212 protein-coding genes and 1 tRNA gene (2 of these 213 only partly in view) are annotated in these 230,686 nt (G+C 32.6%); 39 read left to right on the top strand and 174 right to left on the bottom strand.

The annotated features are described in order from the left end of the window. From EV143_RS10195 to EV143_RS09835, 73 genes are all read right to left on the bottom strand, one after another. A protein-coding gene (locus tag EV143_RS10195; protein ID WP_133507835.1) for an O-antigen ligase family protein crosses the window boundary here: on the bottom strand, positions 1-74 show its start. 1,267 nt of this gene lie to the left of the window's left edge; 74 of the gene's 1,341 nt are visible here — the first part of the coding sequence; the start codon lies at positions 72-74; the stop codon falls past the left edge of the window. Then, positions 64-1,182, bottom strand: coding sequence for a glycosyltransferase (locus EV143_RS10190; protein ID WP_133507834.1), 1,119 nt, complete (start codon positions 1,180-1,182; stop codon positions 64-66). Before EV143_RS10190 ends, EV143_RS10195 begins: the two co-directional genes overlap by 11 nt. Then, entirely contained in the window at positions 1,179-2,297 is a 1,119-nt protein-coding gene (locus tag EV143_RS10185; protein ID WP_133507833.1) for a glycosyltransferase, read from the bottom strand. The genes EV143_RS10190 and EV143_RS10185 overlap by 4 nt, the downstream gene beginning before the upstream one ends. Further along, positions 2,297-2,851, bottom strand: a complete 555-nt coding sequence (locus EV143_RS10180) for a serine O-acetyltransferase (RefSeq protein WP_133507832.1) — start codon at positions 2,849-2,851, stop codon at positions 2,297-2,299. The genes EV143_RS10185 and EV143_RS10180 overlap by 1 nt, the downstream gene beginning before the upstream one ends. A 23-nt stretch (positions 2,852-2,874) precedes the next feature. Next, a complete protein-coding gene (locus EV143_RS10175; protein WP_133507831.1) occupies positions 2,875-3,873 on the bottom strand; it encodes a glycosyltransferase family 2 protein in 999 nt (332 codons plus the stop codon). Then, positions 3,870-5,324: a glycosyltransferase family 2 protein gene (locus EV143_RS10170; RefSeq protein ID WP_243739836.1), complete on the bottom strand. Its 1,455-nt coding sequence runs from the start codon at positions 5,322-5,324 to the stop codon at positions 3,870-3,872. The genes EV143_RS10175 and EV143_RS10170 overlap by 4 nt, the downstream gene beginning before the upstream one ends. Before the next feature lie 96 nt (positions 5,325-5,420). Then, complete coding sequence (locus tag EV143_RS10165) at positions 5,421-6,587, bottom strand: glycosyltransferase family 4 protein (RefSeq protein ID WP_243739835.1); 1,167 nt, start codon at positions 6,585-6,587, stop codon at positions 5,421-5,423. A 1-nt stretch (position 6,588) separates the two neighbouring features. After that, positions 6,589-7,914 (bottom strand): alpha-1,2-fucosyltransferase, encoded by a 1,326-nt coding sequence (locus tag EV143_RS10160; RefSeq protein WP_133507829.1) that lies wholly within the window; start codon positions 7,912-7,914, stop codon positions 6,589-6,591. Between the two features lie 28 nt (positions 7,915-7,942). Continuing rightward, positions 7,943-8,824 (bottom strand): hypothetical protein, encoded by an 882-nt coding sequence (locus EV143_RS10155; protein WP_133507828.1) that lies wholly within the window; start codon positions 8,822-8,824, stop codon positions 7,943-7,945. Continuing rightward, positions 8,824-10,257 carry an MBOAT family O-acyltransferase gene (locus EV143_RS10150; RefSeq protein ID WP_133507827.1) on the bottom strand — a complete coding sequence of 478 codons (1,434 nt, stop codon included), beginning with the start codon at positions 10,255-10,257 and terminating at the stop codon, positions 8,824-8,826. The genes EV143_RS10155 and EV143_RS10150 overlap by 1 nt, the downstream gene beginning before the upstream one ends. A 1-nt stretch (position 10,258) precedes the next feature. Further along, positions 10,259-11,656, bottom strand: coding sequence for a glycosyltransferase family protein (locus tag EV143_RS10145; protein ID WP_133507826.1), 1,398 nt, complete (start codon positions 11,654-11,656; stop codon positions 10,259-10,261). Between the two features lie 72 nt (positions 11,657-11,728). Next, positions 11,729-12,556 carry a polysaccharide pyruvyl transferase family protein gene (locus tag EV143_RS10140; protein WP_133507825.1) on the bottom strand — a complete coding sequence of 276 codons (828 nt, stop codon included), beginning with the start codon at positions 12,554-12,556 and terminating at the stop codon, positions 11,729-11,731. A gap of 5 nt (positions 12,557-12,561) precedes the next feature. After that, a complete protein-coding gene (locus EV143_RS10135) occupies positions 12,562-13,437 on the bottom strand; it encodes an N-acetylneuraminate synthase family protein (RefSeq protein ID WP_133507824.1) in 876 nt (291 codons plus the stop codon). Beyond that, a complete protein-coding gene (locus EV143_RS10130; RefSeq protein ID WP_133507823.1) occupies positions 13,424-14,590 on the bottom strand; it encodes an acylneuraminate cytidylyltransferase in 1,167 nt (388 codons plus the stop codon). The genes EV143_RS10135 and EV143_RS10130 overlap by 14 nt, the downstream gene beginning before the upstream one ends. A gap of 179 nt (positions 14,591-14,769) precedes the next feature. Beyond that, positions 14,770-15,258 (bottom strand): acyltransferase, encoded by a 489-nt coding sequence (locus tag EV143_RS21995; RefSeq protein WP_410503702.1) that lies wholly within the window; start codon positions 15,256-15,258, stop codon positions 14,770-14,772. 7 nt (positions 15,259-15,265) lie between these two features. Further along, on the bottom strand, positions 15,266-15,811 hold the full coding sequence (locus EV143_RS10120; RefSeq protein WP_166638134.1) for an acyltransferase: 546 nt from the start codon (positions 15,809-15,811) through the stop codon (positions 15,266-15,268). A 342-nt stretch (positions 15,812-16,153) separates the two neighbouring features. Next, entirely contained in the window at positions 16,154-17,287 is a 1,134-nt protein-coding gene (locus tag EV143_RS10115) for a glycosyltransferase (protein ID WP_133507821.1), read from the bottom strand. Continuing rightward, positions 17,287-18,360, bottom strand: coding sequence for a glycosyltransferase family 2 protein (locus tag EV143_RS10110; protein WP_133507820.1), 1,074 nt, complete (start codon positions 18,358-18,360; stop codon positions 17,287-17,289). Before EV143_RS10110 ends, EV143_RS10115 begins: the two co-directional genes overlap by 1 nt. Then, positions 18,348-19,139, bottom strand: a complete 792-nt coding sequence (locus tag EV143_RS10105) for a glycosyltransferase family 2 protein (protein WP_133507819.1) — start codon at positions 19,137-19,139, stop codon at positions 18,348-18,350. Before EV143_RS10105 ends, EV143_RS10110 begins: the two co-directional genes overlap by 13 nt. Then, positions 19,139-19,915 (bottom strand): glycosyltransferase, encoded by a 777-nt coding sequence (locus EV143_RS10100; protein WP_133507818.1) that lies wholly within the window; start codon positions 19,913-19,915, stop codon positions 19,139-19,141. The genes EV143_RS10105 and EV143_RS10100 overlap by 1 nt, the downstream gene beginning before the upstream one ends. Before the next feature lie 13 nt (positions 19,916-19,928). Beyond that, positions 19,929-20,870: a glycosyltransferase family 2 protein gene (locus EV143_RS10095; RefSeq protein WP_133507817.1), complete on the bottom strand. Its 942-nt coding sequence runs from the start codon at positions 20,868-20,870 to the stop codon at positions 19,929-19,931. Then, the gene (locus EV143_RS10090) at positions 20,870-21,832 is read right to left on the bottom strand and encodes a glycosyltransferase family 2 protein (protein ID WP_133507816.1); all 963 of its coding nucleotides are present in this window, start codon (positions 21,830-21,832) and stop codon (positions 20,870-20,872) included. The genes EV143_RS10095 and EV143_RS10090 overlap by 1 nt, the downstream gene beginning before the upstream one ends. Further along, positions 21,825-23,072: a glycosyltransferase family protein gene (locus EV143_RS10085; protein ID WP_133507815.1), complete on the bottom strand. Its 1,248-nt coding sequence runs from the start codon at positions 23,070-23,072 to the stop codon at positions 21,825-21,827. The genes EV143_RS10090 and EV143_RS10085 overlap by 8 nt, the downstream gene beginning before the upstream one ends. Positions 23,073-23,074: 2 nt before the next feature. Then, positions 23,075-24,361 carry an ABC transporter ATP-binding protein gene (locus EV143_RS10080; protein WP_133507814.1) on the bottom strand — a complete coding sequence of 429 codons (1,287 nt, stop codon included), beginning with the start codon at positions 24,359-24,361 and terminating at the stop codon, positions 23,075-23,077. Positions 24,362-24,413: 52 nt separating this feature from the next. Further along, positions 24,414-25,280 (bottom strand): ABC transporter permease, encoded by an 867-nt coding sequence (locus EV143_RS10075; protein ID WP_133507813.1) that lies wholly within the window; start codon positions 25,278-25,280, stop codon positions 24,414-24,416. Positions 25,281-25,500: 220 nt separating this feature from the next. After that, the gene (locus EV143_RS10070) at positions 25,501-27,309 is read right to left on the bottom strand and encodes a polysaccharide biosynthesis protein (RefSeq protein WP_243739834.1); all 1,809 of its coding nucleotides are present in this window, start codon (positions 27,307-27,309) and stop codon (positions 25,501-25,503) included. A gap of 250 nt (positions 27,310-27,559) precedes the next feature. Continuing rightward, positions 27,560-28,444, bottom strand: coding sequence for a glucose-1-phosphate thymidylyltransferase RfbA (gene rfbA, locus EV143_RS10065; RefSeq protein ID WP_133507811.1), 885 nt, complete (start codon positions 28,442-28,444; stop codon positions 27,560-27,562). Between the two features lie 75 nt (positions 28,445-28,519). Next, the gene (gene rfbD, locus EV143_RS10060) at positions 28,520-29,368 is read right to left on the bottom strand and encodes a dTDP-4-dehydrorhamnose reductase (RefSeq protein ID WP_133507810.1); all 849 of its coding nucleotides are present in this window, start codon (positions 29,366-29,368) and stop codon (positions 28,520-28,522) included. Then, positions 29,368-29,916: a dTDP-4-dehydrorhamnose 3,5-epimerase gene (gene rfbC / locus EV143_RS10055; protein ID WP_133507809.1), complete on the bottom strand. Its 549-nt coding sequence runs from the start codon at positions 29,914-29,916 to the stop codon at positions 29,368-29,370. The genes rfbD and rfbC overlap by 1 nt, the downstream gene beginning before the upstream one ends. A 16-nt stretch (positions 29,917-29,932) precedes the next feature. Further along, on the bottom strand, positions 29,933-31,075 hold the full coding sequence (locus EV143_RS10050; RefSeq protein ID WP_133507972.1) for a DegT/DnrJ/EryC1/StrS family aminotransferase: 1,143 nt from the start codon (positions 31,073-31,075) through the stop codon (positions 29,933-29,935). Continuing rightward, complete coding sequence (locus tag EV143_RS10045) at positions 31,068-31,493, bottom strand: WxcM-like domain-containing protein (RefSeq protein ID WP_133507808.1); 426 nt, start codon at positions 31,491-31,493, stop codon at positions 31,068-31,070. The genes EV143_RS10050 and EV143_RS10045 overlap by 8 nt, the downstream gene beginning before the upstream one ends. Beyond that, positions 31,490-32,455, bottom strand: a complete 966-nt coding sequence (locus tag EV143_RS10040) for an MraY family glycosyltransferase (RefSeq protein ID WP_133507807.1) — start codon at positions 32,453-32,455, stop codon at positions 31,490-31,492. The genes EV143_RS10045 and EV143_RS10040 overlap by 4 nt, the downstream gene beginning before the upstream one ends. Beyond that, the gene (locus tag EV143_RS10035; RefSeq protein ID WP_133507806.1) at positions 32,455-33,354 is read right to left on the bottom strand and encodes an NAD-dependent epimerase/dehydratase family protein; all 900 of its coding nucleotides are present in this window, start codon (positions 33,352-33,354) and stop codon (positions 32,455-32,457) included. Before EV143_RS10035 ends, EV143_RS10040 begins: the two co-directional genes overlap by 1 nt. 7 nt (positions 33,355-33,361) lie before the next feature. Further along, the gene (locus EV143_RS10030) at positions 33,362-34,567 is read right to left on the bottom strand and encodes a glycosyltransferase family 4 protein (RefSeq protein WP_133507805.1); all 1,206 of its coding nucleotides are present in this window, start codon (positions 34,565-34,567) and stop codon (positions 33,362-33,364) included. Position 34,568: 1 nt separating this feature from the next. Then, on the bottom strand, positions 34,569-35,420 hold the full coding sequence (locus EV143_RS10025; protein ID WP_133507804.1) for a dTDP-4-dehydrorhamnose reductase family protein: 852 nt from the start codon (positions 35,418-35,420) through the stop codon (positions 34,569-34,571). A 7-nt stretch (positions 35,421-35,427) separates the two neighbouring features. Continuing rightward, on the bottom strand, positions 35,428-36,549 hold the full coding sequence (gene wecB, locus EV143_RS10020; protein ID WP_133507803.1) for a non-hydrolyzing UDP-N-acetylglucosamine 2-epimerase: 1,122 nt from the start codon (positions 36,547-36,549) through the stop codon (positions 35,428-35,430). 272 nt (positions 36,550-36,821) lie between these two features. Next, entirely contained in the window at positions 36,822-37,865 is a 1,044-nt protein-coding gene (locus EV143_RS10015; RefSeq protein WP_133507802.1) for a polysaccharide biosynthesis protein, read from the bottom strand. 21 nt (positions 37,866-37,886) lie between these two features. Next, positions 37,887-38,666, bottom strand: a complete 780-nt coding sequence (locus EV143_RS10010; RefSeq protein WP_133507801.1) for an AglZ/HisF2 family acetamidino modification protein — start codon at positions 38,664-38,666, stop codon at positions 37,887-37,889. A 2-nt stretch (positions 38,667-38,668) separates the two neighbouring features. Beyond that, a complete protein-coding gene (gene hisH / locus EV143_RS10005) occupies positions 38,669-39,283 on the bottom strand; it encodes an imidazole glycerol phosphate synthase subunit HisH (RefSeq protein ID WP_133507800.1) in 615 nt (204 codons plus the stop codon). Then, positions 39,280-40,422 (bottom strand): N-acetyl sugar amidotransferase, encoded by a 1,143-nt coding sequence (locus EV143_RS10000; RefSeq protein ID WP_133507799.1) that lies wholly within the window; start codon positions 40,420-40,422, stop codon positions 39,280-39,282. Before EV143_RS10000 ends, hisH (EV143_RS10005) begins: the two co-directional genes overlap by 4 nt. Before the next feature lie 2 nt (positions 40,423-40,424). Further along, positions 40,425-41,159 (bottom strand): glycosyltransferase, encoded by a 735-nt coding sequence (locus EV143_RS09995; RefSeq protein WP_133507798.1) that lies wholly within the window; start codon positions 41,157-41,159, stop codon positions 40,425-40,427. A gap of 90 nt (positions 41,160-41,249) precedes the next feature. Beyond that, positions 41,250-42,308 (bottom strand): oligosaccharide repeat unit polymerase, encoded by a 1,059-nt coding sequence (locus EV143_RS09990; protein ID WP_133507797.1) that lies wholly within the window; start codon positions 42,306-42,308, stop codon positions 41,250-41,252. Positions 42,309-42,448: 140 nt separating this feature from the next. Next, positions 42,449-43,357 (bottom strand): glycosyltransferase family 2 protein, encoded by a 909-nt coding sequence (locus EV143_RS09985; protein ID WP_133507796.1) that lies wholly within the window; start codon positions 43,355-43,357, stop codon positions 42,449-42,451. Between the two features lie 12 nt (positions 43,358-43,369). Next, positions 43,370-44,503, bottom strand: coding sequence for a glycosyltransferase (locus tag EV143_RS09980; RefSeq protein WP_133507795.1), 1,134 nt, complete (start codon positions 44,501-44,503; stop codon positions 43,370-43,372). 33 nt (positions 44,504-44,536) lie between these two features. Further along, on the bottom strand, positions 44,537-45,061 hold the full coding sequence (locus EV143_RS09975) for an acyltransferase (RefSeq protein ID WP_133507794.1): 525 nt from the start codon (positions 45,059-45,061) through the stop codon (positions 44,537-44,539). A gap of 3 nt (positions 45,062-45,064) precedes the next feature. Next, positions 45,065-46,375, bottom strand: coding sequence for a hypothetical protein (locus tag EV143_RS09970; RefSeq protein WP_208111264.1), 1,311 nt, complete (start codon positions 46,373-46,375; stop codon positions 45,065-45,067). Between the two features lie 27 nt (positions 46,376-46,402). Next, a complete protein-coding gene (locus EV143_RS09965; RefSeq protein ID WP_243739833.1) occupies positions 46,403-46,927 on the bottom strand; it encodes an acyltransferase in 525 nt (174 codons plus the stop codon). Continuing rightward, positions 46,924-48,189, bottom strand: coding sequence for an oligosaccharide flippase family protein (locus EV143_RS09960; RefSeq protein WP_133507792.1), 1,266 nt, complete (start codon positions 48,187-48,189; stop codon positions 46,924-46,926). Before EV143_RS09960 ends, EV143_RS09965 begins: the two co-directional genes overlap by 4 nt. Positions 48,190-48,288: 99 nt before the next feature. Further along, complete coding sequence (locus EV143_RS21960; RefSeq protein WP_133507791.1) at positions 48,289-48,837, bottom strand: acyltransferase; 549 nt, start codon at positions 48,835-48,837, stop codon at positions 48,289-48,291. After that, on the bottom strand, positions 48,824-49,603 hold the full coding sequence (locus EV143_RS09950; RefSeq protein ID WP_133507790.1) for a HisA/HisF-related TIM barrel protein: 780 nt from the start codon (positions 49,601-49,603) through the stop codon (positions 48,824-48,826). Before EV143_RS09950 ends, EV143_RS21960 begins: the two co-directional genes overlap by 14 nt. Next, positions 49,603-50,214 (bottom strand): imidazole glycerol phosphate synthase subunit HisH, encoded by a 612-nt coding sequence (gene hisH / locus EV143_RS09945; RefSeq protein WP_133507789.1) that lies wholly within the window; start codon positions 50,212-50,214, stop codon positions 49,603-49,605. Before hisH (EV143_RS09945) ends, EV143_RS09950 begins: the two co-directional genes overlap by 1 nt. Next, positions 50,211-51,356 (bottom strand): N-acetyl sugar amidotransferase, encoded by a 1,146-nt coding sequence (locus EV143_RS09940; RefSeq protein WP_133507788.1) that lies wholly within the window; start codon positions 51,354-51,356, stop codon positions 50,211-50,213. The genes hisH (EV143_RS09945) and EV143_RS09940 overlap by 4 nt, the downstream gene beginning before the upstream one ends. Positions 51,357-51,389: 33 nt before the next feature. Next, complete coding sequence (locus EV143_RS09935; protein ID WP_133507787.1) at positions 51,390-52,133, bottom strand: oxidoreductase; 744 nt, start codon at positions 52,131-52,133, stop codon at positions 51,390-51,392. Beyond that, positions 52,126-53,049: a Gfo/Idh/MocA family protein gene (locus tag EV143_RS09930; protein WP_133507786.1), complete on the bottom strand. Its 924-nt coding sequence runs from the start codon at positions 53,047-53,049 to the stop codon at positions 52,126-52,128. Before EV143_RS09930 ends, EV143_RS09935 begins: the two co-directional genes overlap by 8 nt. Continuing rightward, positions 53,046-53,768, bottom strand: coding sequence for an acylneuraminate cytidylyltransferase family protein (locus EV143_RS09925; protein ID WP_133507785.1), 723 nt, complete (start codon positions 53,766-53,768; stop codon positions 53,046-53,048). The genes EV143_RS09930 and EV143_RS09925 overlap by 4 nt, the downstream gene beginning before the upstream one ends. Continuing rightward, complete coding sequence (locus EV143_RS09920) at positions 53,769-54,815, bottom strand: nucleotidyltransferase family protein (protein WP_133507784.1); 1,047 nt, start codon at positions 54,813-54,815, stop codon at positions 53,769-53,771. It abuts the gene before it with no gap. Beyond that, entirely contained in the window at positions 54,812-55,915 is a 1,104-nt protein-coding gene (gene neuC, locus EV143_RS09915) for a UDP-N-acetylglucosamine 2-epimerase (protein WP_133507783.1), read from the bottom strand. The genes EV143_RS09920 and neuC overlap by 4 nt, the downstream gene beginning before the upstream one ends. Then, entirely contained in the window at positions 55,912-56,934 is a 1,023-nt protein-coding gene (gene neuB, locus EV143_RS09910; protein WP_133507782.1) for an N-acetylneuraminate synthase, read from the bottom strand. Before neuB ends, neuC begins: the two co-directional genes overlap by 4 nt. A 2-nt stretch (positions 56,935-56,936) precedes the next feature. After that, entirely contained in the window at positions 56,937-57,560 is a 624-nt protein-coding gene (locus tag EV143_RS09905) for an acetyltransferase (protein WP_133507781.1), read from the bottom strand. Next, positions 57,550-58,692: a LegC family aminotransferase gene (locus EV143_RS09900; protein WP_133507780.1), complete on the bottom strand. Its 1,143-nt coding sequence runs from the start codon at positions 58,690-58,692 to the stop codon at positions 57,550-57,552. Before EV143_RS09900 ends, EV143_RS09905 begins: the two co-directional genes overlap by 11 nt. A 2-nt stretch (positions 58,693-58,694) precedes the next feature. Beyond that, positions 58,695-59,882, bottom strand: a complete 1,188-nt coding sequence (locus EV143_RS09895; protein ID WP_133507779.1) for a UDP-N-acetylglucosamine 4,6-dehydratase — start codon at positions 59,880-59,882, stop codon at positions 58,695-58,697. Positions 59,883-59,972: 90 nt separating this feature from the next. Further along, a complete protein-coding gene (locus EV143_RS09890) occupies positions 59,973-61,040 on the bottom strand; it encodes a GumC domain-containing protein (protein ID WP_133507778.1) in 1,068 nt (355 codons plus the stop codon). Positions 61,041-61,047: 7 nt separating this feature from the next. Continuing rightward, on the bottom strand, positions 61,048-63,483 hold the full coding sequence (locus EV143_RS09885) for an SLBB domain-containing protein (protein ID WP_133507777.1): 2,436 nt from the start codon (positions 63,481-63,483) through the stop codon (positions 61,048-61,050). Positions 63,484-63,534: 51 nt separating this feature from the next. Further along, a complete protein-coding gene (rfbB, locus tag EV143_RS09880) occupies positions 63,535-64,581 on the bottom strand; it encodes a dTDP-glucose 4,6-dehydratase (protein WP_133507776.1) in 1,047 nt (348 codons plus the stop codon). 13 nt (positions 64,582-64,594) lie between these two features. Next, the gene (locus tag EV143_RS09875; RefSeq protein ID WP_133507775.1) at positions 64,595-65,602 is read right to left on the bottom strand and encodes a mannose-1-phosphate guanylyltransferase; all 1,008 of its coding nucleotides are present in this window, start codon (positions 65,600-65,602) and stop codon (positions 64,595-64,597) included. Between the two features lie 31 nt (positions 65,603-65,633). Continuing rightward, positions 65,634-66,917 (bottom strand): nucleotide sugar dehydrogenase, encoded by a 1,284-nt coding sequence (locus tag EV143_RS09870; protein WP_166638132.1) that lies wholly within the window; start codon positions 66,915-66,917, stop codon positions 65,634-65,636. Between the two features lie 299 nt (positions 66,918-67,216). Then, positions 67,217-67,681: a UpxY family transcription antiterminator gene (locus EV143_RS09865; RefSeq protein WP_133507774.1), complete on the bottom strand. Its 465-nt coding sequence runs from the start codon at positions 67,679-67,681 to the stop codon at positions 67,217-67,219. Positions 67,682-67,759: 78 nt separating this feature from the next. Next, positions 67,760-69,151 (bottom strand): UDP-glucose 6-dehydrogenase, encoded by a 1,392-nt coding sequence (locus tag EV143_RS09860; RefSeq protein ID WP_133507773.1) that lies wholly within the window; start codon positions 69,149-69,151, stop codon positions 67,760-67,762. Positions 69,152-69,180: 29 nt separating this feature from the next. Then, the gene (locus tag EV143_RS09855) at positions 69,181-70,164 is read right to left on the bottom strand and encodes an SDR family oxidoreductase (RefSeq protein ID WP_133507772.1); all 984 of its coding nucleotides are present in this window, start codon (positions 70,162-70,164) and stop codon (positions 69,181-69,183) included. Between the two features lie 9 nt (positions 70,165-70,173). Then, positions 70,174-72,612, bottom strand: a complete 2,439-nt coding sequence (locus tag EV143_RS09850) for a polysaccharide biosynthesis tyrosine autokinase (protein WP_133507771.1) — start codon at positions 72,610-72,612, stop codon at positions 70,174-70,176. 14 nt (positions 72,613-72,626) lie between these two features. Then, positions 72,627-73,418 carry a polysaccharide biosynthesis/export family protein gene (locus tag EV143_RS09845; protein WP_133507770.1) on the bottom strand — a complete coding sequence of 264 codons (792 nt, stop codon included), beginning with the start codon at positions 73,416-73,418 and terminating at the stop codon, positions 72,627-72,629. Positions 73,419-73,489: 71 nt separating this feature from the next. Then, positions 73,490-74,110 (bottom strand): recombination mediator RecR, encoded by a 621-nt coding sequence (gene recR / locus EV143_RS09840; RefSeq protein WP_133507769.1) that lies wholly within the window; start codon positions 74,108-74,110, stop codon positions 73,490-73,492. Positions 74,111-74,284: 174 nt separating this feature from the next. Continuing rightward, positions 74,285-74,650 carry a CoA-binding protein gene (locus EV143_RS09835; RefSeq protein WP_133507969.1) on the bottom strand — a complete coding sequence of 122 codons (366 nt, stop codon included), beginning with the start codon at positions 74,648-74,650 and terminating at the stop codon, positions 74,285-74,287. A 153-nt stretch (positions 74,651-74,803) separates the two neighbouring features. On the opposite strand from EV143_RS09835, the gene EV143_RS09830 reads away from it, so the two are divergent. Further along, positions 74,804-75,433: a MarC family NAAT transporter gene (locus EV143_RS09830; protein WP_133507768.1), complete on the top strand. Its 630-nt coding sequence runs from the start codon at positions 74,804-74,806 to the stop codon at positions 75,431-75,433. A gap of 76 nt (positions 75,434-75,509) precedes the next feature. Here EV143_RS09830 and ctlX read toward each other — a convergent pair whose 3' ends face one another. The 37 genes from ctlX to rpsL all read right to left on the bottom strand — a co-directional run bounded on the left by ctlX (position 75,510) and on the right by rpsL (position 99,182). Further along, positions 75,510-76,445: a citrulline utilization hydrolase CtlX gene (gene ctlX / locus EV143_RS09825; protein WP_133507767.1), complete on the bottom strand. Its 936-nt coding sequence runs from the start codon at positions 76,443-76,445 to the stop codon at positions 75,510-75,512. A 61-nt stretch (positions 76,446-76,506) separates the two neighbouring features. Further along, complete coding sequence (locus EV143_RS09820; RefSeq protein WP_133507766.1) at positions 76,507-77,421, bottom strand: dimethylarginine dimethylaminohydrolase family protein; 915 nt, start codon at positions 77,419-77,421, stop codon at positions 76,507-76,509. A 66-nt stretch (positions 77,422-77,487) separates the two neighbouring features. Continuing rightward, the gene (locus tag EV143_RS09815) at positions 77,488-78,765 is read right to left on the bottom strand and encodes a citrate synthase (RefSeq protein ID WP_133507765.1); all 1,278 of its coding nucleotides are present in this window, start codon (positions 78,763-78,765) and stop codon (positions 77,488-77,490) included. A 155-nt stretch (positions 78,766-78,920) separates the two neighbouring features. Next, positions 78,921-80,213, bottom strand: a complete 1,293-nt coding sequence (gene eno, locus EV143_RS09810; protein ID WP_133507764.1) for a phosphopyruvate hydratase — start codon at positions 80,211-80,213, stop codon at positions 78,921-78,923. Between the two features lie 102 nt (positions 80,214-80,315). Beyond that, positions 80,316-81,434, bottom strand: coding sequence for a glutamine-hydrolyzing carbamoyl-phosphate synthase small subunit (gene carA, locus EV143_RS09805; protein ID WP_133507763.1), 1,119 nt, complete (start codon positions 81,432-81,434; stop codon positions 80,316-80,318). 249 nt (positions 81,435-81,683) lie between these two features. Then, the gene (gene rplQ, locus EV143_RS09800) at positions 81,684-82,175 is read right to left on the bottom strand and encodes a 50S ribosomal protein L17 (RefSeq protein ID WP_133507762.1); all 492 of its coding nucleotides are present in this window, start codon (positions 82,173-82,175) and stop codon (positions 81,684-81,686) included. A gap of 36 nt (positions 82,176-82,211) precedes the next feature. After that, a complete protein-coding gene (locus EV143_RS09795) occupies positions 82,212-83,204 on the bottom strand; it encodes a DNA-directed RNA polymerase subunit alpha (RefSeq protein WP_026109818.1) in 993 nt (330 codons plus the stop codon). 21 nt (positions 83,205-83,225) lie between these two features. Further along, the gene (rpsD, locus tag EV143_RS09790) at positions 83,226-83,831 is read right to left on the bottom strand and encodes a 30S ribosomal protein S4 (protein ID WP_026982953.1); all 606 of its coding nucleotides are present in this window, start codon (positions 83,829-83,831) and stop codon (positions 83,226-83,228) included. 89 nt (positions 83,832-83,920) lie between these two features. Further along, complete coding sequence (gene rpsK / locus EV143_RS09785) at positions 83,921-84,304, bottom strand: 30S ribosomal protein S11 (RefSeq protein ID WP_007803677.1); 384 nt, start codon at positions 84,302-84,304, stop codon at positions 83,921-83,923. Positions 84,305-84,312: 8 nt separating this feature from the next. Continuing rightward, the gene (rpsM, locus tag EV143_RS09780) at positions 84,313-84,687 is read right to left on the bottom strand and encodes a 30S ribosomal protein S13 (RefSeq protein WP_056245953.1); all 375 of its coding nucleotides are present in this window, start codon (positions 84,685-84,687) and stop codon (positions 84,313-84,315) included. Positions 84,688-84,689: 2 nt separating this feature from the next. Further along, positions 84,690-84,806: a type B 50S ribosomal protein L36 gene (ykgO, locus tag EV143_RS09775; protein ID WP_072945378.1), complete on the bottom strand. Its 117-nt coding sequence runs from the start codon at positions 84,804-84,806 to the stop codon at positions 84,690-84,692. Between the two features lie 12 nt (positions 84,807-84,818). After that, positions 84,819-85,034 (bottom strand): translation initiation factor IF-1, encoded by a 216-nt coding sequence (infA, locus tag EV143_RS09770; protein WP_007136545.1) that lies wholly within the window; start codon positions 85,032-85,034, stop codon positions 84,819-84,821. 7 nt (positions 85,035-85,041) lie between these two features. Then, positions 85,042-86,388, bottom strand: a complete 1,347-nt coding sequence (gene secY, locus EV143_RS09765) for a preprotein translocase subunit SecY (RefSeq protein WP_042565879.1) — start codon at positions 86,386-86,388, stop codon at positions 85,042-85,044. A 13-nt stretch (positions 86,389-86,401) separates the two neighbouring features. Further along, complete coding sequence (gene rplO, locus EV143_RS09760; RefSeq protein ID WP_133507761.1) at positions 86,402-86,854, bottom strand: 50S ribosomal protein L15; 453 nt, start codon at positions 86,852-86,854, stop codon at positions 86,402-86,404. 12 nt (positions 86,855-86,866) lie between these two features. Continuing rightward, positions 86,867-87,049, bottom strand: a complete 183-nt coding sequence (rpmD, locus tag EV143_RS09755) for a 50S ribosomal protein L30 (protein WP_017495010.1) — start codon at positions 87,047-87,049, stop codon at positions 86,867-86,869. A 12-nt stretch (positions 87,050-87,061) separates the two neighbouring features. After that, positions 87,062-87,586, bottom strand: a complete 525-nt coding sequence (rpsE, locus tag EV143_RS09750) for a 30S ribosomal protein S5 (protein WP_085950926.1) — start codon at positions 87,584-87,586, stop codon at positions 87,062-87,064. Between the two features lie 3 nt (positions 87,587-87,589). Next, a complete protein-coding gene (rplR, locus tag EV143_RS09745; RefSeq protein WP_133507760.1) occupies positions 87,590-87,940 on the bottom strand; it encodes a 50S ribosomal protein L18 in 351 nt (116 codons plus the stop codon). 11 nt (positions 87,941-87,951) lie between these two features. Beyond that, complete coding sequence (rplF, locus tag EV143_RS09740) at positions 87,952-88,494, bottom strand: 50S ribosomal protein L6 (RefSeq protein ID WP_056195281.1); 543 nt, start codon at positions 88,492-88,494, stop codon at positions 87,952-87,954. Between the two features lie 18 nt (positions 88,495-88,512). Then, positions 88,513-88,911: a 30S ribosomal protein S8 gene (gene rpsH / locus EV143_RS09735; protein WP_017495014.1), complete on the bottom strand. Its 399-nt coding sequence runs from the start codon at positions 88,909-88,911 to the stop codon at positions 88,513-88,515. Between the two features lie 104 nt (positions 88,912-89,015). After that, positions 89,016-89,285: a 30S ribosomal protein S14 gene (gene rpsN, locus EV143_RS09730; RefSeq protein ID WP_007803655.1), complete on the bottom strand. Its 270-nt coding sequence runs from the start codon at positions 89,283-89,285 to the stop codon at positions 89,016-89,018. Positions 89,286-89,288: 3 nt separating this feature from the next. Beyond that, positions 89,289-89,840 carry a 50S ribosomal protein L5 gene (rplE, locus tag EV143_RS09725; RefSeq protein WP_017495015.1) on the bottom strand — a complete coding sequence of 184 codons (552 nt, stop codon included), beginning with the start codon at positions 89,838-89,840 and terminating at the stop codon, positions 89,289-89,291. A gap of 2 nt (positions 89,841-89,842) precedes the next feature. Continuing rightward, positions 89,843-90,157, bottom strand: a complete 315-nt coding sequence (gene rplX, locus EV143_RS09720) for a 50S ribosomal protein L24 (RefSeq protein ID WP_007803650.1) — start codon at positions 90,155-90,157, stop codon at positions 89,843-89,845. Positions 90,158-90,168: 11 nt separating this feature from the next. Then, positions 90,169-90,537 (bottom strand): 50S ribosomal protein L14, encoded by a 369-nt coding sequence (gene rplN, locus EV143_RS09715; protein WP_007803649.1) that lies wholly within the window; start codon positions 90,535-90,537, stop codon positions 90,169-90,171. Positions 90,538-90,539: 2 nt separating this feature from the next. Next, a complete protein-coding gene (rpsQ, locus tag EV143_RS09710) occupies positions 90,540-90,800 on the bottom strand; it encodes a 30S ribosomal protein S17 (protein WP_007803646.1) in 261 nt (86 codons plus the stop codon). Positions 90,801-90,817: 17 nt separating this feature from the next. Then, complete coding sequence (gene rpmC / locus EV143_RS09705) at positions 90,818-91,009, bottom strand: 50S ribosomal protein L29 (protein ID WP_133507759.1); 192 nt, start codon at positions 91,007-91,009, stop codon at positions 90,818-90,820. Between the two features lie 13 nt (positions 91,010-91,022). Continuing rightward, a complete protein-coding gene (gene rplP / locus EV143_RS09700) occupies positions 91,023-91,448 on the bottom strand; it encodes a 50S ribosomal protein L16 (protein WP_007803637.1) in 426 nt (141 codons plus the stop codon). A 19-nt stretch (positions 91,449-91,467) separates the two neighbouring features. Next, positions 91,468-92,229: a 30S ribosomal protein S3 gene (gene rpsC / locus EV143_RS09695; RefSeq protein WP_007803635.1), complete on the bottom strand. Its 762-nt coding sequence runs from the start codon at positions 92,227-92,229 to the stop codon at positions 91,468-91,470. Positions 92,230-92,234: 5 nt separating this feature from the next. Continuing rightward, positions 92,235-92,648 carry a 50S ribosomal protein L22 gene (rplV, locus tag EV143_RS09690; RefSeq protein ID WP_007803631.1) on the bottom strand — a complete coding sequence of 138 codons (414 nt, stop codon included), beginning with the start codon at positions 92,646-92,648 and terminating at the stop codon, positions 92,235-92,237. A gap of 6 nt (positions 92,649-92,654) precedes the next feature. Further along, positions 92,655-92,933 (bottom strand): 30S ribosomal protein S19, encoded by a 279-nt coding sequence (gene rpsS / locus EV143_RS09685; RefSeq protein ID WP_012022488.1) that lies wholly within the window; start codon positions 92,931-92,933, stop codon positions 92,655-92,657. 6 nt (positions 92,934-92,939) lie between these two features. After that, positions 92,940-93,764: a 50S ribosomal protein L2 gene (rplB, locus tag EV143_RS09680; protein ID WP_059114053.1), complete on the bottom strand. Its 825-nt coding sequence runs from the start codon at positions 93,762-93,764 to the stop codon at positions 92,940-92,942. Between the two features lie 9 nt (positions 93,765-93,773). Continuing rightward, complete coding sequence (rplW, locus tag EV143_RS09675; protein WP_007803621.1) at positions 93,774-94,064, bottom strand: 50S ribosomal protein L23; 291 nt, start codon at positions 94,062-94,064, stop codon at positions 93,774-93,776. A 7-nt stretch (positions 94,065-94,071) separates the two neighbouring features. Next, on the bottom strand, positions 94,072-94,701 hold the full coding sequence (gene rplD / locus EV143_RS09670) for a 50S ribosomal protein L4 (RefSeq protein ID WP_065450855.1): 630 nt from the start codon (positions 94,699-94,701) through the stop codon (positions 94,072-94,074). After that, positions 94,701-95,318, bottom strand: a complete 618-nt coding sequence (gene rplC / locus EV143_RS09665) for a 50S ribosomal protein L3 (protein WP_007803612.1) — start codon at positions 95,316-95,318, stop codon at positions 94,701-94,703. Before rplC ends, rplD begins: the two co-directional genes overlap by 1 nt. A 400-nt stretch (positions 95,319-95,718) precedes the next feature. Further along, complete coding sequence (gene rpsJ / locus EV143_RS09660; RefSeq protein WP_007803605.1) at positions 95,719-96,024, bottom strand: 30S ribosomal protein S10; 306 nt, start codon at positions 96,022-96,024, stop codon at positions 95,719-95,721. An 11-nt stretch (positions 96,025-96,035) separates the two neighbouring features. Beyond that, positions 96,036-98,192 (bottom strand): elongation factor G, encoded by a 2,157-nt coding sequence (gene fusA, locus EV143_RS09655; RefSeq protein ID WP_133507758.1) that lies wholly within the window; start codon positions 98,190-98,192, stop codon positions 96,036-96,038. Between the two features lie 10 nt (positions 98,193-98,202). Beyond that, entirely contained in the window at positions 98,203-98,679 is a 477-nt protein-coding gene (gene rpsG / locus EV143_RS09650; protein WP_007803600.1) for a 30S ribosomal protein S7, read from the bottom strand. Between the two features lie 119 nt (positions 98,680-98,798). Continuing rightward, a complete protein-coding gene (gene rpsL / locus EV143_RS09645) occupies positions 98,799-99,182 on the bottom strand; it encodes a 30S ribosomal protein S12 (protein ID WP_007136570.1) in 384 nt (127 codons plus the stop codon). 648 nt (positions 99,183-99,830) lie between these two features. Here rpsL and EV143_RS09640 point away from each other — a divergent pair. The 5 genes from EV143_RS09640 to EV143_RS09620 all read left to right on the top strand — a co-directional run bounded on the left by EV143_RS09640 (position 99,831) and on the right by EV143_RS09620 (position 107,521). Next, the gene (locus tag EV143_RS09640) at positions 99,831-101,069 is read left to right on the top strand and encodes a ShlB/FhaC/HecB family hemolysin secretion/activation protein (RefSeq protein WP_243739831.1); all 1,239 of its coding nucleotides are present in this window, start codon (positions 99,831-99,833) and stop codon (positions 101,067-101,069) included. A gap of 84 nt (positions 101,070-101,153) precedes the next feature. After that, a complete protein-coding gene (locus EV143_RS09635) occupies positions 101,154-104,396 on the top strand; it encodes a SusC/RagA family TonB-linked outer membrane protein (RefSeq protein ID WP_133507756.1) in 3,243 nt (1,080 codons plus the stop codon). Between the two features lie 11 nt (positions 104,397-104,407). Beyond that, entirely contained in the window at positions 104,408-105,853 is a 1,446-nt protein-coding gene (locus tag EV143_RS09630; RefSeq protein WP_133507755.1) for a SusD/RagB family nutrient-binding outer membrane lipoprotein, read from the top strand. An 84-nt stretch (positions 105,854-105,937) separates the two neighbouring features. After that, complete coding sequence (gene rlmB, locus EV143_RS09625; protein WP_133507754.1) at positions 105,938-106,672, top strand: 23S rRNA (guanosine(2251)-2'-O)-methyltransferase RlmB; 735 nt, start codon at positions 105,938-105,940, stop codon at positions 106,670-106,672. Between the two features lie 45 nt (positions 106,673-106,717). Next, positions 106,718-107,521, top strand: a complete 804-nt coding sequence (locus tag EV143_RS09620) for a DUF2490 domain-containing protein (RefSeq protein ID WP_133507753.1) — start codon at positions 106,718-106,720, stop codon at positions 107,519-107,521. Between the two features lie 3 nt (positions 107,522-107,524). Here the strand turns inward: EV143_RS09620 and EV143_RS09615 are convergent, their stop codons facing one another. Both EV143_RS09615 and EV143_RS09610 read right to left on the bottom strand, forming a co-directional pair. Next, positions 107,525-108,031, bottom strand: coding sequence for a hypothetical protein (locus EV143_RS09615; RefSeq protein WP_133507752.1), 507 nt, complete (start codon positions 108,029-108,031; stop codon positions 107,525-107,527). 69 nt (positions 108,032-108,100) lie between these two features. Then, positions 108,101-108,862 (bottom strand): rhomboid family intramembrane serine protease, encoded by a 762-nt coding sequence (locus EV143_RS09610; protein WP_133507751.1) that lies wholly within the window; start codon positions 108,860-108,862, stop codon positions 108,101-108,103. A gap of 144 nt (positions 108,863-109,006) precedes the next feature. On the opposite strand from EV143_RS09610, the gene EV143_RS09605 reads away from it, so the two are divergent. Continuing rightward, a complete protein-coding gene (locus tag EV143_RS09605; protein WP_133507750.1) occupies positions 109,007-110,284 on the top strand; it encodes a replication-associated recombination protein A in 1,278 nt (425 codons plus the stop codon). A 15-nt stretch (positions 110,285-110,299) separates the two neighbouring features. On the opposite strand, the gene EV143_RS09600 is transcribed toward EV143_RS09605, so the two are convergent. From EV143_RS09600 to EV143_RS09575, 6 genes are all read right to left on the bottom strand, one after another. Next, positions 110,300-111,037, bottom strand: coding sequence for a hypothetical protein (locus tag EV143_RS09600; RefSeq protein ID WP_317128066.1), 738 nt, complete (start codon positions 111,035-111,037; stop codon positions 110,300-110,302). Continuing rightward, positions 111,037-111,723: a YjjG family noncanonical pyrimidine nucleotidase gene (locus EV143_RS09595; protein ID WP_133507749.1), complete on the bottom strand. Its 687-nt coding sequence runs from the start codon at positions 111,721-111,723 to the stop codon at positions 111,037-111,039. The genes EV143_RS09600 and EV143_RS09595 overlap by 1 nt, the downstream gene beginning before the upstream one ends. A gap of 3 nt (positions 111,724-111,726) precedes the next feature. Further along, positions 111,727-112,416 carry a RadC family protein gene (gene radC / locus EV143_RS09590; RefSeq protein ID WP_133507748.1) on the bottom strand — a complete coding sequence of 230 codons (690 nt, stop codon included), beginning with the start codon at positions 112,414-112,416 and terminating at the stop codon, positions 111,727-111,729. A gap of 13 nt (positions 112,417-112,429) precedes the next feature. Continuing rightward, complete coding sequence (locus EV143_RS09585) at positions 112,430-112,888, bottom strand: GNAT family N-acetyltransferase (protein WP_133507747.1); 459 nt, start codon at positions 112,886-112,888, stop codon at positions 112,430-112,432. A gap of 132 nt (positions 112,889-113,020) precedes the next feature. Then, complete coding sequence (locus EV143_RS09580) at positions 113,021-114,376, bottom strand: UDP-N-acetylmuramate--L-alanine ligase (RefSeq protein ID WP_133507746.1); 1,356 nt, start codon at positions 114,374-114,376, stop codon at positions 113,021-113,023. Between the two features lie 80 nt (positions 114,377-114,456). Then, a complete protein-coding gene (locus EV143_RS09575) occupies positions 114,457-115,143 on the bottom strand; it encodes a tetratricopeptide repeat protein (RefSeq protein ID WP_133507745.1) in 687 nt (228 codons plus the stop codon). 130 nt (positions 115,144-115,273) lie between these two features. Between EV143_RS09575 and EV143_RS09570 the strand changes: the two genes are divergently transcribed. Then, positions 115,274-121,546, top strand: coding sequence for an alpha-2-macroglobulin family protein (locus EV143_RS09570; protein WP_133507744.1), 6,273 nt, complete (start codon positions 115,274-115,276; stop codon positions 121,544-121,546). 71 nt (positions 121,547-121,617) lie between these two features. Here the strand turns inward: EV143_RS09570 and EV143_RS09565 are convergent, their stop codons facing one another. Further along, on the bottom strand, positions 121,618-123,762 hold the full coding sequence (locus EV143_RS09565; protein ID WP_133507743.1) for a S46 family peptidase: 2,145 nt from the start codon (positions 123,760-123,762) through the stop codon (positions 121,618-121,620). Between the two features lie 313 nt (positions 123,763-124,075). Between EV143_RS09565 and EV143_RS09560 the strand changes: the two genes are divergently transcribed. Further along, positions 124,076-124,606: an outer membrane beta-barrel protein gene (locus tag EV143_RS09560; protein WP_133507742.1), complete on the top strand. Its 531-nt coding sequence runs from the start codon at positions 124,076-124,078 to the stop codon at positions 124,604-124,606. Between the two features lie 109 nt (positions 124,607-124,715). On the opposite strand, the gene obgE is transcribed toward EV143_RS09560, so the two are convergent. The 4 genes from obgE to hpt all read right to left on the bottom strand — a co-directional run bounded on the left by obgE (position 124,716) and on the right by hpt (position 128,523). Then, positions 124,716-125,717, bottom strand: coding sequence for a GTPase ObgE (gene obgE, locus EV143_RS09555; RefSeq protein ID WP_133507741.1), 1,002 nt, complete (start codon positions 125,715-125,717; stop codon positions 124,716-124,718). Positions 125,718-125,869: 152 nt separating this feature from the next. Then, the gene (locus EV143_RS09550) at positions 125,870-127,144 is read right to left on the bottom strand and encodes a hemolysin family protein (RefSeq protein WP_133507740.1); all 1,275 of its coding nucleotides are present in this window, start codon (positions 127,142-127,144) and stop codon (positions 125,870-125,872) included. Positions 127,145-127,342: 198 nt separating this feature from the next. Further along, entirely contained in the window at positions 127,343-127,915 is a 573-nt protein-coding gene (locus EV143_RS09545) for an adenylate kinase (RefSeq protein WP_133507739.1), read from the bottom strand. A 77-nt stretch (positions 127,916-127,992) separates the two neighbouring features. After that, positions 127,993-128,523 (bottom strand): hypoxanthine phosphoribosyltransferase, encoded by a 531-nt coding sequence (hpt, locus tag EV143_RS09540; RefSeq protein WP_133507738.1) that lies wholly within the window; start codon positions 128,521-128,523, stop codon positions 127,993-127,995. 208 nt (positions 128,524-128,731) lie between these two features. Here hpt and EV143_RS09535 point away from each other — a divergent pair, with 208 nt between their 5' ends. The 3 genes from EV143_RS09535 to EV143_RS09525 all read left to right on the top strand — a co-directional run bounded on the left by EV143_RS09535 (position 128,732) and on the right by EV143_RS09525 (position 132,898). Then, positions 128,732-130,006, top strand: a complete 1,275-nt coding sequence (locus EV143_RS09535) for a PQQ-dependent sugar dehydrogenase (RefSeq protein ID WP_133507737.1) — start codon at positions 128,732-128,734, stop codon at positions 130,004-130,006. A gap of 221 nt (positions 130,007-130,227) precedes the next feature. Further along, positions 130,228-132,324 carry a TonB-dependent receptor gene (locus EV143_RS09530; protein ID WP_133507736.1) on the top strand — a complete coding sequence of 699 codons (2,097 nt, stop codon included), beginning with the start codon at positions 130,228-130,230 and terminating at the stop codon, positions 132,322-132,324. Positions 132,325-132,346: 22 nt separating this feature from the next. Continuing rightward, the gene (locus tag EV143_RS09525; protein WP_133507735.1) at positions 132,347-132,898 is read left to right on the top strand and encodes a hypothetical protein; all 552 of its coding nucleotides are present in this window, start codon (positions 132,347-132,349) and stop codon (positions 132,896-132,898) included. A gap of 603 nt (positions 132,899-133,501) precedes the next feature. Here the strand turns inward: EV143_RS09525 and EV143_RS09520 are convergent. After that, a complete protein-coding gene (locus EV143_RS09520) occupies positions 133,502-134,563 on the bottom strand; it encodes a helix-turn-helix domain-containing protein (RefSeq protein ID WP_133507734.1) in 1,062 nt (353 codons plus the stop codon). A 17-nt stretch (positions 134,564-134,580) separates the two neighbouring features. After that, entirely contained in the window at positions 134,581-135,636 is a 1,056-nt protein-coding gene (locus tag EV143_RS09515) for a helix-turn-helix domain-containing protein (RefSeq protein ID WP_133507733.1), read from the bottom strand. A 207-nt stretch (positions 135,637-135,843) separates the two neighbouring features. On the opposite strand from EV143_RS09515, the gene EV143_RS09510 reads away from it, so the two are divergent. Both EV143_RS09510 and purE read left to right on the top strand, forming a co-directional pair. Then, the gene (locus tag EV143_RS09510; RefSeq protein WP_133507732.1) at positions 135,844-136,998 is read left to right on the top strand and encodes a 5-(carboxyamino)imidazole ribonucleotide synthase; all 1,155 of its coding nucleotides are present in this window, start codon (positions 135,844-135,846) and stop codon (positions 136,996-136,998) included. 85 nt (positions 136,999-137,083) lie between these two features. Beyond that, the gene (gene purE / locus EV143_RS09505) at positions 137,084-137,569 is read left to right on the top strand and encodes a 5-(carboxyamino)imidazole ribonucleotide mutase (RefSeq protein ID WP_133507731.1); all 486 of its coding nucleotides are present in this window, start codon (positions 137,084-137,086) and stop codon (positions 137,567-137,569) included. A gap of 72 nt (positions 137,570-137,641) precedes the next feature. On the opposite strand, the gene EV143_RS09500 is transcribed toward purE, so the two are convergent. Beyond that, the gene (locus EV143_RS09500; protein ID WP_243739829.1) at positions 137,642-138,313 is read right to left on the bottom strand and encodes a hypothetical protein; all 672 of its coding nucleotides are present in this window, start codon (positions 138,311-138,313) and stop codon (positions 137,642-137,644) included. A gap of 219 nt (positions 138,314-138,532) precedes the next feature. Here EV143_RS09500 and EV143_RS09495 point away from each other — a divergent pair, with 219 nt between their 5' ends. Continuing rightward, the gene (locus EV143_RS09495) at positions 138,533-140,560 is read left to right on the top strand and encodes a M3 family metallopeptidase (protein WP_133507730.1); all 2,028 of its coding nucleotides are present in this window, start codon (positions 138,533-138,535) and stop codon (positions 140,558-140,560) included. 127 nt (positions 140,561-140,687) lie between these two features. Beyond that, complete coding sequence (locus tag EV143_RS09490; protein ID WP_133507729.1) at positions 140,688-141,347, top strand: SanA/YdcF family protein; 660 nt, start codon at positions 140,688-140,690, stop codon at positions 141,345-141,347. A 61-nt stretch (positions 141,348-141,408) separates the two neighbouring features. On the opposite strand, the gene EV143_RS09485 is transcribed toward EV143_RS09490, so the two are convergent. From EV143_RS09485 to EV143_RS09470, 4 genes are all read right to left on the bottom strand, one after another. Next, positions 141,409-142,878 carry a hypothetical protein gene (locus EV143_RS09485; protein ID WP_133507728.1) on the bottom strand — a complete coding sequence of 490 codons (1,470 nt, stop codon included), beginning with the start codon at positions 142,876-142,878 and terminating at the stop codon, positions 141,409-141,411. A gap of 116 nt (positions 142,879-142,994) precedes the next feature. Continuing rightward, entirely contained in the window at positions 142,995-143,408 is a 414-nt protein-coding gene (locus tag EV143_RS09480; RefSeq protein ID WP_133507727.1) for a DUF1842 domain-containing protein, read from the bottom strand. 327 nt (positions 143,409-143,735) lie between these two features. Then, positions 143,736-145,286, bottom strand: coding sequence for a hypothetical protein (locus EV143_RS09475; RefSeq protein WP_133507726.1), 1,551 nt, complete (start codon positions 145,284-145,286; stop codon positions 143,736-143,738). Positions 145,287-145,373: 87 nt separating this feature from the next. Continuing rightward, positions 145,374-146,933 (bottom strand): hypothetical protein, encoded by a 1,560-nt coding sequence (locus EV143_RS09470; RefSeq protein ID WP_133507725.1) that lies wholly within the window; start codon positions 146,931-146,933, stop codon positions 145,374-145,376. A gap of 286 nt (positions 146,934-147,219) precedes the next feature. Here EV143_RS09470 and EV143_RS09465 point away from each other — a divergent pair, with 286 nt between their 5' ends. The 5 genes from EV143_RS09465 to EV143_RS09445 all read left to right on the top strand — a co-directional run bounded on the left by EV143_RS09465 (position 147,220) and on the right by EV143_RS09445 (position 149,481). Next, positions 147,220-147,723 (top strand): GbsR/MarR family transcriptional regulator, encoded by a 504-nt coding sequence (locus EV143_RS09465; RefSeq protein ID WP_133507724.1) that lies wholly within the window; start codon positions 147,220-147,222, stop codon positions 147,721-147,723. Between the two features lie 55 nt (positions 147,724-147,778). Then, positions 147,779-148,117, top strand: coding sequence for a hypothetical protein (locus tag EV143_RS09460; RefSeq protein WP_133507723.1), 339 nt, complete (start codon positions 147,779-147,781; stop codon positions 148,115-148,117). Then, entirely contained in the window at positions 148,114-148,461 is a 348-nt protein-coding gene (locus tag EV143_RS09455; protein WP_133507722.1) for a hypothetical protein, read from the top strand. Before EV143_RS09460 ends, EV143_RS09455 begins: the two co-directional genes overlap by 4 nt. An 18-nt stretch (positions 148,462-148,479) precedes the next feature. Further along, positions 148,480-148,866, top strand: coding sequence for a hypothetical protein (locus EV143_RS09450; protein ID WP_133507721.1), 387 nt, complete (start codon positions 148,480-148,482; stop codon positions 148,864-148,866). Positions 148,867-149,025: 159 nt separating this feature from the next. Beyond that, the gene (locus EV143_RS09445; protein WP_133507720.1) at positions 149,026-149,481 is read left to right on the top strand and encodes an SRPBCC family protein; all 456 of its coding nucleotides are present in this window, start codon (positions 149,026-149,028) and stop codon (positions 149,479-149,481) included. Positions 149,482-149,653: 172 nt separating this feature from the next. Here the strand turns inward: EV143_RS09445 and EV143_RS09440 are convergent, their stop codons facing one another. Beyond that, positions 149,654-150,460 (bottom strand): UbiA prenyltransferase family protein, encoded by an 807-nt coding sequence (locus EV143_RS09440; RefSeq protein WP_133507719.1) that lies wholly within the window; start codon positions 150,458-150,460, stop codon positions 149,654-149,656. A 217-nt stretch (positions 150,461-150,677) separates the two neighbouring features. On the opposite strand from EV143_RS09440, the gene gcvP reads away from it, so the two are divergent. The 6 genes from gcvP to EV143_RS09410 all read left to right on the top strand — a co-directional run bounded on the left by gcvP (position 150,678) and on the right by EV143_RS09410 (position 158,149). Then, entirely contained in the window at positions 150,678-153,527 is a 2,850-nt protein-coding gene (gene gcvP / locus EV143_RS09435) for an aminomethyl-transferring glycine dehydrogenase (protein ID WP_133507718.1), read from the top strand. Positions 153,528-153,855: 328 nt separating this feature from the next. Beyond that, positions 153,856-154,914, top strand: a complete 1,059-nt coding sequence (locus tag EV143_RS09430) for a 3-oxoacyl-ACP synthase III family protein (protein WP_133507717.1) — start codon at positions 153,856-153,858, stop codon at positions 154,912-154,914. Between the two features lie 178 nt (positions 154,915-155,092). Further along, positions 155,093-155,620 carry a methyltransferase gene (locus tag EV143_RS09425; protein ID WP_133507716.1) on the top strand — a complete coding sequence of 176 codons (528 nt, stop codon included), beginning with the start codon at positions 155,093-155,095 and terminating at the stop codon, positions 155,618-155,620. Between the two features lie 88 nt (positions 155,621-155,708). Continuing rightward, positions 155,709-156,557 (top strand): glycosyltransferase family 2 protein, encoded by an 849-nt coding sequence (locus EV143_RS09420; protein WP_133507715.1) that lies wholly within the window; start codon positions 155,709-155,711, stop codon positions 156,555-156,557. Between the two features lie 81 nt (positions 156,558-156,638). Next, positions 156,639-157,388, top strand: a complete 750-nt coding sequence (locus tag EV143_RS09415; protein WP_133507714.1) for an MlaE family ABC transporter permease — start codon at positions 156,639-156,641, stop codon at positions 157,386-157,388. Next, complete coding sequence (locus EV143_RS09410) at positions 157,385-158,149, top strand: ABC transporter ATP-binding protein (RefSeq protein WP_133507713.1); 765 nt, start codon at positions 157,385-157,387, stop codon at positions 158,147-158,149. The genes EV143_RS09415 and EV143_RS09410 overlap by 4 nt, the downstream gene beginning before the upstream one ends. An 81-nt stretch (positions 158,150-158,230) precedes the next feature. Here EV143_RS09410 and EV143_RS09405 read toward each other — a convergent pair whose 3' ends face one another. The 14 genes from EV143_RS09405 to EV143_RS09340 form a co-directional block, all read right to left on the bottom strand. Beyond that, entirely contained in the window at positions 158,231-158,851 is a 621-nt protein-coding gene (locus tag EV143_RS09405; RefSeq protein ID WP_133507712.1) for a hypothetical protein, read from the bottom strand. Positions 158,852-158,999: 148 nt separating this feature from the next. After that, complete coding sequence (locus EV143_RS09400) at positions 159,000-159,605, bottom strand: SprT-like domain-containing protein (protein WP_133507711.1); 606 nt, start codon at positions 159,603-159,605, stop codon at positions 159,000-159,002. Positions 159,606-159,636: 31 nt separating this feature from the next. After that, positions 159,637-160,911 carry a hypothetical protein gene (locus EV143_RS09395; RefSeq protein ID WP_133507710.1) on the bottom strand — a complete coding sequence of 425 codons (1,275 nt, stop codon included), beginning with the start codon at positions 160,909-160,911 and terminating at the stop codon, positions 159,637-159,639. A 41-nt stretch (positions 160,912-160,952) separates the two neighbouring features. Beyond that, the gene (locus EV143_RS09390; protein ID WP_133507709.1) at positions 160,953-161,630 is read right to left on the bottom strand and encodes an SDR family NAD(P)-dependent oxidoreductase; all 678 of its coding nucleotides are present in this window, start codon (positions 161,628-161,630) and stop codon (positions 160,953-160,955) included. Positions 161,631-161,668: 38 nt separating this feature from the next. Then, the gene (locus EV143_RS09385; RefSeq protein ID WP_133507708.1) at positions 161,669-162,646 is read right to left on the bottom strand and encodes a M20/M25/M40 family metallo-hydrolase; all 978 of its coding nucleotides are present in this window, start codon (positions 162,644-162,646) and stop codon (positions 161,669-161,671) included. A 34-nt stretch (positions 162,647-162,680) separates the two neighbouring features. Beyond that, complete coding sequence (locus tag EV143_RS09380; protein WP_133507707.1) at positions 162,681-163,328, bottom strand: LysE family transporter; 648 nt, start codon at positions 163,326-163,328, stop codon at positions 162,681-162,683. A 4-nt stretch (positions 163,329-163,332) separates the two neighbouring features. Beyond that, positions 163,333-164,367 (bottom strand): ATP-grasp domain-containing protein, encoded by a 1,035-nt coding sequence (locus EV143_RS09375; RefSeq protein ID WP_133507706.1) that lies wholly within the window; start codon positions 164,365-164,367, stop codon positions 163,333-163,335. Positions 164,368-164,378: 11 nt separating this feature from the next. After that, a complete protein-coding gene (locus EV143_RS09370; protein WP_133507705.1) occupies positions 164,379-165,089 on the bottom strand; it encodes an NRDE family protein in 711 nt (236 codons plus the stop codon). Next, a complete protein-coding gene (locus EV143_RS09365) occupies positions 165,077-165,565 on the bottom strand; it encodes a DinB family protein (protein ID WP_133507704.1) in 489 nt (162 codons plus the stop codon). Before EV143_RS09365 ends, EV143_RS09370 begins: the two co-directional genes overlap by 13 nt. A gap of 6 nt (positions 165,566-165,571) precedes the next feature. Continuing rightward, positions 165,572-165,952 (bottom strand): DoxX family membrane protein, encoded by a 381-nt coding sequence (locus tag EV143_RS09360; protein ID WP_133507703.1) that lies wholly within the window; start codon positions 165,950-165,952, stop codon positions 165,572-165,574. 7 nt (positions 165,953-165,959) lie between these two features. Next, complete coding sequence (locus tag EV143_RS09355) at positions 165,960-166,418, bottom strand: YHS domain-containing (seleno)protein (protein WP_133507702.1); 459 nt, start codon at positions 166,416-166,418, stop codon at positions 165,960-165,962. A 6-nt stretch (positions 166,419-166,424) separates the two neighbouring features. Next, complete coding sequence (locus EV143_RS09350; protein ID WP_133507701.1) at positions 166,425-167,021, bottom strand: peroxiredoxin family protein; 597 nt, start codon at positions 167,019-167,021, stop codon at positions 166,425-166,427. Positions 167,022-167,111: 90 nt separating this feature from the next. After that, positions 167,112-167,789, bottom strand: a complete 678-nt coding sequence (locus EV143_RS09345) for a Crp/Fnr family transcriptional regulator (RefSeq protein WP_133507700.1) — start codon at positions 167,787-167,789, stop codon at positions 167,112-167,114. A 106-nt stretch (positions 167,790-167,895) separates the two neighbouring features. Continuing rightward, the gene (locus tag EV143_RS09340) at positions 167,896-169,038 is read right to left on the bottom strand and encodes an acyl-CoA dehydrogenase (protein ID WP_133507699.1); all 1,143 of its coding nucleotides are present in this window, start codon (positions 169,036-169,038) and stop codon (positions 167,896-167,898) included. A 464-nt stretch (positions 169,039-169,502) separates the two neighbouring features. On the opposite strand from EV143_RS09340, the gene EV143_RS09335 reads away from it, so the two are divergent. The 3 genes from EV143_RS09335 (at position 169,503) to EV143_RS09325 (ending at position 172,717) form a co-directional block, all read left to right on the top strand. After that, on the top strand, positions 169,503-170,090 hold the full coding sequence (locus EV143_RS09335; protein ID WP_133507698.1) for a chalcone isomerase family protein: 588 nt from the start codon (positions 169,503-169,505) through the stop codon (positions 170,088-170,090). A gap of 90 nt (positions 170,091-170,180) precedes the next feature. Next, complete coding sequence (locus EV143_RS09330; RefSeq protein ID WP_133507697.1) at positions 170,181-171,407, top strand: Glu/Leu/Phe/Val dehydrogenase dimerization domain-containing protein; 1,227 nt, start codon at positions 170,181-170,183, stop codon at positions 171,405-171,407. A gap of 407 nt (positions 171,408-171,814) precedes the next feature. After that, positions 171,815-172,717: an energy transducer TonB gene (locus EV143_RS09325; RefSeq protein ID WP_133507696.1), complete on the top strand. Its 903-nt coding sequence runs from the start codon at positions 171,815-171,817 to the stop codon at positions 172,715-172,717. Positions 172,718-173,089: 372 nt separating this feature from the next. Here EV143_RS09325 and EV143_RS09320 read toward each other — a convergent pair whose 3' ends face one another. Both EV143_RS09320 and EV143_RS09315 read right to left on the bottom strand, forming a co-directional pair. After that, positions 173,090-173,485, bottom strand: coding sequence for an ExbD/TolR family protein (locus EV143_RS09320; RefSeq protein WP_059113933.1), 396 nt, complete (start codon positions 173,483-173,485; stop codon positions 173,090-173,092). A 3-nt stretch (positions 173,486-173,488) separates the two neighbouring features. Further along, a complete protein-coding gene (locus EV143_RS09315) occupies positions 173,489-174,184 on the bottom strand; it encodes a MotA/TolQ/ExbB proton channel family protein (protein WP_059113932.1) in 696 nt (231 codons plus the stop codon). A gap of 131 nt (positions 174,185-174,315) precedes the next feature. Here EV143_RS09315 and EV143_RS09310 point away from each other — a divergent pair, with 131 nt between their 5' ends. Together EV143_RS09310 and EV143_RS09305 are read left to right on the top strand one after the other, a co-directional pair. Continuing rightward, the gene (locus EV143_RS09310; protein WP_133507695.1) at positions 174,316-175,542 is read left to right on the top strand and encodes a bifunctional folylpolyglutamate synthase/dihydrofolate synthase; all 1,227 of its coding nucleotides are present in this window, start codon (positions 174,316-174,318) and stop codon (positions 175,540-175,542) included. A gap of 179 nt (positions 175,543-175,721) precedes the next feature. Beyond that, a tRNA-Val gene (locus EV143_RS09305) sits at positions 175,722-175,796 on the top strand. Positions 175,797-175,877: 81 nt separating this feature from the next. On the opposite strand, the gene EV143_RS09300 is transcribed toward EV143_RS09305, so the two are convergent. After that, a complete protein-coding gene (locus EV143_RS09300; RefSeq protein ID WP_133507694.1) occupies positions 175,878-176,201 on the bottom strand; it encodes a nuclear transport factor 2 family protein in 324 nt (107 codons plus the stop codon). 19 nt (positions 176,202-176,220) lie between these two features. After that, entirely contained in the window at positions 176,221-177,003 is a 783-nt protein-coding gene (locus tag EV143_RS09295; RefSeq protein ID WP_133507693.1) for an SDR family oxidoreductase, read from the bottom strand. Between the two features lie 135 nt (positions 177,004-177,138). Between EV143_RS09295 and EV143_RS09290 the strand changes: the two genes are divergently transcribed. The 3 genes from EV143_RS09290 (at position 177,139) to EV143_RS09280 (ending at position 181,098) form a co-directional block, all read left to right on the top strand. Next, on the top strand, positions 177,139-177,495 hold the full coding sequence (locus EV143_RS09290) for a winged helix-turn-helix transcriptional regulator (RefSeq protein WP_133507692.1): 357 nt from the start codon (positions 177,139-177,141) through the stop codon (positions 177,493-177,495). A 465-nt stretch (positions 177,496-177,960) separates the two neighbouring features. Next, complete coding sequence (locus EV143_RS09285) at positions 177,961-179,562, top strand: arylsulfatase (RefSeq protein ID WP_133507691.1); 1,602 nt, start codon at positions 177,961-177,963, stop codon at positions 179,560-179,562. Between the two features lie 327 nt (positions 179,563-179,889). Beyond that, positions 179,890-181,098, top strand: a complete 1,209-nt coding sequence (locus EV143_RS09280) for an outer membrane protein assembly factor BamB family protein (protein WP_133507690.1) — start codon at positions 179,890-179,892, stop codon at positions 181,096-181,098. 244 nt (positions 181,099-181,342) lie between these two features. Here the strand turns inward: EV143_RS09280 and EV143_RS09275 are convergent, their stop codons facing one another. The 6 genes from EV143_RS09275 to EV143_RS09250 all read right to left on the bottom strand — a co-directional run bounded on the left by EV143_RS09275 (position 181,343) and on the right by EV143_RS09250 (position 186,377). After that, positions 181,343-182,800, bottom strand: a complete 1,458-nt coding sequence (locus EV143_RS09275) for an FAD-dependent oxidoreductase (RefSeq protein ID WP_243739846.1) — start codon at positions 182,798-182,800, stop codon at positions 181,343-181,345. A gap of 135 nt (positions 182,801-182,935) precedes the next feature. Further along, on the bottom strand, positions 182,936-183,472 hold the full coding sequence (locus EV143_RS09270; protein ID WP_133507688.1) for a hypothetical protein: 537 nt from the start codon (positions 183,470-183,472) through the stop codon (positions 182,936-182,938). Positions 183,473-183,558: 86 nt separating this feature from the next. After that, positions 183,559-183,930 (bottom strand): nuclear transport factor 2 family protein, encoded by a 372-nt coding sequence (locus EV143_RS09265; protein WP_133507687.1) that lies wholly within the window; start codon positions 183,928-183,930, stop codon positions 183,559-183,561. A gap of 43 nt (positions 183,931-183,973) precedes the next feature. Then, positions 183,974-184,516: a hypothetical protein gene (locus tag EV143_RS09260; RefSeq protein WP_133507686.1), complete on the bottom strand. Its 543-nt coding sequence runs from the start codon at positions 184,514-184,516 to the stop codon at positions 183,974-183,976. Positions 184,517-184,563: 47 nt separating this feature from the next. Continuing rightward, positions 184,564-185,283: a hypothetical protein gene (locus EV143_RS09255; protein ID WP_133507685.1), complete on the bottom strand. Its 720-nt coding sequence runs from the start codon at positions 185,281-185,283 to the stop codon at positions 184,564-184,566. Between the two features lie 128 nt (positions 185,284-185,411). Next, a complete protein-coding gene (locus EV143_RS09250) occupies positions 185,412-186,377 on the bottom strand; it encodes a helix-turn-helix transcriptional regulator (RefSeq protein ID WP_133507684.1) in 966 nt (321 codons plus the stop codon). Positions 186,378-186,460: 83 nt separating this feature from the next. Between EV143_RS09250 and EV143_RS09245 the strand changes: the two genes are divergently transcribed. Next, a complete protein-coding gene (locus EV143_RS09245) occupies positions 186,461-187,624 on the top strand; it encodes an FAD-dependent oxidoreductase (RefSeq protein WP_133507683.1) in 1,164 nt (387 codons plus the stop codon). 84 nt (positions 187,625-187,708) lie between these two features. Here the strand turns inward: EV143_RS09245 and EV143_RS09240 are convergent, their stop codons facing one another. From EV143_RS09240 to EV143_RS09230, 3 genes are all read right to left on the bottom strand, one after another. Continuing rightward, complete coding sequence (locus EV143_RS09240) at positions 187,709-189,961, bottom strand: patatin-like phospholipase family protein (RefSeq protein WP_166638131.1); 2,253 nt, start codon at positions 189,959-189,961, stop codon at positions 187,709-187,711. A gap of 154 nt (positions 189,962-190,115) precedes the next feature. Next, entirely contained in the window at positions 190,116-191,450 is a 1,335-nt protein-coding gene (locus tag EV143_RS09235; protein ID WP_133507681.1) for a sensor histidine kinase, read from the bottom strand. 75 nt (positions 191,451-191,525) lie between these two features. Continuing rightward, positions 191,526-192,887, bottom strand: a complete 1,362-nt coding sequence (locus EV143_RS09230) for a sigma-54-dependent transcriptional regulator (RefSeq protein WP_133507680.1) — start codon at positions 192,885-192,887, stop codon at positions 191,526-191,528. 278 nt (positions 192,888-193,165) lie between these two features. Between EV143_RS09230 and EV143_RS09225 the strand changes: the two genes are divergently transcribed. Genes EV143_RS09225 through EV143_RS09215 form a run of 3 tightly spaced genes read left to right on the top strand, consistent with a single transcriptional unit; the run spans position 193,166 to position 198,754 of the window. After that, complete coding sequence (locus EV143_RS09225; RefSeq protein WP_133507679.1) at positions 193,166-193,879, top strand: ABC transporter ATP-binding protein; 714 nt, start codon at positions 193,166-193,168, stop codon at positions 193,877-193,879. Positions 193,880-193,883: 4 nt separating this feature from the next. Continuing rightward, a complete protein-coding gene (locus EV143_RS09220) occupies positions 193,884-196,295 on the top strand; it encodes an ABC transporter permease (RefSeq protein WP_133507678.1) in 2,412 nt (803 codons plus the stop codon). Between the two features lie 41 nt (positions 196,296-196,336). Continuing rightward, positions 196,337-198,754: an ABC transporter permease gene (locus tag EV143_RS09215; protein WP_133507677.1), complete on the top strand. Its 2,418-nt coding sequence runs from the start codon at positions 196,337-196,339 to the stop codon at positions 198,752-198,754. 58 nt (positions 198,755-198,812) lie between these two features. Here the strand turns inward: EV143_RS09215 and EV143_RS09210 are convergent, their stop codons facing one another. The 16 genes from EV143_RS09210 to EV143_RS21660 all read right to left on the bottom strand — a co-directional run. Continuing rightward, positions 198,813-199,478: a hypothetical protein gene (locus EV143_RS09210; RefSeq protein ID WP_133507676.1), complete on the bottom strand. Its 666-nt coding sequence runs from the start codon at positions 199,476-199,478 to the stop codon at positions 198,813-198,815. A 123-nt stretch (positions 199,479-199,601) separates the two neighbouring features. Beyond that, positions 199,602-202,025 (bottom strand): glycoside hydrolase family 2 TIM barrel-domain containing protein, encoded by a 2,424-nt coding sequence (locus tag EV143_RS09205; protein WP_133507675.1) that lies wholly within the window; start codon positions 202,023-202,025, stop codon positions 199,602-199,604. A 242-nt stretch (positions 202,026-202,267) separates the two neighbouring features. After that, complete coding sequence (locus EV143_RS09200) at positions 202,268-205,786, bottom strand: malectin domain-containing carbohydrate-binding protein (protein WP_133507674.1); 3,519 nt, start codon at positions 205,784-205,786, stop codon at positions 202,268-202,270. 321 nt (positions 205,787-206,107) lie between these two features. After that, positions 206,108-208,837: an alpha-d-galacturonidase gene (locus EV143_RS09195; RefSeq protein ID WP_133507673.1), complete on the bottom strand. Its 2,730-nt coding sequence runs from the start codon at positions 208,835-208,837 to the stop codon at positions 206,108-206,110. A 140-nt stretch (positions 208,838-208,977) separates the two neighbouring features. Beyond that, the gene (locus EV143_RS09190) at positions 208,978-209,874 is read right to left on the bottom strand and encodes a sugar phosphate isomerase/epimerase family protein (RefSeq protein ID WP_243739828.1); all 897 of its coding nucleotides are present in this window, start codon (positions 209,872-209,874) and stop codon (positions 208,978-208,980) included. 79 nt (positions 209,875-209,953) lie between these two features. Then, positions 209,954-211,099: a sialidase family protein gene (locus EV143_RS09185; RefSeq protein WP_133507671.1), complete on the bottom strand. Its 1,146-nt coding sequence runs from the start codon at positions 211,097-211,099 to the stop codon at positions 209,954-209,956. Between the two features lie 137 nt (positions 211,100-211,236). Next, positions 211,237-213,993, bottom strand: coding sequence for a glycoside hydrolase family 78 protein (locus EV143_RS09180; RefSeq protein WP_133507670.1), 2,757 nt, complete (start codon positions 213,991-213,993; stop codon positions 211,237-211,239). Positions 213,994-214,243: 250 nt separating this feature from the next. Further along, complete coding sequence (locus EV143_RS09175; protein ID WP_133507669.1) at positions 214,244-215,812, bottom strand: MGH1-like glycoside hydrolase domain-containing protein; 1,569 nt, start codon at positions 215,810-215,812, stop codon at positions 214,244-214,246. A gap of 240 nt (positions 215,813-216,052) precedes the next feature. Beyond that, entirely contained in the window at positions 216,053-218,518 is a 2,466-nt protein-coding gene (locus tag EV143_RS09170; protein WP_133507668.1) for a glycoside hydrolase family 95 protein, read from the bottom strand. A 154-nt stretch (positions 218,519-218,672) separates the two neighbouring features. After that, positions 218,673-220,091, bottom strand: a complete 1,419-nt coding sequence (locus tag EV143_RS09165) for an alpha/beta hydrolase (RefSeq protein ID WP_243739827.1) — start codon at positions 220,089-220,091, stop codon at positions 218,673-218,675. A gap of 138 nt (positions 220,092-220,229) precedes the next feature. Then, a complete protein-coding gene (locus EV143_RS09160) occupies positions 220,230-222,974 on the bottom strand; it encodes a glycoside hydrolase family 78 protein (RefSeq protein WP_133507666.1) in 2,745 nt (914 codons plus the stop codon). Positions 222,975-223,129: 155 nt separating this feature from the next. Next, on the bottom strand, positions 223,130-224,995 hold the full coding sequence (locus tag EV143_RS09155; RefSeq protein WP_133507665.1) for a sialidase/neuraminidase family protein: 1,866 nt from the start codon (positions 224,993-224,995) through the stop codon (positions 223,130-223,132). 192 nt (positions 224,996-225,187) lie between these two features. Further along, positions 225,188-226,108, bottom strand: a complete 921-nt coding sequence (locus EV143_RS09150) for a glycoside hydrolase family 43 protein (protein WP_133507664.1) — start codon at positions 226,106-226,108, stop codon at positions 225,188-225,190. A gap of 88 nt (positions 226,109-226,196) precedes the next feature. Continuing rightward, positions 226,197-227,765 (bottom strand): glycoside hydrolase family 28 protein, encoded by a 1,569-nt coding sequence (locus EV143_RS09145; RefSeq protein WP_133507663.1) that lies wholly within the window; start codon positions 227,763-227,765, stop codon positions 226,197-226,199. A gap of 243 nt (positions 227,766-228,008) precedes the next feature. Further along, positions 228,009-229,406, bottom strand: coding sequence for a glycoside hydrolase family 140 protein (locus EV143_RS09140; RefSeq protein WP_133507662.1), 1,398 nt, complete (start codon positions 229,404-229,406; stop codon positions 228,009-228,011). 123 nt (positions 229,407-229,529) lie between these two features. After that, positions 229,530-230,686, bottom strand: the 3' end of a protein-coding gene (locus EV143_RS21660) for a DUF6298 domain-containing protein (protein WP_208111262.1). It continues 2,005 nt past the right edge of the window; only the last 1,157 of its 3,162 coding nucleotides appear in the window; its start codon lies off the right edge, out of view; the stop codon is at positions 229,530-229,532.

Below are 230,686 nucleotides of genomic sequence, written 5' to 3'. Positions count from 1 at the left end.
GCAACAAAAACTACTAAAGCAATTAATGAGTGAATAATTACAATAAGAGTATATGATAATGTTTTATTTTTCATCAATATTTATAGTGATTTTTTTCGGAACAAAATTAGTGAAAGAATGCAACCATAAAACATAATCCTTTATAATTGATTTTTGACTATAATTTAATTCAACGAAGCTATTCAATTTTAAACCCATTTCTACTCTGTAATTTTTGTTTTCAATTAATTTTGAGATTGATTCTGAAAACTGATTCAGGTTATTAGATTCAACTACCAATCCTTCTTTCTCTGAAATAATTACTTTTGAGATCTCTCCTACGTTCGTAGCAACAACAGGCAATTTATGCAATCCATATTCTAATACTGCCAATGGAAGTCCTTCTGATAATGAAGGCAATACCGCAATATCAGCTTGTTTTAATGCAGAGGCAACATTATCAGTCGTACCGTAAAAAAAAACAGTTTTGTCCAGCTTTAAATCTAATATCAGTTTTTTGATTTTTTTTGCATAATCGTCTTCAAAGTCTTTTCCGAATAAATGAAAAGTCCATTCTTTATGTTCTTGTCTAATTATATTAGCGGCTTCAATGAGTAATGTATGATTTTTTTGCGGCCGTAAATTTGCTACACAAATAATTCTTTTCCCTTCTATTCCCTGCAAAATTACTTCTGAATCTGAATGAGATGAATTATCGATGAAATTTGGAAAATAAATCACATTTGAACAATGCAAATACGATTCTGACCAATTTTTTAAGGCCGAATTTACCGCAATAGTTCCTATAAAAAAGAAAGAACCAAACTTTAATCCTATATTTTTTCTGGCAGATAAATCAGAAGAAATTCCGTAATGATCATGCCAGATAATTTTTATTGCAGGTAGAATCAGCTTCACTAAAACTGCAATAAAAAAAGACGAACTATGAGCGTGAATTACCTCAACCTTATTTGTAACTAAGTAACTTCTTAAACAAAATATAGCCCGAAAATCTATACTTTTCTTTCTCTGTAAAAACAGATATGAAACTTTTGAATCGATCTGATTTTTCAAAATCCCTTCTTTTCGAGTTGCAATTAAACCAGAAAAAGATATTTCTTCCGCTAAAGCGTTGGCATAATTAACTGCCATTCGTTCAGCTCCTCCAGCTTCTAAAGAGTCTATGATTTGTACAATTCTCATCTTACTAATAACTTCTTAATTTCAGCTTCAAAAAAATCTTTGGTATATTTTTGAGACCATTCAGCAGCTAATTGACTTTTAACCAAAAAGTTGTTTTCGTCTTCTAGTATTTCCTTGATTTGACTTATATCTTTTTCTAAATTCATTTCGATTAAAATACCTCTTTTACCATAATCAAGCATAAAAGGAACGCATGAAACTTTTGTTGCTACAGGAACACATCCCCAAAACATTGCTTCGGCAATGGCTTTTGGCCAACCTTCGCTTTTTGAAGGCAATACGGCAAAATGACTTGTTTGGTAGGCTTTTTTTATTGTTTCTTTGTCTTGATTACCATGCAGAAAGACATTGTTTTCTAATTGATTTTCTTTTATATAATGTTCCAGAGTCTTTTTTTCGGTTCCTTCTCCATATAAATTGAGAACTACTTTTTCTCCTTTTTTAGTTAATTCTTCAATTAGTTTTACGGCGTACAAAGGATCTTTACCTGTAACTAAACTTCCCACGAAAATAAATTGTATACCATTCTCGAATCCTGTTTTTTGAAAAGTCTCCTTTTCAGATTCCGAATATGTTGCCGTAAAAAAGGATTTTATATTTTTTGATTGATTTTGCCAATTTCCATAAACCAAAACCTGCATGTTTTTGGTTAGAAAAGTATTGTTTAAAATTCGTTTTTGTAATTTATATGCCCAAGGTTGCTGACTATTCGGATCCCAGTTTCCCGCATATTTAGCCGTTTTAATTTTTTTTGGAAAAAAAATCTGGGCAATACAACCAATCAAAGCTATATTTCCCGGACAGCGTAAATGAATATGATCTGCGTTTTTCATGGCTTTCAGCAAAACTGCAAAGTTATATATGCTTTGAAATAACGCTTTAAAAATATTTTTAACTGAATTAAGATTGGAATCAATTACTTCATAATGTTTAACAAAATGAAATGGTATTTTGGTAATTAAAAGTCCTCTGTCTGTTGGCCAAACCGGGCATGCAAATGTAATTTCATCAGCGAATTTTTCTAAAATAATCAATTCATTTACATACGGGCTGTATGCAAAGACACTATTATCGCGATAAATGAGAGGTGCAGTCGAAACAATTAATAACTTCATTAGATATATCCTTTTGAGCCTTTTTGAGATATGAGTATTGCCGGAACACCTAAAATGACAGCGTTGTCCGGAAATGAATCTTTTACCAGAGAACAAGCCCCAATTACAACATTATCGCCTAATTGAATTTTCCCTGCAAGAACGCTATTGGCTCCAACATATACATCATTTCCTAAAATTGGTGTACCTCTATTTTCTTTAATACCGGAAACGCCAATGGTTACTCCCTGCGAAATATTGCAATTATCTCCAATTACTGCATTCGAATTTATAATAATTCCGCCAAAATGACCAATATAAAATGAATGACCTATTTTTACCGAAGACGGAATTGAAATTCCGGTTATAATTTCAATCCATTTTTGCCATAAAAGCGCTAAAAATAAAAGGGGAAATCTAAAAAGCTTCCAGTTTACATTTTTGTAAATGCAATGTGCAAATCTGTATTGAAAAATGGCCCAGAAGCCTTGCGTAAAAAAAACAATAGCAAAAAAATGGCTGTCATATTTTTTGTACTTAATATAATCTGACTTAATGAGTTGAAATAAATTCATAGTTAGTTACAATACTTCTAAAATTAGATTGGTTTTGGTTTGTTAAATATTAAGCTCCACCAGCCCATTGTTCTCCCTAAACCCTCCATAAAGGCTGCTTTTTTATCTTTCTCTGTAAATGTATTACTAAATCTTATTAATGCGAGCACTATTATAATAGCATTCCATTTGAAACGGGCTTTAAAATTTGGGTTAGGATTTTTTATTCGCCAAACGTACCAGCCGTTTCTTACGACCATTTTACCATATTGATATTGGTTTGGTCTTCCTGATGGCGCATGATAGTGAGACAATTTAACTTTTGTGTTTATTACATTTTTACCAAACTGCAACGCTCTCAAACTAAAATCAGCATCTTCATACAAGCCGTAACCTTCAAAAAATTTAGAAAAATTAATTTTATCAAATACAGTTTTTCTAAACGACATCGACATTCCAATCAGTAAATCTACTTCATAAAATTTTCCTGTCATCGGAAATCCACAAGTTCTTCCGTTTGAATAGTCCGGCATTTTTCCCGGACCTAGATTAGATTCAAGTGCCAAAAAGTTCCTTACAACATTTCGCAAACCTTCTTTATAATAATAACCTTCAAACAGATAATATTTGTTTTTGTTATACGAAACATTTTCTTCCTGAGGTTTCCATTTATATTCATTAATAGCCACACCTCCTACTCCGGAAATATCTTTATTATCTTCAAATGTTTTTATTGTTTCAGAAAAATAATCTGGTTCTAAAACGGTATCATCATCTAGAAAACAAACAATTTCTGAGTCAACTGCTACCTTAGAAATCCCGAAATTTCTTTGTTTTGTGAGTCCTCTATGTTGTTTAGAAACTAGAAAATAGTCCAGATTTCTAAATGCCTTATTGTTTAAAACAGTTTCTGTTTCGTGATTTGATGAACCATCAATAATTAGAATCTCATCGGGATACAATGTTTGATTTTGAACCGATTGCAATAAATTCAGCAAAGAGTCCGGACGCATATAAGTACAAATAATTAACGAAAATTTCATTTTTTATTTTTTAATTCGTTAGCCCAATACATACTTTGTTTCCATTGTTTTTTAAAAGTTGACAAGTATAAAAAAGGATTTTTAATAGCCTGAGCTTTGTAAAACTTAAAAAACAACACCGTTTTGTATCCCTCAATTTGCTGTTTACTCAAATTCAATATTTTATACAACATTACCGTTGGAGATGGCTTAGGTTGAACTGGATCATTTTGCCATGCCAAAACCGGCTTAGTTCTAAAACCTCCCATTGGCGCTTTCAAATGTAAAATTTCAGGCTTAGGTGCATAAAGTACATCATGCCCTGAATTTCTTAATTGCATTCCAAAATCGGTATCTTCTCCGTAACCAAATTCAAAACCCGGGTTGTATGAAATGTTTTTTATATTTTCTGATTTTACAATGCTACAACCGGAACCAAAACTTCCCCATTGTGCTTTTTGTTTTAACTTTGTATTTTGAGGATAGTTTGGTGCATAACATCCAAATGTAATTTGTTCAGCACCGTCTTTTTCTATCACACTAAAAGCCTCTTCTAAAAAAAGGCTCTCAAGTCGTATATCATCATCGGCCATAAAAACCCATTCACTTTTTACTTCGGCCATAGCCAAATTACGTGCATTGCAGGCTCCCGGCTGGTGCGTAAAAATATGCTTTATAGTAAAAGGCCAGGATTCAGTAGTAATATAATCCAAATCTGAAACCTTTTCCAAATCTGGATTTTGTTCTACAATAATAACATTTTTAGGTAAGTAGGTTTGTAGAGACAGGTCTAACAAAACATCTTTCAAATATTCTCTTCTGCCAATTGTTGGTATCAGAATATCTATAGTTCCTGATTCAATTACTTTTTTTTCAGATTTTATTCTAATTTCATCAAATACATTCTTTTTCAGCTTTCTTTTAAAATAAAAAAGACTGGAAATAAAAGGCAGTAAGGCCATTTTTCTTTCATACAAAAACAAGTTCAGTAGCAATAGAAATATCCAGCGCGTTTTGTAGTGCTGTTTTACAAATCGAAATAAGACAAATGTATTGCTGGTTTGATTTTGAGTTATATTTGGGAAACCTATTATTAATTTTGGTTCAGAGTAACACAGAAGACCTTCTGACATAGCTAATTTCGATATCGAATTTAGAAAATAGTCAAAATTTTTGGTTTCAATGAAGGCTGTTTTTAAAGCAATTAGAACTGAAGCATGAATTCCTCCAACATAACTACTCATTTGCCATGTAGGATAGGTAACTTCTTTATTGATTTTTATAAAAGGTGACTCTTCGATATAGCCAATCCCTTCTGGCAAAAATGGATTTTGAAAAGGGTTAAATGAAGCCATTATTTTGTTGTGATGAAAAATATCCGGAAATTTAGAAATATTCAGATTTGATTTTGCATCTATACAACTCCAAATTATTAGTTCATTTGGATATTCTTCGGCAATTTTAAATACCATTTTAGGAATGCTTGTTTGCAAAAAAACAATGCTTTCCCTATCGCGCTCAACTGCAATAACTTTATTATTTTGATGATAAATAACAATCACTGTTGTTTAGTTTTTTTGATTGATTATTTGTTTATAAAAAGCAATATTCTCAAATACAACCTTGTTAATATCAAACTTGGTTTCGACTCTGGTTCTGGATTGTTGCCCAATTTTCAAACAAAATGAATCATCTTTTAGAAGTTCTATAATTCTTTCAGCATACAAATTATGATTTGCAGGATGTACTAAAAAACCACTTTCTTCGTCTATAATAAGCTCTTTTGCCCAGCCAATATTGCTATTCACAACGGCTTTTTGCATTGCCATAGACTCTATGGTAACCATGCCTAAAGTTTCTGCAAAGGTTGGAAAAACACAAACATTTGCTTTTTTAATATAGTTCTGAACTTGATTGTACGGGATTTTGCCTAAATATTCAACATGCTGTACATCGTTATTCTTGAATTGGTTTTGCATAAGCTGCCAGGTAGAATTGGAATCTGTTTTTATATCAGAGGCATCACTGCCAATTAAAACTAATTTTGCCTGAGGGAATTCTTTTCGAACTTTATTGAAAATTTCAGGAAGTTCTAAAACGCCTTTCTTTCTAATTAATGTTCCTACATATAGAATCATTCCTTTATCATAAACCAAAGGAGAATCATTGGTGAAGTTTTTTAATTCTAAACCATAATGAATCGTTTGTATTTCTTTATTTTTTATGCTGAAAAGTTCTTTAGAAACTTCTCCTGCAAAACTTGTTGGTGCAATATATGCCTGTGCTCCCTTTATGGCTAATTTTTCAAACCAGAAATTTTTACGTTTTTGCTTTCTGTTTTCCAAATGACAAAAATAAGCATCACTTCCGTGAAAACGAATTATTAAAGGAATTTTAAAATTCATAAAAGCTGTAATTCCTGTCCAATCCGGTGCTTCAATAATAGCGATGTTCTTTTCCTTAATTTTGTGATTGATAAATTTCTCTATCTTTTTTCGGTTAAAATAAAATTTGAGGAACTTAGCTGTACTATCAGACAAACTGTACATTGTAACATTTTCTTCTTCCAGGATAAATTCTTGTTTTTGTCCGTATACAAAAACCGAAACCTGAACGCCAGACGTTCTAAGCTTTTCAACTAAATTGTAAACACTTGTTCCCAAACCTCCATCGTGCCCAAAAGCTTTATGAGGATAATGAGAAACTATATATGCGACATGCAAATCTGTTACCATATTATTTTATTGAAAGCATTTTTTTGATACTCTTTTTAAGTAGTATTTTTTTCTTTTTTATAAATCTTCTAACACTAAAAGCATAACCTCCAAAGTCACGAAATTCTCCACCTGAAAAATTAATTACTGATTCATTTGAACCAATAACTTTATCCGAATTATTCATTAAAACTGTATTTCTTTTTAAATAAATATCCCGATTATTCTTTTCTGCACCTACTTTCAAATCTTTATTTGAGAAAATAGCAGAAAACAAACCAAAGTCTTTTTGCGCCAAAAACTCTTCATAGTTTAATGGTTTAGAAACTTTAAAAGACTTAAATGACATATTAATTATTAAAGTGTTATTTAAATCTTTTAATTTTAAATAAGATGAATAAATAACGAACGGTGGTAAAAAATAGTCTTTCTTTAAAACATAAATATGTTTAGACGAATCCGCTTCTTCGTTATTGCTGTTAATTTTTACATCAAAATAACTTAAAATATATGCTACAAGTTCGTCGCGGTTTTTTTTTGCTTTTATATCAAAAATTACATCTTCAAGCTTAATTTTATCTTCAAGATGATTGTAATTTATCCATCTTTCAGGATAATAATCTTTATCGTTAAGCTCCTTACTTTTTAAGCCGTCAAAATTTTTTAATGGCCTTATAATTTTCGAATCGCTTTTTTCGCCTAACCAAGCTGTCCACCATGAAAATGTGGAATTACTTATTATAAAATCATCACATAATGAGCCCAGACAAAGCTGTTCTATTCCGCTTAGTCCGTCTCCAAAAAAGGCATTTTTTAAAAACGAAAAGTGAAATTTGCAGTATTTTATATCATCACTTAAAATAATTAAGTTAGAAGATTCCCAATCCGGGAAAAAGCGTTTTAAACTATTTAGATAATACTGTATTGACAATTGAAAATAATCCGGATGATTTACAAAATCGCCTCTTCTGATGGAAAGTAAAATCGTACGTTTTTGAAAAGCCTCAGCATATAAATTTTTAAGTCGGCTGATTATTAAATCAGAAAATTCAAAATAATGTTTCGTTAGCGCTGCGTCAAAATATTTCTCCGTCTGAAGCCAGCCGGAAATATCATAATTCCCGGATTCTAAATTCCATTGATGGTGATGGTATTCTTTTTCTTCAACATTTATAAAATCTGAAAAATCAGTTAAATGCGGTAATTTGTTTTTAAAATACTCCTGAAATTTCCAATCTAAAAAAGCAAAATCCTGATTGTTTGATACACTAAGACCAATAGTAGATGCGATCTGGAAAAGCTGATTTCCCAAATGTCCTTTCTTTCCTATTTTGCTGTATGTTATCATTTTTTGTAATATCCTTTATAGAGAATATCTATTTATTAAAAAAATCTTTTAAAATTATAGCCGTAAACATTCTTGCTCCAGTTTCATTCATATGCCCGCAAGACGAAAAATACTTATTTTCCACAACTGCATTTTCATAGTTATGAATTTCAGGATAGGCTTTTTTAACCTTCTCAAAATAATCCATCCCCTTTACATTTTCGCACATTGGCGTCATAACCGTTATCAAATTAATGTTGTTGGCTTTGCAAATGCTTTTAATTTCTTCGTAATATTTGTTATGAGGCAGTGGATTTAACTTTACTATATTGTTCTTCATGTTTGCATTTTTATGCTTTTGTAATGGATAAAAACCAAGATTATCTAAGGCATTGGTTTTTTTATGAATAGCAGTAAAAATCATCTCCCTGAAACCTATTTTTGAATCGTATTTAATATACCTGTAAAATGGAATATAATATAACTCATTGAAATGTTCTTGTGTCTGAAAATGCTTTTTTATAACATCTGAATTATGAATGTAAGGTAAAAATCTCGAAGCAATTCCCTCAGACTGTTCAATGCCGGAAAGATTTAGATCGGCCTCAAGAATAACATTCTTAATCTCATATTTTCTTTCTATCATCAGTTTTAGCATGAGAGCTGTTTCAAATAAGTGAGAACCACTCATGCCGTAATTAAATGCCTTTAGTCCTTTTTGTTCAAACATTGGAGTTACAAAATGATTGTTTGCTCTTGAGGAACCTAAAATTACAACATCATATTTTCTTCCTTCTGAATTATAAATCTGATCTATCTTTCCTCTGTTTTTACATTGTATGAATAATGCAGAGTATAGTCCGTCTAATACAACTGTTAGTAAAATCGTTATTAAAACAATTTTGGTTATATAAATTAAAAATTGCTTCATTAGAACTGAAAGTATATAAATTCTTTATAATCTGAAAATGTTCCGAATGCTAATATCGCGAGAATTGCAAGGCTTACTCTCAGCATACTTTTATTTCCTGAAAGAGGTTCAACTTTGTTACGATTATTCCATTCTACCAATACAAAGACACCAATCATTATTAACAATTCATAATTATAGCGGTCGTTCTCTAAATATTGAAAACCAAAATCTCTACTGGTAACAATACGTTTTATATATGAAACAGCATCTGTTATCGTTTTAGCCCTAAAAAATATCCAGGCAACGCAAGTTAACATGAATGTATACAAAATGCTCAATATTATTTTTGCAGAATTAAAATTCCACTTTAATACAATCGCATCCATATTGTTTCTGTTACTGTTTGACAAAAGTAGAGGAAGAAAATAAACAGCATTTATAAATCCCCAGGCCACATAGGTCCAATTGGCTCCATGCCAAAAACCACTTACTACAAAAATAATAAAGGTGTTTCTTATTTTCATCCAGATTCCGCCTTTACTTCCGCCTAACGGAATATACAAATAATCACGAAACCATGAGGAAAGCGAGATGTGCCAACGGCGCCAAAACTCGGCAATATCTCGTGAAAAATATGGATAATTAAAGTTTCGCAATAAATCCAAACCAAAAAGCTTAGAAACCCCTAAAGCAATGTCTGAGTACCCTGAAAAATCTCCATAAATTTGAAATGCAAAGTAAATCGCTCCCATTATTAACGAAAACGAATTCATAGAAGTGTAATTATCAAAAATGGCATTGGCATAAGTAGCACAAGTATCAGCAATGACTATTTTCTTTACTAATCCCCAAATAATTTGATAAACTCCCTCTTTTGCTGTTTGAAAATTAAACTCTCTTTTTACTTTTACTTGTGGTAATAAATGAGTTGCCCTTTCGATTGGTCCGGCTACCAGAAGCGGAAAGTAACTTACAAATAAGGAATAATCAACAAAGTTATATTCTGCTTTTATTCGTTTGTAATAAATATCAATTACATAAGATAAGCCGTGAAAAGTGTAGAATGAAATACCTACGGGAAGAATTACATTCAGTAAAATTGGGCTTGCCTTGACTCCAACTGAATTTAATAAATCAGAGAAAGAAGCTGCAAAAAAGTTATAGTACTTAAAAATCCCTAAAAATCCCAAATTGACTATGATACTAAGCCAAAACCAAAATTTTCTATTATTTTCTGATTTTCCTTTTTCAATTTGAATTCCAGTGTAATAATCTAAAAATGTAGAGAAAACTAACAGAAACAGAAATCTCCAATCCCAACAAGAATAGAAATAATAACTGGCAACAATTAATAAAGCATTTTGAGTGCTTTTGGTTTTATTAAAAACAAACCAATACAGAAAAAAAACGATTGGTAAAAAAATAGCAAATGCTATAGAATTAAAAAACATATTATTTATTTATACATTTATCAATTGTTTCCCAAATTGTTAGAGAAGCCTGTGTCGGATTTTTTCCGGCTACTATTTCATACCATTTTTTACCGTCAGGGACATTAGATAACTTTTGATCTAAAATTTGTTTTACCTGATCTTCCAAGTCACGCTTATCTGTACAAAATACTGCTGCCTTTTGACTAGGCATACTTCTAAAATGTACGTATTTATAATTTTGACCTATATCTCTAATGCCTTTTTTTAATTGTGGCTGCTCGTAATTAAAATAAATACACGGTTTGTTATGCGCTATAAAATCAAAAACGGTAGAGGAACATACATTGGTTACAAATTCTGAATGCGCACAAACATTATGCAATAATCCTAAATCTTCTTTTGTTGGCAAAATTTCGTTCCAATTTTTACCGGCAGGTTTCCATAAAGGGTCAAGAACTGTTATAACATCTTTATTGGTATCAATAACAGCATCATATCTTGTGGTTGTATCTACAGGGCATTTACGATAAATAATACCCAGATTTTCTCCTTTTGTGTTTAAGTTTCGTACTGCTTTTGCTAAATCTTCAAGATAAAACTGATCCAGAGGCGACGTTGTTTCATCATCTCCGGAGAAACAAATGTATCTTTTCTCGGTATCTAAATTATTTTCATTGAAAAAAACTTCTTTGCTTTTGAATAAATTGGTATCATAATGTGGTTCAAATTGTGGTGTACCTGTAACAAAAACCTGTGATTCGTTTACAAAGGGATAGTATTTTAAAACTTCTTCTTTCATTAAATCGCTCCAGACAAAATAATAATCGGCTTCGACAACCTGCATGGCTTTGGGCACATTATCCCACGAATACACAAATGCTACTACCGGAATGCCAAGATCTTTGGCTGCCAACAATGCACTTATAGATTGTGTTGCCCTTTGTGTGGTACAAAAAATCAAATCAGGTTTATGCTCTAATAATTGTTCTTTACAATATTGATATTTTGTAGTAGAACGTTCCAGGGCATTGATGCGTTTTCTAATCCTCAAAATTCCTTTTTCTGAAGAATTAAAACCAATCAATAACCTGATATATGTTGTAAGTAAAGTATTTTTTAAACCATTATAACTAAAAGGAAATTTATAGGTTTGATAGACCTTGTCCTTAAATTTTTTCTGAGAAACATTTAGTTCTATATGTTTTCTTACTCTGGAATAAGCAGGTGTTAAGGGATGCGTTTTATGATCTTGAATTTTAACCTCATCATATCCTAACTGATCTTTTAAGGAAAATACAGTATTATTCCAGTAAACTATTTGATAGCCTTTTTCTTCTCCTATTTCCTTAAATTTTGTAAAGGCAAAATTGCGTAATCCTACACCATCAGGAAAAAAAACAAATACTTTTTTACTCATAACCAAAACACTAAGTGGTATTTATTGAAATGTTTGCTAGATTGTATCTAACATTTTTTATTGAACTAATTTTTAATTCTTGCTTACAAAAGGACAAACTGCCATCAAACCTTTTTTTAGAGATTCTATAACGTGTTTATCCGGCAAACTGATATTTTGAGCAAATAAATTTTCTAACTCAACGTCTGAAAACTCACTTGTTTGTATCGATGGATTGTAGAAAGGAATTTGTACCGATTCAAAATAATCCTGATATTTAACATCATCACCAAAAACACCATCTGAAAAAGGTTGCCAAATCGCAGGAATACCGTAAGCATGTGCAATAATTACACCGTGTAAAGAAGATGAAATAATCTTTTCACATTCTAAAAACTCGATAGTTTTAGCTTCAATATTATTGGTCATCATATCGATAATTTTGATATGGTCCTGTTCCTGAAACCAAGTATTAACTAATTTATAATCATTGTAATGAGGTATAATTCCATATTTGTATTTTTTAGCTGTTACAGGATTAAAATAATCTGGTAACAACAAAGCAGGATCTCCATAAACTTGAGGAACATCGTATCCTAATCCTAACAAATGCTTTCGTGTTTGTGGTCCGCGAACTGCTAAAAAAACAGCATTTTTTATTTTAGAATCTCTGCTAATTATTCCGCTCCCCCAAACAATACATTTGTGGTTTACATTGGTTAAAATACTTCCTATGGTTACATAAATTGGCGAAAACCAATCCAGAATAGAAAACTTTTTAGGCCATGCAAAAACAACTTTTTTATTAGAAATTTTTTCAACAAGGTATTTGCCTAAAACGTCTCCGTAGTTTTCTTTAGATTTACCCTGAATTATTTTTTCATTCCACCAAAAAACCCGAATTCTGTTTGAAAAAAGCATCCTTTTTAGACTTTTTTGTTTTTTAGTTTATCTCTCTGAACTTGCTCTATTGGCAATATATCAGTTGATTTAAAAGTTAGCGCTTGGTAAACAGCATCTAAATCACGAGATAATTTACGTAAACCCATTGGTTCTAAAGATGCAGCATGATCTGTTCCTTTCCAGGTTCTGTCAATAGTATAATGTCTTTCGATAATGTTGGCGCCTAAAGTATAGGCTGCGATATCAACGGCAATTCCTAAGTGATGACCAGAGAAACCAATGTGTTTTACCTGATCTCCGTATTTTTGTTTCAATAAATTGATATCTAACAAACAAACATCTTCAAATGGAACTGGATATCCTGAAGTGCAATTGTATAATACTAAATCTTTATTTCTTCCTTTTTCAGTGAAATAGTTTACTAAGATATCCGTTTCGTTTTTAGTGGTCATTCCTGTAGAAATATGAATTTCTCCCGAATAATTATCACATAACCAACCCAGCATATCAAAATTATTATTACATGCTGATGGAATTTTAATGAATTCCGGATTTAATGATGTAATTTCTTTTGCTGATGTAGTATCCCAAACCGATGTAGAATAAGTAATACCAATTTCTTCGCAATATTCTTTTAATTCTTGATGCTGATTGACATCAAATTCTAAAAATTCTCTATGTTCTCCATAAGAATTTCCGTAAGAATTTAAAGCATTTGGGTGTGGAGCGTGGTATTGTTCCTCCGTCAATAACTCTTTGTTATTACGTTTTTGAAATTTAACTGCATCTGCATTTCCAAAAATCTTAGCAATTTTAATTAATTCCTTTGCTATTGACATTTCGCCTTTATGATTACAACCAATTTCAGCAATCACATAAGGTTTTTTATATTCCTTCATAACGTTTATTATACTTTATTAAAATTTCACAAGTTTCTCTTATTGCTCCTGATGCAGATGCATGAGTAAGAATATAATCTACATTTTCTTTAACTGTATTTGTTGCATTTGACGGCGCAAAAGACCATCCTACGCTGCAAATATTAGCCAAATCATTTACATCATCTCCTACGTACGCAACCGCGCCAAAACTACTATTTCTATCTAAAAGAAAATGCGTTAAAAAGGAAAATTTGTCTTTTACCCCTAAAAAAGTGTCTTTTATCTGCAATTTCTTCATCCTTTGAGCAACTAAGTCAGAATTTTCTGAAGTTAAAGCAATTACCTGAATGTTATTTTGCCTTATAATTTCTAATCCCATGCCATCACGCATATCAAATCTTTTAGCCATTTCACCATCTGCATTATAATAAACGCTACCATCTGTAAAAACACCATCGACATCTAATATTAAATATTCAATTTTTTGGTGAATTTTGTTTTTTTTCTGACGTTCGGCCAATAAATTTTCAACAATCTGCCAATCTGATGCACTATCAATTTCAACAAGAGATTCTTCAGGCATTTTTACCAAACCAATCGAACCGCTAACTCTATTTTTTGAGTTTTGAAAAGCTTCTTTTGTCGTAGTATATACAGCACCATTTTCTATCAACAATCCATCAAAATCCTGACGTCTTGGTCTTTTAAAAACATCGTAGTTTTGAGGCGTTCCATCAGAATTCCAAATAAAACGATGTGTATTTACAACTGTTAAGGCTGAATCTTTTTTATTTTCTATTATTTCGTTTAATGTTCTATTAATATCTTCTGCATTTGTCATTGGCGAAGTTGCCTGCAAGAGACACATTATATCGAAATCATAATTGGTAATATTGGCAAATTCTAACATAACACTTTCTGTTGATGCGGTATCAGAAGCATTTTCATCATTACGCAAAAGTGCCTTTACTTTTGGCGACCAATGATATTCTTTATTACAGTAATCTATAATTTCCTGATCATCTGTAAAAATATAAACTTCATCTAAATTTGAAAAAATAGCTTCTGTAAGAACCCATGAAAATAGCGGACGTCCTAACATTTTTTTCTTGTTTTTTCCCGGAATTCCTTTCGAATTTTTACGAAGCGGAATGATGGCTATTGTTTTCATACGTAATGTTTAAAATGCACTCAAAAGTAACTTTTAAAGTTAAAATAAGTGCTATGTAGTAATAAATTTTATGCTTTTTGAAATATTTATAATTGAGAAAAATAAACTTAATAATTATTATCAAATGATTAAAACTGCTTTTATTTCAGACAGTATTATAATCCGAAAATCAAATAAAATCATCCTGAAATATAAGATCCAACTCTGTTTTTATTAATAATTTTGACAATAATTGTTGAAATTCCCACACATAAAAAAACTGTAATTGGAATTCCTATTATTGGATTAATAAATGTTGCCTTTATACTCAAATAATCTAATAGCCATAAAACCAAGACATGTATTAAGTAAATTCCATAACTAAATTGGCTAATTTGATTGAAAACAACATTTGTTTTTCGATTGAAAAAATTTGATAATCTAAAAAACATAAAAATTCCAATTGAAGCAAAAAGTATATTAAAACTAAAAAAATCATACAATGATATGTCTATTTGGTTTTTTGAAACTGAAAGCCAATAGGTAGCAAAAAAAGTAATAAACGAACCTAAAATGAAAAATAATACAGATATCATTTTCCACTTTTCAATATTTTTAATTTCAATTACAGATAAATAATATCCTAATATTAAATAACCTGCATACCCTGAAAAATAATATAAATCAATGCTAATTTTATAATTTTCGAAATGTAGATTTTTTAAACAAAAGTGTTAGAAACCATAACAATAAAAAATAAGGAATTTCATTTTTCTTTGCCCTAACAATCCAGGCATTTAGGATTGGAATAATTAATATTAATCCAAAAAGCATATAGACATACCATAAATGATAGGCACTTCCAAAATATAGTGATCGAATTAGTTTTTTAAGTATCTCAAAAAAATGTGTTTTTTGATAATTGTTAGGCTTTATAAATATGGAATACAAAACATAACAAATACTCCAGAATAAAAATGGAAAACCAATTCTAAGAAAGCGCTTTTTGAAAAAAGTCCCAATTTCATAATCCTTATTGAGCAATAAAGCGCCTGAAATCATTACAAATATAGGAACACAAAATCGGGCTATTGAGTCGTAAAAATTAGCCACATGCCATGACTCGCTTGGTAATTCGCTAAATTTAGTAACTAATGGCGAAGCTGTGTGTACAAAAACAACTGCAAAAACTGCAATGACACGCAAATTTGATATCCATAAAAAATTTTCTTTTATATCCAAAATTTAAAATTTAATGATTTTTTTCTGTAAATAGAAATATTGGTTACAAAGATATATTTGGTGTAAATATTCATGAAACGGAATTTTGTCAAACTTAACAGATACTTTTTTTACTTGATATAAAATGGTTATAAAATCTAGGCTCAACTGTTCATATCAAAAACTTTTTTCCAAAAAAAGTTATCCAAAATGTTTACGCAAAAATTTAAAATTTTGAGAAATAATGACATTTGCATCTTTTACATTCTTTACAATTATATATTATTTAGATTTAAATATCCTAAATCGCCCTCATCGAAATTTTCAAATTGGTTCTATTTAAAAGATGAGGCTAACTGTATTTTACTCATTAAGATTATTGTATGTATGTATAATTGTTTTTCTTATATGATAAAAGTCAAGACTTTTAATTAGTTCTGAATTAGAATAATCCACAGTATTTTTAACCAAAGTTTCTAATCCTAATTTTATTGTGTTTTTAATTTCAAAAATATCTTCACAATTTTCAATCAGCATTCCGTTTACACCATGATTTATAATTTCGGCTGTTGCGCCACCCGGATTCGACTGAATAGGAAAAACTTCCATGCAAATAGCTTCTAATAATGTATTCGGAATTCCGTCTGAATTACTATTACCAATATAAATAACAGATTGCCCCATAAGTTCAATAACTTCCTGATGAGTCATTTTTCCAATTATTTGAAAGTTGCTCCAAGCTTTTAAAAGTGATTTGTTTACGTATTGTAAAGTGTCATTATCGGCTCCAAAAACTACAATTGTATAATCAGAAAGTTCTTTTTTTAGAAGCTCGATAGACTTTAAAACTGAAATAGCCCTGCCCGATCTTCCTTGAAAACCTTTAATTAAAATAATATTTCTTTCATTTTTAGGCAATTTATATTTTTGCATCTCTGCTAAATCGAACCCTCCGCCACCAGGAAAAACACCTAGAAAATCTTTTGAGAACCCATGCTTTTTAGCAATTTCATAGTCTCTTGTACAATCTGTAAACAAATAATCTATTCGTGGTAAAACCCGCTTTATATCTTTCAAATATTTTGGATCATTTTGAAAATAAAATAAATCACTTCCCCATGAAGAATAGATCCATTTTTGATTTGAATGTTTCTCCATGACCGAAATAATGGGTGTACATGACAAATACAAAGCAAAACTATGAACAACATCGGGTTTAATTTCGTTCAGATATTGCTCGAAAACAAGTGCTGTTTTGTGCTCATTAAAAGACTGCAAAAAATGATACACTTTCGGCAAACTTTTTTTAATAAATGATCTTCCCGGATAATTCCATTTTAACTTCCATCCTACTTTTTGAGATACCCAATTTAACCTTTGTGATTTCTCATTCATTCCTGTAATATCAAACCAATATACTTCGTGGCCAGAATTCTCAAGTTGGCTTGTCCATCTAAAAAAATGGAGTGACGGAATTGAAACCATTAATATTTTCATTATTGAAAATAAATTTTAAGATGAATTAAGTTTTGATTTTGATCGAATGAATATTGGTATGGCAAATTTTTGTAATGCTTCACGATTTCTTCCAAAATAAGATCATTTACATTTTTCATTGATACAAATTTCAGGTGTTTTTTTCCTAAAGCTTTTTTGATAAGTTGTTTTCTCTTTTTGATATCAAATGCATCTTTGACAGTTATAGAAATTACTTTGTTTTCAAAATTGTTCCATTGTGCTAATAATGCATTTATTTTTGAAATTTCCGGTTCAATCTCAATCTCAAGATCCGGTTTGCTTTCTAATTTAGAATACTTTTTTTTGTCAGCTAAAACTCCCCATTCATTATTTAGGTTTGCTTTTATTTGCTTGCTTATTTGGGCAATCTGAATATAGGAATGATTTATTCTTTCTAATTTAAAATGATAAGGATCTGTGCTTAAATTTGTTCGATACGTTTTGGGATGCCATTGATGTTTTAAAAGAATTTCTTTTTCATAAAATTCAATCTCAATTCCCAGATTATGCAATCGAATATGCACATCTGTATCTTCGGCTCCCCAGCCATGATAAAACTCATTATAGCCGTTAATTTCCTTCAATAAATGAGTAGGATATAATGTCATTCCGGTAGCTTCTTTTTTTGAAGTAAAGCTAACCGCTGCATGATCAAAATCTTTCTGGAGCAACGTTTCTTTTTCACTTAAAAAACCAACTTGAAAATATGTTACTTTATTTTCGTTTTTAAGTTCATGCAATTTGCTGATGAAATCAGAATGAAAAAGCATGTCTATATCTCCAACAAAAAAATAAGGCGTTTTGCATTGCTGCAAAACAATATTAATGGCTCTGCATTTATTCCATAATTGTCCGGAAACCGGGCAATTTATATAATTGATTTTTGGATACTTTAATAGCAATTGTTCTAAATGAACTACATAATCATTATTTGATCCATAATCCACAAAAAACAATTCAAAATTATCATTGGACTGATTTTCTAGTGAATCAAGACAGTTTTTTACCGTTTGTAAATCACGATTACGATTGGTCAGGACTATTGTTGCCATTTAGAATTGATTTTTTTTCGTAATGTGATTTTTGTAGTAAATAAACGTATTTCATAAATTAATCGCTTGAAATACTCTTTTGGTAATTGAAAACCTATTTTATAAAAAAATGAAAATATAATTTTTATAAGCGAACTATATTTTAATCCATGCAATTGATAATGAGCAATAGTTTCAATTTTCCAACGAGTTAACGAGCCTTTTTCATCTCTTTTAATAAAATAAAAAAAGGTTTCATTAAAGTCCATTATTTTAAGACCACTTTTGATGACACGATCTGACCATTCTTTATCCTCACTCGCTATAAGTATTTGATTAAATTTATATTTCTCCCATACTTTTTTATTGATCATTGCGCACGCAGCCATCAAACCATAGTTTAAACCATCTTTTATTTCGAAGTTATTTTCGAAAGCCCTTGTGTAATTTGAATATGAATTGATATATCGAAGTGCCGCCAATGAAGGATTTGAAATAAACATTTTTTTTGAATTTTTAAAAAATGATTCTCCAACTGGAACGGCATGAGAACTTAAAAGTAATACTAAATCATTTTTGGCACTTTCAATCCCTAAATTAATTGCTTTACCGTAAGTAAACTTTTCAATAGGTACGATTTTACAATTAAACTTTTTAGCAATTTCAACACTTTGATCTGTAGAATTATTATCTACCACAATAATTTCATCAATATCTTCAAAATAAACCTTATGCAGAATACTTAAAACAGATTCTAAGGCTTTTGCTTCATTTTTGTTTCTTATTACTATAGAAATCATTAATTTTTAATTGATTGAGCTAAAGCAGTTATACATTTTTTCAAAATCTTAATATTGAAATTTTTAAAATCAAGCTTTTTAATTGCTTCTAAATAATTCCTTCTGCGTATTAATTGAAAAACATCATATTCTATCCAAGAACCTTCCCAAAGATGAATTGCAATTGTTTCTTTAGTTGCGAACTTTTCAAAATCTTTTTGAAAAGGTTTGTTGATATCAAAAGCCAAAGGATAAAAATATTCAGGAGGATAAACTACTAATTCTTTAGCCCTTACGATCTTGCTAAAATCTGTCTTAACCGTTTCAGTAAAAGTCTCAAAACCTCTTGTTAGGATTCTTGGAATTGCAAGTCTCAGTTGCCAATCCATCGGACTTTCATCTTCATAATACTTTAAACATATTTTTATATACTCACTTTTTTTAATGCCTCCAAAAATTCCTGCACTTACTAATTCATTATCCTGAGCTCCAATAAAAAAAACATCATCTAGTAATGCATCAAAATTTTTCATTAAAAACATATCTGTATCCAAGTAAATTCCTCCGTAATCATAAACTGCTTTGAGTCTCACATAATCGGCTACAAAGGCAAATTTCTTTTTCTCGTAAGCAAATTTTACAAATGGATGATTCATATCAGAATTCTTTTCATTCCAAAGTATAAACTCATAATCAGGCAGGTGTTTTTTCCATGATTCAAAGCAAATGCTTTGAATATTAGAATACTCATTATCACCAAACCAACAATAATGTATAATCTTAGATATTTTTTGCATATATGAGAACTAATTATTTAAAAAAGGCGTATCCTTTGCCAAATATTATAAAAGAAAAATAACCTATTATACCCTTAAAAAGAGATTTAAAATCTCGCAGTTCAATATTTTTTACTATCATTTTATACATTAGGATTCTTCCTTTTTTACTATCATTAATAAGACAGTCTCTAAGAACAGTTTTATATCTATCTCTGGTAAATTTAGTACAGATTGAAATATCAACTAACTTATTTCCTCTAACAATTTTCAATTGCTTTTCTCTAGCATAAATTTCTGAGTTGATTTCAAGTACATCGAGTTTATAAATTTGATTTGAAAGTGAATTAGTGTTTATAATATAGTTAATCAAAATTTCGTCAATGAATTTCATTTTAGGTTTCTGATATAGCATTCTTAAATTAAAATCCCAATCATCTAAAAATCTAATTTTTTCATCAAATAATTCTTTTTGATTATTCAAAAAAAGCTTATTCCATAAAGGCCCTGAAACATAAAAACTTACTAATCCTGTATAATAATCCTGTATAAGGTTTTGCGTAAAAATTCTATTATAGCCAAGCACTTCATTAGTATTGGAATCAATTTTAACTAATTTGGCAACTATAACATCTAAATCAGGGTGAATCACTTTAACAAAACGCTCTAAGGCGGTTTCAATATAAATGTCATCGCTGTCAAACCAGTTTATCCATGTTCCTTTACTCATTTCAAATCCAATATTTCGGCAAGAATTTGGTCCTTTTATTCTATCCGTAGGTCTTTTGAAATATTTAAATCTCGAATCCCTTTTACTATATTTATTTATTACTTCCTCCGTATTATCCATTGATCCATCATCAACAATTATACACTCCCAATCTGTAAATGTCTGTGCAATGATACTGTCAAGCGTTTTATCAATTAGATGCGCTCGATTATAAGTAGGGATGATGATTGAAATTAAGGGATCCATTATAAAGAAAAATTTTTGAAATATTTTTCAAATTTATAACTTCCTCTTTTTGCAAGAATAAAAAAACATGAACTTATCCAAAACTTCACAGCTAACTTTTTATTTATTAAAAAGAGTTGAGGAGTTGAATTTTTAACAATAAACCTGCAATTTTCAAAATGTTTCTGTTCTAAGCTCCTGTAAAAAAAATCTACCAAATTAAAATAATAGCTTTTTATAAGCTCTGAATCATGTAATTCAATACTTTTTTTTAAATTTTCTATTGCAATTATAGCTTGAGACTCTTTATATGATTTTACATAACTATTATTCCGATAAGTTTTAGTACCTAAATGTTGTCTATATAAAAACAATGGAATATTTGTAATCAAATATTTTTTTTCAGGTAATTTATAAAATAATCTCGAAAAAAGTTCTGTTTCCTGTCCTCTCGAAATCTTTAGACTAAAAAGTTCTTTATCATTTAAAAAGCTCTTTCTAAACATTATAGAGTTTGTAATAATATGTAACTTCCATAGAACATAGTCTTTAAATAAAAACGAATAACTTTTAAGATCTATAACTTTTATTTTGTTTAAATTATCATCTACATATACTCCAGAACAAATAACTAAATCAATCTCACTTGTAAACAGTTTTATTTTTTCTTCAAGAAAATTATTTAACATTATATCGTCGTCATCGAACCAATTAATATATTCTCCTCTACTTAACTCAAATCCATAATTTCGACAACTATTTGCCCCTTTTTGTTTTTCGTTAGGCCTGTGGTAGTATTTAAAGCGATTATCTTTTTTTACATATTCATTAATTACTATTTCAGTATCATCTGTAGAACCATCATCAATTATAATGCATTCCCAATTTTTATAGGTTTGTTCAAGAACACTAGTAAGAGTTTCTCTTATTAAATTTGCCCGATTGTATGTAGGGATAATTATTGATATTAGTTGATTACTCATCTAATAAGTTTTTAAATAGATTATTCCAAAGAGGAGTTGTAGTGTTTGGAAATAATATCGATTTAATAATGGCACTATTATTATTATTTTCCGTTGATTTTAAAAGTTTTTCAATTGCAGGTACCAAATCTGAAAAATCATCAATCTCTGAAAAAATAACCTCTTTTCGTCTTAAAAGACCATAAGGAAGCCAACTTCCCGCAATGACCTTATTTCCTGCATATAAAACTTCTGTCATAGTCCCACTTAAAGCATCACTTATTGGCATTTGAATCATTATGTCTGTAGCTAATCTCAAAAGAGCTATTTCATTAGAATCAAAATAATCTAAAATCAAAGTAATTTCAATATTTTCAATTTTTATTGCTTTTAGTTTGTTTATATATTTTTCATCTCTTCCATAAGCTAAAGGTAAAACTACCGTAATTTCTTTTTTTATTGAATTGGATATCTTATTTAACTCTTCCAGAACTTTAATATGATTATTTTCTTTAAAAGCATTGTGAGAGATAACAATAACTTTTCTATCAACAGGAATTTTATATTTTATTTTAAAATCTTCAATTACTTTGAAATCCAACTTATATTTATCTATTGACTCATAAATTTTTGTACTGATGGTAAAAGGTAGGTATTGCGTCTTTTGAGTTAAATTCCTGCCGTATTTGCAAAATAAAACTTCAGCTAATTCTCTAGTTTGAACTGTAACTATACTAGCTTTTTCAAGCGCTAACTGCACATAAAAAACATTGGAAGGTCCTGTTGCTCTTAACAAATCAGATCCCCAAAAACTGCAAATAGATTTTGAATTTTTTGATAAAAAGTATAGATACTTTAAGTTTTCAGGTGTACAAAAGTGAAAATGAAAAATTTGATAATTTTTGGGTTGAATATAATTTTCAACGATATATTTTGTTCTTGTATATTCCTTAATTAAATCAAAGAATTTCTTAATAGTTAATCCTTGTGAAAGTTCGAAAAATACTATTTTCCAGAAGAAGTTCGAAAAAAGTAATTGAAACATTTTTTTCAATAAAAGTATTTTATGGATTTTTACTTTTTTAAAATCGAAATAATTACCGTACTGAAAATTTGAAGATAAATTTTTTCCTTGTGAAATATCAACATAACCATCAATATCAATAGATAACGAAGGATTGTCAATAGATAAATTTTCATATAGTTGATTAAGAAAATTAGATTGACCTATGCCTAACACAAGTATTTTATTATCCTTCATAATTAAATAAACTCTCCAGGTATTATTGCTGCATGCCCTTTCCTATTTGTAATACCAGTTTTCCAAATATCTCCTGGTAAAACATCAACATCTATAACTTTTTCAATAACATCAATAAAATTATTGCTGTGTGTGTCAGTTTCAGAAAGCATAATTCTCAAAGAATATGATGCAGCTCTTAAATAAAGATTAGGAATTTGTAAATAAAAATAATCTTGATTTTCTAAATTATGAAAAGAATGATTCATTTCATCGTTAATAAAAGACAAAATAAAACTTTCATTTTCATCTTGAAAATTTATTGCTACCTTCATTTTTTTATAGTCAATTTCTATATATTTAACAAACGTAACTTTAATTATGAGCATTTCACCAGAAATAACCTCATTTAATTCTTGAAAATTCTTATTTAAAAGTTGAACAGATTTAACTTTTAGTTTTCCGCTACCAAGTCTATCATTTCTATCAATTAAATTAATTTCGCTTCTGCTTTCTGCTCTTTTTAGATAAAAGTCAACTGATTCATTTTGATCACCTTCAAAAACTACCTTTCCATGTTCTAAAACAATTCCTCTGGTACATAAACTTTTTACTGCAGCCATATTGTGACTAACGAATAATACAGTTCTTCCTTCTCCTTTAGAAATATCCTGCATTTTGCCAATTGCTTTTTTCTGAAATTCAGCATCACCTACTGCTAATACCTCATCAACGACTAAAATTTCAGGTTCCAGAAATGCAGCTACAGCAAAAGCTAAACGTACAGTCATTCCGCTGCTATATCTTTTTACTGGAGTATCTATATAACGTTCACATCCTGAAAATTCAATAATATCATTAATTTTTAACTTTATTTCTTTTTTAGTCATTCCTAAAATAGCCCCATTTAAAAAGATATTTTCACGACCTGTCATTTCACTATTAAAACCAGTTCCTACCTCAAGAAGCGAAGCAATACGACCACGTGACTTTATAGATCCAATAGTAGGGGCAGTTACCTTTGAGAGTATTTTTAGTAATGTAGATTTTCCTGCTCCGTTTTTTCCAATTATACCTAAAACATCTCCACGTTCTACTTCAAAATTAATATCCTGCAAAGCCCATACATAGTCAGAATTCCCTTTAGTCGAGCGATCATTACTATCACCAATTTTTAAATATGGATTTTCTTTCCCTCTAATTTCATGCCACCATCTGTTTAAATCGTGACTTAATGTTCCTGTTCCTACTTGTCCTAAACGATATTGTTTAGACACGTTTTCAGCTTTTAAAATTATATCTTTTTCCAATTATATATAATGAATTGTAGATTTCATAAAATCTTTTTTTAATAAAAATTAATTACACAGTATCTATAAAACTCTTTTCAGTTTTATTAAAAACTAGAAGACCTATTAAAAACACGGCAATTGTAACCCCTAAAGTATAAATTAATCCCAAAATAGAAATTCCTCCAACATTTAAAAGCATATATCGAGCTGTTTGAATAATATAAGCTAATGGATTATACTCGACAAGCCAACCATAGTTTGGTAATTTTTCTTTTATCAATTCCATTGGATACATTACTGCTGATAAATACATTAGTAATTGTATACCAAAGCCTACTAAATAGCTAAAATCTCTATATTTCGTAACCATAGAGGAAATAAGCATTCCAAGTCCCAATCCTAAAACTCCCATTATTAAAATTAAAATAGGAAAAAATAATATCAATCCATTTAAACTTAAATCTGCACCTTGAAAATAATATAAAATATAAAATATAATAAAAATTAAAAATTGAATACCAAATTTAATCAAATTCGATATTACAACTGATAAAGGAGTAATAATCCTCGGAAAATAGACTTTCCCAAATATGTTTGCATTGGCTTTAAAAGTATCAGACGTTCCGTTTAAACATGCTGTAAAATAATTCCAAACTGTTATTCCTGCCAAATTAAATAAAAATGGGGGGACTGTTCCTGTATTGATTCCTGCAACGTTATTAAATATTATCGTAAAAGTTATGGAGGTAAATAAAGGCTGAATTAAGTACCAAAGCGGTCCTAGAACCGTTTGTTTATAAACTGTTATAACATCACGTTTTACAAATAAGAATAGTAAGTCGCGATATTGCCAAACTTCTTTAAGATTAAGAGTAAAGAATTTATTTTTGGGTGTTATTTCAAACAGCCAGTCATTGGAATTTTTAGTAGTATTCATTTTGTTTTTTTCATTACAATTTGGGGCTGTAATAATTTATGCGTCAAAATTAGAAATAAAGGACAATTTTCCTAAGTGTTTATAAATTATTATTACAAAATCTTTTTTTGATTACTAAATTAACAGGATTTTTACCTTATTACGAATTGATTAAAAAGCAAAAAAGGCGTTTAATAAAAAACACCTTTAATACTTAATCGTAAATTTAAATAATGGATAACTACTTATCTAGGACTTCAAAAGCAGAATTCATACTTTTAAATTCAGGAACTATTTTTTTCATTTTAGACACAATATCATCATTATCATAAAAATCAGTAATTTCTATAAGTTCGTCAATTTCTGCATGTAAATTTTCGTATTCGTCTTGTATTTCCTGAGCAATCATAATTTTATTATGATAGGTTGGTAATGTTTTAGAAGTGTCATTTAATAATTCCTCATATAACTTTTCTCCGGGTCTTAAACCAACGATTTTTATCTTTATTTCCTTATCAGGAATAAAACCTGCAAGCTTAATCATTTTCTTAGCTAAATCAATTATTTTAACTGGTTTACCCATGTCAAAGATATAGATTTCTCCACCATTCCCCATAGCACCAGCTTCGAGAACCAATTGACAAGCTTCTGGTATTGTCATGAAATAACGTATAATATCCTGATGGGTTATTGTTACAGGGCCACCTTCGGCAATTTGCTTCGTAAATAAAGGAACAACGGATCCGTTTGAACCTAAAACATTTCCAAAACGGGTTGTAATAAATTTTGTAGCTCCTTCAATACTTTCTCTTTGATTTTTCAAAAATAAAGACTGAACATATTTCTCTGCAATTCGTTTACTGGCTCCCATAACGTTACTAGGATTAACAGCTTTATCTGTTGAGACCATAACAAATTTCTTGACACGATATGTGCATGATAAATCGGCCAAATTCTTGGTTCCCTTTATATTTGTTAAAATTGCCTGGGATGGATTTTCTTCCATCAAAGGAACATGTTTATATGCAGCAGCATGAAAAACTACATGCGGATTATGATTTCTAAAAACCTTATCTAATGCTTTTTTACTTCTTACGTCGGCTATTACAGCGATAATATTTGTCTCAGAATTCATGCTTAATGTTTCTAAACACAAATTATGCAAAGGTGTTTCCGCATGATCTAAGATGATAACTTTTTTAGGGTTAAAGCTCAGTACTTGTCTTGCAATTTCACTTCCAATTGACCCCGCTGCCCCGGTTATAAGAATCGTTTTGTCTTTTAATTGTTTAGAAATTGATTTACTATCCAAAACTATTGGTTTTCTTTCTAGTAAATCTTCAATCTGTATATTTTTTACTTTTTGGGAAATTTCTTTTTGATTTTCCCAATCCGAAATCAATGGAACTGTGTAGACTCTGTAATTGAATTCTAAACATTGATCAACAATAATTAACTGTTCATCTTTCGATAAACTTTTATCGGCTATGATTATACCCTCTGCGGCAACAGATCGCATTAAGGCGGGTAATTTCTTTCTAAGTATCAAAATAGGCAAATCCAACATTCTTTTGGATGCATTTTGATTGTTTTTATCTACAAAACCAACAATTTTAAATCGGGAAGGTGTTTCAAATTTCAAAGCGTTGGCAACTGAAATTGCATTAGCATCGGTTCCGTAAATTACTGTTCTAATTAACTTTGTACTTGTTTTCTCAGAAAAGTAAAGTTCAAAAGTTTGTTTTACAATTACGCGATATAGAAATAAACCGCAAAAAGATAAAACTAAATTTATGAAGAGAGCTGTATTTAAAAAAGCTTTGTGCCCGGCATATAGTTCAAATACTAAATTGAAAAATAAAAAAAACACTAAAACTGACATTTGCGAAAACAAAAGTTTTATTGCATCGATGTAGGAAGAATGTCGTATAATTCCAGAATAGGTTCTAAACAACCAAAAGAAAAATACGTTTACAAAAATTAGAGTGCAGACAAAATAAAAATTGTGTGATGTAATAATATATCCTAATGCTGTTCCTTCAAACAACATATAAGTGAATGTAAAAGAAAAGATAAGAACCATTATGTCAATGGCGACAATAATCCACCTTGGTAAATAACTAAGGTTGTTTATATTGGCTCTTAAATTCCTTGGTGAAAAAAAAACATGGAATAAAGATCTTATTTTATTTGATTCTTCTGGATTCAATTTAGTTTAGGTTATTTTAGGTTTTGTAAACTTTGTATGGTAAATACAAAAATACGAATTAAAGTTTTAAAAAATTATTTCTCTTCGTATATTAAATCTTAACACCTTTTTTCTTTTGTTTTAAAAAATCAATCAAATAAGCTCCGTATCCTGATTTGACTAATGGTAAGGCAAGTTCTTCGAGTTGTTCATCATTTATAAATCCTTGTCTCCAAGCAATTTCTTCTATACACCCTACTTTTAATCCTTGTCTTTCTTCAAGTACCTGAACAAATTGTCCTGCTTGCATTAAACTATTAAAGGTTCCTGTATCCAGCCATGCTGTACCTCTGCTTAAAATACCAACCTTTAAAGCTTCTCTTTCCAAGTATACTTTATTTACATCAGTAATTTCATACTCGCCTCTTGCACTCGGCTTTATACTTTTTGCGATCTCAACTACTGAATTATCATAAAAATAAAGCCCCGGAACTGCAAAATTAGATTTTGGATTTTCTGGTTTTTCTTCAATAGAAATGGCTTTTAAATTTTCATCAAATTCTACGACACCATATCGCTCAGGATCTGATACATGATAAGCAAAAACCACACCACCATCAGGGTTTGTATTTGATTTTAAAAGTTCTTGCATATTAGATCCAAAAAAAATATTATCTCCTAATATTAAGGCTACATTATCGCTACCAATAAATTCTTCACCAATTACAAAAGCCTGAGCTAAACCATTTGGGACAGCTTGTTCTGCATAGCTGAATTTACATCCCAAACTTGATCCGTCTCCTAATAATTTTTTAAAATTTGGTAAGTCGTGTGGAGTAGAAATAATTAATATTTCACTTATTCCAGACATCATCAAAGTAGACAATGGATAATAAATCATTGGTTTATCATAAACAGGCATCATTTGCTTGCTCATTGCCAATGTTAAGGGATGTAAACGAGTTCCTGAACCTCCTGCTAAAATAATTCCTTTCATATGTTTTGATTTTAGATTTTAGATTTTAGATTTAGTTTCAATAAGAAATTTAAAATCTAATTTTTAAAATCATCTCTATTTTATAAATATTTTTTTCAAACTCTCTTTATAATTTGGAATGTCTAAATTATAAACTTCTTTAATTTTTTTCTTATCCAATAATGAAAATTCAGGACGCTTAGCTGGAGTTGGATAAGATGAAGAAGGAATTCCGCCAACATTACAATTATATCCGCCCAATTCTTTTATAGTCAACGCAAACTCATACCAACTTATTTCGCCTTCGTTTGAATAATTGTAAACTCCCGGAATCCATTCTGAATGTTCTAAAATATCAATCATTGCCTGTGCAAGATCTGCGGCATAGGTTGGTGAACTTATTTGATCATTTACAACATTAATTGATTCTTTTTCCTGCATCAAACGTTGCATAGTTTTAACAAAATTATTTCCAAATTTGCTGTAAACCCAAGAAGTTCTCAAAATGATTGAATTTGGATTTACATTTAAGCAAGCAATTTCACCAGTTCGTTTACTTTCTCCGTATATATTTATAGGATTCGTTTCTGCTTCTTCATTTAATGCAATTGAAGAAGATCCGTCAAAGACATAATCTGTAGAAATGTGAATTAATTTTGCATTCTTATCCGAAGCATATTTTGCAATCACTTCAACAGCCAAATGATTTATTGTAAAAGCTAATTCTTTTTCTGTTTCAGCTTTATCAACTGCAGTATAGGCTCCACAGTTTAAAATTATATTTGGATTAATTTCATTTAACTGAACTTTAAGCAAATCTAGGTCGTTGAGTGTAATTTTATTTCTATTAGTAAAAATCCACTCATATTGTGGGTATTTTGCAGACAAAACAGCCAATTCAGATCCTAACTGTCCATTCGCTCCCGTAACTAGTATTCTTTTCATTAAAATAAACTATTACAATTCTCGATAAAAGGGAGTATTTGATCTTTTTCAGAAACTATTGCTTCTTTTAAATCCATTCCCCAATCAATATTTAATGAGGGATCATCAAATTTAATACCACCTTCAGAATCCTTATTATAAAATTGATCACATTTGTACATTACAGATGCTGTTTCACTAATAACAGAAAAACCGTGTGCAAAACCTTGAGGCACTAATAATTGTTTTTTATTTTCTGCTGATAATAAAACGCTAAATGATTTTCCGTAAGTGGGAGAATCTTTTCTTAAATCTACGGCAACATCAATAATTTCGCCATCTAAAACACGAACTAATTTCGTTTGTGCAAAAGGAGGATTTTGATAATGTAATCCTCTTAAGGTTCCTTTTTTTGAAAACGACTGATTGTCCTGAACGAAATCAATGTTAATTCCTAAATCTGTAAATTTAGTTTTACTGTATGATTCAAAAAAGTAACCTCTTTCATCTCCAAAAACTGTTGGCTCAATAATAACCAAATCTTTTATAAATGTTTCTTCAATTTTCATATTAAAATTTTTAATTCTATACTGAAAAGAAAGTAGTAATCACTTCCTTAATTCTATTTTTATCTTCTATTGTGAGATTTGATCCTGATGGCAAACACAATCCTTTTTTAAATAATCCCTCGGCAATTTTATTTCCATAATATGGATATTTCATAAAAATTGGCTGTAAATGCATTGGTTTCCAAAGTGGTCGGCTTTCAATATCGGCCTTTTCAAAAGCTATTCTTAAAGTCTCATTATTTATATTTTTTTCCAAGTTTGGTTCAATCAAAATGGCATTTAACCAATAGTTTGAAAAATAATCTTCATTTAATACTTCGAAAAGGGTTACAATTTTTATACTATCAAAAAGATCTTTATAAAAAATGTGGTTTTTTCTTCTTGCTGCAATATTATTCTCCAACACCTTTATTTGTCCAAGTCCAATACCAGCACAAACGTTACTCATCCTGTAATTATAACCAATTTCACTATGCTGATAGTGAACTGCCGCATCTTTTGACTGAGTGGCAAAAAAGATTGCTTTTTCTTTAGATTCGTTTGAACTTGAAATTAATGCTCCTCCACTTGAAGTTGTAATAATTTTATTTCCATTAAATGAAAAAATTCCAAAAGTTCCAAAAGTCCCACATTTTTTACCTTTATAAGTGCTTCCAAGTGCTTCAGCACTATCTTCAATTATTGGAATATCATATCGGGCTGCAATATCATGTATTTCATCAACCTTATAAGGATTACCGTATAAGTGAACGGTTATTATTGCTTTCGGTTTTTTTCCTTTTTTTATTCTATCTTTTATAGCTATTTCAAGAAATTCCGGGCTAATATTCCAAGTCTCAGGTTCACTATCTACAAAAATGGGAATTGCACCCTGATATAAAATAGGATTTGCTGATGCTGAAAATGTCATTGTTTGACAAATAACCTCATCTCCAGTTTTTACTCCTAATAAAATTAATGCCAAATGTATAGCAGAAGTTCCTGAATTTAAAGCTGTCAAGAAAAATTCATCACCAAAATAATTTTGCAATTGATTTTCAAAATCATTAACATTTGGTCCACCAGACGTAATCCAATTCGTTTCTAATGCTTTTTGAATATATTCTTGCTCAAAGCCACTTTGTTGTGATAGAGATAAGTAAATTCGTTTATTATCCATTAATTTCCCAATAATCTGAATCGTAACGAACATCATCTTCACTAACATTTGATAGTGGTAAAGTCGAAAATGATATTAGTTTTGAATTTGTTTCTAAAGATTCAATAGCATTTGCATAACCTGCCGGAATATGAACAATTTTACTATCTAAATCAGAAACAATTACCGTTTCAATAGCTAAATCTTTTGAAGGATTTTCCCAATTATCAATTTTTACATAATGAATTTTGAAAGACCCATTTAAACAATAAAAGTTTTTTGCATCTAATTTATGACCCTGCCAAGCACGAATCGGATTTTCATCAGAATTACTAATGATATAAAATCTTTTAATATCCTCAAAACTAAAATCATTTACATATGAAATAGTTCCACGATGATCTGAAAAATTTCCTCCCTGAATTATTTTCGGAATCATATATTTACTTTCAAATTATTTTTATTCAGTAGATAAAATTTTAAAGTATATATAAGCAGTAAAGGTGCAATCACAATTACAAATAAAACTACGTCAGGTACTTTTTGGTATAAACAAATGACCAAAGCCGAAACTATAACTTGAGCAATTGCATAGTATAAAGAAACCAGCCTATGTTGGATTTTGTATTCGTTACTCAAAACTTGATATAAATGCAGACGGTGTGCTTCAAATATGTTCTGTTTTAAATACAATCTATGAATTATTGTACAAATGGCGTCAACTCCGTAAACAGCAAGAAACAAAAGCCAGATTAAAGAATGTGTTCTTAAAACAAGTTTCAAAACTAAATAAATTACCCAAAATGCAATAGCGATACTACCAACATCACCTGCAAAACACTTGGCTTTTTTTCTGTAATTAAAAAAAAGAAAAACTAGGCTCGCAATCATTGCATATTTTATAAAACTACTATCTGTAAAAAGTTGAATCTCTTGATTGATGTAAAGCAACGAACCCATAACAACTAAAGTATACAGCCCCGTTATACCGTTTATACCATCCATAAAATTATAGGCATTTATTATTCCGATTGCCAAAATATAAGCTGCAACAATCCAAAAAAGAGGAATCGAATTAAAAATACCAATTTCAAAAAAAATTAAGGTTATCGCCAAAAACTGAATTGATATCCGAATTTTATTTGATAAACTCTGAATATCATCCCAAAAACTCACTAAACTAACCAGTGTAATTCCTGTGAAAAAAAAGTAATTATCCTGAACATGCTGTACAAAATAAAGCAATGCAGAAAACCAAAAAATTATTCCTCCGCCTCTTAAAGTTATTTCGGTATGTGAGCTTCTTTGATTGGGTTTATCAATAATATTAAACTTGTCTGCTACTTTAAAATAGAGTAACATTAAAATCATTAAAAGAATTCCAAGTATAGTGTATTCCATTATTTATTTATGAAGCTTTTGATTGTTTTTTCTAATCCTTGTTGTGCAGTGTAAGGAAGTTTGTCGATTCCAATAGCTGATTTTATTTTTTGATTTGAAACTCTATAATTTTCTGTTAACTTTTGAATAGTCTCTGAATTAAGGGGGAATCTTACTAAATCCCCAAACCTTGCTATTCCATTTATGAATGGTTTAGGAATACTGATCGATAGATTTTTTTTATTGGAAGTCGAAGATATAATTTGAACTAAATCATTTGTTGATAAAAATTCATCATCAGCAAAATTATAAATCCCAGAAGGGATATCTTTATTTTGGAGAATTTCCTTAATCATAAAATTAAGATTATCAATTCCAAGAAATGATCTTTCATTAAGAAAAGCTTTCAAAGGATATGGAATTCTCTTATTCACTACATTATAAAGCAAATTTAAATTTCCTTTATTTCCTGGTCCATGAATCATACATGGTCTTATTATAAAAACTCTTTTCCCTTTTAGAATTTCTTTTGATAAGATATATTCTTCTGCTTTTAGTTTTGATTGACCATATGGAGTTTTGGGATTAGATTGATTGTCTTCAAATAAAATCTCTGGCACATTATCTGCAATAGCTTTTACACTACTGAAATAAATAAAATCTCTACATTCACTTTCTAAAAAAATATCAAATATTTTTTTGGTTAGATCTGTATTTATTTTAAAATACTCAGAAGTTTCACTTGTGTTTTTAGTGTCGTGTGCTTTTCCAGCTAAATGTATAACGGCATGAGAATTAAAACAAAAGGTTTGATTTAAATTTCTCAGGGAAATTGAATTAATTTCAAATCCATTATTTAATAGATATATTGAAAGGTTTTTCCCCACAAAGCCGGAAGCTCCAGTAATAGTTACTTTCATTTTGGAATTATTGTTTCAAAATTTCTATTAATTTATCGAGTAAAAGTTCCCTTTCAAACTGTTCATTAAAATATTTCAGGCCATTTTGACTCATTTCGGTTCTTTGCTTATCATCTGCATTATACAGCTTGATAATGCTTTCTGCAAGCCCATCGGCATCATCAGGAGGAGAAACAAAACCGGATTTTGATTCTTCAACAATTCTCGCTCCTTCACCTTCAAGTGATGCAATTATTGGCTTTCCACATGCCATGTAGGATTGTAGTTTGGAAGGTATAGTAAGTGCAAAAATTTTATTTTTCTTAAGTGATACTACAAGTGCGTCTACACAGCCAAAAAATAGTGGCATTTCTTCAGATGGATAAGATCCTAGTAAATGAAAATCTTCCACTAATCCTTTTCTTTTTATTTCGCTTACTAAATGTTCTTTCTGACGGCCATCTCCTAACAATATCCAATTAACCTTTATCTTTTTATCTTTAAGTATTTTGGCAGCATCAACGAGTGTATCTAAGCTTTGTGCTTCGCCAAGGTTCCCTGCAAATAATATTTTAAGACCATCCTTAGGCATTTTTTGCTGATAAACTTCAGAAGAGGCCACAGGTTTATAAAAGCTTTCAGTTGAATTAGGGTAATATATAATTTTTTCTCTAGCAATACCCTGTTTTACAATATAGTCAATAAAGCCCTCAGACTGTACTAAAACTTTCTCGGCACTTTTATAGATTGATCGAGTTATTTTGTCAAAAAAAGACAAAATAGTTTTATTATTTATACCTCCGGCTGCAGAAAGGCTTTCGGGCCATAAATCCTGTACCCAGAAATAATAAGGTATTTTCATCCTTCTTGCTACAAACATTGCAGGCAACCCAACCGTTACAGGAGAAGGCTCAAAAACAAAGATCTTATCGAATTTTTCTTTTATAAAAAGAGATTTCAATGTGCCAAACAACACAAATGATCCATAATTAAGCATTAGCCTGATACCATTATCACCTCTAGAAAAAAGTTTTGAACGGTATATCTTTATACCATTCCATTTTTCATCATTATTTTTCCAAAAACTATAATTATCATAAAATTTACCTTTAGGATAGTTAGGTATTCCTGTAAGAACAGTAACATCATGCCCACGCTCTTTCAAGCCAAGGCAAAAGTCATTTATTTTAAAATTTTCAGGCCAGAAATATTGGGTTACTACCAGAATCCTCATACTAATACTTATAATTATTCTGCTCTATCCATTGCTTCATTTCTAAAAGCATTGCATCATATTCAGGAGTTTTATAATTAAAATCTGTCCTAATAGATACCATACTTTTGTCTACATGATAGTCAGAATTCGGTCTTATACTTATTAAACCGCTTTTAAATATCGTATTAAAAAGTTGCAATAAGCTATATTTATCAATCTTATTCTTTTGAGTAATCTGAATTAACCCGGTAATATTTTGCTCGATAGCTGCGTGAATCGTTTTAGTCAGTTCAATTGTAGTTATTCCCGACCAAAAAGCATGTGTAAAACCTTTTAGCTCGACATCATTATTTTGTGACATAAACCAGTGAAATAGTCCAATTCCGTTTTCATTGACTTCAGGACCTATTATAGAAGTCCTAAGTGTAAGATCTTTATTATTATCTAATTCACCCAAATTTTTAGATTGAGCATAAAAACCATATCCGTCTTTTAAATCATTTTCAGTATATGCTCCCATTTTTCCCGAAAAAACGCAATCGGTACTAATATGAATAACTTTAGTTGAAGTATTTCTTGTAATAGATTCAATAAAATGAGGAAAATAGCTGTTAAACCATATTGCTTTATCCGGATTGTCCTCAGCTTCTTTATTTAAGATCCCTATACAATTTATAATGCAGTCGAAATTATGAGAAGCAACTATAGCGCTCAGCTTGTCGGTATTCTTAACATCCAAATTAATAAGTCTATCAGACTCATCAATATTTCGGGCAATTCCCCAAACATCGTAAGATCCTAACTGAGGTAATAATTTTAAAACAACATGACCCGCCATACCCTTTGCTCCTAATACTAAAACTTTCTTCATAGCAAATTTATTTATTCCAGATTACTTTATTAACTATTGAGGTGTAACTCTGAATAACTTTAACTACTCTCTCAGAAGTATTATTTACCTGATATTCTACTGGTAATTGTGTTAAATCATTGGGGATTAAGGCTTTTGTAATTTCTATTGCGTTAAGAATCTGATCTTTTTGTATACCACCAATAATGATTGTTCCCACATCTACTGCTTCAGGACGTTCAGTACTTGTTCTTATGCTTATTGCCGGGAATCCCATCATTGCAGATTCTTCACTTATAGTACCACTATCAGACAGTACCATGAATGAATTCTTCTGAAGGTTTACATAATCAAAGAAACCAAGCGGAGCTATATTCAGTACTAATGGGTGAAATTTTATATTATTTGCTTCTATCCTCTTCTTTGTTCTCGGATGTGTGGAAAATATTATCGGCATATTATATTGCTCAGCTACTGTATTAAGTGATTCTGCTAATATTTCGAAATTATTTCCTAAATCTATATTTTCTTCACGATGCGCACTTACGACAAAGTAGCCGCCCTGTATTAATTTTAACCTCTTTACTATATCATTTTCATTGATCTTTGTCATGTACTTGGTAAGTACTTCCCATAATGGGGAGCCTGTAACAAATACATGATCTTTTCTAAACCCTTCACTAAGAAGATATCTCCTGCTATGCTCGGTATAAGTAAGGTTTATATCAGAGATATGATCTGATATTTTTCTATTTATTTCTTCGGGTACATTTTGGTCAAAGCATCTGTTTCCTGCTTCCATATGGAATATAGGAATTTTAAGTCTTTTAGCTGCAATTGTACATAAAACACTATTTGTGTCTCCAAGTACCAGTAAAGCATCTGGTTTTACATCGGTAAAGACCTCAAATGATTTGGCGATTATATTACCAATCGTTTCACCTAAATGATTCCCAGGAGCATTGAGAAAGACATCCGGTTTTCTTAATTGAAGATCTTCAAAGAAGATCTCATTAAGCTCATAATCATAATTTTGTCCTGTATGAACAAGTACATGATCAAAAAACTGGTCACATTTTTTTATACATTCTGCTAATCTGATGATTTCAGGCCTTGTGCCTACAACAGTAACAACTTTAAGTTTTTTCATATAGTAAATTAATTGCCTAACTTCCAATGTTCTAAAGAAAAAAGAAAACTATCTCCCTTTGATTCGTCAAGTGCAAATCAGAACAAGCCATTATTTTAGAATTATTTTTATAATGCCCTAAATCCGAAAAGATATCCTCCCGGTATTTATAAAATTTAGATTTTCAAAGTATCAATCACATATTTAAATGCAGATAAAGAATCTGATCATAAAGAACTATTTACTCTTGAATTTTATAAACATTGCCACTAATAATTGTGGCTTTTCCATAATTAATCAAAATAGTAATCTATAAATTCTTCATTAAATACCTGTTTCCTGATTAAAGGAAGGCTGGACAAGAGTTTTTTCATGCCTTCTACATCCTGCTGTTGTGTATTGTGCGAATGGTAGTCTTCTACCTTAGAAATATCTATTTCACCTTCTGAAAAATACTTGGCATAATTCAGATCACGATTGTCTGCAGGAATACGATAAAAATCGCCCATATCTTCGGCTTTGATCATTTCTTCACGTGTACAAAGCGTTTCATATAGCTTTTCACCATGACGTGTACCAATTATTTTTATCTCATTATCTGCATTGCATAATTCTTTAAGTGCAATAGCCAGATCACCTATTGTCCCTGCTGGAGCTTTATTTACAAACAAATCACCTTGATTTCCATGTTCAAACGCAAACAACACCAGTTCTACAGCTTCTTCAAGAGACATCAGGAAACGTGTCATTGAAGGATCTGTTATTGTTATGTCTTTGCCAGATTGTATTTGTTTTAAAAACAAAGGAATTACAGAACCCCGGGATGCCATTACATTGCCATATCGTGTTAAGCAAACTGTAGTGGTATTGTTTTTTATAGTTCTGGATGCTGCAATAGCAACCTTTTCCATTAATGCCTTAGATATTCCCATTGCATTAATCGGATAAGCTGCTTTATCAGTACTCAGGCATATAACTTTAGTTACATTATTAGCAACCGCTGCATCGATAACATTTTGAGTTCCAAAAACATTTGTTTTAGTTGCTTCTATAGGGAAAAACTCACAAGAAGGAACTTGTTTAAGTGCAGCTGCATGAAAAACATAATCAACGTCATGCATAGCTCTTTCTACGCTATGAAAATCCCGCACATCCCCAATGTAGAATTTTAATTTATCACTTTTTAGCTGATTACGCATATCATCCTGTTTTTTTTCGTCACGGGAAAAAATACGTATCTCATCAAAATGATCAGTATGAAGAAACCGGTGAAGAACAGCATGCCCAAAAGATCCTGTTCCTCCTGTAATTAAAAGCGTTTTATTTTTTATTAACATTAAATTGTTCTATTTTAATTATTATATAGAAATATAATTATCCATAATAAGATTGTCTTTTTCTTCTCTTGATGGATAATTTATAAGTACAGCTTTATATACTCCTTTAAATACAAAAAGACTACCTGCAGATGCTCCTATGATACCAAACTTTTTTATCAGTTGTTTAATATCTTCCAAAGATCCTGCACCTCCTAAAACTGTCATAGGTATGCTCACTGCTTCACGAATTTTCTCAATAATTCCCATATCATAACCCTTCATAACCCCATCATTATCAATAGAATTAATTACGATCTCTCCTATTCCCAATTTTTCAAGTTCTTTAGCAAATTCTACAGGATTTTTACCTGTCTTTTTCTTTCCGTTATGTGTGTATACTTCATATCCTCCTAAAAGTTTTTTCTTTACATCAAGTACAGCGACAACGCTTTGCGTACCTACTTTTTCGGCCATTCTTGTTATAAAATCAGGGTCTTCAATAATTGCAGAACTAACCGCAATTTTTTCTACTCCAAGACTAAATATCTTTTGTGCCTGCTCAACAGTTTTAACACCGCCTCCATAGCATAATGGCATTCTGCATTCCGCAGCCAAATATTCAATCATTTTGTAATCAGGCTCTCTGTTTTCAACAGTAGCATCAATATCGATTACCATCAATTCATCAACTTCTTTTTCATTGAAAATCCTGACAGCGTTGATTGGGTCTCCTACGTATTTATGGTTCTTAAAATTTACAGATTTTACTAATCCTTTTTCGTGAACCAACAGACATGGAATAATTCTAGGTCTTAACATAATTATAAATCTGCAAAGTTTTTTAATAATTGAACTCCATAATGGTGGCTTTTTTCCGGATGGAACTGTACTCCATAAATATTATCCTTATTGACTGCGCATACAAATTTGGTTCCATAATTAGCTGTTGCAATAGCATCTTCAACCTTATTACATTCAAAATAATAAGAATGTAAAAAATAGTACAGTGGTACTTTTTCGAGATCTTTAAACAGGCTGTGTCCCGGCTGTGGTTCAATATCGTTCCATCCCATGTGGGGCAGGCGGGTTTTTTGTTTAAAATGAGAAGTATCAAACTTTCTAACAACACCATCAATATAACCAAGTCCTGGCAAAATGCCTTCATCACTAGACTTTGCAAGTATCTGCATACCTACACAAATACCAATTACAGGAAGCTTTTTATTCAATACCAAATAATCTAAAGTCTCTCTCATTCCTGATTCGTTAAGCTTTGTCATGGCATGATCAAAAGCACCGACACCCGGAAGTACAATTTTAGTAGCATTTTCTAAATCAGAGGCGTGATTAGCGATTTTAACAGTAATATCTAACTGTTTGAAAATATTTACAAAAGCATTCAAGTTTCCTAAACCATAGTTTATTATTACAATCATCGAATCAATCTTTTTTCAAGTCCTATTTTCATCATCACTTTTGCACCTAGATTAATTAGTCCATATTTACTTTTATAATCTTTGAATGTTTTATTTTCGCCTTCAAAAATAGCTTGTAGTTCCAGAACTGTAAGGCCTAATTTGTTCGCTATGTATTCAAACTCTTGTCTCATAAACTGTTCACTCATAACAGGCTGCTTGATTCTTTCCAAAGCCTCGCTCCTTTCAAGTTGGCCGGTAAGTATTAAACTAGAAAAATGAGATTTTCTTCTATCATAACCAAACTTTTTAGGTAACCAAAAATCTTCATAAAATCTTGTAAATCTAGACTCATGATGTTTATGCTGGAATTTTTCCCATCCAAATTTACTTTCAAGAAGTTTTTCTGCATCTTTTTTAATATATGGAATTAGGTTTAGAGGTTTAAAAACCTGCATGCCTAAAATATATTTATAAAACAATTTGTATTGTAAAATATCAACTAATGGGAATGATTTTAATTTTCTTTTACCAAATTTAGTGTGTATATCTTTTAGTAATGTTTTGTCGATTCCTGGAAATCCACCCCATTCTAGAGGCTCTCTACAGCATTCTGTAGAAAAATTACCTCCTGTTAAAACATACTTAATTTTATTTTTTCGTGCAAATTTATATAATGCTGAAAAAAAAGCATAATCCTGTGGTAAATCCTGGTCAGCGATTTGTGATTTAAGAAAAGCTACCTGTAGATCTTTAATTTCTTCCCAATTAATTACTTCTGTAAAAAGATCTAACTTAAGTCCATTAACTAGTTTTTCAATATTTCCAACCGCCTGCTGTGTGTTCCAGCCTGCATCAACATGAAATAATAGCGGGCGAAGCCCCATAACTTCTTTTGCAACATAGGCAACATAAGAACTATCAAGCCCCCCACTTAATCCTATTATACAATCAAATTCTTTACCTATACCTTCTTTCTTTATTTTTTTAGCAACATTCATTAACTCTTCATATCCTCTTTCATCTGTATGCCAATTAGGCAAGATTGCTTTATGAAAATTATGATAGTAATCTGAAATACCATTTTCATCAAAAATAATATTTGGATCCGTAGTATCCATTATGGTCTTAGTACAAACTTGAAATTCTCTTTTGCTCATTTTTATTTTTTTCTTAATAAACTTCTATAATATAGGTGCATCAATGATATTAAAAATATAATCCTTGACCACAACTTAGGGAGCAGTTTTCTTTTAACTATACTGGCATTTTCCCCATGTATTCTTCTGCTAAGTGTTGGCTCATCTATATGAAGATTAGACTTAATTATATTAGCTCCCATGGCAATCCATAAGTCATGAGATTCAACATAAAATGGTATAGGTAAAATAAGATTTCTTAATTCTTTTTTAAAAGCCATTGCACATCCTACATAGTTTGTTTTCCCTATAAAGATATCGATAATATTTTTCAAATGTCTTGCTGATGATTCTGAACTAACACCATCAAGGCTGAAATCAAGTATTTTACCATCTGAATCTATAAAGTTTGAATTCGTTGAAATCAGTAAAGCTCCAGAATTTAACAATTTATCTTTCATAAGCTTGACACGCCCATCAAGCCAAATATCATCCTGATCTGACATGAAGATAATATCTTTAGTTGCTAATTCTATTACTCGACCGAACGAGTATACATGTCCTTTGTTAACTTCATTTTTAAAAATCTTTATCCTTTTATCATCAATTTTTCTGACTAAATCAAGGGTTTCATCTGTAGAATAATCATCTAATATTATCACTTCATCGTTAAGATCCAATTGTCTAAGAATTGATTGTAATTGTATTTCAATATATTTTGTCCCATTATATGTTGCCATACAAACGCTTATATTCATATTTTATTTTTTTGTCTTTTATTTAAATTTAGTTACAATCTTGTTTTGATTTTTAATATAAATATCGTTAAAAGATACTATAAATCCTATTTATTGTTTAACAGTTTTTACTTCATTTATCACTTCACTCCCCTTTATTTCTGAAGTATTTAATATCTTGCTCCAATACCATAGAACAATCAAAAAACCGTAAGAATTAAACATCGTTGGGTTTGTCATAGAATTTACAACGTACATAAAAAAAGTAACAAAAAATAAAAAATTTTCTCCAAAATAAGCTGTAATACGTCTTATGGGAAAAAGCATGTATATGTATAAAATAGGAGTAAGTATAAACCCAAAATATCTCAACATATCAAGTGGTGTTATCTCTGTGTAGGCTTTAAAAGCATGCGCTCCTTCAGAATAATAGTATGATGCTAACCCTTCTCCCAAAAAAAAATTAAAAAAATTCAAGTTTTCCCAAAAAGAATTGTAATGACCTAACTTAACTGCATTTGATACCTCCCCTTTATCAAAAACATTTGTATTTATAAGTATATATGAACCAACAGTTATCACAACAGGTATACTTATAAATAAAAATCTAATTCTATTAATATTACTGGACTTAATGAACGTAATCATAACCAAAGTAATTATTGTAGTAAGAATTGAAGCTCTTGAGCCACCTAATGCAAGTGTAACAAAAAAAATAAGTAATATAATAGCTTTACCAATTTTTTTCTCTTTCAAAAAGGAAACATAATAAAGCACAAGTGAGAGATAAAGAAATGGAAGAGTTCCCATTTGAAAAGTGATAATTCCATCATCTACAAAATCCCTTAAACTGTAACTTCCTGTACTGTAGTTAAAGAAAAAATCGTAATAAGCATCTGAAAAAGGTAACCCAGTTGTTACGATAAAAAACGAGATCCATGTATAAATTACCATTATGATTCCGGAAACCTTCGCTATTCTATCTAAATCTATCTTGTATTTGTTAATAGGATATATTAAAAAAAGCACTAAGGTGGACAAAAAGAATTGGAGACTAATTGCCCGATCAGAATAATAAAAAAAAGAATGTATGAATCCCCATAAAAAAATAAGAAAAATTACAAATGGAGCTATAGTCTTAAATCTATAAATTTTATAGTTAAAAACCATAAGGAGTATTATAGATATAAAGACCATTTTATTGATTATTATGACTGGAAATAATAAAGTCACAATAAAAAAGAAATAAAACAGTCTAGTTATCCAAGTTTTATACAGGTTTGATAATCCATACTCCATGAAAAAAAAATTTAAAGGCTATGAATATATATATATAAATACTTAAAACATCCAATGTATATATTTCTGAATATACTATTCTTATTGCCTAATTTGATAAAATTAACAAGCTGTTTTCTTTTTTCTTTATTCAGTTTATCTCCATAAATGTCAAGAAATAAATCTGCTTGTTTAAAATTACTTTGCATGTAATTTCTATCAGAACTAAATAAAATACTTATAAATTTTTTAATTCTCTTAATATTGCTTATACTATCTTTAACTGTAACACTATTTTCATGGCTTCTGTACTTCACTGTTGAAAAAGACAATGGCTTGGATCTGCCTAATCCTAACGCTATTAAAGCTATCCAATAATCATGCATTTCAACTTCTTTAGGGATATTAACAAGTTCATCTTTCATACTTTTATTAAAAACAACCGTACATCCTGTCAAGCTGTTTAAAAATAATGTCTTGTAAAAATCCATTTTAACAGGGTTTAGTTTTTGAGATTCCCAAAAAGTTTCTCCAATAATATTACCCTTTTCGTCAATTAATTGTAAATCGGTAAAAACAACAGAAGGAACATTTTCTTCCTCAATTTTTTTCAATTCAGCAACACTTAACTCTAATTTATTAAGCTCCCAGATATCATCTTGATCACAAAGCGCTATATAATTACCACTGCATTTTGAAATTGCTATTTCAAATGTGGCTACAGGTCCTTTATTAATCTCATTTGTAAAAAGTTTAATGAAGGGATAGTCCTTTTTAATATTTTCGATAATTTGTACTGTATTATCTTTGGAACAATCATCAACAATTATTATCTCCTTAGGTACAAAAGTCTGATTAATTATAGAAAGCAGCTGTTCATATAAAAACTTGCTACCATTATAGGTAGCGACAGCAATTGATATATCATTATTTTCTTTCATTCAATTATTTTTTCACAAAGAAAAGCTATTATAATAATTAATTAGATTTATACCATAGTGCTTTTCTAAAAAGTTAGCACATGCATAATTATATGCATTTAATCTAATTTGTTCAAAATTATCAGCTGAATCGTTTACTATTTTTAACATATAATCTGATAGTTCTTGTGTTTCAATATACAAAAAACCTGTCAAATTATTTTTTATTAGTTCCGCAGTCCCTGCATTGTTAAATCCTATTACTAAACATGAATTGAGCATAGCTTCAATAGTAACTCTACCCAGAGCTTCATTCTTCGAGCACATTAATAATCCCAAAGCATTTGACATTAGAACATCAACATCTTTTCTAAAACCTAAAAACTCAACATTAGCTTCAATTTTTAACTGAGATACCAAGTTTTTTAAATATTCTTCATATTCAAATTCCCCACCTCCTGCGATACAAAGCCGTATAGTGTTATTGTGTTGAAAAACATTATAAAAAGCATTAATGGCTTCTTCTACACCTTTATTTTTTACTAAAGAACCACAAAATAGAAAATAATCCCTTTTTCTTTTGGACTGAAAAGAATTAGCAATCTTTCTCACACTATTATATAACACAATTGCATTATTTTGAACACCAAAATGTTGCAAAATACTTTCAGAAATACATATAACTTTATCTGATTTTTTTATTCTGTTCTTTAATTTTTCTATACCCCCAAAAATATCCATTCCATGATCAAGATCAATATATTCACGCAAGTGCCATACATGTCTTATATTTTCTTTTTTTGCTAATTTTTGACCAATACCTACAACGCTTGAATTTGAATGAACTATAGTTATATTATGAACTTTTACAATTTTCTGAAGTTTTTTTATAGCTATACCATTTGTAACAGCTTTATTTAGCAACCTCAAAAAATTTAAAAATTTACTTTTGACATTTTTACGAGGATCAATCGATTCAGACTTATACCTTACAATTGAATATTCAATTGCTAAATCATCAAAATGTTTACAAATAGGACCTTTGTCAGGAAAAATAACTTTTGTCATAACACCTTTGTCTTTTAAAGAAGATACCATATTGATCAATGACTGATTTGCACCGTATAATAAAGTATCATGTGTTATAAATAATATGTTTTTTTTCATTACTTAATCTTATCTTTGTAAAAGCAGGAAAACTTAATTAAACTTTTTTTCTGCTTTTAATTTATTATAGTGTTCAATATTCCTTGATTTGTAAGGCCTACAGGGATGTCCTCCAGCAATCATCATTGGTGGAATACTTGAAACTACTACACTTCCTATTTGAATAATAGCTCCTTCTCCTATTGTTACTCCTCCAACAATAGTTACATTATTTCCCAGCCATACATTGTCTTCTATTATTACATCTTTATGATACAAAGTATCATCATATGGAATAGCAGTTCCGTTATCATAATTATGATAATGCGTAATAATAACGCAACCTGTGCCACTATGAAAATTATCCCCTATTATAACTTTTCCTTCTCCAAAAATATCCATGCCATTAAAATGTACATTCTCACCTAAAATAGTGTTAGACGTAACTGTTGAAGGATTATTTATATAAATTTTACCTTTTACTAATTTAGCTACAACTAAAACTCTTTTCGCATATTTTTTCTTGAGAATTTTATTGTAATAAATACGTCGTAATTTACTATATATTCTTCCTATCATACTTTATTGCTTAATTTCAAATATTTTTTTCTTACCAGATCTGGGTTGCCATTTACTAAAGCTTTTTCCTTCATTTATTTCTTTTATAGTTTTAGCAATTAAACTTGTAGATTTACCCCAATATTCTGTTTCAAAATTTGCTACATAATATTTTACTTTATCAACAGAAACCTGCTCTGTTTTCTTATTTCTAAAAATATCAATGATATCTTTTTCACATTTAATATCAACAAGTCCTTCCTTTACATAATCATAACAATCACTAGCTTCATTATTTTGAAAATTGACATAGAAACTTATTTTTTTACAAAGAGCAACTTCTAGGTGAAGACCCGAATCTCCGACCACAAAACACTTGGCAGAAGCAATAAAAATTATTGGGCTTTCTTTAAGTGAATTGGAATAACCTATATCATTTTCTTCACAATATTGCCTCCAAAAATCAATATCCGGCTGACCGGGATGTGGACGCATAATAAAATTTATATTATTTGCAGAAAGCATTTTTACAAAATTCAAAACCCTGTCCTTATTATCTAGTACATTAATAGCTATTCCTAATTCATAGATATTAATTTCAGAAGTCAAAGGAATTTTATCAAATCTTGGTGAACCGCTTAAAAATATGTCCGATAAATATGTCTTTCCATTTGAGGTATACTTATCTAAAGTTTCGTCACCATCTAAAAAGGCATAATCGTACTCCAGAGGAGGGAAAAGATCAGAAACAGAAGCGTGTTGCGTATAAATAGTTTTCACTCCAAGTTTTTCTGCAGCTCTAAAATAACTTCTTGTAAAAAAAACATGGTCATTTGCAACAAGAAGTGATTTTGGCTTAATTTCATTCAGCTGTTTTAATGCATTACTATAAACGCCTGGAGCATTTAGGTAGTGATCAAAATGATAAAGCATTGACCTATATTTAAAGCCTTTTTGCTTAATAAGGTTAATAACAAGCTTTGGCATATAAAGAAGAGAAAGCCAACAATTACCTCTGTTATTTACAATGATATTGTTTTCAGATTTAACAGGAAAATCAGAAATTACCAGCACATTAGGAATAACCTCAAGCAGATTTTGCAGAGCCCTATGTTGATTTAACGAACAAATAATGACTACAGTTTCAATATTCTTCGGGAAAATGTTTTTTTTCGAGAATGGATTTAACTGCTTAAGAGCATGAAAAACCAACTTAGAAATCATTAAAAAGATACTACTAAAAGAAGCTTTTCTTATCATTAACCCCGATTCACCAGGATATAGTTCCTCTATTGAATAAGGATAGTTCAAATCATCCAGCATACTCATTTTCATACTATCAAAAACTTACACATTTATAATTTAATTAGATAATTGATTACTAATTATAGACTTATATCTAATAAGTTTAGCAGGAACACCTCCAACAATTGCAAAATCAGGAACATCGCTTGTCACTACTGAATTTGCTCCTATAATAGCATTATTTCCTATTGTAACATTTGGTGATATCAGTACATTTGCTCCAATCCATACCGCATCTTTTATAATTACGCTTCCTATTTTATCTTTCCTTTGCTCGGCAAAATTAAAATCTGCATCGACATTTGTTGATTGAGTCCAAATTTTAAACCATGGCCCTATACTGCAATTTTTACCTATTGAAACTTCATATCCTCCAGCAACCTGAATTAAAGAATGACGGCCTATGTAGCTATTTTCTAATATTGTAATTTTTCCATCCCCATACATTAAAGTACTTTCACCATTAAAACGAAAACTTTCATGAATGTTATACTTTTTTCTATATCCATCATATACATTCAAATCATACGAATCTTTTAGTGTAGAATAAATTTTAGCAAACAACCTGATAATAAATTTCATAATTTTTTTTCTTTTAATATGAATCCCAACCAAGGTAATGGATACAATTTGTGACAGTAAATTGCAATTGTAATAAAAAAAACAACAAAACTTATACAAGTAGCATAAGCTGCACCAATAGTTCCAAATGTAGAAATTAAATAATAGTTTAGTCCAATATTAATAATAACATTAATAAAAGACAGATAAAATAAAATTTTGGTTTTTTTTAGATAGAAAATAATATTTGCAAACAACAAATACATTCCCTGAAAAAAATATCCAATTGTTATCCAAATTACAAATTCAATACCTGTAGCAAATTTAGGATCAATAAACCACATAAATATATATGGTGTTATTAACCAAACGAGAAAAACTGCAATAATTAATAAACCAATAAACATCCAATATACTTTAACTACTTTTAATTTTGCTTCATAAGTATTACGCTCAAACAATTCGTAACTAAATGGAATAATTGCGTTGGCAAAAGCAGCGCATAAAATTGAGATTGCAGACCCTAAAACATAAGCAAGGTTATAAATTCCTAATTGTTCTTTACCTTGAAAATAATCTATAAATAACCTATCCGACATATTAATTATTAAACTTCCAATAATATGGGGAATAAGAGGTAAACCAAATATAAGAGAATCTTTGATATTTATCCAGCTTACATCCCTTACAAGCAACTTTCTTTTTTTATATAATATATATCCAGCAATTACAGAAAAAATACAAACAGAAGCATATTGGCCCAATAACCTGCCTTGATAGCCAAACTTATATATAATTACTAATATCAACGAAAAAACTATATTTAAAATAGAACCCGCAAGACTAAATGTTATATAATTAGTTGGCTGATCTTTTATTTGATAATCTATTAAAAGTGATGAATTAAAAAAAGACAAAAAACAAAAAAGTGGAATAAACATAACCCAAGCAATAGGAACTTCTAAATAATTTTCTATAGGAACTTGAAAAATTATTATTATTAAAATTAAAAAAAGTGCAACAAAGAAAGGTGGAATAATTGCCGATGTAAAATAACTAGGATAATTTTCTCTGTTTCCCTTAAAATAAGCAACAGATACTGCACCCTGAACACCTAAAGTAACTAAAGGAAGTCCAAAACTAATTATTGAAGTTATAAGTGCCAAAACTCCAAAATCTTTTGTACTTAAATAAAATGTAAATATGGGAAGCAGAAAAAAGGCAATTCCCTTTTCAATAATTGAAGCAAAAGTATAAATGGAAAAAGATTTTAAGAAATTCATCTAATGATTTTACGATGTTTATAAAAAATAGTAATTAAATAATTGATATTATAGTGCTTTATCAAAAAAGAATGGAAATAAATTAATAGATCTGTAATGTCAAATTTTCTTTATTATTTTAGCTGGACTTCCGACCGCTACAACTCCATCTGGTATAGATTTTGTAACAATCGAACCTGCGCCTATTACAGAATTATTGCCAATTGTGATACCTGGTAATAAGATCGAATTTGCTCCAATCCAACAGCCGTTTTTTAAAATTACTGCTTCATCTGGATAGTATCCTTGATCAATAAGAGGAATGTCCGGTTGATCAAACTTATGATTGTTGATATAAATATGTACTCCACATCCCATCATTACGTTATCCTCAATAATAATTGAAGTTTCTAGACTTTCAGATTCTCCAAATAGCATTACTCCGGGACGAACAACAACCCTATTACCAATCTTTATTTTAGAACATCCTACGGCATACGCACCAGGTCTGAAATCTGCTGTATCAGAAAAATGCTTGAATTTCTTTTTACAAAGAGATAACATTTGTTTTTTATAATACAATCTCCAATGGGTAAAAGGAAGATCTGGTCCAATTCTATCAGCTCCCAGATTGTATTTTATTTTATTTATAATATCAATTATCAACATTCCAATTTGCTAAATTTTCACCTGATTCAATTAATTTTTTTCTTGCTTTTGGAAGACCGTCTCCAATGAAATTAAATAAATTTGCAGTTGCTACAGCACTAACATTTTTATATTTTAGTCCATCCATAAAATGAGATTCGTTTCCTGCACCGCCTGCAATTATAAGTGGTGTTTTAATTTTAGATTCAAAATTTTCAATTGTATCAAAGTCATATCCAAAACCTGTACCATCTTTTTCCATAGAATTTAGATATATTTCTCCTACTTCAAGATTTTCAAGATAAAGTAAATATTCTTCTAAATTGATGTCAATTTTTATAGTACCATCATTAGTGAAGACATCAAAATCATTATTATTTTTTTTATAGTCAATTGATGCAACAATACTTTGAGATCCATATTTCTTTATTAAAGATCGAACCAAATCTTTGTTTTCATATAACACAGTATTTAAGACAATCTTGTCTGCTCCACTTTTGAAAAGTAATTCTGCATCTTCCATCGTTCTTATACCACCACCAGCGGCAATTGGAATGAAAACATCATTCACTAAATTTGCGATTGTTTTAGCAAAATCACTAATAGATTTATTTGATCGAGATGCATCCAAAACAACAAGTTCATCTAAAGAAAAAGCAATGTTTTGAAATTTATAATTCTTCTCAAGCCAATTTAAATTGCCTACTTTCTGCAATCTAAAATTACGACTTTGCATAAAAAAGCCGTCACTATAAATCAATGCAAATATTATTCTCTTTCTTAACATTAGAAGTTTTCAATAAAGTTTTTCAATAATCTTAATCCATTTTTTTGGCTTAGTTCAGGATGAAATTGTACTCCAACGATATTATTATATTCAAAACTTGCTATGAAGTCATCGCCATAATTACAATAAGATTGATTGATTTCATCTTCACTTACCATTTTGTAACTATGTGTAAAATAAAAATCAGATTCTCCTGTAAGCCCTTCATATAGTTTAAATCTATTTTCAGTTTTTAACTGATTAAATCCAACATGCGGCACTTTTAAATCTGTATTGTCAAATTTTATACAGCGCCCATTAACAAAACCAAGCCCTTCTGTAAACCCATCTTCTGTACTTGAAGTCCCTAAAAGCTGCATTCCTAAACAAATTCCGATTAAAGGTTTTTTATTTTCTACAACAATTTCTTTAAGATAATGATCCAGATTATTTTGCTTTATCTGGATCATAGCTTTTCCAAATGACCCAACACCGGGAAGAATTATCTTATCCGCGCTTTTAAGAGTTTCATAATCCGCAGAAACTACAATATCATCAACACCTAAATAATTTAATGCGCTTACGATTGATTTTATATTTCCCATGCCATAGTCGGCGATTACAATTTTCATATAGTAAAATCTTCTCCAGGAACAAATTTTGGCGACCAAATACCATCTACTTTTTCAAACAAATCTTTATTAGCATATTTATCTAAAACAGCATCAAATTCTTCTTTAGTCATTTTATAATACTCTAGAAAAACATCAATTAAATCGTAAGGATAGGCATTATCATACATTTTAACTAAGTTTAAAGCTTGATCTCTCGTCATAGAACCTCTTCTTATCTCTATACCCGCATCTTGAGTTGCTCTTCCAAATCCAAATTTCAAGTACATCAAATACGCATGTAAAGTATACAAAGCCTGATCGTTCTGAGAAAAATTAGTAAATGTATCTACACTTCCTTCTTCTTTTTCAATTAAACCACAATGTTCTTTTGCTACGACATAATTTCGGTAAGAATCCCAAGCTTCAAAGTAAGACCAATGTGTAAAAGAAAGTCCTATTTGAGAAACTTCTTCATCGGTTGGAAATTTAAAAAATGCTAAGTCAGCTTCAGATATATCCCCATCAGCTCTAATTCGATCAAAAACGATTTGATGTCCTCCTTCTAAATATATCTTCTTCATATATTCAATATCATATAAAGGATTATTTTTGCTTTCAGTTGAACCTCCATATTCAACCTCGCCATCTTCACCATAAAACATCAATGGTATTTTAAAGTTTGCAGCTGTCTTAATACAAGCAGTCATTATAGCAATTAACCATCCATAATAAGGAAATCCCTTTTCAATAAATCCATATTTATTAAGTCTGTCTAATACTACTGGATTAGGAGATATATGAATATGGTCATATCCAGATTGAATAAAATTAAAAAGATTTTGATCCCCAATTGGTAATGATAAAGCAGGACGCACGGTAACTGCTAATGGATTCATACCATATTTATGTTTTAACATATATGCAACATATGAACCATCTTTACCTCCACTAACAGGAACAATACAGTCAAAATTTCCGTTTGTAGATTTGTATTTCGTAATTAATTCGTCTAGTTGTTTTTGTCTATGTGACCAATCAATTTGTTTCTTTTCTTCCATCCACTGACAAGCATTACACCATCCTCTTTCGTCGAATGTAATTCTTGGTCTGGTAGACATATTTAAACAATTTTTACACCAAGTTATTTTCTTTTCGCTCATTACTAATATTATTTTTTATCTTTTTATTTCTATTTAAATTGCTGTCCAACCACCATCAACGATCAAATTTTGTCCTGTTATATATTTTGAATCATCAGATAACAAAAAAGCAACGGTTGGTGCTATGTCCTCTGGCGTTCCTAATCTTCTCATAGGCACTTTTTTACAATAATTATTTATAAAAGTTTCATTTTGATTATCAAAAATTCCTCCGGGGGAAACAGTATTTACCCTAACCTGTTGTGGTCCAAAGTAAGATGCTACATACCTTGTAAAATTTACTAATGCTCCTTTTATAGCTGAATAGGCTGCAGGCATTGTCATTGTTGTTCCTTCGTATACACTAAAATCAGCACCTACAACTCCGTAAATAGAAGCCATATTGATTATACTTCCTGTTTTTTGACTGGCCATTTGGATAGCTACTTTCTGAGTAAGATAAAAATAACTATTTAATTGCCAATCTACATTTTGTTTCCAGGAGTTAAATTCGATATCCTCAAATTTATTCCCCCAATCTTTCGTTCTTGGATAGGCATTATTAACAAGCCCATCTATTTTTTTATATTTTAACAAAACAATTTCCAGCGCATTATCAATTGAATCCGAATCAGTGATATCGCAATGAACACCTGATAAATCATCGTTGGTCTCATGATTAATTTCAAAGTTGATACAAAAAGCACCTTCAGAAATAAGTCTTTCGACAATTGCTTTCCCTAAAAGTCCATTTCCCCCTGTCACGATTATAATTTTATTTTTAAGCCTATTATTCATCTTTTAAGACAATTTTTAATATTTCAATCGACTCTTTTAAAGAGTTCATTGGTTTTTGGTTTAGTTGTAGACAGTCTATAAAATATTTTAATTGATAAATGTATGTTTCTTTTACTTCAAAATTAGGAGCTTCAAAAACGACATTTGCATTATCATCTGTAATGCAATTATTTATTAAATCAACATTTAAAGTTTCATTCTCAAAAATAAGCTCTATTGTTCTTTTAGCCTTTCTTCTATAATAGTTTAATACAATATTAGTTGTAAATACATCATATTGAAATATATAATTCGCATAATCAATTGCATCAATTTCTAAACTTGATACATTTCTTAAAATCGAGTTGCTTTTATTCGGCATTCCAAATAACCAAACAGTATAATCTAATTCATGAAATAAATCTAAATGTACTCCACCGCCCATTCCGGCATTTGAACTGTATATTTTTCGAAAATCCTTTCCAGGTCTCCAATCTGGTAAATATGATCCGCAATAAATATTCACTTCATTAATTTTAAAGCTATGATGATCTAATTTGTCTTTTAAAAATACCAAACAAGGATGGAATCTTAAATTACAAGCGACATATGTTATAATTTTTCTATTCCTTATCAACTCAACCAATTCATCTGCCTTTTCAAGAGTATGCAGTGCCGGTTTTTCAATAAATAACGGAATGTCTTTACTTGCCAGTTTCTTAATGTACTTAGAATGCAAATGAGTTGGATTTGAAATTATTGCAAAATCAAATAAAACGTCTAAGTTATCAAGACTGTAAATATTTTCTATTCCCTCTTCTATTTCCGCATTTGAATTTGATCGTAATGCATAAATTTTTGCATTAGTTTTTAAGGCTTTTAAAGCAACGATATGTTTTCTTGCTATTGATCCTAAACCAACAATCAATATCTTCATAATTCAAAATCAAGTTTATTGTTTTGCAGTAAATACTCCATAAACAAAAAGTCAACTGGATGATCCAAATCAAAACAAACATGATTCATTGCAAAAATCAAAGACTTATCTGTAATTGTACTTTTTGAATCAGAATCGAAAAAACTTCTCCTATACCAATAAAATGATGCATTCAACTCATAGACTTTTGGAGCTGACTGTCGCGTCATAACACTTCCGTCAGGATTGGTTTTTACTAATGAATAAAAACCATTTTCATTCTCCTCTACCATATTAAAATATGGATTTCTAGCGGCAGGATTTACTGAAAATAAGTTTTTAGCTTCAGGCTTTGCCAGCATTAAGTGTAATGATTTTTCAATATCCTCTAAGGTTCTTAATGGAGATGTAACATCTAAATCTAGAACAAAATCATATTTAGTATCAATTAGAGTCTCCTCATGAAAAAGCAAATCTTTAATCGTATCTATTTTACCTGCATTGTCAGTAGCTAAATAATCAGGTCTAACATAATCTGTAATAAGTCCTAATGATTGAGCAACTTCCTTAATTTCTTTATCATCAGTAGACAATGCAACTTTTCCGTTAAATTTTTCTTTTATCTTTTTTGTTAAATCAATAGAATAGCCAATAAGAGGTTTGCCATTAATAATTTTAATGTTTTTTCCTGGTATTCCCTTAGAGCCTCCACGAGCACAGATTGTTATTAAAATATTCATTTAAAATTTTATATTATGAATGTCTATATGGGCTTTCTCAAAGTCTTCATGTTTTCCTACATCTAACCAATATCCGGAAAAGGGGAAAGAAATCACTTTGAATTTTTTCTTTATTAGCTCTTCCATTAAATCGGTAGCATTAAAAAAAGTATCTTTTGGTATAAAACTGAGCATTTCTTTTTTTATCAAATAAATTCCACCGTTAGAATAATAGGTATATGTTGGTTTTTCTTTAAAACTTTTAACATTACCATCATTTGTTTCAAGAACAGCATATGGCACATTTACTTGATACGGAATCGTTAAAACTGCTAAATCAGCATCTTTTTTTATAAATTCTAGAAAAAATTGTTCATAATCTATGTTAGTCAACAAGTCTGAATTAGTTACTAAAACATAGTCATGCTCAAAATTTTGAATTTTAGAAACAGCTCCAATAGTGCCTAAAGGTTCATTTTCCCAAACATATTCTATTTTAATATTTTTATTATCTCCTGCACCAAAATGATTCTCAATTTGTTCTCCTAAATATTTTACCGATACCCAAAAATCATCAATTCCAAATAACGCCAATCTATCCAAATTGTGTTCCATGATAGCTTTATTTCCTACTTTCAAAAGTGGTTTTGGAACAACATCTGTTAAAGGCTGTAATCGTTGCCCTCGACCTCCGGCCATAATTACAGCATCAATAGGTAAATATGATCTAATTTTTCTAAAATTTATGACATTTACGACTTTACGACTTTCATCAAGCACAGGTACAATTCTAAAATCGCCTTCGCGATATTCTATAATCTTTTTCAGATTATTTTCTCCCTTAATTATGTATCTAGGATTATCTTGAATAATTTCGTTTACTTTACTTTCAATAGTAAAACCTTTCAGTAAGCCGCGTCTAACATCGCCGTCAGTCAATGCTCCAATTAATTTATCATCTTCATTAACGACAAAAAGTATTGCATCTTGAGATAGTTCATTGAACTTTAATAATGCTTCTTTAATTTTACTTCCTGAAAGAATTAAATGGTCTTTGTAAACTCTCATAAAAATTCCTTTAAGATTTTAATTATATTAGTAGCTGCCTGATCTTTAAAATATATATTCTCTCCCTCGTATTTTTCCAGCTTTAATGCTTTATCAATTGCTAAAACAATAGCTGATTCTTCAAACTTACAGTCTATAATATTCTTGCTTTGAGCTCTTCCTTTCTGTCTATCTCCAACATTTATTACATATTTACCAAAAGAAGCTGCCTCTAAAATACCACTTGATGTATTGCCTATTAGAATCTTAGAATAATACATTGCCGAAAAATAATTAATCTTACCGAAATTTTCAATTAATAAGATTTTTTCAGGTTTTTCAGTTTTTAGTTTTTGAATTTCCTCTCGATATATTGATCCCTGTGTATCTGCATTTGGCATTGTAATAACTACAAATATTTTCTCAGAAATAGTCGCCAAAGCATTTTTCATTTCCTTTGCATATAGAATATTATCATTGGATGAAATAGTTTCTGGATGAAAGGTAACTAATGCAAATTCTTCACTGGGGATAGTAATTTTTTTATAAAAAGTTTGTTTTTCTACAGGCTTAAAGCTCTTAATGTCGCTCAAACTTAACGATCCAACAGTAAAAATGTTGCTATCTGAATTTTTTAAAGTTGTAACTTTATCACTAAAAGTTTCTGTAGCAGTAAAATGTAAAAATGATGCTAAAGTAATTTGATGACGGTAAATATTATCTATCGCTCCTAATGTTGTTTCTCCCCCATGCAAATGGGCAAATTTAACTTCAAAAGGTATTCCTGCCTGCACGGCCGCACTCATTTCAAAACGATCTCCTAAACACAATACTAAATCGTATTGGTGCATTTTCCAAAAATCTGCAAATTTTAATACAGTTAATCCATAAGATGATGCAATGGATTGTTCATCATCATTTGAGATTAGAGAAGAAATTTTATGAATACAATTGTATTCGTCTTTTTCTATATCTGTTATAGTATATCCATGCAATCTTGACAAATGAGTACCAAAGGCTATAATCTCTATTTCAAAAAAAGAATCATTTTTCATTTTTTGAAGCAAAGGAAGATATATTCCGTAATCAGCTCTTGAACTAGTTAATACTCCTATTTTCATTCTATATCAGAAAATAAAAGTTTATCAAACTCATCTTTATCAACTATCAATTTTTTACCAACTATATTTTCCCATTCCATAGGAGAAATTCCATCTCCAGGTCTTAATGAAACTAAATCATTATCAGTAATCGTACTTCCCTTGGCTATTTTTTTATTTATAAAAATACTTTTCCTTGCAATAGCTATATTTTTAGTTTCGCTTTCACTTGGTTTTTTATCTCCATCTCCACCAATAGCCAATTCTATATTACGAATCGCCTTTACCATATTTTTCAATTCATCAGGCTCTAAAGATGCTACATGATCTGGTCCCGGTAATGTTCTGTCTAAGGTAAAATGCTTTTCTATTATTCTTGCTCCCATTGCGACTGCTGCTATTGGTACTTCAATACCAAGAGTATGGTCTGAATATCCTATTTCAACATCAAAAGTCTTTTGGATAGCCAACATTGCTTTAAGATTAACATCCTTCATTGGAGTTGGATATTCAGTGTTACAATGCAGAATGGAAATTATTTCTTTACTTAATCCAAATTTCATTAAAACATCTAAAGCGTTTTTTATTTCTATTTCTGAGCACATACCCGTCGACATAACGACTGGTTTACCACATAAGGCAACTGCTTTTAAATAGGGATAATTTGTTATTTCTCCACTAGGAATTTTAAAAAAAGAAAGTCCTAAATCATTTAAATAATTCACTCCCTCCACATCAAAAGCCGTAGAGAAAAATTTAATATTTCTTTCTAAGCAATAAGCCATTAACTGTAAATGATCTTCATGACTTAACTCTAAATTTTTCAACATAGCATATTGAGAATCATCACCATCATTAATGTTAACACTCTGATATTCTGCTTTTTTAGCAGATTTACTTACTAAACTATCTGCTTTAAAAGTTTGAAACTTTACATAATCAACACCGGCGTCTACTGCAGCATCAATTAGTTTCTTTGCTACATTAATATCACCGTTATGATTTACCCCAGCTTCAGCTATAATAACTACTTTATTCATATTTAAATTATTCTACCAGGATTTCCAACTACTTTTTTACCGTCAGGCACATCGTTGATTATAACAGTGCCTACGCCTATTATAACATCTTTGCCTATTACAATACCTTGCTTAATAACCGCATTAGCCCCAACAAAAGTTCTTTCTCCAATTGTGACATTTCCTGCTAAAACAGCACCTGGCGCTATATGTACAGCGTCATGTAAAACACATTCATGCTCAATTATACACCCCGTATTTAAGATTACATTTTTGCCTATTGATGCAAATGCATTAACGACTACATTTTTATTAATAAATGTTCCGCAGCCTATCACAGCATTTTTTGACAAATTAGAAGTTTTATGAATAATTGTTTGAGTTTTTTTTCCTCGGGCTTCAATTAAACAGGCAACACTTTGTCTTATCTTATTATCTCCTATACCAATTGCGAAAGAAGCATCACTTCTCCAGCCTGCAAAATTTTCTTCTTTTTCAAATCCTAAATATGATAGGTTATATGGATTAATTGTTGATTCTTCTTTTTCTGAATATCCAGTCAATTCATATCCATTTTCTAAAATGGTTTCTGCTACAACATAAGCATGTCCTGAATACCCGATAAGAATTATCTTTTTATCTGACACTACTCGGTATATTTACAATTCTCTCTTCTAAAAATTCAGCATTAACCTGTTGATCTCTGTAACAGTGATTATACATTGGTAAACGATACATCAATTGCCAAATTGGCCTTGTCATTACATTATTTTTGTTTGTTGTTTCCAAAAATAAATCCCGTTCAATTTTGTTTTCTAATTCAACACACATTAACCAATAATTGGCTTTGGTTTCTGGAGTTTCTGTCCTAAATTTTACTCCACTTGTAGCAAAAAAAGATTCATATTCTTTTGCTAACTTTCTTTTGTTTTCTAAAAAACTATACAATTGTTCTAATTGTGCACATGCTAATGCAGCATTTAAATTGGGCATTCTGAAATTATAACCCATTTCATCATGAACATATTCATAAGGATGTGGAATTTTGGCTGTTGTAGTTAAGTACTTACCTTTTTCACCCAATTTAAGATCATTGCTAACAATGGCACCTCCTCCTCCACAAGTAACTATTTTATTTCCATTAAATGAAAAAGCACTCAATTTTCCAAAGCATCCGGTAGGTTTTCCTTTGTATTCACTACCTAATGATTCTGCGGCATCTTCAATCAATGCAATTTTCCAAGTATTACAAATAGCTAATAATTCATCTAAATGTACTGGAAATCCAAAAGTATGCATTGGTAAACAAGCGCTTATTTTATTACCGGTTTTTTTATTATAACACCCATCTTCGCGTAATTCACCAAATTCTTCTAAAAACAATGAAACTGCTTTAGGGGATAAACCCATAGTATCTAAGTCGACATCTAGAAAAACTGGAGTTGCGTTTTGATATGCTATAGCATTGGCAGTTGCAACAAAGGTTAATGCCTGTGTCAATACTTCATCTCCGGATTTAACACCCAATAAACGCAAAGCCACCTGAATTGCTGCTGTACCATTAACAACTGCAACCGCTTTTTGAGTTTGAGTAATCTTCTGCATCATTATCTCAAACTGATCCACATATGGACCTACTGAAGATACAAATGTAGAATCAATAGTCTCTAACAAGTATTTTTTTTCATTACCTCCAAAATGAGGAACATGTAGAGGTATAAAAGCTTCTGTTTTATACTGTTCTTTTATAAAAGATATAACTGAATCGATTGAAGTCATAATTACATTTTAGAATCTAAATATTTACCCGTTTCCTTATGTCCAAAATTTGGAATCATTTTATGAAATAAATCAACTATTTCATCCTTGCTCCAGCTTTTTTTGGATTTCATAATTTTAATTTCAGTGTTAAATTCTTCTAATTTTAATGCATCATAATTAGCTTCATTTTTTATTACTCCTAAATTTTCAAATCGATCCATATCTAATATTTCACTATCTGTAAAAAATTCTTCAAAATCTTTTTCTCCTGTAGTATTGCTCTCTGTAAACAAACATGGCCATTTTTTTTGTTTAATTAAATCGTCTACATTATTTCTGGCTTCTTCTTCAGATTTACATATATAAGGCTGATAACCTATTTCAGCTAAGTATTTGACTGCGATATCAGCAAAAGAAATCAAATGTAAATTCTCATTTAATTTAGGGAAAAAGATATCTCTATTTTCTCCAAAAATACAAGACATTAAACAAAGTTCACCTGATTCTTTTGGAGTAACGAAATATCGTTTAATATCATTTGGTGCAACAATTGGTTGTTTTTTAATAATACGCTGATTAAATCCATACAACAAAGAACCATCTGAAAATGCAACATTTGCAAAACGTGCGGTAGAAATTTTAATCTCATGACTTTTACGCATCAGATACATTTCCATTATTCTTTTTGAGGCCCCCATCATATTTACTGGATTAGCAGCTTTATCTGTTGAGACACAAAAATATTTTTTGGTTCCATTATCAATTGATTGTTGCAACGTTTTATCAGTATTAAAAACATTTACATCTATCATTCGCATTAGTGTGAAAGAATCTTTTTCACTACGCACATGCTTTAGGGCTGAAAGGTTCAATACATAATCGTATTTTCCATCAGATTTAATAAAAGCATCATATTCAATTGATCCTATATCTAATGCAAATGTTTGAAAATCTCCATCAATATATCCATGTGAGCTTCGCAAGTCTCGAACTAGCTCGACCATATTGTTTTCGCTAATATCTACAACATGTAATTTAACGGGGTTACGTTTAAATATTTCTTTAGTTACTGCTTGCCCAATTGATCCTGCACCTCCAATAACTAAGAAAGAAGAGCTATTCACAATTTTAGATAGTTCATTTTCGTTATTCGAAATATCATACTGAAACAATTCCTTGTTTCTTCCTATTAAATTTAAAATATTCATTGTATTATATCTGCTTTATTTTATAAGTAAATTTTATAAATATTATATATGATAGAACAGCTTTTAAAAAACTTATTTTGAAATATTTTTTTAAATAGACAGTTCTTTAAAGAAACGCTTAATAACTAAAAACAGAACTGTTAAAAAGCCAGCTAAGAACCCTCCTAATATCAATCCTTTTGCTCTTCCAAAACGCTCTTTTTCTAACGGTAAAATTGGTCTATCAATAACTTGAATTAATGGTGTATCCTTACGCAAAGTAACTTTAGCCATTTCAGATTGTTTAACTAGTTCAGTTAAAATAGCTGTATTTGCCTGTACATCTACTTGTCTACGAGAAGATGGTGCCCTACGAACATTCATAGCTGGATTTAAATTAAATGTATTATCATTAGCGACCGCTACACCAGTTATAGATCTATTTAACTCGCCACGAACAGAATCAACTTGGCGTTCTAAAATTGTCATGTTAATTCTAGCTTTTTTACTTTTTGTCTCAATATAAAAATTACCAACTTCATTTGCTAAGGCTTCACAAAAATATTTAGAAAACAACTCATTTGTTGCAGATACCTCTATATTAATAATTGATGCTTTTTTATCTTTTGGTCCAACTACCAATCCACTTTTAGATAAATTATTATAAATAACACCTAAAATACTATCTTGAACACGAGTAAAATCTTTACGATTTGTTCCTGATAAAAATTGAATGGATGCAAATTTTTGATTATTCTGCCATTTTTTTTTCCATCCATTATTTTGGATATACATTTCAGCCAAAGAAATTATTTTTCCATTTACAATAACTGGAGACAGCAACGTTTTTTCCACCATTGCCCTTGATTTAAACAGTTCTGTAAGATTAGAACCAGTAAAAATTCCTCCTCCACTTCCTCCTAAATCTAATCCGAAAGAACTTGCTAAACCTAACGCTCCACCTAATCCGCCACCTTTTTCATCTTCTAAAGCAAACGATAAAGTTGCTTTATATATTGGCTTTTGGGTATATGAATAAGCTATTCCCAATGCAGCACCAATAAGACCTGCTAACACAATAAATTTCCATTTAGAAAGTAAATAATCACACCATTCTGTTGCTTTATGTATTAACTCTTTTAACGATATTTCATCGTTTGCAATAGTTTTATTATCCATTAAATAATTATTTAAAAGCTGTAACAATTAATAACGCTAAACTAGCAAATGCAGTTCCAAGACCGGCCCATTCACCTGCAGACATTTTTCTGGTTTCAGGTTTTTCAGGTACTACAATTTGCGAATCCGGTGTCACTTTTGGGTATGATCTAAAAAACAAAAAAGAGCTAGTAACTGAAGCTTTACCGTTCGGGTATATAATATATGCTTTTCTCTTCCATCCTTTATGATCAACTCCGCCAACAGCATCAATATAATATCTAAATCCTTTTCCATTTCTGTACGGAATCTCTGAGGTCAGTAAAACATTACCTGTTACTTTTACACCTTCATTGTAAACTGCCACTTCAATTTCATCCCCTGGAAATAATGTAACGTTTGAATAATGATTTTTATCTTTTACAATTTTTTCCCAGTTAACCGGAATTGTAGCGTACTTTAAATCTTCAGTAAGTCTTTTAGTTAATTTATCATTTAATGTGTCATTCTTAGATAAATTCAGATCGATACTTTCTAATTGTTCAATCTGATCCTGTTTAATGGGTCTTTTAATTTTCATACCATCTAAATTAGCGATAGATGATAATCCTCCAGCTCTCATTACGACGTTATAGACTGTTTCTTTTTTATTAGCTAGTACGTATTTTCCTGGATACCCAACAGCACCACTTACAGTAACCATTTGAGGTTTTTCGTAAACAGCCATTCTACGGATATTAACTACATCAAATGGCTTTAAAACGAAATTTTTAATTTGCTCATTATTATCAGCAGTAATTTCGAGTTCTACTAACTCAACACGTTTGGGATCCGCGTCATCCATAGCATCTGATTTTACCATTCTAGCTATTTCCACTCTTTTTGATGCAGAACCAGTTAAACCTCCAACTTGTACCACTAAATCATTTAAAGTTAAATTCTCAAAATATTCATACTCTCCAGGATTTTTTACCTCACCATCAATTGTAACCTTGTATTCTTCTCTGAAATCAAGAATTGAATAAACTGTAACAATATCTTCTCTTTTCAATTCAATATCTGAATTCAAATCACCTGATAATGCAGCACTTAAGTCAACATTGACAATTTCTGTGGTTAAATCTGTTTTTAAACGAATGATTCTAGCTCTTTTTGTATAAGCATCTTCTGTAAGCCCTTCCGCTCTCGTAATAAGGTCTGAAATTCGCATGCCTTCACTGTATGAATAAAAATCTGGTCTAAAAACGGCACCTTCAATTTTAATACGATTTTCAAATCGATTTAAAATTTTAGTGATTTTAAAAACATCTCCTGATTGTGGCATATAAGAACCGTATTCACTTTCGTTTATATCATGAACTTTAAATTCTTTTCCCGTCTTTTGAGTTACATTTACAGATGCTGTATAAGCAAATTCGTTAAAACCCGATGCGAAATTCAATAAATCAGAGAATGTTTCTCCTTTTTTTATCTCAAAAATGCCAGGACGTTTAACTTCACCTACAACTGTCACTCTTTGGCTATAAGAAGGAATTCTAATTACATCATTATCTTTTAAGCTTACATTGTCTGATTGATCTCCTTTAACTAAAAACTTATAGATATCAACATTTTTATAAACCTTATTATTTCTAATTAATTCTATGTTTCTATAACTACCATTTTTACCGGGTCCGCCCGCTAAATGCAAAGCATTATAAACCGTTGCTAAAGATGAAATTGAATAATTACCGGGTTGTTTTCCTCCAACAACAGTTATTTTTATTGTACGAATACGACCTAAACTTACACTAACTTGAGATTGTCCAGATCTAACTGTACTATAAACTCTAGCTATTGCAGCTTTTATTTTTTGAGTAGCAGCTTCAATTGACATTCCAGACACTGCAATCTGCCCCACGTAATCTATTGTAATTTTTCCCTCCACACTTACTGGAATACTCGCGTTATATTCCTGTACTCCGTATACACTAACTTGCAATTCATCTCCAGGTCCTAAAATATAGTTCATTGGAGTTGCTAACTTTAAATCTGGTTCAAAGTTCAATGTTGGATTATCAAATAATTCAGATCCAAAAATTAAAGCATTGGCAGAATCTTTAACTTTTTCATTTTTGATTTTTTCTTGTTTTCTTCCAAATTCAGAATCTTGATCTGTTGCTTTACCTTTACTATTATCAGTGTCTATATTTTTAGGCTTTTTTTTCTCAAATTGAGCAAGCTTAACTCTCAGTTTATTGAATTCAGTCTGACTCATCCCTTTAGATAAAGCCATCGACTCAACTTGATCAATAGTTGCGTTGTTGCTTTTTAATTGTGCACTAATCTTTGCTATATCATCATCTGACAAATAATCTACTTGTACAGTGCTTAAATCTTTAGATCTAAGTATGTCTTGTGCATGCACATGAAAGGACATAAATAAAATAAAAAATAGAGTAAGAACGTATGTTATGTTTTTCATATTGAATTATAATTTAACCTTGAGTTTGGTTTAAATAGAATTGCTTGTTATTTATGAATATTGTTTTTGATAGTAATCCTTATAAGAACCAGAAGTTACATTTTGCAACCATTCTTCATTATTAAGATACCAATTAATTGTTTTTTCTAAACCTTCTTCAAAAGTTACAGAGGGTTTCCATCCAAGTTCTTTATTTATTTTTGAAGCATCAATAGCATAACGTAAATCATGGCCTGGTCTGTCTTTCACGTAAGTAATTAACTTTTGCGATTCACCTGAATTTCGATCTAATTTTTGATCCATAATATTGCATAGCAATTTTACTAAATCAATATTTTTCCACTCATTAAATCCACCTATATTGTATGTTTCATGATTTTTTCCTTCATGAAACACTAGGTCAATTGCAATCGCATGATCTTCAACAAATAACCAGTCTCTGGTATAATTTCCATCACCATAAACTGGTAAAGGCTTATTGTTGATGATATTATTTATAAACAGTGGGATTAATTTTTCCGGAAAGTGATATGATCCGTAATTATTTGAGCAATTTGTTAAAACATAAGGTAATCCATAAGTTTCACCATAAGCTCTAACGAAATGATCGGAACTTGCTTTCGAAGCAGAATAAGGAGAATTTGGATCGTAAGATGTTGTTTCTGTAAAAAGACCTTCAGTTCCCAGTGAACCATAAACTTCATCTGTACTTATGTGGTAAAATCTTTTACCCTCAAAATCATTTTTCCATTGATTTTTTGCTGCATTTAGCAAATTCATCGTACCGATAACATTTGTTTTTACAAACGCCAAAGGATCTTCGATAGAACGATCAACATGTGATTCAGCTGCAAGGTGCAATACTCCATCAAAGTTATAACTTAAAAAAAGTTCATTTATAAAAGATTCGTCAACTATATCTCCTTTTACAAAATGATAATTAGGCTGATTTTCAATATCTTTTATATTTTCCAGATTTCCTGCATAAGTGAGTGCATCCAAATTAAAAATTTGATAATCCGGATATTTAGTTACAAAACGTCTAACTACATGTGACCCAATAAAACCAGCACCACCTGTTATAAGAATTCTTTTCATTTTTTTATTTAATTTAGTTTAACAAATCTGAATTTTGCCTTTCCAATTCATTGTAAATATCTTTTACATCTTGAGAATCTTCTTTTTGCAAAATTAAATTAGCTGTTTCAGTATGTACAAAAATTGTATTTCTTAGTCCTAAAAATGTAGTATGTTTTTCAGATCCAATAACCATATTTCCATTTTTATCTACAGAATGTCCTTTTGTAACCAAATAATCATATACTGATTCAAATGAACCTAAATCAGACCATGAAAAAGAAGCTGGAACAACTTTTATTTTTTTACTACGTTCCATTACGGCATAATCGATACTAATTGATGGAATTTCTAATGACAAATCTAAATCCAGAAAGCCTTCTTTACTAGCTTCCCAAACTGCTTTAGATTTTTCATAAACATCAGGTTGAAATTGTTTTAATTCATCCAATAATACTCCTGCTTTAAAGCAAAACATACCACTATTCCATAAAAAATTACCTTTTGATATAAACTCTTTGGCTGTAGTTTCATTTGGTTTTTCTCGAAAGGAAAGTACTTTATCTCCTCGTGACTCTATATAACCATATCCGGTTTCCGGTTTGGTTGGGATAATTCCGAATGTGACGATAAATCCATCTTGTGCTTTTGAAATAGCTTCACTGATTGCATTATTATAATTTTCCATCTTATCAATAATATGATCTGATGGTGTAACAATTAAAATATCCTCAGGATTTGATGCAAATGCAGCAAAAGCAATAGCCGCAGCTGTATTTCGCGGTGTAGCTTCAACAATGTTTATATAAGCAGTTTGAGTTTTATCCATAACTTTACCACTTAAATGATGATTATCTACATTTCCAACGACCATTACTTTATTAGCTAAATGGCTGTTCCTATCAACTGTCATTTCAAATAAAGATTTATTTTCAAAGATTTCCAAATATTGTTTTGGTTGACTTTTTCTAGAAAGAGGCCATAACCTACTTCCAACTCCTCCAGTTAAAATTACATGTATAATTGAATTATTTTTTTCCATTTCTTTTTAAATAAAAAAAGGTCTTTAAGTACTATAATCTGTTGTCAGCTATAGCTCCTAAAACTCCTTTTACATCATATAATAAACTATTTGCTTTTTGTAAGTCGGCAAAATTTAATTTTAAAAATTCTGCATGTGAAACTCCTAGCACAATTGCATCAAATTTATTGTCTGGAATACTGTTAGTTGTTACTAAATTATATTCTTTCTTTACATCATTTACATTTGCAAGCGGGTCAAATATTGTAACTGAAATACCATATTCTATTAATGCCTTTACAACATCTACAATTTTTGTATTTCGAACGTCAGGACAATTTTCTTTAAAGGTGATTCCAAGCATTAAAAGATTGGCTCCGTTAACTGAGATTCCTTTTTTGATCATCAGCTTAACTACCTGTGATGCAACATATTCACCCATACTATCATTTAAACGTCTTCCTGCTAAAATTATTTCAGGATGATATCCAAATTCTTGAGCTCTTTGCGCTAAATAATAAGGGTCAACACCAATGCAATGTCCACCTACTAAACCCGGCTTGAATGGTAAAAAATTCCATTTCGTGGACGCAGCTGTTAATACTTCCTGAGTATCAATGCCCATCAGATTAAAAATTTTAGCCAATTCATTTACAAAAGCTATATTTATATCTCTTTGTGAATTTTCTATAACTTTTGCCGCTTCTGCAACTTTTATAGATGGTGCTAGGTGTGTTCCGGCTGTAATAACTGATTTATAAAGCGCATCTACTTTTAAACCAACTTCAGATGTTGATCCTGATGTCACTTTTAAAATTTTTTCGACAGTATGTTCTTTATCTCCCGGATTTATTCTTTCCGGAGAATATCCTGCAAAAAAATCTACATTAAATACTAAATCAGAAACTCTTTCTAAAACAGGCACACATTGTTCTTCTGTTACACCTGGATATACAGTTGATTCATATATTACGATGTCGCCTTTTTTTAAGACTTTTCCAACAGATTCGCTGGATTTATATAAGGGTGTTAAATCTGGACGATTATTTTTATCTACTGGGGTTGGAACTGTTATTATAAAATAATTACAATCTGCAATATCATTTAAAGTAGTAGTACAATATAAACCATTCCCATTATTCATTTCAGTTACTAAGACTTTTTGCAAAGTAGCATCATCAACTTCTAATGTTGTATCTGTTCCAGACTTTAAAGTCCTAACTCTATCTTCATTTATATCAAAACCTATGACGGGATATTTTGTAGCAAATAACCTAGCCAGAGGAAGACCAACATAACCTAAACCTATTATGGCAATTTTTATGGATTTATCCATTTTTTCTTATAATTTAATCAATTGCGGTCATCATAATTCATGGCTTCGCCACTCTGAGTCCCAAAACTGGACACAGGCACTCTAAATTCAATAGGCAAATATAACACATTCAGTCAATTTATTCAAGACAGTTCCCTTCAGAACTCTAAAAGAAAAAGAATAAAAAAGCATCTATTTTCAAACATCTATAAATCAGATATTAGCCGATTTTTTTTACAAAAAAATAGAGGATAAAAATCCTATTATAAAGTGATTTCTATCCTCTATAGTCATTAAATAACCATATAATGCCATTAAATTTATTTATACTTTATCTTCAAAACGCAACCTAAGGCTTCTAAAACCAAAATATAATGAGTTTTTGACACTTCTTTTACAGTAGCTTCCTGATTACTGAAAGCTCCTGATTCTAATTTTATTCGATCACCTACCTGAATAGAAGTAACTGAAACTTCACTTATATTAGGAGATGCTAAATTACTTTTAATACCCTCTATTTCATCATCACGAACAACTGCAGGTTTTCCTAACCAATATAAATATCGCACTACACCGGCAATTTGAAAGACAGAATTTCGATCTTTCTCTAATAAATATACGAAAATATATGAATTAAACAACGGCACTTCAACTTTTTTCTTTCTATCAGACCACTGTTTTATTTCTGTAATTACAGGACAATAACATTCTACGCCAATTTGATTTAGTTTTTCTGCAACTTTTTTTTCCCATTTGGGTTTAGTATAGATCACATACCAATTCATATCTTAATATTGAAATAAAATTTTTAATTCTAAATTTGTTCGCGTTCTCACCAATTCATATCAATATCTAACTCTAAATTAAGAACCTATACCTTTGTAAATAAATCCAATTGACTCTAATTCTTTTGGATTCAATATGTTTCTTCCATCAAAAAGAAATGCCGGTTTATGCATCGAATCATAAATTTTCTGCCAATCATAAGTTGTAAATTCATCCCATTCAGTAAGAATTGCAATTGCATGTGATCCTTTGCAGGATTCATACGGATTATCAAACGATAAAATTGAATTATTATTTTCCTCGGCAGATCTTGTTTCCAAATAATTTAAGTCACTTAATATCTTATTTCTTGAAACTTTTGGATCGTATACTGAAATTTTCGCCTGCTCATTAATTAAATCATCAGCTACATATATTGCTGCAGATTCGCGCGTATCATTTGTATCTTTCTTAAAAGCCCATCCTAAAAAAGTTATTTTTTTGTCGGCAACAGTATTATATAATGTTTGAACAATTTTATTTGAAAATCTTCTTTTTTGATGATCATTCATTATAATTACTTGTTCCCAATAATCTGCAACTTCATTTAAACCGTACGATTTAGCGATATAAACAAGATTTAAAATATCTTTTTGAAAGCATGAACCTCCAAAACCTACTGAGGCTTTTAAGAATTTAGATCCTATTCTACTATCCATACCAATTGCTCTTGCTACTTCACTCACATCTGCACCTGTTTTTTCACATAATTCAGACATTGCATTTATCGAGGAAATACGCTGTGCTAAAAATGCATTTGCTGTAAGCTTAGATAATTCTGACGACCAAACGTTTGTAGTTAGTATTTTATCTCTACTTACCCAATTTGCATAAACATCCACTAAAGCATTAATTGCATTTTCTCCATCAGGTGTCGTGTCACCACCAATTAAAATACGATCTGGGTTCAGTAAGTCAGTCACCGCTGTTCCTTCGGCTAAAAATTCAGGATTTGATAAGATCTGAAACTGAACTCCATTTCCTGTATTATCTAAAATGCTTTTTATTGCTTCGGCAGTTCTAACTGGCAGAGTAGATTTCTCTACAACAATTTTGTTTTGCTTGGCAACTTTAGCAATTTGTCTTGCACATAATTCAATATATTTTAGATCGGCAGCCATACCTTTTCCTTTTCCGTAGGTTTTGGTTGGTGTATTCACTGAAATAAAAATAACCTGAGCCTCATCAATAGCTTTTTCAACTTCTGTTGAAAAGAATAGATTTCGTCCTCTTGACTCTGAAACAATTTCAGAAAGTCCTGGCTCGTAGATCGGAATATTGTCAGTATTAGGATCATTCCAGTCTTTAATTCTTTGTTCATTTAAGTCAACAACAGTTACCTGAATATCCGGACATTTTTGCGCAATTACTGCCATAGTTGGTCCTCCCACATAACCAGCGCCAATGCAACAAATTTTAGTAATTTTCATTTCGTATATTTTTTTCTTACAAATTTAGTTTATTTTAGATTATTCCAATACCAACCCACCGCTTCTTTTAATCCAGTTTGTAAAGAGTATTGGGGATTGTAACCCAGTATTGCTTGTGCTTTCTCAATACTTGCTAATGAATGCGGTATATCTCCCGCTCTGTTTGCTCCATAAATAACTTCAACATCTGCGATTTTGGAATCAAATTGTGTTAAATATTCTTTTAAATATCTCACTAAATCATTTAATGTATTTCGATCACCAAATGCGGTATTGTAAACAGTATTAACAGCTTCTGGATTTTGACTTAGCATGGCCAGCTCATTCATCTGAATTACATTATCTATATAAGTAAAATCACGTGAATAGTTTCCATCCCCATTTATAATTGGGCTTTCATAATTCATGAGCTGCATAACAAATTTTGGAATCACGGCAGCGTAAGCGCCATTTGGATCTTGTTTCCTTCCAAAAACATTAAAGTAACGCAAACCAATCGTTTCCAATCCGTAAGTTTTACTGAAAATTTCGGCGTACAATTCGTTTACATATTTTGTAATCGCATAAGGAGACAAAGGCTTTCCTATTACATCTTCTACTTTTGGCAATCCCTGAGAATCCCCATAAGTTGAAGAACTGGCAGCATATATAAATCGTTTAATTTTAGCATCCCGAGAGGCTACTAGCATATTTAAAAACCCGGAAACATTGACATCATTTGTGGTAATTGGATCATTTATAGATCTTGGAACAGAACCAAGAGCAGCCTGATGCAAAACATAATCAACTCCTTTAACCGCTAAAACACAATCGGCAATATTTCTAATATCGCCTTCTATCAATTTGAAATTAGGATCATCTTTAAAATCTTTCAAATTATGATGATGACCTGTTGAGAAATTATCTAAACATACAACTTCATGTCCTGACCCTAAAAAATACTCACATAAATTTGAACCAATAAAGCCAGCTCCACCAGTAATTAAAATTTTATATGTAGTGGATGTTTCCATATTCTCAAATTATTTTTTACCAAATTTATTAAAAATAGTCTTCAGTAAAGTTGGTTTTTCTTCTTCTTCATGATATCCATTTGAATAAGCTCCATAACCATATCCGTAAGTACCGTATTTGGCCTTATTTTCATATCCGTTCAAAACAATGCTTGTATTATTTAGTTCACCCCTTTTTATTCGTGTATTCAATAACGTTATCATATCTTTTTTGGTATAATTCTGTCTTACAATATACAATGTCACATCAGCATACTGAGCTAATTCTAAAGCATCAGAAACTAAACCAACAGGAGGAGTATCTAAAATAATATAATCATATTTTTGTTTTAATTCGTCAATTAGTTCTTTCATCGCTTCGCTTATAATAAGCTCAGACGGATTAGGCGGAATTGGCCCTGAAAGTATAACATCAAGATTTGGAATCTCTGTCGCATTTGTTATCTCACTCAAATTCTTTTGTTTAATCAAGTAGTTAACAACTCCAACCTGAGTAGTCAAATTAAATTCGTCGGCTAATCTTGGTTTTCTTAAATCTAATCCAATGATGACTGTCTTTTTTTCACTTAAAGCAAAAATGGTAGCAATATTTATAGAGCAAAAAGTTTTCCCTTCGCCACTTATAGATGATGTTATCATTAAAGTCTTCGCTCCACTTACTTGTTGTTTTTTATATAAAAATTGTAATGAAGAACGAATAGCTCTGAAGGATTCAGCAAGTGCAGATTTTGGTTTATCAAATACTGCTAAATTAACGTTATCTTTATTTACGCCAATAACTCCAATTAAAGGAATTTGGGTTAATTTACTAACATCCTCAGTGCTTTGAATCGAATTATTAATAAAGAAAATTCCCAAAATAACTAATAAAGGTATCAATATCCCTAAAAACAAAGCCAATACATAATTAACGGAGGTTTTTGGCCCAATTAAACCGCCACCAATATCTTTTGCAGAATCTATAAAATGAATATCTGATAAGTTAGAGGCTTTAACAATTTCTGCTTCATTTCGTTTCTGAAGAAATTCAGTATAGATATTATCATTTAAATCATATTTCCTTTTGATTTTTAGCAATTCCTGCTGCTCTTCGGGTAGTTTTCTAACTGTGCTTTCTGCTTGACCTATCTTTGCATTTACCATAGACAAGTCATATAGTAATGATGATTTAGCACTTGTGATATTTTCTAGCAAAACATTTTTTACAGCTCGCATTTGATTATCAAAATCTTTAAAAATTTTATCACTTTTTACCGCATAAGACATTTCAGACCTTTGAGTCGAGAGTGCTATTATTTTTGAAACGTTAACAACAATATTCGGATCATCAATTCCGGCAACAGATGGTGCTGGAAGCCTTGAATAATCTACACTATTATTTAAATATGTTTTGAGTGAATTATAATATGCTATTTTTCTGGAAATTTGATCTTTTTCTACGTCAAGATCTGTTATTTTGTCGGAAATCTTAGCGCCACCAGCTTCTATTTCGTATATATTTTTATCTTTTCTAAACGTTTTTAATTCATTTCCATTTTGCTTCAATTCTCCTTCCATAGCAACTAATGTGCTATCTATAAATCTTATTGTATTGTTTGCAAATTGGTTTTTTCCGTCTAGCTGAATCTTTATGAGCATTTTTACTGTAGCATTTAAATACTCAACCATTCTGGCTTTATTTGTTCCCTGCATACTTAATGTTAATATTGATCCTCCTTTGTCATCAGAATCAATATTTACATCTCTGTAGCGTGACACTGCACCATTAAAATCATTGAATTTTACAAAATATTCGTTCCCTTTATAAAAACCAGGGTTATCAATTATTTGTAATTTCCAATTCAGGAACGGCAATACTACTTGATCTCCAACTTTATATTTTTTTACAAATTCTACTGGCTGAACATTTGTACTTGTATAAGAATTGATAGAATAATTTATTAGCGACATCGAACTGTTTTCAAATGGAATTCGAATTTCATATTCATTATCACTCAAAAACTTAACACTTATTAAGGCATTTGCAAGTTGTCCTTTTGTTTTATCAATAGTTACATAAAAAGGAACTGATCCATATGAATCAACTAAATTATATTTTCCTTGTTGCAGATAATCAATATAAAATTGTAATTTATCTACAACCAATTCATTGTGTGATCTTGACTTTAATATGGTAGAAATTCCATTTACCTGATCTGAAATTCCGCCCCAATTAAAAACTAAGCTGGTATTAGAAGTAAAAAACGGATTGCTTTCTTCTTTAATAGAAATCATGGTCTGCATAGAATAAATCTTCTCTTTACGAATATTTACCTGATATGCAATTGTAAAAGCAATCAAAAGGCTGGCAAGAAACCATTTCCAATAACTGGCAATTTTTAATAAAAATCCTTTAAAATCAAAATTTGAATGATTTTCAAAAATCGAAAAATCTTTTATATCTAACATCTTTTGAATTTAGTTTAATTTTTTAAAATCAAATAAACTGTTGTCGCTAAAGACAACAAGGTTATTATTGTACCTACTGATTGTATTCCTGTCTGACCAGTTCCCCAAGTTTTTTGTCTTAATGGTTTTACATAAACATAATCATTTGGTTGTAAATAATAATATGGTGATTTAAGAACATTTACATCTGTTAGATCTATATCGTGTAATTCAACTCCTGTAGGTGTCTGGCGAATTACCGTAACAGCTTTTCTATCTCCAACTGTTGTAATATCTCCTGCATTTGCTATAGCTTCTAAAATAGTAACATGTTCTTTAAACAGTGTTTTTGTTCCTGTACTTACAACTTCTCCATTAATCGTATATCTAAAACCTGCTAATTTCACAGTAACAAAAATATTTGCTTCGCTTTTAAAATATTCTTCGAGCAACTTTTTTTCAATTATAATCCTAACTTCCTCAAGCGTATATCCAATAACATTTATTTCACCCACAATAGGCATTCGAATGTTTCCATGATCATCAACTGTAAAACCATTAAAATACAAAGTTGATTCAGTTTTTCCAGATGCTGAGGAAGTTTCAGTTGTGTTAAAAATGGAGACTAATTTAGGATCAATTGCTTTTATATCTATATTTATAATATCATTTACCTGTAGTCTATAGGGTTTCGATTCAACTACAGCAATTTTACCTTGTTCTTCAGAAGAATTTTTATCTTGTAAATACACCAAATCTTTTATAGGAATACAAGATGTAAAAAGTGTACTAATTAGTAGTAGTATATAAAAGCTTTTTTTTGTCATTATTTAAAATTTATCGGCAAATATAAGTTTTTCCTTTACTCTTCAGTAAATCTAACTTTATTTGGTTTTATTTAGTTGTTTTTGAAAGTTTTTTCAAATGGAATCCGGTGTAAAATACTTCTCCCGAGAGTAACCTCGTCTGCGTATTCTAACTCATCTCCAACAGATATTCCTCTTGCTATTGTAGAAATAACAGTATCTGACTCTCCAATTTGTTTATAGATATAAAAATTCGTTGTGTCACCTTCCATAGTTGAGCTTAATGCAAAAATAATTTCCTGCACTTTTCCTGATTTTACCTTTCCAACTAAACTTGAAATATTTAACTGACTAGGGCCAACACCTTCTATTGGAGAAATCTTTCCTCCTAAAACATGATAAATCCCTTTATATTGTCCTGTGTTTTCAATAGCCATTACATCGCGAATATCTTCAACCACACAAATTAATTGATGATTTCTTGCTTTATTAGCACAGATTTCGCAGACTTTTGTATCTGAGATATTATGACAATTTTCGCAAAACTTAATATCCTCACGCATATTTAACAAAGCCTGAGATAAAAAACCGGTTTGTTCTTTAGGCTGTTTTAATAAATGCAAGACCAAGCGTAATGCCGTGCGCTTACCAATTCCTGGTAATTGCGACATTTCGTTCACTGCTTTTTCTATTAATTTTGATGAAAATTCCATGACGACAAAAGTAATATTTTAAATGGTTTAGTAGTCTTTGGGGCGACTAAAATCAATGCTTTTAAAATACAAATATAGTATAAATCGTTATTTTTTAATCCAGATTAGATTGGCATGTTTTTTATTTAGAAGAAGAATAAAAACCACATAGCAAATAACCAGAAATTTTACAAATTAATATTGATTAGTTGCTAACAAAACTAAAGTACAAGCAACTTCGGCCTTTATATTATTTAGCTCTAACAATTGATACAATTCAGGATTTTCTGTTCCAGGATTAAAAACTACTCTTTTTGGCTGAGCTTCAATAATGTAATTATAATAATCACGTTGACGTGCAGGATTTAAATATAAAGTTACAGTATCAATATTTTTAATAGGAACTGCTTTTGTCTGAATTTTTACACCGGCAACCTCACCAGTATTTTGACCAATTGCTAATACGGTATGTCCTTTATCAACTAACATATTTATGGCTCTAAAAGCATATCTGTCTGGTTTTGTAGTAGCACCAAGAACTAAGGTTTTTTTGTTTTTCATCATTTTTAAATATTTTACAAAAGTAATCAAAAAGAATGAGCTTAGTTTAGGTTATTGATACAGAATTAATAAGAATAAAAAAACAATATCCTGTCATGAATTTATTATAACCTATTAAAATTTGACTATTTTTACTTTACTAACCCACACAATATGGATTTATTCATTTATTTATTTGCCGCTCTTTTTTCAGTATTAAACCCGATTGGTACTGTGCCAATTTTTGTCGGACTTACCCAAGATGATTCTCAAAAGGAACGTTCCAGAATTTCGTTATGGACCGCTATTAATGTTTTTATTATTTTAATAGTTTCTTTTTTTATCGGACAATATGTTTTGACTTTTTTCGGAATTAGTATTGATGCGCTTCGAATTGCCGGCGGAATTGTAATTGTAAATTCTGGCTTCTCATTACTTTCCGGAAAATTCAATAAAAAACGAGGAATTAATAAAAAGATTGAAAATGAAGCGCATCAAAGAAATGATATTGCTTTGACACCTTTAGCTATTCCTATGCTAGCAGGACCAGGATCTATTTCTCTGCTAATTGCTTTCTATCAGGAACATCATGGGATGGAGGAAATTATAATTTCCAGTTTTGCAATTTTAGCTATTGCAGTTGCGATCTTTGTAATTTTAAAAAGTGCACACTATTTAGCCCGAATATTGGGTGCTTCCGGAATTGTAGCGATTTCAAGAATTGTTGGTTTTATTGTAATTTCTATCGGAATTCAATATATTGTAAGTTCAATAGTTAACATCATCAAAGGAAATTTGATGTAAGATTTGATGTTTTATATAAAACAGAAAAGGGATAAAACGCAATGTTTTATCCTTTTTTTTATATTCTAGTGATTTTTTAATTTCTTGGCAAAAACACTTCTGCCATCATACATCTTGCACTCCCGCCGCCACAAGCTTCGATTGTATCCAGACTTGAACTTAAAATTTCAGCATGATTTTCTAATTGTGCAATTTGTTTTGCAGTTAAACTTTGATGGGCAGACCCACTCATGACAATATATTTTTTATCATTTGTACCTCTAACTTCCAGCATATTGCCTGCAAAATTATTTACTTGAGCTTCTGTAATTAAAATAACCTCTTTTTTATCCGCTTTTAGATTTTCCAGAACCATTTTTCGTTCTTTTTTATCATCAATACAATCTGCGCAAATAACCGCAAAAGTTTCACCTAAGCACATCATTACATTGGTATGGTAGATTAATTTACGTTCACCGTTTACGGTTTGAAAAGCCTCGAAAATAACCGGAGCATAATCAAAATCTTCGCAAAACTCGATAAATAATTCTTCATCTGCACGAGGTGACAAAGCACAGTAAGCTTTTGCATTGGCTCTATCTAAAAGTAAACTTCCTGTCCCTTCCAGAAAAAAACCATCTTCTTCTGCTGATGTATAATCCATTATATTAGCAATCTCAAAACCTTTATCTTCAAGAGTGTCTAAAATATCTTCGCGACGTTCCTGACGACGATTTTCTGCAAACATTGGATATAATGCTACATCTCCGTTTTCGTGAAATGAAACCCAATTGTTTGGAAAAATACTATCCGGAGTATCTGTTTCTAAAGTGTCATCGATAACCGTTACATCAACTCCTACGGCTCTTAATTTTTCAACAAAAACATCAAATTCTTGTTGTGCCTTAGCATTAACTGTACTTGGCAAAAGCCCGTCTAATACTTTTTGGTAATAATTATTAACAGCAGTTTGCTCATTCATTCTAAAAGCAACTGGCCGAATCATTACGATTGCATTTGTTGTTTGTTTCATTTTTGTATATTTTTTGTTTCAAGTTTGCTTAGCCTGTTCGAGCAACTTGAACCTGTTTTTTTTAGTCTCTAATTAAAGGTAAAGTTGAACATCTCAATAAACCTTCCTGTTTAGCAATTTCAGCATAAGGAATTTCTTCAACAGTAAAACCATTTGTACGCAACCAATTGTTTAATCTGGTAAAGTTTTTTTCTGAAACCACTACATTTTCATCAATAGAAAAAACATTCGAAAACATGTGATACATTTCGTTTCTTTCTATGTGAAACAAATTATCTATGCCAAAAAGATTTACTAAATACAAATAATCAGCTTCTTCACGAAAACCTCTCTTATAAATAATTCCCTTGTCTTTTCCAACAGGCTGAAAGCAGCAATCCAAATGTAATGCATTGTCGCGAGCTTCTAATTTAGATTTCACTAAATCAAACTCTTTTACAATTTTACTTGGAAAAAGGTTTTTAATAAAGTTAACTCCTTGCATATTAGTTCTGGCCGTAATATAATCCTTGTAATCACTGCCTTTGTAAGTACCAATAAAAATATGGTCATTCCAAAGCATAACATCTCCACCTTCAATATGAACTTCTTCTGGCGGACGCACTACTTTTTGCACATCCATTTGATCAATTACATATTGAATCGCGTCTAATTCGCGTTCTCTGTCCGGAAGAATATTCGATTTTATAAAAGTATCATCAATTACAAATCCTATATCTCTTGCAAAAATCTGATTGTAATTCTCTATCATTTCAGGACGATAAACGGTAACATCATATTTTTGAAAAACAGCATTAAAAGCATCCATTTCAGGAACCATATCTTTTTCGAGAGGATAAGTTCCTGCCTTAATATGTTCCAATGATTTAGGATCATAGGCTTCTTCCAAAGATGGCGTTGGCCCATTATGAACAGCAGAACCCAAAACTACTGCTCGTAATCTTGACGTTTCGTTCTTAACATTTAATTGCAACATAACTTTATTATATTTTGGGCAAATATAAAAAAAAGCTTCACAGTTAAGTGAAGCTTTAAAGTTAATTTATTTGTTAGACTTAAAGTCTCTCAAAGGATGTCCTGTATAAATTTGTCTAGGTCTTCCAATTGGTTCTTTATTTTCACGCATTTCTTTCCATTGCGCAATCCAGCCTGGCAATCTACCAATAGCAAACATTACTGTAAACATATCAGTTGGAATTCCTAATGCTCTGTAAATAATTCCAGAATAGAAATCAACATTTGGATACAAGTTTCTTGATTTGAAATAATCGTCTTCTAGAGCAGCAGATTCTAATTTCTTTGCAATTTCTAAAATAGGATCTTCAACACCTAAAGTTTCTAATACTTCTTTAGCTGCTTTTTTGATAATTTTAGCTCTTGGATCAAAGTTTTTATAAACTCTATGACCAAATCCCATCAAACGGAAAGGATCATTTTTATCTTTTGCTTTCGCTAAAAATTTATCTGTGTCTCCACCATCTTTGTTAATTTCTTCTAACATTTCAAGAACGGCTTGATTAGCCCCTCCGTGAAGTGGTCCCCAAAGAGCAGAAACTCCTGCAGAAATTGAAGCAAATAAACCAGCGTGAGATGAACCTACCATTCTTACTGTAGATGTAGAACAGTTTTGCTCGTGATCAGCGTGAAGAATAAATAATTTATCTAAAGCATCAACAATAACTGGATTTGCAGCGTAAGGTCCTGTAGGCAATTTAAACATTAACTGCATAAAGTTGTCAACGTAACCTGTTGTGTTATCGTAATAATTTAACGGATAACCCATAGATTTTCTATAAGTCCAAGTAGCAATTACTAGAAATTTACCCATTGTTTTGCAAATGGCTTCGTACATTTCTTTTTCATTATCTACATTTACCGCTTTAGGATTAAATGCCGTTAAAGCACTTGTCAAAGCAGATAAAACGCCCATTGGGTGAGCTGTTTTTGGAAAACCGTCAATGATATTTTTCATTTCTTCGTTTACCAAAGTATGTTTTTTAATACCATTTTCAAACTGCTCTAATTCCTGAGCTGTTGGTAGTTCACCAAAAATTAAAAGATATGATACTTCAAGAAAACTAGCTTTTTCAGCCAAATCTTCGATTGAGTATCCTCTATAACGTAAAATTCCTAATTCTCCGTCTAAGAAAGTGATTTCACTTTTACAAGAACCAGAATTTTTATATCCCGGATCAATAGTAATAATACCAGTTAAATCACGTAATTTGTTAATATCGATAGCTGATTCATTTTCGCTTCCTGTAATTACCGGAAGTTCAATTTTTTGACCATCTACTTCTAATGTAGCTATTTTTGACATAATATATCGGAAATAAATCTTTAAAATAATAATTTATCAAATCTAAGGAATTTAAGACTAATTAAAAAAAGAATACTGCTATGAATTTGTTAAAAGTCCAAAAAAAAACCATTCGTTAAAACGAATGGTTTAAATTTAAGATATAACTCTTACAATTATTTGATCTTGAAAGCGTTTAATCCTGGGAAATAAGCAGTACTTCCTAACTCTTCTTCGATTCTTAATAATTGATTGTATTTTGCCATACGATCAGAACGAGAAGCAGAACCTGTTTTAATTTGACCACAGTTTAAAGCTACTGCTAAATCAGCAATCGTATTATCTTCAGTTTCTCCTGAACGGTGAGACATTACTGAAGTATAACCTGCATTTTTAGCCATATTTACAGCTGCAATAGTTTCAGTTAAAGTTCCAATTTGGTTTACTTTTACTAAAATTGAATTTGCAATTCCTTTTTCAATTCCTGTAGACAAACGCTCAACATTAGTAACAAATAAATCATCACCAACTAATTGTACTTTGTGTCCAATTTTTTCAGTTAAATATTTCCATCCATTCCAATCGTCTTCGTACATACCATCTTCGATAGAAATAATCGGATATTTAGCCGCAAGTTCAGCTAAATAATCAGCTTGCTCTTCAGAAGTTCTGATTTTTCCAGTTTCACCTTCAAATTTAGTATAATCGTATTTTCCGTTTACATAAAACTCAGAAGCAGCACAGTCAAGAGCAATCATAATTTCGTCTCCGAAAGTATACCCAGCTTTTTCAACCGCCAGTTTAATAGTATCCAAAGCATCTTCTGTACCTCCGGCTAAATTAGGCGCAAAACCACCTTCGTCACCAACAGCTGTACTCAAACCTCTGTCATGTAATACTTTTTTCAAGCTATGGAAAATTTCAGTTCCCATTTGCATAGCGTGAGTAAATGAAGTCGCTTTTACAGGGAAAATCATAAACTCCTGAAATGCGATAGGAGCATCAGAGTGAGAACCACCATTGATGATATTCATCATTGGAACAGGCAATGTGTTAGCAGAAACTCCACCAACATATCTGTATAAAGGCAATCCAAGTTCGTTAGCAGCAGCTTTTGCAGCAGCCAAAGAAACGCCTAAAATTGCATTAGCTCCTAATTTAGATTTATTTGGAGTCCCGTCTAAATCAATCATTAACTGATCGATTGTGTTTTGTTCAAAAACAGAAGTTCCAACTAATTCTTCAGCAATAACGGTATTTACATTATTCACTGCGTTCAAAACTCCTTTTCCTAAGAATGCTTTTCCTCCGTCACGTAATTCAACAGCTTCATGTTCTCCAGTTGAAGCTCCAGATGGAACCGCAGCTCTTCCTAAAACTCCATTTTCAGTAATTACATCAACTTCAATAGTAGGATTACCTCTGGAATCAAAAATTTGTCTAGCGTGAACTTTAATTATAATACTCATTATTTTTGTTTTTTATTAATAAATTATATATTTTTTTCCGAAATTATAAAAATATTTAATAGTAAAAACGTAATTTAACTATTCAATGCCTTTATTTATTAACTATATCGTTTTAGCAACAGCCTCTTTTATGTTCTCTACAAATTGATCGAATAAATAAGACGAATCGTGTGGCCCAGGACTAGCTTCCGGATGATATTGCACAGAAAAACAATTCTTATTTTTCATTCTCATACCTGCAACAGTATCATCATTTAAATGTACATGGGTAATCTCTAATTCTGGATGACCGTCTAAAGCCTCTCTTTTCACAGCAAAACCGTGATTCTGAGAAGTAATTTCACCTCTTCCAGTAAGAATATTTTTTACAGGATGATTAATTCCGCGGTGTCCACCAAACATTTTATAAGTCTTAACTCCGTTTGCTAAAGCAATAATTTGATGTCCCAAACAGATTCCAAATAATGGATTATTATTTTTTATAATTTCCTTTGCCAATTCTATAGCTCCAAATAAAGGATCCGGATCACCAGGACCGTTTGACAGGAAATATCCATCCGGATTAAACTCTGCCAAATCATTATAAGTTGAATTATATGGAAAAACTTTAATGTAACAATCTCTCTTAGCAAGATTTCTCAAGATGTTTTTCTTAATCCCAAGGTCTAAAGCTGAAATCTTATAGGTCGCATTCTCATCTCCAAAAAAATAAGGTTCAGTAGTTGAAACTTTTGATGCCAACTCTAAACCTTCCATATTTGGCACATTAGCCAATTCCTTTTTTAAATCTTCAATTGATGTGCCATCTGTACAAATAACAGCGTTCATAGCTCCATTGTCACGAATATAACTTACAAGAGCTCTCGTATCAACATCGGAAATACAGATTAAATTTTGCTTTGTGAAATAATCTTCTAAACTTCCCGAAGAATCTTCTCTTGAATAATTAAAACTGAAGTTTTTACAAACTAATCCAGCAATTTTTACGCTATCAGATTCAATTTCCAAATTATTTACACCATAGTTTCCAATATGGGCATTTGTAGCTACCATAATCTGACCATAGTAAGATGGATCTGTAAAAATTTCCTGATAACCCGTCATTCCTGTATTAAAACATACTTCACCAAAAGTCTTACCGCTAATGCCGATAGATTTTCCGTGAAAAATTGTTCCATCACTTAGTAATAAAATGGCGCTTTGTCGTGTTGTGTATTTCATTCTTTAATTTGTATTGTTTTTTTAATTGGTTCATGAAACTTGCAATGCTCATTTCATTTGTAATTAGATATTTTGCAAATTTACTTCTTTAAAAGAGTGCTTCCAAGATTTTTTAAAAATTTCCTTCATAAAAATAAAACCATCCTCTAGAAATAAGTTAAATTTTAATTCTTTTAAAAAAATCCAAAAAAAAAGGATAAACTAAAAATTAGCTTATCCTTGATTTCTATAGAATCATTACTTTCATAATTATTCAGAAGCTTCAGTAGTCGTTTCAGTAGACTCAGCAGCTGGAGCTTCAGTAGTCTCATCAGCTTTTTTTGCTTTACCACCACGACGGCTTTTTGCTTTTTTAACTTCTTTTTTACCTCCATTATAAAGTTCATTGAAATCTACAAGTTCGATCATTGCCATATCAGCATTATCTCCCAAACGATTTCCAACTTTAATGATACGAGTGTATCCACCTGGACGGTCTCCAACTTTAGCAGCTACGTCTCTGAACAAGTCAGTTACAGCATATTTGCTACGTAAGTAAGCAAAAACAATACGACGATTGTGAGTCGTATCTTCTTTTGATTTTGTGATTAAAGGCTCAACGAATTGTTTAAGCGCTTTAGCTTTAGCAACAGTAGTGTTAATACGTTTGTGCTCAATAAGAGAACAAGCCATATTAGCTAACATAGCTTTTCTATGTCCAGTCTGTCTGCTTAAGTGATTGAATTTTTTTCCGTGTCTCATTGCTATTTTAAATTTAATCCGCCTTAGCGGATTGAATTATTCTTTATCTAATTTGTATTTAGCTAAGTCCATTCCGAAAGTTAAATTTTTAACTGCAACAAGTTCATCAAGCTCAGTTAAAGATTTTTTACCAAAATTACGGAATTTCATTAGGTCATTTTTATTGAACGATACTAAATCACCAAGTGTATCAACTTCAGCCGCTTTCAAGCAATTTAATGCTCTCACAGATAAGTCCATATCAACAAGCTTAGTTTTAAGCAATTGTCTCATATGCAATGACTCTTCATCATACGATTCTGTTTGTGCAATTTCGTCAGCCTCGAGTGTAATTCTTTCGTCAGAAAATAACATGAAGTGGTGAATTAAAACTTTAGCCGCTTCAGTAAGAGCATCTTTTGGATTAATAGATCCATCAGTTTTGATTTCAAAAACTAATTTCTCGTAATCTGTTTTTTGCTCAACACGGAAGTTTTCAATTGCATATTTTACGTTTTTTACCGGAGTAAAAATAGAGTCAGTAAAAATAGTACCAATTGCAGCATTCTGTTTTTTGTTCTCCTCAGCAGGAACATATCCTCTACCTTTTTCGATTGTTAAATCGAAGTTCAATTTGATTTTAGAATCTAAATTACAGATAACAAGGTCTGGGTTCAGAACCTGAAAACCTGAGATAAATTTTTGAAAATCACCTGCTGTTAATTGATCTTTACCAGAAACAGAAATTGTAACTGCTTCATTATCTATATCTTCAATTTGACGTTTGAAACGTACTTGTTTTAGATTAAGGATAATTTCGGTAACATCTTCAACAACACCTGAAATAGTAGAAAACTCATGATCTACACCTTCGATACGAACAGATGTAATTGCATAGCCTTCTAATGCTGAAAGCAAAACTCTTCTAAGTGCATTACCAACTGTCAATCCATAACCAGGTTCTAAAGGTCTAAATTCGAATTTACCTTCAAAATCGGTTGAATCGATCATGATAACTTTATCGGGCTTTTGAAAATTAAATATTGCCATAAATTTCGACTAAGTCAATTATTATTTGTTGTACAACTCTACGATTAATTGTTCTTTAATGTTTTCTGGAATTTGAAGTCTTGCAGGTACAGAAACAAAAGTTCCTTCTTTAAGATCATTATTCCAAGTAATCCATTCATAAACATGACTTGAATTTGATAAAGAACGTTCGATAGCTTCTAAAGATTTAGATTTTTCACGAACTGCAACTTTATCACCAGGTTTAAGGTGGTAAGAAGCAATATTTACAACTTCACCATTTACAGTAACGTGTCTGTGAGAAACTAATTGTCTAGCACCTCTTCTAGAAGGAGCAATACCCATTCTAAAAACAACGTTATCTAATCTTGCTTCACATAATTGTAAAAGAACTTCACCAGTAACACCTTTAGTAGCTGATGCTTTTTTGAATAAATTTCTGAATTGTTTTTCTAAAATTCCATAAGAATATTTAGCTTTTTGCTTTTCCATTAACTGAACAGCATACTCAGATTTTTTACCTCTTTTTTTAGCCATCCCGTGTTGTCCCGGTGGGTAATTTCTTTTTTCGAAAGATTTATCATCTCCGAAGATTGCTTCGCCAAATTTACGAGCAATTCTAGTTTTTGGACCAGTATATCTTGCCATTTTAAATTGTTTAAGATTGAGATTATGAATTCAGGTCTTATCCTTCGATAATCTATTTTCAATCTAGGTTATACTATAATTTTTGAGTATTAAACTCTACGTCTTTTAGGAGGACGACATCCGTTATGAGGCATTGGAGTAACATCGATAATCTCTGTAACTTCAATTCCACCATTATGAATAGAACGAATAGCAGACTCACGTCCGTTTCCTGGTCCTTTTACATAAACTTTTACTTTTTTAAGTCCAGCCTCAAGAGCTACTTTACTACAATCTTCTGCTGCCATTTGAGCTGCGTACGGAGTGTTCTTTTTAGAACCTCTGAAACCCATTTTACCAGCTGAAGACCAAGAAATAACTTCACCTTTTTTGTTTGTCAAAGAAATGATGATGTTATTGAAGGTAGCAGAAATATGAGCTTCTCCCGTTGATTCAACGATAACTTTACGTTTTTTTGCAGTTGCTTTAGCCATATTACTTATTATTTAGTTGCTTTTTTCTTGTTAGCAACAGTTTTTCTTTTACCTTTTCTTGTTCTAGAGTTGTTTTTAGTTCTTTGTCCTCTTAACGGAAGACCAGATCTATGACGGATACCTCTGTAACAACCAATATCCATTAAACGTTTGATGTTCAAAGAAACTTCAGAACGTAATTCTCCTTCAATTTTGAATGCTCCAACAGCTTCACGAATTGCTCCGATCTCGTCATCATTCCAATCTTGAACTTTTTTGTCTTGGCTAACTTGAGCTTTTTCTAAAATCTCAATAGCTCTACTTCTTCCTAATCCAAAGATATAGGTAAGTGCTATAACACCTCTTTTATTTTTTGGGATATCTACCCCTGCTATTCTTGCCATAATTATCCTTGTCTTTGTTTAAATCTAGGATTCTTTTTGTTTATTACGTACAATCTCCCTTTTCTACGCACAATGATGCACTCGGGACTTCTCTTTTTTACTGATGCTCTAACTTTCATAGTGAATATCCTTTAATATCGATAAGTAATTCTTGCTTTTGACAAATCATAAGGACTCATTTCTAGTTTCACTTTATCACCAGGTAATAACTTGATGTAATGCATACGCATTTTACCAGAAATATGAGCAATTACAATATGTCCATTTTCTAACTCTACACGGAACATCGCATTTGATAATGCTTCGATGATTGATCCGTCTTGTTCTATTGCTGATTGTTTTGCCATATAAAAATTAAGCTACTGCTTTTCTATTTTTACCAGTCTTCATTAAACCATCATAATGTTTGTTTAACAAGTATGAATTGATTTGCTGAATAGTATCTATCGCAACTCCAACCATAATTATTAATGAGGTACCTCCAAAAAACATTGCCCAAGATTGTTGTACATCCATAATACTTACAACAATAGCTGGGAACACAGCAATCAAAGCAAGGAATAAAGATCCTGGGAAAGTTATTAAAGACATCACTTTATCAAGAAAGTCTGAAGTTTCAGCACCCGGACGAACGCCAGGAATAAAACCACCACTTCTTTTTAAATCATCGGCCATTTTGTTAGTAGGTACAGTGATTGCAGTATAAAAGAATGTAAATACAATAATTAAAGTTGCAAATACAAAATTGTACCAAAAACCAAAAATATTACTAAATGCTCCAACAATAGATTGTGATGTATCTGATTTAGACAATCCAGCTACAGCTGCAGGAATAAACATAATTGCCTGAGCAAAAATGATTGGCATAACTCCAGAAGCATTAAGCTTAAGAGGAATCCATTGTCTATTACCACCTGCTAAATCCTGCTCGTAATCTCCAGTTGTTGTACGACGAGCGTATTGAACCGGTATTCTACGTACTGCCATTGTAAGCAATACACAAGCAATGATTACTAATAACCACACAATAATTTCAATAACTAACAACATTGGACCTCCATTGTTATTGGTAACTCTAGTTGTAAATTCTTGTATAAAAGCTTGCGGTAAGCGAGCTAAGATACCAACCATAATCAATAATGAAATTCCATTTCCAATACCTTTATCTGTAATTTTTTCTCCAAGCCACATAGCAAAAATAGTACCAGTAACTAAGATGATAACAGAAGAGAACAAAAATTCAGGTGAATTAAAGCCTAGTAAGAATGCACTTCCAGGTAATGTTCTGTATAAATTATAGATATAAGTTGGACCTTGAACCAGTGTAATAGCTATAGTCAACCAACGAGTGATTTGATTAATCTTTTTTCTACCACTCTCTCCATCGTTTTGAAGTTTTTGCAAATAAGGAATCGCAATTCCCATTAACTGAACAACAATAGATGCAGAAATATAAGGCATAATACCTAAAGCAAAAACTGAAGCTTTAGAGAAAGCACCTCCTGTAAACATGTCTAGGATAGATCCCAAACCATTTTTAGTTTGTCCCGCTAAACCTGTTAATTGAGTTGCGTCAATTCCAGGTAGCGTTACGTGTGCACCAAAACGATATACTAAAAGCAATCCTAATGTAATTAAGATTCTGTTTTTCAGTTCTTCGATTTTCCAAACATTACTTATTGATTCAATAAATTTCTTCATCTTAATAGATAAGTTATATAGTTACAGCTTCTCCACCAGCAGCTTCAATAGCAGCTTTTGCAGTAGCAGTAAATTTGTGGGCAGTTACTTTTAATTTTGCTTTCAATTCTCCTCTACCTAAAATCTTAACGATTTCATTTTTGGTAGCTAGACGATTTGCTACGAAATCTGTCATTGAAACAGAATCAGTAATTACACCATTGTCTACTAATAATTGAAGCGTATCTAAATTAACACCTTCGTAATCTTTACGATTGATGTTTGTGAAACCAAACTTAGGTACACGTCTTTGAAGCGGCATTTGCCCTCCCTCAAAACCAATCTTTTTAGAATAACCAGAACGAGATTTTGCTCCTTTGTGACCTCTTGCAGAAGTACCACCTTTTCCAGAACCTTCTCCTCTACCTAATCTTTTATTTTGATTATGTGTTGACCCTTCAGCTGGTTGTAAGTTACTTAAATTCATAACAGTATTTTGTTATTTAGCTTCTTCAACAGAAACTAAGTGTTTAACTTTGTTTATCATCCCAAGGATAGCAGGATTTGAATCATGCTCTACAACTTGTCCCATTTTACGTAGACCTAAAGCTTCCAAACCTCTTTTTTGAGAAAGAGGACAGTTGATTTTGCTTCTTACTTGTTTTACTAATAATTTAGCCATAATTTCCTTGAATTAACCTTTAAAAACTTTTTCTAAAGAAACACCTCTTTGTTTTGCAACAGTATGAGCGCTTCTCATTTGTAATAAAGCATCAAAAGTTGCTTTCACTACGTTATGAGGATTTGATGATCCTTGAGATTTTGATAATACATCGTGAATACCTACTGATTCAAGAACTGAACGAACAGCTCCACCAGCAATAACTCCTGTACCATGAGAAGCAGGAATTAAGAATACACGTGCACCACCAAATTTACCTTTTTGTTCGTGAGGAACTGATTGCCCATTCAAAGGAATTTTTACTAAATTTTTCTTAGCATCTTCTACTGCTTTCGCAATTGCTTCAGAAACGTCTTTAGATTTTCCTAATCCATGACCAACTACTCCATTTTCATCACCTACAACTACAATAGCAGAAAAACCGAAAGCTCTACCACCTTTTGTAACCTTAGTAACACGATTAACACTTACCAGACGATCTTTAAGTTCAAGACCACTTGGTTTTACCAATTCTACATTTTTGTATTTAGACATAATATATTAGAATTTAAGTCCAGCCGCTCTTGCGCCTTCTGCTAATGATTTAATACGACCGTGATACAAATATCCACCTCTATCAAAAGTGATGGTATCAATCCCGGCTTTTAACGCTTTCTCTGCAACTAATTTTCCAACAGCAGCAGCGATTTCAACGTTAGTACCTTTTCCTATTTCTTTTTCTCTTGAAGATGCAGCTAAAATAGTAACTCCATTTACATCATCAATAAGTTGAGCGTAAATTTCTTTGTTACTTCTAAATACAGATAGTCTTGGGTTAGCAGTAGTACCACTAATCGATTTTCTAATTCTGAATCTAATTCTCTGTCTTCTATCAGATTTTGTTAATGACATAATCTTATTTTTTAAGCTGATTTACCTGCTTTTCTTCTTAATACTTCACCCACAAATTTAACACCTTTTCCTTTATACGGCTCAGGCTTACGGAAACCTCTGATTTTCGCAGCAACCTGACCTAAAAGTTGTTTGTCAAATGATGTTAATTTAACGATAGGGTTTTTACCTTTTTCAGATATTGTTTCTAAAACTACTTCTGGAGCAACTTCTAAAACAATATTGTGAGAATATCCAAGAGCTAAATCTAATTTTTGACCTTGGTTTGAAGCTCTATAACCAACTCCAACTAATTCAAGTTCTTTTGTAAAACCTTCAGATACACCAATTATCATGTTATTGATTAATGATCTGTATAATCCGTGTTTTGCTCTTTGGTCTTTATGATCAGACGATCTTTCTAATAGAACTTGATCGCCTTCAACTTTAACAGTGATGTCCGAAAACTCCTGAGTTAGTTGACCTTTTTTTCCTTTTACCGTAACGATACCATCTTTAACTTCTACAGTTACTCCAGCAGCGATTACAATTGGGCTTTTACCTATTCTTGACATCTTATTTAGTCTTTAAAATTAGTATACGTAACAAATTACTTCACCACCTACATTTAATTGTTTCGCTTGTTTTCCAGTCATAAGACCTTTTGAAGTTGAAACAATAGCAATTCCTAATCCGTTAAGGATTCTTGGTAATTTGGCAGCACCTGCGTATTTACGTAAACCAGGTTTACTAATTCTTTGGATATCTTTAATTACAGGCTCTTTAGTATCTTTATCATACTTTAAAGCAATTTTGATTGAACCCTGAACAGAGTTGTCTTCAAATTTGTAACTCAAGATATAACCTTGATCAAATAAGATCTTAGTTATTTCTTTTTTTAGATTAGAAGCTGGAATTTCAACAACTTTGTGGTTTGCAGCCACAGCGTTACGAACTCTAGTCAAATAATCTGCAATAGGATCTGTATACATATGTATTTGATTGCGATTATGGTTTTCGGGAGATACTCATCTCCCGAACCTTTAATCAATTAAAATTATTTTTTGGTTTGCAAAAGTAGTAACTTATTGCGAGATTACCAAGATGCTTTTTTAACTCCAGGAATTAATCCGTTGTTAGCCATCTCACGGAAAGTTACACGTGAAATACCAAATTGACGAATATAACCTCTTGGTCTACCTGTTAATTTACAACGATTGTGCAAACGAACTGGTGAAGCATTTTTAGGTAATTTTTGTAATCCTTCAAAATCTCCAGCTTCTTTCAAAGCTTTTCTTTTCTCAGCATACTTAGCTACCGTTTTCTCTCTTTTCACCTCACGGGCTTTCATTGATTCTTTAGCCATGTCTTAATTCTTTTTAAAAGGTAATCCTAATTCAGCCAATAATGACTTTGCTTCCTTGTCTGTTTTTGCAGTAGTAACAAATGTAATATCCATTCCTGAAATTTTGTTTACTTTGTCAATATCAATTTCTGGGAAAATGATTTGCTCTAAAACTCCAAGGTTGTAATTACCTCTTCCGTCGAAACCAGTAGCTTTGATACCACTAAAATCTCTAACGCGTGGTAAAGCAGAAGTAATAAGTCTATCTAAAAACTCATACATTCTTTCACCACGTAAAGTAACTTTTGCTCCAATAGGCATCCCTTTTCTCAATTTAAAAGACGCAACGTCTTTCTTTGAAATTGTAGATACTGCTTTTTGTCCAGTGATCTTTGTTAACTCATCAACCGCATAGTCAATAAGTTTTTTATCAGATACAGCTGCACCAACTCCACGGCTCAAAACGATTTTTTCAAGTTTTGGAACTTGCATTACGTTTGTATATCCGAATTCCTCTTTAAGAGCAGAGATTACTCTACTCTTATATTCTTCTTTTAGTCTAGGTGTATATGCCATTACTATAGTACTTGATTAGATTTTTTTGAAAATCTTACTTTCTTATCTCCTTCTACTCTAATACCAACTCTAGTTGTTTCCTTAGTTTTAGGATCAATTAGTGAGATGTTAGATATTTGTATAGAAGCTTCTTTCTTAACGATACCACCTTGAGGGTTTTTAGCACTTGGTTTTGTATGTTTCGAAACCATGTTTACACCTTCAACTATCGCTTTATTTTTCTCACGGTAAACACGTAGAACTTTACCTTCAGCACCTTTATGGTCTCCAGCAATAACTCTTACGATATCTCCTGATTTTATTTTTAGCTTTATCATCTTAAAACGAATTAAAGCACTTCTGGTGCTAATGATACAATTTTCATGAATTGTTTTTCACGAAGTTCTCTTGCTACCGGACCAAAAACACGTGTTCCTCTCATTTCCCCTGCAGCGTTCAAAAGAACACATGCATTATCATCGAAACGGATATAAGAACCATCAGCTCTTCTCACTTCTTTTTTGGTACGTACAACAACTGCAGTTGAAACAGCTCCTTTTTTAACGTTACCGTTAGGAGTTGCATCTTTAATAGATACTACAATCTTGTCACCAACAGAGGCATACCTTCTTTTGGTACCTCCTAAAACACGGATAGTTAAAACTTCTTTTGCTCCCGTATTATCTGCTACTTTTAGTCTTGATTCCTGTTGTACCATAATTATTTAGCTCTTTCTAAGATTTCAACTAATCTCCAACATTTTGTTTTACTTAAAGGACGCGTTTCGCTAATTCTTACAGTATCTCCAATGTTACAGTCGTTTGTTTCGTCGTGTGCAACGTATTTCTTTGTTTTCAACACGAACTTACCGTATAATGGGTGTTTTACTTTTCTTACTTCAGCAATAACAATAGATTTATCCATTTTATTTGAAGTAACAACACCTATTCTTTCTTTTCTTAAATTTCTTTTTTCTTCCATCTTTCAGCAGAATACAATTATTGTAACTCTCTTTTAGTTAGCTCTGTAGCCAATCTTGCAACTGTTCTTCTTACACCTCTAATTTGAAGTGGATTCTCAATTGGAGAAATAGCGTGGGCCATTTTTAGGTCAGCATATATCTTCTTAGTTTGACTAAGTTTTTCTTGCAACTCCGCTGCAGAAAGATCTTTTATTTCTGATTGTTTCATAATATAATATAAATTATGCTTCGAAATCTCTAGCAACGACGAACTTAGTTTTTACTGGAAGCTTTTGAGCTGCAAGACGTAACGCCTCTTTTGCAACTGATAAAGGAACTCCTCCAACTTCAAACATAATTCTTCCGGGTTTAACAACGGCAGCCCAATATTCAACGGCACCTTTACCTTTACCCATACGTACCTCAAGAGGCTTCTTAGTAATTGGTTTGTCTGGAAATATTTTGATCCATAATTGTCCTTCTCTCTTCATAAAACGAGTTGCAGCAATACGCGCAGCTTCGATTTGACGAGATGTTAAGAACATTCCATCTTCATGTACAGATTTAATACCAAACATTCCATTAGAAAGTTCATGCCCTCTTTGAGAGTTACCTTTCATTTTACCTTTTTGTACCTTACGGTATTTTGTTCTTTTAGGCTGTAACATTTTTCTTTAGTTTAAAAATTTACTTTCGTTTACGAGCGTCTGGTTTTCCACCTTTATTAAAAGGTTTTCTATCTCCTCTCGGAGAATCGCCACCTTTACCACCACCAGTTCCAGATTGTTTTTTATCCATTCCTGCAAGTGGAGAAAGATCTCTCTTTCCATAAACTTCACCTTTCATGATCCATACTTTGATACCCATTCTACCATAAGTAGTATGAGCTTCAGCCAAAGCATAATCAATGTCAGCTCTGAAAGTTGATAGAGGAATTCTACCTTCTTTGAAACCTTCTGAACGCGCCATCTCTGCACCATTCAAACGACCAGAAATCAAAACTTTGATACCTTCAGCGTTCATACGCATAGAAGCAGCAATAGCCATTTTGATTGCACGTCTGTAAGAAATACGGCTTTCGATTTGACGAGCGATGCTTGTCGCCACAAGATAAGCATCTAATTCAGGTCTTTTGATTTCAAAGATGTTGATTTGAACCTCTTTGTCAGTAACTTTCTTAAGTTCTTCTTTTAACTTGTCTACCTCTTGTCCACCTTTTCCGATAATGATACCAGGTCTGGCAGTAGTGATAGTAACGGTTACAAGTTTCAAAGTTCTCTCGATGATTACTTTAGATACACTAGCTTTTGATAAACGAGCGTGGATGTACTTTCTGATTTTGTGATCTTCGGCAAGTTTATCACCGTAATCATTTCCACCATACCAGTTTGAGTCCCACCCTCTGATGATACCAAGTCTATTTCCAATTGGATTTGTCTTTTGTCCCATGCTGCTTAAGAATTGCTTTGTGTGTTATTGATAGCTCCAAGCACGATTGTTACGTGATTAGAACGTTTTCTTATTCTGTGTGCACGACCTTGTGGAGCTGGACGAAGTCTTTTCAACATCATTCCACCATCTACTCTGATCTCTTTAACAAATAACCCAGCTTCTTCTAAATTACCTTCACTATTTTTTTGCTCCCAGTTGTTGATTGCAGATAATAATAGTTTCTCTAATTTTCTTGAAGCTTCTTTAGAACTGAATCTTAAGATGTTAAGTGCTCTTTCTACCTTCTGACCTCTTACCAAGTCCGCTACTAAGCGCATTTTTCTAGGTGAAGTAGGGCAGTTATTCAATTTTGCGAAAGCAATAGACTTATTAGCCTCTTTTCTCGCATCTGCTGTTTCTCTTTTACGAACTCCCATTGCTTCTTATTTTTTACCTTTATTTTTTGCTCCAGCATGACCTCTAAAAGATCTAGTTGGTGAAAATTCTCCTAATTTGTGACCTACCATGTTTTCTGTTACGTAAACTGGTACAAATTGACGACCGTTATGAACTGCGATTGTTTGTCCAACGAAATCTGGAGTAATCATAGAAGCTCTAGACCAAGTCTTTACTACGCTATTTTTACCACTTTCTACGTTTTCCTGAACTTTCTTGTCTAACTTATAATGAACGAAAGGTCCTTTTTTTAATGAACGTGCCATATCTTATTATTTCTTTCTACGTTCTACGATATACTTGTTACTCGGGTTTTTCTTAGAACGAGTTCTATAACCTTTTGCTGGTATTCCATTTCTTGAACGTGGATGTCCACCAGAAGAACGTCCTTCTCCACCACCCATTGGGTGATCAACAGGGTTCATTGCAACAGGTCTTGTTCTAGGTCTTCTTCCTAACCATCTTGTTCTACCAGCTTTTCCTGATACAACTAATTGGTGATCTGAATTAGAAACAGCTCCAATCGTAGCCGAACAAGTTAACAAGATTAATCTTGTTTCACCAGATGGCATTTTAATTGTAGCATATTTTCCATCTCTTGCCATTAATTGAGCAAATGTACCAGCCGAACGAGCGATTACCGCACCTTGACCTGGACGTAACTCAATACAAGAGATAACAGTTCCTAAAGGAATTCTGCTTAAAGGCAATGTATTACCAATTTCAGGTTGAGATTCCGGACCAGAAACTAATTTCTGACCAACTTTCAATCCGTTTTGAGCAATAACATAAGTTTTCTCTCCATCAGCGTAAGCTAATAAAGCGATAAATGCAGTACGATTTGGATCGTATTCGATTGATTTCACTGTAGCTGGAATTCCTTCTTTTGTACGTTTGAAATCAATAATACGATATCTCTGCTTGTGACCACCACCCGTATAACGCATGGTCATCTTTCCTTGACTATTTCTACCTCCAGAGTTTTTTATCGGCGCTATCAAAGAGCGTTCCGGCTTATCAGTTGTAATGGCGTCATAACCATTCACAACTCTAAATCGCTGACCTGGGGTAATAGGTTTTAATTTTCTTACTGACATTTTTCTATCTTAGATATTGTTGTAAAAATCAATTGTTTCTCCTTCTTGTACTTGAACAATCGCTTTTTTAATTGCGTTTGTCTTTCCACTGATTAAACCACTTTTAGTGTATTTTGTAGTTCTGTCCGGTCTTACGTTCATCGTATTAACTGAAACGATAGTTACTCCATAAGCAGCTTCGATAGCTTTCTTAATTTGAACTTTGTTTGCTTTTTTGTCAACAACGAATCCGAAGCGGTTTAAAACTTCACTTTCTTTGGTTACTTTTTCTGTTACTATAGGTCTAATTATGATACTCATACTCCTATTATTTGCTTAAATTTTCTTCGATTAACTCCAAAGAACCTTCTAAAAGCACTAAATTATTAGTGTTTAAAATAGCGTAAGTGCTTAATTCTGAGCTAGTTACGACATTAGAAGCCTTTAAATTGCGTGACGACAAATATACATTTTTATTTGACTCTCCCAACACAAATAGAGATTTTTTATTTTCTAACCCTAAAGCTTTCAAAACGTTAATGAAATTTTTAGTGTTTGGCGCTTCAAAATTAAAGTCTTCAAGAACGATGATATTCGACTCTTTTGCTTTAATTGAGAAAGCTGATTTTCTAGCCAATCTTTTCAAGCTTTTATTCAATTTAAATGAATAACTTCTTGGTCTTGGTCCGAAAATTGTTCCACCACCTTTAAACAATGGATTCTTGATACTTCCCGCACGAGCAGTACCTGTTCCTTTTTGTTTTTTAATCTTACGTGTACTTCCTGTCACTTCAGCTCTTTCTTTAGCTTTGTGAGTTCCTTGTCTTTGATTAGCAAGATATTGCTTTACATCAAGGTATACAGCGTGATTGTTTGGTTCAATTGCGAATACTGAATCAGAAAGTTGAACTTTTCTTCCAGTATCTTTTCCGTTGAAATCTAATACTTTTACTTCCATTACTTCTGAATGATTACATAAGAGTTTTTATGTCCAGGAACGCATCCTTTAATAACAAGTAGGTTCTTTTCAGCAACTACTTTTAAAACTCTAAGGTTTTGAACTTTTACATTGTCTCCTCCCATTCTTCCAGCCATACGCATTCCTTTGAATACTCTAGATGGATAAGAAGAAGCTCCTACAGAACCTGGCGCTCTTAAACGGTTGTGTTGACCGTGAGTTGCTTGTCCAACACCACCAAATCCGTGACGTTTAACAACCCCTTGAAAACCTTTACCTTTAGATACACCTTGTACATCTACAAATTCTCCTTCAGCAAAAATAGAAACATCAATAAGATCTCCTAATTTTTGTTCAGTTGCAAAATCTTGAAATTCAACGACTTTTTTCTTAGCAACAGTTCCAGCTTTTTTAAAGTGACCTAAAGCCGCTTTAGTGGAATGTTTCTCGTTTTTGTCATCGAAACCAAGTTGCAACGCTTCGTACCCGTCAACACCTTTGGTTCTGACTTGGGTAACAACGCATGGTCCAGCTTCGATTACTGTACAAGGAATATTTTTCCCGTTTTCATCAAAAATGCTAGTCATGCCGATTTTTTTACCAATTAACCCAGACATAAATATTAATTATTAATTACTAAAATTCCCTTCAATTTGAAAATAACAAAAATTTCCAAACAGGGAGTGCAAAAGTAGAGATTAAAATCGAATATACCAAACAGTTATAAAAATTAAATCGCTCATAATCAAAATCAAACAATCAAACCTGCCGGCACTAAAACTTTATTTATTTGAAAAACCAAATTCCAGACTTTAACTTAGGAGAACATTATTCTTAACATTTACATAATCATCCACAAGAAAAACATCGGCATCACCCTAAACAAAAGAGATTTTGCTAATAAACAATTATTAATTTACAGAAACACCATCTAAAATTATCACCTCAAAAAAAATCTGCTAAACAAAAAAAGCGAAACATTTCTGTTTCGCTTTTTTATATAAAATATAAAAATAATTATACTTTTATTTCTACTTCTACTCCACTTGGCAATTCAAGCTTCATTAAAGCATCAATAGTTTTAGATGAAGATGAATAAATATCAATCAATCTCTTGTATGACATTACTTCAAATTGCTCTCTCGCTTTTTTATTAACGTGCGGAGAACGTAATACAGTGAAAAGTTTTTTGTGAGTTGGTAACGGAATTGGACCTGTTACAACTGCTCCAGTAGTTTTTACTGTTTTTACGATCTTTTCAGCAGACTTGTCTACCAACATGTGATCGTAAGATTTTAGTTTTATTCTGATTTTTTGACTCATTTTCTTAAGAATTAAGCGTTACCTTTTGCTTTTTTAATTACAGCTTCTGAAATATTAGAAGGTGTTTCTGCATAATGTGAAAACTCCATTGTTGAAGTAGCTCTACCAGAAGATAATGTTCTTAATGTTGTTACATATCCAAACATTTCTGATAAAGGCACATCAGCTTTAATAGTTTTAGCACCATTTCTGTCACCCATGTCATTCACCTGACCTCTACGACGGTTAATATCACCTACGATATCTCCCATGTTTTCTTCTGGTGTAATAACTTCCATTTTCATGATTGGCTCAAGAATAATTGCTCCAGCAGCTTTAGCTACTTCTCTATAACCCATTCTAGCTGCTAATTCAAAAGAAAGTGCATCAGAATCGACAGGGTGGAAAGATCCATCTGTCAAAGTTACTTTTAAACTATCCACTTGATAACCAGCCAAAGGACCAGTTTTCATAGCTTCACGGAAACCTTTTTCTACAGATGGAATGTATTCCTTAGGAACGTTACCACCTTTAACCGCATTAATAAACTGTAATCCTACAGGAACTTTACCGTCAACTTCGTCAGCTGGCTCAAGTGTAAATACGATATCACCGAATTTACCACGACCTCCTGATTGTTTCTTATAAGTTTCTCTATGTGTAGCAGTTCTTGTAAACGCTTCTTTATATTCAACTTGAGGCTCACCTTGGTTTACTTCAACTTTAAATTCACGTTTCATACGATCTACTAAGATATCTAAGTGAAGCTCACCCATACCTGAGATAATAGTTTGCCCTGAAGCCTCATCTGTTCTAACAGTAAATGTTGGATCTTCTTCAGCTAACTTAGCCAAAGCCATACCCATCTTATCAACGTCAGCTTTTGTTTTAGGTTCAATTGCAATACCAATTACCGGCGCAGGGAATTTCATAGACTCAAGAATAATTGGGTGTTTTTCATCACACAATGTATCTCCAGTTTTGATATCTTTAAATCCAACAGCAGCTCCAATATCTCCAGCCTCAATATATTCGATTGGATTTTGTTTGTTTGCATGCATTTGGTAGATACGAGAAATTCTTTCTTTATTTCCTGAACGCGTGTTCAAAACATAAGAACCAGCATCTAAACGTCCAGAGTAAGCACGGAAGAAAGCTAGACGACCTACGAATGGGTCAGTAGCAATTTTAAATGCTAAAGCAGCGAAAGGCTCTTTTACGTCTGGCTTACGCAAGATTTTAGTTTGATCTTCTTCTAATAATTCAGCATCATCAGGATGAATTCCTTCGATACCTTCCTTATCCATTGGAGAAGGCAAATATTTACAAACTGCATCTAACATGAATTGAACTCCTTTGTTTTTGAAAGAAGAACCAGCAATCATCGGGATGATAGCCATATCCATAGTAGCAGCTCTTAAAGCTTTGTTGATTTCTTCCTCTGTAATAGAGTTTTCATCTTCCATGAATTTCTCTAAAAGATTTTCATCGTAATCAGCAACTGCTTCAATAAGAATAGATCTGTATTCTTTAACTTCAGCTAACATATCCTCTGGAATTGGCACAATATCAAAAGTTGCCCCTTGAGTTGCATCATGCCAGATGATAGCTTGGTTTTTTACTAAATCTACAACACCTTTGAAATCATTTTCTTCACCAATTGGCAAAGTGATCGCAACAGCATTAGATTTTAACATATCACGAACTTGTTGACAAACTGCCAAAAAGTTAGATCCTTGACGGTCCATTTTGTTTACGAATCCCATACGTGGAACTCTATACTGATCTGCAAGTCTCCAGTTAGTTTCTGATTGAGGCTCAACACCATCAACAGCACTAAATAAGAAAACTAAACCATCAAGTACACGTAAAGAACGGTTTACCTCTACAGTAAAGTCAACGTGTCCAGGAGTATCAATAATATTAAAGTGGTATGGCAAAGATTCAGGCAAAATTTTACCTTGCTCAGTTGGAAAATTCCACTCACAAGTAGTTGCAGCCGAAGTAATTGTAATACCTCTTTCTTGCTCTTGAGCCATCCAGTCCATTGTTGCAGCACCATCGTGTACTTCACCAATTTTGTGTGACTTTCCAGTATAAAAAAGGATACGCTCAGTTGTTGTTGTTTTACCAGCATCAATGTGAGCAGCAATTCCGATATTTCTTGTATATTTTAAATCTCTAGCCATTTCTTACGAATTAAAATCTAAAGTGAGAGAAAGCTTTATTAGCTTCTGCCATCTTGTGAGTATCCATTCTTTTCTTAACTGCAGCACCTTCTTCTTTAGCAGCAGCTAAACATTCTGACGCTAAACGTTGTGCCATAGATTTTTCATTTCTTCTTCTAGAATAAAGTATTAACCACTTCATTGCCATAGAAATTTTTCTGTCTGGTCTAATTTGCATTGGAATTTGAAATGTAGCTCCACCAACTCTACGACTACGTACTTCTACGTGAGGCATAACGTTTGTTAAAGCATCTTTCCAAATTTCTAATGAAGATTTTTCTGAATCTTGCTTTTTAGACTCAATGATGTCAATTGCATCATAAAATACTTTGAAAGCTGTAGATTTCTTACCATCCCACATTAAGTTGTTCACAAAACGTGTTACCAATTGGTCGTTAAACCTCGGATCTGGTAAAAGTGGTCTTTTCTTTGCCGCTCTTTTTCTCATGTCTTTTTTTTAATAAAAAGTTATAGGTTATCCGTTAAATGTTATGTGTTATAGATTCACAACTTTCGTTATCAATTTCCAACCCTTAACTCCTAACCTTCAACTCTTAACGTTTTAAATTACTTTTTTGCTTCTTTTGGGCGTTTAGCACCGTACTTAGATCTTCTTTGCGTTCTTCCTGCAACTCCTGACGTGTCAAGCGCTCCACGAACGATATGATATCTAACACCTGGTAAATCTTTTACCCTTCCACCTCGCACTAATACTATCGAGTGCTCTTGTAGATTGTGTCCTTCTCCAGGGATGTAAGCATTCACCTCATTACCATTTGTCAAACGTACACGCGCAACTTTACGCATTGCAGAGTTTGGTTTTTTTGGTGTAGTAGTGTAAACACGCGTACAAACCCCTCTTCTTTGAGGACAAGAATCTAAAGCAACCGATTTACTCTTCTTAGTGATCTGAGTTCTTCCTGTTCTTACTAATTGTTGAATTGTTGGCATAATTAATACTAAAAATTTATTATGTATATTAAATTCCCGCTTTTTACGGGGTTGCAAATGTATAAAATATTTTTCACTATACAAACGTTAATCCATTAATTTTCAATAACATTATTTAACCTTATGATTTTACAAACAAACAATAGATATTTGCAATACTTTTAATAAATGAAACAATTGCCCTTGAAACCGCTATTATACATATTTTATTTTATTTTCATAAGTATTCCTGGTTATACTCAAAATTTTCATTTAAAAATAAGCGGAACAAACAAAATTGAAAATCAAATTATAGATTCCTTAAACTATTCTTCGAAACATTCGAATATTAAATCACTTTTTGACGAGCTCAAAATTACATCAGAAAAACTTTCTAAAAAAGGTTATTTAGACAATAAAACACTAGAAACCAACAGAATAAATGACAGCACATATACTTCAATCATAGAACTAAAAAAGCCAATAAAAGAGATACATATATATATAGGTATAAATAATCTTTTTTCTGAAGTAGAAAAAACAAAAAAAGACACCATAATAATACCCTATAATCAATTAGAAAACTACCTTAATGAAAAAATAAATAATGCAGAAAATGAGGGTTATGCACTTACCAAAATAAAACTGGAAAATATTCGAAGAAAGAATTTGATAATATATGCCGACTTAAATTTTAAATCTGAAAAAAAAAGGAATCTTAATTCCATTATTCTAAATTATACAGACAACAATAATAAAAATGTTTTTCCCAAAGGACATTTAAAACAACTCAATAAAAAATACATTAACAAAACTTTTAACCAAGAAACAGTTAAAGAATTTTACAATGAAATAAATAATTTTGAATTCATAAGTCAAACAAAATACCCTGAAATATTATTCACAAAAGATTCAACCAAAATTTATGCATATATTCAAAAAAGAAAAGCAAACACATTTGATGGTTATATTGGATTTTCTAATGATGAAGATAAAAAATTAATTCTTAACGGATATCTCGATGTAACATTGCAAAACACTCTTCATGCCGGAGAGCAATTTTCTTTGTATTGGAAAAGTGACGGAAATCAACAAAAAACTTTTAATACAAAATTAGAAATTCCATATATCTTTAATTCACCACTCGGAATAAAGGCTCAATTAAATATATTCAAACAAGACAGCACTTTTCAGAATACTAAAACTGCAATAGACTTGGGGTATTTTGTTAATTACAATTCTCGAATTTATCTGGGGTATCAATCTACGGAATCAAGCGATATTCAAAATACAAATAGTTCAACAATTAGTGATTTTAAAAACTCCTACCTCACTTCTTCTTTTGAATATAAAAAAAACGACAATACTGAAAATCTATTTCCAAAAAAAGCATCATTAAACTTTGTATTCGGATACGGAAAAAGAAATACCAGCAACCACCCTGAAACAGCAGAATCTAGCAAACAATTTTACACCAATATAAATTTATCCTATAACTTTAAGCTAAATAACAAGAATTTCATTAACATAAATTCACAAAATTTTTATCTTAACAGTAAAAACTATATTTCTAACGAATTATTTAGATTTGGGGGAATGAATTCAATTCGGGGGTTTTTAGAAAATAGTTTACAAGCAAATTTAAGCTCTCTAATTCTTACAGAATACAGATATCTTGTCGCAAAAAGCTTATATGTTAATTCTATTGTAGATTACGGCTTATATCAAGACTTAACAAGCAATCTAAACCAAAATAGAATTAAAAAATTAACAGGAATTGGGATTGGGACTGGGATTCAGACTACAAATGGCTTATTAAAAATTACACTAACAAATGGTGGAGAAAAAATTAACGAGTTACAATTATATAACACTATCATAAACATATGTTATAATGTTAAATTTTAGTATTTACCAAAAAAAGATTTTTATTTATTAGGATAGTTAACAAATTATTAAGAGTTTTGCGATACTAATTCAAAATATTTAAAAATGAAACTAAAGTTCAATGGATTCTTAGTGCTTTTATTAGTACTAGTGGCGCAACTAACTTTTGCGCAAGAAAGAGCTGTTTCAGGAATTGTTACTGACAATGCAGGTATGCCTTTACCAGGTGTAAGTGTATTAGTAAAAGGAACAAAATCTGGAACACAATCTGATTTTGATGGTAAATTCTCTATCAAAGCATCAACAAGCCAAATTTTGGTATTTAGCTACATTGGGATGAAAACCCAAGAAATAGCTGCAAGTTCATCTTCTATCAATGTAAAATTGGCAGGAGATGCACAAGAACTTGAAGGTGTTGTAGTAACAACAGCTTTAGGTATTAAAAGAGAGAAAAAATCTCTTGGTTATTCTGCTCAATCAGTATCAGCAGAACAAGTATCAACAGTTCCTACAGGAAACTTTGTAAATAACTTATCAGGAAAAGTTGCTGGTCTTAGTGTAACTAATGGTACAAACTTTGGTGGATCTACTAACGTAGTTCTTAGAGGTTTCAAATCACTTTTAGGAGACAACCAGGCTTTATTTGTAGTAGATGGTGTGCCTATTTTGAATAATAACGTAAATGATGCCGATCAAAAAAGTGGTAGAGGCGGTTACGATTATGGAAATGCTGCATCAGATATTAACCCAAATAACATTGCAGAGATCAACGTATTAAAAGGTGCTGCTGCAACGGCTCTTTACGGGTCTAGAGCTCAAAATGGTGCTATCATCATTACAACCAAAAAAGGAAAAGCAAAAAATGAAATGGCTGTAGAATTTTCTTCTTCATACACCATGTCTAACGTAGATAAAAAAACTTTTCCAGAATATCAAACTGAATACGGTCAAGGATATTATGGTGAAGATAGCTTTACAACTTACCAAGGTGCGAACTTACCCGCATTTGGTGAAGATGCCTCTTATGGACCTAAATATACAGGTGAAGATGTTTGGACATATGACTCATTTATACCAGGTTCACCGAACTATGGTAAAAAATCTCCATGGGTTGCTGCAAAAAATGGACCTATTGAGTTTTTCAAAACTGGCACAACAACTGTAAATAATATCTCTTTAAGTGGAGGAACTGATAAAGCTACTTACAGATTAACTTATGCTAATACAAACAGTACTGATATATTACCAAACTCTTTGTTAAGCAAGAATAACTTTAATTTTGCAGGAACATATAAATTTAATGATAAATTAAGTTCAACATTTAATGCAACTTATGTAGTTCAAAACACAAGAGGAAGAAATTCAACTGGATACAGTGGTAACCAAATAGCTGGATTTAGACAATGGTGGCCAACAAACGTTGACATTAAGCAACAAGAAGAGCTTTATAACTTAGGACAACAAAATGCAACATGGAACATTAATGGTCCAGATGATTTAAGACCTGCTTTTTGGGATAACTTATATTTCCAAAGATATCAAAGTTATAACACTGACAGTAGAAAAAGATTTGCAGCAAATGCAAGTATTAGTTATGATGTATCTAAAAGCATCAATTTAATGGCCAGAGTTGGTACTGATGGTTTTAACATGTCAACTGAAGACAGATTAGCCGCAGGTTCATATCCAGCTGCACTTGGACTTAATACTGTAAATCAACCATCTGGTTATGCATTAAATCTTTATGATTACAATGAGCAAAATTATGATTTCTTAGCAACTTACAAAAAAGACTTAGCAGAAGATTTAAATCTTAATTTCGTTCTTGGTTCTAACTTTAACGTACAAAATAAATTTTCAACTGAGCAGTCAACTTCTGGAGGATTATATATTCCAGGACTTTACACAATTTCTAACTCAGTATCTGCACCTTCACTTCCAAGAATTATCGATACAAAAAAACAAGTTCTTGGTTTGTTCGCACAAGCAACATTAGGTTACAAGGGAACTTACTATCTTGAAGGTTCTGTAAGAAGAGATGAGTCATCTGCTTTACCTGTAGATAATAATGCATATTGGTATTCTGCAATATCAGGAAGTGTTGTTTTCTCAAATTGGTTAAAAGATATAGAATTCATTAATTTTGGTAAATTAAGAGCTGCATATGCTCAGGTAGGTTCTGACACAGATCCAAATCAATTAGCAAACAGTTATACTGCAAGAAATCCTTTCGGAACACCTTCTTACTCTTATAACACTACTGCAAAAAATTCTAACCTAAAACCACAGCAATTAGACAACCTTGAATTTGGTGCTAACATGCAATTTGCTAATAACAGAATTGGATTTGATGTTGCTTGGTTCCAAAACAAAGCTTTTGATCAAATTTTAGCATTACCTGTATCAACCGCTACTGGATCTTCATTCAACACTCTTAATGCTGGTACTTTAACAACAAAAGGATTTGAAGTTACACTTAACTTTACACCAATTAAAACAAATAATTTTTCTTGGGATTTAAATGTAAACTGGTCTAACCCTAATACTAAAGTTACAGAATTGGCTCCTGGGATTGAAAACATAAACATCAACTCTCTTCAAGGAGGTATTAGCATCAACGCCCCTCTTAACAAAGACTATGGTTCAATCTGGGGAACTACATATGTGTTAGATGATGCTGGAAACAGAGTTATCGGTGCTAATGGTGGTTATGTTGTATCTACAACGACGGATAATCAATTAGGTTCGTACCAAGCTGAGTGGATTGGTGGTATCAACAATAGATTCAATTATAAAAATCTTTCTTTCAGCTTCTTAATTGATGTGAAAAAAGGAGGAGAAGTATTCTCACTTGATCAATATTATGGATACGGAACAGGTATATATGCTAATTCAGTCGGAAACAACGACTTAGGAAACCCTATTAGAAATCCTTTAACTACAGGAGCAGATAGTGGAGGTGAACTTTTAAAAGGTGTTATGGCTAATCCTGCATATACACCAGGAAATGGGCAACCACAATATGTAACTAATACAACAAGATTAGACAGATCTCAGTCTAGTCAAGTATTAAGTACTGACCCTCCTGCTGCACAGTTCGTTTATGATGCAGGATTTGTAAAACTAAGAGAGGTTGTATTAACCTATAATCTTCCTTCATCTATATTAGGAAATTCTATAAAAGGAGCTTCATTTAGTGTAATTGGTAATAACCTTTGGATCATTGATAAGAGCTTACCATATGCAGACCCAGAAGCTGGATTATCTTCAGGTAATACTCAAGGATACCAGTCAGGACCTATGCCGACAACAAGAAATATTTCTTTTAATGTCAAAGTTAATTTTTAAAAAAAATGAAAATGAAAAGAATCATAGCAATGCTAACAATTGGTCTGTCGATGACAGCTTGTGTTAGTGAGGATATAAACACAGATCCAAATACCGCTTACACTACTGTTCCGGGATCGTTGATCAATTATGCTCAAAAAGAATTAAGTGATTATGTAAATACACCGAGCGTAAATGAAAACAACTTTAGGTTAACGATGCAGTATTGGCAAGAAACAATCTATGTAAATGAAAGTAATTATGACTTTACAAATAGAAATGTTTCGAACACAATTTTTGTAGATAATTATGTAAATGTTTTAAACAACCTAGGTAAAGCAAGAGCTTTAATTTTAGCTTACACTCCAACTACAGCTGAGGCTCCAACATGGGATGTTAACAAAAAGAACCAGTTGGCAATTATTGATATTACCGAAGTTTATACTTATCAGATGCTTGTAGATACATTTGGTAATATACCATATACGCAAGCTGCAAATCTTAGTGCTTATCCTTTACCTAAATATGATGATGCAGCTACTATCTATCAAGACTTAATTGCAAGAATAAATGCTGACATAGCAAATTTGGATGTTAGTGGTACTGGATATGCAACTTTTAGCGCTGGTGATAAAATCTATGCTGGAAATATCGCAAAATGGAAAGTATTTGCTAATTCTCTAAAATTAAAGTTAGGAATAGCAATTGCAGATGCAAATCCTGCTTTAGCACAAACTACCGCACAAGCTGCTATTGCAGCTGGTGTAATGGCTTCTCCTGCTGACAATGCTCAATTTCAATATTTGGCTCCATCTCCAAATTACAACCCTTTGTATGAAAACTTGAGAGCAAGCGGTAGAAATGATTTTATTGCAGGAAAAACATTAGTTGATTTTATGAATACAAAGAGTGATCCTAGAATAAGCAAATATTACACTCCATTAGCAGATGGAACTTATGTAGGACAGGTAATTGGACAGGGTGGTGCTTTTAATTCATTTTCACATATTGGAGCATTTGCTTATACAGCTACTACTCCTGGGGTGATTTTAAATTACACTGAAGTTGCTTTTTATATAGCTGAAGCTAATGCACGTTGGAATACCGCAGCAGCAGCAACATCTTATAACACAGCAGTTACTGCATCAATTTTAGAATGGGGCGGTACAGCTTTGCAAGCGACAACTTATCTTGCAGCAAATCCATTTGATTTAACTAATTGGAAAAAATCAATTGGAGAGCAAGCTTGGGTAGCATTGTTTAATCAAGGTATGACTTCATGGAACTTCTACAGAAGATTGGATTTCCCTGTGTTAACAGCTCCTGCATCAGCCATTACTAATGCTGGTGGAAAAGTTCCTGTAAGAATGGCTTATCCTGTTCTTGAGCAACAAGTAAATAATACAAACTGGAAAGCAGCTTCGGATGCTATCGGTGGAGATTTATTGACAACAAAAATTTTCTGGGATAAATTCTAATTTATTCTCAAATAAATATATTAAACCACTCTGTTCACTCAGAGTGGTTTTTTTTTATATAAACATTATACCTATATTTGCACCATGGAAAAAGAACATCAAATATTTGGAATTAGAGCCATTATAGAAGCAATTCAGGCAGGAAAAGAGGTAGACAAAGTATTCATCCAAAAAGAAATTTCTGGAGAATTAATGAAAGATCTAATGAAGGTGATGAAACGCGCTAACATTAATTTCTCTTATGTTCCTGTAGAAAAACTAAATCGCTTAACTCCAAATAATCATCAAGGTGCGGTTGCAACAATATCCCCTATTGGATTTATTGACTTAGAACATCTTGTTGAATCAACTATTGAATCTGGTGCTAAACCATTATTCTTAATATTAGATCAGATTTCTGATGCGAGAAATTTTGGTGCTATTATCAGAACTGCTGAATGTACTGGTGTAAACGGGATTATTGTTCAAAAAGCTGGTTCAGCTCCCGTAAATGGCGACACTGTTAAAACATCTGCCGGAGCGGTTTTTAATGTGCCTATTTGTAAAGTTGAACATATTAAAGATGCTATCTTTTATCTACAAGGATCTGGAATTAAAACCGTAGCTGCTACTGAAAAAACAGAATCAAATATTTATGATTTATCTCTAAATGAACCATTAGCTATTATTATGGGATCTGAAGACAGAGGTATAAATCCATCGGTATTAAAAATTGTTGATGAAAAGGCTAAACTACCCATGTTTGGAACTATCGGATCATTAAATGTTTCCGTTGCTTGTGGAGCTTTTCTTTATGAAGCTGTTCGTCAAAGAAGTTAAATATTGTTACGAATTGTAGACAACAACAAATTAAATATTTAATTGATGTCTTCCAAATTTGCTCAAAATAGGTCATTTAAAAAAAGCTTTTTTATTCTTGCGTTAATTTTTACTGCAGGAGTGAATTATGGGCAAACTAAAACGTATGGCCAATTTTGGAATGAAGTTCAATTCAATACTACAATAAATAATAAATGGTCGACTGAGTTTGATTTAGGAAGTTCATATAGTAGCACAGAATCAACTTCAAATATTTTTCAAAACAATATACAGAGATCATTGAGAGGATGGGGACATTATTATTTGTCTCTTCGCTGGAAACTGTCTACTTTTTTAGCCTACTACGGCAATAAAGATGTTCCCGAAATAGGTCAGTTCAAATCTCCTGAATGGAGGTTTGCTTTACAAGGCATCTACTATTTTCATAAAACGGGATATACTCTTAGTACTAGAATGAGAATAGAACTAAGACATATGAAAAATGGAGATGATGATTTTGAAAATGTTTTTAGGTACCGTCAGCAAATTAAATACTTACAACCTATAAATAGCAAAGTTCTCAGGAAAGGTATAATTTATGGTATTGCTTCTGACGAAGTGTATTTTAAATCCGGAACAAAAGTTACAGGCCAGAGTTTTTTTGATCGTAATAAATTTAACATCGGAGGAGGTTATTTATTTACCGATAACATTCAACTAGAATTAACTTATGCTAATGAATATCTTCCCAGAAATGGTGGAAATCAAATTACTAATGCTGCTACTCTAACGCTAACGTTTAATAATCTTTTTAAAAATATCAATAAAAAATTATTACACAAAAATGATTCGACTGCAAATGAAGATTAGTACTTAATTATCTTTCTCCTCTTTCAAAAAGCAATTTAACTGCTGCATTATAGCGTCTTTATGCAATTTGAAATTATAATCCCTAACAAACTCGGTTCCTTTCATATTAATTTTAGCTTTCACAGCTTCAAACTTAGAAAAAGCTTCAACATCTTTATCGTTCATAAGATATAAAACCTGCATAACCGAATCGTTATGTCTGTATTGTGTGTCATAATGCGATAACTTGTACTCTTTGTGATCTGCCAAAAGAATAATTAAATCGTCTTTGATTTTCTTTCCTTCATCTTTAAACGGAAATGGGAAAGGCCGTAATGCAATAAAAAAATGTTCTTTATCACTTTCAATATTAATCTTTAAGGACTTTGATTTAGATATATAAAAATCGGCAGGATCGAAATAATACATTAAAGTTCCATCAGGTAAAATCCTGTTTTTTACTTCACATTGCGCAAGCAATTGTACACTTACCATAAAAAATAATGCAATCGTTAAATTTATCTTTTCCATATGTTGGTAAATGAAATTAAAATTAACTCTTAACAAAAATAAGCATTAAATTTAAAACTAACATCCAACCTACAATTTATCTCCTGATTCTGATTTAGTTACAGTATAATTAACCCAAACATCAGAATTAAAATAAGTTGAAAGAGCTTCTTCTTCTTCTGGTTTTTCAGTATTTACGAAATTTCCATTTTCATCGAAATGTCTCATAAATACATCATCTTCAGGATTAAAATCGGGTTTTTGCCAATCATAAACTAAAGGCTTACTGTATTCCGGCGTTTTATAATATAAAGTCAACATAAATCCCGCAATAAAACCACCCAAATGTCCTTCCCAGGAAATTTTTGCATCAACATCTGGAAAAACATACCAAATCATTCCTCCATAAAGCAAAATAACAGATAATGATAATGCTACCAACCTGTAATAACCGGTTTGAATTCCTTTAAAAAAAATAAAACTAACCAAAACATAGATCAATCCACTTGCCCCACTATGATAATTTTCCCTCCCAATTACCCATGTAATTAAACCTGAAAATATAATTCCGTAAGCAATAACACCAAAACTTTGCTTGGGATAAAAAAATTGCAGCGCTGCTAATAATACAAAAAGTGGAATGGAATTATTATATAAGTGATCTAAGTTTTCATGAATAAAAGGGCTAAATAAAACACCTTGTAAACCTGAAAAATCCCGAGGGTAAATTCCGTTTTGATAAAAATCGAAATCAAAACGAATTTGAATCCAATATACTATCCATAAAAAAAGAACGAAAAATACCGGAAGCCCAATTACAGAAGTTGAAAATTTAAAATCGTTGTCGTTCATATTTTGATAATAGATAATAGATGAACATCAAAAAACCGACCAATTACAATTAACTGATAATTTGTCAGACAGATAAATAGATCTTTGACAAGTAATTAACTTTTTAAAATTTATAATTAAAATTGAAAATAGTAATTTTACAAAATGGAAGCACCTTTAGCAGAGCGTATTCGCCCACAGAAATTAGAAGATTATATTAGTCAAAATCATTTGGTTGGACCAAATGGTTCTCTGACACAACAAATTTCAAAAGGAATTATTCCTTCACTTATATTTTGGGGACCTCCCGGGACAGGAAAAACAACTCTTGCACAAATTATTGCACAAGAATCTAAACGTCCGTTTTATATTTTGAGCGCTATTAATTCAGGGGTAAAAGACATTCGCGATGTTATTGAAAAAGCGAAACAAAGTGGCGGATTATTCACCACCAAAAATCCTATTTTATTTATTGATGAGATTCATCGCTTTAGCAAATCGCAACAAGATTCACTTTTAGCTGCGGTGGAAAAAGGGTGGATAACTCTTATTGGCGCAACAACTGAGAACCCAAGTTTTGAAGTCATTCCCGCATTATTATCACGTTGTCAGGTTTATATATTAAATGCCTTTACTAAAGAAGATTTAGAAGCTTTATTGCATCGTGCAATGAAAACGGATACAGAAATGTTATCGAAAAACATTATACTAAAAGAAACAGAAGCATTATTACGCCTTTCTGGCGGTGATGGAAGAAAGTTATTAAATATATTTGAACTTGTTGTAAACGCTTCTGCAAGCGATGACATTATAATAACTAACGATCGTGTTCTTGAATTGGTACAGCAAAATACTGTTTTGTATGACAAAACCGGAGAACAACATTATGACATTGTTTCTGCTTTTATAAAATCGATACGTGGCAGTGATCCTAATGGAGCTGTTTATTGGCTGGCAAGAATGATTGAAGGCGGTGAAGATGTGAAATTTATTGCCCGCAGAATGCTCATTCTTTCAAGTGAAGATATCGGAAATGCAAACCCAACGGCATTTATTATGGCCAACAATACTTTTCAGGCTGTTTCTACAATTGGATATCCTGAAAGTAGAATAATCCTGAGTCAGTGCGCTATTTATTTAGCCACTTCTCCTAAAAGCAATGCCTCGTATATGGCGATTGGAAGTGCACAGCAATTGGTAAAACAAACGGGAGATTTGCCTGTACCTATCCATTTGCGAAATGCGCCAACAAAACTCATGAAAGAATTGGGTTATGGTGAAGATTATAAATATTCGCATGATTATGCCAATAATTTTGCTGAACAGGAATTTTTGCCGGATGCCATAAAAGAAACGGTTCTTTACAATCCGGAGAGCAATTCAAGAGAGAATAGCAACCGCGAATTTTTAAAGAACCGTTGGAAAGATAAATACGGTTACTAGAACCGTATTTTATATTTAGAATTTAACTGATACTTTCTCAGAAACTAATTTGTCATTTTGATAATATTCAAAAAACCATTGATTGTCTTTTGCGTTTAATGAACCCTGAATACCATCTTTTATGGCAATAAAAGAATCTGGTCGAGATGTTTTAAGCAACTTCATTACAACCTTTGGTGTTTTATCAATTAACTGATATCCATTTTCTGTTGGCTGTGCGTACAGCAAATTTGGATCAGAAACATCCGCTACAGGAGTTGATACTGCTATTGTTTGTATCGGAGCAGATGTAATTACAGATGCAGTTTTAGTTGTAGCGACAGCCTTACCGCTATATTTATAATGCAGTTTATTTACAGATGCAAAAGCCAAATCAAGGCTTTCTTTATATGCAACTTCATATTCTTTCTCTTTGCTTTTTCCAATTTCTGAAGTGTAAACCACTTTTCCGAAGCAATCTTTAAACTCTACAAAAAGTTTAGTAATAAGAAAACCGCTTTCCTTTTTCACATCAACATATAAAAGCTGACAACGATCACTGTATTCAGCAGGAATTTCTTCATTTGCATAGAAAGCAGTAAAACCAGCCTTAATCAAATTAGATTTTGTCATTGTCGCTAATCTATATTGATTTTCTGTTTTAAGAAACTCATACTTTAGTGGAATTATAACAGCTTTATAATCGTTAACAGATTGTGAAAATCCGATAACTGAAATTAAAAGGGCAATCAACAAAAATTTTATTTTCATCATTATAAATATTTTTTAAGTTCTAATAAATGGTTTATTTGTTTAATATTCTGAGGAGCTGCAATTTTTTTATCGTTAAAGAATATAGCATCTAAACCTGCGTTTATGGCACCATTAACGTCTGCATCAAGGCAATCCCCAATCATAATGCAATTTTCTTTTGAAGCTTTCGCTAAATTAACGGCATAATCAAAGATAATACTATTTGGCTTTTTTACACCCGCTAATTCTGAATTTGTAATGGTATCAAAATAATTGGCCAATGCTGCATTATTTATCTTCTTGTCCTGAACAGCAGCAAAACCATTTGTTATAATATGTAATCTGTATTTGGGTTTTAAATATTCTAAAACCTCAATTGCACCATCAAAAAGATGATTATTATCGGTTAGAAATTCAATATAATCATTAGCGATTTCATTAATGCTTTCGTCTGAAATTTTAAAATTTAAAGCATCGAAAGAAAACTTTAATCTGTTGTAACGCAATTCCAGATGTGTAATCTGATCATTTTGATACAATTTCCAACAAGCCTGATTTATGGGAGCATATTTCAAGATAAAATCCTGTGTATTAATTTCGGGGAATTTACCTTTAAAAATACGATCAAAAGCCATTTCAGAATTTTTATCAAAATCCCAAAGAGTATGATCTAAGTCGAAAAAAACGTCGGTAATATTGGTTTTCATAGATTAAAAAATTCCTTCATCTACAAAACTATAATAATTTGTTTCAGTAATAATCAAATGATCTAAAATTTTAACATCTAGACTCTCTCCTGCTGATTTTAGTTTCTTCGTAATTTGTTTGTCGGCTTCACTTGGAATTAACGAACCGGAAGGATGATTATGACACAAAATCAAGCTCGTAGCTCCGGTTTCAAATGCCAATTTAAAAACCAAACGCGCATCAACAACAGTTCCGGTCATTCCTCCTTTACTTAATTGCGATTTAGAAATTACTTTATTAGAATTATTAAGAAAAAGTACCCAAAATTCTTCATGAGCCAACTCACCAATGATGGGTTGCATGATCTCAAACACTAATTTGCTGGATGTGATTTTTATAAGCTCAGCCACATCTTCAGCTCTGCGGCGACGTCCTAACTCTAAAGCAGCGATAATTGTAATTGCTTTTGCCTCCCCTATACCTTTAAAGTTCATTAACTGAGAAACAGACATTTTTCCCAAAGAATTTAAATTATCTACACTGGCTAAAATTCTTTTACTTAAGTCAACTGCAGACTCATTTCGACTGCCAGAACCAATTAAAATAGCTATTAATTCGGCATCACTTAAAGCATCAATGCCTTTTAGCATTAACTTTTCTCTGGGACGATCGTCTTCTGACCAATCTGAAATTGGAAAATGACCTGGTTTCATAATTAGTAAGGAATTAAATAGATTTACTCATACAAACGCTATTGGTCAAACCAACATAAGGTTCATAGTTTTCAACAATCTCAAATCCTACTTTTTGGTATAAGCTAATCGCTTCAATTTGTTTGTATAAGGTTTCCAGAATCAGAGTTTTAAAACCTTGATCCCTGGCTCCTATTTCTACTTCTTTAATTATTAATTGAGCCAAACCTAAACCTCTTGCTTCTGGCGAAACAAACATTCTTTTTAGTTCTGCAGTATTACCATTATACTTTTTGAAGCAGCCACAACCAACCGGCTTTTCATCTAAATAAACAACAATTACATTCGGGTTAAATTCAATTAAATTATTACCCCAATACTCTTTTTTTAATTCAGGATAACGCTCCCATAAAAAAGTATCGAAAGTTTCAATTAAAAATATAAAATCAGGGTTTTCACTCGTTGTCTTTACAACTTTTATAGCTGGGTTCATTTTATAAAATCTTAAATGGCTAATATATAAAAAATAAGAAAAATCATTCAATAAAAAATAAGAAAACAAAAAAGGAGAAATCTGGGTTTTGTATTTCCTTAGATTTCTCCTTTCAATTTCATATTGCGATTATTATTCAATCAGGTTTTTAACTTCATCAAAATTCAATCCTCCATAATTACCGGAGCTCATCAATAATAAAGCTGAATTCTCCAGATTTAAATTGAATAAATATTCTTTGAATTCTGTTGGGTTTGTATAAATAATTAAATCTTTTCGATTAAAAGAACTCGCAATTTGCTCGTAAGTAACTTCTTCTAGTTGTTTAATTTTTACAGCATCCGGAGAATAAAAAACAACTGCAACATCGGCATATTCAAGTGCGCCTTCATATTCCTTTAAGAATTCTGCATTAAGGCTGCTGTAAGTATGCAATTCTAAACAAGCCACTAAAGTTCTGTTTGGATATTGTTCTTTTACCGCTTTTGTTGTCGCAGCCACTTTACTTGGCGAATGTGCAAAATCTTTATATGCAACTTTACCTTTTCCTTCGGCAATTTTTTCTAATCTTTTTGAAGCTCCTTTAAAACTTGCAATAGCTTCGTAAAAATCAGCTTCGTCAACACCCATATTTTGGCAAATCCATTTTGCTCCAGCCAAATTATTTAAATTATGCGCTCCAAAAACCTCAATTGGCATATAACCTTCAGGCGTTTTTAGCAGCGTTATTCCATCACTAACAGAATATTCCGGAGTACTATATGCTAATTTACGAATTGGGTTTGTAGCAGCTTCAGCAACTCGTTTTACTTTAGGATCATTTTCATTGTAAACTAAAATTCCTCCATTTGTAATTTTACCAATAAAAATCTCGAATTGCTCTACATAATTTTCATACGTTGGAAACACATTAATATGATCCCAGGCAATTCCTGAAATTAAAGCAATATTGGGTTGATACAAATGAAATTTCGGACGTCTGTCAATCGGAGAAGATAAATACTCATCACCTTCAAGAACTACAAAATCATTCTCTTCAGTAAGATGCACCATAGTATCAAAACCTTCCAGTTGTGCTCCTACCATATAATCAACTTCGATATTATGATAATGCATAACATGCAAAATCATCGAAGTAATCGTTGTTTTTCCGTGAGAACCTCCAATAACAACTCGTGTTTTATTTTTAGATTGCTCGTATAAAAATTCCGGATACGAATAGATTTTTAAACCTAATTCCTGCGCTTTCAATAATTCCGGATTATCAGCTTTCGCGTGCATTCCTAAAATTACAGCTTCAATATCAGAGGTGATTTTTTCAGGAAACCAGCCCATTTCTGCAGGAAGAATTCCTTTTTTTTCTAATCTTGATTTTGAAGGCTCAAAAATAGCATCATCACTTCCTGTAACCTGATATCCCTTGTTATGCAATGCAAGTGCTAAGTTGTGCATGGCACTTCCGCCTATGGCGATGAAATGTGTTTTCATTAAAATTCCAATTTTTTATCCCGAAGTTTCGGGACCAAATTCCAATTATTTATGAGAATTTGTATTTTAATATTTGATTATTATGCCTCAAATTTTTGTTTAAATTCCCTGGCTTTTTTAGGGTCTTTTAATTTGTTCAAATATAAATTATATAATTTTTGAAACGTGATTTTTGATTTACCAATTTCATTTGCTTTTATATAATTTTTTTCGGCAGATGCATATCTTTTAAAATATTCGTCGATTCTTCCTTTTGATAAGTATCCATCGACTGGGGAAAGTTGGGCCAATTCATTCGAATAGGAAATAGCTTTTGACTCGCTGCCCCCCAAAATTCCGGGTAATTGCAAATACAATTCTATTAGTGCCCATCTGGCCGGAATATGTTTGGGATTTAGAGAAATTGCTTTTTCAAAAGCTTGTTTCATATCCTCTACCATTCCAAAAGCTTTCAATTTATTTATTTCCATAGCCCGCATAGCCAAAGCTCCGCCATATTTATAAAAATAATCTGCTTCTGTGGGTTTTAATTCCTTGGTCTTTTTAAAATACTCAGCTGCCTTTACCCAGGATTTATCATGAGCTGCAATCTCTCCCAAGTATTCATTGGTTTTTACATCCGAAGGTTTAGTTTTTAAAAATGCTTCAAAAAGTACTCTGGCCTCTTCGTATTTTTTAGCACGATAGAGCTTTTCCCCTTTTTCAAAACTAGATTGTGACCAAATACAAATTGGCACAAGTAAAAAAATAAGAATTAGCTTTTTCATATCTCAAAAATAAGGAAATATAGCATCCATAATTTGCTTTTAAAGATAAATTACTAATTTGTACGAAATTTATTTTATCCGTTTCCCAACCTTTACCTAAAAACTGCTCTCTATATACTAAAACCAATTTATGAAAAATATATTATTTGTATTCTTATTGCTTTCTACAGTACTATTCGCGCAGCAAAATGATAAAAAATGGGAAAAAGTTATTGCTTATGAAAACGAAGGCAAAATAAAATCAGCGAATGAAATAGTTGCCAAAATCTATAAAAAAGCAATTGCTGATAAAAACGAAGTACAAATGATAAAATGTTTTTTTTATCAATCTAAATATTTGCAGGTTGTAGATGAAAATGCTCAGAAGAAAATTTTAAATAATCTTAAAACAGATATTGATCGCGTTTCTATTCCTTCAAAAGCGATTTTGAATTTGGTTTATGCTAAGTGTTTGACTGATTATTCACAATATGATAACTATGCATATGCCGTTGATAGCGCTGCAGCTGTTGTAGATGAAGCTGCTACATTAATAGATTCAGCTGCTGCAACTGTAGATACTTCTGAAGTAGATGGAATTTCAAGAACAACAAATTTTAAATTTGGTTTTTCGTCGGCAAGAGCAATAATTTTAATTTTTGAAAAAACATTAGAAAACGAAACCATTTTAAAAGCTACTCCTTTAACAAATTATCAGGACATATTTGATTTTTTAACTTTAGAAAAACTTAAAAGTGAAAATCTATATGATTACTTATTAAAAGAGAACATTACATTTTTCACTCAAAAGATAAGAGAATGGCAAATTGAAAAAAGCGTTTTTTTAATTCACAAAGATCAGCTATTGGCAGATTCTGATGTCTTTACAAAACTAAGTTTAGATTTTGCAAAAGATGAAAATGTAAATAAGGTTCTGTCTTTGTATCAAAAGCAGGAGCTTAATCATCCAACATTAGAAAATCAGTTTGAGCGTGCGAAATTTTGTAACACTTATTTATTACAGTCAGATGATGACTTTATGAAGTATCTAAATGAGCTTCAAAAGAAATCTAAAGAGGAGATTCTAACTCAGAAAATAAAATTAGAAATAGCCAATATTCTCCTGAAGCAAGCTTCAAAAGAAACACATCCAAAGAATAATATTGATGCCCTTTCAATATTTGACGATATAATAAAACTCGATGATAAATCTAATACTGCTCAATCAGCTTTAGCACAAAAACAGGAAATTCTTTCGAAAACATTATCAGTTCAGCTTCAAAAGTATACTTACAATAATGAAAACACACGAGCTTTAATTCAGTACAAAAATGTAAATTATTTAACCATTTCATTCTTCAAAATTCCTCAAAAGAAAATACAAGAATTCAGGAAAGACCGCGAATTATTGGATAGTTTGGCTCCTCAAATCATTAAAAAACAAGGTGAAATTGCATCTCAAAAATATGACTTGCAAAACAAACAAGATTACTTTGACTACAGTACAGAGGTTCTTTTACCACATTTAGAAACAGGAAATTATTTAGTCTATTTTGAATTTGATTCAGATTCAAAAGATAGAAAAGCACATGATTTCGAAATCATTACCGTTTCGAATGTCGCTGTTCTTGCTAATCAAAAAAAAGACACAGAAAACTATCTGGTTCTAGATCGAAAAACGGGAAAACCAATAGAAAATGCTACTATAAAATCAGCAAGTTTTACTATTAAAACAGATTCAAAAGGATTAGCATCATTTGAAAAAGTAAACAACAACTATAATTATGAAACTATTGAAGTTTCAACAGAAAATGACAGCATTTTTATCGATAAAGAATACATCCGGTATAGTGATGATTATAAGGAATCTGAAAACGATAAAATAAGCGGAAAAGTTGAGTTTTATTTAGATCGTGCTATTTATCGACCGGGACAAACAGTTTATTATAAAGGAATTGCAATTCAAAAAATTAAAAACAAAACAAGCATTATTGCCAACACAACTTTTAAAATTACCGCAAACGACGCAAACTATCAACTAATTAAAGAGTTTGAAGTAACGACAAATGAATTTGGTTCGTTTTCCGGTGAGTTTATTTTACCAAAAAATGGTCTAACGGGACAATTTAGCCTTAATGCGTTTAAGTCTCAAATCCAATCTTCATTTTTGGAAAATACAAATTTCGAAAATTCGAGGATTTCTTTTCAGGTGGAAGAATACAAACGTCCAAAATTCGAAGTAACATTTGATCCTAAAAAAGAAAGCTTTCAAGTTAATCAATCTATTAAAGTAAAAGGAAATGCCAAAGCATTCGCGGGAAGTAATATTTCAGATGCAAAAGTAACCTACACCGTTACGCGATACACAAGCTATTTTAGGAATTATTATGGAAATGAAGAAAACGAAGTTTTAACCTTTGGAGAAACCAAGACTGATGCTTCAGGAAAATTCAGTATTGACTTTACCGCTTTGCCTTCAAAAAACAGTATAAAAGAACAATTACCCATTTTCAATTACAAAATATACGCCACGATTACTGATATTAATGGTGAAACTCATTCTGCTGAAACAGCGATAAAAGTAGGTTTTCACGATTTGATTATTAATGCCATCTTACCAAATGAGATTGAAACAAAAGACAAAAACGAAATCAATTTATCAAGTACAAATTTAAATGGAGAGTTTTTAGCTGCCAAAGGCGAAATTAAACTCTATTTTGTAAAACCTTTATCGAATAAATTTAAAAACCGTATTTGGCAAAAACCAGAGATTCAAACTATCTCAGCTGAAGATTTTGAAAGATTATTTCCTTATGAAATCTATGAAAACGAAACTAAAGATACGCCAAAAGAAATTTTATTATTCTCTAGAAAAATAGACACTCAAAAAGACAAAAAAATAGTATTGGATTTTATTTCAAACTATAAATCCGGTAAGTATAAACTGGTTTTTTCTGCAAAAGACAGCTTTAGTAATCCTATTGAATCTATTTCAAACTTTAAACTCATTCAAAGCAAAGATAAATTCGATCCCAGCAAATTATTTACTGTACAACAAATCAATGAAAATCCTAGAAAAGATGGTTATGTTGAAGTAAAATTATCTTCTGTTATTCAAGAACTTTACATTACTGTGAATGGAAATTACAATAGTAAAATATATTTTGAAGATACATTTCATTTGCAAAACAATGAAACTACAATTAGAATTCCGGTGAAAAATGAATTTGAAAAAAATATAAAATTAGGTTTAGAAAGTGTTTTTGAAAATGGAACTTTTACTCAGGAAATCAATATAATTCTTAAAGCAGAAGAAATAAAATTAGAATGGGCAGTAGAAAGTTTTAGAAACAAAATACAACCGGGAAGCAGTGAAAACTGGTCGTTCAAATTAAACGCTTTTAATACAAAAGCTGAGGCTGAAGTTTTAGCATCGATGTATGACAGTTCATTAGATCAGTTTTCTAAAAAAGAATGGGATGCCCTAAAATTTAATCGTTACAATTACAACGGAACTAATTTCAGAGAAAGATTAGGTTTTGATGTTACTTACGCAACATTAGAAAATTTAAACACAGTTTTACCTCTAATTGATTTTCGTATTGAAGAAACGAGACTAAAATGGTTTGGATTTAATTTTAATAATAGTACTTATGGTTCTTATGGAAGAAGTATTGAGGAAATAAAAGATAAAAAAGTTGGCAGAGAAACTATTAAAGGAGATGCAGATGCTGTTTTAACACTAAGTGAATCTGTTGGAAACGCAGCTCCTGCTGTTGCACTTGCTGAAGAGATCATAATGACAAAGAAATCTGCTAATGAACCATCTTACTTCATTAAAGCGCAAATCACATCTGGTTTAGTTGTTCGTGGTCTTTCCTATAAATCAAGCGAATCTGCATTATATATAATTGATGGAGAAATTTCAACTGAAAATATCGCTACTAAATTAAATCCTGCAGACATTCTCTCAATAGACACATTAAAAGGCGAAAAAGCAACTGCTATTTACGGAAGCAAAGCTTCAAACGGAGTAATAATTATAACTACAAAAAAAGCCCTAGAAGCCCTAACTCAAGTAAAAGCCAGAAAAAATTTATCTGAAACCGCATTCTTTTTACCCAATTTAAAAACAGATGCTACTGGAAAAGTAAGTTTCAACTTTACTTCTCCCGAAGCTTTAACAGCTTGGAAACTTCGTTTATTCGCACATAACAAAGATGCTGTTTCCGGTTATTTAGAGAAAAGTGTAATCACTCAAAAAGAGTTGATGGTTTTACCGAATTTCCCGCGTTTCTTTAGAGAGAAAGATACTATTGTAATTTCTGCTAAAATCTCGAATGTTACAGATAAAGCAAAAACCGGAATCGCCATTTTACAGTTTTTTGATGCCGTAACCATGCAGCCAATTGATGCGAAAATGCTGAATGCAAAAAATGTTCGTAATTTTAATGTTAGCGCTTTCGGGAATACAACGGCAACCTGGACGATTTCAATTCCGGAAGGTTTACAGGGCGTTCAATATAAAATTCTGGCTAAATCAGGTAATTTTTCGGATGGAGAAGAAAACATTCTCCCGGTTTTGACAAACAATATGTTGGTTACAGAAAGTATTCCGATTTGGATTCGTGAGAATTCTACAAAAGAATATACTTTCCAGAATTTGAAAAACAACAATTCATCAACTTTAAAAAATCATCAGCTTACGCTAGAATATACTTCAAATCCGTCCTGGCTTGCGATTCAGTCTTTGCCTTATTTAATGGAATATGAACATGAATGTGCTGAACAAACTTTTGCCCGATTTTATGCGAATGCTTTGGCTTCAGAAATTATTTCAAGCAATCCGAAAATCGCAACTGTTTTTGAAGATTGGCGAAAAAACGGAAAACTGAATTCAAAACTTGAAGAAAACGAAGAATTAAAATCGATCATTCTTGCCGAAACACCTTGGCTAAATGATGCTCAAGGCGAAGATGAAAAGAAAAAAAATCTGGCGCTTTTATTTGATTTGGAAAAAATGAAAACTTCGCAGGAAGCCACTTTCGACAAATTAAAACAGAAACAAAAACCATCAGGAGGATTTTCCTGGTTTGACGGCGGTTATGAAAGTGAATATATAACGAGACATATTTTAGCAGGTTTAGGTCATTTATCTAAATTGAATAAAACAAAAGATAATGATGCTAAAATCGATGCAATTGCTAAAACCGGAGTTCCGTTTCTGGACAATAAATTTTTAGACTATTATAAAAACCAGACTAAAAACTTAAAAGGAATAAACAAACTAATCTGGATCAATCCTTATTCTGATTTGCATTATCTATATACCAGAAGTTTTTATGTAGACAAATATCCACTTTCTGATACTTTGAAAAAAGCAAGCAAACTGTATCTGGAAACGGCTAAAAAAGATTGGTTAAAATATTCACTTTACGAAAAAGGACTGGCAGCTTTGACTTTAAATCGTTTTGGGGAAAGCGAAACGGCTAAAAAAATAATTGAAAGCCTAAAAGAAACAGCATCCAATAACGAAGATTGGGGAATGTATTGGATCGCCAACAAAGCAGGTTGGTATTGGTATCAGGCACCGATAGAAACTCAGGCATTGTTAATTGAGGCTTTCGCTGAAGTAAATCAGGACACCAAATCTGTTGATGCTATGAAAGTCTGGTTATTAAAAAACAAACAAACTAAAAACTGGCCCACAACAAAAGCAACGACCGAAGCGATCTATGCCTTACTAATGCAAGGAAATGATTGGCTGAGCGTAAAAGACAATACCGTTATTAAAATTGGAGATGAAAAAATTCTGACCAAAAAATTAGCAGAAAACGAAAAAGAAGCTGCAACGGGTTACATTAAACTAAACTGGAAAAAAGAGGAAGTAAAAAAAGAAATGGCTTCAATAAAAATTGAAAATAAATCTAAAGTTCTTGGGTTTGGTGGCGTTTACTGGCAGTATTTTGAAGATTTAGATAAAATAAAAAATAATTCCGGAGCCGTATTATCAGTTTCGAAAGAATTATATCTAAAGAAAAATTCGCTTAAAGGCGATCAATTAGAAAGAATCACTAACAAAAATCCTTTAAAGACCGGAGATTTAGTTACTGTTAGATTAATAATTACTTCAAAAGAAGATATGGAATTTGTACATCTAAAAGATATGCGAGCTTCATGTTTTGAACCTGTAAATGTTATTTCAGAATATCAATACAAAGATCGTTTAGGCTATTATATGAGTACAAAAGATGCTGCAACGCATTTCTTTTTTGATCAAATCAACAAAGGAACTTATGTTTTAGAATATGAAATCAGAGTAAATAACAGCGGCGAATTCTCCAACGGAATTACCACAATTGAAAGTATGTATGCTCCTGAATTCGCAAGTCACACTAAGGGAATTCGAGTAAAAGTTAAATAACAATTGTGCATAAAAAAGACCTAACAGATTTTAAAACCTGTTAGGTCTACTATAACAATAAAAAAGTCAGATTATTTTATAATCGTCATTTCATCAATAATATTTTTTGCTCCGGCGTATTTGTCGATAATCCAAAGTACATAACGAATATCTACGTTAATAGTTCTTTGCAATTTAGGATCAAAAATAACGTCTCCGGCCATAGCTTCGATATTTCCATCAAAAGCAATTCCAATTAATTCTCCTTTTCCGTTTAGTACCGGAGAACCAGAATTTCCACCTGTAATGTCATTATCAGTCAAAAAGTTTACTGGCATATATCCTGCTTTATCAGCATACTGACCGTAATCTTTTGCTTTGTTTAATTCTAATAAACGTGCCGGTAAATCAAATTCCTGATCTCCTGCTTTATACTTTTTCACCATACTTTCCATGGTAGTATAATTGTTTATTTTAGCATCGTTACGAGGATCCGCAGGCAAAGCACGAACTTTTCCGTAAGTCAGTCTCAAAGTTGAGTTTGCATCAGGATATTGAATCGCATTTAATTTTGATTCTCTTAAACCTTCAACCAATTCGCGGTAAGCAGTTGCAAAATCATCATCAGCTTTCGTTTGATCTTCAGTTTTAGTACGGTATTTTGTAAGCAAATCATTAGAGATAATATACAAAGGATCATGTACAATCGCCAATGGTTTTGGATCCGCCATAAATGCTAATACTTTTTCTTTAGTCGTAAAATAACTTACTTCGGTTGCTTTGGCTACATCAGCAGTAAAATCGCCATTATTTGCTGATTTCATTTTAGCAATTTGTGTTGCTAAACCATATTCAGCACCTTTAGAAGCGTATAAATTCAATTGCGCAGTTAACACATCTTTTTCAAGCGGTGCATAAAAATCACCATAAATATTGTCGATCATAGTGTTGATCTTCGGCAACAATTCTGCTTTTTTAGCATCATTTTCATTGTAGTAAGCAATCAATGCGTTCCCTAAATTGGCTGGTCCTGCTGCATAACTTGAAGTACGCAAAAGCTGCATTAAATAATTATCGTGAGCCGCTTTTAAATTCGTTGCTCTGTAGTACTCATTAATAGTAGGAATTACGTTTTCATACTTTGCTTTATTAGCCGGCTTATTTGCCCAGTCATAAAACTTATCTTCTTGTGCCGTTTTAACATCTACTGTTCCTGCTTTTGTTAAAGCATCGATCATTCCCTGACGGTTTTTCCAGTAATTTGCTGTCGAAGCATATTTAGACGCATATTGCAAACGAACTGTTGCATCTTTGTCCATATACTTTTTCATTTGGTCCATTCCGGTTTTTGCACCTTCAACCCACGCAGGATAAGCATATTTTATGTTTTGCTCAATTCCTCCTGCTGGCATCCAACGGTTTGTTCTACCAGGATACCCAAGAATCATTGCAAAATCATTTTCTTTTACACCTTTAATACTTACTGGTAAGTAATGTTTTGGCTGTAAAGGCACATTTTCTTTAGAATAGGTTGCCGGATTTCCGTTTTTATCAGCATAAACTCTAAACATAGAGAAATCTCCAGTTTGGCGAGGCCACTCCCAGTTGTCTGTATCTCCACCAAATTTACCAACACTTTCCGGTGGAGTTCCCACTAAACGAACGTCTGTATAATCCTGGTAAACAAAATAATAATATTCATTTCCCTGAAAGAAAGGACGAACAGAAACCGTATATTTTCCGCCTTCATTATTTTCTTTTTCGATCAAAGCAATTTCCTGCTGAATGATTTTGTTTCTTTCTGTTTCTGTCATTGTATCATTTACTTTTGACAAAATTCTTTTAGAAACGTCATCCATACGAACAAAGAAACGAACGTATAATGATTTTGGTTTCATTTCGGCACTTCTTTCTTTTGCCCAAAAACCATCTTTTAAATAGTTTTGTTCTGCTGTAGAAAGCTCTGCAATCGCATTGTATCCACAATGGTGATTGGTTAAAACTAATCCGTCTTTAGAAACGATTTCAGCAGTACAACCTCCATTAAACTGCACAACAGCATCTTTTAAACTATGATTATTAATACTGTAAATTTCTGCGGCTGTTAATTGCAAGCCCATTTTTTCCATATCTCTATGGTTCAATCTTTCGATAAACATCAAAAACCACATTCCCTCGTCAGCTCTTACAGGAAAAGCCATCATACACATGGTTAAGAATAAAATTATTTTTTTCATATTATTTTGTTTAAGTAATGCGAATATAACTCATTTTCATAATTATTCCATCTAGAAGAGTCTTAAAATAAAATATATCAAATATTACTTTAATCAATATTGCGAAATTCACAATTCTTAAAAAATCAGAAATTATGATAAATTCAAAAAAACTACAAGACAAAAGATCTAAATATTCGAAAATAAGCAGAATTAAAATTGAAGTTATTGTGTTATTTGTAAAAATTAACTTTCAAATAAAAATAATTATTATAAATTAATTCTTACAATATTTGTTTGTCTAAATTTGCTTTTTAATTCAAAAAAAACAAAAATGAAAAAATTCTTATTAGGAGTTGCATTATTAGTTGCAACTGTTTCAAGTGCTCAAAAAGGCTCAATGCTAGTAGGTGGTAATGTTGGATTCGCTTCAGAAAAAATTGGAGATTCTAAATCAACAAATTTTGAATTTTCTCCAAAAGTAGGATATCAATTTACAGACAACTGGACTGCAGGTGTAGAAGGTTCTATTGCTAATGTAAAAGTTGCAGGATTTGATAAAAGCGAAACGTATAAAATTGGTGGTTTTGTTCGTTATGCTAAGCCTCTTTCAGAAATATTTGCTGTTTATGCAGATTTAGGCGCTGGTTACCAATCAGCTTCTGTAAACGATGCGAAAGGAATGTATGCAAGCTTAACTCCGGCTTTATTCATTAACATGAAAAGAGGTTTTGGATTAAACTTCTCTATTGGAGGAGTAAATTATGACAATCTTGATGGGAAAAATGATCCAAGACAAGAACGTTTTGGTTTTAATTTTGGAAAAACTTTCAATATTGGAATTTCTAAAAACTTCGGACTATAATATTTAGATTTCAATTAACTAACAAATCTAAACTCTTTTTGTTTTTTTCGCAAAAAGTAAAACCCGGCAATTTTTATTGTCGGGTTTTTTATTTAAAATACGAAGATTTTTAATCATTCAACATTTTCCAAAGTTTGTCTTTTAGATCTGTCAAACCCTGTTGGGCAACAGATGAAATAAACATGTATGGAATATCTTTGAAAGCAACGTCCAATTCTACTTTTAATTCTGCTTTAAGTTCGTCATCCAGCATATCGCATTTTGAGATTACTAATAAGCGTTCTTTGTCCAGCATTTCAGGATTATATTTCGTTAACTCGTTAACCAAAATATCATATTCTCCTTTAATATCCGGCGTATCAACTGGAACTAAAAATAGTAAAGTTGAGTTACGCTCAATATGACGTAAGAAATAATGTCCAAGACCTTTTCCTTCTGCAGCACCTTCGATAATTCCGGGAATATCTGCAATTACAAACGATTGATAATCTCTGTAAGCAACAATTCCTAAGTTTGGTTTTAGGGTTGTAAAAGGATAATCAGCAATTTTTGGTTTTGCCGAAGTTAATACAGATAATAATGTTGATTTTCCCGCATTAGGAAAACCTACTAAACCAACATCTGCCAAAACTTTCAATTCCAAAACAACATCCATTTCTACGCCCGGTAAACCTGGTTGCGCATAACGTGGCGTTTGATTGGTTGAGCTTCTAAAGTGCCAGTTTCCTAAACCACCTTTTCCTCCTTTAGAAAGGATTCTTTTTTCACCATCTTCTGTAATTTCGAATAACGTTTCTCCCGTTTCTTTGTCTTTTACAACAGTTCCTAATGGCACTTCGATAAATTTATCATCTCCATCTGCACCTGTACTACGATCTCCTCCTCCGTCTCCACCGTGACCGGCTTTAATATGACGAGCAAATTTTAAATGAAATAATGTCCATAAACCTTTATTTCCAACTAAATATACGTGTCCACCGCGACCACCATCACCTCCGTCCGGGCCTCCTTTTTCAATAAATTTCTCCCTATGTAAATGTGTAGATCCTTTTCCTCCCTTTCCGGAAGAAACATAAATCTTAACATAATCTACAAAATTTCCTTCTGTCATTGTTTTGAATTTCAGAATTCAGATTTTAGATTTTAGATTGAAAACTAAAATTAAATCTTTCTTCTATTTTTGTTTATAATAGTTTCATATTCATGCTTCATGTTAACGCAACTTCAACTAACCTGAAACTTTAAACCTGAAACAAATTCTCTTTACTCTTTAAGTGCTTTTACTAACACTTTATCAATTTTTACGCCATCCATATCCAGGACCTCTAACACAAATTTTTGCCAGATTAGTTTCTCGCCTTCTTTTGGAATATGAGAAAGCTCAGTCATAATCATTCCGCTTACGGTGTTTACTTCGTAGTCGTTTGTTAATTCGTCTAACTCAAAATAAGTTAAGAAATCGTGTAGCGAATAATGTCCGTCTACTAACCATGAACCATCTTCTCTTTCGATCAATTGAAATTCATCTTTATAAAAATCAGATGCATCACCAACTAAAGCTTCAAGAATATCATTCAAAGTAATAATTCCCTGAAAAACACCATATTCGTCTGAAACTAATGCGTAGTGAACTCCTGTTCTTTTAAAATTCTCTAACGCTTTATAAGCCGTTGTCTGCTCCATTAAATACGGAGGATCAGTCATTATTGCTGATAGATCGAAATGATCACTTTCGATGTTCGCAAATATATTTTTTAAGGTTACGATACCCACGATATCATCGTAGTTGTCGCTATACACCGGGTAAACGGTATGCAAATCCATTAAAACCAATTCTTTTATTTTGGATTTATCTGCATTTAATGGCAACATATCTACCGATTTTCGGTGTGTCATTAACGAGTTTACTTTTCTGTCTCCAATATGAAAAACGCGTTCTACGATATCTTGTTCTATTTCCTGAACTTCTCCACCTTCTGTTCCTTCTTTAATGATCGCTTTTATTTCTTCTTCGGTAACTTTACCGTCTGCTGAAGGTTTGATTTGTAAAACATTCAGTAAAAAATCGGTTGAAGTTGTCAGCATCCAAATAAACGGTGCCGTTATGATTGAAACAATTTTCATTGGCAGTGCTACTGCTTTTGCAATTGCTTCCGGATAATTTAATCCGATTCGTTTTGGCAATAATTCTCCTAAAACCAATGAGAAAAAAGTTAAAACAACTACTACAATTCCAACTGCAACTGAATGTGCATAAGGTTTTAAAACTGCAAATCCGCTTACGAAAGTCTCAACATCTACTGTGATTTTATCACCACTATAAATACCAGTCAAAATTCCGATTAAGGTAATTCCGATTTGTACGGTTGATAAAAACTTGTTTGGAGAATTGGCTAAATCGAGCGCAATTTTGGCACTTTTGTTTCCTTTTTTTGCTGCTGTTTCCAGTCTATTTTTTCTGGCTGAAATCAGTGCAATTTCAGACATAGAGAAAACTCCATTTAATAGTATTAGAAAAAATATTATTAGTATTTCCAATTTTTAGTAGATTCGTTATTAGTTTGGTTTGTTTGTAATTATGACAACCTGATTTGTTTCTAGCCCAGATGGTAGAGAAAAGCCCGGAGCTAAAAAACTAATTTTTCTTGCCAGAAAACAGCGACCAGCGGAAGCTCGTTTTATGGTTAGAAAAATAGTTTTTTTAGCGAGGACTTGAAACGACAGCTGGATTAGCTTCTACAAATTATCTATAACTGACGTTAATCTTTCTGTAATTTCTTCAATTGTTCCGATACCGTTTACGGCATGAAATTTATTTTGTGCTTTATAATATCCTATTAATGGAGCTGTTTTTTCGTTGTATTCCTGATATCTTACACGAATTTTTTCTTCGTCCTGATCGTCAACTCTTCCGCTTGTTTTTCCTCTTTCTAATAAACGGGCAACCAAAATTTCGTCGTCAGCTTCTAGTGCAATTGTTGCTGTCACGCTTGAACCAATTGTTGGTAAAAACTTATCTAAAGCTTCTGCCTGATCTAAAGTTCTTGGATAACCATCAAACAAAAAACCCTCTGTATCAGGATGTTTGTTTACCTCGTCTATTAACATTGCTGTTGTAACTTCGCAAGGAACCAATTCTCCATTGTCCATAAAAACCCTTGCTCTTTTACCTAAATCTGTATCATTTTTTAAATTAAAACGAAAAATATCTCCTGTCGAAAGATGTGTTAATTTGTACTTTTCTTTTAAAAATTCTGCCTGAGTTCCTTTTCCTGCTCCCGGCTTTCCAAATAAAACAATGTTAATCATAATATGAGTGAGTGTTGTGACTTCTGACTTTTATGAAAGAAGTTTAAAATGAATATATAGTTGTGTTGTGTTTAAAATTATTCTGCTAATTTATATACTTCGTTCAAATTTCTTCCTAAACCGTCGTAATCTAAACCATAGCCTACGATGAATTTATTTGGAATTCTGATTCCGATGTAATCTATTTTAATGTCTTTTTTATACGCTTCAGGTTTAAAAAACAAAGTTGCCACTTTAAAATGTTTTACGTTTTGCGCTTTAAACAAATGCTTTAATTCTTCGACAGTATTTCCTGTATCGACAATGTCTTCAATGATAACCACGCTTCTGCCTGTCAAATCCTGATTGATTCCGATTAATTGTTTTACTGAATTTGTACTTTCGGTTCCTTCATAAGACGCCATTTTGATAAATGAAACCTCGCACGGGCTTTTATACTTTTTCAGAAAATCAGCTACAACCATAAATGCACCATTTAAAACACCTATAAAAATTGGAGTTTCGTCTGCAAAATCATCTTCTACTTGTGCAACTATTTTTGTTAAAGCAAAATCAATTTCTTTAGCCGAAATAAACGGAACAAATTGTTTATCGTGAAGTTGTATCATTATTTTCATATTTAAAATAATGCGCAAAGATACAGAATTACAACCAAACTGTAAGTATCAAAAATCTACTGTAAGTAGATTTTTTTATACTCAGAGTATATTTCTTTTTAACAATGTTAAATATCAGTTAATAATTACAAAACGTTCCCTGCAACTATTTTTAAATTCATTAAATTGTTGTTTATAAAACATTTAACCCGAATCGGAAATGAAAACAACCATACAAATACTTTCGGCATCATTATTAATAGTAATGACGGCCTGCAACGGACAAGTAAAAAAAGAAGAAAAAGAAACTTTGGCAAAACAGCCTGCTAATATTGTAAAAACTGCTGTTGGCGATATTACTTTACCTCCGCCGTACGCTACTGAATCTAAAACAAATAACAGTAAGGTTATTGGATGGCCGGAAGGCAAAACACCAAAAGCTCCGGAAGGATTTACGGTAACTAAATTTGCTGATGGTTTCGAAAATCCGCGTTGGACTTACATCGCGCCAAACCAGGATATTTTTGTTGTAGAGAGCGGAACAAGATCGAGTAAAAACCAGATTACGGTTCTTCGTGATAAAGATAAAGACGGAAAATTTGAAACGCGTGAGGTATTTATTAAAGATTTAAACAAACCTTTTGGAATGCTTGTTCTTAAAGATTTCTTCTATATTGCTAATACAGATGGTTTATATAAATATCCGTACACCAATAATCCTTTAAAATTAGAAACTAAAGGCGTAAAAATTCTTGAACTTCCGGCCGGAGGTTACAACAATCACTGGACAAGAAATTTACTGGCAAATGCTGACGGAAGCAAAATTTACGTTTCTGTAGGTTCGGGAAGTAATGTTGGGGAAAATGGTATGGACAAAGAAATTCGTCGTGCTGATATTCTGGAAATTAATCCTGACGGAACTGGTGAAAAAATCTACGCATCGGGCCTTAGAAATCCGGTTGGAATGGATTGGAATCCAGCAAATAAAGAACTTTGGACTGCGGTTAACGAACGTGATGAATTGGGAGATGATTTGGTTCCGGATTATATTACAAGTGTGAAAAAAGATGGTTTTTACGGATGGCCGTATTCTTATTATGGAAACATTCCTGATCCGAGAATGAAAGGTGCGCGTAAAGATTTGGTTGCTAAAGCTATTGTTCCGGATGTTTCGGTTGGTGCTCATACGGCTTCTTTAGGCTTGGCTTTTTATACTAAAGATGTATTTCCTGCTAAATATAAAAATGGTGCTTTTGTCGGTCAACATGGTTCCTGGAATCGTGCAAAAATATCGGGTTATAAAGTTGTTTTTGTACCGTTTGCTAACGGAAAACCTTCTGGAAAACCGGAAGATTTTTTAACTGGTTTTATTTCTGATGAAAACAAAGCTGAAGTTTATGGACGTCCTGTTGCTGTAACGGTTATGAATGACGGATCGCTTTTAGTAAATGATGATAGTGGAAATACGATTTGGAAGGTTACGGCTAATAAGTAAATTTCAATTCCGAAGTCTCGGGATAAATTCCAAATTCCAATTTTCCGCTGAAGTTGCAAAGCTTTAGTCAATTTTGTCATTTCGACGAAGGAGAAATCACACTCGGGATTCTACAAAGATTGGCGATTTTGATTGCGGAGTTTCTAGTGTGATTTCTCCTCCGTCGAAATGACACGATTGCGTTTAATAATTAAAAATAAAACCGCTCAACAAACTCTTTTATGATTGTAAAAAAATATTGCCTTCTTCTTTTTGTGTTTTGTATTTTCCAAAATATTCAAGCACAAGAAAAAGAAGGCAAATCTGTTGATTCTCTTAAAACAGAAAAACTCGAAGAAGTCGTTATTAGTTCCTTTCATATTGATAATAGGCTGCAAACAACTCCGGCTGCAATTGGTATTTTATCTAAAAGTGATTTACAGCAAAACAACAAAACCGATATAAGTACGGTTCTTAATACACTTTCGGGTGTGTTTATGCAATCTGCAAACTTTACTACTACGCGAATTTCGATTCGTGGTATTGGCGCCAGAACTCCGTATGGAACAAATAAAATCAGGGCTTTTTATGGCAGTATTCCGTTGACTTCCGGAAATAGCGAAACAGTTATTGATGATATTGATTTGGAAAATATCGGCCAGATTGAAATTATAAAGGGACCGCTTTCTAGTGTTTACGGCGCGGGTTTGGGCGGTGCTATTTTAATTTCACCTCAACTTTCAAAAAATGATGGTCAGGCTGCAGGAGTAAGTTCTGTTTTTGGTTCTTTTGGTTTGCTGAAAAACAGTTTGAATTATAGTTTGAATGAAAAAAACGGAAGTCTTAATTTAAGTTATCATAATTTAAAAACAGATGGCTGGCGAGAAAACAGCGCTTACAATCGCGAAGGAATTACACTTGCTGGAGAATTATTTAAAAAAGAAAACAGCAAGCTTACTTATTTTACGAATTACACTTATCTGAAAGCTTTTATTCCGAGTTCTATTAACAAACAGGCTTATGATAATAATCCGAGATCTGGTGCGCCAACCTGGGTGGCTTCGAAAGGATTTAAAGAATACAAATCGACTTTGGGCGGACTTGCTTATGATTTTAAAATCAATGACAATTTAAGCAATTCAACTTCGGTTTTTGTTAACTATAAAGACAGTAACGAACCAAGATCTTTTGATATTTTACGTCAATATACTTTTGCTGTCGGAACGAGAACGCAATTTTCAGGAAATTTTAAAATCAAAGAAACAGAGACGAAATTCATTGCCGGAGCAGAATATTTTAGAGACAATTATAACGGAAATACTTTTGAAAATTTATACCAACAAAATAATGGTTTAAGAAGTTTGCAAGGCGATCCGCTTACGGCAACCAATCAGAAACGTCATTTTTTTAATATCTTCTCTCAAATCAGAACTTTGCTTTCTGAGAAATTCGAGTTTCAGGCGGGATTAAATTACAATCAAACGCAATTTGAACTTGAAAACGATATTCCAAAAACTACTTCTACTGAAAAATACAATTATGATGGTGTCTTTTCACCTCAGGTTTCTTTATTGTTCAAACCAAATAAAGAGCAAACACTTTATTTTTCTGCCAGCCGCGGATTTTCGATGCCGGCAACTGAGGAAACCTTAAAAAGTGACGGAACCATAAATCCTGATATTAAACCTGAAAACGGTTATAATTTTGAAGTTGGCGGAAAGTTCTATTTCTTAAATAAAAAGTTGTATGCCGAATTTGCAGTGTACCGAATGGAAATTAAGGATTTACTGGTGGCAAAAAGAATTGGTGATGATCAGTACGAAGGAATAAATGCCGGTAAAACATTGCATGAAGGTGTTGAAATTACGCTAAAACACAATTGGCAAATCAATCGTTTTATTGCAATAAATTCTTACATTGCATCGTCTTTAGGAAAATATGAATTTAAAGAGTTTGTAGATAACGGAAATGATTTTTCCGGAAATAAATTAACGGGAGTTCCTGCCAATAAAGTCAATGCCGGAATTGTTTTAAATACTAGTTTAGGCATTTATTTTTCTGCTGATTATCAATTTGTGGATAAGATACCAATGAATGATGCGAATTCAGTTTATTCAGATTCTTATAATATTATCAATTTTAAAACAGGATATGGTTTTGAAATTTTACCGCACTTAAATACGCAATTTGCAGTGGGAATAAATAATGTAACGAATGAAAAATATGCTTCTTTGATTTTGCCTAATGCTGTTGGTGTTGGAAATGCAGCTCCCAGATATTATTACCCCGGACTTCCTGTAAATTATTACGGAAGTATTTCATTAAATTATCTATTTTAGATTCTTCAATAAAATTAAAAAAATGTACGCTGAGCTACAGAATAAACTAGATTATGTAACAGCCTGTCGAGAAAACAGAACGAAAGTTGCTCAAGAGGTTTTAGAAAATCCTTCATTATTTGATGAACTGGTTTCAATTTGTTTTTCTCCATCTGATAAAAATCACCACAGAGCTTGCTGGGTTTTAGAATTTGTATCTTATGAAGAAGTAATCTGGCTGCAACCTCATCTTGATTTTTTTTGTTCTAATTTGAAAATTTTAAAAGATGAAAGTGCTATTCGGCCAATTGCAAAAGTGACGCAGCTTTTAGTAAAATCGCATTATAAAAAAGAAGAAAACGGAATTTCTCTTTCTGAAGATAATCTTCAAAACTGTATTGAAGCATCTTTTGACTGGTTGATAAATGACGTAAAAGTTGCCACAAAAGCATATTCTATCAGAACATTATATATTTTAGGAAATCATTACGACTGGATTCATCCTGAACTGCGAATCATTTTAAATAAAGATTATGCAGAGCATTCGGCAGCTTATAAGGCCGTGGCCAAAGAGGTTTTGAGAAAAATAGAATAATATTTACTACTATCTATAAAATCAAAAAGAGGACATCTGTAGGTGATGCCCTCTTTTTTACTACTCAATAAAAATAAAATAAATTCATTTTAAAATTTTACGATACCGGGGTGTATTAAAAATTTAAAATAGAAGAAAAAATTCGTTTGAGTTTTTGGCTAAACCTACTATTTTCCTGCATAAGCATAACTGAAAAAGCAAGAATAGACCTGATTGTTTTTTACGCGTTAAATATTCAATTCTTGGGACAGAAAGGGTGATATTAGATATTTGTCATTTTTAATATGCAAATATAAATGCGATGTTTTTGTAAATTTGCGAAATGCATTCGCGGTGTAGTGTAGTTTTATGCCATACCGTTTTCTTTAAGGTTATGTAACAAAAATATAGGGAAAACGAAATCGTGAATAGCCCATTCGGACAAATCGATAGCCCGAAACGACCAACAAAATTTCAAAAAAAAGAAGTGTAAGTAATGGATTTCTTTAATAAAATTAAAACACTGAAAATCAAACGACTAAATATTTAAGCCAAAATGAATTAAATTTCAAAAAAACTTATTTAAAAAAATAAAAACTCTGAAAAAGGAAGAATTTACAGCGCTTAAGGCCTTATTTCAGAAGGCATTTTTCCAAAACGCTTTTTAAAATTTGCTGTAAACTTGCTTGAACTTTTATAACCCGTTGCCAAAGCAATGTTTTTTATCTGCATATCCGTATTTTGAATCATCTGCATGCCGAGAAGTAATTTCTTCTCTTTATGAAATTGCATCATCGAAACACCGTGAACTAATTTGAAAGTTAATTTAAGTTTTGTAGCAGACATTCCCACTTTTTCAGCAATATATTCTACGCCTAAAAACGGACTTGCAATCGTATCTAAAAGCAATTTTTCGGCTTTTGCTATTTTTCTGTAATCGGTAGTTTCTGTCAGTGTATAATTTCCAATTCTTTGATCTAAAAAAGCATTTTTAAAAAAAGTAGAAATTAGCTGAAATGCCTGCGTTTTCAAAAGTGCTTTACTTAAAAGATCCTGTTTATTGTTTTCTAAAATAACCGAAATTTCTTTAGATAATTCTTCAGCATTTGGCACAATATCCTGATACGTTATAAAACCTTTATCTGAATTCAGGAATTTTTTAATCTGATTATCTTCCGGAAGTGTTTCGAAAGAAAAATTGCGTTCTGCCCATTCCTTATTGAAAGCATATAAGTAAAATTCACATTCGGATCCTTTATAAAAATAAGCGCCAACCTCTGTTCCGGGTCTTTTAAATCCCCAGTATTTACTCGAAAAAGGTGTTTTATCAGCAAATGTGTTTTGTAATTTCACTTCACTTTCAAAAACAGAAAATGTAAGCGTATAATAATCAATAGGAAAATCTTCGTCATAAATCGCTTTAAGCATTACATTTTTCTTAAAAGTAATACTGGTTACAATAACCCAAAAACCTTCCTCGATTTCCCGGTAGCGCATAACGCCTTTAGAAAAAGGATTATTTCTGTAAACCGCTTGTTCTTCCTCTACATGTTTTACCGATGGAGAATTTACAATACTTTTTACAATTACTTCAGGAGAGTTAGACAAATAAGGCAACTCAAAAAAACCATCACGATAAAAGTTGATGTTCTCCTTTATAAATTTAACCCACTTTCCTACGTGCATATAATGAGGCTAAAAAATTAATTTTCTCTAAAAACAGACGGTAATTCGCCAAAACGTTTTTTAAACGCCGCCGTAAATTTACTGGCACTTTCAAATCCGGTTATCACAGCAATAATTTGAACTTCAATTTCAGAATTTTGCAGCAGCTGTTTCGCCAAAAGCATATTTTTTTCTTTATGATATTGCAACATCGAAAACCCAAATACGGTTTTGAAATTGTTTTTTAATTTTGTTGGAGAAGTATTTACCTCAGATGCAATTTGATCTATTCCTAAAAAAGCCGATTGTAAATTGTGCAAAATCATTTTCTCTGCCTTCGCTACATTGTAATAATCTAAATTGCTTAACGAAATATTATCTTCTATACGGCTGTCTTCAAAAGCATTATTAAAAAACTCCGTGATAAGTTTTAACGTATTCTTTTTTAATTCAGCATTATTCAAATCAATTTGATCTTCTGACTCCAGAATTTTTGATATTTTTTTTGATAAAGTATGCGCTTTCGGAGCAATATCCAGCCAGGTATAAAATCCTTTTTGTGAATTAAAAAAACTTTCGAGAACTCCTTTTTTACAGAATTTGTCTGATCTAAGATTTTTATCGACCCATTCCCTGCTCATAGCAATATTAAAAAACTTGCCTTTTGTTCCTTTATAAAAATAAGTAGCTACTTCGGTATCGGGTTTATAAAATGTCCAGCAAGTACTTAATAAAATAATTTCTGAATCATTCACGGGAAATTTATATTCAAAAACAGAAAATGATAAAATGTAATAATCCTTAATGTAATCTTGCGTGTAAGTCGCTTTGGCAAGAATATTTTCATTCATTTCCAGATTCGTTTCCAGAATCCATAAACCATCTTCAATGGTTCGGTAACGCATTGTGCCTTTCCAAAAAGCATTATCCGTAACAATTAATTGCTGTAGCGGATTATGTTTTATAATGGGCAGCTTAATCAGGCTATCCAACATTACCTGTGGAGAATTAGATAAATACGGTAATTCGAAAAAGCCATCTTTTAAAAGAAAAAGAAACTTCTCAATATGTTGTGCCCAATTGTTTGTGGTCATGTCTTTTATTAAGCTGTCGTGATTGAAAACACTATAAACATAGTGAATTCGGGCAAAAAAACCAAAAATTAGAAGTGCGATATTAAAAAATAATTAAAGATTTAAATAATTATTTTTTTGTTTGTGAAATTTGAAAAAAGAGCAAATCAGCAAACAATAAATTGGCATTTCTATTTTATCAATTATCTTTGCAGAAACACAACTACAATGAATTATTTTTCTTCTGATTTTAAATTGGGAATATTAGGCGGCGGACAATTAGGTAAAATGCTATTGTTTGACACCCGAAAATTTGACATACAAACTTATGTTTTAGATCCGAGCGACGAAGCTCCGAGCAAAATTGCCTGTAATAAATTCTTCAAAGGCGATTTGATGGATTATGAAACGGTTTACAATTTTGGAAAACAAGTTGATGTTTTGACTTTTGAAATTGAACTGGTAAATCTTGAAGCTTTAACGCAATTAGAAAACGAAGGCGTAAAAGTGTATCCGTCTCCAAAAACCTTAAAAGGAATTCAGAATAAAGGCGTTCAAAAAGATTTTTATACCGAAAGCAATATTCCAACAGCAGCTTATTTAAGATTTGAAAATCCTGAACAGTTGCAAAAATCAGTTGGAAATAATGAAATTACAATTCCGTTTGTATGGAAATGCACCGAATTTGGATACGACGGTAATGGTGTAAAAGTAATTCGTCAAATTTCTGATATGGATCATTTACCAAATGTACAGTGCATTGCAGAAACTATGGTTCCGTTCAAAAATGAATTGGCGGTTATTGTAGTGAGAAATCCATCGGGAGAAATTAAAACCTATCCGGTTGTCGAAATGGAATTTCACCCAGAAGCCAATCAGGTTGAATACGTAATTTGCCCAGCCAGAATCGATGAAAAAGTAGCCGAAAAAGCCAGAGCAATTGCCTTAAATGTTTCAGAAAAATTCAATCACGTTGGACTTTTGGCTGTCGAAATGTTCCAGACCAACGAAGATGAAATTCTGGTAAATGAAGTTGCCCCTCGCCCACACAATTCAGGACATTATTCTATTGAAGCAAGTTATACTTCACAATTCGAAAATCATTTACGCGCAATCCTGGATCTTCCGTTAGGAAATACGGATAGCAAAGTTGCCGGAGTTATGGTAAATTTAGTTGGTGCCGAAGGTTTTTCCGGAGAGGTTGTGTATGAAAACATAGAAACTATTTTAGGATGGAATGGCGTTACGCCACATATTTACGGTAAAAAACAAACACGCTCGTTCAGAAAAATGGGTCACGTTACCATCGTAAACGAAGACATGACCGAAGCAAGAAAAATTGCGGAGCAGGTTAAGAATACTATTAAAGTGATTTCACAATAATTAAAAAATTTAAAGATTGAAAAATTTAGATATTCATATAATAATTTTAAATCTTTCAATCATTTAATCTTTAAATAAAACACAAATGAGCAAAGTAGCCATTATAATGGGAAGCATCTCAGACATGCCAGTCATGCAAGATGCCATCGACATATTAAAACAATTTAATATTGAAACTGAAGTAGATATCGTTTCGGCACACAGAACGCCGGAAAAATTATTTGATTTCAGTAAAAATGCACATACGCGCGGAATCTCGGTAATTATTGCCGGAGCTGGCGGAGCTGCACATTTACCTGGAATGGTTGCTTCGATGTCTCCTCTTCCTGTAATTGGAGTTCCTGTAAAATCAAGTAATTCTATTGATGGTTGGGATTCGGTTTTATCGATTCTGCAAATGCCGGGTGGAGTTCCTGTTGCAACTGTGGCGCTAAACGGAGCAAAAAATGCGGGGATTTTAGCTGCACAAATCATTGGAAGTCATGATAAAAAAGTGCTTGAAACTATTATCTCCTATAAAGAAGAATTAAAAGCTGCGGTTAACAAAGCAGCCGAAGGATTAAAAAAATAAAAACATAGATAAAAAAATAAAGGCTTCACATTACGTGAAGCCTTTGTTGTTTAAGCTTATTTGATTTTGAAGTTACGCTTCATCTTCAATTTGCTCCAGAACAGATTCAAATTCATATTCCTCTATATCTTCTTTGTTTATCCAGTTTTCTGAAGTAACGAGATTGTAATTGATATTATCTTCTGTCGTCAATTCCCAAACAATACCTTCCGCTTCTGGAAATGGAATATTTTGAGAGATTTGATTTTCAAATAATCTCTTAATCAGATTCCTGTCAGACAATCCGTTATTTAATAATTTCAGTACATTTTCTGCTGTTAACTTTTGTACTTCACCATCTGTTGGTGTTATTGAAAAATGAACAACAGATGCTTTTGCGTTTGGAAATTTTCCGTTGTATGCTTTAAAAAGTAATTGATTTACATGAAACAAAGTACCTTGCATATCTATTTCAGGATACTCTTCGCAAACCTTATCAATCAACATATTGTGTGCTATTTGCTCTGTTTGTCCGTCGTTTAATTTATCGCCAAATTTATATTGCAAAACGATTTCAGCCGCTTCATTTGGCTCGTAATCAGAAATAGCCATTTCTAATAATTCCGGCAAACTACTTTTCTCCGCTGTTGCGCCATCAGGATAATTAAATTTTTCTAATAACTGAATAAAATCTTCAGTTGTCCAATATCCTTCTACTTCATTTACTGTATCTATTCTCTTTATTACAATTTTGTAGTTCATCATTTTTATTTTTATTTGCAATTAGCAATTTATGTTTCTAATGTATTTTTTACAATTTAAGCTTTTAAAACCTCTTACAGAAATAAATAACATATCTATAACACAATTTAAATCGGTATCTTTTACAGAGAATCAATCTTGTTTAGGTCGTTGGATTTTTATAAATTGCTATCTTTGGAATTCAAAAATCTTGACTTCAATTAATAAAATAATTACATCATAATGAACGTTTTACTTTCAAAATTTACTACCAAACATAATACAGCACCTTTTTCGCAAATTAAAATCGAAGATTATTTTCCTGCTTTTAAGGAAGGAATTGCTTTGGCTAAAACCGAAATTGATGCTATGGTAAATAATCCGGAACCACCAACTTTTGAAAACACTGTTGTTGCGATGGATTTTGCCGGAGATATTCTGGATCGTCTTTCTAGTGTTTTCTTCAATTTAAATTCAGCCGAAACGAGTGACGAAATGCAAAAAATCGCTCAGGAAGTTTCGCCTTTATTGTCTGAATTTGGAAATGACATTACACTAAACGCTGCTTTATTTGCCAAAATAAAAACCGTTTACGACCAAAAAGAAAGTCTGAATTTAACTCCGGAACAAACAACGCTTTTAGACAAAAAATATAAAAGTTTCTCGAGAAACGGAGCAAATTTGCCGGAAGACAAAAAAGATCAATTAAGAGAAATTGACAAAGAATTATCGAAATTGAGTTTGCAGTTTGGCGAAAATGTTTTGGCAGAAACCAATGCTTTCGAATTGCATTTAACTGATGAAAAAGATTTAGCAGGTTTGCCGGAAGGAACTATTGAAGCTGCAAGATTATTAGCAAAAGAAAAGGAAAAAGAAGGCTGGATTTTTACTTTAGATCATCCAAGTTATGTTCCGTTTTTAACGTATGCTGATAATCGTGAATTGCGTAAAAAAATGGCCATTGCTTTTGGGGCAAGATCATTTCAGAATAATGAATTCGACAATCAGGAAAATGTATTGAAAATTGCCAAATTGCGTTTTGAAAGAGCCAATTTATTAGGCTATAAAACGCACGCGCATTTTGTTTTGGAAGAAAGAATGGCGCAAAGTCCTGAAAAGGTTTTCACATTCTTAAATGATTTATTGGCTAAGGCAAAACCGGCAGCTCAAAAAGAATTTGCTGAATTAGCAGCTTTCGCAAAAGAACTGGACGGAATTGAGCAACTTGAAAAATGGGATGGCGCTTACTATTCTGAAAAATTAAAACAACAGCTTTTTAATTTAGACGACGAGAAATTAAAACCTTATTTTCAGTTAGAAAAAGTATTAGATGGTGCTTTTACTGTTGCCAAAAAATTATACGGATTAACGTTTACAGAAGTTTTTGACATCGATAAATACCACGAAGAAGTTACCACTTATGAAGTAACAGATGCTGAAAATAATTTGGTATCGATTTTCTATGCTGATTTCTTTCCAAGAAAAGGAAAAAGAAACGGTGCCTGGATGACTTCATTCAAATCACAATCTAAAAAAGACGGCGTAAACGAAAGACCACATATTTCGAACGTTTGTAATTTTACAAAACCAACAGAAACGAAACCATCGCTATTGACTTTTAATGAAGTAACCACTTTATTTCACGAATTTGGTCACGGTTTACACGGAATGTTGGCCAATACAACGTATCCTAGTTTATCGGGGACGTCTGTTTTCTGGGATTTTGTAGAATTACCAAGTCAGATCATGGAGAATTGGTGCTACGAACCGGAAGCTTTGGCTTTGTTTGCAAATCATTATGAAACGGGAGAAATTATTCCGATTGAATATGTGCAGAAAATTAAAGAAAGTGCGAGTTTTCAGGAAGGAATGGCAACGCTACGCCAGTTGAGTTTCGGGTTATTAGACATGGCTTGGCACGGGCAAGATCCTACAAGTATTACAGATTTAAAAACTTTTGAAACAGAGCAATTTGCTAATACACAATTGTATCCTGATGTAAAAGAAAATGCAATGAGTACTGCTTTTTCACACATTTTTCAAGGTGGATATTCTTCCGGATATTACAGTTACAAGTGGGCTGAGGTTCTGGATGCCGATGCTTTTGAATATTTTCAGGAGAGCGGCATTTTTAATGTTGAGGTTGCGACAAAATTCAAAGAAAATGTACTTTCAAAAGGAGGAACAGAACACCCGATGGTTTTGTACAAACGTTTTAGAGGTCAGGAACCAAAACCGGAAGCTTTGATGAAGAGAGCGGGATTGTTATAATTTTAGATTTCGATCGTAGATTTTAGATTAAACCGAAGTAGCAATACTTCGGTTTTTTAATTAAATCTTTAAAATAAATTTTAGTTATATTCGCCTATTTTTTAATCTTAATCTTACAATTCATAATATGAAAAAATATTTTAAAATAGCCCTTTACCTTGCGATTATTGGTTTGGCTGCCATTATTGCTGTGAATTATTATGTGAAATCTTCGACTAAAAAAAATATTTATTATTCGCTGAAAAAGTTTCCTAAAAATGATGTTGGAATTATTTTTGGGGCAGGAATTAATGGGGATCAACCGAGTAAATATCTAAAAGACCGTCTCGATGCAGGTATTTTATTATACAATTCGAAAAGAATAAATAAGATTTTACTTTCTGGAGATAATGGTAGTAATGAATATGATGAACTGACTGTAATGAAAAACTACTGTTTTTCTCATGGTGTTGACACTACCAAAATATTCATTGATTATGCCGGTTTTGATACTTATTCTACGATGTATCGTGCAAAACATATTTTCAACATAAAAAAAGCGACTTTAATCTCTCAGAAATACCATTTAAACCGGGCGATTTATATCGGACAAAAACTCGGCATTAAATCGGTTGGGTTTCCTGCCAATTCCGGTGAATATCGAGGTTATCAATATGTGACTTTTCGAGAATATCTGTCGATTTTTAAATCCTTCTTTGATGTTTTGAGAAATCGGGAACCTCACTTTTTAGGACATCAAATTGACATTAATGGGGTTTCTAATTATTCTAAAGATGATAAACGATAATAAAAAGTCCGAAGTAAAATTTACTTCGGACTTTTACTTTTTTATGCAAAATCAAAAACTATTATTTATTCTTCTGAACAAATTCTTCAAACTGTTTCAATTTAAGTGCTTCTGTTTCTTTAATACGATTTGTTTCGACACTTCCTTTTCTTAATAAAGTAGGTTTCGTTGTATATAAATACGATTCAAAAACATGACTCAGGTACAAAGGCGATTTTCCAATACCACGCGACTTGTCAAAATTTTGAGATTGATGACAGGTAAAACAGTTTACCAAATTTCCTGCATTAATCTGATGAATACTATCATTAAATGTCTGAGTATAAGTTTCCATTGTAATATTGGCTAAATTAGAAGAACCTCTTGCCAGTGAATCTTTCAAAACGCTTGATATATTGTTTTTTACAATTATTTTTGCTTGCTCAGCCGGAGATAATCCGTCTGTATCTAACCAAATCGAACCGTTGTAAAAATAATTTCTGAAAACATCTTTTAGTTTAGATGCTACACATTTGTTGATGTTATCGATATTGTCAAAATTAACCGGTTCAGACTGACTTGTAATCATATAATCGTTAGAACCTAAAACTTTTGGAACACCATATTCATAAAGAATAAACGCTTTATTAGGTGTTAAGGGCTTCTTATTGATTTTATCCCATTTAATACCTTTTAGACCGGAAGTTGTTCCGCTTTCATAAAATAACATTTCAGTTGCAGAAGTTACTGAATTGTTTTTCCAGTCATAAACGGGTGCCATTTCTTTATGTTCAAAAGTGGCCCAAATAAATTCAGGATGGTTTTTAACCACGCCAACTACATGCATTCCTAATAAAGCTACAGATTTAGAAACGTATTGTCCTTTATTATTTTTAACGGCTGCTTTGGTAACAAAATAATCAGCAATTTTCGCTTTCGGAATTGCATCTGTACTTATCCAGGAAACTTTTAGTTCAAATGAACCAACAGGAAATGTTTCTAAATTAGAATAAGGAATTTTTCCGCTGTTTATTTGAGATGCTGCCAAAACTGCTTTATCCTGCAGGGTTTTATTAACATGTATAGAATAAAATACGGTATCGCCTATCTTTTTTCCGGTAACTGCTTTTGGGTTAGAAACTAAAACACCTGCAGGTCCGGCCTGATTAATTGAACTTAAAACTAATTTCAAACCGAGTTGCGGACTAACCGGCGCCATCTCCGGAGTAACAATATTCAGGGAATCTAAAAACAAAGGATTACCGCTTTTTAAAGGTTTAGTAACCCATAAAAACTTTTGCCATGACCATTGATGAAAAATACAATTGGTTGTACTTGAAGTATCAAACGGACTTCCGTCACCTTCTTTTGGTGCAGGAGTTTGTTCATGAGGAAACCAACTTTCCTCACAATTACAAGGTTGATCTATAGTTGAAGCATATCCGGAAAATCCGGCCTTTTCCATTATTTTCTCTTTATTAAAGAAAAACAATGTAATAGCTGCTATTATAAAAACAACTATTAAACTGATAATGATAGGTTTTCTTTTCATTTTGTTTTTGGGAATTAATTATTAGGGAAGAATTACTTTAGATGAAATAGAAATTTTACCAAAAAAGCCCGCCTAAAAACAGACAGGCCTTTTCAAATCTTTAGAGAATTTAGTTTTTAAACTAATTCTTCTTTTAAATTTTTTACTGATGCAACTGGTACATTTTCAATTTGATGTTTGTAGTATGAAAAACCTCCTGTTCCGTTCCAGGCATTATCGATAGCAAAATGAGCATCGAAATCAGCTAAAAAAGATCCAATTGCCGGAGGAGGAAAAGACTGAACATATTGACCCTGTAAACTTACTATTTGAGTAAATTGTCCAAAACCAGTTGCATATATTTTTCCTTTTACCGGAATAACAATATGATTATCAGGACCATTTACAGCCTGAGTAATTACTACTGTACCTGACACGGTATGTTGTGATGGTACAACTACTAAACTAAATGTAGCGATTGGAGCACCTGGTGTTCCAACATTTCCAATTGTGCCTTTTGCTAAATAAGCACCTGCTAATAAATCTGACATATCTTTTGAATTTAATTTTTTTCTTACTCGTAAGGCTTTTCAGAACCGCCTCGTTTTTTTTAGTGGGATCTGCTCCACTGATCTAATTTGTGTGGGTATAAAAATTATTTATGAACTATCTTTCTAAATAGAAAATTGAAGTTGTTTGGCTTCTCTTATTTTCTACTTCAAAACTATAGCAGATAAATAGGCTTAAATAAAAAAATGTCACAAGATGGAAATTCTTAGCTATGAGAAAGGCAGAAAGTGATAGGAGATTTTACGGTAGCCTAATTTGTTATTTGAATAGTTTCAAAAAGATAATGAGAGACTGCTTTTCAGTATTTATTAAGCAAACGGATAAACAATTTCAACAGCTATTAATTGGCATGAAGAATTTGCAACATCAGAAGAATCGGGAAGAATAAATCCTGGTGCTGCCGGTCTGATTATTACTGTAACAGATTCATTGGTCTCACTTCCAAATTCACAAGAACAAGAGAATGTCTGCGATGGATTTCCTACTGATTTCCCTAGAAATTCAAATTTTGATTTTTTATTTTCTTCAAAGTATTTTTTTACTTTGTCTACATTGCACTCGTTAAATGTTATATACAGTTCCAGAAACTGACTAAATACAAAAGATTTTATAAACCCGAAATCTCCGCCTTCTTTAAAATTGAAATTTGGTTCACTATTAAATACATAACCTGTAACACCTGTTGGAGCTGGATATCCATTTTTAATTGCTTCTTTTACTGGCTCAGAAAACATCCAACCTGTATTTGATATAATATCAAAAGGAACCGGAGTACTTTTCATTTGTGGATTAACAACAGGATTATAAACAATTGCTTCAACAACATAAGATGCTCCGGAAAAGGTTTCTTTAAAAACACTGTTAATCTCTCCACTTTCTAAAGTATTTGACAAAAATTTTAATGGAGAAATAGTAAGATCTTCTGAGTTTACTATATTTATTTTTAAGAGTTCTGAAGACAGTTTAACGACATCGTTATTATTCGTATATGAAACAGCAGGATTATTACTTAACTGATTTACAATATCATCAGGATATTCAGGTTCAAACAACAATCCGGGAATTAACTTTTCTGATCCTGTTAAAGAAAGTCCTTTGTTCTCATGAGTTGGATGTACTAAATTATAAATTATAATCGCTGTAGTATGAACTGCATTTGCAATTTCTGCCGTCGTAGCTCCGGCTTCTCCTGATATTTTATAAATCTCAACCATTAATTCTACCATCTCAACCGGAACAGTTTCCGGAATTTGATTATAAATATTTCTAAAATCACTAATATGATTATAAGGAAATGAAGGATCTTCTTTTAATGTTAAAATGTATTCAGTATTAATCCAAACTGTATTTAGTACGTCTGTAATTTGAATTAATGCAATATCTGTATTTGTTTCATGTAATTTAAAAATATTATTCGGCTGAAATTCATCAACATAAGCATTCCATAACGGAATAATTTTTCTTACTGTTGAAGATACTTTTCCATATAGCAGTTGCTGCCTGGCCTTGTCATTTGGAGATAGCTGATATCTCAATTTTGTATAAACACTTAAGTAGCTGTTGATAAATGAATCTGATGTTAAAGCTACTTGTCTTACCCCATATTGAGTTCCTTCACCAGCTATTCTTTGGTCTAAAAAATTATTATATAAACTGGAATTAACAGCTCCTTGATTATTCTTAAAATAAAATGAAGCCTGTCCACTAGATGTTCCAGTTAAAAATTGCAGTTGGCCTGAATTTGGTAATTGCAAAATAATATTAGACATATATTCAGCATAAATCTGATATTCTGCGGGTTCGTCAGGCATACTTTTAATAAATGGTTTATTTTCGATATTCAATGTAAAAGTTTCCATTAGTACTTATTAAATTTTAAAATGAATAATAAGAGGGTTATCAATCATTAAGATTAACAACCCTCTTTAAGTATTTAAATCAATAAATTAAGCAAAAGGATATTCTACACCTACCGCAACCAATTGAGATAATGATTGATTAACGCTATCAGTTCCGGGAACATATCCAGGAGCTACAGGTTTTACAGTAACTTTGATTGAAGTAGCTGATTCATCGCTAAAAGAATAGCTATAGCTTACAGACTGGCTGGCGCCTCCTAAACGAATTCCTAAGAAATAAACTCCGGTATCTGTATGTTCTTCAAAGTATTTTCTAACTTGTTTGCTATCACATTTATCAAAACTAATAGCGATTTCAAGAAATTGACTAAATACTAAAGAATTTACATATCCAAAATCTGCACCCTGATTAAAATTGAAATTTGGTTCGCTATTAAATACATAACCGGTAACACCTGTAGGAGCCGGAAATCCATTTTTAATTGCGTCTTTTACCGGAGCAGTTGACATCCAGCCTTGTTGAGTTGAAATATTGTAAAGCTTTGGACTGCTGCTCATCAGTGGGCTAAGTGTAGCATTATTAACCACTACTTCTACTTTATAATCTGAACCTGAATAATCTCTTTCAAAAATACTTGTTTTTGCTCCTCCGCTTACTCCAACAGAAAAGAATGATAATATTGGAATTGATATTCCCCCACCTACAGAAGCATCTACTTTTAATGTTGTTTCGGTAGATTTAGTTACTCTTCTTGAAATTTTAAATACAGAAGAAGGTGGATAAGTACTCAGTTGATCCAGTAAGGCATTTGGTCTGGCCGGTTCAAAAACTAATCCGGGAATTGCTTTTTCAGATCCTGTAATTGCCATACCGCCATTTCCGCTATCTCCTAATGTTGGTTTTTGAACATTATCAATAATACCTGCCAAAGTTTGTGTAGCATTAGCAATATCTGCTGTGATAGCTCCGGCTGCACCAGATTTATTAAATACTTCGATCATACTATCTCTCATTGGTTTAGAAACTGATACCGGTATTTTATTATAAATATTCTTAAAATCATTTAGATGAGTATAAGGAAAAGCAGAATCTTTTTGAATCGTTTCTGCAAATTCAGGATTAAGCCAAACTGTATTTAAAGTATTCGTCATTTGAATCAAAGCGATATCAGTATTAGTGGCATTAAGCTTTTTAACATCTTTCGGCTCGATTGCATCGTACCAGGCATTCCATTGAGGAATAAGCGCTCTTACAGTTGAAGCAACATCTGCATTAATTTTTTGTTGTGTTGCTTTGTCATTTGGAGATAATTGATATCTCAATTTTGTATAAACACTAAGATAACTATTCGTAAACGCATCTTGTGTTAGTGCAACCTGATCAACACCATTAAGCGTTCCTTCTCCTTCAATTCTTTGGTTTAATACATTATTGTACAAAGTAGAGTTAACAGCACTTGTTGCGTCATCTAAAAAATAGAATGAAGCTTGTGCACTTGAAGTATTGGTCAATAGCTTTAATTTACCCGGATTTGGAAGTTGCTTAATAATATTTGACATATATTCTGCATAAACATCATATTCTGCTGGAGTGCCCAGAGTTTTTAAAGTTGCGTTCTCTTTTAAAATTTCTTGTAAAGTTTCCATGATTAATTTGTTTTGGGTTCTTACTCATTTGGCTTTTCAGATTCCGCCTTCGCTTTACTGTGCGAAACAGTTCGTTTTTTCTAGTGGTCTCTGCTCCACTATATTGATTTTCTTTCCCGAAATTATACCTGATATTCAGTCGTTTATCAAAAAATGTTATGAATAAAGGATTCTTTGTCATAAAACACAAAAAACATTACATAAGACAATTCTTAAAAAATGAGATTCTCAAAATAAACTTTCAATTATTTTTGAAAGTTTAAAAACTTTTACTTACATTTGATCTATGGAATTCAAAGAAGCAAAAAATAAGTTTGTACAAACATGGGGAGCATTAGGTTCTCAATGGGGAATTAATAAAACAATGGCGCAAATCCATGCTTTATTAATGGTTTCGAACGAAGCTGTTTCGATGGAAGACATTATGGATGAATTGCAAATTTCACGCGGAAACGCCAGCATGAATCTAAGAGCTTTAATGGATTGGGGAATTGTTTATAAAGAATATAAAGCCGGCGAAAGAAGAGAATTTTTTACTGCAGAAAAAGATTTAGATGAATTAGCGGTAAAAATTTCAAGAGAAAGAAGTAAAAGAGAAATTAAACCTGCACTTAAAATCTTAAAAGAAGTTTCGACGATAAAAGCAAATGATTCAGCGGAAGAAAAACACTTTGTAGACCAGACTTCTAAATTGTATGATTTTGTGCTAAAAGCAGATAATATGTTAGACAAAATAACCGAATTCAACGAAAACTGGTTAGGGCGTTTGATTATAAAAATTATGAAGTAAAAAAATTTAATTAAAACTTTCATTTTTTTCTGAAAGTTTAAAACAAACAAGAACTATGAAAACAATTAAACAACTCAATACGTTTGCAATTGGATTACCTTTTTTAATTCTTATAACATATCCTATTGTTAAAGAAGGAGCTCTTATAAATGCCTTACTTTCTACTATTATAACAGGTTTTATTCAAGTTTTATTAGGAGTAAAAATGATATTTGCCGACCCTCGTAACACCTATCTTCAAATTTATATTGCAGGGGTTATTTTGTTTTTTAGCATCTATCTCTTCAATCTAAGAATTTATTATATCGACATTATTGGTGATGTGTTCTTTTGCCTTCCTCCGCTTCTTGCCATTTATCTTTCAGTAATAATCTATAAAAAAGCGAACAAATGAACCTCAACATCATCGGATATTTTATCTACCTCGCAATCACAATTTTTATCATCCTAAAAGTTGGTAAAATATGTTACAAAAACGGAAACATTTATGTCGCAGAACTCATTCCGAATCACGCTGATATTTGCCAGAAAATAAATCAGGTTTTATTATTAGGCTATTATCTTTTAAACATTGGTTATTGCGCGATGACTTTAATTTCCTGGCAAAAAATCATTTCATCGACGCAACTAATTGAAACAATAGGAATAAAAACCGCTGTTATTATTTTCATCATTTCAATATTGCATTATCTCAACATTATAATTTTAACCAAGTACATTCATAAATTAATTCAATAACATTTAAATTCAAATATCATGGAAACTACAAAAATCCTAATCGGTTACGGCATCTATTTACCAATCGCTTTATTCCTTACTTATTATGTTTCTAAAACCCTTTTCAAAAACGGAAAAATATTTATGCTTGACATTTTTAAAGGCCGTGAAGATATTGCGCAAGCAACGAATAAACTTTTTGAAACCGGATTTTATCTGCTAAATATTGGCTTTGCCTTAATGATTTTAGAAATGCAATTAAGCAACAACAGTTATCAGGAATTGATTGAAAGATTGAGTTATAAAATTGGCGGATTTTCTATTTATCTGGGCATAATGTTATTCTTCAATTTATATTTCTTCTTTAGAGGAAAAAGAAAAGCAAAAGAAGCACAAGAAGAAGAAAGATTAGTTTTTAAAGCTTAATATTATTAAAAAAGTTTGCCCCCGAATTACACAAATTTTCACAAATTAATATTTAACATTGACTTTAGACATTTAAAATTTGTGGAAATTAGTGCAATTCGTGGTTTTTTTTATTCCTCGTTCCTCGGGATGACAAAACAAATGAAAATCTCATAAATCATGACAACAATAAACCTCACAACAAAAATAAAAGCAACAAAACAAATCGTTTTTGATGCTTCAAGAAACATCGATATTCACCAACAATCAGCAAGTCCGTCAAAAGAAAAAGCAATTGCAGGCGTAACTTCAGGTTTAATAAATTTCAATGAAACAGTAACCTGGCGCGGCAAACATTTCGGATTTTATCTTACTCATAAAAGCAGAATCACAACAATGAATTTTTACGATTATTTTGTGGATGAAATGGAACGTGGTAAATTCAAAACTTTCAGACACGAACACTTTTTTGAAGAAGAAAATGGCTGTACGATCATGAAAGACAAATTGCAATATGAAACGCCGTTTGGAATGCTTGGAGAATTATTTGATATTTTATTTCTTGAAAAACATCTTACTAATTTTCTTTTAGAGAGAAATAAGGTTTTGAAAGAAGTTTCAGAAAAACAGAATTAAGTATTATTAAGTTTACCTAAGTTACTCTGAATCTATTTTGAATTTTTTTTTCTCGCTTTACGGTTTGCGTGAGGGATAGAAGTGGAAAGCCCACAGCCTGACGAAGGAAGTGCGAGGACTTGTAGCGGATAGCCCGTCCCGGAGGGACACGCCCAAATAATTAAACTTATTTTTAAAAAAACACAATCATAAGCCACCAGAAAATTGGCACACTTTCTACCCAAAATGATGTATAATACTTAGAACGGTTTGTGTTGGCAAATAAAATAAACAACATCAGCGTAACAACCATGATAAGATTGATTATAAGGTCATGAAGTGTAAAACTTAAAATTCCTAAAACCCAAAACGGAACAAGAAGTGAAAATCCTAATATCTTCGTACGTTTTACACCTATAGTTTGGGGAACGGTTTGCAAATGCGGATCGTCATTGGCTAGATCTAAAATTTCAAAAACTAAAATCAATACAAATACTAAAACAAAACGCTGAATACATTTTATAAAAAAATTACCTGTAAACGGAAGTTCAACATTTATGTAAGGTAAAACCAACGTCGCTCCTACCCAGCAAAGTGCTACAATATAAATTTTTACTCCAGCCCAATTTCGGGCATTTTTGCGATTTGGAAAAAACGGAAGTGTATAAAGTGCCGTTATGGCGAAAATTCCGAAAGAAACGATTTGAGTAATTAACTTTAATTGAAAAAAATAATAGCCTACTAAAATCACCGAAATAAAACTCAAAAAAGCAATAATTTTTAATTGAATTCCGACCGATTTTTTTTTCACCCGAACCAGTGCATCATATTTAACGAAATTATATCCTACAATTGTTCCAAAAAAAACAAATAATGCCATTGCTTCATCATATTGAATATGAAAGAAATGAAATGTAATATGAACTAATGCATAACACGACAAAGCCACATGAATACTACTATTCAGGTAAAAATCAAATATTTGTTTGAGCAGTTTCATTTCTTAAATCTAATCAATTATTAACAAATCAACTCTTTAGTTATAAATTTCATAAAAATTGAAGTTAAAAATACCTATTAAATTATTAATAATACTTAATTTTGCGCCACAAAAAAACAACACATTTACTATTAAATGTAATAAAGCTTGTGTAGCCTGCTTAAATGAAGATTACGCGTTGTTAATTACATTGCCTTTAAAAAATAGATAGCTACAAATGAGAACAGATGCTTTTGCTTTAAGACACATTGGCCCAAGAGAAACAGATCTTCAACACATGTTACAAACTATTGGGGTTGAATCGATCGAACAACTTGTTTACGAAACCCTTCCGGATGACATTCGTTTAAAAGCACCTTTGAATTTGGATCCTGCAATGACAGAATACGAATTTGCAAATCATATTCAGGAATTAGGAAAGAAAAACAAAGTATTCAAATCTTATATTGGTTTGGGTTATCATCCAACTATTGTTCCTGCTCCAATTCAAAGAAATATCTTCGAAAATCCAGGATGGTATACAGCTTATACACCTTATCAGGCAGAAATTGCTCAAGGTCGTCTTGAAGCCATTTTAAATTTCCAGACTACTGTTATCGAACTTACAGGAATGGAAATTGCAAACGCTTCCTTACTTGATGAAGGAACTGCTGCTGCCGAAGCTATGGCTCTATTATTTGACGTTCGTACACGTGATCAAAAGAAAAATAACATACATAAATTCTTCGTTTCTGAAGAAATTTTACCTCAAACTTTATCTGTACTGCAAACACGTTCAACTCCAATTGGAATTGAATTAGTTGTTGGCAACCACGAAAACTTTGATTTTTCAAATGAGTTTTTCGGAGCTATTTTGCAATATCCTGGAAAATACGGTCAGGTAAACGATTATAATGCTTTTGTTGCTAAAGCAAAAGAAAACGAAATTAAAGTTGCCTTTGCTGCCGATATTTTATCATTAGCAACCTTGACTTCTCCGGGAGAAATGGGAGCTGCAGTAGTAGTTGGAACTTCACAACGTTTTGGTGTACCAATGGGTTATGGTGGTCCTCACGCTGCTTTTTTTGCAACTAAAGACGAATACAAACGATCTATGCCAGGTCGTATTATTGGAGTTTCTATTGATGTAAATGGAAATCGCGCTTTACGTATGGCTTTAGGAACTCGTGAGCAACACATTAAACGTGAAAAAGCGACTTCAAACATTTGTACCGCTCAGGTTTTATTAGCGGTTATGGCTGGAATGTATGCGGTTTACCACGGACCAAAAGGATTACAATATATTGCAAACAAAGTTCACGCATCGGCGGTTACGACTGCTGAAGCTTTAAATAAATTAGGAGTTTTCCAAACCAATACAGCTTACTTTGATACTATTTTAGTAAAAGCTGATGCTCAAAAAGTAAAATCTATAGCGGAGAAAAACGAAGTAAACTTCTTTTATGTTGATGCCGATACGATTTCAATTTCGTTAAACGAAACAACATCAATTGCTGACATCAACCAAATTATTGCCATTTTTGCTGAGGCTTTAGGAAAAGAAACTTTTACTGTTTCTGAATTAACTAGCGCAAGTCAGTTACCTGCTTCATTAGAAAGAACATCGCCTTTCTTAACGCATGATGTATTCAACAATCATCATTCAGAAAGTCAGATAATGCGTTATATCAAAAAATTAGAGCGTAAAGATTTATCTTTGAATCATTCGATGATTTCGTTGGGTTCTTGTACAATGAAATTAAACGCTGCTTCAGAAATGCTGCCTTTATCAATGCCAAATTGGAACAGTATTCACCCTTTTGCACCAGTTGAACAAGCTGAAGGTTATATCACGATGCTTAAAAAATTGGAGGAGCAATTAAATGTAATTACGGGATTTGCCGGAACGACATTACAGCCAAATTCAGGAGCACAAGGAGAATATGCAGGTTTAATGGCTATTCGTGCTTACCATTTGTCAAGAAACGAAGGTCACCGTAATGTATGTTTGATTCCATCATCAGCTCACGGAACCAATCCTGCTTCTGCAGCTATGGCCGGAATGAAAATCATCGTTACGAAAACTACTCCGGAAGGAAACATTGATGTAGAAGATTTGAGAGAAAAAGCAATTGAACACAAAGATGACTTATCTTGTTTAATGGTAACGTATCCTTCTACTCACGGAGTTTTCGAATCCTCAATTATTGAAATCACTAAATTAATCCACGACAATGGCGGATTAGTATATATGGATGGTGCAAATATGAACGCACAAGTTGGATTAACAAATCCTGCTACAATTGGAGCTGACGTTTGTCACTTAAACTTACACAAAACATTTGCTATCCCTCACGGAGGTGGCGGACCTGGAGTTGGACCTATTTGTGTGAACGAAAAATTAGTTCCGTTTTTACCAACAAACCCAATCTTAAAAGTAGGCGGTGAACAAGCGATTACTGCTATTTCATCTGCACCTTACGGATCTGCTTTAGTATGTTTAATTTCTTATGGTTACATCACTATGATGGGTGCTGAAGGATTAAAAAGTGCTACAGAGCATGCTATTTTGAATGCGAACTATATGAAAGCGCGTTTCGAAGGACACTACCCAATTCTTTATACTGGAGAATGTGGAAGAGCGGCTCACGAAATGATTTTAGATTGTCGTTCATTCAAAGAAAATGGAATCGAAGTTGGTGATATCGCTAAGCGTTTGATGGATTACGGTTTCCACGCTCCTACTGTTTCTTTCCCGGTTGCAGGAACTTTAATGATTGAACCTACAGAATCTGAAGATTTAGCAGAGTTAGATCGTTTTTGCGATGCGCTGATTTCAATCAGAAAAGAAATTGAAGCAGCAACAGCCGATGATAAAAACAATGTATTAAAAAATGCACCGCACACATTGGCAATGTTAACTACTGATAATTGGGATTTCCCTTATTCTAGAGAAAAAGCAGCTTATCCGTTAGAGTACATTGCTGAAAATAAATTCTGGCCATCAGTTCGTCGTGTAGATGATGCATATGGTGACAGAAACTTAATTTGCAGCTGTGCTCCTATTGAAGCTTACATGGAAAACTAAGAAATAAGTTTTCTTTCTAAATATCCAAACCCGACAAGTTTCAAAAACCTGTCGGGTTTATTTTTTGTTTCAGGTTTTAGGCTCTAACACAACGTAAAACTTGAAACTTTTTTTGAATGTTAGTAATGTCTTCATAAAAAAAAGATAATCGTTACTTAACCTCAAACGTTTGAAATCTCGGTAAAATTCAAAAATCATTAAAAAATAAACAATATTTCCTGCAAAAAATTAATATTCCATAATTATATGCATGCATAGTATTTTTTATGATAGTTATCATTTTTTTATTTATAATTTAGCCCTAAATTTATTGGATAATCAAGGAATAATGAAAATAAAAATAATTGGTATAGGAAGTTACATTCCTAATAAAGAAGTTAAGAACACTGACTTTGACAAGCATGTTTTTTTGAATGAAGACGGAACTCCTTTTGGCTACCCGAATGAAGTTGTAATAAAAAAATTCAAGGGTATCACCGGAATCGAGAATCGTCGTTACGCCGAAGACAACCAAACTTCATCTGATTTAGCCTATTTTGCTGCCGAAAGAGCACTTGAAAATGCCGGCATTGATCGTGAAACTTTAGATTACATCATTTTTGCTCACAATTTTGGCGATGTAAAAATAGGTACAAATCAAACTGATGTTATACCAAGTTTGGCAACACGTGTTAAAAACAAATTAGATATCAAAAATCCTAAATGTGTGGCGTACGATATTCTTTTTGGATGTCCAGGCTGGATTGAAGGCGTTTTACAAGCCAATGCATTTATTAAATCCGGAATGGCCAAAAGAGTTTTGGTTATTGGTGCCGAAACTTTATCAAGAGTTGTTGACGATCACGATCGCGATTCTATGATTTATTCTGATGGTGCAGGTGCTTCAATTTTAGAAGCTTCTCAAGATGAAGCAGGTTTATTATCTTACGAAAGTGCTACTTTTGCCAATGATGAAGCGAATTTTTTATACTTCGGAAAATCATATAATCCAGATTTAGATCCGGATATTAAATACATCAAAATGTACGGTCGGAAAATTTACGAGTTTGCATTAAGCAAGGTTCCTTTAGCAATGAAAGACTGTTTGGATAAAAGCGGAATTGGAATTGATGAGGTTAAAAAAATCCTGATTCACCAGGCGAATGAAAAAATGGACGAAGCTATTGTAGATCGTTTTTATAAATTATACGACAAAACTGCACCTAAGGATATTATGCCAATGAGCATTCATGATTTAGGAAATAGCAGTGTTGCAACAGTTCCAACGCTTTACGACCTATTAATTCAGGGTAAATTAGAAAACCATGAAATTAATAAAGGTGATGTAGTAATTTTTGCTTCGGTTGGAGCAGGAATGAACGTTAATGCATTTGTTTACAGATACTAAATTTTAGAAGCTCACAACAACTTCAAATAATACAAGTCCACATTTAAAAGTAAAATTTTAAATGTGGACTTTTCATTTTCTTCGGAATTAAAAAACATCAAAAAAGCAGATAACTTTGTATATTTGCGAACTAATTCTAAAATCAAGAACGAGAGATTGCTTCGTTCCTCGCATGACTATGTACGAAAAAACGTTTCCGAATAAAAGATTCAAACTTACCTTAGAGTTTTTACAAAAACACGTTAATACCTCAGAAATTATTTTTGATTTTGGTGTACCAAATCCATTCTCTAAAATAATGGAAGAAAATGGCTATACCGTAAAAAATACAAAAGGCGAAGATTTAGACAACGATCAAACGGCGCTACAAACAGAACAATATACTGTTTTTACAGCATTTGAAATTTTTGAACATTTGCTAAATCCGTACACTATTTTAGAAAACGTAAAATGTGATAAATTGTTAATTTCTATTCCGTTACGTTTATGGTTTTCGCCGGCATATCGCAGCAAAACGGATATGTGGGACAGACATTATCATGAATTTGAAGACTGGCAATTAGACTGGCTTTTAGAAAAAACAGGCTGGAAAATAACAGATAGTCAAAAATTTACACATCCCGTAAAAAAGTTTGGTTTCAGACCATTATTAAGATATTTCACTCCAAGATATTATATTGTTGTTGCTGAAAAAGTTAAGAACTAAGATTGCAGATTAACGATTTTAAATTTTTGATTTTTAGATGACTTTCAAACAATCTAAAATCTAAAATCTAAAATCTAAAATTTTTCACATGAGGTATTACATCGTCATTCCCGCGCACAACGAGCAAGATTTAATTGGCTTGACTTTACAATCATTAGTTTCGCAAACTGTTTTACCCTCAAAAGTTGTGGTTGTAAATGACAATTCTACCGATAAAACAGAAGAAATTGTACTGGGTTTTGCGAAAGAAAATCCGTTTATTTCTGTTGTCAATAAAACTTCAGACGCGATTCATATGCCGGGAAGCAAAGTAATTCAGGCTTTTAATAAAGGTTTTGAAACGCTGGATGCTGACTACGATATTATTGTAAAAATAGACGGCGATTTAATTTTTCCTAACAATTATTTCGAAACCATTATTGCTCATTTTCAATCCGATCCAAAAATTGGAATGGCAGGCGGATTTTGTTACATCGAAAAAAATGGAGATTGGGTTTTAGAAAACCTAACCGACAAAGATCATATTCGTGGCGCTCTGAAAGCTTATAGAAAAGCAACTTTTGAGCAAATTGGAGGTTTAAAGCCCGCAATGGGTTGGGATACTGTAGATGAATTACTTTGTAAATATTACGATTGGAAAATAGTTACAGATGCGTCTTTACACGTAAAACACTTAAAACCAACTGGCGCGAATTATAATAAAACTGCACGTTATAAACAAGGCGAAGCCTTTTATACTTTAGGATACGGTTTTTTAATCACCGCAATTGCATCGGCAAAATTGGCGATGATGAAGAAAAAGCCTTTTCTGTTTTTTGATTATATAAAAGGATTTTGGAAAGCAAAAAAAGCTAAAACTCCTTTATTAGTTACCCCCGAACAAGCTAAATTTATTAGAAATTATCGTTTGCAAAAAATGAAACAAAAGTTAATTTGATTGGTAAAACAACCGAATTACCTGAACTCATTGCCCAAAACTCGTAACTTCTTTTTACCTTAGCCAATATTTGTAAAACTTATGATGCTAATTCGTTACTTATCTCAGATAGGAAGATATTTTTTAATGCTAAAAGAAATTTTTAATAAACAGACTAAATGGCCTGTTATGAGAAATTTAATTTTTAAAGAAATCGATGATTTAATTATCGATTCACTTGGTATCGTTTGTTTTATCTCTTTCTTCGTAGGAGGAGTTGTTGCTATTCAGACTGCCTTAAACTTAACAAATCCGTTAATTCCAAAATATTTAATTGGTTTCGCTACACGTCAATCCGTGATTTTAGAATTTGCTCCAACATTTATTTCGGTTATTATGGCCGGAAAAATGGGATCATTTATTACTTCAAGTATTGGTACAATGCGTGTTACAGAGCAAATTGATGCTTTAGAAGTTATGGGTGTAAATTCCTTAAACTATTTAGTTTTTCCTAAAATAATCGCTTTACTATTGTATCCTTTTGTTATTGGTATCAGTATGTTTTTAGGGATTTTTGGAGGATGGCTTGCCGGTGTTTATGGAGGATTTACAACAAGTGCCGCTTTTATTGATGGAGCCCAAATGGAATTTATTCCGTTTCATATTGTTTATGCCTTTATCAAAACGCTAATTTTCGCGATGTTATTGGCAACAATCCCTTCTTTTCATGGTTATTATATGAAAGGTGGCGCTCTTGAAGTTGGAAAAGCGAGTACGGTTGCGTTTGTTTGGACAGCTGTTTCGATCATTCTTTTTAATTATATACTAACACAATTGTTACTAGGATCATGATAGAAGTAAAAAATTTAGAAAAATCATTTGGAGATAGTAAAGTTCTGAAAGGGGTTTCGACAGTTTTTGAAACTGGAAAAACCAACCTGATCATTGGACAAAGTGGATCTGGAAAAACAGTTTTATTAAAAAGCCTACTCGGAATTCACACGCCTGATTCAGGAACGATTGATTTTGACGGACGTATTTATGCCGACTTAAATCCGGATGAAAAAAGAGAATTAAGAACTGAAATTGGAATGGTTTTTCAAGGAAGTGCTTTATTTGATTCGATGACAGTAGCAGAAAACGTAGCTTTCCCTTTAAAAATGTTTACGAACGACAACAAAGCTAAAATTAAAGAGCGTGTTGATTTTGTTTTAGAGCGAGTTAATCTTGTTGATGCTCATCAAAAATTACCTTCAGAAATTTCAGGAGGAATGCAAAAACGTGTGGCCATTGCCCGCGCGATTGTAAATAACCCAAAGTATTTGTTTTGTGATGAACCCAATTCAGGTCTGGATCCAAACACTTCGACTTTGATTGACAATTTGATTAAAGAAATTACGGAAGAATATAACATTACGACTGTAATTAATACGCACGATATGAATTCGGTAATGGAGATTGGCGAAAATATTGTATTCTTAAAAAAAGGATTAAAAGCGTGGCAGGGAACTAAAGAAGAAATTTTTAGAACAGACAATAAAGACATTGTCAAATTTGTTTACTCTTCAAACCTGTTTAAAAAAGTAAGAGAAGCATATTTGAGAGAAGGTTAAAACTTCTTTAACTTCCAATAAAAAAATTCCAAATTCCACTTTTATAAGATTGGAGTTTGGAATTTTTTATTACATCTTATTTCAATATTCCTTAGAAAATCCAAGCCCAACAGATAATCCAACTCCAATATAACTGTTTTTAGAAAAATTGCCAAAAAGTTTTGCACCAATACTCGGTATCAAAGCATTGTAAATTAATTTAGATCGTTTTTTCTTGTAAAACCATTTGTAATTAACCTCAAAAGGGACACCGTAAAAGGTTTCATATTTTTGGACAAAGCCGTAAGTTTCTGCTTCCTCATCAATAAATCTCCTCTTTGAATCCAGATTATTGCAACTTACTCCGGTCGAAATACTAAAAGAACGTCTGTCAGACATCCATCTTCTGCCATATAATATAGCATATTCATTATTATCTTCGGATTTATAATAGGTTGGAACGGGAAAAAAAGGAGTAATTCCATTTGATATATATCCAGCTGCATTAGCATATCTAAAACTAAAAAGACTCTTTTTGTATTGATAATTTAATTCAAGGCCGCCAGTAAAACCAAAATGATTCATGTTTGCAAAACCTAAAAAAAGCTCAGCATAAATAATCGGATTGGACTTTTCTTTTAATTCAACATCATTAGTTTGTTGACCGTAGATTGAATTAGAAAGCACGAAAAACAAAATAATTTTATGTAGTTTTTTTATCATAATTAATTTAGTGTCTATTTATAAAGATGTAATAATTTTCTAAATATAAGATAAATTCTATCTGTTTAGAAAAGTCCAACAAAAAAGAAAAATCCCAAATTCCAATACTCGTGCAATTGGAATTTGGGATTTGATTATTGGAATTTAATTAATAATTCCCTGGTAAAAGCTCTACTTCGGCATTCGGATTAAAAAGATACGTTTTGCCTGAGCTAATTTCTATACATTCAAACCGTTTTGTTCTTACGGCTATTTTTTTAAATATTTTTCCGTTTTTGATTCTGAACACACTTCCGTACGGAATTTCAAAAATATAGCTTTTATCGTTTTCCTTGTCGTATTGCTTTAAAGCCAAAGACAAAGTGGTGTCAGTATCACTACTTGCTGTTGGGTTCTTAAAATGCCTCGTTAATAGCGGCAACAATTGTCCGGGAAAAATCTCCGGACGAATAAACGGAACCATTAACCGCTGAAAAGTAAATTTCCATTCGTCTCCGTGCGGTTTTATATTTCGACCAAACTTTTCAAACGCTACCAAATGGGCAATTTCGTGAATCAACGTAATTAAAAACCGGTATTTATTTAAACTTGAATTTACTGTTATTTCATGTTTACCGGTATGTCCGCGCCTGTAATCGCCATGACGTGTTTGCCGCTCATTTACGATTTTGAGATGCACCTGATTGGCAACAATCAAATCGAAAGCTGGCTTTACAGCATATTCCGGTAAATATTTAGCTAAGGTTTCGCTCAAGGCAGTTTTATTTAATTAATTCCAAAAATATTTACAAATTTAAATACTTAAGGTAGTTACTGTTTACATCTTTTTTAATTTCTCCATTTGCATCAAAAAAAACATTTCTATTCGCTTGTCTTTTTGTTACATCTGTTTCCACATACTTTAATCTATTTTCCTGATAATCTAAAGCACGTGCTTTTTGAATATATTCTAAACTGCTTTTATAATTATGTAAAAGTTCAAAACTCGAAGCAATATTTACATAACAAGCCCAAAGAGCCGCTTTCTGGCCTTTGTCATTTGCATCTAATTGTTTAGCATATGAATCCATTTTTAAAATAAAATCACATAGATTTTTTTTCTTGTCTTTAAAATTATTGTAATTACTTAAATCTGATTCGTCGTGAAAAGCTTTTGAATTATCTATAATTACCAAATTATTGTTCTTTACAAATTCAGCATTGCTATTTAAAAGTTCCTCATCTATTTTAGGCGTAGATTTGCCCTTACACCAACTTTCAATAGCATCTACATCTTGATTTAATTTGACAAACAACGGATTTTTATCTTCTTTAGAAATTCTGGAAAAATAATAACTATCCAGATAAAATGGAACACCAATCCAAGACATCAGTCGGATTCTCATATTTTTCTGAATATGATTTATAAGATCGTTATAAATTAAATTTTTATCAATATTTGCAGCCAGATAATTTACCGCTTCTGGCTTTGTCTTAAAATTAGCCTGATAACCTTCAGAACTTCCAGAACTAAGTTTTTGTTCTTTAACTTTAAAAGTTTTTTCCATGATTACATTGTCGTTCACACTATTTCTTAATTTATAAACAACATCATACTTATAATATGTTTCATAGGAATACGGGGTCTCACTATTACTCACAGTTATTACTCCTTCATAAGCTACATTATTAATATAAACATCAATTATAAGATTGTCTTGTGCTTTTAACTGTTGGCTTCTGTAATTCAAATCAACAATCGATGAAATTTGAGGTCCGTTATAACTTACCTCTGTTACTGTGCCGGCAAGAGGCCTGATTAAATATTCTTCTTTAAAAAATTCATTATAAGAAAGTCTTTCACGTGTTCCTTTTTTTTCTCCATCAATCAATATCGCTATCGGACTATCTGAAAGATTCATTTTTACACCATAAGTTTTGTAACCCGCAGGAATATAACTTTCTGGAAAAACAAAATTATAAAAACTTAACGTTTCTGATTTATAAGACTGAGCAGAAAGCTTTTGATTAAAAAAGACAATAAAAAATGCAACTACAAGAATTAAAATTCTTTTTTTCATAAATTTAGGTTGATTAATTTGGGGATTAGTTATAAGAATAATTACGGATTTGTCGAAGAAACCTCCAACACCTTTCCGTTAAAATATTTATTCCCATTAAGAGTAAAATCATAAATATAAGTGGCCATCCCTTCGGCAGAAATTGGCGCCTGATACCCGGGGAAAGCTTCATTTAACATTTCTGTCTGAACTGATCCTAATGCCAGAACATTAAACGAAATTTCTCTTTCTTTATATTCTTCTGCTAATAATTCGGTTAACGTAATTACGGCACCTTTACTAGAACTATATGCCGCTAAACCGGCAAATTTAAGACTTCCTCGAACGCCGCCAATCGAACTAATCGTTACAACATGACTTCCTTTTTGAAGATAAGGCAAACAAATTCTGGTAAGATTTGCAACTGCAAAAACATTCACTTTATAAATACTTTCAAAATCAGCTTGAGTCGTTTCTGCAAAAGGTTTTAATAATAAAGCTCCGGCATTATGCACAACAGCATCCACTTTTTTCCAGGTTGATGCTAAAAAAGTCTCTACAATATGCAAAGCACTTTCGTCTGCCAAATCAACCGAAAGGCAAGTTATATTTTGATGTTCTATAAGAGTTTGTGGAGTTTTTCTTGAAATAGCTAAAACCTGATGACCTGCATTTGCAAATTGCAAAGCCAATTCGTAACCAATTCCTCGGCTTGTACCTGTAACAATAATATTTTTCATGAAGCAAAAATAAGCAAATCCAACAAAAAGTGCCGTTATTATTTCATGGTAATTTCTTCTGTTGCAGAACTTGCAATCTGAGTTACTGCCGGCAAAAATTCTTGTATAAAAGATGTCATATGCGGAATATCCATCACTTTAAATTCATCTGAAACATGATGATAAAATTCAAAATTTTCAAAATCAAAAGTACTTATCGACTGACACGGTTTTTTAAAAACTTCATAAAAAGAGTAATTATCAGATCTGTAGAATAATTTATATTCGGCTTCTTTGGGTAAAAAGCCAATGGTATTTTTACCTGTATATTCGTTTATTTTTTCGGCCATATTCGATTTATCGAAACCTGTGATATAGGCTAAATAATCACGTTTCATTGGCACACCGATCATTTCAATATTTAATTGTGTATATAAATTAAAGTTTTGTTTTTCAAGTTTCTGAACCAAACTTTTAGATCCTAATAATCCTTTTTCTTCTCCTGCAAAAAACACAACAAGAATACTTCGTTTATTCGATTTTGTTTCAGCAAAATATTTTGCCATTTGAGCCACAGCCGTAACTCCGGAAGCATCATCGTTCGCACCATTATTAATGAGATCTCCTTGTTTGCCTTTCAATACACCTATATGATCGTAATGTGCACTCAAAACCACAAACTCTTTTTTAAGTTCGGGATCTGTTCCTTCTATAAGTCCGACAATATTAAATGCTGGCGCTTTAAAATTGGTCAGTGTATCGCGATAAGTTTTAAAATAAGGCTTTACATTATTCTTTTTTAGAAAATCTTCTAAAAATACCGCCGCTTTTTCGATTCCTTTTGTTCCGGTTTCGCGTCCTTCCAATTCATCTGAGGAAAGATATTTTAAGAAATCTGAAACCTCTGCTTCTTCTACTTTATACGCAATTTCAACAGGTTTTGAAGTTGACTTTGGAGTTTTATCAACTGTTGCCGTCAGATTAGATTTGCATCCTAATAAAATAAAGGGCAGGAAAAGAAAGTAGCGTTTTTTCATAATAAAGCTTTTGATAACTTCAGAATTTAAGTTTCTAAAGTTGCTGGTTAAAATATTTTTTATACACTTTAAACACCTGAATACTTCCTAAAACAATGAAAAATAACGGAACAAAAACAGGCATTACATATTTTGAAAATTGGTTTGTTTTTTCAAAAATAGTCTGTAAAACGACTATTAAACTTAACATTCCGAAAAAGATACCAATCAAAGTTCCTGCAATATAATAATATTTTAACTCTCTTTCTATTGTAATAAACTTTGCTTTAAGCAAATATAAATTCCAGCTCGTCCAAAAGGGAACTTGCAAAAAATTTAAACAGTTTAAAATTATGCCAATTGCAAAGGGCGAATACAGCAAATATTCCTGTAAATGATCCTTTGACTTGCTTGGTTGATTAAAATTTAAATAAAAAATAAACGCCAAAACAAACATAAATACAATTGAAAATAAGTCAATTATCTTCATTAGTTTTTTATTCTGCACAAGTTGTTTGGCAAAAAGCAATGTAAAATAAATCACAAAGGTTTCGATAAAAACAACTCCAAACAAAAAGAAAACCAAATTAGAAAGTCCTGATTTTGCATAAATTTCTAATCCTACTAAATTTAAATATCCTAGTGGAATTGATCCCAAAAAACTTACAACGAATCCAACCGAGATATTTTTTAAGCTTTTCATTTTTCTAAAAATTCATGATTTTATTGTTTTGCGCTACATGCAATCTATATTCGCGCATGCCAACTTTGTAATCTAAATAGGGAACGCCCATTTTGTGGTTTTCAACACTTATTTCATACATATAAGTAATGTGTCGAGCCAATTCTTTCCACGCAAACCAAACTGAATGTTTGGGATCGTAAATATGTGTAGGTTCGCTTGCGGCACCGTTTAGTTCAACAATCTGGAAATTTTCGCCTTGTTCTAATTCTTCAAAAGTATTGTACATAATATCAAAACGCCCGAAATAGAATTCCGGAATTTGAGTGGCAATTTCATTAATCATCTTAGTGAGTTTTGGCGTAATCAAATCACTGCCATCCAGAAATTTTGCGCCTCGGGCATGATTTCCAAACGGAACCAGATTTAACGTTTCTGCTTTTCGCAGAATTTGATGTAATTGATCTCCGTATTCTTCTTTTAAAACATCTAACTGCAATTGAAACCGTGGCGTTTTCTTAAGTAGATCTTCAATAGTTGATATTCCATCTCCTGTTACAATCAGAAATTCTTTAGAAACAATACCTGTAATTTTTCCGTTTTTTTGAAGTGGATGTCTCACATAAAAAATACCGACTTCATTTTTAAATGGAATTAAATCTTGTACTAAAAAATCGAAATTTGCTTTTTCGGCATACTCTTTTAGCTCAGAAACGGTTTTAATTTTTTTTACGCCTGAACCACGCAAACCAATATCCGGTTTTGCAATTAATGGAAAATAAATTTGCTTTTCGACCAATTGATTTACGATGTCTTTTAAATCTGAGTTTTCCCGAATTAGAATCGTTTTTGGATAATACTTTTTAGGAAGCAAATCATAGATCTGTTTTTTACTTTCCATAATAAATCCGCCATTTTTAATTTTTGGATTTGAAGCGTTAAAGAAAAAAATAGATCTTGCTTTGATTGCATAGTATGCCCAAAGAAAATAGATAGGAACATACAAAACCTGAAACGGCCAATACTCCCAATTGGTTACTTTGTGAAAAAATAGTTTCATCTGTATCTGTTTTAAATTCGAATAAATGAAGTTGAAAAATCTTCTGTTTTCATTAAATCATAATATTTCATTACACCTTTATTTTTCTCTACCACAGTTTGCGTTACACTCAGGGTTTTCATCGTATTTTCTCTATTTATGATTAAACCATTTTGAGCATCATCACTATGCGTATTTTTATGAAAATCAAGCATATTTAAGGCCGAGATTTCATTTTTATCTTTCAAAAAATCAAAAAACCAATCTGATCTTTCTTTTCTAACTTCGTCCGGATATAAAGTAACCGATGACCAAATATAGTTTTGAGTTTCATTTAATCGTTTTGTTCTTTTTGCAAAACCATCCCAAATCAATTCAAACAAAACTTCTTCCTGATACAAAACCAAAGTAAAAGGTTCGATATTATCGAGATCAATTTGTCTCCAAAAATCATTTGGCGAATCACTAGAAATAATATCCAAAACAATTAGTCCACGGCTTTTTCGATACGGCAATAGTGGAATGTGTTTTCTGATTCCACCATTTAATAAAACCAAAACAGTTCCGTTTTCATCCATCGCAAACCAGGTTCCTCCGGCTTTTGCATCTTTTGGATACATGATATTTTTTCCGTTGTGCTTATAATTTCTAGGCACAATAGCAACGGGCCGAATTACTTTTTCATCCCGGTTTGAAGTAATTATTACTACTCCCTTATTATTTACAAAACTTACTGTACACATTGTTTTCTATATTCTATTGTAGAGCGCGCTACGCCAAAATTTTCATTTATTAAAATGTTCTCAAATTGCAAAACCGCCACTTTTATCAAAGCCTGATGATGAATACAATGTTCCAGATTGTACAGCAGTTCTCTATAATAATTGCTTTGAATTCTGATCGTAATTCCGTCAATGAGCTGTTCGAGATAGATTATTTTATTTTCGCTTTTTAACCCTTCTTTAATTTGAGCAATGCAATTTTTGGCAAATTCAGTTTCTGTCTGAATTCGATTGTTTCTTTCACGATTATCATAATTTAAAACTGCCGAATCATAACTTTGTTCCAGACACTGAAACATTTCGAGAATATGTCTTGTATGTTCGCCAATAGTTGCGTTGCTTAAAGCTTCGCAGGATCTTGAATAGTCATTATCAGATAATTGATTCAATAAATCGATTAACTCATCTAAACTGTGACGTATTGATTTTAGTAACATGACTTTTTAATTTAGAAGATTAGACAATTTGTTTTTGTTGAAATAAAGCAAGCCCAAGCAACACAGTAATGTAATTACGGCCAGGCTAAAAAGTAATCCACCGTCATCTTTAACCACTAATCCTAAAACGAATACATGTGATAAAATTGCTCCGGTCATGATTCCGAAGCCGCCAATAGCGCCAATCCAGGTAGTTTTGGGTATCAAAATCAAAATGGCAACAATCAATTCGGCAATTGCAGAACCAATTCTTCCATAAGGTTCTATTCCTAAAGCGGTGAAAATATAAATACTTTCTTCTGCTCCGCTGAACTTAAAATATAGGGTTTGCAATAAAATTACTGAAGCCACAATTCTAAGAATCCATATTATTATTTCCTTTTTCATAGTAAGGTTATTTATAGATTTTTTTCCAATTGTTATCGGCCTGAGTTTTTAAATTACCTTCGTCTTTGTTCCAGCTTTTGAGGGTATTATTAAAATATGCGTTGTAAAATAGAAACAATTTTCCATCGACAACCTTAAAAGTTTCGGGATTTATTTCGACTTTTTCACCGGCACTTCCCATCGCATACGCACACCAGCCACCATATTGAGGTTCATATTTTGATGGATTTTTTATAAAGGCATTTTTATTTTCGTTTGACGAAAAATTATACGTCACACCTTGGTAAGAAGTTGAGATTTCTTTTTTTCCTTTAATTGCTTTACCCTGATTAAAATATCCTACGGGATCATAACCCTGAATGGCAACTTTGTTTTCTAAATTATATTGGTTAACTCTTTTGGCATCATTTTGAGCAAATGAAGTGCCTGAAACCAAAATCAATAAAAGTAATACTAGCTTTTTCATCTTATTTTATTTTAAGTTTTTTAATACTGAAACAAGTAATTCTGTTGTAATCCGTTGTTTAAAATCAGGAGAAATATATTCGAAAATTATATCGCTCTCCGTATTCACAACAAAAACAGACGGAACCGGTAAAAAACTCTTATTGAATTCATTAGAATGTACGTTAATTACGGTTTTGTAGTTTTCAGGAGCCTCAAAAGCAATTCCTGTCGCTTTTATTAATTCTCCTTTTGAGTCAGAAAGTAATGTGTATTTTAGCTTGTCTTTTTCTGTTGTTACTTTTAAATTTTCTGGAGAATCAGGACTTACAGCAATAATTTGATATCCCAAATCGATAATTTGTTTTTCGGCTTCTGCCAGTGCCTGCAAATGCATGTTGCAATACGGACACCAGCCTCCACGATAAAAAACAAGAACTGTTTTTTTCTTTTTGAGTAAGTCTGAAATATTTACATCTGTATTTTCAGATGATTTTAAAGTAAGGTTTGGAATCTTTTCTCCTATTAACAAAGGAGAGATATCAGTCGCAGATTTAGCAATCATGTTCTGCGAATTAGCAACCGAAGTGAGGGTTACTAAAAAAATAAAAAGTATTTTTTTCATAGTATATTGTTTTACATCTTTTTGATGATGTAAAATTATTATACTATGAAAAAACGAAATGTCGGCTAATTTACACTTAGCCCAAAATAATTATAATTTGGTGATATCCTGTATGATAATTTCTTTTCTGTTGTAGCTCAAAAGCTGATTGGTTTCCATTTCATTCAGCAGTTGTGTCGCAGTCTGTCTTGAAGTACAGATAATTTGGGCAATATCATTTTGAGTCAAATAATTTTCAATTGCTACTGAATTTCCTTCTCTGACACCTTCCTGTTCTGCCCAGTCTTTTAGAAATTGATACAATCTCGTTTTGGCATCTTTGGAAATTAAATTGGCATAACTATTTTTGATACGCTTCATTTTTAAACCCACAAATTTGGTATAAGAAATGGCCAATGTTGGATTTCGAAGTAATAAATCTTCAAAATCAGACATTAAAAAACTGCAAATTGCAACATCGTCAGAAAGTACTTTTGCATATTCTTCGACTTTATTATCCGTTTCTAAAGTCAATTCTCCAAATAAATCTCCTTTTTGAATAATGTCTTTTATCGTTTCGTTACCCTCTTCATCAATAGCAACAATTTTTATATTTCCTTTTTTAAGTAAAAAAATTCGAGGCACATCTGAAGATGAAAAATAAATAATTTCTCCTTTAGATGCTTTTTTAAAACCTGTAATAATGCACAATTGCTTGATTTGCGAATAACTAAGTGTTCGAAACAATTTATGATCCCGCAAATACCAGTATTTTAAATCTTCGTACATAGAATTAATTTTCTTTGTGTAAATGTAACAATTTTAGCATCTAAACAAAAAACCCTTCCGAAGCTGTGGGCCTGAAAGGGTTTAAAAATATATTTTGTAAGGAAATTTATCCTGCAATAACTGATCTTGAAATTACGATTTTCTGAATCTCAGAAGTTCCTTCATAAATCTGGGTAATTTTTGCATCACGCATAAAACGTTCTACGTGATATTCTTTCACATATCCGTTTCCTCCGTGAATCTGAACGGCTTCAACAGCAGTATCCATTGCTACTTGCGAAGCGAATAGTTTTGCCATTGCACCACTTACATCGTAGTTTTTGTGCTGATCTTTATCCCAGGCTGCTTTCATACATAAATGACGCGCTGCTTCGATATTCACCGCCATGTCTGCCAATTTAAAAGCGATTGCCTGATGATTGCAGATTTCAGTTCCGAATGCTTTGCGTTCTTTAGAATATTTCAAAGCCAATTCATAAGCGCCTGAAGCAATTCCTAAAGCCTGAGAAGCAATCCCGATACGTCCGCCGGCAAGTGTTTTCATGGCAAATTTAAATCCGAAACCATCTTCTCCGATTCTGTTTTCTTTTGGAACTTTGACATCACTAAACATTAAAGAGTGTGTATCAGAACCACGAATTCCCATTTTTTGTTCTTTTGGACCAACTGAAAAACCAGGCATATCTTTGGTCATGATCAAAGCATTGATTCCTTTGTGTTTTTTCTCCGGATGCGTTTGAGCAATTACCAAATAAACCGAAGCCGTATTTCCATTCGTAATCCAGTTTTTAGTTCCGTTTACGATATAATGGTCGCCCATATCTACAGCTGTTGTTTTTTGAGAAGTTGCATCACTTCCTGCTTCCGGCTCGCTTAAGCAAAAAGCACCGTGAATTTCACCCGAAGCTAAACCCGGTAAATATTTTTGTTTTTGTTCTTCAGTTCCATATTCCTGTAAACCCCAGCAAACTAAAGAGTTATTTACAGACATTACCACAGAAGCCGAAGCATCTACTTTAGAAATTTCTTCCATCGCAATTACGTATGAAATGGCATCAAGGCCACTTCCTCCGTATTTTGGGTCAACCATCATTCCCATGAAACCCAGTTGTCCCATTTTTTTAACCTGCTCTGTCGGAAAAATTTGTTTTTCATCACGTTCAATAACACCCGGCAGCAATTCGTTTTGAGCAAAATCTCTTGCAGCTTGTTGAATCATTAAATGTTCTTCGGTAAGGTTGAAATCCATAGTTTTTTTATTTTTTGTTTTCTAAACCAAATTTCAAGACATCTAGTTCAGCAATTGTTACTTCTTTTGTTTTTTGAATGCTTTTTTTATTCAGTATTTAAGGTTTTCAAAGATAATTTTTAAAAGTGAATTAACAATGCATGCATATAATTTTAAGATATTACCACGAATCACGATAACGTTTTCGTAATTATCTTGAATTTTATGTCGACTTAACTTGATTTTGCAACATTTTCTCTAAAATTAAGAATTAAGTTATTGATTAAAAAACACAATTTAGTAACGTTTGCATAATATGAATATAATTAAAACCAAATGTTGCAAAACCACGTATATCTACGTAAAGCAAGTCTTACTAATTTGATTATGAATACAGTACAATAAAAAAAATTGAATGTAAAGTGTTAAAATATAATAAATTAGCCTTAGTTTTGTCCACAAAAAAAAAATAAACATCGTTGAGTATGAAAAAGATTTTACCATTAATTACCATTATTTTAAGTTTACAATTTTCAACAGTTTCCGCACAAACTAAATTAGAAGTAGGCGGAGTTATTGTTCCAAGAACTCTTGATTTCAAAGGCAAGACCTTGACCTTAAATGGTGTTGGGGAGCGTTCTAAAATGTTTACAGAATTATATGTACAAGCTTTGTATTTATCACAACTGACTCAGGATGCGAATCTTATTCTGGAAAGTGATATCGAAATGGCTATCAGAATTCAGATAACCTCATCATTGGTTACATCAAAAAAGTTATCAAAAGCATTGGCCAAGGGAATGGAAAAATCTGTTGGGGAAGTCGGAATTCTAAAATTATCTAAAGAGGTACAAGAATTAGAAGCTTTAATAGGTAGAGAAGTTACGAAAGCAGGTGACAGTTTTAACTTAATCTACAATCCTTTTGACAAATCATTATGGATTTATAAAAATGAGAAATACGAAGGTAAAATTGAAAGTTTCGAATTTAAAAAAGCATTTTTTGGTATTTGGCTTTCAGAAAACCCGGTAGACAAAGATTTAAAAAATGAGTTATTAGGTAAAAACAACTAATTTAAAAACCATTTTCAGATTTCTGCAACAATAAAGTATTCGCATTAATCAATTCTATATATTTGCTAAAAATAAACATATCTCATTAAAATGAAAGATTTATTACAGCAATTTGAAAATAAAGAACCTGAAATTGTTTTTAACTGGAAAGATTCTGAAACAGAAGCTGAAGGCTGGACAGTAATTAATTCACTTCGTGGAGGAGCCGCAGGTGGTGGAACAAGAATGAGAAAAGGCTTAGATATGAACGAAGTTTTATCTTTAGCCAAAACAATGGAAGTAAAATTTTCGGTTTCGGGTCCTGCAATTGGAGGCGCTAAATCCGGAATTAATTTTGACCCGAATGATCCTCGCAAAAAAGGTGTTTTGCAACGATGGTATAAAGCGGTTTCGCCTTTATTAAAAAGCTATTACGGAACTGGTGGAGATTTGAATGTTGATGAAATTCATGAAGTTATTCCGATGACGGAAGAATGTGGTGTCTGGCATCCGCAGGAAGGTGTTTTCAACGGACATTTTAAACCAACCGAAGCTGATAAAATCAATAGAATTGGACAATTACGTCAAGGTGTAATTAAGGTAATCGAAAATCCTAAATTTTCACCGGATGTAACTCGTAAATATACTGTTGCCGATATGATTACTGGTTATGGAGTTGCAGAAGCTGTTCGTCATTTTTATACAATTTACGGCGGAGATATAAAAGGTAAAAAAGCAATTGTTCAGGGTTTTGGAAATGTAGGTTCTGCCGCAGCTTTTTATTTAGCTGAAATGGGCGCCAAAGTTATCGGGATTATTGATCGCGATGGCGGATTAATTAAAGAAGAAGGTTTTTCTTTTGAAGAAATCAGAACGTTGTTTTTAAACAAAGACGGAAACAAATTAGTGGCCGACAATATGATTCCGTTTGAAGAAATCAACTCTAAAATATGGACAATTGGTGCTGAAATTTTCACGCCTTGTGCCGCTTCTAGACTGGTTGCCCAATCTCAAATTGACAGCTTAATTGCAAACGGATTAGAAGTTATTTCATGCGGAGCAAATGTTCCTTTTGCGGATAAGGAAATTTTCTTCGGATCGATCATGGAACAAGTGGATCGCAAGGTAAGTTTGATCCCTGATTTTATTTCAAACTGTGGAATGGCAAGGGTTTTTGCTTACTTCATGGAGAAAAAAGTTCAAATGACGGATGAGGCTATTTTTAATGATACTTCTGAAATTATAAAAAATGCAATTGTAAAAGCGCATGCTTTAAATGCATCAAAAACAAACATTAGCGCAACGGCTTTTGAAATTGCACTGAAACAATTAGTATAATTCTTTTATACTTTATATTTTAAACGAGTCAAAGAAATTTGGCTCGTTTTTTTGTTGTAGCATATTAAATTGATTAAGAAGATTTTAAACTTTGTCATGAGAGTTTCACGCAGATTTGGCAGATTGAGCAGATTTTTTGGTTAGCTTTTTGTTTTTGCCACACATTAATTGATTAAAATGATTTTTTAAATTTAAGCTTAGGTTTCACGCAGATTTCATACAAATTTAAGCAGATTTAAATTTTATAATTATTGATTAAAAAATCAAAAAGAAAAATCTGCTCAATCTGCCAAATCTGCGTGCAAAAAAACAACTAGTTACAAAACAATCTCAGCCCCGTGATTGTAAACAATTTTTAGTACTTTTAAACGTTTTTATTAAATACAATTACAAAATTCAGAATCACAATGGCTTCGACAGATTCTTCAGACAAAAAGAAATCACTATTAATCACCACAGCGATATATGCAGTAATTCTATTATTATTGTTTTTTATACGTTTTTGGCCTCCATACAATCCCGAAAACAATTCAGCACTCGCTGAAGGTGGCGGCGGTGGCGGTGTAACCGTAAATTTTGGAGATAGTGATTTAGGTTCAGGATCAAATTATAAAAGCGAAGTTTTAGATGTTAAAAACGAAGCCAAGCAAACACCTGCAAAAGCAACTCCGGAAGAAGCTATTATTACGCAAGAAAACGCAACTACTGACGAAGAAGATGTAATTATTCCTGTAAAAGAAAAGCCTAAAAAAAATATTCCAGTTGTAAAACCGGAAACAAAACCTGTACCTCAAAAACCAAAAGTTTCGAATTCTACAAATGATGCCTTATCAAGTATTTTAAAAGGTTCTAATAAAGGCGGAGACGGAGATGATAAAGTGGCAGGAAATAAAGGAAAAGCTAACGGAAGTTTAGGATCTAATGGTTATTATGGCACCGGAGGTTCTGGTGGCGGAACTGGCGGAGGAAACGGAACCGGAAATGGTATTGGTACCGGAAGCGGTTACGGAGCCGGAAGCGGCGGAGGTTCTGGAGGCGGATCAGGATATTCATTAGGAAACCGAAAAGCGCTATCGAAACCCGCACCAAAATATACGTGTAACGAAGAAGGAAAAGTTGTAGTTGAAGTTACAGTCGACCAAAACGGAAGAACGATTAGCGCAACTGCAGGAATAAAAGGAACAACCAATACAGCAAGCTGTTTATTAGAACAAGCAAAAATCGCTGCAATGAATACAAAATGGTCACCAGATGATAATGCGGCAGCAAAACAGGTTGGTAAAATTGTTTATAATTTTAGTATGAATTAAAACACGAATTGTACTAATTTCACGAATTAAATTTTATAAAAAAAAGGCTTTCTGATGATTTCAGAAAGCCTTTTTTGTTTCTTTTTCGTCTAGTTTGTCATTTCGACCAAAGGGAGAAATCACACTCGTAACTCGACAACGATTAGCGATTTTCTTTGCGGAATAACTAGTGTGATTTCTCCCTTCGGTCGAAATGACAAGATTGTGCTAAATTTATTCTGTGAGATCAATATCGCATCGGTTTTTTGCGTGAGGGATAGGAGCTAGCTACCGAAGTAGCGCGGATAGCCCGACCGCAATAAAAAAATGGGCGAATCAACGTTATGCTGATTAGCCCATTTTTTTTATTGTGGTCACGCCCTAATGATAAATCTACTTGGGACTTGTAGCAATTACAAATTTCAAATTGTTCTTCACTCCTATTTGCAATACATCCACTAAATCCTGTACTTGCAGATTAAACGGAATTCGAACTACAACAGTTTGTTGTTTATCTGCTCCAATTTTAGACATTAAACTTGTTTCCAGATTTTCAAAATCTACGGGTTCTTTATCTATATAGAACTTTTTATCTTCTGTAACCGATAAACTAATTAATTGTTTATTGGTTTTTTCATTTGATTTCGCTTTTGGCAATGTCATTTTGATAACATTAGGATTTGCAAGCGTTGATATAATTAAGAAAAACAACAGCAAGAAAAACATAATATCACTCAATGATGAAGTCGCTACTTCGGCATGAAATCTTCTTTTTCTTTTAATAGACATACCTTATGCTCTTTGAATTATATTTACAAATTCTAAAATTTGTTTCTGAATTTTTAAAGCAAAATCATCAATTTTTCCGTTCAGTAAATGGTAAGCACTATACGCAATAATACCCACAATTAATCCTGAACCAGAACTGATCATTTTTTCATATAAACCACCGGAGATATTTCCGATACTAATATTTTCAGTAACCGAAATGCTGTAGAAAATTTTAATAACCCCGGAAATAGTTCCAATGAAACCTAACGTTGGCGCAATACCGGCGATAAGTCCAAGATGACCTAAACGTCTTTCCATTTCACCAATTTCAATATCAGCAGCACGGTCCATATTCGATTCGATTTCAGCAATTGGTCTTCCAATTACCAAAACACCTTCTTTTAAAATATTTGCAGCTGCAGTATCGCTTCTTTCTACAATTGTTCTCGCCAATTCTATATTTCCTGCATTCAATTTATCTCCAACATCCTGCATTAATCTTGCATCAATTTTAGACGCTTTACTAATATATAAGTAACGCTCAAAAATAACGTAAATCGTGTAAAACAGTAAAATGGCAATTGGTATTAAGAAAAAACCTCCTTTTAGGATAAAACCTAAAACAGAGATTTCAGTATTTGGAGCAATTTTCTCGATAACTACGTTAGATGCGGCGTTTGCAATGGTATCTGTTTGTAATTGAATGAAACTAAACATATATTAATTCTGGTTTTTAATAATTAATTCTAAAAAATATTTGAAATTTGCACTAAAGATAATTTTCACTGTAATATTAAACTAAAAAAATCGAAAATTATTTCAATTCAACACTATTTTATCCAAAATAAATGAACTACCAGGAAACAACAAATTGGATGTTTAACCAATTGCCAATGTACCAACTGCAGGGCGCTTCGGCATACAAAGAAGATTTAACGAATATCAAATTGCTTGCGGCGCATCTTGATCATCCGGAGAAGCAATTAAAGTGTATTCACGTTGCCGGAACGAACGGAAAAGGATCGACATCACACATGCTGGCTTCAGTTTTGCAGGAAGCGGGTTATAAAGTAGGTTTGTATACATCTCCGCATTTGAAAGATTTTAGAGAGCGAATTAAAATTAACGGAAAGGATATTTCTGAAGATTTTGTTTGTGAATTTGTTGCGAAACACAAAGATTTTTTTGAAGCAAATGACATGAGTTTTTTCGAAATGTCAGTAGGTTTGGCTTTTGATTATTTTGCCTCAGAAAAAGTAGACATTGCTATTATTGAAGTTGGTTTGGGAGGAAGATTAGATGCCACGAATATTATTACGCCTTTGGTTTCGGTAATTACCAACATCGATTTAGACCATACTCAGTTTTTAGGAAATACAACGACAGCAATTGCGGGAGAAAAAGCCGGAATTATAAAGCCAAATGTTCCTGTTGTAATTGGTGAATATACAGAGGAAACGGAAATCGTATTTTTGGCCAAAGCCGAAGAAAACAATGCGCCAATTTATTTTGCTGCTGATCTAATTTCCGGAGTTTTTCCTTCTGACTTAATTGGGGATTATCAGTTTCATAATAAAAAAACGGTTCAGCAAGTCATTGCTCTTTTAAACTCAAAAACCGATTTTAAGGTTTCTATCGAGAATTTAAAAACCGGATTGTTGAATGTGTCTAAAAATACCGGCTTACAAGGAAGATGGCAGCAACTGGGAGAAAATCCGAAAATAATTTGCGATACTGCGCACAACAAACATGGTTTAGCAGTTGTAATGAATCAGGTTCAGAAAGAAACTTTCGAAAATTTACATATTGTTTTAGGCGTTGTTAACGATAAAGATCTGGATTCGATTTTGCCTCTTTTTCCTAAAAAAGCGCAATACTATTTCTGCAGACCAAATTCTGCCAGAGGTTTAGCAACTGTGATATTAAAAGATGCGGCGAAAAAATATAATTTGATAGGAGAAAAATATAATTCTGTTGAAGATGCTTTTGCCGCAGCGAAGAATAATGCCGGTAAAAACGATTTCATTTATGTTGGAGGAAGCACTTTTGTTGTTGCTGAATTGCCTTTAAAATAAGCAAAACAAAATTTGCAGAAAAAAGTTTGAAAAAATCATTTTAATAACAAATTCATAAACAGCAAGATATAATGAATTTAAAAAAAAGTTTTCTTTTTTATTCTATTTTCTTTGCAGAACTCAAAAACTAGCGTATATTTGCACTCGCAATCACAAAATGATAGCAACCTAGTAAAATAGGGCGATTAGCTCAGCTGGTTCAGAGCACCTCGTTTACACCGAGGGGGTCGGGGGTTCGAACCCCTCATCGCCCACAGAACACAAATAAAGCCATTGGATTCCAATGGCTTTGTTGTTTAAATAACTTATAGTAAACAGTCACACTCTTTTTACGTTTAATCTGTTACTTTTAAATGTTGAATTTGCTCATCAACAATATCAAAGTGAAATTTTAGCGCGATAGGGCTTCCTGGAAATATTCCTGAACATTCTGCCGTTAAGATGCTTGTTGTGCCATTTTTGGTATATTCCAGTGGTTTCATCACTGATTTGTAGTTCTTGTTTGAGTGATCGATCCACCGCTCTATTTCAATTCTTCCTTTATGCGTTTTGCCTTCGTCAAACACTTCTGCAGTTTCTGAAAACAAATTGGCATAAGTCACAGCGTCAAATTCATTCTGTGCTTTAATCAAGTCTGTTAATACTTTTGGTAAGTTCATTGTTATTATTTTTAGATTATTAAATTGTTGGTACAGTACCGCCATCGATTACATATTCAGTTCCTGATAAATAACTGGCTCTCGGAGAAACAAGAAAACCAACCAATTCAGCTACTTCTTCCGGCTCAGCGGGTCTGCCGTATGGTATTCCACCCAATGCATCCATTACACCTTGCTGTGCTTCTTCTACAGTGCTATTGGCGTTTCTTGCAATCTCAGCCAGCCAAGCTTTCGATGCTCCTGTATTGATCCATCCAGGAGAAACAGTTAGCACCCGAACACCTTTAGGCGAAACTTCATTCGATAAACTTTTACTATAGTTTCGTAATCCTGCTTTTGCAGCCGCATATGGCAAAGTGGAATCATACAGTGGCAGTATTCCCTGGATAGAAGCTATATGAATAATGACACCGTTTTTTCTATCTATCATTTGAGGTAAAAACCCTCTGTCCAGTCGAACCGGAGCAAGCAAATTAGCCTGTAGAGTTGATTCCCAATCTTCATCAGATAATGCAGTAAAGCCACCGGCAGGTGTTGTTGAAGAACCAAGATTGTTTACCAAAATGTCAAGCCTTCCGTAAGCCAACAGCACTTCGCTGACAACTTTTTGTGTTCCTTCTGCTTTACTCAAATCGGACGGAATGAAATGCAGCTTGCTGTTTTCTTTTTCCGGTGCATTTCTTGCAGTGATAATAACCGTTGCACCAGCTTGTAGAAGCCTTTCTGCAATTGCTCTTCCAGCTCCTTTTGTGCCTCCTGTTATTAAGGCAATTTTGCCTAATAATTCGTTTTGATAATCCATTTCATATTCGTTTTAAAATTGTTAGGCACAAATTTCTGAAGTATGTAAGTTTCTCACAAGTACGGAATTACGATTCGGATAGGGATAAATTTTTCCCCTATTGCAAGAATTGGTAGATAGGCTTACTTTTGTAGTATGTATGAGAGAAAAACAATACCGAACTTAAATTGTGGACTTGATCTTATAGGTGAAGTGCTCTACGGCAAATGGAAGATACGTTTGCTTTGGTTCATTAATGAAGGATTTCAAAGACCGAGCGAATTGCAACGCAAAATACCGGATGCTTCACGCAGGGTTCTAAATATTCAGCTTAAGGAATTAGAAGATCATGAACTTGTTTCAAAAGTAATTTACCCTGTTGTGCCGCCAAAAGTTGAATATAGCCTGACGGATTTTGGAAAAACACTAATTCCTGTAATTTCAGCTATTGGGAATTGGGGAGAAGAGCATGAAGAACGTTTACGATCACTTATTTTAAAACGTTTAGATTAAAATTAAGATGTAGAAAAACTGATACTCATTTTGTTTTACCCTCAGTTAACTTTTTCTATCTCACACAGAGTTTATCATTGTATATACCAGCAATTTATGAAGTTTTAATTATAGAAAAATCATGATCTGCTAATCACTTAGCCTTTAAAAACGTCAGAATTACAATTAAGTGTTCGACTGTACTCCCAGATATCTCACCAAAATTTACAACCTCTAAAGTCATTTGATTTTGGAGTTTTTTTATGCCTATATTTTCGAATCTTAAGAATTTAGATAGCGGCTCTGCTAAGAGCATTCATACAGCACTTCACTATAACTGTTTATAGATCTGAGATTAAATTCAAATCGTAAGGCTTAGATTAATAAAAAATAATTTTGAATCTTATAAAAAGTAAGAACACTTGTAGGATTTTTAACTATCTTTATCTTTAACAATCTAGTTTCTAATATAATAACTAATGACAGATGAAAATAAATTCAAATCCGTTAAGTGTAACAGTTGTTACTGTTGCGCTTATTATTTCGAATATTTTATATGCTCAAAAGGCGAAACAACCTAATATTTTAATCATTTGGGGAGACGATATTGGATGGGAAAACGTCAGTGCCTATGGCATGGGAGTAATGGGATATACTACTCCAAATATTGATCGAATTGGAACCGAAGGAATAAAATTTACCGATCACTACGCACAGCCTTCATGTACTGCAGGGCGTGCCGCCTTAATTACGGGGCAATATCCTATTCGCTCAGGAATGGTTACAGTTGGTGTACCGGGGGACAAATTAGGACTTCAGGCTTCATCTCCAAGTCTGGCAGAAGTCTTGAAAAAAGCAGGATATGCAACAGGTCAATTTGGAAAAAACCATCTTGGAGACCGAAACGAACATCTTCCAACCGTACATGGCTTTGACGAGTTTTTTGGCAACTTATATCATCTAAACACACAAGAACAGTCAGAATATGCAGGCTATCAGAGTTATGCTAAAAATTATCCCGGCGGTCCAGAAGCTTTTGCTAAGAAATTTGGTACCAGAGGAGTATTACACTCTTATGCAACAGGTAATGACAATACTAAAATTGATCCTAAATTCGGTAAAATCGGCAAACAGACAATAGAAGATACGGGACCTTTGACAATGGAAAGAATGAAAGATTTTGATGCAGCAGAAGTAATTCCGATGGCTGAAAAATTTATGAAAAAAACAAAAGAGGATGGCAAACCATTTTTTGTATGGCTTAATACAAGTCGTATGCATGTTTATACGCACTTAAATGAAAAATGGAGCCATGCAGCCGATACAATAAGCCACGATGATGATATGCACGGGGCTGGGATGATGCAGCATGATCACGATGTAGGACTTGTGCTAGACTGGCTCAAACAAAACGGATTGGATGAGAACACGATTATCTGGTATTCAACAGATAACGGTCCTGAACATTCTACTTGGCCTTATGGTGCTACAACACCTTTTAGAGGAGAAAAGATGACGACTTATGAAGGAGGTGTAAGAGTCGTTTCTTTGCTAAAATGGCCGAATGTAATCAAACCTAACCAAACCCTAAACGGTATTCAGGCGCACATGGATATGTTTACCACGTTTTCAGCTGCCGCGGGAGTAACAGATGTCACCGAACAGGTAAAGAAAGATAAAAATCAATACATAGACGGAATCAACAATCTTGATTACTGGCTAGGCAAATCGAAGAAGAGTAAGCGTAACGATTTTCTGTATTACCATGAAAGCAAACTGATGGCCGTTAGGCAGGGACCTTGGAAAATTCATTTTAGTACGACGGAAGATTATTATGATGACATTACTCCGAGAGGATATCTTATATTCAACCTCCGCAGTGATCCTTTTGAGAGTTACGACAATAAAGATTCATACGGACACTTAGCACAGAGAACTTCGTGGATTGTAGCTCCGATGATGGAGGTTGTTCAGGAGCATTTGAAAACTTTGATTCAATATCCGCCAGTTCAAAAAGGATCAACATTTGATGTTTCCAACATTGTAGAGCAGACTCTTGAAATGAATAAAAAAGCAACGGAAAAATAATTTTAATGAACTATTATTTTCATTTTTCTTACTTTATAAAACTAAATTATTTAATTGTTAGTTTCTAAAACATCGCAGAAAATGGTTCGCAAGGATCACCAGGAAACTCCTTAAGAAATTAAGGAGTTTCTTTTATGTTTACTTTTCTCAATCTTAAGAATTTCTTTAAATGAGAATTTTTGCTTTTCTACGTATTCCTTTTGATTCTAATTCAGAATGGAAAGAACTTATAACTTCTAAAATGCAATAATAATTTTTAACTATATTTGACCGGAATATTCGTTTGTTTAGCAATTTCAATATATTGAATTTCAATCCAAATTAAAAATGAAAAAAAATCTAATAACTCTTTTATTTGTATTCACCGTTATAAATATATTTGGGCAAACGTCAACCAATTCAAAATCTGGCAAGAATGAATATTCTAACAATAAAGACTTAACTATTAATGATATAGTTACTAATAAAGTTATAAAACAGGTTACAAAACCACCATTAGATGAAGCTGCTATCCTAATTTATGATTACGACGGTTCTCTTTTTTCATTTGATTTAGAATCTGAACAAATTGGCTGGACAGTAAAAGCTACAGATGCTTATACTGAAATGTGTGCAAATGCAATAACGCTACAGGATGGAATTGTATACGTTCCGTTTATTAACGGTGAGATTTTCGCAATTGATAACCAAACAGGAGATGTTTTTTGGAAATCAAGGTTGGGTACTATTAAAGATCAAATTGTACTAAAAAATCAAATTCCAATTATAAATAATGGAAAACTGTTTATAACTACTCAAGGGCCAAACAATAACATTTATGCTCTTGATATAAAAGATGGCAGTTTAGTATGGAATTATAAGCTAGATGCTGCAAATAATGATATTCCGGTTCTCTTTTTTGACAACAAAATTTTTACCCAAAGTGGAAACAATTTCTATAGTTTTGAAGCAAATACAGGAAAACTTCTTAATCAAAAAAGCTTTGACGAACCTATATCCGGAAAACCAGTAACTGATGGCGAAAATGTATTTATAGCCAATGAAAAAAATGTGCTTTTTGCTTTAAGTCCAGACAAGCTAGATGTTTTATGGCAATTCAAATTCGATGAAAATCAACATAGTATCAAGGAACGTATATTTTGCAAAGACAAAAAAATATATTTTGCAGCACAAGGCCCGGAAGTTTCTTCGATTTACGCTGTGGATTCAAAAACAGGAACTCAGATTTGGAAAACTGACTTTAAAGATGACAGCATTGATTACATCATTGAGGAAAGTGATAATGTTTGGGGATATACTCATAAAGCAAAACTTTTTCAAATAGACTTAACGAATGGTGAAACAGCATTCGAAACAAAATTAACAACCAAACCTATTTCAAACATTGAATTTGCAAAAGATGATGAATCGTTGTTTTATTATTCTGATGCTGCTTTAATTCAATTTGAATTTAAAACAAAAGACGAAAACGAAGTTTATCTTCGAACTTCTATTAAGGATGACGTCTATAGTGCCTTTGTAAAAGTAATTCGTTAATCACATAAGGAAGAAGCTGCATCAATAATACCTGGTATATCTAAAGAGAATTACCATTACCAACTAAATTTAAATCCGGTTTTAAGGTTGAAGTTGGTCTCGAAAAACAAAAAGTCCGTTATGTCTTTACTGATGTTAATGATGATTTTATTGAGCTTTCAGACATCATTGATGAATTTTGGATTTTTCTAAAAGTTTGCGCTTCTATAACTGCAATTAGCCAAATTGTTGCAGACAAACTGCGTTAAGCGTCTTTTTTCTTTAAACATCGCCCTCTAGGCTCATCGCCTTCATGAAGCACAATTTCAGAATGCAAAAACTGCGCGGCATCTGCAGAATCTTTCACTTTAATGGCGCTTCGTTCTAACATTTCAGATTCAAACTCTGTCAACACACTTTCTCTTACTCCCGCTTTTCTCCATTGCGATAAAGGCCTACACTCTTTTATGATTCCTCGGGCCAGCGAGAGCGCGTCGAGCAGTGCCTGATTTGCCCCCTGCCCTTTGAACGGGCTCATTGGGTGAGCAGCATCTCCGATTAAAGTTACCGCTCCACTTTTCGCTAATAATTCTGATTGAAGTAATTCCCGATCATATACGGGATAGCCAGAAATTTGAGCTTCCAGAGTCGCTGCTAAAATCTGAGGAATTGGGTCATGCCATTGCGTTCTACGGCAAGCTTCTTCCTTGAGTGCCAGTGACCCTTGCACGCTTAAAGACTTTGCTTCTTCTTCCGACATTGGAAAACTGAGTTGCCACATTACCGAATCTGCATTATAAGGCATTATGTAAATGCGCTCATTACCATTGGCAGTTTGAAAAACAGTAGCTGAATCGAGTAAAGAATTATCAAGACCTTCGAGAGCACTCAATGGGCAAATGCCTAATATTACAATACAATCCAGATAACGCAAAGGAGCAATATCATCACCAATCAGCAACTTACGCACTGTACTTCGAATACCATCTGCGCCAACTACAAGATCAGCTTTGGCAGTTTTCATCTCTCCATTCACTTGAAAAGTTAAATCGATACCTTTATCATCACGTTCCTTAAAATCTATTAATTGATGTCCCCATTGTACAGCATCTTTTCCACCGAGTTGTTCCAATAAAGCTAAGCGTAAAGATTGCCTTGCGATATGCACATTGGTGCGTTTCGGAGCTGTTTTCGCTTCTGAAGGTATCCATTTTCTGATTCCCCATTCACCGATCACTTTTCCTTCTGTAGTATGAACCAGATGTCTTGTAGAAATTACGCCTTCTTGTAAAGAGAAAATTCCCAATCCCTCGATTGCTTTACTGGCTTGTTGCAAAGTAAGTCCGTAGCCTTGAGATCGGGCTTCGAAATTATTATCGCGTTCATACAGCGTAAAAGGAATTCCGCGGTGTAAACAAGCCACAGCCAGAGCCACTCCGCCTATTCCGCCACCAATAATGGCAACGTGCGGATAGTTTTCTTTATCTGCTTTTGGAGGATTAACGGAAGGGATTAAACCCGATCCGCTACAGTTTAAACATATATCTAAATGGGCTTTGGGTTTGATTGGAACAATACCTTCGCCATTTTTTTTTTCAAATTGATCAAGTTCCATTTGGTAGTGAAGTCGCACTTTCTTGCTAAGCCTTCGGCTTTTTTTGCCTCGTCCCTGACATTCGGGACAAATCACCCAGCTTGCTTCTTCATTTTCCACTTTTTCCAATTGCTCTTTATTTAACTTGATTTTGACTTTGTAATGATTACGATGTAAAAATAGTTTAAAAACAAAGAACTGAAAAATTGTAGAAATTATATTGGAACAAATACGAAGTCGGGAGACTTCGCATAACATGGATTTTCAATTTTTTTTATTTATTCCTAATTGTGGAAAAACAACTTCTTTTATATAATCCATTATGTATCTATCTGATCCTTCTATTTTATCTTTTAATTTCAACAATTCAGGAAAAATTATTTTGGCATTTTTTTCTCTTTGAAGATTTTCTTCTTTGCTAAATTCATTTGAAATAACGGTATTATCATACAGCAGAATACAAATAGATTCAACCAGTATTCCAATTTTTCGCTTTAGATATTTTCCTTCATTTATTGCGAATAAAATCATGGGCAAATAATGCATTTCAGCAAGAATTATTTCCTCATCTTGCTGATTCAAATATAATTTTTCATCATTTCCCCAAATATCTAAAATTTCCTTATCTAGATTCACGGATGATTTTCTTAAAGAATAACAATGTGTTGAATGACAATTTGAGCATTTTTTGGTCCACATTTCTTTAAAATTATAGAGTTCAAATGCACATTGAATTTTTGTCAATTCAAAAACATCTTCATGTTTACAATCTTTACAAGTTCTGGTTAATTTATAGTTCAATGTTTAATTTTTTTTATATTATTTAATTCCCATTCCGTTTAATTTTAGTTATGCTTTCATAATGAAATGGTTACTTTGTAATATTATTATTCATTCTCAACCAATTCAATATCCATAGTTTTTATCAATCCATCCTGAAAAGTGTAAACATGCTTTACAAATCCGTCAAACATTAAATCACCTTTTAAGCCTTTTACATTTTGATGCACTTTTACTTCTAAACTTCCGTTACCTCTTTCAACGAAACCAACTGGCTCCACTTTCGGATTAATCTCCGTCCATTGTCTTGTCCAATATTGTTTGATTTCATCGTGTCCGCTTATGTAGCCGCCTTCCCACGCTTTAGACCATTGTACATCTGGTTGCATTGTTGAAAGTGCGTTGTCAATGTTTCTTTCATTAAAAGCTGAGTATGCTTTTTTGATTACTTCTTCGAATTGAGTTCCTGATTGTGTCATTTTTTGAATTGGATTTTTTTCTAAGTTATTTTTAAAACGTGAATTACATATTTTTCCATAATAGAATTTGATTTGGATTTAGCACTTCATATTTTAAATCAAGTTCAATCCATAACTCTTCAAAATACAGTATAACTTCCGTATTATCAGAACGATAAATATTGTGTAATAAAAGGTTATAATTTCTATTTTTTGTCATTGAACCCGAATCCCCGTTTTCGCCAATGAATAAGAGAGCTAAATTCCAAATATCATCTTCGTTTACAAATTTCCTTCTTACTATATCATTCTTAATTTCTTCAACTGACCACTGTTTTTCAACATAATCATCATTTTCATTCAAATATCCAAAATATTCTCCACAAACAAAATCGCCACTACCACTTGTTTTATATTCTTTAGTTTCTTTATGATAAACAATTGGTCCGGCACCTATTAATTGCCCTCTTTCATCATCAGCATAAAAATCTCTATGCTTATAAGTAATAAATAAGTATTTAGAACTATCAATAAATTCATGTATAACATATTCGCTCCCAACAGAATTATTAATCATTTCCTGCACTAAATCTCTATCTATTTCCATAAACTATCGTTCTTGATTTGCTGTTTACTTTATCTGCGCTTTTTATGCTAAAAACTAAATTTTAAAATTGTCACGCCAATAACAGACGCCAAAACTACAAGTGAATAATAACCAATTCTTCTGCTTTTATTATCAATATTTTTGTTTTTTAAAATCTGAATCGATGATCTAATTAAAAGTGTACTAACAACTACGCAACAAATTCCAACAAGAATTTTATTATATGAAACGTAAACTGTCGCCATGCATACTAACATTACTAATAAAATTGGAATTCTGTATTTTTCCTCAAATGGAAGTTCCGTTTGTTGCTCTATTGGTTTAACTTGGCTTAATACGATCTCAAAATTTTCATGATTTTCAATTTGAGCCGGAACTAAAATAGTTTCCACAGCTGTTTTTCCTTTTATTGCATAACCTCCTTTTTTATCCTTAATAATCGAATGAATATCAGTAAATGGAATAGTAACTGTTGGTGTATTTGCTTGTTCTCTAACAATATTATTTTCTGAAAATGTCAGTCTAAAAGTTTGAAATATTATTTTTTGCCTTTTTAATCCTTTTGAAATTCCATATCCCATAGATAATATAAGGAATGGAATCATAAATGGTAAAACAGTTAAAACGTCTCCTTTTTCTTTTGCATTGAAAAATACAATTGCAAATCCAAAACTTATTGCAACCAAAAGAGTTGGCAATGACTTAATTATTAACTGCTTTTTTATTTCTTCAAATCCATTTTCTCTAATTTGGAATATTTCATTCATACGTTTATTACTTTAAAATTGTTGGTTTTGTTGATATCGTTATTAGGTAATGTTTACCTAATTTATGTATGCTAATATAGAATTAATTTTATTGAAGCTCCTGAAAAATTAATCTGTTTTTACAGAATCTAATTCACCGAATACTTCTTAGGTTTCATCCCGATATGCTGTTCAAAAACTCTTGAAAAATGACTAAGATTTGTAAATCCTAATTGATAACCAACTTCTGAAACCGACAGATGTTTATCTCTTAGCAATCGAGCCGCTTCCTGCATTCGCATCGATTGAAAATATTCAAAAACACCTTTACCAAAAGTCTGTTTAAAAAGTTTTCGCAATTTTGGCTCGCTCATTCCGGCTTCTTTGGCAAGTATGGCAATGTTGGGCGACTCGTCCAGATTAGACTGAAGCCTTAATTTGATTGCATAAATAGCTTTAATATCTTCGACATGCATATTACTTGTTGGCGTCGCTTCACGTTGTATTAACTGAGAAAAAATACAGCAAAGTAATTCCTCGCATTTCAGTTTACTGTAATGACTTTCTAAACTTTCAGACACTGGTTGCTTCAGGATTTCGCTGGCGGTTTTAATCATCTCTGGCGAAATGCCGGTTTCAAATGCAAAATTTTCCTTTCCATTTAAAATAGTTGTCACTACCGGATGAAGCAAATTACCAAAAACCTCACGTAAATATTTTCGCGAAACTGCAATTGTAATGCTTCTAAAAGAAGTTTTTGACGGCATCGTAAGCACGGCAGAAACAGCATGCATACAAATAAACACATTCGATTGTTCCGGTAATAAATTTTCTTCGGTTTGCATTGGTGACGGAAAAACATCACTTAGCATAAAAACAACATCTTCCTGCCCTTCCTCTAATATATTAGTGCGCTCAAGTAAAATTTCCTCTTTTAAATAATAATTTTGTATCATCATTCGAAGGTTGTTTTCTTTCCATGAAAATCCGGTGAGATAGCCTCCACCCTTACTTTCCGGAATATCTACAAAACGTCCACGGATAGTTGCACCAATAGCTTCTGCAAATTGACGCGTAATTCCTGAACCTTGTTTATCTATTACCGATATTTTCATTTACGACTATTTTATTATCATTTACAGTTATTTTATTCGTAAAAGTAACAATAATTTTGCTTTGTAATAAAACAATTAAAGAGATGAATACAATACTTAAAAATAAAAAGGTGGCAATTATTGGCGCAGGACCCGGAGGATTAACATTGGCACGATTACTTCAACTAAAAGGTGTTGATGTAAAAGTTTACGAAAGAGACGAAAACAGAAATGTAAGAGTACAAGGCGCAACGCTGGATATCCATACTGACTCAGGATTAAAAGCGCTTGAAGCGGCTGGTTTAATGGATGTATTTAAAGCATCCTACAGACCTGGCAATGACCTATATCGTATTGTTGATAAAAACGCAACTGTTTTTCATGATGACCACAAAAAAGATACAACCGATGATTTTGGAGATGCGTGGTTTAGGCCCGAAATTGATCGTGGCCCTTTAAGAGACATGCTAATAGATTCCCTTAAACCGGATACTATTGTTTGGGACAGCCATATTATTTCACTTGAAAAGAATGATAACAATTGTGAAATCATTTTTGAGAATGGTAAAAAGGCGAAGGCCGATGTTGTAATTGGAGCTGACGGAGCCAATTCTAAAATTCGTCCGTTTATTACGCCAATCAAACCTGTTTATTCAGGTGTTACTTATTTAGTATGTAATATTGATGATGCCAAAAAGAATGCCCCAAAAGTTTATGATTTATTAAAAGGCGGAAAAATTGCTGCGTTTGATGAATCAAAGACAATATTTGTAAGTGCAAAAGGCGACGGTACTATTGATATTTATATTGGTTTTAAAACAGATATAAACTGGGCTAAAGAAAGTGGTATAGATTTTAAAAATGGTAAAGAAGTTTCGAAATGGTTTAAAAAAGAATACGCAAATTGGGATAGTATCTGGCTCGAATTATTTGAAGACGAAAAAACCGAGTTTATACCAAGACCTTTGTACAGTATGCCGTTAGACCAATACTGGGAACCTCAATCTAATATAACATTGCTTGGCGACGCCGCGCACTTATTACCTCCAAACGGAGAAGGCGTAAATTCGGCAATGCTTGACGCTTTTAATTTTAGCGAAATTTTTACCAACGGAAATTTTACTAGTATAGAATCAGCCATTGCTTATTATGAAAAACAAATGTTCGAAAGATTTGTTAAGGAAGGAAAGGAAACTGGAGAAATGATGGATTGGATGTATGCTCCGGGAGGTTTACAAGTTATGGTAAACATGCTCAATCCAACATAAGAAATAGAATTGCTTATTTGTATTCACAAAAAAACTCCATTATTTCTAATGGAGTTTTTTATTATTTAATTTTATAATTATCCTTTAATCCAAACTCAGAATATATCCTAAATTAAAGTAAGGCATTATTCTTTTATTAAAATCGCTGTACATTAAACTTGCTTCAATTGGCCCTAAAAATGTTCTGTAACCGCCTGTTAGCGAATAACCAATTCCGTGTGTTGGAATAGTATTAAGTCTGAAATTGCTTGTAATAAAATCATAATACAATCCGTTTACTTTTGCTATTAAAAACAAATTGTTGGTAATCGCTTGCTGGTAACCTACTTTTAAACTTATCGCACTTGCCGTAAAAATAGATGCTTCCGGCAGACCTGAAAAAGTAATTTGATTTCTAATGACGTCGGTTAATCCGCCAATTACAAAATCATTCATAATGGCTTGTTTGTAATTAAAATTCATACCTGATTGCATTTCAACAAAAAAAGCATTTTTGTTAACGGGAAAATATTTTTCGAAATTAACTCTTAACTGTGTGTACGCATTTGAACTCAGAATATCACCATTATCATTATTCGCCAACTCATTACCATCCTGATAAATCGTAAAATCGACATTCTGATTATAAACGACACCCGCTTTAATGTAAATATTACTTCCACGGTTGGGATAAAGCGTCGTATTTAATGTATTGTGATGCAAAAACAAATAGGTATTCATGTAACGAAGATTTCCTTTCGCTTCAATTTGTGAAATTATTTTAGGTTCAAAATTTACATAACCTAAGCTCGTTCCTACACCCAATACCCAATTATTATCTGGCTGCCACACTATTTGAAAATCAGTAGTTTGACTTACCTGATTATAAAGTCCCGTGCTTGCAAATTCAGGATTGTATGTATTAATATCGATAGTTTCTACAGCTGCTACTAACTCCATTGTAAATTTTCGATCTTTTGTAAGATAGAAACCATAGCCCAGTTTGGCTCTTGGATTTTCTCCAATCGAAATATCAAATGCAGTTGTTGAAAAAGGAACTAAAAAACCTTTTTTCACGAATCCTGTCTTAAGTGCAATACCTGTAGTGGTGTTGTAATGAAGACCAAAACGCGTAAAAGTTGTTGGTGCTTTATCTACATCAAAAATAATTTTAGCTTTTCCCGGTGCTATCGGAACAAGCGAATAATTGATTTTTGTAAAGGTGCGGGTTGAAAATACAGAACGTATAGAAGTTCCTAATTGACTTGCAGTATAATAGGAATTCGGAACAAAATCAATAAGGTCTACAAAAGCAGTTTTTTCATAGTCAGGAATTCCTTCGACCTCATATTTGGAAATGAAAACAGAATCACTTTTTTGTTCCTTTATTGGTATAATTTCTTTACCGTAAATAAGGTCAAGGGAATCCTTTAATCGTTTGATTCTTGGATAAATTTCCTTTACTTTTTCAAGACCAATTCTGGTAATTTGTTCTTCTGCCGAAAAGCTGCTCGTGCCATAATTTTCCAGCGGATAATCAATATACACATCAACAAGTTTTTTTTGCTCTTCGAGATCTCTTACCGCGTTATAAAACGGAAGACGGCTTATGATATCAAGCGGAGATTGTATTTTATCAACGGGATTCTGATCGCCGGAAACGTCACTGCCGATAACAAAATCAGCACCCATTTCTCTAACATTGGCGACAGGAAAATTTCTTGCAATTCCTCCGTCAACTAAAATTTTTCCATCAATTTCGACGGGAGTAAACACAGATGGAATTGCCATACTCGCTCGCACAGCGTTTACAATATTTCCCTTTTTTAAAACCACCATTTTTCCTGTTGCAACATCGGCTGCAATACATTGAAAACCTTTATTGAATTGGCTAAAATCTTCTATTTCATAATACGGATAATATAATTCAGCCAGTTTGAGCCAAAGTTCATTCGATTCTATAAAACCGCGTTTCAGTGCCGGTTTCCCTCTTATTAAGGGCAACTCTAAGTAATGTCCAAATTCTTCTTTCTCTTTAAGATTTAATGTATTTACAGGAAGGTCATTCGACAATAAGGAAGTCCAGTCTAATGTTTTGGCAATTGCTAAAATTTGATCAGCATTATAACCAGCAGCGTATAAACCTCCTACGACGGCACCCATACTTGTTCCCGTTACATAATCTACTTTTAACCCCACAGAGTCAATCGCTTTAAGTACACCAATATGAGCAATCCCTTTTGCACCGCCGCCGCTCAGCGTAAGTCCAATTTTTGGACGCGTTTTTTGTCCGTTCGAAAATTGAACGGCAAACAGTAGTAAAATAAGTAAAAGTGCGCTGTGGTATTTCTTTCGCATGTATAATGTTTTGTCTCTCAAAAAAATAAAGATAAACATTTTCCTATATTTACAAAAGAAACTATTTTTGAATGGAGTCTCAAAATTCACGAACTTATTGTCAATCAGAGTGAACTCATCAAATAAGAATGTAATTTTTTATTAAAAGTTACATTTAGTCTTCAAAAAGGCAAATCTCAAACGTAGTTTTTTGGTGTTCTGATTTGTGCGAAATGTAACCGCCGTGCGCTTCAATTATATTTTTAGACAAAGTCAATCCAATTCCTGCGCCTTCATTTCGAGTTGTAAAAAACGGCAGGAATATTTTGTTTTCGATTTCCTTTTCTATGCCATTTCCGTTATCAGTAATTTTGATGAAAGTTCGATTTTCTTTGACTTCCGCCGAAATTAAAATCTGTTTCTCTTCCGTATCTTTTAGGGCATTTATACTATTGGTGAAAAGATTAATGAAAACCTGCTCCATTTGCTGTGAATCAACATTAATCCAGCGTTTAGATGAAATCTTATTTATAACTTCAATTTGATTTTCTTTAAATAACGGGTTCATAATCAGAATGCAATTATCTATCAAATCCTGCAACTCAATTTTCTCTTTTTTAGGAGAAGGCAGCATAGCCAGTTTTCGATAACCTTCAACAAATTTCTGTAAATGATCACTTCGTCTCAACATCGTTTCGACACTGTTTTTTACATCTTCTAAATCTTCTGCTGACAACGAATCCTGTTCGACCAAATCCTGCAAATTCTGGCAAATGGACCGAATTGGCGTTATGGAATTTAAAAGTTCATGCGAAATCACTTTCATCAAATTTACCCAAGCGTCTTTCTCTTTTTTCTCAACAACATTCTGAATTGAATCCAGCAAAACAATAAAATAATCTTTTTCGAAAATCTCTGTTCGCGAAGCCTGCAAAACGAATGTCTGCATATTTTGTTCGTTGATCCGAATTTCTACAGCCGTTTTTATTTCCTGAAAATTATCTTCTTCAATAATCTCGCACAAAGAAGGAAGTTGGTTTCTCAGGTATTTCCATTTTGAAACTTTAGGAACATTAAAATGGCTCGAAAAGTAATCGTTCATCAAAAAAATATCCCAATCGTTTTCCTTTTTTTTCAAAATGATAATTCCGGTTTCTATATTATTCAAAATCGAACGGTAAATAATATCTTTTGAAACCTGTTCGTTTTGTTTGCTTTTCATCGTATCATATAGCTGAAATAAATCAGTGTAACTTTTGTTGAATTTATGTTTTGAAAAATCAGAAGTAAAATCATTTTGCAGGATCGAAGCAATTGTTTTATCGTAAAGCAAAACAAAATTCCGAACATAAAAATACATTTCCCGAACCATCAAAAAAACTATAAAAAGCCCAAAAAAGCCGGTAAAAATCAAATTTATTTTAAAAAAATAAATCGAAATTTCAATTCCCAAAACAATGAAAATTAATCGTAGAAAAAGCAATTTATAGGTTTGAAATGTTTTAAACATATTTTTAAAATTAAAAAACGAGAATTATAAATTAAAAAAAATTGAAACCGTAATTTTTATCATATTAAAAACAAATTACAATTCATCCATTTTGATATTAATATTATATTTCTCTAAACGTCGATACAAATAACCTCTCGACAATCCTAATTCTTCGGCAGTTTTGCTGATGTTGTTGTTGTTTTTTAGCAACGCTTTTTCAACCGCTGCTCTTTCTACAGAAGAAAGCTGAATGTCATCCGGATTTTCTTTATAAGAAGTTATCGTTTCTAAATCTAAATCAGAAACTGTAATTTTATTGTTTTCACAAAGAATAACGGCGCGCTCAATTTTATTTTCCATTTCACGGATATTTCCGTTCCAGGCGTGTTTTTCGATCTGTTCCAACACTTTTTTGTCGAAAGTAATTTGATCTCTTCCGTATTTATCTCTCATTTTATCTAAGAGATATTCAGCCAACGGAATTTTATCTACATTTCGTTCCCGAAGTGGTGGCAAAACAATTTCCATTGTATTGATGCGATAATACAAATCTTCCCTGAAATTTTTATCAGCCACTTCCAGTTTCAAGTTTAAATTGGTGGCCGTAATAATTCTAACATTCAAAGGTCTTGCTTTTGTTTCTCCCAATCTTGTCACGGTTTTGGTTTGAATAACCTGCAACAATTTTGACTGCAAATGCAACGGAACATTTCCAATTTCATCTAAAAATATTGTTCCGTTTTGCGCCATTTCAAAACGTCCTGGTGTATCTGTTTTCGCATCGGTAAAAGCACCTTTGGCATAACCAAATAATTCACTTTCGAAAATATTCGAATTTAAAGAACCCAAATCAACGGCAATAAAAGGAGCGTTTTTTCTTTCGGATTGACTGTAAATATGATTCGCCAAAACAAATTTTCCGGTTCCGTTTTCTCCAAGAATCAAAACGTTTGCATCGGTTTTTGCCACTTTATCAGCCAAAGAATAGGCTTTTTTTATTATTTCAGAAGTTCCGATGAAAAAGTTGTTTTCAATTTCAATATTCTTGTCCTTTTTTTGTTCTTTACGAGATTTGTCAACAGCTTGTTTTACAGATTCAAGCAGTTTTTTATTTTCCCAGGGTTTCAGGATATAATCAAAAGCACCATTTTTCAAACCTTCAACGGCTGTTTCAACTTTTCCAAAAGCAGTCATTAAAATCACCACGGTTTTAGGAGAAAGGGTTTTTATTTCTTTCAACAAATACAAACCTTCTCTTCCGTCTTCAAAACCAATTCTGTAATTCATATCGAGCAAAACGACATCGATGTTCTTTTTCGACAATAATTCGACAATATTTTTCGGGTTATTAAGCGTATAAATATCTTCAAAATACTTTTTCAGGAACACTTTCGACGCAAAAAGTATGTCTTCCTGATCATCGATGATTAATATTGAGGCATTTGTCTTTTTCATTTTTGTTCGGTTTTGGACGAAAGCTGTCCAATTATGGACACTTTAAATTTCTTTAAAAGAATAAAATTGTCAAAATAAGGCAGTTACACTTTTTAAGTTTTTGGCACGAAAATCACATTATGACTAGCAAATCATCAAATATGAATCTCATTATTGCTGGTAAAAGTAACAAAAATAGATATCTAACAACAATATTGTTAATTATCTTCGTTTCGAGTTAACTTTCTTTTCTTGCGGTAATAAAAATTATTAAAAACATCAATCTTAAAACAACAATTATGATCAAAATTGAAAAACTTTCGAAAGTATTTAGAACCGAAGAAATAGAAACAAATGCTTTAAGCGAAATTACATTAACCATTAATCAAGGCGATTTTGTATCGATTATGGGACCATCCGGAAGCGGAAAATCTACTTTATTAAACATTATTGGCTTATTAGACAGTGCTTCTGGCGGAAGTTATCAATTGCTTAATCAGGAAATGGTTGGCACGAAAGAAAAAGCAAAATCAAAAGCGAGAAAAGAAAACATTGGATTTATTTTTCAAAATTTTAATTTAATTGATGAACTTTCTGTTTTTGACAATATCGAATTGCCGCTTATTTACAACAACGTCGCCGCTTTTGAAAGAAAGAAAAAAGTAATGAAAATTGCCAATAAACTAGGTATTTCTCATCGTTTAAAACATTATCCGCAACAGCTTTCAGGAGGTCAGCAGCAACGTGTGGCAGTTGCAAGAGCGCTAATTAATGATCCGAAAATTATTCTTGCCGATGAACCTACGGGAAATCTGGACAGTAAAAACGGAAATGAGGTTATGGAATTATTGACAGATTTGCACGCAAACGGAGCAACAATCCTGATGGTAACGCACTCTGAATATGATGCTTCGTTTTCACAAAAAACAATTGTAATGAAAGACGGAATCGTTCTTTCAGAAAAAACAAACAATAGAAATGTAAATGTTTTTGCAGCAAACTTAAATAATTAAGATCATGCTAAAAAACTGGATTAACATATTTATATATCATGTCAAAAACAACAAGCTTTTTACAAGTTTGAATGTTTTGGGTTTGAGTATTGGAATTGCAGGTTTGATTTTCGCTATTTTATATTGGAATGAAGAACATTCGTATGACCAGTGGAATCCTGAAAAGGATAAAATCTATTCGGTTATGAGTAATCTTGGAGGAGGAAATGTCTGGGCTGTATCTTCCGCAATTCCTGCCCCTATTTTAAAATCAACCACGTCTTACTTAGATACCTATTGCTATTTTAGAAATAATTACTCGAAGGAAACAATACAATACCAGGGAAAAACGGAGTTAGTTGATAAGATTCTTACGGCGCAAAGCAGTTTCTTTTCTTTTTTCCCTTTTGAATTTATTCGTGGTAACGCAAAAAGTGCTCTTAACGATCGCAACAGCATTGCAATTTCTGAAGAAACGGCTTCACGGTTGTTTAAAGATGAAAATCCGATGGGAAAACAAGTTCGATATGCTGAACTACTTTTCGTTGTTCGCGGTGTATATCGATTATCAGACAAATCTTCGGTGATGCCGTCTGCCGTTACAACGGTAATAGAAGAGGATTTAGAAAAAAACAGAGAAAGCTGGGGTTTGAATTATGGATTAATGCTTAAGCTAAAAAAGCAGAGTGACACAACTGCGGTTATCAAAAAATTGGATCAAATCTTCCTTGAAGAAAACTACAAAAAGCAGGCAAAAAATGAAGGGTTATCGCTTGAAGCCTTTATAAAAAGATACGGAAAACCGATTAAAGCAGAGTTATTACCCCTTAAGAGCGCAAGGCTGTATCAGGGAAACACTCCATTTGCCGAAGGAAATGGCAATCTGATTTTTTTACAAATATTGATGGCTTTATCCATACTTATTCTGTTATTATCGATTGCCAATTACATTAATCTGGCAACTGCCAATGCTGTTAAACGTGCTAAAGAAGTGGGTATAAGGAAAGTTATTGGCGCCTCAAAATTGCAAATTGTTATTCAGTTTGTATTTGAAACCATATTAATTACTCTTTTTTCAGTATTACTGGCATTGGTAATCGTAGAACTTTCACTGCCTTTTTATAATGCTTTATTAAACAAAAACCTCATTCTTATCGGAAGTCAATTCTATCTGCAATTAGTATTGGTCTTCATTCTTGTTGTTTTTGTTTCGGGTGTTATTCCTGCGATCTACATATCAAATTTTGAAGTACTGAAAGTTTTAAAAGGAAATTTTTCGAGGAGCAAAAGCGGTGTATGGTTTCGTAATGGAATGCTAATCTTGCAATTTGCTATTGCCACATTTTTTATCATTGGTTCTTTTATCGTGTACCAACAGGTAAATTTTATGACTGAAAAAGATTTAGGTTTTAAAGGAGCGCAAGTCATCGATATTTCATTTAAGTCTAAAAAAGGGAGAGGACAGTTTGAAAGATATAAAGCAATTCAACAGGAACTTCAAAAAATTAATGGAGTTGAAGCCGTTTCTGCAGGATCTTTTTCTATTGGGGGCATAGAAAATTCGTGGGCTGGTTTACATTATAAAAGTCATCAGGAGGTTATAACTCAGCAAATGGGTGTTGATTTTGGAATGTTGAATCTTTTGAACGTACAATTGACAAAAGGACGTGATTTTACAGAAAAAATTTCCTCAGACACCATTTCAAATGTTTTATTAAATGAAACTGCAGCCAAAACATTACTGGAAAAAGACCCTATAAATAAGATCGTAAACTGGCAGGATGGCAATTATAAGGTAGTCGGAATTGTAAAAGACTTTAATTATTTTGGGCTTGAAAACAAAATTGGTCCAATGATTTTCTTTCACATTAAAACGCAATTATGGTCTCAAAATGAAATGCATACTATCGCCGTTAAAATTTCTCCAGATAAAATGTCTCAAACCATTGATGCTATTAGAAAGTTTTGGAAAACAAAGGTTGATGCCGAATATCCTTTTGAATATAATTTCGTAGATAGAAACTATGCCAGAACGTATAAGAAATATCAGGACCAAAGTCAATTATTTTCGCTCTTAAACGGAATTGTAATTCTAATTGCCATTTTTGGATTGTTTGCCTTGGCTTCCTTTTCTATGGAAAGAAGATTGAGAGAAATCGCCATCAGAAAAACATTAGGCGCAGAAACCAATATTTTACTTAAAGATTTATCAAAACAATATGTGACTTTCTGTTTGATAGGCTTTGTGATCGGAATAATCCCTGCTTATCTTTTATTGCGAAAATGGCTTGAAAATTTTGCCTTTAGAATCGATATTCCATTACTTCCATTTTTTGTTGCATTGGTTTGTTTGATGTTTTTGACCTTGACGATTGTTTTGGCAAAAGCTTATCAGGTAACTAAAATTGATGTTTTGCGATACCTGAAATATGAATAACTAAAAGGTTTATACTTTTTAGAATTAAACTCAACCAAACTATGATACTCAATTATATCAATATATTTATTTACCAGTTAAAACACAACAAACTGTTTTCTTTCCTGAATATCTTAGGATTATCAATAGGCATTGCAGGATTAATTTTTGCTTTGTTGTATTGGAACGACGAACAAAGTTACAACGACTGGAATCCTGAAAAAGAAAAAGTATACCAGGTTTTGGTTCAACTAAGCGATATGCCCGCCTGGTCAGATTGTGCCTTATTCCTGAAACCAACTTTAGAGGAAGATCCTAATATCGAAACTATAATGTATGCCGAAAACTGGTATCAAAAGGATAAAATTATTTATAATGGACAAAAGGAATTCGTAGATAAAATTATCAATGTCGAACAAAATTTCTTTTCTTTTTTTCCTTTCGAAATGATTCAGGGCGATGCAATTTCAGCTATAAAAGATGATTCTAGTATTGCGATTTCTGATGTTACGGCTAAAAGGATATTTGGGGATGAAAACCCAATTGGAAAACAAATAAAATGTTTTGACCAGCTGTTTTCTGTACGGGCCGTGTATCATATTCCCGGAAATTCTTCAATTGCGCCAAATGCCATCATCAATAAAATGAAGGAGCTGACATCTTCAGGAATGACAAATCCGTTTATTTTGAAGCTATTGCTAAAGGTAAAAGATCCGTTAAAAATTGAAAACACAAGAAAAAAACTCGAAAGAATTTACAACCACGATTTTATTAAGCGACTTTCCAAAGAAGAAGGTTTTACAGCCGAAGAAATGGCTAAAAAAGTAGGCTATTTTACGGTTGTTCTTGAACCTTTATCAAAAGCCAGATTACATTCGATAGCAGATGGTTATCCTGAAACAAGAGGAAATTATCAGTTTTTAATGATCATGATGGGTTTGTCTCTTTTGATTCTCATTTTGTCGATTGTTAACTATATCAATCTCGCCACTGCAAACGCAGTAAAGCGTGCAAAAGAAGTTGGAGTACGCAAAATTTCGGGAGCTTCTAAAGGCGATATTATAATTCAGTTTCTTTTTGAAACTATTTTAACAACCAGTTTCTCCATTTTACTGGCGTTGGTAATTGTAGAACTCGTTTTGCCTTATTACAACAACTTTTTAAACAAGAATATTGTACTTCTCGCCAGTCAGTTTTATGTACAATTGTTTCTAATTTTCATCATTACGGTTTTGACTGCTGGATTATTACCAGCAATTTACATCGCTAATTTTAAAACTTTTAAAGTCTTAAAAGGAAATTTTGAAAGAAGCAAAAATGGTATTTGGCTTCGTAACGGAATGCTTATTCTTCAATTTGCAATTGCTGCTTTTTTTATTATTGGTTCTCATATCGTATATCAGCAAATTAAATATTTACAAAATAAAGATCTTGGTTTTAAAGGCGATCAGGTAATTTCAGTTTCCCTAAATTTTCCATCAATTGAACATCAGTCAGAAAATGCAGAACAAATTATTTACAATAAATACACCATAGTAAAACAACAACTGTATAAAATTAAAGGCGTTGAACAAGTTTCAACTGGTCTTATTTCTTTTGACGGATCAGATAATTCTATTTCTCCTGTGCTGTATAAGGATGAACTTTTTAAGGAAAGAATAATCAATTTAGATTTTGGCATGTTTGAAATACTGAATATTAAAATAATAAAAGGCAGAGATTTTGATAAAAAAATAGCGTCTGATACCGTTAATTCAGTTATAATAAATGAAACGGCTGCGAAGCTAATGAATCTTAAATCGCCTCTTGGGATAGAACTTCTCATACGGGATCAAAAATTAAAAATCATTGGCGTTGTCAGGGATTTTAACTTATTGAGCCCCGAATTAAAAGTGCCGCCAATTGCTTTTCATCATATTAAAACCTTTGATATGGCGCATAATATAGATAAAGTTTACATAAAACTAAACGCTGACAATTTGGAAAACACGATCGCCAATATCGAAAAATTATGGTCAAAAGTAGATACCGAATATCCGTTTCAATATGATTTTATCGACAAGCAATACGCAAGAACTTATGAAACTTACTCCAAACAAAAAAGCTTATTTTCATTGCTTAATATTGTTGTAATTCTAATTGCTCTTTTTGGATTATTCGCACTTGCATCTTATTCGATACAAAGACGAATGAAAGAGATTGCCATTAGAAAAACGCTTGGAGCTGAAACAAATGTGCTGTTGAAAGAATTATCCAAACAATATGTTTTCTACTGTATAAACGGGTTCTTAATTGCTTTGTTTCCCGTCTATTATTTATTGAATAAATGGCTTGAAAATTTCGCTTTTAGAATAGACATCAGCATAATTCCATTCATTTTAGGATTTTTCATTTTATTAATTCTAACATTAATAATTGTTCTTTCAAGAGCTTATGCTGCAACAAAAACAGATGTTTTAAAATATTTGAAATACGAGTAAATAAATTATCAAATTATAAAACCAGAAAACTCCATTTTGAAATGGAGTTTTTATAGATTTATTTCAGGTCAAATTTTGTGATATAATCGTAACCCAATATTCCTTTTCGCAAAGTCAAAACGATTTCATTATCATCTTTAATACCCTCATACAATTCCTTTTCGACATCTAATCGTTCGTTGCTGTCATATGGAGTTTTGATGAAAAGAAAATAGTTATAACCGCCTTTAGTCTTCTTAGTTATGGTTTTGTAATTAATAATAATATTTTGTTTCCTTCCGGTTTCATTTGAAATATGTTTGTTGATAATTATTCCAACATTCGGAATAAATAAAAAAGAACAAATACAAATCGCTAATACATTATAAAATCGAAATTCTGTGTTAAGATTAAAATATCTGCTTAGAATTACGGCAACTAAAATCGTGAAAAACAAACTCAGAAAAACAAGTTTCCAAAACAAATTATAACCTCCAATTGTATCTTCAAAAGAGCTTTTAGCAAAAAAAATTGAAATAATGCCAATAAAAATAATGCCTTGAAAATTTTTGCTGAGTTCTCGATTAGGTTCCTTCGCTTTGCTTGTAATTTTTAAAATTAATTCAACCAAATTATAGGATAATATAATGAAAGTAGGAATTGACATAAACAAATATCCAAATTCATGAATTGTGCATGAAAGCACAATACCGCATAAAGCAATTAAGAAAATATTCTTTGTCATTGTTTATTAGTTAAAATGGATAATTTATTAGTGCTAATATAATTAAGAAAAACTTAAATTAACTTATATAACTCTAATGGTTCAAAAAAACTTTGAGCCTTCGCGTCTTTGCGAGCAATAAAATTAATCCACTTTTAAATCAAGAACAGCAACCGGAATCCCATTTCCTGTCGAAGCCTTAAATTGAATCTTTTCTCTTTTCCCATTCGACTGAATAATAGCAATACATTTTCCATTAAATAATTTACAAGAACTAGCTTTAAAGGAATCTAAATTCGCCTGATAACCATTATCAACGCCAACTAATTTTCCGCCACCGGAAACTTCGAAGTTGATTAAATCATTTGCGTTTGGAAGTAAATTTCCGTCTTTGTCTACAAGCGAAACCATTACATAAACTAAATCATAAGTATCGTTTTTAATTTCCTTTTTATCTGCTTTTAAGTCTATTTTGAAAGCTTCTCCGGCAGTGTTAATCTCTTTTTCTAAAACCACTTTTCCGTTTTTTCTCGAAATAGCTTTTAATGTTCCCGGTTCAAATTTCATCTTCCATGAAATATGAAGATCATCATTTTGTTTGGCTTTTTTTCCGAGAGACTTTCCGTTTAAAAATAATTCAACTTCATCAGCATTATTGTAATACGCCCAAACGTCAATTTCTTGTCCTGCTTTCCAGTTCCAATGCGGAAAAATATGCAGAACGGGTTTTGTCGTCCACTCGCTTTGGTACATATAATAGACGTCTTTTGGGAAACCTGCTAAATCGATAATTCCGAAATACGAACTTCTTGCCGGATAAGGGTATGGATCTGGTTCACCAATATAATCAAAACCGGTCCAGATAAAAGTTCCCGCCATGAAATCCTGTTTTTTAATCGTTTTCCAATTCTCTTCGTGCGTCGCGCCCCAATAGGATTTTACCTGATCAAAAGCCGAAACCGTCCAATCAGCATTTCCGTCAAATGGCGCTTTGTGTTTTGTAGGCCACGCTTTAATTCCATCTGAAGGAAAATCATAATGACCACGCGTTTCTAAAGCCGAAACACTTTCTGAAGCAATTATTTTTTGTCCTTTAAAACGAGTTGGAAAATCTTTGTAATCTTCATGTTTGTAATTGAATCCCAAAAGATCTAAAGCACCCGATTGATAAATGAAATTCTTCTCCGGAATATTTTCTGTCAAAGCAGAAGTTACCGGACGCGTTGTATCTAATGATTTTACAATTTGAGCTAATTCTCTCGTAATCGCAATTCCTGTACTATCAAATTGTTCCCTGATTTCGTTACCAATACTCCACATTATTACCGATGGATGATTGCGATCTCTTTTTATAAAATCCTCTAAATCTTTTTTGTGCCACGCATCCCAATCTTTATGATAATCGTTGGTTACTTTTTTCTTTTTCCAAACGTCAAAAGCTTCATCCTGAACGATAAATCCCATTTCATCGCACAATTGCATCATTTCTAACGAATGCGGATTATGGGATATTCTGATTGCATTTACACCCATTTCTTTCAGTAAAATCAACTTTCTTTTTACGGCATGAATATTTTCAACAGCACCCAAAGCACCGTTGTCGTGATGCAGGCAAACTCCTAATATTTTAGTTCGTTTTCCGTTTAATGAAAATCCTTTTTCGGCATCAAAACTGAAATAACGAACTCCAAGCGGTGTTTCATAATTATCAGCTAAAGTTTCTTTCTCATAAATTTTAGTTACGATTTTATACAGATATGGATTTTCAGTATCCCAAAGTTTAGGGTTCTTTAAATTAAAATTCTGAATCTTTTTTGATGATGAATTTGCTGCAATTTTTTCTATTGATTCTGTTGTAGCTACTTCATCATTTTTTTTATCTATAATGGAAGAAACTAATCTAAATTCCTTTTCATTTTCCGAAGCATTTTTAACCTCAACTTCTAAACGAACCAAAGCTTTTTCTTTTGAGATTTCGGGTGTCATTACAAAAGTTCCCCATTTGTCAACATGCAATTTTTCGGTCGCAACCAAACGCACATTTCTATAAATGCCGGATCCTGTGTACCATCGTGAATTGGGTTGAGCATCATTATCAACTCTTACGGCGATAACATTTTCCTGTCCAAAGTTTAGATATTCAGACAATTCATAAGAAAATGAAATATACCCGTTCGGGCGAATTCCTAAAGAATGTCCGTTAATAAAGACTTCACTATTTTTAAAAACACCATCAAATTCTACAGAAACAGTTTTGCTTTTCCAACTTGCTAAAACTTTAAAAGTTTTACGATACCAACCTATTCCAGCCGGCAAAAACCCTTGTGCCTGTTTTGTTTTACTGTCTTTGTCAAAAGCTCCTTCGATACTCCAATCATGTGGTAATTGAAGTGTTCTCCAATCTTTTGAATTAAAATCAGCTTGTATTGCTGTTGGATAATCTCCAATTTTGAAGTTCCAGTTTTTATTGAAGTCTTCGACGATTCTTGCTTGTTTTTGCGCAAAAATTGAAACCGAAAACAATAAGGCAATTGTGATTTTTTGTAATATGTTTTTATGTTTAATCATAAATATGTTTTTTTATTCTAGTCTTCTTTTGTCTTTTTTGTCAGGCTGAGCGAAGTCGAAGCCCACGCAAACTAAATCGTCAATCTTTGTCGAGCTACTTGAATGAATCTCTAGTTTCTCGGGATGACAAACTGAACGTGATAAACGTAACGCTGGCTTCGACTTCGCTCAGCCTGACAAACGGAATAAACCTTTGCGACTTTGCACCTTTGCACCTTTGCACCTTTGCACCTCAAAAAAACCTATTGAAACTCAAAATTATCCAACAGCAATCCTTTCAAATCTTCTCCTTCCAGAGTAATCTTATACGTTCCGGCATTAATATAACCGCCCGAAGTAGTATTTAAAATCTTCCATTTTTCTGGTGAAGGAAAAAACTCAATCGTATCATTTCGCATTAAAATTCCGTATGCATCTTTCATTGTAAATTTTACTTTTAATGGCGTTTCGTTTCGGTTCATAAAGCGGAAACGCATTAAATAAATTCCGGCAACTCCGGGTTTAACCTCAAACTCAATGCTATTATTTGTCTTTTTTGTAAACTCAATGTAATCGGCTTTTTTAAAGTTTCCTTTTTCAATTCCGATTCCGTTGAATTTAGCATTTTCTGCTTCAATAAGGACGACCGGGCGTGAATCATCTTTTTCGCCCATATCGTAATTTGGAACTACAATAATAGAATTTACAATTTCTGAATTATCAAAGAATACTTTTTCTCCTTTTTTTACTTTTTTAGAAAAAATAGCGAATTCAATATTGCTGCTGTTTTTAGCAATTTCTTCTGATTTTTTATAATCTGACAACCACGCAAATTGTTTTTTTACTTTATTGTCAATCAAAATATAAACATCTGAATCTTCTTTGACTGTAAAAGAACCTTTGGTTTTGGAATTGGTTGAAAATTGTAAATAATCTGCCCCAAAAACTTCTGAAGGTAATTTTGTAAAGACAATAGCTGAATTTGAATATTGTTTTGAATTAATATCCAGCCACGAAGCTATTTTATTAGCACTTTTAGCATCAGCTTCTAAAACAAGATTTTGAATGTTCTTTGGAGATGCATCTGCCGGTCTAACTTTTCGATCTTTCGTCGCAATGGCAATCGCTGAGATTATCGCTTGTCCCGCTTTTACATTTGGAAAAGAAATTACAAGTTTTCCGTTGGTGCTTTTTACCAAAAATGTTTTCTTCAATGCTTTATCGTGCCCAACTTCTGACCAAATATCCAAATCTTTCAGGACTACATTGTCATTAATCGCAACATCAAACAAACGCCAGCCTTTGCAATCTAAACCGCCGCCGGTTCCGTACCACGGTTCTGTAAAATATAATTCTACCAGATATTCTCCGTCAGGAACCGGAAATTCATAACGTAACTTATCAACTCCGTATCTGAAACTTTGAAATAATTCGGGATCTTTTGTACCAATTATCGGGTCAAAAGTACTTCTTTGACTGGCGTAAGAATCAGGAAGTTTTTCAAATTTATCTGTCCACGATAAAGAACCCCAGGTGTTTTGACCACTTTTATGTGTGTCTGTAAACCAAGTATTTCCGTCAGCATCTGTTAGTTCAGATCCTCCACAATTGACTCTGTATATATAATTGTATTCTTTTTTTGATTCTAAAATAGCTGCTTTGTCAGTATAAAGTTCTTTTAAATTTGGTGCTTTTGGAAGTGTATTCAACACGATATAATCTTTGGCTACAGCCACACCATTTACATAACCCACGGCATACAAAACATTATACTGAATATTGACATTATTCCATTGAAAATGCTGACCTAAACCTGGATTTTTTAATTTTCCCAATGATGATTTATTGACATCATTAAACAATTCTACTTCATCACAATTGGAGTAAACATCAATACCGTTTTTAATTCCAACCGAATCCCAACGACTTGGCCAGGTGTGCGAAACGATATAAACCATTGGGTTGGTTTTATTCGAAACATAATTGGCGCGGTACATATAATACGCATCCAGAGGTTCTCCCCAAATGGTAAAAAGCCCTTTGTAATTTACGGGACCAACTTTGTCTATATCACGAAAACCTTCTCCGTTTTGAACACGTCCCGGATTTTCGTGCGAGGCAAAAATCCAGTTGAATTGTCCTGCAATTTTGTCTTTTACCAATTCGGCTTCGCGGACTTTAATTTCCATTAATTGCGAAAATCTGTTTTCGCTCAAAATTCCTTTTTGGTCAAACTCGCCTTCGGTATGCAAATCTGCTGTTCGCCAGGCACCGTATTCGCCGTTTAGGAGTTGCGTGCTCATTTCAAGATGGTATTTTAAAGGATCACCGCCATAGGTTCCTGACCAGTTTTGTACCACATTCCAATCTGTTCCTTCGCCTCCGTTGCAAGTTGTTACAATACGTTGCGAAGCAGACATCGGATCCATTTCACGAATAATTTTGGTGCATTCTTCTGCAAATTCCTTCGGAATCGTACTTTCGTTTTGCAATCCCCACATTACTACCGACGGACTATTTCTGCGTTCTTTAATCCATTCGCGTAATAAGGTTTTAAAGTTTTCTTTGAATTCTGGCGTGTCGTACCAAATATGTGCCGAAAACTGACTCCAAAATAAGATTCCGTTTTCGTCTAATTCTTTTTGGTACAATAAATTATGTGGTTGATGCGCTTCTCTAAAAGCATTAAATCCGGCTGCTTTTATTTGCTCGATTCGGGCATGAATTTGTTCATCAGAAAAAGAATGGCTATTCCCTATTAAATGTTCGTATTCACAAGTTCCGTTGATGAATAATGGTTCATCGTTTATATAAAACCGATTGTCTTTTCCGTCCCGGCTTACTGGCCAGCTCACCCAACGAATTCCGTAAGGAGTAGTTAACTGATCGATAATTTTTCCATTCTCATAAACAGATGTGACGAGTTTATACAAATATGGATTTGATGGCGACCACAATTTCGGATTTACAATTTCTGGAAGTGTCTGTGTTATTTCTTTTGTTTCTCCTGAAAGGCATTTGATGTCACTTTTTGTAATAACAGTTTTTTTTCCTAAAGCATCAAAAAGAACATTTTCTATGGTTAAATTTCGGTTTGAAGTACCGTAATTCTTAATTTCGGTTGTGGTATGGAGAATCGCTTTTTCTTTCGAAACAGATTTGTCATTCCAGACATGAACTCCAAAAGGTTCTATTCGAACTTCGTTAGTAATGACTAACGAAACTGGTCTGAAAATCCCCATTGGCTGAGAGCCTTCAGAAAATCCCCATTCTCCTGAACAGCCGCCGCAAACCCACGGAAGATCTGCAATAAAAGATGGATGTGCTGCTTTGACAAGAATCTGATTTTCTTTATCAAAAAAAACTGCTTTGGTAATGTCTAAGGTAAAAGTGGTTCTTCCGCCTTTATGCTCTCCTACTTTTTTGCCGTTTACCCAGACATCTGCGTAAGAGCTTACTCCTTCAAAATATAAAAAAAATCTTTTTGAAGCATCTTTTTTATCAAGCTTTAGATTTTTTTTATACCAGGCTGTACCATGAAGATTGCCGTGTTTTGTTCTTCTGAAACCATAATACTGATCCCAATTGTGAGGTATATTTACGTTTAACCATTTATCTGACTTTGGATTCTCTACAAAAGATTTCTCCTGTTTCGGATCGTCCAAAATAACGGTTTCCCAAGATGCATTCAGCGAAAGTTCCTTACGAACTGAACTTTTGCTTTGACTCCAAACAAAGCAAAAACTTAAAAAAAAACAAATAAAAAAAATTATCTTCTTCATATTTCTTTAAACCATATAAGTTATATAAGGTCATTTAATTATCGTTTTGTCATTTCGACGAAGGAGAATCACATCCAGAGAGCAACGTACCATGCGGATTCAGATCATGTGATTTCTCCTCCGTCGAAATGACAAGATTGTGTCTTTATGTTTTCAATTAAACCTGTCAGGTTTAACTTAATGCTTGGTTTGCGTGAGGGATGGCAGTGGAGCTCTTTTTTGAGGCAATTTTTGCTTCGCCTGTTCACTACCGTTCGGGTCTTTGCCTCAAAAAAAGCGGGAACGTACAGCCCGACCCTTGTGGTCACGCCCAAATTATTTTTAATAAAACAACCAGTCTATCGCTCCTTTTTCTCCGGCATCGATATACCCAACATCGCGTGGCGTTATGGTTTGGCTGGCATCTATAAATCCTAAAATTAATACTCTTCCTTTGCCTAAATCTAATTTATTTTCTCCCGGCTGAAACGTATAGGTATGAATGTTTACACGTGGCAATTCTTTCAAATTCATGGCGCTTGCTAAAATAACTTCGGCCTGACCGTTCGCATTTCCTGCTGCATCTGTTTCTAAACTTGGCGGGAACAAAAATCTCTTTTGATCTGAATTGAAATAACCAACGACTAATTTTACGGCTTTTGCATTTTTAAATTTCAAATGGGTTCCGTTCTCATTTTGAGATGCTTCATCAAAAGCAATTCCTTTAAGGTTTTGCAATTCAGGTGCTATTTTTATAAGTTCTGAAATTGGGGTTCCGTAAACTTTTGTTCCGTTTTTTACGGCGTATGTTCCTTTGCTTTCACTTAGCAAAGTTACTTCGGCAGTTTGCCAAGGTTTGCCTTCTTTTGTTTCGATTTTACCATCTTTGGATGATTTTAGCAATTCTAAATTTCTTTTAAAGTTAACCAATTCACGTTCGTAATGTGGCAATAATTCTATCCATGTTTTATTATTTCCATCGTCGCCACCAATCGGGATTCGTCGTTGTGCGGTTTGCATACTATTGGCATACAGATAACTATCTTTTGTTAAATTTACTAATGTTTCATAATATTCGATACTTTTCTCTAAATGCGGAAGTGCTTTATCGAGATCTGAAATATCATTAGAATAACTGTATCTCAAAACCAGTAATGCCGCTTTTACTTTCTCTGAAAAGAAATCGGCGAAAGCCTTATAACAATACATATCGTTTTTAAGACGTAAAAATTCTTCTTTATTCTGCGTTACTTTTGGTTCTGCTTTATCAATGGCGTTAACGGCTAATTTTCCGTGTTGCGTGATTTCTTCAATAATTTGGGTTGGAAGCTCACCATAATGCGGTTCTTTATTCCACTCTTTTTTGGCATATTCTAAAAGCAATTCTCCGGCGGGTCCACACGATTCGTGGAATCCCGGATAAACACGCCATTTCGACGGATTTACTAACTGACTTTCGAACATTCCTAATAATAAAGTCTGACGATTTCCTTCTGTAATTCCGAAACGTCTTAACGTTTTTGGAGCAATTTCTCCCGTTTCTTCGTATGCTTTTAAAATGTTATTGGCAGCTTCCTGATCAGTTCCGTATTTTGAAGCTAAATCTTTGTCCCAATATTTAACTTCTTCGTTTCTGTCTCTTTTACTGTCCCATGCATATCTTGCCCAGGCTTTGTACCAAATCCAGTCACGATCCATTTCGAGTAAACGTTCGCCTGTTTTTGTTTTATCTGCAGAATAAGGCCAATCCCAATAGGATGCCTGCGGATATAAATGCAGTGCATTGGCTCCGTGAACGCTGTGCATGGCTTTTACTGTTTTCTGAATAAAATCTGGAGAACCGTATCTAAAAGGTTCCAGATTTGCCAGAATATGAACATTTTCAATATGAATAGATTTTAAGGCACTCAATTGTTTGTGCGTTTCTCCCCACGGTCCGCCAGGCGTATAAGTGGTTAGAGATTCGCCTGTATATTTACTTTCTGTATATAGATTTTTATATAACGGAAGCGATTTTTCCATTACCAAAGGTCCATCGGTATCATGAGAACGCAAGATAATTGGCGGTTCGTCTGTTCTTCCCAATGCTTTTAAACCATCCTGAACTCCGGGAATAATGGTTTTGGTAAACCATTCTACGTCATCATCGACTGTATTTATCGCTTCTCCAAGACAAACTAACAAACCAACATTTGGATATTTTTCTATGAAAGCTGCAATTGATTTTCTGGTATAATCTGAGAGTAAAGGAGTAATTGGTCGCGAGCGATCTTGGGTTTTGATGTTGTAATGTTCTGCAAAAGGTTTTGAAACTATGATATTATAAAACATTTGAATCACCCAGATTCCTCTTTTATTGGCTTCTACAGTTAGGAATTTATAAATTTCTTCGTTTTTTTTGAAATCCTCTTCGCTTACTTCCATTGCAAACGGATAATCTTTTAGTTTCACTAAAGATGCAAAAGGATGTCCGTTCCATAAATACAAAGAATTCATTCTGTTTTCGACCATCATATCCAAATACTTTGTCCATAGTTTTTTATCGTAAAACCACGGAAAAGTTTCAGGAGTGTATGGATATTCATAAACGTCCCTACCCGGAAGGTAAGTTGTTTTCTGCATTCCGATGCAGGCACCACGTAAAACCATTTCAGGACTATCGTCAATATTAATTTCTGATGGAATTTCGCCTAAAGTTTTAATAAGGTCTGCTAATTCCATAGCACCATACAATGTTCCTGAAGCATCAGTTCCTTCGATATAAATGACATTTTTTTGAGTACGAATTTGAAAGCCTTCTTTTTTGATTAGTTTACTATCATCAATTTTAGCGCTTTTTGAATTTTGTTTCCAAAAGTCAGTTCCTCTTTCGCCAATAACAATTACTTTATCTTTTGATTTGGTGATTTTATTAGAAGGAGTGATTTTAAATCCTTTAGCAGATAATGTTTCCGATAGTTTTTCGGCTCCGAATTTTGCTCTTGGCGAATTCGCATCACTAACAATTGTGACATTTTGCGCTGTGGCAAAAGTGACGTAGAAACCTAAAAAAAGTAAGCTTAAATATTTCATTGTATTATTATTTATTGAAACCATTCATCTCGTTTGTCATTTCGACGGACGAGAAATCACACTCGTAACCACAATGCTGGAATTTCTAGTGTGATTTCTCGTCCGTCGAAATGACAAAAATGAGAGAAACTTTTAATTATCTAATTCTGAAAAATCTTTTTCAAATAAGCAACGTTTGCACCATAATTCGCTTTTACATTATGCACTTGCGTTACATCTCTGGAACGTTCTACAATCAGCCAACCGCTCCATTTTATTTCATCAAGCGTTTGTTTGATTTTTGGCATGTCGATCGCGGTGTCATTTTCTAACCAGACTTTATCAGTGTTTGAAGCATGAATTTGTCCTAAATGTTTCTTGCCTAATATTTTTAGTTCAGCAACAATATCTCTACCATTATCTACTGCATTGGCAAAATTGAAAGAGCTTTTAATGTATTTAGAATCAATTTCTTCCAACAGTTTTTTCTCTTCTGTGGCATTTAGTGAAGTTTCAATGGCAATGACACCACCAATTTTACCGACTTGTTTTCCTGCCCATTTTAATCTCTCTACAATTATCGGACGTAATTCTGGATTTTTTACCAAATCACTTTCTGTCCCTAACGGAAGATACGCCACTTTTACTTTCATGTCTTTCATTGCTTTAACGCAATCTTCGATCATGGGTACAATGGTTTCTCTTTTGGCGAAAGATTGCGCATAGAATCCCGACATGGCAATAGAACTGATTCCAACGCCAGTTTCTTTTGATTTATCTAAGAATTTTTGCCTTTCAATCGGATCACCTAATTTGCTGTCAAAAGTTGGTCTGCTTCCTAAACCTCCCATATCAAGCTCGATTCCGTCGGCTTTTATTTCGCCTGCCAAACCAAAGGCACCTAATTTTTGTCTTTTTAAAATCATCCAGTCGCAAACGGCAACTTTGTATTGCTGTTTTTTATTGGGAGACTGCGCCGTTGCACAACTATTGAAAGTACTGCAAAGAGCAACAAAAAGTAAAATGATTATATTTCTTTTAAAATAAGGTGACTTCATATTTTTTGTTTTTACCATTAAGATATTAAGAAAGTTAAGCTTAATGAAACTTAATATCTTAATGGTTAAATTTTTAATTTTATTCTTCTTCAGCTTTTACAGCAGTAACGGTTTTATTTTCGTCGCCCGGCCAGATTCCGTTTTTGATAGGAATTGCTTTTAATTTACTTGGATCGATTTTTACGTATTTCAGTTTTTCTCTTCTCCAGGTGTAAACCACATGCACCATTCCGTCAGAACTCTGAATTATTGATGGATACGAATATTGACTGATTTTTGAATCTTCTAAAACTAAAGCGGCGTTCCAATTAATTCCGTCTTTAGAAACTGAAAGATTTAAAGGCGTTCTTGGTCCTTTTGCTTCTGTTCCCGGAGGAAGAACATGATTGTAAACTAATAAATGTCTTCCGTCTTTAAGTGTTACGGCATCAGTTCCTGAATTATTATTTGGCAGACCAATTAATGCTACGTCTGACCATGTTTTTCCGTTATCTTTAGAAAATGTGCTGAAAATAGCTCTGTTTCTTGTTCTTCCAATGGCCTGAATGCCTCCGTCTTTATGGAATAAAATACTCGGCTGAATAGCGTTAATTTTTTGTTTTCCTCTTGAAAGTGTATCGCCCATAACCCATGTTTTTCCGAAATCTGGAGTCGATTCCATGCGAAGTCTCCAGCCGTCACCTTCTATACTTGACGGACATAATAAAGTTCCGTTACTTAATAAAACAGGTTTATTTTTGATTGGCCCTAAAAAACCATCTGGCATTTTTTTCGCTTCAGACCAGGTTTTTCCGCCATCAGATGAAGTTCTGATTACGCCCCACCATTCTGATGGTTTTGGTCCTGTTTTGTAAAATAACATTAAATCGCCACCCGGAATTTGATATAAAACCGGATTCCATGTTGGCAATCTTGGTCCTTCTTTCATCACGCCATCAGCCACTTTAACGCCTTCGCCCCATTTATCACTTCCTTTCGGTTTGATGCTTACATAAATACAAACATCAGGATGTCTTTCGTGCGTTCCTCCAAACCAAGATGAAACTAAATCTCCATTTGTTGCTTCGACAATTGTAACAGCATGGCAAGACGGATAAGGTGCTTTATCGTAAATAAATTCATCGACTAAAATCCCTTCTTTCCAGGTTTTGTTTTGCAATGTTGGTTTACAACTTCCTAAAAAAAGAAGTCCTAAAAAGATAAAAGTTATTTTTACAATCTTCATTCTTAATTTTATTTTGAATTAAAATTTTTGATTTTAAATGCATTCCCAATAATTTTTGGCACAAAATTATTTATTAAGTTTAAAAATGACACTAAAAAAATAGAAATGTATCCTGTACTATCCCGAATTATTTAAAATTAACGTTTAAGACTTATATTGTAAGAACCCGACGACAATGTCAGTACAAGTTTGTTGTTTTCGGTGTTATAAGATGCCGAAGTTTTGTCTATTTTTTTATCATTCAAAATTACATTGGAAGCACTCGTTGTTGGCAGATAAACTAATGCAGAAGTATTTGCCGGAATTGTAATATTCCATTGTAAAGTGTTTTTATTTTTTTTCCAATTGCTTTTTATTGTTCCGTAAATAGATTCATACGAAGCATTTACGAAAGTTAATTCCGTTTCAAAATCAGGTTTCATGATAATTTGTTTGAAACCCGGAGTTTCAGGATTGCTTTTGATTCCGGCAATATTTTCATAATACCAAATCAGTAAATCACCCAATAACATGACATGATTTTGAGAATTCATTTTAGGATCGGCAGTGTTTCCGTTCCATAATTCCCAAATGGTTGTTGCGCCATTTTTTGCCATATATCCCCAACTCGGATACGTGTCGTTTGAAGCCAGTTTATAACTCAAATCAGGTCTTCCGAATTGAGATAACGTTCGCATTAAAAACTGAGTTCCGATAACTCCTGTACTTATATGACCTTTGTACGTGACCTCAACTTCATGAACAATATTATCAAATACCTTTGACTGAAGATTTTCCGGAACCATTCCGAATGCCAATGGAAGCAGATTTGCCGTTACCGTGTTATTGGCATAATTATTTTTTCCGGCATTAAAAAACTTCGCATTAAAAGCCGTTTTTATTCTTTCAGAAAGTGAATCGTAATACTTAATATCATCAGAATTGGTTCCGTTAATGGTTGCAAACTTTTTCATTTTTTGCAATAAATGATAGTAAAAAGCGCTTGCGATTAATTCGCCATTGGTAGTTCTGGCTGAATCTTTAGAGTGAATTAATTCTAAAGATTCCGGCGGAACACACCAATCTCCGTATTTATCTTTGGTCATTAAATCTTTCACCAAATAATTTTGCTCCATATATACCACCCATTTTTTCATGGATGGATAATGCTTTTCGATTACTTTTTTATCTCCAAATTGTTGGTACAACATATCTGCAACTGTAATATAAGTTCCTGGCCAGGTTACATTATCGCCATAATAACGCCAAAATGCCGGCGCAACATCCGGAATTCCGCCATCTGCAGTTTGTGCATTTTTTATATCGTCCAGCCATTTTGCATATAAAGTCTGATTGTCGAACAAAAAACTTTCACCATACGCTCCGGTTGTTCGGTCTCCAAGCCAAGGCTGGCGTTCATTTCGCTGCGGACAATCGATTGGCATTCCTTTATAATTTCCTCGAATTCCCCAATAGGCATTTTTAAAAATCTGGTTCATTGTTGCATCCGAAGATTCAAAAGTTCCTGTTGTTTTGATATCGTCGTACACTACTTTTCCAATGAAATTATCTAAAGTTGGTTTTGTTGGAAATCCTGAAACTTCTACAAAACGAAATCCGTGAAATACAAAACTAGGTTCCCAGGTTTCTTCGCCATCGCCTTTTAAAGTATAAACATCTGTTGTTCTGGCATCACGTAAATTTTCGATATATAAAGATCCGTTAGTTTGTAAAGATTCGGCAAATTTCAACGTGATTCTGTCTCCGCTTTTTCCTTTTACTTTCAATTGCAACCAGCCCACCATATTCTGACCCATGTCTAAAATATAAGTTCCTTTTGAAGTTTGTTTGATTGAAACCGGCTTTACCTCGTCCATTATTTTCATATTAGACGACATTTGTGCTTCATAAAAACCGCCTGGTTCCTGAACATATTCTGCTGCCAGCCAATTCTTATCATCAAAATTGGTAGTATTCCAATTTTTCATTTCTTTTCGGGCATCATATTCTTCGCCGTCGTATTCGTTGTTGGATAAAATTGGCCCGTTTGTGGTTACTTTCCAGGTATCATCTGTTCTAATTATGTCTTTGCTTCCATCAGTATATTCTACAAACAACTGCAAAGCCATTTTGGGGTAACCAAAAGTTTTAATTTTATAAGGTTTATAATCCTGGCGCATCGTAAAAAAACGTCCGTTTCCTAAAATCGTTCCCAACATGTTTTTGCCTTCTTTCAATTGCGAAGTCACATCAAAAACATTGTATTTTACATTCTTAGTATAATCTGTTGGAACGGGCGCCAAAACCTGATCGCCGATTTTATTTCCATTAATGTATAACTCATAAAGTCCTAATCCCATGATATAAACCTTTGCATTTTTGACTTGCTTTTTTAGGTTGATTTCTTTGCGAAGATATCTCGCTGATAATTTAGAATACTGAGAAATACTATCTCCCGACGAAGCTTTTTCATAACCAATCCAACGTGTTGATTTCCAATCCGCATAATTCATAATCCCCATGCTAAAATGAGCTGAATTTGTAGATTGAATTTCTCCTTTATTTGTCCAGACAATTACTTTCCAAAACGCATTTTGACGGTTTTCTAATCCTTTTCCGCTATAAATAATATTGACAGATGTATCACTTTCTACTTTTCCGCTATCCCATAAATTTGCTTTATTAGCATTTAAATTTTCTAAAGTAGAAGCGACTAAAATTTGATATGCCGTTTGTTTTACATTATTAACATCTGCTTTTATTTGCCAGCTTAATCTTGGCTGGACAACATCAATTCCTTCGGGATTGTTTAGCATTTCGCATTGCAAATTCGTAACGCTGATTTTATTTTGGGCTTTCGCCGAAATTGAAATCATTGTTATGATGATGAATATTATATGTAAAAACTTTTTCATGCTTTTTATTTTTTTTGCTTTGCGATGATTTTTTGTTTCTCGCAGATTTGGTAGATTAAGCAGATTTTATTTTTGATTTTTCAAGATAGTTTGTGTCATTTCGACGAAGGAGAAATCACATCAAGTATTCCATACAGCGTGTCTATGCGCTTGTGATTTCTCCTTCGTCGAAATGACACAAAAATGAGAATAAAGAATCTGCGTTTATCTGCTCAAATCCCTTTAAATCTGCGTGAAAAAAATTAAACTTTTACTCAGAAACCAACTTCTCCAATTTCTCAGAAACCGCTATTTCTTTTCCGTTTTTAAAGATCCTGAAACCTTTTCCTTTATGATATTTCTCTCCGGTTTTATCCCAAAGAATTGTAATTATGTTACCGTGATATAAAACATTATCCAAACAAAACCAATCCCATTTTTCTTGTGGAATCAACGGATTTACTTCTATTTTTTCATCGGCTCTTGGGCGTAAACCAACCAAACCCGTAATCATTAAATCATTAAAAGTGGAGTGGTTATAATAGCGGCTACGTTCTCTGTCGCCCATTAACCAATAGCCTGTCGTTTCGTCCAGATATTCTCCAACATACGGTTTCCCTCTGTAATATTGCGATTGCACATACAAATCCATTTGTTTGAAATAATCGGTTTTCGCAACATAATTTTGATTGTAATTATTCAACACATTTGCCAAAGCGGTTAATGTCTGCGAACTTGCAAATGGCCAGATTGCACCGTCCCATTCGCAGGTTCCTGTTCCGTGTGTTCTAAAACGCGGACTTCTGCGTTCAGCTGTTGTTAAACCAAACGGAGCCGAAAATCCTTTTTCATCCTTAATTTGTTCCCACGCTTTTTCAAAACCTTTTCCTTTTTGTGGCAAATTAAAATACCACGGAATAAACCCAATAGCTTCGCGAACCTGCGCTAAAGTGTCTTTTTCTGTAAAGGTTTCGAAGAATTCGCTTTTCTGGTTCCACAATTTTGTTTCTACCAAATGTTGCAAAGTATCTGCTTTTGCTTCAAAATAACTTTCTTGTTTTGTATCGCCTTTTAGTTTTGAAATTTTTGCCAAAGCTTTTGCATTTCCAAACATATAACTATTAATTGTTGGTCGTGCATTTCTAAATTTTCTGGCACCACTTAGGGATTCTTCCATTCCGTCTTTTACATCAAATTGCCAGAACAAACCATCTTTGCGTTTTCTGTCACCTTCCCAAGCTGCATATTCAGCAACCAAATCAGGATAAATATCCAATAAAAATTTGTCGTCTTTGTTTACCAAATAACGATTGTACAAAGCATCTGCTGTCCAGCTGCTAAATGTTCTTAGTTTTTTCATTGGTTTTCCGTCATTTCCTCTAAACCATAAATGAACGTCCTGCTCAATGTATTGCGGATCATGAACCCATCTGAATTCATTTATGTGATGTCCCAAAGCACAACTGATCATATTGTATTTATCGGCATAAGAACGATCTACCAAAAACTCGGTAATCGCAAATCCCTGCGGTGTTTTCTTAATGTGTTTTCTCGCACTCCACCAACGGAAATAATAAATCTCCTCAAAATTTTGCTGCGGACATTCAAACAACGGAATATTTTTTTCCATCCAGGTCCAGGCAGAATCATTCGGAATCGCGCCTTTTATATTTTCATCTTCCATCGTGTTGAAATAATCAACATAATGTTTGAAGTTTTTTTCTTTTAAAATAACTGATTTTCCTTGATTTGATGCACTTGCACCAGATTTACAACTTATGTTTAAAGTTGAAATCAGGATTATGAAAGCGATTATTTTGTATTTAAAATGTTGTAACATATTCTAATTATTATTTTTTAATTACTTTTTTCATCGCTTAGTCTGTCATTCTGAGGAACGAAGAATCTACGCAAGTAACTCGCCAATCAAAAGCGCCAAACTTTGTCGATCTTGCAACGGAGATTCTTCGTTCCTCAGAATGACAAACTAGACTTGACATTAATACTTACAAGGTTTCGGAAACCTTGCAGGAAACGTAACCATACCTAACAGGTTTTAAAAACCTCTTACGATGCGTAATTAATTCCCCGTAAAACTATACGTTTGTCCCGCTTTCGTATCAACATCATATTCATTGTACTTTGGCAAAACCACTTTCTTTAAACTTGCTTTTTCCGATATAATTGGTTTCTTAACTTCAACATCATAAAACAAGGGATTTACATTTTTTCCTTTTATTTTTTTAAGTGAAATTCCTTGGTCTGCTTTTAAAGTATTTTCTAATTTCAATCGGCAGTTTCCTCCTAGTTTTGAGTAAATTTTTAAAGTCGAAATTTTATTATTTTTCCAACTCATATCAATTACAAATCCACCTCTTGCAACTAAACCTTTTATGTTTCCGTCTTTCCAAACAGTTGGTAAAGCTGGCAATAAATTAATCGCACCTTCCTGACTTTGCATTAGCATTTCGGCAATTCCGGCTGTGCAACCAAAGTTACCATCAATTTGAAATGGCTGATGAGCATCAAGCATATTCGGATAGGTTCCGCCGCCTTTTCTTTGTTCAGCGGTAACTAAATGCATCTGATCCTGTAATAATTTATAAGCGTGATCTCCGTCTAACAATCTTGCCCATAAATTGACTTTCCAACCCATAGACCAGCCTGTAGATTCATCACCTCTGTAAATTAAGGAATTCTTGGCTGCTTCAAATAATTCCGGCGTTTTAATTGGTGAAATCTGATTACTCGGAAACAAGCCGTACAAATGCGAAACGTGTCTGTGTTTGTCTTCCGGATTATCCCAATCATCCTGCCATTCTTGTAACTGACTGTGTTTACCCACTTTCATTGGCGGCATTTTTGCCAAAGCTTCACTTACTTTTTTCACATAATTTTCATCTGGCGCAACTAATTTTGAAGCTTTAATTACATTCGTAAAAAGATCAAAAATCAACTGATTATCCATTGTTGTTCCGGATGCGATTGTTGCTTTTCCGGTTCCGCCGGCATGTGTGTTTTCGGGAGAACTTGAAGGTACAACTACCAAATAACCTGTATTTGGATCAATTACCATAAAATCTAAAAAGAAATCGGCTGCACCTTTTATAATCGGGTAAATTTCTTTTAAGTAATTTTTATCGCCTGTATATAAATATCTTTCCCATAAATCCTGACTTACCCACGCGCCGCCCGTAGGCCACATTCCGGATGCCGCATAATCTACCGGAGCGGTTACACGCCAGATATCGGTATTATGATGCAAAACCCAACCGTTTGCATTATACATCATTTTTGCGGTTTCATGACCCGTAACGCTTAACTCTTTTGCCATTTGAATAAACGGCTCGTGCATTTCTGAAAGATTGGTTACTTCTGCCGGCCAATAATTCATTTCGGCATTTATATTTGTTGTGTATTTACTGTCCCATGGAGGCAAAACCATATCGTTCCAGATTCCTTGCAAATTAGCTGGTTGTCCCCCAGGTTGTGAACTTGAAATTAAAAGATAACGCCCAAACTGAAAATACAAACTCGCCAATTGCGGATCAAATTGTTTAGAAAAATCTCTAATTCTTTCGTTTGTTGGTTTCTTTGCTAATTCATCTGTTCCTAAATCAAATGAAACTCTATTGAAGAATTTTTGATAATAAGCAATATGATCTTTTTTGATGCTTGCAAAATCTTTGTTTTCGGCTTTAGCCAAATATCCTTTGCTTTTCGCAATTTCATCATCGGTTACATCCTGATAATTTTTGAAATTGGTTGCGATTGAAATATAAAGTGTTATTTCATCAGCTTTATTAATGCTGATGATTCCGTTGCTTGCCGAAACTTCTCCGCCTTTATTTTTAGCCAATAATCTTCCCTGAAATTTGATTTTCCCTTTCTGATTTTCAAAATTGCTACCAATTCCCGAAAGTAAAATTTGATCTCCTTCTGTCCCTGAAACTGTTTTATCAAGCGGACTGTTCATGAAAACATTACACGTTATTTGTCCCGGCTGACTTGCAGAAAGTTTTACTACAATGACCTGATCCGAAAAAGAGGTCAGAATTTCTCTTGTAAATTCAACTCCGTTTACCGCATATTTTACTTTTGCCGTCGCGTTTTCAATATCTAAATCCCTGTAATAATTCGAATATTTTTGATGTCCCGGAAACGAAATATAAACGCTTCCAAAAGTTTGATACGGCATTCCGTCATTGGTTTGCGACATGATATCCTGCGTTGCCAGTTCCTGTGCTTCATCAAATTTTCCTTCAAAAATTAATTGTCGGACAATCGGCAAAGCTTTTAATGATTTTGAATGTGCATTGCTGTTTGGTGAACCTGCCCAAATGGTTTCTTCGTTCAATTGCAAACGTTCAACAGCGGGATCACCAAAAACCATCGCGCCCAAACGACCATTTCCCAAAGGCAAAGCTTCGTTCCAGATTGCAGCTGGTTTATCGTACCAAAGTTTCAGTTCGTTTGTTGTTTGTGCTGTTGCCGTAAAGGAAAATATTCCAACGCAAATCGCAGTTATTTTATTTTTCAACTTCATATTGTTATGTTTTTTTTCGCCACGAATTACACAAATTGGCACTAATTTCTTTTTAATTTTTATTTCAATTTCTCTAATTTATTTTGTAAAAATCTTTTTAATCTTTGGCAAAAAATAATTCGTGCAAATTCGCGTAATTCGTGGCAAACTTCTTTTACTTCTTAACCTCGTAAATCTTGTTATTTTTCTCACCAAACATTTCATACAATTTATTGATATCTTTCAGGGCATTTTTAGGCAAATTTTCTGCTTTATTTCCAAAAACATATAATTTATCGTAAGGTTCAATTACACAAGTCGATTCGTCGATTTCGCCTTTTTCATTCTTCACTTTATTCAAATCTAAACCTAAATATTTAGCCATAAACGGATACAATGCCATACGTTTTGAAATTCCAAAATCGTGACCTTCTTTAGCAAAATGAGCATTTTCTACTAAATCTTTTTTTCCGTACAATTCATACGTTCTTTGGATAAAAGGAAATTCTAATTCTGGAACGGCTAATGTCCAGTCTTTTCCATCAGAAACAATCAATTGTGGTTTTGGCGCCATCATTGCTGAAATTTCTGCATTATTGGTTCCGTTTCCACAAAGGTGAATTCCACGCCCGCTTTCACAAGGACAACCTCCTGAAAAATGAGATGAAACCATTACAACGGGAGCCGAAATTGTAATTCGATCATCCAGAGCTGCCAAAAACATCGTGTGCGATCCTCCGCCGGAACCTCCGGTAACACCAACTCTCGAAACATCAGCATTTTTGGTTGTTGCCAAATAATCTAACAATCGTATTCCGCTTAAAACCTGAACGGTTGAAGCGATACTATTTCTATGAGTTTCTTCCGGAAATTGCAGCAAGGATTCTCCCCACGCAAATAAATCATAACTCACTACAATAGCACCCATTTTTGCCATCATAGCGCAACGGTATTGTTCGTCTTTTCTATATCTTCCGTCTCCAAAATGTCCGTCAGGAGTTAAAATAATAGCTGCTTTTTTATTTAAAGGATAAGGTTTATAAATGGAACCGGTCACGTAAACACCAGGCAAAATTTCTAATCCGATATTTTCAATACTGTAATCTTTGTAGATTCTTTTTGGAGTTAAGATTGGTTTTGATTTTGGCATTGGCGGCGCTTTATCCAAACCAAAAGACGTTATCATACACGCTTTTATTTCTTTTTTTCGAGCTTCCCACTCAGATACATTTGAGTACAAAGTCACCAAATAATTCAAACGCTCTTTTCCTTTATCAACCGAAACTTTATGGTTTTCATATTTTCTGATTATGTAAGTTCCGTCGGGTTGTTTGAAATACATTAATTCAAATGGAGCCAAAATGTTGGTTAAAGAAATTGCCAGATTTCCGGGCTCAATTCGCCAATCAGCATAATCGAGTTCTTTTCCTTTTAATAAACCTCTGTCGTCGTTTATGGTAACATGAAAAGCTGTTTCGATTTTCTTTATCGTTTCGGAAACGGGTTTTCTGAAATTTTCATCAGAAGTTATTTGTGCATTTGAAATTGTCAATGCAAAAAATGAAATTGCTATATATATGTGTTTTATTTTCATTATTTTATTGTTTTTAAACTAGCTTAAAATTGAACGCGGATAAAATGGATTTTTTTTAATCTCTCAAGTAAGACAAACCGAATAAAAAATCCGTTTTTATCCGCGTCTTCGCTTTAGCGAATCCGTCTCATCCGCGTTCTATATCTTGCATTCGATTGTATATTTTCCTGACCCTAAATTTAAATCTTTTGTCAATTTGCCATTTACTTTTATTTCTGAATTCTTAGCGATAGGCAGTTTTATTGTTGCTGATGTATTCAGCGGAATTTCAACTTTCAGGATTAATTTTCCGTCTTTTTTCTCCCAGGCCGAAGCAATATTTCCATAAATAGATTTGTAAGTTGCTTTTACAAAAGTCATATCGCCCACAATTTCCGGCTGAATAAAGAAATGTTTGAAACCCGGATTTTGATTGTCTGGAACAATTCCGGCCAGACTTTGGTAAAACCATTCTTCAATTTGTCCCATCATAAAATGATTCCATGAATTTCCTTTTCTCGGATCCCATTGTTCTGTTAAAGTGGTCAAGCCAAATTTAATCTGAAAACCATAGCCCGGCGCATCATAATGATTGTTCATTTTATACATCATTTCGTTTTCGCCATTTCTCGCCAAAGCCTGAAATAAATAGCGGTTTCCAACATCGCCTGTTGTTAATCTGTCTCCTTTTGCTTTTATATCTGCCAATAAATTCTGCATTACCGCTGCTTTATATTGGGGTTCTACGATATCCATAAAAACGGGAACGGCATTACTAAACTGACTGTTTGTTCCGTATTGTTTGGTTTCGGGATTGAAAAATTCCTTGTTAAAAGCATTTTTTATATCAGCAGTTAAAGTTTCATATTTCGAAATATCTTCTGTTTTGTTCAATAATTTTGCGGCTTTTGCTACCAAATTTGCTCCATAAAAATAATGAGAAGTTGCCGAAAGTGCAATCGGACTATTTTTAGAATATCCTGCGGCGTGTGTTCCGTAATCGTACCAATCGCCTAATCCATGCGAAACAATATGATTTGTTGCTTTGCTTCCTAAATAATCCACGTATTTTTTCATTACGGGATAATATTTTTCTATTAATGAAGCATCTCCATAATATTCATAATACATCCAGGGTAAAATAACTCCGGTTACGCCCCATTCGGGTGAATCGGTAAAGTCGCCTCCAAAAACTACATATTCCGGAACTATTGTCGGAATCAGACCGTTTTCTCGCTGCGAATCTGAGATATTTTGCATTGTTGCCGGAATGAAACTTTGCAGGTTATAATTGAACATTAATCCGGGACCGTTTAAATGGATTTCTTCGAGCCAACCCAATTTTTCACGTTGCGGACAATCGGTAAAAACGCTTTGAAAATTACTTTTGATCGAGTTGTTAATCAGTTCGTGCGTTTTATTGAAAATCTGGTTTGAAGATTCAAAAGTTCCCGCTTCTCCAGCGGAATTATAAATAAAATTTGATTTTAAATCTACCAATGTCGGCAGACTTTGATCTTTGATTTTTTTATAATTAATGTTTTCAATTTGAACATATTGAAACCCGTAATAACTAAATTTTGGTTCCCATTCTTCTACGCCTTCGCCTTTTAAAGTGTAGTCATAATAATAGGGTTTTCCGGATCTTCCTTGTCCGATAGTTCCGTCATCATTTAAACCTTCGCCAACCCAAACACGAACGGTTTGCCCTTTTTTTCCCTTTATTTTAATGGTTGGAAATCCGGAGAGATTTTGTCCCATATTAAACACATAAAAGTTCGGCTTTAGTTCTTTTACTTCTTTAATTTCATATTGTTTTTGAATCGTAATTGGCGGTGCGGTTTGCGCTCTTAAAATGCCTTTCGGAGCTTCCTGAACCACAACTTTTTTCCAGTTTGAATCATTGAATCCAATTTCATTCCATCCCTTTTGTTCTAAATTGGCGTTATAATCTTCTCCTCCAAAAATACTGTTATACGTAATCGGGCTTTTGCTGTATTTCCAGCTTTCATCAGATTTTATGATTTCTTCAGAACCATCTTTATAAACAATTTTCATTTTAAAAAATAAAGTTGGCGGACCAAAACTCACAAAAAACTTGGTATATCTTTCGGCAAGTGTATTGTACATTCCGTTTCCTAGAAGAACTCCAATTACGTTTTCGCCTTTTTCTAATTCTTTTGAACTTAATTCGTAGGTATTATAATTGACCGTTTTATCGTAATCTGTCCATAAAGGAGCAAACTCGCTATTGCCGATTTTCTTTCCATTAATAGTTAATTCATAATGTCCTAAACCGGAAATATAAACAATGGCTTCTTTGATTTCTTTAGTAACCGAAAATAGTTTACGAAGCATAATACTTCTGCGTGACAAAGAATCTGAAGCGTTAATTATCGCGTCTTTTTTCTCTCTTTTATAGGTTGCCGAATGATAATTTCTTCCTTCGGGCAAATGACTATCGGCTTTTGTAATGGCTCCAATCCAGGTTGGATTTAATGCGGATTCTAAAAGTGCGATTCTGAAAGAAGCTATTTTACTCCATTGAGAAACTTTATTATTCTGATCCCAAACTTTTATTTTCCAGAAATATTTGGTTTCATTTTTTAATGCGCTTCCGCCAAAAGAGATTTGAAGATTTTTATTTGAATTTACTTTTCCACTGTCCCAAACATCGGCTTCATTTTTCTTTAATTTTTCTTGAGATGAAGAAACTAAAATCTGATAAGCAGTTTGTGAAACATTTAATTTATTAGAAATCAATTGCCAGCTTAATCTTGGCTGATTTTGAATAACAGCCAAAGGATTTTCAGCCATTTCGCAGGTTAAGTGCGTAGCGGAAATCTGAGCATTAGAAACTAATGTCATTAAAAAGAGGAATAATATATATTGTAAATTCTTCATTTCTTATTGTTGAGATTTAGAACGCGGATGAAGCGGATTTACTTCGTAAAAACGCGGATAAAAACGGATTTTTCAAATATTTGATTTTAGCAAAGCGAATAAAAAATCCGTTTTTATCCGCGTCTTCGCGTTAGCGAATCTGTATCATCTGCGTTCTATAACTTTTTCGTAATCAACGATTCAATATTAAATACGGCTTCCGGAATTAATTTTCCTGTTTCCGGTAAATCAACAAAATCGTCTATGTCTGCCGGCGTGTCTGTATTTGGTGTAAAACGTTGATCTCCGGTTCTGAACATTATGCGTTCAAAACCATCAACCGGAGCATAAAAAATCTTTGTTGATTCTTTTTCGTCGTTTACTTTTATCGTGTACGAGCGGGTTTTTACGTTTAATTTTACGGTGATTTTATACTCTTTGTTAGCTTCGTATTTTGCAATATTGTTATAACGCGCTCCTGTTTTTATTTTTAAATTTCCATCTGAATCAAAAATAATTCGAACCGCTGGATTTCCTTGTTTGTTTTGGAATTCAACTTGTAATAAACCGTGATTATTTTGCTCTGGTTTTACGGTAAAAGTGGCTTCCATTTTTTCTGCATACGGAATCACACGTTCGGCTCTGGCATAATCAAAAAAATCCTGATCTCTTAAAGTCAGCCATTTTTTGCCATCGATTTTCTTTTCAATTTTAGTTGAAGCCCAGGACAAATCATAAGTATTCCATAATTTTAATTCTTGTCCGTCAGCAAGTTCATTAAACACCTCTTTTACATCTTCATTAACTGTACTCACAACCGGAACTGGAATCGATGCCACCCAAATGTCTTCTTTGTTTACGCTATAACTTACCCAAAGTTTTCCGTCAGGCGGAGTTCCGTCAGTTTCGGGAATTCCACGAACGTATTGTGGTCCGGCAGATTTATAATTTCCGCCATATCGCATCGGACTTATTTCTCCGTGAACTAATAATAAATCTTTATAATTTAAACCGTCGTCGCTGGTTGAAATCGCTAGTGGCCAACGATATTCTGACGGATTATAAACGGTTGCGTAACGATTATCAGATGTTTTTTGTCCCCAGATTTTGGCGTTGCTGTTTACAAATCCCGGCGCTCTTGTTGGGTTATATACCCATGTTTTCCCTTCATCTTTACTAATTGATGTTAGAGCAAATTTCCATAAACCCACTACATTTCCGTTTGGTAAATGGTAATAATTGAAAGCTTTAAATTGTTTTTTTAACGGAATTAATTCGTCATCACGATCAGCTTCTTCTACCCATTGTTGCATCAATAATGGTTTAGACATTAATTCGTCGCAAGCTTTGATGAATTTCTTGTCTTTGCTTTTGGTATAAAACGGGAATTTTGTATTTGTTTGATTAAAACTTTTATTAAAACGAACAAAGTAAATTGGTCCAAAAGTTCCGTCTTTGTAAATTTCTCGTACCACACGACCAATTCCTTTTCCGTCATTTGGATCGTCTTTTTCGTCCATTGCGATTCCGTAATAACCAATCGCCAATAAGCGTTTATCTGAGGTAACATAAAAGCCCATGCGTTGGTGCATTACGGCATCCAGATTTTTTGCAACGCCTTCTACTCCTTCTTTTTTAAATCCATCAGGAATTCTGTAAATCGGGAAAATTACTTCAGGTTTTGTCCATGTCGAACCATCTTTTGAAGTCATTAGGAAAGTTTGTCCCGGCGGGATATGTTCTCCGGTTGGGTCGCTCAAATAATGTAGAAAGAACGTATTATTCCAATACGCCAACATGGGTTGGTGATTGTATGTCCACCCAAAACCATCGGCTTTTCCCGGATGTTCACGGCTCGCACGCATGATTTGTGTAGCGTGAACGCCAATCGCAGGACTTAATTGTCCGTGATGATAATCGACGTTTGAAAGTGTTTTGCCAACATAACGAACTGTGTCATTCTGTGCATTTACAGCTGTGCAAGCCAAAAGAATTGCGGTTGTAGTTAAGATTTTGGTTTTTATGTTTTGGAAAGTAATCATTTTTTATGTTTTTTGTTTCACGCAGATTTTGGCTGATTTTAGCTGATTTCCGCTGGTATAATTTTAATTATTACCAATCTGCTTTTATTTGATTTACGCAGACTAAAATTAAAAATCTGCCTGATCTGCTTTAATCTTTTTAAATCTGCGTGAAAAATTACTCTCGCAGATTTAGCAGATCTAGCAGATTTTTTATTTATTTCTTTCTATTAAACCTTTTAAAACGTCTTCTGAAATTGTTGTAATCGTTCCGTGTTTATGACCTTCGGGAAGACTTATTTTTGAAGAAACATCTTCAAAATGAACAAAATCTGATGTACTTGAAGCTTTATAATTTTTCTCGCCGTAATTATCATAATAAATCAGCCATTTTTTATCGACTTTTACGACTGTTGGGCCTTCTGATAAATGGGATGTAAAAGGTTCTGAACTTTTCCCGAATGGTCCTAAAGGCGATTTTCCGAAAGCTACTTTTATGTTGCGCATTGGTCTTGTGTTGTCTTTCAAAACCAAAACATAATTTTTCTTTGCTTTTTTTACAATTACACAATCGATCACGCTAAAACCTGGTTCGTAATATAATTTTGTATCCGAGAATGTTTTAAAATCTTTGGTTGTTACGTAATACATTCTATGATTATTTTTCTCTTCTTCCTGTCCTTTTTCAAATCGAAACGGAATTGTTGATGCCCAAATAATTATGTATTCTTTTTTGACATCATCATAAAAAATCTCCGGTGCCCAAACATTTACAACTTCGGGCTCATTTTTCATTACGGGAATATATTCTTGTTTCGACCAATTAATTAAATCCTTAGAACTGGCGTATCCAAAACCATTTCCGCCTTTCCAGTCTGTTGTCCAGACCAAATGATACGTTCCGTCTGCACCTTTTGTGATGGATGGATCACGCATGATTTTGCTTGCGCCAATTTCTGGTTTTAAAAATGATCCTTCAAGACCTTTCCAGTTGTAACCGTCTTCGCTGTATGCCAGATACAAACCTTCTGTTGCCGGTTCGCGGAACGACGTAAAAAGATATAAGTCTTTCTTTTTCTGCGAATAAGAAATCGCAAAAAGACAAAATGTTACTATGATGAATACTTTTTTCATGTTGTCCAATTAAACACGGATTTCACTAATTAGCACGAATTAAAATTGGGTAAATCCGTGAAATCTGTGTCATATTATTTTGAATTGTCTATTCTGTAATTGCTTTTTTGTCCAGCTCTTTTCCTTTTTTAACTATCGTTGTTACGTTGTTAAAAACATTGTTTTTCAGGAAAACATTCTTGGTTTCTTTTCCATCGGCTTCGATAAAAATATCGGTTGCATTAAATGGAAAATTATTATTGATCATGATATTCGAAACATTCTCTAATTTAATAACCGGAACGCCTTTAATTGGTGTCGATGATCCTACATTATCTAAAATGATATTTTTTGAATCGGATATTTTGAAAGAAGAACCTATTGAGGCATTCACTTTTACATCATGAAATTCGACATCTGTTGCGGTACTTACTGTAAAACCTTCTTTTCCGTCCATATTAATATTAGAGAAAGAAATGTTTTGAATTGGCATTTCGGTAATTCCTAAAATAGTGCCCGCCTTATTCACGTTTGAAGCCGTAATATTACTCATGTGAATGTTTCTGAAAATCGGGGTTTTTTCAGTCACGGGCTCTACTTTGGTATTTTTATCATAAAAAAGACTCAATACAATTGCTTCTTCTTTTATATTTTTCATTACAATATTATCTACTCGAATATCTTCTACAACTCCGCCTCTTCCGCGTGCTGCCTTGATTCGGATTCCGCGATCTGTTCCGTCAAAAACACAATTTGAAATGGTTACTTTTTTAATTCCGCCAGACATTTCACTGCCGATTACCACGCCACCGTGACCGCTTAACATGGTACAATTGGTAATGGTAACATTTTCTGTTGGTCTTGCATATTTACGGCCGTCTTCGTCACGACCTGATTTTATTGTGATGCAATCGTCTCCAACGCTGATATGACAATTTGAAATATGAACATTTTTGCAGGAAGAAGGATTTATTCCATCGGTATTTGGCGAATGCGGATTGAAAATCGTAACTCCCGTAACAGTTACGTTGTCACAAAATTCAGGATTTATCGTCCAGAAAGGTGAGTTTTGAAACGTAACGCCTTCAATTAAAATATTTTTGCATCCATAAGCCTGAAAGAAAGAAGGTCTGAAAAACTTTTTGTCGATCGTTCTTTTGTAATAATCAGAATATACAATTCCCTGATTTTGTTCGTCCCACATTTTTTGGTATTTCGTTAGCTCAATTGGGCCTTTTGTGGTTTCGATTCTATATACTTCATTCCACCAGGCTTTTCCTTGTCCGTCAATTACGCCTCTTCCTTTTATGGTAATGTTTTCGGCATCTTTGGCATAAAATAAAGGTGAAAAAGATTTCATTACTAATCCTTCGTAACGCATTTCTACATACGGCAAATAGTCATCAAAATTGTCTGAAAATTTTAAAAGTGCGCCTGAATCTAAATGAATTGTAATATTACTTTTTAGTTTTAGAGCACCCGTTAAATATTCCCCGGCAGGGAAAAAAATTGTTCCGCCTCCATTTTTAGATGCTTTTTCGATTGCATTCTGGATGGCTTCGGTACATTTTATTCCTTTATTATTTCCTCCTTCGTTTAGGATGTTTAACCAGCCGTCGTTTGCGAAAGCTGTGTTAAGTCCAGTAATGAAGAAGAGTATGATTAGTAGATTTTTCATTGTTTTTGTCTTTTGGTTTCACGCAGATTTAAAAAGATTTAAGCAGATTTAAGCAGATAATTTTAAATTATAAATCTGAGCTCATTTGCTTAAATCTTCAAGATCTGCGTGAAAAATTCAGCGCGCTCTTTTATTCTCATTTTTTGTCATTGAGAGGAACGAAGCAACCACATTTGCAAAATCAACTTTATGGTTTATTGTTAGTGAGGTTGCTTCGTTCCTCGCAATGACGTACTTTGTCTTTTACTTAGAACTTAAAATCAAAACCCAATCATTGCCATCTTCTTTTTTTCCTGATGGCTTAAATTCTTTGGTTCCTTTATTGTCTACAATTCCAATTTTTGTTTTTTCTCCGTTTCTTGGGTTGTACCAACTTGCGGTTACTTTTGTTCCTGAAATTTTACCCATATTTACAGTTATTTTTCTGCCTGTGTAGGTATAAATTAAAGCATATTTTTTTCCTCTTGTTGCAATTTGATAATCGTATTTTTCACCTTGATTGGCGATTAACGATTGATCCGGAATTCTTTCTAAATAGGGAAAATCTAACATCAATTTTTTAATGTAAACCATTTGTCCGGCACCCGGCGCATTTATCGCTGATGTCCATAATTCTTTGTTTCCGTAGGCTGGTTTATCGCCTTTTCTAAACATTTGCATTACGGCATTATGTCCGTAAGTATAACCTGCTGCTCCGGCAAAAACCGACCAATATCCATAACGTCTTACATCATTGGCGGTCCATTTTGGTTGTAATGTGTCGTGTAAACCGTGTGGAATTCCTTCGTAAGATGGCTCTCCGTCAAGTGTTGGTTTGGTTGGTTTTAAAGTTAAATCTCTTTGAACGAATTTGTAATTGTCTTCTTTGAAAGAATTTGGCAGCGTATCCTGATCGTATCTTCTGTGACCTGATTGAAACATATTAAAATCTAACCAAGTTGCGTTATGATAATTTTCTGATGAATCTGTTCTTCCGAAAGGATGAAATGTGACCAATTGCTTTGAATTATTGGTTTTTAGTGTATTTCCGATGGAGTTCCAGATATCGGTAAATTCGTTTCCGTGTGTATCGCCTCCGTTTAACCAGATAATGTTGGTTCTGTTTTTATATCTATCGGCTAAAAATTTAGCATATTTTTGAGCTTGTTCTTTACTCACTTTATTTCCTTTTGAAACATTTGTTCCCCAAACTGGCACCATGGCTACGTAGATTCCATTTTTCTGAGCAACATCCAAAGTGTAATCTACGTGATCCCAATAATCGTATTCAGCCGGATTATCAAAATTGCTGCCTGGTGTTGTTAAAGGTTGTGCCGCATCTTCGTTTATCAATGCCGCATCGCCGTAAACGTTTACTGCATTCAGATTGTGCAAAACCATAATCTGAACTACATTGAATCCTTTTTGTTTTCTGTCCTGAAAATATTGATCTACTCCTGCTCTGTCTAATTTACTAAACGTTAACCAACCTGTGTCGCCTAACCAGAAAAATGGTTTTTCGCTTTCGGTCACAAAATAATGCTGGTTTTTTGAAACTTTAATTTGGGGCAGGTTTCCTTTTGCAGATTGCGAAAATCCGCTTTGTGCTGTAAACAAAAAGCTTATACAAAGGGCGTATAAATATTTAATTTTCAGATTCATTTTGGTTTATTTTGATATTGTGTTTTTTGTTTTGTTTGCCACGAATTGCAATAATTTCTCGAATTTTTACTTTGTTTGTGTTTTTGTTTCACGCAGATTTGGCAGATCTGGCAGATTTAATTTTTAATTCTTTCTCACTACAAAAAGCACTTTTTCTTTAATTTCAACTTGTGGAATTGTTACTTGTTTTCCTCCACTGATATTTGCTTTTTTAATAAAAGTTCCTGTTGAAGCATTAATTTCATATACTTCGAAAGTGCCTTTATAATCAGACAAATTGATTGAAATTTCCTGCGTATTTTTCGTGTAAAAAAGATAGCTTTTTCCTTTGTTTTCCAGTTTCCAAAGATTATCTGAAAACGTATTTCCTTCAATCAGTTTCATTTCGCTTAAAGCGGAATAAAATGAAGGAAGTTCAATTTTTGGAATATTTGGTAAAGATGCTCCCGCCATTAAAGCCGGCCATCCAAATCTTGAAGAACCATCTGTTGAATATAAAATTACTTTTTCAGGGTATTTTTCACGGTATTCTCTAATGGCACGATATACCTGATTGTCTGTTTCTTTTCCTGTTTTTAGTTTTCTGGCGTGTTGTCTTGGGGCTAAATTTACGCCGCCTTGTGGGGCATAAGCAGATCCGTCTTCTTTGTAATACCAATAACGAATATCTATTAAGTCGACTGTTTTAATTCTTTTGGCGTCATTTAAAATAGCATCCTGAACATCTTTTGTGGCGCTTAAACCAATTATTCCGTTTTTATGGGTTTCATCTTTCCATTTTTGAACTTCGTCTAACCAAAATTCCATAAAATGAAGCGGGCCTGTATATTCGGCACTTGTTAATTGAATTACATTGCTGTTTTCCTGAAAATTCTCAAGAGATTTTCTGATAAAACCCTGATGTAATTTTCTTCTATCAGCATTTGTAATATCATAAAACTGTTCTGCCATAAAAATACGTTTGTCTCCTGCGTAAGGCGGCGGCTCAGGAAAACGTGTACTGTTTATATTATTTGCCGAACGCCAAGGTGAACTTGACCAATGCGCTCCGGCTTCGAGGATATTATGCTGAAAATATTGCTGATTGATTAATAATTGTCCGTTTGGTTCTGCCAATTCTGCAAAACGGGCAAGACGATTCCAATACCAATCGTTGTATTTTGTTAAGTCGTATTTGCTTAGATGATCCCAGGCTAAATCTTGTCCGCTTCTGGCGAAAGGCTGCTCGTAAAACGGAGGCCAAACATCGTCGTCGATGCGGCGAACGCGTTCGTGATCGT

It is taken from the genome of Flavobacterium chryseum (assembly GCF_004362015.1).
GTDB lineage: Bacteria > Bacteroidota > Bacteroidia > Flavobacteriales > Flavobacteriaceae > Flavobacterium.
The sequence above is the reverse complement of the archived record's forward strand: the minus strand, read 5'-3'. Positions and strand labels throughout refer to the sequence as shown.

Excerpts from the sequence above, each read along its gene's own strand:
- EV143_RS10190 (WP_133507834.1), bottom strand. The coding sequence starts at position 1,182 with ATGAGAATTGTACAAATCATAGACTCTTTAGAAGCTGGAGGAGCTGAA.
- EV143_RS10185 (WP_133507833.1), bottom strand. The coding sequence starts at position 2,297 with ATGAAGTTATTAATTGTTTCGACTGCACCTCTCATTTATCGCGATAAT.
- EV143_RS10180 (WP_133507832.1), bottom strand. The coding sequence starts at position 2,851 with ATGAATTTATTTCAACTCATTAAGTCAGATTATATTAAGTACAAAAAA.
- EV143_RS10175 (WP_133507831.1), bottom strand. The coding sequence starts at position 3,873 with ATGAAATTTTCGTTAATTATTTGTACTTATATGCGTCCGGACTCTTTG.
- EV143_RS10170 (WP_243739836.1), bottom strand. The coding sequence starts at position 5,324 with ATGGTATTTAAAATTGCCGAAGAATATCCAAATGAACTAATAATTTGG.
- EV143_RS10165 (WP_243739835.1), bottom strand. The coding sequence starts at position 6,587 with ATGGTAACAGATTTGCATGTCGCATATATAGTTTCTCATTATCCTCAT.
- EV143_RS10160 (WP_133507829.1), bottom strand. The coding sequence starts at position 7,914 with ATGATAACATACAGCAAAATAGGAAAGAAAGGACATTTGGGAAATCAG.
- EV143_RS10155 (WP_133507828.1), bottom strand. The coding sequence starts at position 8,824 with ATGAAGCAATTTTTAATTTATATAACCAAAATTGTTTTAATAACGATT.
- EV143_RS10150 (WP_133507827.1), bottom strand. The coding sequence starts at position 10,257 with ATGTTTTTTAATTCTATAGCATTTGCTATTTTTTTACCAATCGTTTTT.
- EV143_RS10145 (WP_133507826.1), bottom strand. The coding sequence starts at position 11,656 with ATGAGTAAAAAAGTATTTGTTTTTTTTCCTGATGGTGTAGGATTACGC.
- EV143_RS10140 (WP_133507825.1), bottom strand. The coding sequence starts at position 12,556 with ATGCTTTTTTCAAACAGAATTCGGGTTTTTTGGTGGAATGAAAAAATA.
- EV143_RS10135 (WP_133507824.1), bottom strand. The coding sequence starts at position 13,437 with ATGAAGGAATATAAAAAACCTTATGTGATTGCTGAAATTGGTTGTAAT.
- EV143_RS10130 (WP_133507823.1), bottom strand. The coding sequence starts at position 14,590 with ATGAAAACAATAGCCATCATTCCGCTTCGTAAAAATTCGAAAGGAATT.
- EV143_RS10115 (WP_133507821.1), bottom strand. The coding sequence starts at position 17,287 with ATGAAAATATTAATGGTTTCAATTCCGTCACTCCATTTTTTTAGATGG.
- EV143_RS10110 (WP_133507820.1), bottom strand. The coding sequence starts at position 18,360 with ATGGCAACAATAGTCCTGACCAATCGTAATCGTGATTTACAAACGGTA.
- EV143_RS10105 (WP_133507819.1), bottom strand. The coding sequence starts at position 19,139 with ATGATTTCTATAGTAATAAGAAACAAAAATGAAGCAAAAGCCTTAGAA.
- EV143_RS10100 (WP_133507818.1), bottom strand. The coding sequence starts at position 19,915 with ATGCAAAAAATATCTAAGATTATACATTATTGTTGGTTTGGTGATAAT.
- EV143_RS10095 (WP_133507817.1), bottom strand. The coding sequence starts at position 20,870 with ATGGATCCCTTAATTTCAATCATCATCCCTACTTATAATCGAGCGCAT.
- EV143_RS10090 (WP_133507816.1), bottom strand. The coding sequence starts at position 21,832 with ATGAGTAATCAACTAATATCAATAATTATCCCTACATACAATCGGGCA.
- EV143_RS10085 (WP_133507815.1), bottom strand. The coding sequence starts at position 23,072 with ATGAAGGATAATAAAATACTTGTGTTAGGCATAGGTCAATCTAATTTT.
- EV143_RS10075 (WP_133507813.1), bottom strand. The coding sequence starts at position 25,280 with ATGAATACTACTAAAAATTCCAATGACTGGCTGTTTGAAATAACACCC.
- EV143_RS10070 (WP_243739834.1), bottom strand. The coding sequence starts at position 27,309 with ATGTTGTTTGAAGGAACAGCATTAGGATATATTATTACATCACACAAT.
- rfbA (WP_133507811.1), bottom strand. The coding sequence starts at position 28,444 with ATGAAAGGAATTATTTTAGCAGGAGGTTCAGGAACTCGTTTACATCCC.
- rfbD (WP_133507810.1), bottom strand. The coding sequence starts at position 29,368 with ATGAAAAGAATACTAGTTACGGGAGCGAATGGACAGTTAGGATCTGAA.
- rfbC (WP_133507809.1), bottom strand. The coding sequence starts at position 29,916 with ATGAAAATTGAAGAAACATTTATAAAAGATTTGGTTATTATTGAGCCA.
- EV143_RS10050 (WP_133507972.1), bottom strand. The coding sequence starts at position 31,075 with ATGGATAATAAACGAATTTACTTATCTCTATCACAACAAAGTGGCTTT.
- EV143_RS10045 (WP_133507808.1), bottom strand. The coding sequence starts at position 31,493 with ATGATTCCGAAAATAATTCAGGGAGGAAATTTTTCAGATCATCGTGGA.
- EV143_RS10040 (WP_133507807.1), bottom strand. The coding sequence starts at position 32,455 with ATGGAATACACTATACTTGGAATTCTTTTAATGATTTTAATGTTACTC.
- EV143_RS10035 (WP_133507806.1), bottom strand. The coding sequence starts at position 33,354 with ATGAAAGTAACTATTACTGGAGCTTCCGGCTTTGTGGGGAAAAACCTT.
- EV143_RS10030 (WP_133507805.1), bottom strand. The coding sequence starts at position 34,567 with ATGAGGATTCTGGTAGTAACCCAATATTTCTGGCCTGAAAATTTTAAA.
- EV143_RS10025 (WP_133507804.1), bottom strand. The coding sequence starts at position 35,420 with ATGAAGAAAGTTTTAGTATTAGGAGCAAAGGGTATGGCGGGTCATGTT.
- wecB (WP_133507803.1), bottom strand. The coding sequence starts at position 36,549 with ATGAAAAAACTTAAAGTTGTTACTGTTGTAGGCACAAGGCCTGAAATC.
- EV143_RS10015 (WP_133507802.1), bottom strand. The coding sequence starts at position 37,865 with ATGTTAATAAAAAATAAAACGCTTTTAATTACAGGAGGAACAGGATCT.
- EV143_RS10010 (WP_133507801.1), bottom strand. The coding sequence starts at position 38,666 with ATGTTAAGACCTAGAATTATTCCATGTCTGTTGGTTCACGAAAAAGGA.
- hisH (WP_133507800.1), bottom strand. The coding sequence starts at position 39,283 with ATGATTGTAATAATAAACTATGGTTTAGGAAACTTGAATGCTTTTGTA.
- EV143_RS10000 (WP_133507799.1), bottom strand. The coding sequence starts at position 40,422 with ATGAGCAAAAGAGAATTTCAAGTTTGTACTAAGACCATAATGGATACT.
- EV143_RS09995 (WP_133507798.1), bottom strand. The coding sequence starts at position 41,159 with ATGAATATAAGCGTTTGTATGGCAACATATAATGGGACAAAATATATT.
- EV143_RS09990 (WP_133507797.1), bottom strand. The coding sequence starts at position 42,308 with ATGGTTTTTAACTATAAAATTTATAGATTTAAGACTATAGCTCCATTT.
- EV143_RS09985 (WP_133507796.1), bottom strand. The coding sequence starts at position 43,357 with ATGAAAGAAAATAATGATATATCAATTGCTGTCGCTACCTATAATGGT.
- EV143_RS09980 (WP_133507795.1), bottom strand. The coding sequence starts at position 44,503 with ATGAAAAAAAACATATTATTTATAACACATGATACTTTATTATACGGT.
- EV143_RS09975 (WP_133507794.1), bottom strand. The coding sequence starts at position 45,061 with ATGATAGGAAGAATATATAGTAAATTACGACGTATTTATTACAATAAA.
- EV143_RS09970 (WP_208111264.1), bottom strand. The coding sequence starts at position 46,375 with ATGAAAATGAGTATGCTGGATGATTTGAACTATCCTTATTCAATAGAG.
- EV143_RS09965 (WP_243739833.1), bottom strand. The coding sequence starts at position 46,927 with ATGAAATTTATTATCAGGTTGTTTGCTAAAATTTATTCTACACTAAAA.
- EV143_RS09960 (WP_133507792.1), bottom strand. The coding sequence starts at position 48,189 with ATGAATTTCTTAAAATCTTTTTCCATTTATACTTTTGCTTCAATTATT.
- EV143_RS21960 (WP_133507791.1), bottom strand. The coding sequence starts at position 48,837 with ATGTTGATAATTGATATTATAAATAAAATAAAATACAATCTGGGAGCT.
- EV143_RS09950 (WP_133507790.1), bottom strand. The coding sequence starts at position 49,603 with ATGTTAAGAAAGAGAATAATATTTGCATTGATTTATAGTGACGGCTTT.
- hisH (WP_133507789.1), bottom strand. The coding sequence starts at position 50,214 with ATGAAAATTGTAATCGCCGACTATGGCATGGGAAATATAAAATCAATC.
- EV143_RS09940 (WP_133507788.1), bottom strand. The coding sequence starts at position 51,356 with ATGAGCGAAAAGAAAATAACTTGGTGTAAAAATTGTTTAAATATGTCT.
- EV143_RS09935 (WP_133507787.1), bottom strand. The coding sequence starts at position 52,133 with ATGAATAATAGGCTTAAAAATAAAATTATAATCGTGACAGGGGGAAAT.
- EV143_RS09930 (WP_133507786.1), bottom strand. The coding sequence starts at position 53,049 with ATGAAGATATTGATTGTTGGTTTAGGATCAATAGCAAGAAAACATATC.
- EV143_RS09925 (WP_133507785.1), bottom strand. The coding sequence starts at position 53,768 with ATGAATATTTTAATAACAATCTGTGCTCGTGGAGGCTCTAAGGGAATA.
- EV143_RS09920 (WP_133507784.1), bottom strand. The coding sequence starts at position 54,815 with ATGAGAGTTTACAAAGACCATTTAATTCTTTCAGGAAGTAAAATTAAA.
- neuC (WP_133507783.1), bottom strand. The coding sequence starts at position 55,915 with ATGAAAATAGGAGTATTAACTAGTTCAAGAGCTGATTACGGAATATAT.
- neuB (WP_133507782.1), bottom strand. The coding sequence starts at position 56,934 with ATGAATAAAGTAGTTATTATAGCTGAAGCTGGGGTAAATCATAACGGT.
- EV143_RS09900 (WP_133507780.1), bottom strand. The coding sequence starts at position 58,692 with ATGACTTCAATCGATTCAGTTATATCTTTTATAAAAGAACAGTATAAA.
- EV143_RS09895 (WP_133507779.1), bottom strand. The coding sequence starts at position 59,882 with ATGAATATTTTAAATTTAATAGGAAGAAACAAGGAATTGTTTCAGTAT.
- EV143_RS09890 (WP_133507778.1), bottom strand. The coding sequence starts at position 61,040 with ATGGATAATAAAACTATTGCAAACGATGAAATATCGTTAAAAGAGTTA.
- EV143_RS09885 (WP_133507777.1), bottom strand. The coding sequence starts at position 63,483 with ATGAAAAACATAACATACGTTCTTACTCTATTTTTTATTTTATTTATG.
- rfbB (WP_133507776.1), bottom strand. The coding sequence starts at position 64,581 with ATGAAAAGAATTCTTATAACAGGTGGTGCTGGTTTTATTGGGTCACAT.
- EV143_RS09875 (WP_133507775.1), bottom strand. The coding sequence starts at position 65,602 with ATGGAAAAAAATAATTCAATTATACATGTAATTTTAACTGGAGGAGTT.
- EV143_RS09870 (WP_166638132.1), bottom strand. The coding sequence starts at position 66,917 with ATGGATAAATCCATAAAAATTGCCATAATAGGTTTAGGTTATGTTGGT.
- EV143_RS09865 (WP_133507774.1), bottom strand. The coding sequence starts at position 67,681 with ATGAATTGGTATGTGATCTATACTAAACCCAAATGGGAAAAAAAAGTT.
- EV143_RS09860 (WP_133507773.1), bottom strand. The coding sequence starts at position 69,151 with ATGAAAATTACTAAAATTTGTTGCATTGGCGCTGGTTATGTGGGAGGA.
- EV143_RS09855 (WP_133507772.1), bottom strand. The coding sequence starts at position 70,164 with ATGGAAACATCCACTACATATAAAATTTTAATTACTGGTGGAGCTGGC.
- EV143_RS09850 (WP_133507771.1), bottom strand. The coding sequence starts at position 72,612 with ATGTTAGATATAAAAGATTTTTCGATTTTTGAAAATCATTCAAATTTT.
- EV143_RS09845 (WP_133507770.1), bottom strand. The coding sequence starts at position 73,418 with ATGACAAAAAAAAGCTTTTATATACTACTACTAATTAGTACACTTTTT.
- recR (WP_133507769.1), bottom strand. The coding sequence starts at position 74,110 with ATGGAATTTTCATCAAAATTAATAGAAAAAGCAGTGAACGAAATGTCG.
- EV143_RS09835 (WP_133507969.1), bottom strand. The coding sequence starts at position 74,650 with ATGAAAAACAAAAAAACCTTAGTTCTTGGTGCTACTACAAAACCAGAC.
- EV143_RS09830 (WP_133507768.1), top strand. The coding sequence starts at position 74,804 with ATGGATTTATTCATTTATTTATTTGCCGCTCTTTTTTCAGTATTAAAC.
- ctlX (WP_133507767.1), bottom strand. The coding sequence starts at position 76,445 with ATGAAACAAACAACAAATGCAATCGTAATGATTCGGCCAGTTGCTTTT.
- EV143_RS09820 (WP_133507766.1), bottom strand. The coding sequence starts at position 77,421 with ATGTTGCAATTAAATGTTAAGAACGAAACGTCAAGATTACGAGCAGTA.
- EV143_RS09815 (WP_133507765.1), bottom strand. The coding sequence starts at position 78,765 with ATGTCAAAAATAGCTACATTAGAAGTAGATGGTCAAAAAATTGAACTT.
- eno (WP_133507764.1), bottom strand. The coding sequence starts at position 80,213 with ATGAGTATTATAATTAAAGTTCACGCTAGACAAATTTTTGATTCCAGA.
- carA (WP_133507763.1), bottom strand. The coding sequence starts at position 81,434 with ATGAAATACACAACACGACAAAGCGCCATTTTATTACTAAGTGATGGA.
- rplQ (WP_133507762.1), bottom strand. The coding sequence starts at position 82,175 with ATGAGACACGGAAAAAAATTCAATCACTTAAGCAGACAGACTGGACAT.
- EV143_RS09795 (WP_026109818.1), bottom strand. The coding sequence starts at position 83,204 with ATGGCAATATTTAATTTTCAAAAGCCCGATAAAGTTATCATGATCGAT.
- rpsD (WP_026982953.1), bottom strand. The coding sequence starts at position 83,831 with ATGGCAAGATATACTGGTCCAAAAACTAGAATTGCTCGTAAATTTGGC.
- rpsK (WP_007803677.1), bottom strand. The coding sequence starts at position 84,304 with ATGGCTAAAGCAACTGCAAAAAAACGTAAAGTTATCGTTGAATCAACG.
- rpsM (WP_056245953.1), bottom strand. The coding sequence starts at position 84,687 with ATGGCAAGAATAGCAGGGGTAGATATCCCAAAAAATAAAAGAGGTGTT.
- ykgO (WP_072945378.1), bottom strand. The coding sequence starts at position 84,806 with ATGAAAGTTAGAGCATCAGTAAAAAAGAGAAGTCCCGAGTGCATCATT.
- infA (WP_007136545.1), bottom strand. The coding sequence starts at position 85,034 with ATGGCAAAACAATCAGCAATAGAACAAGACGGATCAATCATCGAAGCA.
- secY (WP_042565879.1), bottom strand. The coding sequence starts at position 86,388 with ATGAAGAAATTTATTGAATCAATAAGTAATGTTTGGAAAATCGAAGAA.
- rplO (WP_133507761.1), bottom strand. The coding sequence starts at position 86,854 with ATGAATTTAAGTAACTTACAACCAGCTGAAGGGTCAACACATAATCAA.
- rpmD (WP_017495010.1), bottom strand. The coding sequence starts at position 87,049 with ATGGCTAAATTATTAGTAAAACAAGTAAGAAGCAAAATCAACTGTCCT.
- rplR (WP_133507760.1), bottom strand. The coding sequence starts at position 87,940 with ATGTCATTAACAAAATCTGATAGAAGACAGAGAATTAGATTCAGAATT.
- rplF (WP_056195281.1), bottom strand. The coding sequence starts at position 88,494 with ATGTCAAGAATAGGTAAAAGCCCAATTGTAATCGCTGCTGGAGTAACT.
- rpsH (WP_017495014.1), bottom strand. The coding sequence starts at position 88,911 with ATGTATACAGATCCTATTGCAGATTATTTGACTAGAGTTCGTAACGCT.
- rpsN (WP_007803655.1), bottom strand. The coding sequence starts at position 89,285 with ATGGCTAAAGAATCAATGAAAGCCCGTGAGGTGAAAAGAGAGAAAACG.
- rplE (WP_017495015.1), bottom strand. The coding sequence starts at position 89,840 with ATGGCATATACACCTAGACTAAAAGAAGAATATAAGAGTAGAGTAATC.
- rplX (WP_007803650.1), bottom strand. The coding sequence starts at position 90,157 with ATGATAAAGCTAAAAATAAAATCAGGAGATATCGTAAGAGTTATTGCT.
- rplN (WP_007803649.1), bottom strand. The coding sequence starts at position 90,537 with ATGGTACAACAGGAATCAAGACTAAAAGTAGCAGATAATACGGGAGCA.
- rpsQ (WP_007803646.1), bottom strand. The coding sequence starts at position 90,800 with ATGGAAGAAAAAAGAAATTTAAGAAAAGAAAGAATAGGTGTTGTTACT.
- rpmC (WP_133507759.1), bottom strand. The coding sequence starts at position 91,009 with ATGAAACAATCAGAAATAAAAGATCTTTCTGCAGCGGAGTTGCAAGAA.
- rplP (WP_007803637.1), bottom strand. The coding sequence starts at position 91,448 with ATGTTACAGCCTAAAAGAACAAAATACCGTAAGGTACAAAAAGGTAAA.
- rpsC (WP_007803635.1), bottom strand. The coding sequence starts at position 92,229 with ATGGGACAAAAGACAAATCCAATTGGAAATAGACTTGGTATCATCAGA.
- rplV (WP_007803631.1), bottom strand. The coding sequence starts at position 92,648 with ATGGGAGTTCGTAAAAGAGAAACAGCAGATGCGAGAAAAGAGGCTAAT.
- rpsS (WP_012022488.1), bottom strand. The coding sequence starts at position 92,933 with ATGGCACGTTCATTAAAAAAAGGACCTTTCGTTCATTATAAGTTAGAC.
- rplB (WP_059114053.1), bottom strand. The coding sequence starts at position 93,764 with ATGTCAGTAAGAAAATTAAAACCTATTACCCCAGGTCAGCGATTTAGA.
- rplW (WP_007803621.1), bottom strand. The coding sequence starts at position 94,064 with ATGAGTATCATAATTAGACCTATAGTAACAGAAAAAGTAACCAAAGAA.
- rplD (WP_065450855.1), bottom strand. The coding sequence starts at position 94,701 with ATGGAAGTAAAAGTATTAGATTTCAACGGAAAAGATACTGGAAGAAAA.
- rplC (WP_007803612.1), bottom strand. The coding sequence starts at position 95,318 with ATGTCTGGGTTAATTGGTAAAAAAATCGGCATGACTAGCATTTTTGAT.
- rpsJ (WP_007803605.1), bottom strand. The coding sequence starts at position 96,024 with ATGAGTCAAAAAATCAGAATAAAACTAAAATCTTACGATCACATGTTG.
- fusA (WP_133507758.1), bottom strand. The coding sequence starts at position 98,192 with ATGGCTAGAGATTTAAAATATACAAGAAATATCGGAATTGCTGCTCAC.
- rpsG (WP_007803600.1), bottom strand. The coding sequence starts at position 98,679 with ATGAGAAAAAGAGCGGCAAAGAAAAGACCACTTTTACCAGATCCGAGG.
- rpsL (WP_007136570.1), bottom strand. The coding sequence starts at position 99,182 with ATGCCAACAATTCAACAATTAGTAAGAACAGGAAGAACTCAGATCACT.
- EV143_RS09635 (WP_133507756.1), top strand. The coding sequence starts at position 101,154 with ATGAAACTAAAGTTCAATGGATTCTTAGTGCTTTTATTAGTACTAGTG.
- EV143_RS09630 (WP_133507755.1), top strand. The coding sequence starts at position 104,408 with ATGAAAAGAATCATAGCAATGCTAACAATTGGTCTGTCGATGACAGCT.
- rlmB (WP_133507754.1), top strand. The coding sequence starts at position 105,938 with ATGGAAAAAGAACATCAAATATTTGGAATTAGAGCCATTATAGAAGCA.
- EV143_RS09620 (WP_133507753.1), top strand. The coding sequence starts at position 106,718 with ATGTCTTCCAAATTTGCTCAAAATAGGTCATTTAAAAAAAGCTTTTTT.
- EV143_RS09615 (WP_133507752.1), bottom strand. The coding sequence starts at position 108,031 with ATGGAAAAGATAAATTTAACGATTGCATTATTTTTTATGGTAAGTGTA.
- EV143_RS09610 (WP_133507751.1), bottom strand. The coding sequence starts at position 108,862 with ATGAACGACAACGATTTTAAATTTTCAACTTCTGTAATTGGGCTTCCG.
- EV143_RS09605 (WP_133507750.1), top strand. The coding sequence starts at position 109,007 with ATGGAAGCACCTTTAGCAGAGCGTATTCGCCCACAGAAATTAGAAGAT.
- EV143_RS09600 (WP_317128066.1), bottom strand. The coding sequence starts at position 111,037 with ATGATGAAAATAAAATTTTTGTTGATTGCCCTTTTAATTTCAGTTATC.
- EV143_RS09595 (WP_133507749.1), bottom strand. The coding sequence starts at position 111,723 with ATGAAAACCAATATTACCGACGTTTTTTTCGACTTAGATCATACTCTT.
- radC (WP_133507748.1), bottom strand. The coding sequence starts at position 112,416 with ATGAAACCAGGTCATTTTCCAATTTCAGATTGGTCAGAAGACGATCGT.
- EV143_RS09585 (WP_133507747.1), bottom strand. The coding sequence starts at position 112,888 with ATGAACCCAGCTATAAAAGTTGTAAAGACAACGAGTGAAAACCCTGAT.
- EV143_RS09580 (WP_133507746.1), bottom strand. The coding sequence starts at position 114,376 with ATGAAAACACATTTCATCGCCATAGGCGGAAGTGCCATGCACAACTTA.
- EV143_RS09575 (WP_133507745.1), bottom strand. The coding sequence starts at position 115,143 with ATGAAAAAGCTAATTCTTATTTTTTTACTTGTGCCAATTTGTATTTGG.
- EV143_RS09570 (WP_133507744.1), top strand. The coding sequence starts at position 115,274 with ATGAAAAATATATTATTTGTATTCTTATTGCTTTCTACAGTACTATTC.
- EV143_RS09565 (WP_133507743.1), bottom strand. The coding sequence starts at position 123,762 with ATGAAAAAAATAATTTTATTCTTAACCATGTGTATGATGGCTTTTCCT.
- EV143_RS09560 (WP_133507742.1), top strand. The coding sequence starts at position 124,076 with ATGAAAAAATTCTTATTAGGAGTTGCATTATTAGTTGCAACTGTTTCA.
- obgE (WP_133507741.1), bottom strand. The coding sequence starts at position 125,717 with ATGACAGAAGGAAATTTTGTAGATTATGTTAAGATTTATGTTTCTTCC.
- EV143_RS09545 (WP_133507739.1), bottom strand. The coding sequence starts at position 127,915 with ATGATTAACATTGTTTTATTTGGAAAGCCGGGAGCAGGAAAAGGAACT.
- hpt (WP_133507738.1), bottom strand. The coding sequence starts at position 128,523 with ATGATACAACTTCACGATAAACAATTTGTTCCGTTTATTTCGGCTAAA.
- EV143_RS09535 (WP_133507737.1), top strand. The coding sequence starts at position 128,732 with ATGAAAACAACCATACAAATACTTTCGGCATCATTATTAATAGTAATG.
- EV143_RS09530 (WP_133507736.1), top strand. The coding sequence starts at position 130,228 with ATGATTGTAAAAAAATATTGCCTTCTTCTTTTTGTGTTTTGTATTTTC.
- EV143_RS09525 (WP_133507735.1), top strand. The coding sequence starts at position 132,347 with ATGTACGCTGAGCTACAGAATAAACTAGATTATGTAACAGCCTGTCGA.
- EV143_RS09520 (WP_133507734.1), bottom strand. The coding sequence starts at position 134,563 with ATGCACGTAGGAAAGTGGGTTAAATTTATAAAGGAGAACATCAACTTT.
- EV143_RS09515 (WP_133507733.1), bottom strand. The coding sequence starts at position 135,636 with ATGACCACAAACAATTGGGCACAACATATTGAGAAGTTTCTTTTTCTT.
- EV143_RS09510 (WP_133507732.1), top strand. The coding sequence starts at position 135,844 with ATGAATTATTTTTCTTCTGATTTTAAATTGGGAATATTAGGCGGCGGA.
- purE (WP_133507731.1), top strand. The coding sequence starts at position 137,084 with ATGAGCAAAGTAGCCATTATAATGGGAAGCATCTCAGACATGCCAGTC.
- EV143_RS09500 (WP_243739829.1), bottom strand. The coding sequence starts at position 138,313 with ATGATGAACTACAAAATTGTAATAAAGAGAATAGATACAGTAAATGAA.
- EV143_RS09495 (WP_133507730.1), top strand. The coding sequence starts at position 138,533 with ATGAACGTTTTACTTTCAAAATTTACTACCAAACATAATACAGCACCT.
- EV143_RS09490 (WP_133507729.1), top strand. The coding sequence starts at position 140,688 with ATGAAAAAATATTTTAAAATAGCCCTTTACCTTGCGATTATTGGTTTG.
- EV143_RS09485 (WP_133507728.1), bottom strand. The coding sequence starts at position 142,878 with ATGAAAAGAAAACCTATCATTATCAGTTTAATAGTTGTTTTTATAATA.
- EV143_RS09480 (WP_133507727.1), bottom strand. The coding sequence starts at position 143,408 with ATGTCAGATTTATTAGCAGGTGCTTATTTAGCAAAAGGCACAATTGGA.
- EV143_RS09475 (WP_133507726.1), bottom strand. The coding sequence starts at position 145,286 with ATGGAAACTTTTACATTGAATATCGAAAATAAACCATTTATTAAAAGT.
- EV143_RS09470 (WP_133507725.1), bottom strand. The coding sequence starts at position 146,933 with ATGGAAACTTTACAAGAAATTTTAAAAGAGAACGCAACTTTAAAAACT.
- EV143_RS09465 (WP_133507724.1), top strand. The coding sequence starts at position 147,220 with ATGGAATTCAAAGAAGCAAAAAATAAGTTTGTACAAACATGGGGAGCA.
- EV143_RS09460 (WP_133507723.1), top strand. The coding sequence starts at position 147,779 with ATGAAAACAATTAAACAACTCAATACGTTTGCAATTGGATTACCTTTT.
- EV143_RS09455 (WP_133507722.1), top strand. The coding sequence starts at position 148,114 with ATGAACCTCAACATCATCGGATATTTTATCTACCTCGCAATCACAATT.
- EV143_RS09450 (WP_133507721.1), top strand. The coding sequence starts at position 148,480 with ATGGAAACTACAAAAATCCTAATCGGTTACGGCATCTATTTACCAATC.
- EV143_RS09445 (WP_133507720.1), top strand. The coding sequence starts at position 149,026 with ATGACAACAATAAACCTCACAACAAAAATAAAAGCAACAAAACAAATC.
- EV143_RS09440 (WP_133507719.1), bottom strand. The coding sequence starts at position 150,460 with ATGAAACTGCTCAAACAAATATTTGATTTTTACCTGAATAGTAGTATT.
- gcvP (WP_133507718.1), top strand. The coding sequence starts at position 150,678 with ATGAGAACAGATGCTTTTGCTTTAAGACACATTGGCCCAAGAGAAACA.
- EV143_RS09430 (WP_133507717.1), top strand. The coding sequence starts at position 153,856 with ATGAAAATAAAAATAATTGGTATAGGAAGTTACATTCCTAATAAAGAA.
- EV143_RS09425 (WP_133507716.1), top strand. The coding sequence starts at position 155,093 with ATGTACGAAAAAACGTTTCCGAATAAAAGATTCAAACTTACCTTAGAG.
- EV143_RS09420 (WP_133507715.1), top strand. The coding sequence starts at position 155,709 with ATGAGGTATTACATCGTCATTCCCGCGCACAACGAGCAAGATTTAATT.
- EV143_RS09415 (WP_133507714.1), top strand. The coding sequence starts at position 156,639 with ATGATGCTAATTCGTTACTTATCTCAGATAGGAAGATATTTTTTAATG.
- EV143_RS09410 (WP_133507713.1), top strand. The coding sequence starts at position 157,385 with ATGATAGAAGTAAAAAATTTAGAAAAATCATTTGGAGATAGTAAAGTT.
- EV143_RS09405 (WP_133507712.1), bottom strand. The coding sequence starts at position 158,851 with ATGATAAAAAAACTACATAAAATTATTTTGTTTTTCGTGCTTTCTAAT.
- EV143_RS09395 (WP_133507710.1), bottom strand. The coding sequence starts at position 160,911 with ATGAAAAAAAGAATTTTAATTCTTGTAGTTGCATTTTTTATTGTCTTT.
- EV143_RS09390 (WP_133507709.1), bottom strand. The coding sequence starts at position 161,630 with ATGAAAAATATTATTGTTACAGGTACAAGCCGAGGAATTGGTTACGAA.
- EV143_RS09385 (WP_133507708.1), bottom strand. The coding sequence starts at position 162,646 with ATGAAAAAACGCTACTTTCTTTTCCTGCCCTTTATTTTATTAGGATGC.
- EV143_RS09380 (WP_133507707.1), bottom strand. The coding sequence starts at position 163,328 with ATGAAAAGCTTAAAAAATATCTCGGTTGGATTCGTTGTAAGTTTTTTG.
- EV143_RS09375 (WP_133507706.1), bottom strand. The coding sequence starts at position 164,367 with ATGAAACTATTTTTTCACAAAGTAACCAATTGGGAGTATTGGCCGTTT.
- EV143_RS09370 (WP_133507705.1), bottom strand. The coding sequence starts at position 165,089 with ATGTGTACAGTAAGTTTTGTAAATAATAAGGGAGTAGTAATAATTACT.
- EV143_RS09365 (WP_133507704.1), bottom strand. The coding sequence starts at position 165,565 with ATGTTACTAAAATCAATACGTCACAGTTTAGATGAGTTAATCGATTTA.
- EV143_RS09360 (WP_133507703.1), bottom strand. The coding sequence starts at position 165,952 with ATGAAAAAGGAAATAATAATATGGATTCTTAGAATTGTGGCTTCAGTA.
- EV143_RS09355 (WP_133507702.1), bottom strand. The coding sequence starts at position 166,418 with ATGAAAAAGCTAGTATTACTTTTATTGATTTTGGTTTCAGGCACTTCA.
- EV143_RS09350 (WP_133507701.1), bottom strand. The coding sequence starts at position 167,021 with ATGAAAAAAATACTTTTTATTTTTTTAGTAACCCTCACTTCGGTTGCT.
- EV143_RS09345 (WP_133507700.1), bottom strand. The coding sequence starts at position 167,789 with ATGTACGAAGATTTAAAATACTGGTATTTGCGGGATCATAAATTGTTT.
- EV143_RS09340 (WP_133507699.1), bottom strand. The coding sequence starts at position 169,038 with ATGGATTTCAACCTTACCGAAGAACATTTAATGATTCAACAAGCTGCA.
- EV143_RS09335 (WP_133507698.1), top strand. The coding sequence starts at position 169,503 with ATGAAAAAGATTTTACCATTAATTACCATTATTTTAAGTTTACAATTT.
- EV143_RS09330 (WP_133507697.1), top strand. The coding sequence starts at position 170,181 with ATGAAAGATTTATTACAGCAATTTGAAAATAAAGAACCTGAAATTGTT.
- EV143_RS09325 (WP_133507696.1), top strand. The coding sequence starts at position 171,815 with ATGGCTTCGACAGATTCTTCAGACAAAAAGAAATCACTATTAATCACC.
- EV143_RS09320 (WP_059113933.1), bottom strand. The coding sequence starts at position 173,485 with ATGTCTATTAAAAGAAAAAGAAGATTTCATGCCGAAGTAGCGACTTCA.
- EV143_RS09315 (WP_059113932.1), bottom strand. The coding sequence starts at position 174,184 with ATGTTTAGTTTCATTCAATTACAAACAGATACCATTGCAAACGCCGCA.
- EV143_RS09310 (WP_133507695.1), top strand. The coding sequence starts at position 174,316 with ATGAACTACCAGGAAACAACAAATTGGATGTTTAACCAATTGCCAATG.
- EV143_RS09300 (WP_133507694.1), bottom strand. The coding sequence starts at position 176,201 with ATGAACTTACCAAAAGTATTAACAGACTTGATTAAAGCACAGAATGAA.
- EV143_RS09295 (WP_133507693.1), bottom strand. The coding sequence starts at position 177,003 with ATGGATTATCAAAACGAATTATTAGGCAAAATTGCCTTAATAACAGGA.
- EV143_RS09290 (WP_133507692.1), top strand. The coding sequence starts at position 177,139 with ATGTATGAGAGAAAAACAATACCGAACTTAAATTGTGGACTTGATCTT.
- EV143_RS09285 (WP_133507691.1), top strand. The coding sequence starts at position 177,961 with ATGAAAATAAATTCAAATCCGTTAAGTGTAACAGTTGTTACTGTTGCG.
- EV143_RS09280 (WP_133507690.1), top strand. The coding sequence starts at position 179,890 with ATGAAAAAAAATCTAATAACTCTTTTATTTGTATTCACCGTTATAAAT.
- EV143_RS09265 (WP_133507687.1), bottom strand. The coding sequence starts at position 183,930 with ATGACACAATCAGGAACTCAATTCGAAGAAGTAATCAAAAAAGCATAC.
- EV143_RS09260 (WP_133507686.1), bottom strand. The coding sequence starts at position 184,516 with ATGGAAATAGATAGAGATTTAGTGCAGGAAATGATTAATAATTCTGTT.
- EV143_RS09255 (WP_133507685.1), bottom strand. The coding sequence starts at position 185,283 with ATGAATGAAATATTCCAAATTAGAGAAAATGGATTTGAAGAAATAAAA.
- EV143_RS09250 (WP_133507684.1), bottom strand. The coding sequence starts at position 186,377 with ATGAAAATATCGGTAATAGATAAACAAGGTTCAGGAATTACGCGTCAA.
- EV143_RS09245 (WP_133507683.1), top strand. The coding sequence starts at position 186,461 with ATGAATACAATACTTAAAAATAAAAAGGTGGCAATTATTGGCGCAGGA.
- EV143_RS09240 (WP_166638131.1), bottom strand. The coding sequence starts at position 189,961 with ATGCGAAAGAAATACCACAGCGCACTTTTACTTATTTTACTACTGTTT.
- EV143_RS09235 (WP_133507681.1), bottom strand. The coding sequence starts at position 191,450 with ATGTTTAAAACATTTCAAACCTATAAATTGCTTTTTCTACGATTAATT.
- EV143_RS09230 (WP_133507680.1), bottom strand. The coding sequence starts at position 192,887 with ATGAAAAAGACAAATGCCTCAATATTAATCATCGATGATCAGGAAGAC.
- EV143_RS09225 (WP_133507679.1), top strand. The coding sequence starts at position 193,166 with ATGATCAAAATTGAAAAACTTTCGAAAGTATTTAGAACCGAAGAAATA.
- EV143_RS09220 (WP_133507678.1), top strand. The coding sequence starts at position 193,884 with ATGCTAAAAAACTGGATTAACATATTTATATATCATGTCAAAAACAAC.
- EV143_RS09215 (WP_133507677.1), top strand. The coding sequence starts at position 196,337 with ATGATACTCAATTATATCAATATATTTATTTACCAGTTAAAACACAAC.
- EV143_RS09210 (WP_133507676.1), bottom strand. The coding sequence starts at position 199,478 with ATGACAAAGAATATTTTCTTAATTGCTTTATGCGGTATTGTGCTTTCA.
- EV143_RS09205 (WP_133507675.1), bottom strand. The coding sequence starts at position 202,025 with ATGATTAAACATAAAAACATATTACAAAAAATCACAATTGCCTTATTG.
- EV143_RS09200 (WP_133507674.1), bottom strand. The coding sequence starts at position 205,786 with ATGAAGAAGATAATTTTTTTTATTTGTTTTTTTTTAAGTTTTTGCTTT.
- EV143_RS09195 (WP_133507673.1), bottom strand. The coding sequence starts at position 208,837 with ATGAAATATTTAAGCTTACTTTTTTTAGGTTTCTACGTCACTTTTGCC.
- EV143_RS09190 (WP_243739828.1), bottom strand. The coding sequence starts at position 209,874 with ATGAAGTCACCTTATTTTAAAAGAAATATAATCATTTTACTTTTTGTT.
- EV143_RS09185 (WP_133507671.1), bottom strand. The coding sequence starts at position 211,099 with ATGAAGATTGTAAAAATAACTTTTATCTTTTTAGGACTTCTTTTTTTA.
- EV143_RS09180 (WP_133507670.1), bottom strand. The coding sequence starts at position 213,993 with ATGAAAAAGTTTTTACATATAATATTCATCATCATAACAATGATTTCA.
- EV143_RS09175 (WP_133507669.1), bottom strand. The coding sequence starts at position 215,812 with ATGTTACAACATTTTAAATACAAAATAATCGCTTTCATAATCCTGATT.
- EV143_RS09170 (WP_133507668.1), bottom strand. The coding sequence starts at position 218,518 with ATGAAGTTGAAAAATAAAATAACTGCGATTTGCGTTGGAATATTTTCC.
- EV143_RS09165 (WP_243739827.1), bottom strand. The coding sequence starts at position 220,091 with ATGAAAATAAAACACATATATATAGCAATTTCATTTTTTGCATTGACA.
- EV143_RS09160 (WP_133507666.1), bottom strand. The coding sequence starts at position 222,974 with ATGAAGAATTTACAATATATATTATTCCTCTTTTTAATGACATTAGTT.
- EV143_RS09155 (WP_133507665.1), bottom strand. The coding sequence starts at position 224,995 with ATGATTACTTTCCAAAACATAAAAACCAAAATCTTAACTACAACCGCA.
- EV143_RS09150 (WP_133507664.1), bottom strand. The coding sequence starts at position 226,108 with ATGAAAAAAGTATTCATCATAGTAACATTTTGTCTTTTTGCGATTTCT.
- EV143_RS09145 (WP_133507663.1), bottom strand. The coding sequence starts at position 227,765 with ATGAAAAATCTACTAATCATACTCTTCTTCATTACTGGACTTAACACA.
- EV143_RS09140 (WP_133507662.1), bottom strand. The coding sequence starts at position 229,406 with ATGAATCTGAAAATTAAATATTTATACGCCCTTTGTATAAGCTTTTTG.